The following is a 181,334-nucleotide window of genomic DNA, read 5'->3' as shown; positions in this document are numbered from 1 at the left end:
GTTATTGAACTTTTTTTATTTATTTTAATACATGATTATGACTATAAATCCAAATATTTGATATCCTAATTCATTTCCAATTGTGTTTTTATAGGTGAAGAAAAGTGTAAATTTTATTATTTTAGAAAGATATAAAAAAGGATTTTTTTAAATTTTCAGTACATTTTCAGTGAATTTTTTGAATCAAATCCAAACGCGAAATCCATGTGCTATAATGCGTCTGTAACAATATCAAGTTCATATGACTATGAAAAGGAGTGAGAGAAAAATGGCTAATTTATCTTCCATTTTGAAGCACAATCAGTCTTTTGTAGAGGAAAAGGGGTACGAGTTTTACGAAACGACAAAATTTCCTGAGAAAAAACTTGTGATTTTGACATGTATGGACACTCGTTTGTTAGAGCTGCTTCATCATGCCATGGGTTTAAAAAATGGAGACGCAAAAATAATCAAGAATGCGGGGGCCGTTGTTTCTCATCCTTTTGGAAGCGTGATGCGCAGCATTCTTGTGGCCGTCTATGAACTGCAAGCAGAGGAAGTTTGTGTCATCGGCCATCATGAGTGCGGCATGGCGAGTCTAAACGCTTCATCTATCCTTCAAAAGGCCAAACAGCGGGGAGTGGAAGATGACTGCCTTGAACTGCTGACAAATTCCGGCATTGATTTGCATTCTTGGATGACGGGCTTTGACAGTGTTGAAGACAGTGTCAGCCACAGTGTCAAAATGGTGCGGAATCATCCGTTGATGCCGTCAGATGTTCCCGTGCATGGATTGGTGATCGATCCAAAGACCGGCCGTTTGGATGTTGTAGAAAATGGTTATTCTCAGGAAGATATTTCACTTCCGGAAATGGGATGGTCATGATGGGGAGGATTAGATGAATGCTACGTTTTTCAGGCAGATTTGAAGGGTATAATTTTAAACGGTTTCAAAAAGATATTGTTGCTGGGATGGTCGTAGGTATAGTCGCCATTCCGCTTGGCATGGCTTTTGCCATTGCGTCAGGTGTTAAGCCGGAGCACGGTCTTTATACCGTGATCGTCGCCGGTATTTTAATTTCTCTTCTTGGAGGATCAAAATACCAGATTGGCGGGCCTACTGGCGCCTTTGTGCCGATTTTGTTCGGAATCGTGCTGCAATATGGATTTGAAAATCTGCTAATTGCCGGCTTTATGGCTGGAGCGATATTGGTTATATTAGGGCTTTTCAAGCTCGGAAAAATAATAAAGTTTATTCCCCGTCCCGTCATTATCGGGTTTACGGCTGGGATAGCGGTGATCATTTTCACCGGAGAAATCGCAAAGTTTTTAGGTTTAAAAGATGTTGAGAAGCATGAAAGCTTCTATATGAATATGAGGGAGATCGTCATCAACTTAGATTCCCTCAGCTTTTACAGCATATTGACAGCTGTCGTATCACTCTTCTTCGTGCTGCTCACACCGAAGGTTTTGCCGAAAGTCCCTGGAGCACTGGCCGGTCTTTTAGTATCGACGGTAATGGCGGCCATGCTGTTTCCTGAACATGTGGTAACGATCGGCTCTGCATACGGAGAAATCCCGCGCAGTTTGCCAAGCTTTCAGTTTCCGGAATTGTCATTTGAAAAGATCGTGTACCTGCTTCCTCCGGCGCTGGCGATTGCAATGCTCGGAGGGGTTGAGTCATTGCTTTCCGCGATGGTGGCCGATAATATGAAAGGCACAAGGCATGACAGCAATAAAGAGCTGGTTGGACAAGGCATTGCAAACATGGCAGCGCCGCTGTTCGGCGGGATTCCGGCGACCGGCGCGATTGCCCGGACGGCGACAAACATTAAGACGGGCGCTGCTTCTCCTGTTTCAGGAGTCGTCCATGGCTTGTTTGTATTATTGGTTCTGCTGCTGTTTGCGCCATATGCTTCTCTTATTCCGCTTGCGAGCATGGCGCCGATTTTGATGATTGTCGCTTGGAATATGAGTGAGCGGAAAGAGTTCATTAATATTTTGAAAATTAAAAATTCAGACTCGGTCGTCCTTGTCGTCACCTTCCTCTTAACGGTATGGCAAGATCTTGTATTTGGCGTAGCCGCCGGGATTCTGCTGGCGATCATCACCTTTATCGCCAGAATGAGCCAATCGTTCCGGATTAAGAAAGATGCGTCAGAATCGATTGTTCAGGCGGCGGCTTCAGCGGAAGAAAAGAAATTTCACCGTTCAGTCAGCATCTATACTGTTGAAGGTCCGCTGTTCTTTGGTTCGTCAAATTCATTAGAGGATTCGATTTTGGATAAACAGCATCCGCCAAAACTATTAATTTTGATGATGAATAAAGTAGACTATATGGATTCTTCAGCAGAAGGCAGTCTGATGACGATTGTCAATCGTGTTCACCAGCAAAACGGCAAAGTCATGATCGTCGGCCTTCAGCCGCAGCCTCGCGAGCTGCTTCATAAAACCGGGCTGTTTCATAAGATTGGCAAAAAGCATTTTGTTGACAGGCCTGAGCAAATATTTGATGTGACGTAGCAAATGAAACCGCCAGTTTCGGGTACTCCGAAACTGGCGGTTTTTATTCGGCCGCTTTTACATATACTCCTTTTTTCATTGCGGCAACCGCCTGCTCTTTCATCAAGCGGACGTTTTCTGACAGGGCGGAGGCGGGAACTTTAGAGCCGTTAGCGACGACTTTTGGATCGATCCATCTTAACTTTAATGTTTTATGAATCGTGAAATCGTCTTTGTCTCCTGTTTTGATGCGCCGTTTCGCCGTGCTGAGTTTTTCAAGCTTGTCCCTAAAGGAGGTTCTTTGCTTCAAGATCGCAAGCAGTTCCCCGTCCGTTTTGAAAAAATCCTGTTTGCTGATCAAATCCGTATCAAGGGCCTCCCTCAGCATTTGGCTGAGTGTAAAGAGCGCATATACATTGAGGGGGTCCATAAAAAAATCAACGACTTCTTTATAATAAAGGCGAGCGAACCATTCAGCGTGTTCCGCGGAAGTGCAGCAAATTTCCCCTTCAAAAACGGTCAGCCCTGTCCGTAAAAATGACCTAATGTCCTCTTGATCTGCAAACCCGTATGCAAAGGAGTCGCGAAGCGTGTAATCGATGCGGTCTGCACATAAAGCCGGAGCGGGCTGTTCGAGCAATGTCCATTTTTGGACGTCATATAAAATATCTTCGCTGGTGAATCCATATGTATGAAGAATATCCGGTATATCAGAGTTTCTGACCCAGTTTTCAAAAACGCGCTCATGATAATCCTCATCTTCCATCTGAAACACATCGTCAGCAACATGTGAAAAGGCGGTGTGTGAGACATCATGAAGCAAGCCGGCTATTTGCTCCTTTAGGCTTCCGCCAAGCTTTCGAATCAAAAGCATGACGCCGGCGCTGTGTTCATAGCGGCTGATGTTCCATACAGGATGGACGAGAAAGCCCGCTCCGCCCTGGTGGATTGCTTTTAGCCGCTGAACGCTTCCTGAGCCGATTAAATCTCTTAAGACAGGTTCCAGATCAGCTTCTCCGTAAAGGCGGTCAACAATCTTCATGCTGACCCGCGAATCTTTCCGTCAATTTTTTGCGATGGGATTCCATTATTTCTTCCAAAGAAACGTTATAAATTTTAGCGAGCATGATCAAATTTCCCATGACATCGCCCATTTCTTCGACAAGCTCCTGTTTTAATTCAGACGCGGGCCGCTTCGCTTCGTCCGGACGGTCTCTCCCGATTTCATATGTCCTAACAGCCCTTGCCAGTTCACCTGTCTCCTCCATTAGAAAACCCATGCGGATGAAAGGTCCGTATTCGCTCCACCCTCTTTTTTGATAAAATGCTTTTGTCCATTGTTCCGCATTTGTTAACATCATAAAACACTCCCATTCGAAAAATTCTATTATATTATCTCACACGGAACAAACAATATATAGTACAATGTTAATTGTTTTAATCAATATATTGAGTTGGAGTGAACGGGATGAAAACGGTATGCGTATACTCAGGATCAAACATGGGAACGAATCCGGAATACAGAAAAAAAGCGGGGGAGCTTGGGGCTTATATTGCTGAAAAAGGGCTGAGTCTTGTATACGGAGGATCAAGAATGGGATTAATGGGCGTGATTGCGGATACCGTCCTGGAACATGGCGGAGAAGTCATCGGTGTGATGCCGAAAGGCCTTTTTAAAGGGGAAATTGTCCATCAACAATTGACAGAGCTGATTGAAGTGAGCGGCATGCATGAGCGCAAAGCGAAAATGAGCGAATTGGCCGATGGCTTTATCGCGATGCCGGGCGGATTCGGCACATTTGAAGAACTGTTTGAGGTGCTTTGCTGGGCGCAAATCGGCATCCACCAGAAACCGATTGGACTCTACAATGTGAACGGCTATTTTGACCCGCTTATGCAAATGCTGAAGTACAGCGTTCAAGAAGGCTTTTCAAACGACTCACACCTTCAGCTGATTCACGCTTCCGAAAGTCCTGATGAATTGATCGGGAAGATGAATGATTATCATTATCCGGTGTTAGAGAAAAAGTGGAAGGATTTATAAAGGGTTTTAATTGATTTGATTACATAAGGAACTGGGGGCAGAGCGGATGAAGAAGAAATGGAATGTCGGCTTGCTGCTGTTTGATGAGGTGGAAGTGCTTGACTTCGCCGGTCCGTTTGAAGTGTTTTCAGTGACTGCTGGAGCGGACGGCGGGGGAGATCGTCCGTTTGACGTCAAAACGGTTTCGGAGACGGGCAGACAAGTAGCGGCGCGTAACGGCCTTACCGTCATCCCTGATTATTCGATCGATAATGCTCCGCGTTTTGATATTTTAATCATTCCGGGCGGTTCCGGGGTGAGAAATCACGAGATTCATAATGAGAGGCTGATCAGCTGGATCAAAAAAGAGGCCGCTTCCGTGGAGCTCCTGCTATCCGTATGTACGGGAGCCCTCCTGTTGGCAGAAGCCGGCTTGCTGAACGGAAAAAGCGCGACGACGCATTGGGCGAGCTATGACAGGCTGGAGCAAGAATACCCTGAAGTACACGTGATTCGTGATGTGAAATTTGTTGATGAAGGAAACATCGTCACTTCAGGCGGAATTTCAGCGGGCATTAATATGTCTTTTCACATCGTAAAACGGCTCCTCGGAGAAAAAACAGCATGGCAAACGGCAAAGCGGATGGAATATGACAGCCCGTTTGGCCCATAAAAAAAGCTGCCGGAACACCCGGCAGCTCCAGCGTGTCGACAAACCCTCGCATTCGTTGTCAGGCCCTGCGCGTCGGTGCTCACGAATTCTAACATTCGCTCCGCTCCGATGCTCGCCCTTCCTAGACTGCAAAGGTTTTCAATCACGCTGAAAGGATGACAAAACCCTAAAACTTTAAACCGTTTTAGGATTTTGTCAACAATCTGAAGCTGCCGGAACATCCGGCAGCTCTTTTACCTGATTACTTCTGTGCATCGATATTGCGTGTCAGCACTTTATCAATCAAGCCGTATTCTTTTGCTTCTTCAGCTGTTTTGAAGTTGTCACGGTCAGTATCGCGCTCAATCACTTCAAGCGGCTGTCCTGTGCGCTCAGCAAGGATTTTGTTCAGCTTGTCGCGTAATGAAAGAATGCGTTTTGCCGCAATTTCAATTTCAGTCGCTTGACCTTGAGCTCCGCCCAGCGGTTGGTGAATCATGACTTCACTGTTTGGAAGGGCATAGCGTTTCCCTTTCTCGCCGGCTGCAAGAAGGAACGCACCCATAGATGCTGCCATTCCCGTACAAATCGTAGAGACTTGCGGCTTAATAAACTGCATTGTGTCATAAATCGCCATACCGGCTGTAATGGAGCCGCCGGGGCTGTTAATGTAAATGCTGATATCTTTTTCAGGATCTTCAGCTTCTAAGAATAAAAGCTGTGATACGATGGAGTTCGCAACATTGTCATCGATTGCTGATCCCAGCATAATGATCCGGTCTTTCAACAAGCGTGAGTAAATGTCATACGCTCTTTCCCCGCGATTCGTCTGTTCAATGACTGTAGGTATTAAATTCATAATGCTCCTCCTTCACCTTAAAAGGTAAGTATGTAGTTTAATCATACATTTTTGGTCAATAAAGGTCAAACAAAAAGCAGCCCTCAACAAAAGACATACTGGACTTTATTTTTCCCACTTTGAAATAAATTCAAACAATCCGGCAAAAATCCTTCAAGCAAATCGGGATTTCCTTGGAAGCACGGGTAGAGGGCGGAGCCATCCGGCAATGATTGTTAAAGATATTGTGATTGACTTCTTGCAGATAAGCCCTTATAATATAAATTGCTGACGTTAAAAAATAATATTATGCGCTCGTAGCTCAGTTGGATAGAGCGGTGGTTTCCGGTACCACGTCTGCCGGGGGTTCGAATCCCTCCGAGCGCGTCCTCAAGACAAGGGTTTGGCATTTGCTGCCCTTGTCTTTTTTGCTGTTTCTATACTTCGAACCAATCATTCAATTTATCTAAAATAAATTAATAAAAGTGATCCGCCGTATGGCAAACTCCTTCTTCATAAGCAATTCAATTGACAACGGGATATTCTCCGTCTTTCATATAACAGAAGTATTCGTCAATAACCGATCCAGCACACGAAACTTTTTAGGGTGGATACTCCGGACACTTTCAAGCAAAGAAAAAGAGGAAGGCCGTTAAAAGAACGACAATTAATCGAATCGGCTGAAGCGGTGATCAATGAGTTCCAACTGGTGCACATGATGTCTGCTGATGGCATTTACGGGCCAAAAACGAAAGCGAAAATTGAGGCACTATTGAAGTAACAAAAAGGGCAGGCGTTATGCCTGCTCTTTAACAAAAAGTGAACCAAAAACACTTTTTTATAACTCCTAAGCTTAAAAATTTCACCCTATACTTATGCTTTTTAATTAATGTTTTTTTTCTGGGAAATTTGTTTTCTTACAAAATTGTATACTGTAGCAAGACCTATTCCAGTGAGTATTACTATAAACAAGTTTAAAATAATACTCATAATGTTATTTACAGGGAGATAGAAGAATAAAAATGAAACTGGTATGAAAAAAACTAATTCCATAATGCTCATGTGTTTGAACACTTCGTATAAGCCATCTTTTTGTTTATTCATATCGATACCTTTCTATATCATGATCATGAGAATATTTTACAAGCAGCTTTTTTTCCACCATATTTCTCTACTAATGTTTGAAAAACATATCTACAAGCATTCCCCCCTACAAATCCTGTTGCAACTCCAAATGGTCCGGATACTATGGCTCCTGCAGCACCTGCTGCTATACTGGTACTTATGCAAGCCAAATAGCTTGAAAAGATACAAGCCCATTTTAGAGCTGCTCTGTTTGGTTTTTTTGCTATTGTAATTTTCTTTTCAAGTTCGCCATCTGAATTTGCAGTTTCTGATAATACTAGTTCCAACTCATTAGTATATAAGTTAAATAAAGTTTTTCCATCATTTAATTTCTTTTGAACACTTTGGAATTCAATTTTGTTGTTCATTATATAAAAATTCACGTAATTGTCACTTTCTTCGTCATAAAGATTGATTATACCTGTATCTTCATTTTTGAAAGAATAGGTTGAAGTAATGTTAGATCTCTTCAAGTTATATTTTGTTAAAGTTTCGTCTAGGTTTGTGATATGTTTAAGGGTTACTGGTTCTAAGCTTTCTAAATCGACTTCTTCATTATTACTCTCATTGAGATTTGAAGCTTTTACTTGGTTTGAAGAAATTCCAACTGAAACTAATAAAATAATAGACATTGTCACTAAAAAAACCCTCTTTAACATAAAAAAACCCCAATTTACAATATTTGTATAAATGATAACATAATAGGATCGAAAAGGCAAAGTGGATAAATTGGGGCAGCGTATTGCTGGAGAGTTGTTCATGTAAAGACTTACGCCGGTTGTTTATATATGGTATGGTTGTTTTCTAACTCTCGAAGCAGGCTGACGTGCTCCGGCAGCATCATGGCTGTCCATTTAATTGTTCCCCGATCTTTCAAGTTGTCAACTTTCATGGTGTTCATCTCCTTGAGATGATTATATACGAAAGTATGTTCCTGTTATCTAGAAAAAAGAAACAAGTGTTCGGTATAATTATCATAGGAAAAACAAACCAATGAGGGGGATACTATGAAAAGAACCGAACAAATATTAGAAGCTATAGACGAACTAACTAAACAAAAAGGTTTCCCGCCATCTGTTAGGGAAATAGGTGAAAGGGTTGGTTTAAAATCTTCAAGTACAACAAAAGGTCCTCTTGACCGATTGCGTAAAAAGGGGCTTGTTGATTGGGAAGAAGAAGATAAGCCGAGAACATTACATTTATTACGTAAAGAAACAGCCACTATTTAATGATTGGTGGCATTGTTGTTTTTAGAACACAAGTATAGACTACTTAAATAAATTCCTTAATAATTCATTAGTTGCTTTCCCGACAGTGCGGCGGGCTATACGCTTTCCGATCGTTCCATTTTTCACCGCGTTGACATCCCCAAAAATCTTGACCGACTTGTATAAAGCTGATCTGATTTTGTTGATACTCATTTTCCTTCGTCCCTTTTGTGTTGGTGATTTTATTATAACAAAATTCGATATACGGCTGTCCGTAATACAGGAAAATCCTCTGAAATTTTTTGCGCAAATTTCGCACAAGAATTATTGAAAATCCTTGTATAATAGTTTTTGCAGAGGTATATTATACGTCCTCCGAGCGCGTCCTCAAGACAAGGATTTGGCATTTGCCGTCCTTGTCTTTTTTGCTATTTCTATACTTCGAACCAATCATTTTCGATTGCATTTTCAATTTCATCTAAAATAAATTGATAAAAGTGATTTGCCGTATGGTAAACTCCTTCTTCATAAGCGCTCCAATTGACAACGGGGCATTCTCCGTCCTTCATGTTTTCTGTATCCAGGCAATAGCAGTACTCGTCAACATTCTGGATGATGACATATCCTTTTGGAATGTGAAAAGCCTTGAACGATTTGTGGTTCTCTAATATATCGTTACACCCGTTTAAATCAAGCTCATGACCATCGCCGCCAAACGTTTTTAAAAACCACCTGAAGCTTTTCGGAAATCTCACTTGGAGCTGTTTTTCGGTTCTCAGAATAACGTCTTCACTTTGCTTATCAAAAGTATGTTCACGCTGATGTTCTTTTAAAAGTTGCCTAATTTTTGTATGATTCCAATTCGATTCCTCATTTTATGTATTTTAAAAACTATTTTAACAGATTTCTATACCTTTTTAGTCTATTTTTACTAAATGTGTTGAGTCTTTGTTAAAAATATGAAAGCATAGAGTAGAAATGTTAATATTGACCCTTTTTGCGTTCGGCTCTCTAGGAGCATACATAATAGGAAAGTGATCAGTATTAAATACTAAGAGGAGCGAGATTTTTATGGGTAAAACATACACTTATTTTATTCCCTCAGGGTTACTGATTGGATTGGGCATCGGAATACTGTTCAGCCAGCCTGGGCCGGGGCTGCTGATAGGCCTTGGAACGGGACTGCTGCTGGCTGCCGTTGCATCGAAAGAAAGGAATAAATAGGAGAATCGGCAAGAATTAAAATGATCGGTTGAATAGGGAAGGCAAAGCTGTCTTCTTTTCTTTAGTCAATTACGCCCAATTCAACAAAGTTGTTGCAGCGCACTCAGATTGTAATTCATATATTTAAATCTTTTTCATCGTGCTCGTCAGTAGATGAAAAAGAAAAGGAAGCCTGTTTTTTCCGCAGCTGCAGGCTTATTATAAAAAACAGGTGTCTCAACAGACACCTGTTTCTCTATTCACGGACTGAACGAAAATGTTTAATCTTCAGATGTTCAAAGACGGCCGTCCCGTTTTCAGCAAAGAGTGTAATTCCCGTATCATTTAAATTCGGAAATGCGAGATTTGAATGTGCCGTTTGGCCGTCATCAATAAAGACTTCAATCGTATTTTTGTCTACGATGATCGTTAAATGAACCTTTTTTTGGCTGGGGTCAAAGGGCGCTTTGCTTTCAATGCAAGTGCGGGTGCTGTCGGGCTGTCCAGTGGACCCTCTATTGACATAAGAGTATCCGCCTTCAACAAAAATGCCTGCATCGATATGGCGCTTGCGATCTGCCGATTCCCTGAGCCTCAATCCCGTATTTGTGAGATCAGACCATGATATATCCGTCTCGAGCTGATAAGTATCTCCTTTGACATGAAGCGTTTTTGAACCATTCACCTTTATCTTTTCAAAGTCATCGGTTGAGGAGGTTAATTGATCCAATTGATCGATCGGCTGAGAGGCGAGACTGTACGTATCTTCGCCTTTATGTTTTAGTTGAATTTGACGGACGATTGAATCTGTTCCGTTAAAGCCTTCCTTCCATGTCGGCGTATGGTTTGAATAATCCCAGTTATTCATCCATGCCAAAGCATAGCGTTTGCCGTATGGATCGGCCTTCCTGCCATCCTCAAACGTTACGCCGGCATACCAGTCAAATCCGTAATCAAGCCACTGGGGTTCATCTTCGTCTGCAGTAAACTGATCGCCGTTGAAGCTGCCTGTCCAATAGGCATAAGTATTCGGTTTGCCGATCCCTTTGCCATTGGCGCTTGTGCCGAGAACCCATTTATATGCTCCGTCATCCGTCCGCATCATAAAAAGATCCGGACATTCGACAATGCCGATATTTTGCGTTTGAAATTCCCCTGTATAGCGCCATTCCTTTAGATTTTGAGATTCATAAAAGCCGATTTTTGTTCCTTCCGCCAGTACCATCACCCATTTATCATCCTGTTCATCCCAAATCACTTTCGGATCTCTGAAATCCGCCGTTCCCGGATTGGGCAAGACCGGCTCATCGCTGTAAGGCTTAAATGTTTTTCCGCCGTTTTTGCTGTACCATAAAAATTGTTCTTCTTTCCCGTCATTAGCCGATGGCTGGGTCAGAATCGCTACGATCGCCCCTTTGCCGAAGCCGGCTGTGTTTTGCGAATCGACAACGACCGACCCGGACCATGGATCACCGTTTTTGTTTGTATATTTCGGTATGGCAACGCCTTTATCTTTCCAGTGCACGAGATCATCTGATACCGCGTGGCGCCACTCTGTTCCATTGCCGTCCGGGTAGTCACGGTTATAGAGATAATAATAATGATATTCTCCATTAAAATATACAGGCTTCTGAGGGTCATTTTTCCATTTGTCAGGTGTTGTCAAATGGAATGCCGCCCGATATTCCGGCATGACTGGGGATTCTCCCTTTTTTTCCGTCTGCCGGGCTGTAAGCAATATCACCATGAATATCCCTAGACAAACGATTAAAATGCCTATTCGCTTATATACTGTCTTCTCCAAGCAAATTCCCCGCTTTATTCTCTTAGATGACATACGAAAAGAAAATGCCGATGTTCACCGGCATTTTCCTTTTTGAGATTTATTCATTCACCGTTAGTTGACCTTGTTCAAGAATGCTGTTTTTGACAACGGATGTTTTTGATCCTTTGACCTTCAGCAAAAAGCTTGGCGCAAACGTAGCGTGATGCTCGTTCGAAATACCTCTGTTTGTGATATAGCTTGTGATGACGACTTTATTGCCTTTTTCTTGCGGTACGGCAAAGTGTGAATAAGTAAATGTGATGTCATTGTAATCTTGATCCATGTGCAAAACGAGTCCGGATTTGTTTAAAGGCTTGAATGGTCCGGTTAGTGAACCTGATACATAACCGAGCATATAAATGTCCTTTGAACCGATGCCGTCGATCGTCATTTTTGATCCCCTTGAATCTGTGAACAGATACCATTTGCCATTCATTTTAAATAGATTGGCGCGTTCGATTTCATCTGTTACCGTATTGGAGGTAATCAATGGCTTCATGGCTTTTTTCAATGTGTAATCATCATTTAATTCAATGATTCCTAGTGCGCCGTTAGCTAAAGAAGCATTCTTTTTATTCTCTCCTTGCAGCAGCTTGCTGCTTTCTTGCCTGAAGAATTTTTTGCTTTTGCCATAGTAAGCTCTGTTATATAGAGAATCTTCTCCTTGATAGCCGGTTTTTGTTCCTGTATTGGCTTCAAAAACGAGATATTTATGGCCGCGGTCTTCAACATAATGAGGGTCTCTCAGCGTATGGTTGTCGCCTGAGCTGTAGTTTCCTTCGTCAATAAATTGCTGAACGTTTTGGTACACTGTACCGTCCGCACCGTCAAAAACGGATTTGTAGTCTTCCACACCTTCAATTTTGAGAGTGTCGGAATTCGGCTGAGAAAAATTCACTTGCGCCGTTGTCAAAGTTTGTTTGCCGTATTGCGTGCCAGAGAAAGCCGTGTAAAACAACCGGACTTTTCCGTCTGTGGTTAGTGTTGCAGAACCTGACCATTCCTGAGTTTGATGTTTAAGGTACGGATCGTTGGGAACGAATTTATCGCTGTTCTTAAACACTCTGCCGGCATTTTTCCAGCTGTCGATTGATGTATCGCCTTTCTTTTGATAGAACAAGTAAATGGATGTGTCATCGACGTCTTTCGGGTCACCCGCCAAAGCGAAAACAAGGTGATAGCCGTTGTATGTAGCGACAGTCCCATCGGCATTTTGCAGCGGCCAGCTGTCCCACACATCTAAATCGATCAGCTTTCCTGAACTGTCATAACCTTTTGCTGAAGGGATGTTTTGGATGGTTTTTGCATCGAATTGAGGAACTTTAAATTGTTCACTCTTTTGCTGCTCAGGAATTTTCAGCATGTCATGTCTTGTAATGTGGGAAAATCCGTAGCTTTTTTTGTAATCTTTCGTCTCTTTTGCAAAGGCTTGTGACGCGCCTCCTGCCAGTAGAGCTGTTGCAACGGTAAAGGCTGTCGCTTTTTTGGCAATGTTTTTGATGTTCATCGAAATTCCTCCCTTTTTTCATTTCATCATCGTGTGCATATGTCTAAAAAATGAACTTTGGCCAAACATCACCCCTATCCGCAGGATTGCTGACGGTTTCTGACATTGTCCTATAAGAACAGAAAAAAGACCTAAAATGTGTAAGGTCATGCACGGCAAAAGATAGACTTTGCCCTTCACACATTTTAGGTCTTGCCTGATGAACAGTAACAATCCCGACGATATTGAATTACCATTATTCTAGTACATTATGGCAATGGAGCTCAACTGGTCTAAGTTCCCCTTTTGTCATACATTTTTTTGCATTAGCAATCAATAATGAGCGAAAAGACTCTTTTTCATATGATTCCATAGTCTGTATGGAAACCTTTCTGAAGCAATGCGATTTCTACGAGATCCCGCCGGGGGAGCTGGAAAACATCCGTTATTTCGGAGCATGAAAAAGCGTTCATCCTTACATCATGATATTTTTCCAAAATTCATCGGGAATCGAAAGTTTTTTCTGATTTTGTCTTGGTAATGGTCATTTTCGGTTCTGGCCGTACTCACCAAAGGCAAGCGGCGATTCAACGAGCTCAGAAGAACTTGGGAAACGTCAACACAAAAGGATTAATGGACACATTAAGGCATCTTGAAGAAAACGGAATGATTTCCCGTCACTTTAACAGAAAAGGGAGAAGCTTTCCGAAGCGTTTTTAAAGAGATGGCCCGGTGGGGAGAAGAATGGCTTTCGTAATGGAGGCCTTTTTGTTTTCACTTTTTTTCTTTGCTGCTTCCAAATATTTCTGCTATTTGGTATAGTGATAATGTGTTTAAAATTGCAACAAAAGGTGATAAAACATGAAAGTGATGGCGATTGCTCCTTATGAAGGATTAAAAGAGTTGATGATTCAATTAGCAGAACACGAGGATTTTGAATTTCAAGCAGTTTCAGGGGATTTGCAGAGGGGTGTGGAGCTGGCAAAAGAAGCGGAGGCCAACGGAACCGATATGATCATCAGCAGGGGAGGAACCGCAGAACTGATCCAGCATGAGGTTTCGATCCCTGTCGTCGATATAGAGGTGTCGGGATATGATATTTTGCGGGTGCTTACGCTTGCCAAGGGATACCCGGGGAAAACGGCGATTGTCGGATTTCCGCTGATATCAGACGGTGCATCAGCTGTTTGTGAAATTTTGGATATCAGCATGGATACATATACAGTATCAGCTGAAAGCGATGTCGAGCCTATGCTTATTCAGCTTAAGAAACAGGATTATCAGGTCATCATCGGCGATGTGATCACAATTGAAAAAGCAGAGCGGCTCGGATTAAACGGACTTCTTTTGACTTCTGGAAAAGAAAGCATTGCCAAAGCCTTTTTATATGCTAAAAAGCTGTATTCTTTTTTAAATAAGATCAAACATAAATATGCAGTGCCTTACCACATCTTACAACAGGATGAGACCGGCTATGCGGTATATAACGAAAAGTTACGGCCGGTTTTTCAGAACAACGTGTTTGCTGAACATATCGGCCCTCTTCAAAATATAAAAGAATTGATCGGTGAGGCGGAAAAAAAGGGAGAAATTCAGTACAGATTTCGGGAGCAGAAGCAGACATGGACAATGACAGGGCGGAGGGTCTTTGTATCCGGTGAGGCATTAACCGTGTTTACGGCAGAAAAATCAGCTGATATTACCCTTTCGGCTGTACCGGGCGTAACCATTCAATTTCCTCACCAGCAGCCTTTGCGGGCAGGTTATATGGAAACTTCAAAGAGCGAAAAAATGCAGCGGGTTTTGCAAAATGCAGAAAGGTATGCATCAAGGCGGGAGCCTGTATGGATCAACGGGGCTCCCGGGACAGGGAAAGAACATTTGGCTCGCCTGATCCATATGAAAAGTTCAAACAAGCATGAGCCGTTTAAAAAGATCGATGCCGGCTTGCTGTCCGACAAAGAATGGGAGCATGTATGCGAAAGCGAAGACATCTTCTCAGGAACGGGCACGCTGTACATCACGCAAATCGACCGCATGCCGCAAAGGGCTCAACAACTCCTGCTGAGGCGAATCAACGGGCCATTGAACGAGTTCAGGCTGATATTATCTTCATCCCGCAATGTGAACCTTCTTGCTGCCGAGGATAAATTTTCAGCAGAATTATATGATGCCCTTTGTCATTTGGAATTACATGTTCCGCGGCTGTCTGAAAGAAAAGAAGACATTTGGCATTTGGCCTATCAGTTTATTGCAGAAAGCAATGAGACATTCGGAAAACAAATTGTCGGTTTTCGAAGCGATGCGCGTGCAAATCTTGAAGAGGCGAAATGGCCGGACAATCTCAATCAATTAAGAAGAACAGTCCGAACCTGCGTGCTTGAAGCGAAGGGAGCATATATTGAGAAGGCTGATGTCGAGCGGGTTCTGAATCGTTTGGAGGATGATGGAAAAGGAGAAATTGATTTATCCGGAACACTTGAAGAAATTGAGAAACGGATCATTCAAAAAGTATATACGGAAGAGGGCAAGAATCAAACAAGAACAGCAGAAAGGCTGGGAATTAACAGAACGACGCTTTGGAGAAAACTGAAATAGCCATTTGAAAAAACACCCGCTAACCCCGGGTGTTTTATTTTTTGTTTTAATATGCAACAATTATCGAACGATATTTATGTTTATATTGTTGATAAATGAAACGTTTATGTATATAATCAATTTTGAAAACGCTTTACGGGAAGGGGAGGCAAACATGGGTTTTTTACCAAAGGGGATTTATCCCGCGATGCTGACACCGTTGACGAAAGATCAAGACATTAATGAAACGGCGCTGAAACAGCTGACAAATCATTTGATCGACGCTAATGTACATGGACTTTTTGCACTGGGCACAAATGGAGAATTTCATTTGTTCAACAAGGAAGACAAGTTGAAGGTTGCAGAGATCATCATTCAAGAAACTGCCGGACGCGTTCCTGTCATGGTTGGAAGCGGAGGAAACAGCACAGAAGAAGTGATCGAGCTTTCTAAAGAAATGGAGCGCCTCGGCGCTGATGCGTTGTCTATCATCACCCCGTTCTTTATCCCGCCGACACAGGAAGAAGCGGCGGCCCATTATAAAACAATCGCAGCATCCGTTTCTCTGCCGGTTCTGCTATATCATATTCCTTCAAAAACCGGTTTTCATTTAGAAGCTGAGACGGTGGCTGAGCTTGCAAAAGTGGACAATATCGTTGGCATTAAAGACAGCAGCGGAAAATTTGAAAACATCCAACAGTATATCGAGCATACGAAAAATGAAGACTTTGCAGTATTGGCAGGCACGGATTCACTTATCTTAAAAACCCTTCAGGCAGGCGGAACAGGCGCTGTCGCAGCGACGGCGAATATGCTTCCGGAAATCGTAGTGTCTATCTATCAATATTGGCTGGACGGCGAGACGGAAAAGGCGAAGGCTGCCCAGAGGGAGCTTCAGCCGCTTCGCGATACATTTGGCCTTGCTACGATCCCGGCGGCCTTGAAAAAAGCGGTTGAGCTTTATAGGGTGCCTGTGGGCCCGCCAAAAGCGCCCGCAGGCGAATTAATGGGCGATGCTCTGCGCGAAGTCGAGAAAATGGTTGCTTACTATCAATCAAAATAAGGAGGTTTCGAGAATGATGGCGAATTATCAATTTCGCACAGCCGATCACATCGTGGCAGGCCCACATTCGATCAGCCGCTTGGGACACCACGTAAAAGCTTCGGGATTGAAGGCTGATCATGTGCTGATCATCACCCAGCCCTCGATCGTCAAACTTGGAACGATCAGCGATGTTCAGGCACAGCTTACTGAACTTGGCATGCGGTCAGATGTTTGCACAGACATTTTACCTGAGCCTACCGCTCAAAATATCGCAGAAGTGTTTGCGGACATTCGCGAAAAGCAATATGACATGCTCATCGGCATAGGCGGCGGCAGCGTTCTTGACGGGACAAAAATTTTGTCTGTGCTGCATACGAATTCAAAACAAATTGAGGAACTGCTCGGCACCAATCTGGTCGAAAAGCCCGGAATACCGGCCGTATTAATCCCAAGCACCTCGGGAACAGGCGCAGAGGTAACGCCAAACGCGATTGTTACGCTTCCCGAACAAGAACTGAAGGTCGGCATCGTCAGTCCGTTTCTGCTGCCGAAGCTTGTCATTCTTGACCCTGTCATCACCCTTGGACTGCCAAAACCGATTACAGCGGCCACCGGAATGGACGCATTCACCCATTCCCTTGAATCGTTCATTTCCAATAAAGCAAATCCGATCAGCGATATGTTCGCTTTAGAATCAATCAGGCTGATTTCAAGAAGCATTGTTGAAGCATATGAAAATGGTTCATCAATCAAAGCGAGAGAGGACATGCTGCTTGGTTCGGCTTATGGAGGCATGGCGCTGACAGCCGCAGGAACGGCCGCAGTTCACGCCCTGGCCTATCCGCTTGGCGGAAAATACAACATTCCGCACGGAGTCGCCAATTCAATGCTTCTTCCGCATGTGATGGAGTTCAATATGGATGCCATTGCAGAACGGCTGTCATTGGCGGCTGAACCAATGGGAATTGCTGCTGCGAATATGACCGCAGAACAGGCGTCGCGCGCTGTTAATGATCAAATCAAAGAATGGACTCAAGCTTTGAACATTCCGCAGGATTTAAAAAAATACGGAGTAGCGGAACATGATTTAGATGAATTGGCGAACTCTGCATCCAAAGTGACGCGCTTATTGAATAACAATCCAAAAGCGCTTGCTCTGAATGATATAAAAGGCATCTATCAAAAACTCATAGATTAAAGGATGAACAATGTGAAAATTGCAATTATCGCAGATGACTTGACTGGGGCGAGCGACTGCGGCGGCCAGCTTGTTCATTATGGCTTGAACGTTTCTGTCAAAATAGAAGCTGAAGAATGCACTGAACGGCAAACAAGCGACGCCGTTATTTTCAATACGGACAGCAGATCGATGCCTGCGGCTCGTGCTGAGACGGCAGTCAAAAAAATCAGCAAGCAAATTTCTCAAACAAGCTTTGATGTGGTGTATAAGAAAATCGACAGCACGATGCGGGGAAATATCGGAGCTGAGCTTAATGCGATGTATGAAGTGTTTCGCCCGGACTTTGTCGTGATCGCCCCGGGTTATCCTAAAAACGGACGCCAAGTGATTGGCGGCATTCACTATGTGAACGGCACAGAGCTGCATAAAACCGAAGCAGCGAATGATCCGAAAACACCTGTCACAGAATCAAATATTCAAAGATTAATAGAAAAGCAGACCGGACGGAAGTGCGGCCATTTGACTTATGAAGATATTCGCAAAGGAAGCGGGCATTTGCGAAAAAAACTGGATGACTTTCGGGCCGGGGGAATGACTTATGTGACGGCTGATTCAGTCTATGAATCTGATCTTGAACGCCTGGCGTTTATGCACGTTGATTTGCCATATTCCATGATTTTGGCGGGATCGGCGGGATTAATGAGCTGTCTACCCAAAGCTTTTAATCTGAAAGAAAGGCCGCTCAATCAAAATGTTCCGCCTGACAGCCTTCCGGTCCTGTTTGTCGCCGGAAGCGTGAGCCAAACAGGAAGAATGCAGCTTTGCGAGCTTTTCGCCGCTGATATGGCGGAAAAAGTGGAAATGATGTCAGAGAGCGTGTTGATCGGCGGGGCTGCGAAAAGAAAAGAGTTCAAACGTCTAAAGGAAAGAGCAGCGGAAGCCTGGCGCCACTCTAAAAATATCGTCCTCTGTTCTTCAGATAACTTAATAGAGACGAGAGAGATCGGAAGAAAACGGGGGCTGACTTCCATTCAAACAAGTGATGCGGTTTCTGCCGCGCTTGGAGAACTGGCAGGTGAATTGATTCAAGAACTTGCCGTGAAACGACTGTTTTTAACGGGAGGTGATACAGCCTATCAAGTGCTGCACCAGCTTCAGATCCGCGAAATCCGGCTATTGGACGAAGTGGAGCCGGGCATCCCGCTGGGAACAGCCGGTGAGGATCTGTACATTGTCACAAAGGCCGGAAATTTTGGTTCCCGCTCAGCGATCACCAATGCAGCAATCAAGCTTCAAGGAGGTTAAAAAATGGAAAAACCGATCATCGGTATTACGATGGGCGACGCGGCAGGCGTCGGTCCTGAAATCATTGTAAAGGCGCTCAAGTCCCGCGAAGTGTACGACATATGCAGGCCGCTTGTTATCGGCGATATGAAAATGCTTGAAAAAGCTGCCGCCCAAACCGGATCGCAGGCAGTTATCAACAAGGTTGGCCATGTGGAAGAATGCAGCTTTATACATGAAAAAATCGATTGTCTTGATATCGATCTGCTGCCTGACAATCTGCCTTTTGGGAAGGTATCGCCAGAGGCGGGAAATGCCGCTTTTCAATTTCTGAAAAAAGCGGTTGAACTTGCCCGGGCAGGCCTTATCCAAGCGATTTGCACAGCTCCTTTAAATAAAGAAGCGCTGCATAAAGGCGGGCATCAATACCCGGGGCATACAGAAATTCTCGCTCATCTGACAAATACATCTGACTATAGCATGATGCTTTCATCGCCAAAGCTGAAAGTGATTCATCTGACCACCCATCAAGGGCTGATCGAAGCGATTCAATCGATTACCCCTGAGCGGACCTATAAAGTCATCCGGCTTGCCCATGATACATTGACAAGAGCCGGGTTCAAACGTCCAAGAATCGCGGTTTGCGGAATTAATCCCCATGCCGGTGAAAACGGATTATTTGGAAATGGGGAAGAAGATAACCAATTGGTTCCAGGTATTGAACAGGCGGCAGCTGAAGGCATCGAGGCGAGCGGTCCTCATCCGGCGGACACTTTGTTTTACAAAGCCGCACGGGGGGATGTTGATCTTGTCGTTGCCTGCTACCATGATCAAGGACATATTCCAATAAAAGTCCTCGGCCTGGAAGAAGGCGTCAACATTACGGTGGGGCTGAACGGCGGCGTGATCCGCACATCAGTTGACCATGGCACCGCTTTTGATATCGCCGGACAGAATAAAGCGGATGAAAGAAGCATGATCGCCGCTTTGCGATCTGCCGCTGAGCTTGCTCCAAAACAGTAGTCACCGCAAAGAAAAGTGAAAGAAGATTGGTTCATTTGCTGAAAGTGGTTTGCGCATCGCCTTCATTTGCCAAGTATTCAGATGATCCCGTTTTATTACTGGAAAAACAGAGCATTAAGCTTGAACCCCTTCCCGCGTATGTAAGGATGACAAAATCCTAAAACTTTAAACCGTTTTAGGGTTTTGTCAACAATCTAAAAACCCGACTCATCAGAGCCGGGCTTTTTTTTATTTAAAAGACTTGAAAATATGTTCCCTGTATTGTTCCGCACCTTCAGCAAGTACGCTTTCTTCAGTCGAACCGGCCTGATAAAAGACATATGGCGGAAGGTATGTAGTACCGATAAAGTTGCTTGTGGCCTGAAAAGGCTTTAGCAATTCGCTGATTGAATAATGATTGGAGCCGCCTGCCTGATAGGCTTCTTCAAGAGCTCCGGCGGAAATTGCCACCATGAATTCCTTGCCGTGAAGCGCGGTGCCGTTTGTCCCGTAAGCCCAGCCATAGAGAAGAACGTGGTCCAGCCATTTCTTTAAAAGCGGTGGCGAGCTGTACCAATAAAGCGGAAATTGAAACACGATCCGGTCGTGCTCTTCCAGGAGGCGCTGTTCTTTTTCCACATCAATAGCCTCGTCCGGATATTCCTTGTACATATCTCTGAATGTGACATACGGTTCGTCGTTCACTTTTTTTGCGAATGCTTTGTTGACGACAGACTCCTCCATATTCGGATGAAATACCATCACTAATACTTTCATCTATTCATCACCTGCTTTCAGTTTTATTCATTTTAATCGATTCGCGGCAATGGGTTCAACAAAAATGCACTAAGGGCTCAATCTCTCGTTCAAGGAAATCATGCCGATGACAAAGGTCACTTTATATACCGAAGACAGAGGGTTTCTTATGAAAGAGGAATGTGTTAAAGGCCATTGATCCGAGTTTCTTCATTTATATATAAACATAAGCAAAAAGTCTTTAACCACAGATTGGACTAAAGCCATGAATCAGTATGTGTGATAAATAAGACAAACTGGTGAAAACGGAGCCAAAGACATATGTCATTCGTTGGACTTGCTGTTTATTAATATGATTATTCGGAATTTTCGCCGGATTCATACCGGCTGATTTCAGCGTGATTTAGAGCGTCTGTATAGAAGGTTCTGGATGAATGGTTAAAGTCAAAAGGTCTCCGTTATCGTTTTATGAATGAGTGCGGTACAACTTAATGGCTTCTTGTTCTCTTCAAAAAATCTTCTACTTCCTGAATTGTCAGCCCCATTTCTTTCGCTTCAAGCATGAGCGATCTCCATTCGTCGATGTTGGCTTGTGTAAGCTCCCTGCTTCGATAAAGGCGCCGCTCTTTCTTTTTCTGTTTGAGGCGGTGTGTAAATTGAAACAGTTCTTCCTGATTCATGCCCGCTTGTACGGCCTGCACCAAATGCGTTCTCCATTCATCCTCATGTTCGGCTCGCCGATAAAGGATGACTTCGGTATCAAACAGCTCTTTTAAATCTACTTTCAAAGCCCGGGAGATTTTTTTAAGAAATTCGACAGAAGGGTTTCTGTGAACCCCGCGTTCAATTTTGCTTAAATAAGATTTTGACACGCCTGCTATATCCGCAAGCTGGTTAATGGAGTAGCCTTTTCTCTTGCGGTACATTCGGATGACTTTCCCGATCATACTCATTCCTCCCCTTCCCCTAGCCATTCATTTTAAAACGCTTTCTTGTTCATTATAAGAAATAATTTGTTCTTTATAAAATTCAAAAATTTAAGATATCGACAGAAAACAAAAGAAAACGAACGGATTTGTTCTCTAAAAAGAACTATATAGCTAATTTCAGCATTTTTCAATTCAAATTATTTCTTTTATAATCCAATCATTAACAAACGGCATTCCTGAGGAGGCAGTCAAGCATGAAGGAAAACATAAATTTTAGAGAATTGGTTGCGATACTGAGAAAGAGAACCGTTCTCATTCTTTTTTTAACAATAAGTTCAACATTGGCTTGCGGAATCGTTCAGTACTTTGTGCTGACACCTGTCTATCAGGCTTCGACACAGATTTTAGTCAGCGAGAAAAAGGGGAGTGCCACTTTCAGCGATATTCAAATCAATCTTCAATACACGAGGACATTTCAGGCGCTATTGAAAAACCCGGTGATCCTTGAGCAAGTTAAGCAAGAGCTTCATTTGCCGTATTCCGCGGGCAGCTTAAGCGAAAAAATTGCAACAAGCACCGAAAGCGAGTCAGAGATCATTAACATAACAGTTCAGGATGGAAATCAGAAGACAGCGGCCGATATAGCGAACACTTTAACGGCTGTTCTCAAAAAAGAGATTAAAAAGATTATGAACACCGATCGTGTAACTGTTCTCTCAAAGGCTGAAATCGCCGATTCGCCGGTCCCGGTCAGGCCGAATTACAAGATGAATATGCTGCTGGCGTTCGGCGCCGCATTGATGACTGGAATCGCCTTGGCTTTCTTCCTTGATTTTATCGACGATACGGTTGCAAGGCCGTCTCAAGTCGAAAAGGAGGCGGGGTTCATTTACTTGGGAAGCATTGAACAATTGAAACACAAAAAAAGCCGGTTCCGCGGAGATGATGATATGAATGTTCGCGTGAAACCGGGGAGGAGTGAGCCGCTTGGGTATTAGAAAAAAACGCTCTCACAAATATCAGTCATCGCTTGTTGCTTTGCATCAGCCTAATGCACCGATTGTCGAACAGTATCGGACGATCAGGACGAATATTGAGTTTTCTTCTTTTGCAAAGCCGTTCAGATCATTGCTCATCACTTCGGGCCTTCCGGGAGAAGGGAAATCATTCTCGGCTTCTAACTTGGCGATCGTGTTTTCGCAGCAGGAGAAAAGGGTTCTTCTGATTGATGCAGATTTAAGAAAGCCGACCATCCATAAGATCTTTGAGCTGGATAACCATTCAGGGGTGACGAATGTGCTGATGAAAAAGTCGAGCCTCGAACATGTCGTTCAGCAAAGCCAGGCGGAAAATCTCCATGTGCTGACAAGCGGCCCGATTCCGCCAAATCCGTCGGAGCTCTTGTCGTCTCAGGCGATGGAGGATCTGTTTGCGGAAGCATACAGACAATATGACTTAGTCCTCCTTGATTCTCCGCCGCTTTTGCCGGTGGCCGACGCACAAATTTTGGCGAATCAAGTAGATGGAAGCATCCTTGTCATCTTAAGCGGAAAAACAAAGCTGGATAACGCGATTAAATCGCGCGATGCACTGAACTCTTCAAAAAGCGAACTGCTTGGAGCTGTCTTAAACGGACGGAAAGTGAAGAAAACACGTCAATATAATTATGCAACAATGTAATGATGAATTTTGCTTTTAGCGGCGCTGCTGCTAAGGTGATGCCTCCTTACCTTTACCAACGGAGGCACTCGGCTCTACTGTGGGCAGTTTTTTTAGCTGCCTTAGATGCAAGTCGTCGATGGCGGGGCGTGAGGACGGGTTAAATGCCCATTTTTATTGTATGTACTTTCTAATTCAGATTTAAAAATCGTCGGTATCTTTTTAGCTGATGGGATTTTGCCTGAAAGATCCTATCAGCTAGAAAGATACATTAGGAGGTAGGAAATTGACATATCGGAGAAGGCTTTCCATTATTACCGCACTCGATTCGTACTTGGTTTTGCTGTCTATTTTTATCGGGTATCAGCTGATTTTGCCATCATATGATCTATATCCTTCGGAAATGCTGTTGATGACCTCACTGATTCTGCTTGCCGCCCAGCATTTATTTGCCCATTGTTTTCATCTTTATAAAAAGGTGTGGGAGTATGCAAGCATTGGGGAATTGTATGTTTTATTAAAATCAATCACATTGTCCCATCTTGTGACGGTGGTCATTGAGCTGTTTTTATTTCAAACCGTTCCTGTCCGCCTTTTATGTTTGAGCTGGCTTTTCCAATTGCTGCTGATCGGCGGATCGCGAATGATGTGGCGGATCATCAGGGAACAGGTGAATAAGGGAAGCAAGGGCTCTGCCAGAGCGCTCATCATTGGGGCTGGCTCTGCCGGAAGTCTGACAGCGAAACAGCTTCTGCAGAAGCCGGAATTGAATATTAAGCCTGTCGCATTTATTGATGATGACAAAACAAAATATCGCCTTGAAATCATGGGGCTTCCCGTTTTAGGCGGAAAAGAGCAAATCGCTCAGGCCGTTCGGCAATGGAATATTGACATGATCATCATTGCCATTCCGTCCTTAAGCGTCGCTCAAATGCAGGAAATGTATAAAGCCTGTGCACAGACAGGTGTAAAAACCCAAGTTATGCCGAAAATTGATGAGATGTTGCTAGGCAGACACCCCGTCGGCCAGCTTCGCGACGTTAAAGCGGAGGATCTGCTTGGAAGGGAGCCTGTCCAGCTTGACACGAGCGAAATCTCCAATACCGTGAAGGACCGCGTCGTTCTTGTTACTGGAGCCGGAGGTTCGATCGGTTCGGAAATCTGCCGTCAGATCAGCAGATTCAAACCGAAATCGATTATTTTAGTCGGCCACGGAGAAAACAGCATTCATTCAATATTGCTTGAGCTGACAGAAAGATTCGGAAAGAATGTCAGCTATTATCCGGAGATTGCCGACATTCAGGACAGAGAGAAAATGTTCCGGCTGATGGAGCGCTATAAACCGAATGTCATATATCATGCAGCTGCGCACAAGCATGTTCCGTTAATGGAAAAGTGCCCAAAAGAAGCGATCAAAAACAATATTCTCGGCACTCAAAACGTCGCCGAAGCCGCGGATGAAACCGGTGTGGAAACGTTTGTCCTCATTTCGTCCGACAAAGCGGTCAATCCTGCCAATATTATGGGAGCGACAAAGCGGTTTGCGGAAATGCTGATTATGAATCTCGGCAAAACAAGCAAGACAAAATTTGTTGCTGTCCGCTTCGGCAATGTGCTCGGCAGCAGGGGAAGCGTCATTCCGATTTTCAAAAAGCAAATTGCAAAAGGCGGCCCGGTAACCGTGACACACCAGGATATGACCCGTTACTTCATGACGATCCCAGAGGCCTCAAGACTTGTTATTCAAGCTGGAGCGCTTGCCAAAGGAAGACAAATTTTTGTACTCGACATGGGCGAACCTGTGAAAATCGTCGATCTCGCCAAAAACCTCATAAAGCTGTCAGGTTATTCGACAGATCAGATCAAAATCGAATTTACCGGCATCCGTCCTGGCGAAAAAATGTATGAAGAACTGCTCAATCAAAATGAAGTGCTGGCTGAACAGGTCTTTCCAAAAATCCATATCGGCAAGGCGGTCGATGTCGAATGGACGGTGCTGAAAACATTTATGGAAGAGTTTATGTATTTGTCAGATCACGAGCTGAAGGAGCGTTTGTTCAGCGCCATCGGCCAACATGAGAAAAAGCTGGTGACAGCGCATTAGGGGGATCGATCATGCCAAGAACGGTTTTGTTTTGCGCGACGGTGGACTACCACTTTAAAGCCTTCCACCTTCCATATTTAAAATGGTTTAAAGAACAGGGCTGGAATGTCCATGTAGCGGCAAAAGGAAGTATGCCGCTTCCCTTTGTCGATAAAAAATACGATATCGATATCAAGCGCTCTCCTCTGCAAGCGAGCAATTTGGCGGCCTATCGGGATCTGGCGCGCATCATGGACGAGAATCAGTACAGCCTCATTCATTGCCACACTCCGATGGGAGGGGTGCTGGCCCGTCTTGCTGCCCGAAAGAAGAGAAAGCTGGGAGCAAAAGTGATCTATACCGCCCACGGTTTTCATTTTTGCAAGGGTGCGCCTCTGAAAAATTGGCTGTTGTACTATCCGATTGAAAAAGGTCTCTCCTCTTTGACCGATTGCCTGATTACGATTAATGAAGAAGACTTTCGGCTCGCAAAGGGTTTGCGAAAAGCGATGCGGACGGAAAAAATCCACGGCATCGGCGTCGATACGGAACGGTTTCAGCCTGTTGATGAAGCAGAAAAACAGCGGCTCAGAAAGAAATATCATCTGAACGAAGATGATTTTATCCTCATATATCCGGCTGAGCTGAACGTAAATAAAAATCAGTCGCTGTTAATCGAAGCGGCGGCTCTTTTAAAAGACAGGATGCCGAACATCAAACTCGTTTTTGCCGGCAAAGGACAGATGGAAAAAGAGTACAGCCGTTTGGCAGAACAAAAGGGGATCGCTGCAAACATCCGATTTGCGGGATTTCAAAAGGAGATTCATGAATGGATCCAGCTTGCTGATGTATCTGTCGCTTCAAGCATCAGGGAAGGGCTCGGCATGAATCTGCTCGAAGGCATGGCGGCAGGAAAACCCGCCGTTGCAACGGACAACCGCGGCCACCGTGAAGTCATAAAAAACGGGATCAACGGATTTCTCATTCCGCAAGGAGACGCCGGGATCTTCAGCGACCGTCTTTTGCGTCTTTATCATTCAGCAGATTTACAAAAACAGATGGGGGAAGCGGGGAGAAGGACGGCCGCCGTTTATTCGCAGAAGCGTACGGTGAAAGAGATGGCAGACATTTATTCTTCCTTTATGAAAAATGAAACAGCTGAGAGGAGGCTGAAAGGATGACAGACGGACAAAAGCCGAAAGTTTCTGTCATTATGGGAGTCTATAATTGTGAAGACACGCTGGCTCAGAGCATCGAATCGATTTTGAGCCAAACCTATAAAAACTGGGAACTGATTATTTGTGATGATGCTTCAACAGATCGGACATATGAAATCGCCAGGCAGTATGCCAGGCATTACAGCGATAAAATCAAGCTGATCAGGAATGAGGAAAACAAGCGGCTGGCGGCCTCATTAAATCATTGTCTCCAATATACCGAAGGAAAATATATCGCGCGCCAGGACGGTGATGATATCTCTTTGGCAAGGCGCTTTGAAAAACAGGTCGCGTTTTTGGAATCGCAGTCCCATTACCAGGTCGTCGGCAGCGGGATGATCGCTTTCGATGAGGAAGGTGTGAGAGGCGTCAGAATGATGCCATCCTCACCCGGGCCAAGAGTGATGGCGAAAGGCACACCGTTTTGCCATGCGACGATTATGATGAGGGCGGAAGTTTACCATGCCCTGAAAGGATACCGTGTAGGCCGGCGGACAAGGAGAATGGAAGATATCGATTTGTGGCTCCGTTTTTTTGAAGCGGGATACAGAGGCTACAATCTTCAGGAGGCTTTATACAAAGTAAGGGAAGATGAATCGGCATTTAAGAGGAGAAAGTTCAGCTATTCCATTGATAATGCATGTATCGTCTTTACGGCGTGCAGACGGCTGAAGCTGCCGCTCTCAGACTATGTCTATACGATGAAACCAATCATAAGGGGGCTCATGCCTCCTTTTGTCATGAACAAATATCATAAAAAAAGATTGATGAATGAAGGCGGAGGGGTCGTAAAACATGAATGACGGAAGCGTGAGACCAAAACGGGTGCTTCACATCGTAAGCGGAATGAACCGCGGCGGCGCGGAGACGATGATCATGAATATGTATCGCCATACAGACCGGCGCCATGTTCAATTTGATTTTATTTCTCATCGGGAGGAAACGTGTGACTATGACCCCGAGATCATAACCCGCGGCGGCCGCGTGTTTTATGTACCTAGCATCGGCCGGTCCGGTCTTTTGGCTTACATCAAAAACATCAGGGACATTCTGATTGAAAAAGGGCCGTATTCGGCTGTACACGCCCACACGGATTTCCAGACGGGTTTCGCCGCTTTGGCGGCCAAGCTCGCCGGTGTTCCGGTCAGAATCTGCCATTCTCACAATACAGCCTGGAAGCCGAATCCGCGGCTCTTGGATACATTGCAGCTTCATGTATTCCGGCGTCTGATACTCTCGTATTCTACGGGTCTATGCGCCTGTGGCCAAGATGCCGGGCGTTTTTTGTTCGGCGGGAAAAAAATGAGAAAAAAAGCGGTTCATCTTTTGCAAAACGGGATTGACCTGGACCGTTTCAAAGAGGCGGACAGTCTTTCGAAAGCGGCTGTGAAAAGGGAATTCGGCATTCGGGAAAACACAATGGTCATCGGACATGTCGGCCGGTTTTTCGAGCAAAAAAACCATCCGTTTATGCTTCATTTCGCCGTGCATTTAAAGAAAACGGACATACCCTTTCAAATTGTGTTCGCTGGCGACGGACCGCTGCGGACACAAATAGAAGAAAAAGCTGCCGCTCTTGGTTTGGAAAAGGATATTCTCTTTCTCGGCGTTGTTGAAGATATCCCGGCTCTCATGCAGACATTTGATGTATTTGTCATGCCTTCCTTGTTTGAAGGTCTGCCGCTCGTTCTTGTAGAAGCGCAGGCTTCAGGTCTTCCTTGCATTGTCTCGGACGCAATTACAGAGGAAACGGATTTGGGGCTCGGCCTATTGAGGCGGCTCGGTCTTGATACGGGTTTTGAACAGTGGACCGAAGAAATCAGCCGGGCCGTTCAAATGAAAAAGCCGACATGGATGGACATTCAGCACAGCTTGACAGAGAGAGGCTATGATGCAAAGGCAAATTTAAAGAGGCTGCTGAATATGTATTCGATCTCTGCTCAAGAAGGGCGGTAAATCATGGCTGTCTATATGTTGAATATGGGGGTCGTTTTTGTCTGGTCATGGTTTGCAAAAATGTACGGCAGAGAAGATCACAGGATGCCGACAGGCTATCGTCCGAATGCGATTCTTGCGGTCGTGCCGCTTGTTTCATTGATTATTGTTGCCGGACTAAGATACAAGGTCGGAACAGATTACCATACGTATATGCTGCTTTATGAATTAGCCGCTAAATACGAAAATATATGGGAAATATTCGGGTTCGGCACGGCCAAAGCGTCGACTGATCCGGGATTTACTGCGCTCTTATGGCTATTGAATCAGATCACACATGATCCGCAAATCATGTTTGCCACTGTGGCGGCCATTACTTACATCTTTATCGTGAAGACGCTTTATATGTTTGGACGGCCGTTTGAATTAAGCATGTTTCTATTGATCGGCATGTTTCACTACTATGCTTCATTTAATGGCATTCGCCAGTATATGGTGGCAGGCATTCTGTTTTGGGCGGTCAAATACCTGATCAATGGAAACTGGGTGCGCTACACCATCATCGTGCTGATCTGTTCGCTTTTTCATTCTTCTGCATTGATCATGATTCCGGTCTATTTCATTGTCAGAAGAAAAGCGTGGTCGCCTGTGCTGGGCTGTCTCACTCTATTATTTTTAGCAGGCTCTTTCTTGTATCAAAAATTTCTTTCCGTATTTCTCGTCGTTCTTGAGAACAGCTCATACGGACACTATGAAGAGTGGCTGACGAGAAATTCAAACGGAATGAACTCGATTAAAATCATTGTTCTTCTTCTCCCGCTTGTGCTTGCTTTCTGCTTCAGGGAGCAGCTGCGAAAGCGCTGGCCTGAGGTCGATTATATCGTCAACCTTTGTCTGATCGGCTTTTTATTCGGGATTTTAGCGACAAAGGATGTCATTTTTGCGAGGTTTAACATCTATTTTGGGCTCTATCAGCTGATTCTCGTTCCTTATTTTGTGCGGATTTTTGAGCCGAAATCGAATGCGCTTCTATATGTTTTGATTTTGATCTGCTATTTCTTATACAGCTTTATGCTTATGCCGTTTGATTCTTCGGTGCTGCCGTACAGAACGATTTTTGAACGTTGACGACAAAAGGCGCGGCGGATCATCATCCCGTCTTGTGAAAAATGCCGACAAAGGAGTAATCATATTGGAAAACCCAGCAGTTAGTCTACTGGTCGCAGTATATAATACAGAAGCTTTTTTGCCGAATTGTTTACAATCGCTGATCAACCAAACCTTAAACAATATTGAAATCATCATCGTCAATGACGGTTCGACAGATGGAAGCCAGAAAATGATTAACCACTTTGCCAAAAAGGACGGCCGCATCAAAACGATCATCCAGGAAAATCAAGGTCTCGGCGCGGTAAGGAATAAAGGCATTGAAGCGGCATCAGGGGAATACTTGGCGTTCATCGATTCCGATGACTGGATTGAAGCGGACTATTGCCAATCTATGTATGAAAAAGCGAAGGCTGAAGATGCCGACCTCGTCATCTGCGATTATGCCGTGGAAATCCAGGATACGGGAAAAACGGTCTATCCGGACATAGCCAAAAACTATGCCGGAAAGCCGAAGGACGCATTCATCACAGACCTGTTGAAAGGCAGAGTGAGCGGCTTTTCCTGGAATAAACTTTACAGACGAAGCCTGATTGAACAGCATCAGCTCGTCTTTCCTCTTCGGGAGGAGCTCGAGAATATTGAAGATCAATATTTTAGTTTCAGGTGCCTGCTGTTTGCTGATTCCGCGGTGTTTTTGCCGAAGCCGCTTTATCATTACCGGGTTCATTTATCATCGATTGTCCAAAAATATCAGACCGGTCTGTTTGAAGACGGACTTGCTCTTTATGAGGCAAACCTGGATTGTCTGACAAAGCGCGGGGAGCTCCCGGCTTTAAAAGAAGCGCTTCATGTTTTTATCGTCAACCACGGCTGCATCAGTGTTTTGAATGAATGTAAGAGCCGGAACAAAAGCTCCTCGGCAGAGAAGTATAAAAATATCCGCCGAATATGCACTTGTCCCGAATTCAGAGGGAAAATCCCCGCTGTCGATCTGACGGCTTTTGATTCAAAGAAGAAACTGCTTCTTTTGCTGATTCGCTACCGGCTTATTCCGGCCGTGTATGGATTCGCAGCTATCTATCAGAAATTAATCGAGTACAGAATGAAGAAATAGGCGGTGAGGAAATGACCTTTCAGGAATTGAAAATCAATCTTGCGGAATGGCTTCTGCTAAAGGTGAAATATCCTTCGGAATATATGATGGGTACACCGGGTTTAAAGCGATTTGACCAATATAAAGGCAAGAAAAAGATCATTCTGACTTTAATTCCTTCTCATGATAATTTGGGGGATCATGCGATTGCCCTGGCAAGCCGGACATTCATAGAAAATGAGTTTGCCGATTTTGAAGTCATTGAGATCGGTATCAATGATATTTATAAACATGCAAAAGCGCTGAGACGCGTCCGCCATCCCGAGGATATGGTGTTCATCATCGGCGGAGGCAACATGGGGGATTTGTACAGAAATGAGGAATGGACAAGGCGCTTCATTATTAAGGCATTTAAGCATTATAAAATCGTCCAGCTTCCGGCCACTGTCCATTTTTCCAGAACGCCTTACGGACAAAAGGAATTAAAAAGGGCGAAAAAAATCTACAATTCTCATCCGCGTCTGCTGATGATGGCGCGTGATGATACAACCTATCAATTTATGAAACAGCATTTCTCAAACAAAACGATTCTGAAACAGCCTGATATGGTGCTCTATTTAAAGAAAGAGCAGCAATCTGAAAGAGACGGCGTTTTCATTTGTTTAAGGGACGATAAAGAAAGCTTTCTCAAACCGGAAGAGCGGGAAACACTGCTGAAGGCGGTCAATGATGAGTATGGTGAAGCAAAAACCTTTACAACGACGATCGGCAAGAGAGTCAGCCGCGTCTCGCGTGAGAGCGAGCTGAATAAGCTTTGGGATCAGCTGGGAGGTGCCGAGGTGGTCGTCACGGACAGGCTGCACGGCATGATCTTTTGCGCGATTACAGGGACTCCTTGTGTTGTGATCCGCTCTTTTGACCACAAGGTGCTTGAAGGCTTCCACTGGCTGAAAGATGCTCCGTCAATGAAGCTTGTAGAGAAGCCGAACACGGCAGAAGTTCTCCTTGCGATTGAAGAATTAATCAAAAACGATTCATCATATAAAGAAATGCCATCAAGGGATCATTATTTTAAAGATCTAAGACAGAAAATCATAGGTGATATTCAATGAAGCCATTTGTCAGTATCATTGTTCCAATGTACAATGTCGAGGATTATATTGAGGAATGCGTCAATTCTCTGCTCAGGCAGACCTTGAGAAATATCGAAATCATCCTTGTTGATGACGGCTCTCCCGACAGGTCGGGGGAAATAGCCAGAAGGTACTGCGGAAAGGACGCAAGAGTCAAAGTCATCCATAAAAAAAACGGAGGGCTGAGCTCAGCAAGAAATGCGGGCCTTCAGGCCGCGACAGGAGATTATATCGGTTTTGTCGACGGGGATGATTTTGTAGCGCCTGCAATGTTTGAGAACATGTACGGCGCCGCCAAAAAAGACGATCTTGATATCGTCATGTGCGGTTTTCACAAACATTCGGACACAGAACAAGCCTATTTTCCGCCTCCTTTGCCGGCCGGCCGCCTGCTGTTAAGCTGGGATATTAAACATGAGCTGAAACGGGCGCACGAATCCCGGTTTATCTGGTATGTGTGGCGGAATTTGTACAGGCGCGATCTGCTGAAGCAAAACCAGCTGTTTTTTTATGAGGATATTCGTTTTGCGGAAGATTCGCCGTTTAATCTGTACGCTTTTTATGCCGCGAAACGGGTGAAAGCGATCGACGAGGGCTACTACATGTACAGGTGGAATCCGCAAAGCTTGACAGAGGTTCCTTATAAACCGTATATGGATGAAAGCCTGATCAGGCAATATCGTGCGAAAAAGAGGTTCTATGAGACATTTCAGCTGCTGGATGAATGTGCGGACGACCTTGTAACATACATGTGCAAACACCAAATTCCAATGCTTTTAGCCAATGCCTGCGCCGAACCTAAGCCTTCAAAACAGGTGCGGCGGCATATAAAAGACATTTTGTCTTATCGGATGGTGCAGTCATGCGTCAAAGCCACATCCATTCGGAATACTAAGCTATTAACCGGGCAGCGGCTCGTTTTATTGTTATGCAAGCTGAATGTTCCGATTCTGCTCGAATTGTTTTTTAAACGAAATCTGCCCAGTAAGGGATGAGCCTTTTGAATAAGACATTTATCTTGAATCTCGGCGCCAATATGGCGTCTTTTTTATTATCCGTGCTGTTTTCGATGTGGCTGACGCCGTTTGTGATCAAAAACCTCGGGGTTGAAGCATTCGGGTTCGTTCATTTAACACAAAATATGATCAACTATTTTTCGATTATTACGGTCGCCCTGAGTGCGGTTGTTGTCAGGTTCTTTTCCGTGTCAGCCCACAGGGGAGCGCATGATGAAGCAAGAGGCTATATGAATACTTATATTGTCTCATCACTTGCTCTTTCGGTTTTTTTATTCTTGCCGCTCGTTGGAACGGTGTTTCTTATCGATTCGATCATTCGCGTGCCCTCCGGCCTCTTAGGCGATGTGCAGACCGCGCTGTTGATTGGCAGTCTTCTTTTTTTATTAACCTTTTTTATGTCGGGATTTGCAGCCGGGCCGTTTTTTGCCAACAAAATTTATATTACAAGCACGATCCAGGCTGTACAAATGCTGATTCGCGTGGTGAGCGTATTATGCATTTTCTCATGGTTTGCGCCGAAAATCTGGCACATCCAGCTTGCCGCTCTCATCGCTGCGGTTTCGGCGTGTGTTCTGTCGATCATATTCTTTAAAAAATTAATTCCGTGGTTTTCGTTTCGGATAAAGGATATGTCGTTTAAAAAGTGCAGAAAGCTCCTGCAGGCAGGGGGATGGAGTTCTATCAGCCAAATCGGTGTGCTTCTTTTTTTGCAAATCGATCTAATGGTGGCCAATGTCATGCTTGGGGTTTCCGAATCCGGGATGTATGCAGCGATTATTCAGTTTCCGCTTTTAATCCGGACGATGTCGGGGACGCTTGCCGCTGTATTTTCACCGACGATTACACTCTATTATTCAAGAGGCGACAAAGAGGGGCTTGTCCGCTACGCCAATCAGGCCGTCAGATTTAACGGAATCGTGCTTGCTTTGCCGGCGGCGCTGCTCGGCGGGCTGGCCGGCCCGTTTTTGACGCTTTGGCTCGGGCCTTCATTTGAACATTTAAAATGGCTCTTATTGATACATGCCGGTTACTTGGTGGTTTCATTAAGCCCGGCGCCGCTTTTTTATATTTTTACAGCCTATAACAAGCTGAAAACACCGGCGCTGACGACGGTTGCCTTCGGTGCCGTCAATTTGCTGCTTGCCATTGCTTTGAGCGGCCCGGCAGGATTGGGTCTTTACGGGATTGCGATTGCCGGCGCGGCTGCTTTAATGCTGAAAAACGTTGTCTTCACACCGATTTATGCGTCAAAAATAACGGGCGAGAGAAAACGGGTCTTTTATAAAGGCGTTTATGCTCCGCTTGCCGGGGCTTCATTTGCTTTGGCTGTCTGTTTTGCGATTCAATTCTTTTTTCCGGTTGACAGCCTGCTCTCTCTTATCATGACGGGGCTGGTGGCCACGGGCGCTTATGTGCTGTTTGCTTATTTTGTGATGCTTACAAAAGATGAACGGCTTGCCGTTTCAGCCAAGCTAAAGACGTTGCGGTCTTCTGCATCACTCCCTTTTCAAAAGGGATTTTTCAAATAAAAGAAAGGGGTGCGGTTTTCATGATAGCTAAACGTTTTTTCGATCTTGTATTCGCGGTGATTTTGCTGGCTGCTCTCAGCCCGGCCATGATCTTCACGGCTTGTCTCATCAGGTGGAAAATCGGCTCGCCTGTCTTATTCCGCCAAACCCGTCCGGGCTTGAACGGCGAACCTTTTACACTATATAAGTTTAGAACGATGACTGATGAAAGAGATGAAGCGGGAAACCTGCTCAGCGACGAAAAACGGCTGACAAAAACGGGCAGGCTGATCAGAAAAACGAGCCTGGATGAACTGCCGCAGCTGATTAATGTCATCAAGGGCGACCTGAGCCTTGTCGGTCCCCGTCCCCTTTTGATGGAGTATATTCCCCTTTACACAAAAAGACAGTGGAGACGCCACGAAGTCAGACCGGGCATCACGGGCTGGGCGCAAATTAACGGCAGAAATAAAGTGACATGGGAAGAAAAATTTGAACTCGATGTCTGGTATGTGGATCACCGGTCTTTTTTGCTTGATATCAAAATCCTTTTGCTAACAGTCGGAAAAGTGCTGAAATCGGAAGGCGTCAGCCAAGATCGACACGTGACCACGGAAAAATTTACAGGGAGAAGGAAGGCCTGATGCAAAGCATGGTGATCATCGGTGCCGGAGGCCACGGCAAAGTCATCCGGGATATCGTTGAAGAGCGTCCGGATACAGTGCTTGCCGGAATTCTCGATGACCGGTTTGAATCGCTTCACATTGAAAACGGTGTTTATCATGGACCTTCATTCGCGGCAGACGAACTGATTCGTTTGTGTCCTGATGTGAAATTCATCATCGCCGTCGGCAGAAATAATCTGCGAAAAAAGTTGTTTGAAAGCCTAGGCCTTCCCCTTGAACGGTATGCGGTACTGGTTCATCCGTCTGCTGCGGTCAGCAGATCGGCCCGGATTGAAAGGGGATCTGTTGTAATGGCGGCCAGCGTCATCCAAGCCGATGCCTGTATCGGTATGCACAGTATTGTCAATACAGGTGCGATCGTCGAACACGACAATCAAATCGGCGACTATGTCCATCTTTCACCGGGAACGGTTTTGACCGGAGGCGTGACGGTTATGGACGGGGCGCATGTCGGAGCGGGGACGGTCGTTATCCCGGGGAAAACGATCGGACGCCGGAGCGTGACGGGAGCGGGTGCAGCGATCATAGATGATATCCCAGATGATGCAACAGCAGTCGGAGTTCCTGCAAGAACAATCAAATCACAGTTGTAAAAAGGGTGAAAAAAATGAGTCAGAAAAAGCGAATTTATTTATCGCCGCCGCATATGAGCGGAGAGGAAGAGCGCTATGTAGCTGAAGCCTTCAGGACAAACTGGATCGCACCACTCGGCCCCCTGGTCGATACATTTGAAGAAAAACTTGCCGCCTATGCCGGAACGGCCGGTGCGGCCGCCGTCAGCTCGGGAACAGCCGCGATTCATCTCGCACTCAAGTTATTGGGAGCTGGAAAAGGCGATACTGTATTTTGTTCCTCTTTTACATTTGTCGCAAGCGCCAACCCCATTTTGTATGAGCAGGCCGAGCCGGTGTTTATTGATTCTGAAAGAGATACATGGAACATGTCGCCTCAAGCGCTTGAACGGGCGCTTGACGAGGCGGAGCGGGCCAGACATCTTCCGAAAGCGGTCATCGTTGTCAATTTGTACGGGCAAAGCGCCAAAATGGATGAGATTATCGAGATTTGCGACAGATTTGCGGTGCCTGTCATTGAAGATGCGGCAGAATCTCTAGGATCTGTGTACAAAGGCAGAAAGAGCGGAACGTTTGGCCGCTTTGGCATTTACTCGTTCAACGGCAATAAAATTATCACGACCTCAGGCGGGGGGATGCTTGTCAGCGATGATGAAGACGCTTTGAAAAGAGCGCGGTTTTTAGCCACCCAGGCGCGGGAGCCGGCGATCCATTATCAGCACCAAAAAACGGGCTACAATTACCGGTTGAGCAATGTGCTCGCCGGAATCGGCATTGCCCAGCTCGAAGTTTTGGATGACAGGGTGAATGCCCGGCGCGCCATTTTCAAGCGCTATCAAGAGGCGCTCTCTGAAATGGACGGTGTAGACTTCATGCCTGAATTTGGCATGTCGAACCGCTGGCTGACGACATTAACATTTGATGAAAAAAAGATTAAAACATCGCCCGCGGAGATCATTGAACAGCTTGCCGGCGAGAATATTGAAGCGCGTCCGTTATGGAAGCCTCTGCACAGACAGCCGCTTTTTAATGGCGCCGCCTTTTATCCGCATGATGAAAGCGGATCTGTTGCCGATGATTTATTTCACAGAGGACTATGCCTCCCGTCAGGATCAAGCCTGACACGAGAAGAACAAGACCGGGTTATTCAGGTGCTTGCCGACCGGATTAAATATAAATGAGGTGCTAAACATGGCGATTACATATTCCATGGACAGCTTAAAAGAGAAGCTGGGAGAAATATTGGATGTCATACCGAGGCATTCGTCAGTCGTTTATTTGGACTACCCCCTTTACGGGAATGTAGGCGATTTGCTGATCATGAAAGGAACGGAAGCATTTTTTAAAGCGTACGGGATTCGGGTGCGCGAAAGGTGGAACGCAGAAAACTTCATTCCCGGCCGCAACATTCCTAAGAATGTGATTATTGTCTGCCAGGGCGGAGGCAACTTCGGTGATTTGTATCCCCACTTCCAGCAATTCAGGGAGCGTGTTGTCCAGCACTATCCCGACAACCGGATCGTGATTCTGCCGCAGTCCATTTATTATGAAAATGAAGAAAATATCAAGCGGACGCGGGACATTTTAACAGCTCATCAGGATCTTCATTTATTTGCGAGAGAAAAGGCGTCATTCCAGTTTGCTGCTGAACGCTTCGAAGGGCTGAAAAACCTGAGAATGATGCCGGATATGGCCCATCAGCTCTGGCCGATTGCGCCTTCTGAAAACCCGTCGGCATCTGTTTTGCGATTGATCAGAACGGATAAGGAAGCCAACAGCACTTTACAGACAGCAGGAGAGCCTGATACATATGACTGGAACGTGATTTTGTCCGATAAAGACAAGCGCGGCATCAAGCGGCTTCAAACCTTAAACATTCTCAACAAAAAAGCGGGAAATCCGCTGCCGATCGCTTCTTATTGGAGACGTTATTCAGATTCTCTCGTCAGCAAATCGATCCTTTTTTTCAGCCGTTATGAATCGGTTGTCACTTCAAGGCTGCACGGCCATATTTTATCGTGCCTGCTGCAAAAGGAGAACGTCGTAATCGACAACTCCTATGGAAAAAACGCGAACTACTACAATACATGGATGAAAGACATCCCGAATACAAAGCTGATACAAAAAGACGGGACAAAAACAGAAAAGCCGCCTGTTCATGCGTAACAGACGGCTTTTTTCATGCTATGCTTCTTCACGTTTTACTTTGTTATAAGCCTCATCCAAATGCTGAATCCGTTTTAAAACAACTGCATTTTTTGTCAGCTGATCCTGAACAAGCGTTGAAACGACGGAGCGGTAATAGCTGTTCATCGCATGCACCTTGTCCTCATTTGGATTCATTTCAATATGGGTTTTAAAATTGTCTATGAAATAAGGCACAGAAAAAAGTTCTGACAATGGAAAACACTCCTTTTTATGTCTATACGGTACGGAATCGATCGTGTAAACTAATAATGGGAGGGGGAGAAATGATGAACTTGAATGTGCAGCAGCAGCAAACGGTAAAACTTCACTTGACACAGGGGCTTACACAAGCCATTAATATGCTGCAGTATACTTCGGCTGAGCTTAACAGCCGGATTGATGAACTCTCACTGGAAAACCCTCTTATCGAACGGAAAGACCCCGATATTCCACGATCATTTTACCATAAAACCAATCAGCATTTACAAAGAGAATATCCGCTTCCTGCCGGAACGACGCATGAGGATTTAAAAAGCGCTTTAAAACGGCAGGCGCTCGATTTGCATTTGTCAGATCGGGAGAAGCGCATATTCAGCTATTTGGCTGAATCGATTGATTCAAACGGATATGTGACAGAAAAGCTGTCCTTTATCGCCTCCGCACTGTCTGTGCCAAGCGAGGAAGTCGAAACAGTCCTGGCAAAACTGCAGACGCTTGAACCTGCCGGAATAGGAGCGCGATCCCTCAAGGAATGCATCCTAATTCAATTGAGGCGGCTCCCAAAACAAACGGCAGATGCGGAAAAAGTCATGTCCAGCTATTTCGAACTTTTCGCTAACAAAGCATGGAAAGAGCTTTCTGCCGCAGCGGGTCTCTCCCTTTTAGAGCTTCAGGATATTCAGGATCTTATCACCGGACTGACGCCGAGGCCTGGCTTGCTTTATGACGCTGGGGAGCGGGACGTCTACATTGAACCTGACTTGATCATTTTCATTCAGGACGGAAAATTGATGCTTGAACTCAGCAGCCGTTCTTTTCCGGACATCCAGCTTAATGCGTTTTATGAGCCGTTTTTAGAGAGACGGGCGAATGATGACGCCTCCGCCTTTATATCCGATAAATACAGGCAGTGGAAATGGCTTGACAATGCCCTTAAACAAAGAAGGGAAACGATGAGCAGGGTCATGGGGGAAATCATGGTTCGGCAAAAAGATTATTTTCTAAAAGGAAAAAATGAAATTCAGCCTCTGACATTAAAAGAAATCGCCGATGCCCTCGGCATTCATGAATCCACGGTGAGCCGGGCGGTGAAAGGGAAGTTTGTGCAAACGCCTTATGAGCTATGCGAGCTCAAGCGGTTTTTTTCAGCAAAAGTAAAAGATGCCTCTGACGGTCATACGTCAAGTCATGCAGTCAAAGCGCATCTCCGCCGTCTGATCGAAGAAGAAAATAAAATGAAACCGCTTTCAGATCAGAAGCTGGCCGATTTGTTAAATGAAAAGCACGGTGTCGTCATCTCCAGGCGAACAGTTGCCAAATACAGAGACCAGCTCAACATTTTGCCTTCATCCATCAGAAAACGATATGAATAAAGGCCGACCGGCAGTGCCGGCGGCCCTTTTTTACGGAATCATCCATGAAAACACATGATGCTGCAGGAATGTGATCATACAAACCAAGAATAAGAGAAATAAGCTATGCTTCAGTGTAAAGCGGAGCAAGTCCGACTCTTTCCCCGCTAGACCGACAGCTGCACAGGCGACCGCAATGGATTGCGGAGAAATCATTTTTCCTGTGACACCGCCGGAAGAATTGGCTGCTACAGACAGCACCGGTTCCATTCCGACCGATGTTGCGGTGACTTTTTGCAGACTGCCGAACAACAAATTTGCGGACGTGTCAGAACCTGTAATAAATACGCCGAGCCAGCCAAGAACAGGAGAGAAAAACGAAAACATCGCACCCGTCATCGCCAGTGACATACCGAGGGTCGTACTCATGCCCGAAGAATTGGTGACATAGGCAAAGCCGACGACAGAAGCAATCGTCAATACCGGCTTTCTCAGCTCCTTCAGCGTATCTATCAGCACAGCGCCCCAATCTTTCCAGGCAATGGCCGTCACAAACTTTGTCAGTACAGCTGCAATCAGTATAGCCGTCCCTGCTGATCCTAGCAGTTCGAGTTTATAAAGAGCCTCGATCGGTTTTCCTGATGAGTCCAGTATTTGATTATGCAAAAAAGGCACACCCGGCGCGAATGACAGCCGGCTGCCGGCGTCATTTAAAACAATCAGCAATGGATTTGACCCTTCATAATGTCCGGTCAGCGCCTGTTTCACAGCGGGAATTCCCCAAAGGGAAACCATTGCGGTCAGCAATAAAAACGGTGTCCACGCCTTGAAAATCCGCCCTGCAGAATATGCACCTTGCCGATATTCAGGCTGTTCCGCCTCGGCTGCGGCAGCTGCTTCCTTCTCGTGCGGAAATTTGAATGTCGTTTTCGGCTTCCAGAATTTTAAGAAAACGGCAAGTGCAACAAGTGAAACGATCGCTGATAAAATATCCGGAAGCTCGGGACCTAAAAAGTTTGAGCTGAGATACTGGGTCACAGCAAACGAAACGCCTGACACTAAAATCGCCGGCAGCACTTCCAAAGATCTTCTGAATCCGCTCATGATCACGATCAAATAAAATGGAATAAAAACAGATAAAAACGGCAGCTGGCGTCCGACCATTTTTGAAATCTCCATCGCCGGAATGCCGGTCGGCCCTTCAACCGCAATAATCGGAATCCCGATCGCACCGAAGGCGACCGGCGCCGTATTGGCGATTAAACAGATGCCTGCCGCATATAAAGGGTTGAACCCAAGTCCTGCAAGCAATGCAGCGGATATGGCGACCGGTGCGCCAAAGCCTGCCGCCCCTTCTAAAAACGCCCCGAATGAAAACGCTATCAAAAGTGCCTGCAGGCGCCGGTCATCAGTGATTGACAGAACAGAACTGCGAATCACTTCAAATTGTCCGGTTTTGACCGTAAGCTTGTACAAAAAAACCGATGTGATAATAATCCAGCCGATTGGCAAAAGTCCGTATACTGCACCTTGGGACGCCGACATCACGGCTTTTTCGGCCGGCATTCCGTAAACGAAAACAGCCAGCACCAATGCAATCAGCAAAGTCGTCAACCCGGCTGTATGCCCTTTCATTCGTTTGATGGCCAAAGCCCAAAAGAAATACAAAATCGGAATAAGCGCTGCGAGTGAAGATAGCGGTAAGCTATTCCCCAGCGGTGTATACACCTGTGTCCATCCCATCTTCAATTCCCCCTTTGTTTCTAATCATCAGATGACATGATGATAAGACCGATCATTTAGCATTATATTTCTCAATGTCATAAATTACAATCTTTTTTTGTATGACTCCCTGCTATATGTTCCGGACGCAAAGAACGGTATAATAAGAAGAATGATGCATCAAGCCCAGTCTGTTTAAGAGGTGAAAAAAATTGAAATATAAACAAATCAAGACGAAAAAAATATATGAAGAAGTGGCAGAAGCCCTTCTTGAATCGATTAAAAACGGAGAGATTCAGCCGGGTGATAAGCTTGACTCCGTCCAATTGCTTGCGGAGAGCTTTCAAGTCAGCCGCTCAGCAGTCAGGGAAGCGCTGTCCGCTTTGAAAGCGATGGGGATGGTGGAAATGAGGCAGGGAGAAGGCACCTATGTCAAGAGGTTTGAGTCCGATCAAGTCTCGATTCCTCTTTCCGCTGCCCTGCTGATGAAAAAGAAGGATGTCGCCGAGCTCCTTGAAGTGCGCAAAATTCTTGAAATCGGCGCTGTTTCCGGAGCGGCTCAAAAACGCACGGAAGAAGACTTGGAACACATGCGTACGGCGCTTCAAGATATGAAACAGGCGGACGGCAACGGGGAGCTTGGCGAAAAAGCCGATCTCGCCTTTCATTTGGCGCTAGCCGGGGCATCGCAAAATGATCTGTTAAAAGGCCTGATGAACCATGTTTCATCCCTTTTGATTGAAACGATGAGAGAAACGCGCAAAATCTGGCTGTTTTCCAAAAAAACATCTGTTCAACGCCTTTATGAGGAGCATGAAGCCATCTATCAGGCCGTGAAGGAACGGGACGGCCAAAAAGCGGAAAAAGCCATGCTTGATCATTTGACAAACGTGGAAAAGGTGCTGGCCGCCTACTTTGAAGAAACTAAACAAGCCGATGAAACAGCCATTTGAAAAGCAGCGGCGTCCTGCTTTTCATAGGCATGACTGAGTGAAAACCAAAAAGAAACCCCTTTCAAAAAATGTTCACAAGTTGTAAGATGGAGAAAGAGGGTTTTTTAACCAAGTCATCAGATGACCTGATTATCTTAGGTCGGGAGAGGGGATCAAGATGAAAGTTTCACTGTTTATCACGTGTTTGGTTGACATGTTTCAGACGAATGTCGGAAAGGCAACCGTTGAACTGCTGGAACGGCTGGGGTGTGATGTGGATTTTCCCGAAGGCCAGATCTGCTGCGGACAGCCTGCCTACAACAGCGGCTATGTCAAAGACTCGAAAAAAGCGATGAGGCGCATGATTGAAACGTTTGAATCCGCTGAATATGTCGTCAGCCCTTCAGGATCTTGCGCTTTTATGTTTAAAGAATACCCGCACCTTTTCCGGGATGAGCCTGCCTGGGCGGACAAAGCGCAGCGGCTGGCTGATAAAACGTATGAGCTGACGGACTTTATCGTCAATGTATTGAAGATAGAAGACGTAGGGGCACAGTTGGAGAAAAAGGCAACTTATCATACCTCATGTCACATGACAAGGCTTCTGGGCGTGGCAGACACGCCGATGAAACTGCTCAGCCATGTGAAAGGGCTGGAATTCGTGCCGCTAGAGCGCAAGCATGACTGCTGCGGATTTGGGGGGACATTTTCGGTGAAAATGTCGCAAATATCCGAGCAGATGGTCGATGAAAAAGTGGCTTGTGTTGAAGACACGGGTGCAGACGTGTTGATCGGGGCGGACTGCGGCTGTTTGATGAATATCGGGGGGCGAATCGGCAGGAAAGAAAAGCCGATACAAGTCATGCACATTGCAGAGGTTTTAAACAGCAGATAACAGACATCCGGTCATTTAACAGATAGAGGGGGAAGATGGTCATGGCGATGAAGATCGGAACACAAAAATTTAAAGAACGCGTATCAGAAGGGCTTGAAAATGAGTTTATGAGGGGAGCCGTCTCAAGCGCCCAAGAGCGTCTAAGAGCGAGGCGGCTCGAGGCGGCGGAAGAGCTCGGAAACTGGGAAGAATGGCGGTCGCTTGCCGAAGAAATCAGGCAGCACGTGCTGGCGAATCTTGATTATTATCTCGAACAGCTCGCCGAAAATGTCGCCAAAAAAGGCGGGCACGTTTTTTTTGCTGAGACGGCCGAGGAAGCAGCAGGCTACATCCGCGATGTCGTGAAAAAGAAAAACGGCAAAAAAATTGTGAAATCAAAGTCGATGGTCACGGAAGAAATCAATATGAATGAAGCGCTTGAAAACGAAGGCTGTGAAGTGGTTGAAACCGATTTGGGAGAGTACATCCTCCAGATTGACGACCATGATCCGCCATCACATATCGTCGCCCCGGCGCTGCATAAAAACAAAGAACAGATCCGCGACGTATTTAAAGAACGGATCGGCTATCGCAAAACGGAACAGCCTGAGGAGCTCGTCATGCACGCGCGAGCCGTGCTCAGGAAGAAGTTTTTGGAGGCGGACATCGGCATTACGGGCTGCAATTTTGCAATTGCCGATACAGGGTCTGTCAGCCTCGTCACAAATGAGGGAAACGGACGCCTTGTGACGACCATTCCGAAAACACAGATCACCGTGATGGGAATGGAACGGATCGTCCCATCATTCGACGAATTTGAAGTTCTTGTCGGAATGCTGACCAGAAGCGCGGTCGGCCAGCGGCTGACAAGCTATATCACAGCTTTGACGGGGCCGAAACTGCCAGATGAAGCAGACGGACCGGAGGAATTCCATCTCGTAATCGTTGATAACGGGCGTTCGAAGATTCTCGGAACCGAATTTCAATCCGTCCTTCAGTGCATCCGCTGTGCGGCCTGCATCAATGTCTGTCCGGTCTACCGCCATGTCGGCGGCCATTCTTACGGCTCGATTTATTCCGGTCCCATCGGGGCGGTATTATCGCCGCTTCTCGGAGGGTATGACGATTACAAGGAGCTGCCTTACGCTTCTTCATTATGTGCCGCCTGCACGGAAGCGTGTCCGGTTAAAATTCCGCTTCATGAGCTGCTCTTAAAACATAGGCAGCGCATCGTCGAAAAAGAAGGGCGCGCACCGATTTCAGAAAAGCTGGCGATGAAGGCGTTCGGATTGGGGACTTCTACGCCGTCCCTTTACAAAATGGGCTCGAAATGGGCTCCGGCAGCGATGAAGCCGTTTAAAGACGGTGAAAAAATTACGAAGGGGCCCGGTCCGTTAAAACAATGGACGCAAATTCGCGATTTCCCCGCACCGAATGGGTCTAGGTTCCGCGACTGGTTTCAGGACAGACAGAACGATAAGGGGGAAGACAGATGACAAACGGAACAATCCAAAACAAGGACAGCTTTTTAAACCGGATTGCGGAAAGGCTCGGTCGAGATAGGCGGTCAGCCGGCGTTTCTGTTCCCGATTACGCCCATCAGCCGCAGCACCGGGTGTACCAAGGCTATACGCAAGATGAGCTGGTCGGCGTCTTAAAAGAGCACTGCCTGAAGATTCATACAGAACTGATTGAAACAGACGCCATCGGCCTGCATGATGCCTTGTATGAACAAGCATCGCGATTTGGGGGCGGACCTGTCATTGTTCCAAAAGATAACCGTTTTCAAGAGTACGGACTGTCAAGCCTTTTAACAGACAGATGGCCGAATGAAGGCACTAAGGTATGGGAATGGAATGCCGCTGCGGGAGAGGAAAATATTCAGCACGCCGAACAGGCAAACATCGGCATTACCTTCAGCGAAATCACTCTTGCAGAATCGGGAACGGTCGTCCTTTTCAGTTCAAAAGACAAAGGGCGTTCTGTCAGCTTGCTGCCAACGACACACATTGCGATCGTTCCAAAAAGCTCGATCGTTCCGAGAATGACACAGGCAAGCGGGATCATCAAACAAAAGGTTGCAGACGGCGAAGTCATCCCGTCATGCATCAACTATATAACAGGACCAAGCAATTCAGCCGATATTGAAATGGATCTGGTTGTCGGCGTCCATGGCCCTGTTAAAGCGGCTTATATTGTCGTAACAGACCGCTAGAAACATACCTTCAGAGTGTTCTATCCTCTGAAGGTATGTTTAATATGCTCAGCTCCTTGGAATAACCGGCAGCAACGTTTCGTCCTGGATTGTCACTGGGATATTCAATTCCGTTATGATTTGTTTTGAATCTCTTTCTTGATAGTGGGTGGAAAACCTGTTTTTTTTCAACGGGAATTTGCACTTCCGCTATACAGTCATTTGAATGTTCATGGTCGGGATGAAAAAACACTTCGCGGAGCGGTGCATTTTTCTTCATTCGATACCATTTTGTTCAATCCCAACCGGCTAAATGAGCACTTGCGCTGCAAGGGCTTGACGGGCGGCAGCGGTGCAATAGAGCCGCCATCATAGGGACTTCCGACCGTTATGCAGGTGTGCAGAAAGTGGCCGTTTGATCAGATAGCCTGCTTCTAAATCAATTTCATCCTCACATTCTTCACAACCATGCCAAAGAACGATCCTGAGGAAGTGAAGATGTTGATATATTCACCAATTGAACATTCAACTGTTCGAAGAGAGCGGGAATTCGCCTCAGTGAAGTCTGTTGTCGCAAAGAAACCAGCTCCATGCTTTTCGAGAACGACCTCGAACTCTGTTACAAAACGTCCTTCCTTTTCTACCTGTTCAAGCCGTTCTTCTATCCATTGCAGGCGTGCCTGCTCCTCTTCCGGCAGCGTCTGAATCTCGGCTTTTTTCAGCCGAAACATGCCGCGATTCTGATCCGTTGAAACATCTTCATCCAAGAGATGGCCAATCTGTTAAAGTGTGAACCCCAGCTCTTTAAAGGTCTAAATACGATTCAATGGAAAAAGCTGATATGCCGTATGGTAACGGCAGTCTGTTTCTGCATCAGTATGAGTCGGTTTTAACAATCCCATTTGATCATGGTAGCGCAGGGTTTACAGGGACTTGGCTCAGCTTGGAGAACTCGCTGATTTTAAACAAATTTAATTTCCTTCTTTTAGGTTAGTCTCTGCTATGATACATCTTCCAGTATAGGGGAAGTTCAACGATTTAAGGTAAAGTTAAGGATATGATTATTTCCCGATAATGTTCACTCCCTATAATGGAAGGTAGTAAAGGAGTGACACGTCATGTGGGCCATCTGTCTGAATGAATTTAAAAGTCTTTTTAAAAGTATCAAATCAATTATTATCATGATCATTATTTTTTGGGTGAGCTATAAAGTTGCGGAGCTCATCGAAAACGCACCGGCCGATCTTATCCGCGATTTGGGCTTGGGTGATAACCCGAACGAAGCCGGAATAGCCGTCATCGTCTTTCTGTTTGGTTTTCTGATTATTTCGGGATTATCCCATGATATGATCAACCGGGAAGTCAATTCGCGCACCATTAGATTTCTTGTGACGAAAACTTCGCACACCAAGATTATAGTGGGGAAATTTTTAGGAGTCTGGTTATTTTGGATCATTTGTATGACAGCGTCTTTCCTATTGGTTATGATGGTTTCCAGAACATTTTTTTGGTTCGGAGCTGTTGAATGTATGGCATTTCTTGCAGCTGCAATTGCTTTAAATCTGCTATTTTCCGTTATTTTTTCCAAGCCTGCTATGTCCATATTTTTCGGAATTGTATTTGCCCTTTTCTTTCCCGCCCTCAGCTTTTGGGCTATCAACTCTGAGAATGTCATGATCAGCTCGTTTAAATATGTTACACCTTACTATTACGCTGATCTTGGAAGCTATTTCATCCTTATCGACTTGATTTACGCACTCGCGGTCCTGTTCGGAGCAATCGTTTTATTTAAAAGGAGAGATTTATAATGGAGATGGTGATCGAGGCAAACGGACTGATGAAAAGCTACGGCGCCACAACGGTCGTCGATCATGTTGATCTTCAGGTGAAAAAAGGCGAGATTTACGGATTCCTGGGCCGCAATGGGGCGGGAAAATCAACATTTATTAATATGATCACAGGGATCATTCAGCCATCTGCAGGAAGCTTTCGTTTATTAAACGAATCTTCGATCGAAAAAGTGAAGCATCGCATAGGGGTGCTCCCGGATTATTCAACCCTTTATGATTCACTGACGGCGGTCGGGCACTTAAAATATTTCGCCAAGCTAAACGGCCAAAGCGTATCAACAACGCAGTGCAAAGCCGTTTTAGAAAGAGTCGGACTGCTGGAGCATGACGATAAAAAAGCGGGCGCATATTCATTTGGCATGAAGAAAAAGCTAGGCATTGCCCAAGCGATCATTCATGATCCTGAATTAATCTTTTTGGATGAACCGACATCCGGTATTGATGCCGAATCGGGCCTGTACATACAAAAACTGATTATGGATCTGCAAAAAGAAGGAAAGACGATCTTTATGACATCCCATAATTTGAATGAGATCGAGAAAATGTGTACAAGGATTGCCATTATGAAGAATGGCAGTATTCTAAAAGAAGGTACGCTTGATGAATTAAGGAAACACTTCATGTCAAACATTACGGTTCAGATCCGGCATTCGGATATTCCTGAACAGCATTACAGTCTGATCAACGGTTTTTTAGAATCCGCCGGCGAGCAGGTTGAATTTCGGGGCAATGAGCTTTCGATCGTCGTGAATTCAGAAGACAAAATCCCTGCCATCGTCAGAGTACTAACCAACTGCAAAGTGGGAATTTACAGGATTCATGTCGATGAACCATCGCTTGAAGATATTTTTTTGGATGACACAGGGAGACAGAATGTATCATAGAGCCCCATCATCAAAAACCCTGAAAAAATGTTTCAGGGTTTTTTCAGCAACTGTCGAATCAGGAGCGAAAAGATGTGCTTAAATGAAGATGATATCCCCCTATACAAAGAAGGATGATCGCCTGTGCTTTAACATCGCAATAACCTGTCCGATCATGAATCCGAGATGTCATCAAGCCCGACATTTTCTTCAAAAGAAAGCATTGAATGACCATGGACACGAAAATTTAATGCTTTCTGAAAATATGTATCGATGCAAAAAACGCCCCGTAAAAGGGCGTTTTTAAAAGGGAGTATTCATCAGGTTAATATTTCCATAAAATCGACATGTCGCCGACTGTTTCTTCATCGATTACATTTCCGTCTTTATCAAGTTTGACGAAATACTTTCCGCCATTCGTTAGATTTTTGTATTCGGTCACAGAAGTACCGTCATCGTTTTGTTTAAAATGAAATTGCACTTCAGCGATTAATGTGCCGCTGCTGAGGTCGACATAGTATGAATTGAAGCTGACATGGCTCCAGTCATCTTTTTCAGCAGGGATGTCTGAAATGATGCCGACTTTTTCGGAAGGGTCATTGACAATCACCCCATACTCCTTCTGCAAATTGTCGGTTTGGACATCAGCGTCCTGTAAGATTTGTTCAATCTGGCTAAATTCGGCATCCGTAGGCGAAGTATACCTATTTTCGGGAATGTCCTTTGCAAAGCTGACTGATGATGAACTGAAGACGAGGGTCAAAACGGACAAGATCACCATTAACGAAAGTCTTCTCATGTTTTTTCCTCCTTTAGCTGATATCATGATTCGGTTCACACTCTATCATCGTTAAAATATTTTGTAAAGTTTGAATAATATTTCAATTTAACTATTTTTTTCGGAGGATATCTGCTGATTTTTTCTTCATTCTTCGATCTTAAACTCTCTAAGTAAGATAAAGTTGTGCTCTTATCCTCTTGCATTTCTTAATAGAAAAGGCAATTCTCCTTGAAAATAAAGAAAAATTTAAATTTTAAAATTTAGTTACACTTTTTCGTATTGACAAAGTGAAAATAAGAACGTATATTATATGAATATATTTTCAGGCAGAGAAAACACGAAGAACGGGAGCAGTAAAAGATCATCATTGGCAAAGAGAGCTGCGGGTTGGTGCGACGCAGTCTAATGAATCTTTGAACTCGCCCGGGAGTGGACTAGCTAAAAGGGAAAGACATCAATTCCTGAAGGCTTTACGGTTAACCTTCGTTATCGGGTATAGCGCAGCGCGGGCTGTGCTAAAGAAAGCTGGATTCTAGTCATAGAATCAATAAGAGTGGTACCGCGGTTGGCTTCAAAGGCTCATCGTCTCTTTATCTTCAGAAGAAGAAAAAGAGACGATGAGCCTTTTTATTTTAAATAGAGGAAGTGAATGAAAGATGGAGAAAGAAATAGAGAAGCTTGAGCGCACGATGACTGCCCGTCATATTATGATGATGGCGCTGGGCGGAGCGATCGGAGCGGGATTATTTAAAGGAAGCAGCAAAGCGATAGATTTAGCAGGGCCTTCCGTATTGATCGCCTACCTGATCGGCGGGGTGGTTTTGCTGTTCATTATGCAGGGGCTCGCGGAGATGGCTGTTCGACATCGTGAAGCCAGGACATTCAGGGACCTGGTTCAATCGATTTTAGGGCCGTACGCCGCTTATTTTTTAGATTGGATTTATTGGAAAATGTGGGTGCTGAATATTGCAGCAGAGGCTGTCGTCGCCGCGATATTTTTGCAATATTGGCTGCCGGGAGTGCCGATTTGGGTGCTGGCGCTGTTTGTTTCTCTTGTCATCACCAGCGTGAATTTACTTTCTGTCAAAAGCTTTGCAGAGACGGAGTATTGGCTCGCTTTGATTAAAATCACGGTGATTGTCGTTTTTATTATAGCCGGATTTATTTTGTTATTTTTCTCATTTGGCAATCATACTGCAGTTGGATTTTCTCATTTAACCGATCATGGCGGCTTTTTTCCGAATGGCGCCGGCGGGCTGATCACGGCTATGTTAGTCGTTATCTATTCATATGGAGGAACTGAAATCATCGGTGTGACCTTGGCGGAGACGAAAAACCCGGAGCAGGTCGTACCAAGAGCCGTCCGCAGCACGCTGACACGGATTATTGCTTTTTATCTCCTTCCATTTTTCATTATTGTCAGTCTGATTCCGTGGAATCAAGTCAATGGTGTGTCAGAAAGCCCTTTTGTGATGGTCTTTAAGATGATCGGGATTCCCGGAGCGGATCACTTGATGAATGCCGTCATTTTATTGGCGATCATCTCTTCTATGAACTCCGGACTTTACGGCGCATCCCGTATTTTGTATACACAGGCTTCAGACGGCCGGGTGCCGAAAATCTTTTCAAAGCTGTCCGCCAAAAAAGTGCCGGTTTATGCGATCTTGTTATGTACGTCTTTCTTATATGTAGGTGTATTGTTTTCTCTATTCGCAGGCAGCCAAACATTTGATTATTTGATGGGCTCTCTCGGCTATACGGTCCTGATGATTTGGATGCTGATCGCCATTGCCCATTTAAAATCGAGAAAACGCGGTCAGACCGTAACGGCAGGCTATCATGTCAAGTGGTTTCCTTATACGACCTGGCTGGCGATTCTTGCGCTGACGGCGATATTAATCGGCGTCGTTTTAACAACTTCGATCGTCATTACCTTGGTCACGGCGGGAATATACATGTTCATTACCGTCGCTTATCTGTTTAAAGGGCGAAAGCCTAATGTCAATGGTTAACTTTGCTTGCCTCCGCAACAAGGAGGCAAGCTTTTTGAATATTAGTTCGATATCAATCGAACTAATTTCTTTAAATCATGATCCCTGTTGTGTTATCGTTCTAATGACAATACTCATCAGGAAGAAGGAGAAAAAATGTCAGCACAGCATTTTAAAAATACAAAGTATTCCGTATTGAATCTGTCTCCTATCGTACAAGGCGGAAATGCGGCCCAATCCTTTAAACATTCCATGGATTTGGCGCGCCATGCCGAAGAATGGGGCTATCACAGGTTCTGGCTGGCTGAGCACCATAATATTGATGGTGTTGCGAGTTCGGCCACATCTGTTTTGATCGGCTATATTGCCGGAGGAACAGAGAAGATTCGCGTCGGATCGGGCGGTATTATGCTGCCGAACCACTCTTCCCTTGTGATTGCGGAGCAATTCGGAACGCTTGAGTCGCTCTATCCCGGAAGAATTGACTTGGGGCTCGGCCGGGCGCCGGGAACGGATCAATTGACAGCGCGGGCATTAAGACGGAACCTCAACAGCGGCGAAGATTTTCCAGAGCAATTGGAAGAGCTGCGCAATTATTTTAAACCGTCCGGAAATGTGAGACATCATGTGCGTGCGATCCCGGGGGAAGGACTTGATGTGCCGATTTGGCTGCTCGGTTCCAGCGGATTCAGCGCCCGTCTTGCGGGAGAGCTCGGCTTGCCGTTTGCGTTTGCGGCTCATTTTTCGCCGGCAAATACGGTGCCTGCTTTAGAACTGTACCGCAGCTCATTTAAGCCCGGTGTATTGGACGAACCGTATGCGATGGTCGGAGTGACCGTCATAGCCGCTGATACAAACGAGAAAGCGCAGCGCCTTGCGACATCGCACTATCAGAAATTTTTAGACCTTGTCAGGGGAGCGCCGACCCAGCTCAAGCCGCCTGTCGATGATATGGACCAAATCTGGACGCCGCGTGAGAAAGCAATGGTAAATGAACAGCTCAGCTCTACGATCATCGGAGGGCCAGAAGAAGTGAAGGAAAAGCTTGAAGACTTTATCCAAACCACTCAGGCGGATGAAATCATGATTAACTCGGAAACATATGATCATGCAGATAGACTGCGCTCCTTTGAAATCAGTGCAGATGTATGGAAAAACGGATAAAACGGAGATCAAAAAGCAATGGAATGGCAAAACCCGTCCATTGCTTTTTTTATTTTGAAATGGATTTGCCTTGATCGTATTTTAGTATATCTATTCCTCTACATGTGGACACATAAATTTCAATATAACAGAGCAATAAATCTATAAAAATATTGACAGAAAATACAAATATAATTATTCTATAATTGTACGTACTAATTTAGGTTTGTATTCTTTGATTATAAGATATGTACGGACAACAAGACCCCGTATTGAAAGCGCTTTATTGAAATTCTCAGGAGGAGAGGCAAATCATCCAGCTCAGGCAGAAACGAATGTTCCAGTTTCCAAAAGCCATTCAATGGGATTTGTCATTTTGATTTCGTGTGCGGCGGGACTCGGCGGTTTATTGTATGGATATGATACGGCAGTCATATCCGGCGCAATCGGTTTTCTGAAAGATCTGTACCGCTTGAGCCCTTTTATGGAAGGCCTTGTGATATCCAGCATTATGATTGGGGGCGTTGTAGGAGTCGGAATTTCCGGTTTCTTAAGCGACCGGTTCGGAAGGAAAAAAGTCTTGATGACGGCGGCTCTGTTGTTTGCGATATCCGCGATCATTTCGGCCCTTTCTCAAGACGTGTCGATTTTAATCATTGCAAGAATCATCGGCGGTTTAGGGATCGGCATGGGTTCATCACTGTCTGTCACGTACATTACAGAAGCGGCGCCGCCTGCCATCCGCGGAAGCTTATCTTCCTTATATCAGCTCTTTACGATTTTGGGCATCTCCGCGACCTACTTTATCAATCTTGCCGTCCAGCGATCCGGTACATATGAATGGGGCGTACACACCGGCTGGAGATGGATGCTCGCCTATGGAATGGTTCCATCCGTTATCTTTTTCCTTGTGCTCCTGGTTGTGCCGGAAAGCCCGAGATGGCTGGCCAAAGCCGGAAGAACAAAAGAAGCATTGAGGATTCTTACACGCATTAATGGGGAAGCTGTTGCAAAAGAAGAATTAGAGAACATTGAAAATTCATTGAAGATAGAACAGATGGGATCATTATCCCAGCTCTTTAAGCCGGGCCTCAGAAAGGCGCTGTTCATCGGGATCTTGCTGGCGCTGTTCAATCAGGTCATCGGCATGAACGCCATCACATACTACGGGCCGGAAATATTTAAAATGATGGGATTCGGACAGAATGCCGGATTTGTTACAACTTGTGTCGTCGGTGTCGTAGAAGTCATTTTTACTGTGATTGCAGTTCTGCTCATTGATAAGGTCGGACGTAAAAAGCTGATGTCCATCGGCTCCGCCTTCATGGCTATTTTTATGATTTTAATCGGTACATCTTTTTATTTTCAATTAACAGACGGATTCATGCTGGTCTTCTTTATTTTGGGTTTTGTAGCCGCATTCTGTGTATCGGTCGGACCTATCACATGGATTATGATTTCTGAAATATTCCCGAATCACCTGCGGGCGCGCGCCGCCGGCATTGCGACCATCTTCTTATGGGGAGCCAACTGGGCGATCGGACAATTTGTACCGATGATGATCAGCTCATTAGGCCTTGCGTATACCTTCTGGATTTTTGCAGTCATCAACATTCTCTGCTTTCTGTTTGTTGTCACGATTTGTCCTGAAACCAAGAATAAATCGCTGGAAGAGATCGAAAAGCTTTGGACAAAATGAAACGTTTTAAAAGTGGTCAAGCTTTCTCAGGACTGTCGGCAACAGCATCACTCTATAAAAACCAAAACTTTTTTTGAAAACGCTTCAAGTCCAGGGCCTGACTTACACAGGACATTGACGGCGGTGTTTTGGATAACCGCCGTTGCTTGTTTTTCACAGGATGTCATGACGGCGGCGTTCGGACAGGACGTTTAGCCGCCGTTCTTTTTTTATCATTCGTAAGCGCCGAAACGCAGCTGTGACGATGAATACAAGCGTTGGCGGGCAAGCTGTTTTTTATGGCGGATTCACTTTTTGATAACATTTGCATAAGATAAAGATGAGAGAAACATCATTAGAATAGAAAAACCAGGTGTGACAACTGTGCGAATATTGTCGAGGAAATGTTTCTTAACAGTTGAATAAACATTTTAACCCTGTTAAAATAATAAATGAAAGCAGGAGCAATTTTTTTTTGGCTGAGGTGGGACGTTTTCAGTCATAGCGGGACATAAAATGTCCATGTTGAGATGAAAGGAACGTTTTGGCATGAATCAACTAATACAGGCTCAAAAAAAATTATTGCCGGATCTACTCGATGTCATGCAAAAAAGGTACGAAATTCTGCAGTACATAAGGCTGACTGAACCGATCGGCAGAAGAAGTCTTGCCGCCAGTCTCGGTATAAGCGAGCGGATTTTAAGGGCGGAGGTTCAGTTTTTAAAAGAGCAAAATCTCCTTGAAATCAAAACGACCGGCATGACACTGACACCTGAAGGATCTGACCTGCTGAAAATCCTTGAAGATACAATGAAGGACGTTTTAGGATTGACCCTTTTGGAAAATACATTAAAAGAGAGGTTGAATCTCGAACAGGTCATCATTGTGTCAGGAGACAGCGACCATTCCCCATGGGTCAAAAAAGAGATGGGGAGAGCGGCTGTCACATGCATGAAAAACAGGTTTAAAGGGGAAAATATCGTCGCCGTTACCGGAGGCACGACCCTGGAAGCCGTAGCCGAAATGATGAAGCCTGACTCGAAAAACCGCAAGCTGCTTTTTGTTCCTGCAAGAGGCGGACTCGGTGAAAACGTCAGAAATCAGGCGAATACGATCTGCGCCCATATGGCCGAGAAAGCTTCCGGTACATACAAACTGTTATTTGTGCCGGGCCAGTTAAGCAAAGAAGCATATTCTTCTATTATTGAGGAACCTTCTATTAAAGAAGTGCTTCAGACCATTCAATCGTCCAGTATGGTGATTCATGGAATCGGGGATGCTAAAACAATGGCAGAACGAAGAAATACACCTGAGGAAGATTTGAAGACGATAGAAGAAAATAAAGCTGTTGCAGAGGCGTTCGGCTATTATTTTGACCGTCACGGAGAGGTCATCCACAAAGTGCACAGCGTCGGCATTCAGCTGGAGGATCTTGACTCGATCCCCAACATTATTGCAGTGGCGGGAGGCTCATCAAAAGCGGGCGCCATTGAGGCTTACTTTAAAAAACCCCGCAATACGATTCTGATTACAGATGAAGGAGCCGCAAAACAGTTATTAAGGGAAGATTCTTCCCTCAATATATATTAAATATCTCTCATTTACTTAAAGGAGGAAATCATCATGGCAGTAAAAGTCGGTATTAATGGTTTTGGTCGTATTGGACGTAACGTATTCCGCGCAGCATTGAAAAATCCTGAAGTTGAGGTTGTAGCAGTTAACGATTTGACAGACGCTAACATGCTTGCTCACCTATTACAATATGATTCAGTACACGGAAAATTGGATGCAGAGGTTTCTGTAGACGGAAACAACCTAGTTGTTAACGGTCAAACGATCGAAGTAACAGCTGAACGCGACCCTGCTAAACTAAGCTGGGGAAAACAAGGCGTTGAAATCGTTGTTGAATCAACTGGTTTCTTCACAAAACGCGCGGATGCGGCTAAACATTTGGAAGCTGGCGCGAAAAAAGTCATCATCTCAGCTCCAGCAAGTGAAGAAGATATCACAATTGTTATGGGTGTTAACGAAGATAAATATGATGCGGCAAACCATCAAGTGATCTCTAACGCATCTTGCACAACAAACTGCCTTGCGCCGTTTGCAAAAGTTCTTAACGACAAATTCGGCATCAAACGCGGTATGATGACAACTGTTCACTCTTACACAAACGATCAGCAAATTCTTGATCTTCCGCACAAAGACTACCGTCGTGCGCGTGCGGCAGCTGAAAGCATCATTCCTACAACAACTGGTGCAGCGAAAGCCGTTTCCCTTGTACTTCCTGAACTGAAAGGCAAACTGAACGGCGGAGCAATGCGTGTTCCTACACCAAACGTATCACTTGTTGACCTGGTTGCTGAACTTGACAAAGAAGTAACAGCTGAAGAAGTAAACGCAGCGTTTAAAGAAGCAGCAGAAGGCGAATTAAACGGAGTTCTTGGATACAGCGAAGAGCCGCTTGTATCTAAAGACTACAACGGCAATGCTAACTCTTCTACAATCGATGCCCTTTCTACAATGGTTATGGAAGGCAGCATGGTGAAAGTGATTTCTTGGTATGACAACGAAAGCGGATATTCTCACCGTGTAGTTGACCTTGCCGCTTACATTGCAAAACAAGGTCTTTAATCCGAAAGCAGATTGAAAAGAATCAGGCTTGGTTCTTGAAGAGAGAAACGCTATAATGAAAGCGGACAAGGGAAGGGGATACACACTCCCTTTCCCTTTTTCCATATACATCAGGGATTTCCGTTTTCAGGATTGTAATTCATTTAAAGGAGGAACTCCTGAGTCATGAACAAAAAATCAGTAAAAGACATTGATGTAAAAGGCCGTGTTGTTTTCTGCCGTGTTGACTTTAACGTTCCAATGAAAGATGGGAAAGTTACGGATGATACGAGAATCCGCGCTGCACTTCCGACAATTCAGTATTTAACAGAGCAGGGGGCAAAAGTTCTTCTCGCAAGCCACTTGGGCCGTCCTAAAGGCCAGGTTTCAGAAGAGCTCCGTTTAACTCCTGTGGCCGCAAGACTTGGCGAACTGCTTGGCAAAGACGTGAAAAAAGCAGATGAAGCATACGGTGATGCAGTAAAAACACAAATCGCCGACATGAAAGACGGAGACATTCTCGTATTAGAAAATGTCCGTTTCTATCCGGGAGAAGAAAAAAATGACTCCGAGCTTTCAAAAGCATTTGCTGACCTTGCGGATGTATACGTCAATGACGCATTCGGAGCGGCTCACCGGGCTCACGCTTCAACTGCAGGCATCGCAGAGCATCTTCCGGCTGTCGCAGGCTTCCTGATGGAAAAAGAGCTTGAAGTGCTCGGCAAAGCTTTGTCAAATCCTGAACGTCCGTTTACAGCGATTATCGGCGGAGCAAAAGTAAAAGACAAAATCGGCGTGATCGAAAGTCTTCTTGAGAAAGTGGACAACCTGATCATCGGGGGCGGTCTTGCTTACACATTTGTCAAAGCGCTTGGACATGAAGTGGGAAAATCCCTGCTGGAAGAAGACAAAATTGAATTGGCCAAGTCTTTCATGGACCGGGCTAAAGAAAAAGGCGTAAACTTCTACATGCCTGAAGACGTGCTTGTTGCAGACGACTTCTCAAACGACGCCAATACGAAAATGGTGCCGGTCAGCGAAATTCCTAGCGACTGGGAAGCGCTTGACATCGGAGCAAAAACACAAGAAACATATGCTGATGTGATCAAAAACAGCAAGCTTGTCGTTTGGAACGGACCGATGGGCGTGTTTGAACTTGACGCGTTTGCCAAAGGAACCAGAGCGGTCGCTGAAGCCTTAGCAGAGGCAAAAGATACATACTCTGTCATCGGCGGAGGAGACTCTGCAGCTGCGGTTGAAAAGTTCGGCCTTGCCGATCAAATGAGCCATATTTCAACAGGCGGCGGAGCTTCCCTTGAATTTATGGAAGGCAAAGAACTTCCAGGCGTAAAAGCATTAAACGATAAATAAGCACAAAACACTGCATAAGGAGTGGAGCACATGAGAAAACCAATTATAGCCGGCAACTGGAAGATGAATAAAGTCCTTTCAGAAGCTGTAAGCTTCGTTGAAGAAGTAAAATCTTCTATTCCCGCAGCAGATAAAGCAGAAGCTGTTGTCTGTGCGCCCGCACTGTTCCTTGAAAAGCTGACATCAGCTGTAAAAGGCACAGACCTGAAAGTCGGCGCGCAAAACATGCACTTTGAAGAAAGCGGCGCTTTCACAGGTGAAATCAGTCCTGCAGCTTTGAAAGACCTTGGAGTCGAATATTGCGTCATCGGCCACTCCGAGCGTCGTGAAATGTTTGCCGAAACCGATGAGACTGTCAACAAAAAAGCGCATGCTGCCTTCAAATACGGCATTGTGCCAATCATCTGCGTAGGTGAAACGCTCGAAGAACGTGAAGCAAACAAAACGAACGAGCTTGTTGCTGACCAGGTGAAAAAAGGACTTGCAGGCTTAACAGCTGAACAAGTAGCTGCTTCAGTCATCGCATACGAGCCAATCTGGGCCATCGGAACAGGAAAATCTTCAACATCTCAAGATGCAAATGAAGTATGTGCGCACATCCGCAAAACCGTAGAAGCTGAATTCGGACAAGCTGCAGCTGACAGCGTCCGCATCCAATACGGCGGAAGCGTAAAACCTGCGAACATTAAAGAATACATGGCGCAGTCTGATATTGACGGTGCTCTTGTTGGCGGCGCAAGCCTTGAAGCGCAGTCTTTCGTGCAATTATTGGAGGCAGGTCAATATGAGTAACAAGCTGGCCGCACTCATCATTTTAGATGGGTTTGGACTACGAAACGAAACCGTTGGAAACGCAGTAGCTCAAGCGAATAAACCGAACTATGACCGCTATTGGAACAAGTTTCCCCATCAGACGCTGACAGCGTCAGGAGAAGCGGTGGGCCTTCCCGACGGACAAATGGGAAACTCGGAAGTCGGCCACTTGAATATCGGCGCCGGGCGGATCGTTTATCAAAGTCTGACGCGTGTGAACTTAGCGATTCGCGAAGGTGAATTCGAACAGAATGAAACATTTATTGCCGCTATGAAGCATGCGAAAGAAAAAGGCACAAATCTCCACCTGTTCGGACTGCTGTCTGACGGCGGAGTTCACAGCCATATCCGTCATTTGTACGCGCTCTTAAAGCTTGCGAAAAAAGAAGGCGTTGAAAACGTCTATATTCACGGCTTCCTAGACGGCCGCGACGTAGGTCCGCAAACAGCGGAGACATACATCAAAGAGCTTCAGGAGCAAATCGAAGAAATTGGCGTCGGTGAAATTGCAACATTGTCAGGCCGCTATTACTCAATGGACCGCGACAAGCGCTGGGATCGTGTTGAAAAAGCGTATCGCGCTATGGCATACGGCGAAGGACCGTCATACCAAAATCCGCTTGATGTCGTGAAGGATTCCTATGAAAACGGCATTCACGATGAATTCGTCATTCCTTCCGTCATTACTAAGGAAAACGGTGAGCCTGTTGCGACAATTCAAGACGAAGACGCCGTGATTTTCTACAATTTCAGACCTGACCGGGCGATTCAGATTTCCAACACATTCACAAATGACGATTTCCGTGATTTTGACCGCGGAGACAAGCATCCGAAAAACCTTCATTTCGTCTGCTTGACGCATTTCAGTGAAACGGTTGACGGATATGTGGCATTCAAGCCTGTCAATCTCGACAATACAGTCGGCGAGGTTTTATCCCAAAACGGGCTGAAACAGCTTCGCATTGCCGAGACTGAAAAATATCCGCACGTCACATTCTTTATGAGCGGCGGACGTGAAGAGAAATTCCCGGGTGAAGAACGCATCTTAATCGATTCGCCTAAAGTTGCAACATACGACTTGAAACCTGAAATGAGCGCTTACGAAGTGAAAGATGCGCTTGTCAAAGAAATCGAGGCTGACAATCATAACGCGATCATCCTCAATTTCGCCAACCCTGATATGGTTGGACATTCCGGAAAAGTAGAGCCGACGATCAAAGCGATTGAAGCGGTTGATGAGTGTCTCGGCGAAGTGGTTGACGCGATCCTTGCAAAAGGCGGACACGCGATCATCACGGCCGACCACGGCAACGCAGATGTGCTGATTACTGAAGAGGGAAAACCGCACACTGCCCATACGACAAACCCGGTTCCGGTGATCGTCACGAAAGAAGGCGTGACACTAAGAGAAGGCGGAATTCTTGGGGATCTGGCACCAACCCTTCTGGATTTGCTCGGCGTTGAAAAGCCGAAAGAAATGACAGGAACTTCATTAATTCAAAAATAAGATTTAAAGGAGAGAAATAAACATGCCATACATTGTTGATGTTTATGCACGTGAAGTATTAGACTCCCGCGGTAATCCCACGGTTGAAGTAGAAGTATACACTGAATCAGGAGCTTTTGGCCGTGCGCTCGTTCCAAGCGGAGCGTCCACTGGTGAGTATGAAGCTGTTGAGCTTCGCGACGGTGACAAAGACCGCTACCTTGGAAAAGGTGTTTTAACAGCTGTTAACAACGTAAACGAACTGATTGCCCCTGAGCTTCTTGGCTTTGATGTGACAGAGCAAGTATCAATCGATAAATTGCTAATTGAGCTTGACGGAACTGAAAATAAAGGCAAACTCGGCGCCAACGCCATCCTTGGTGTTTCAATGGCTGTTGCACGTGCTGCTGCTGATTTCTTACAGATTCCTCTGTACCAATACCTTGGAGGATTCAATTCAAAAACACTCCCTGTACCGATGATGAACATCGTAAACGGCGGAGAGCACGCGGACAACAACGTTGACATTCAAGAATTCATGATCATGCCTGTCGGCGCGGAAAACTTCCACGAAGCGCTTCGCATGGGAGCACAAATTTTCCACAGCCTGAAAGCAGTCCTTTCTGCTAAAGGAATGAACACAGCTGTTGGTGACGAAGGCGGATTCGCTCCAAACCTTGGTTCTAACGAAGAAGCGCTGCAAACAATCGTTGAAGCGATCGAAAAAGCAGGATTCAAACCTGGCGAAGAAGTGAAATTGGCAATGGATGCTGCATCTTCTGAGTTCTACAACAAAGAAGACGGCAAATATCATCTTGCAGGCGAAGGCGTTGTGAAAACATCTGCTGAAATGGTTGACTGGTACGAAGAAATGGTTTCTAAATACCCAATCATCTCTATCGAAGACGGTCTTGATGAAAACGACTGGGAAGGTCACAAACTACTGACTGAGCGCCTTGGCTCAAAAGTTCAGCTTGTCGGAGACGACCTTTTCGTAACAAACACGAAAAAGCTTGCTGAAGGCATCAAAAACGGTGTCGGCAACTCCATCCTGATCAAAGTAAACCAAATCGGTACATTGACTGAAACATTCGATGCCATCGAAATGGCAAAACGCGCAGGATACACTGCTGTTATCTCTCACCGTTCAGGTGAAACAGAAGACAGCACAATCGCTGACATCGCTGTGGCGACAAACGCCGGACAAATCAAAACTGGTGCGCCATCACGTACAGACCGTGTTGCGAAATACAACCAGCTTCTTCGCATCGAAGATCAACTGGCTGAAACTGCGCAATACCACGGTATTCAATCTTTCTACAACTTGAACAAGTAAGCATAAAAAGAGCTTGGCCGTTTGATTCGGCCAAGCTTTTTTAAATGTAATTAAATTCCCAAGGAAAGAGATACATGCTTCTAAGTAGGAAGACAGATCCGACTATACCAATTGTGAAATACTTTTAAGTTACGGCAAATCTATTCAAGGTTTTGAAGTTCTGTCGGAATTAAAAAAATTTCATCAAGTCATTCAATACCCTGACAATAGCTGTCAGGGTATTGAATTATAATAGGGAATATCAATTGCGATTGGAGTGTTTATTGGATGCAAACAAAAAAAGTTTATCTTTATGTATTTAATACAATGTCAGACTGGGAATATGGATATTTAATTGCTGAACTAAACTCAGGAAGATACTTCAAAAAAGATTTAGCACCTTTAAAAGTAGTTACAGTAGGAGCTAATAAAGAAATGATTACTACGATGGGAGGGCTGCGTATAAAACCGGATATTTCCCTTGATGAGTGTACTCTTGAGAGTAAAGATCTTTTAATTTTACCTGGAGGGAATACTTGGGGAGAAGATATTCATCAAGCGATCTTGAAAAAGATTGGCGAAGCTTTAAAGCTTGGCACTATTGTTGCTGCAATTTGTGGTGCAACTGTGGGACTAGCGAATAGCGGATACTTGGATGATAGAAAGCATACAAGCAATGACTTAGAGTATATGAAGACGGTCTGTCCTAATTATAAAGGAGAAACATTTTATGAGATGGAATCTGCAGTATCTGATGAGAATCTGGTTACTGCATCCGGAGTAGCTCCCCTGGAATTTGCGAGGGAAGTATTGAAAAAATTAGACGTATTTGCGCCAGATACATTGCATTCTTGGTATAATCTAAATAAGACTCATAAACCCGAATACTTCTTCCAGTTAATGAATTCAATCAATAAATGAGCTAAAAATTTAATACCATGCTTTAGACGATGTCAAAGCATGGTTTTTGTATATGGAAAAGCACATCCCGTCATAAAGCGGCTTTTAGCACTATGCAAAAAAGATTTATAGGAATTCTTATTGACATTAGTGTGATTCATTATATAATCTAGTTGATAATGAAAATCACTTGAGAAAAGGAGATACATAATGTGATGAAACGTCTTAAATGGTTTACGCTGTTTGCTGCGCTGTTCCTTTTATTAGCCGCCTGCGGAAATAAAGATTCAGATACATCTGCGGACAAGAACGAAGGCAAAGATTCTTATACTGTAAAACATGCAATGGGGACTGCAACCATCAAAGGTACGCCGAAAAAAGTGGTCGTATTGACAAATGAAGCGACAGAAGCTGTGCTTGCCCTGGGCGTCAAGCCGGTCGGCGCCGTGCAGTCATGGCTTGGAGATCCGTGGTATGACCACATCAAAGATGAAATGGACGGCGTTGAAAACGTCGGAACAGAGACTGCTCCGAATATCGAAAAAATCGCCAGCCTTAAGCCGGATTTAATTATCGGAAACAAAGTGCGCCAGGAAGAAGTGTACGACAAATTAAGCGCGATTGCGCCGACCGTTTTTGCTGAAACATTGTCAGGAGAATGGAAAAACAACTTTATGCTGTCGGCAGAAGCCCTCAATAAAAAAGATGAGGGAGAAAAAGTCATCGCCGATTTTGATAAGCGAGTCGAAGACATGCACGACAAGCTCGGCGACAAAGTGAAACAAAAAGTCTCACTCGTCCGCTTTACAGATGCTGATGCCCGCATTTACCATAAAGCGTCATTCGCCGGAACGATTTTAGACCAGCTCGGTTTTGCTAGACCGAAAGGCCAGGAAGCCAATGATTTGGGACAAATGGAAGTCACAAAAGAACAGATACCTGATATGGACGGGGATGTGCTTTTCTATTACACCTATGAGACAGGTGATGACAAAGCAAGCGCTATTGAGAAAGACTATGTCAATGATCCGCTTTTCAAAAACTTAAGCGTTTCTAAAAAAGGAAACGTTCATAAAGTGAGTGATGCCATCTGGAATACAGCGGGAGGCGTCCTTGCAGCGAATCTAATGCTTGATGATATCGAAAAATACTTTTTAAAATAATCATGCCCTATCAAACCAAATGGATGACCAGCATTCGTTTGGTTTTTTAGTTCCGCCGGGCTAAAAAATAAATTCCTCCTTACGATAAATATAGTATAAAATAATCATGTGTGTGTTCGGAAAATAGGAGGAAAGTCATGAATTTTTGCAAAGAATGCGGAAGTGAATTAACGGCTAAGGCCCAGTTTTGTAAACATTGCGGGACTGGAACTGACGGCGGGCGATCAGCTCATGAAGAACAGAATGATCGAGAGACGCTGCAGAAGCCCAAAATGACAAAGAAAAGAAAAATGATGCTGGCCGCAATTGCCGCATGCTGTATCTTGTTGTTTGCAGGCTACAAAACCGGCGAGGACCTGACATCGAAGGAAAAATTAATCAGCGACTTTGAAAGTGCGCTCGATCATGAAGATGCAAAGAAAACAGCGAAACTGCTTCAATCATCAGATGTCGATCTGACCATAACAGAAGAAAACGTCAAACCGCTGATGACTTATTTGAAAGAACATCCGGAAGAAGAAAAGGAACTCATCTCTTCATTAAAAAACAATAATGAAAATCAAATGGTTTCAATTGAAAGGTCAGGCAGGCACTTTTTCATCTATGAACGCTATGTGCTGAATGCAGCTCCCGTCTACTTAACAATCAAGACAAACTATAAAGACGCTGATCTATTTGTTAATGGGGAAAAGGTGATGACAGCACAAAAGGAAAACTTTGAAAAAAAATTCGGGCCGTATCTTCCGGGCGTATATGATGTGGAAGCAAAGCTGAAGAACGATTTTACCGAACTGACGAAAACAGAAAAAGTCAATGCATTAGAAAACGATACGGACGTTGATATGGATCTTGATGGCCATAAGGCAAAGCTCGTATTCGAAGACGGCTATGAAAAGATCAAAGGGACGCTGTGGATCAATGATCAAAAAACGAAGATCAATCCTTTTAAAGGCGCATCATTTGGTCCTGTGCTGACAGACGGTTCTATGTCTGCTACGGTTGAAGCGGAATTTCCCTGGGGAAAACTCAAAAGCAAGAAAACGCCGATTGACAGTACTGAAATCCAGGTCAACCTTGCTTCAAATCAACATTTTACGAACCAGATGATGAATAGCATTGTAAAACATTCGAAAGAAGAGACGAAAGCTTTCGCAAGTGGAAATGTCAAGGAAATGACCGTTGCCGCGCCATCTTATAAAAGCGATCTGAAAGAAAGGATAGACGGATTTAAAAGCACCAGCACATATTACAAAGACACCTATTTATCAACCGTATTTGACCTTGATTCTTTCCGGCTATATACCGAAGACGGCAAGTGGAAAACGGATGTCGAGGGAATTGAAAAGCACAAATCAGCCTATTATGACGATGACAATGCTCCGAATTTGGAAGAAAACGAAAATGGGTATACGTATACACTGGTCTACTCCGATGATCAGAAAAAATGGCTTGTCGAAAAAAACGATCCTTCAAGCTTTATAGACATCCAAAACAAAAAAGAAATTAAAAATGACAAGCCGCAAGAATATACATCGGCATGGGCATCTGCAAAAGGAGCATCCAAAAATGTTTCAGCAGGCGAAGAACTGACAGACCTCAAAGTCGCTTCAGCGGTGGAAGAGTATTTATACAGCCTTCAAGATGCAATCAACGGAAATGATTTTGACTTGGTCGCTGACAACTTGAAAGAAGGAAGTTCGCTTTATGCTGATCAAAAAGAGCTGGTCGCAAAATTAAATCGCAGCCATACAGAAGAGGAAGTCGTCGACTTCAGCGTCAAGAGCTGGGAGCAAAACGGATCTGACGCAACGATCAAAACACTTGAAAAAATCAACATCATCAGGAATGGGAACGCACAGTTAAAAACCTATCATTGGACATATCATGCCGTTGTCGAAGACGGAAAGGTGCTGTTGACATCAATAGAATAGTAAAAAGCCTTTTTTCCTCCAGGAAAAAAGGCTTTTTGCTTAAAACATCCGGCTCAAAATAGAGCCTCCGATCCCGCCCAGATATTCAAGAAACAAATCTCCCATCACACGTATTGCAATAAATGTCATCAAATAAACGAGCAGTGTGGCGTAGATCATATCTACAGCGCCTTTTGCTTTTTCTTGATAACTGTAAAGAACGGCCGGAGGGATCAAAAAGACAACACCGCAAAGGCCGAAAAATAAAACATGCAAAAACAATGACGTTTTCATCAATGATAAAAGCAAAGCAGCAAGCAGAAGAGCCGCGAAAGGAATAAGAACAGTTCCGAAACGTCCAAGCACTTCTTTAAAAGAAGCCTGTACACCCTGAATTCGTAAACCGGCGTATGTAAAAACAAATAATAAGAAAATATAAATAGCAAAGGTAAAAGCCGGCTTTACGGCGATTTCAAAGAATGTCGGCATAGCGTAGGATTGGCTGAAGACTCCGCTATATTGTCCTAAAGAATCAAAAAAGCCTTTTAGACCGAAATAAAAACTCAGTGAAACGGCAAGGGCGAACACCGCCATCGTAATGATGCTGTTTGCAATATGCTGTTCTCCCGCATGTTTCATCTCTGTGTACGGGCGCTTCAATACCCTTAAACAAAATGAAAAGTACATGGAGGATGCCTTTTTCGTCGCTTCCACATACCTTTGGGACTGCGATCTGTCAGCGGCATTTTGAACGTTTTCGCTGCCTGCAGCATTCTGAACACTTTCGCTGTCCGCATTCAGATTTGTCCCGCAGTTCTCGCAAAATTTTCCGCCATCTGTTTGATGGCCGCATTTCGAACATGTCATAAAAATAAATTCTCCTTTTAAAATAGTTATTTTTTCCTATCTGAAAATTCATTATAAATGAAAATGCAGCCGAATGTAATAGATATTTGAAAGTTTAATCCGCCATCACCTGAGGTGAAAATCGAATATCCGCTTTATGTCAAATGTTTCATCATCAGAAAGGAGTGACAATATGTTTGCATTTATCATCCACGTTTTTGTCTCATTGTTCGCCGTCACCAATCCGATCGGCAATGTGCCGATTTTTCTTGCACTTACAGAAGGATATCAAGCAGAAGAGCGCACCGCATTGGCGAGAAAGGCTGCAATATTGTCCTTTCTCATCCTGATCGCGTTTCTGATTTTCGGTGAAATGATCTTTCGGATTTTTGACATTAACATTCATGCATTGCGGGTTGCAGGCGGCATTTTCATCTTTGGAATTGCCTATAACCTTCTGAATGCCAAACAATCACATGTTCAGTCGCTGCATCATGAAGAGCATCGGGAAAGCAAGGAGAAAGAGGATATTTCTGTGACACCGCTCAGCATTCCGATTATCTCGGGACCCGGCACAATCGCCACAGTCATGAGCCTTTCGGCCGGAAACCGCAGCCTGTTTCATTTTGGCGGAATGATCGCCGGTATTGCCGCGGTGCTCCTGCTGACCTTTGCGGCCTTTCATTATTCAACACTGATCAGCAACAAATTGGGACAGATGGAAATGAATGTCATTACAAGGCTGATGGGTCTGATTTTGGCAGTAGTGGCCGTCGGCATGATTGGAACGGGGCTGAAAGGCATGTTTCCAATAATGGCCGGCTAAAGCTGATGATAAAAATCATTCGCTGCTCAGAAAAGTCGGCACAGGCAGCTTTTTTTAAGGCTATGATGGCTTTGGCACATGCTTGAAAACGTCTTCACTTTCGAGAAATGCGATCAGATTGTCAAGCCACTTACAGTAATCGAGCCATTGTTTTGTTTCCTCGAGAAGGTCATTGATCTTTTCTTCCGTTTCCGCCGAGAGCGATTCCTTCTCAAGCGCTTCTAAAAGCTCCCTTCTGATTTTTTTCCCGATCATCCGATTTTTTTTCACGACCTTGCTCCAATTTGCCGTAAACAATGAAATAAATGTTTGATAATAATCCTGTTCGACATCGTATAAGTCTTTGCGGACGCCTTTTTCAAAAACTTTTTCAGCTATATTCAAATCGAGCATTTCGCGGACAACCTGGCTCATTCTTGTTTTGCTCATGCCCGTAGCTTCAGACAGTTCATTTAAGGTCATCGGCTTTCTGTTCATGTAAATGATCCCCAAAACACGGCCGACAGTTGATGATATACCATACGTATTCATATTTTCTGCGATTTTTTCTATAAAATGTTCTTCAGCTTGTTCAATCATTTTTAAAACGTTTTCTTCCAAAGCACATCATCCTCTCAGACAGCCGATTTTATTGTCAATATATCATAATTTTGTTAACCATTGAAAACACTAAAATGAAAGAAAAATGAAGGAATCGGCCGTTATATTAAGAATTTCCGGCATATTCATTTGATGAATATATTATTTTATGTCTTATACGTGTATTTTAAACACATTGTAAACTTTTTATTTTACAAAGTGTATCCTATAATAAATAAGATGTTGAAATTTTTAAATAATAGTTGGAGGTGTGTTTATTGCTGAAGTTAGAGAATGTATCAAAGGTTTATAAAGGCGGAAAAAAAGCTGTCAACAGCATTAACCTAGATATAGCAAAAGGAGAGTTTATCGTCTTCATCGGACCCAGCGGATGCGGAAAGACCACGACGATGAAAATGATCAACCGGCTGATTGAACCTACTTCAGGAAGCATTTACATCGACGGAGAAAACATATTGGATCAGGACCCTGTAGAACTGCGCCGGAAAATCGGTTATGTCATCCAGCAGATCGGGCTTTTTCCACATATGACGATTCAGCAAAATATCACTCTTGTGCCAAGACTTTTGAAATGGCCGGAAGAAAAACGTAAAGAGCGGGCGAAAGAATTGCTTCAGCTCGTTGACATGGGACCGGAATATTTGAGCCGCTATCCTCACGAATTAAGCGGCGGACAGCAGCAGAGGATCGGAGTGCTGCGGGCGCTTGCGGCCGAACCCCCGCTGATTTTAATGGATGAGCCTTTTGGAGCGCTGGACCCGATTACCCGTGATTCGCTTCAGGAAGAGTTTAAAAAACTGCAGAAATCCTTAAACAAAACGATCGTCTTTGTCACGCATGATATGGATGAAGCGATTAAACTCGCCGACCGGATCGTGATTTTGCGTGCGGGTGAGGTCGTTCAGGTCGGTACGCCTGATGAGATTTTGCGCAATCCTGCGGATGAATTTGTTGAGGAGTTTATCGGAAAAGAGCGGCTGCTTCAGTCAAGACCTGATATCGAGCATGTCGAACAAGTGATGAACCCCAATCCGATAACGGTGACAGGCGAAAAAACCCTTTCTGAAGCGATTCAGATCATGAGGGAGCAGCGTGTTGACTCATTGCTTGTCGTTGATGAAGACCATGTCTTAAAAGGGTATATCGATGTCGAAATCATTGACCAAAACCGCAAAAAAGCCGGGACGGTCGGAGAAGTTCTGAGTCAGGACGTTTACTCTGTTCAGGAAGGCACACTCATCAGGGATACCGTCCGTAAAATTTTGAAAAGAGGGTTCAAATACGTTCCTGTTCTTGATGAAAATGGGCGCCTTGTCGGCATTGTAACAAGGGCAAGCCTCGTGGATATCGTTTACGACTCTATTTGGGGCGAAGAAGACAGTCTTGTCCAAAGTTAATGGAAGGAGGTGCATCGATCATGTATCAAATGATTCAATTTTTACAGAAGAATGGCGGAGAAATGCTTTATAAAACATGGGAGCACTTATATATATCGGTCATTGCCGTACTGCTGGGCATCATTGTGGCTGTTCCGCTCGGGGTTCTTTTGACGAGAATGAAAAAAGGCGCAGGTACGGTTATCGGCGTTGTCAATATTGTTCAGACATTGCCAAGCCTTGCAATTTTGGCATTTTTTATTCCGCTGCTCGGCGTGGGAAAGATACCTTCGATCGTCGCGCTATTTTTCTATTCAGTCCTACCGATTCTAAGAAATACTTATATAGGCGTAAAAGGCGTCAATCGAAATTTGCTGGAATCTGGAAAGGGAATCGGTATGACTGCATGGGAACAAATCCGCCTCATCGAACTGCCGCTGTCGGTTCCGGTGATCATGGCGGGCATTCGTACATCGACCGTGTATTTAATCGGCTGGGCGACGCTCGCTTCATTTATCGGCGGCGGCGGCCTCGGGGATTATATCTTTATCGGGCTCAACCTTTACCAGCCCGAATATATTATCGCCGGAGCGGTGCCTGTTACCATATTGGCTATTCTGATCGATTATTTCCTGTCGAAAACCGAAGACAAAGTCACACCTGAAGGATTGAAAGGGATGAAGGAAGTATCATAAGGAGTTGGCTTTTATGCAGAAGAAAAAACTAAGTTTGTTCGGAGCTCTTATGCTTGTGTTTTCACTCTTCATGAGCGGCTGTGCCTTGCCTGGACTGGGCGGAGCTTCTGGTCAAACAATCAAAATCGGATCGCAAAGTTTTACCGAATCTGAGATCATGGCAAATATGCTCGCTCAGCTGATCGAACATGACACAGATTTAAAAACCGCGCTTGTTAAAAATCTCGGCTCAAACTATGTCCAGCATCAGGCAATGCTTGGCGGAGACATCGACATTTCAGCCACGCGCTATTCAGGCACAGACCTGACAAGCACGCTTGGAAGGGAAGCGGAAAAAGATCCGGAAAAAGCGCTTAAAATCGTTCAGAAAGATTTTAAAAAGAAGTTTAACTATAAATGGTATGATTCCTACGGTTTTGATAATACGTACGCATTTACCATCACAAAAGAATTGGCTGAAAAAGAAAACTATGAAACCATTTCCGATTTGAAAAAAGACGCTGGCAAGCTGAAGCTCGGGGTGGACAATGCCTGGCTGAAAAGAAAAGGCGACGGATATCAAGGGTTTAAGCAAACATACGGCTTTGAATTTGGTTCAACCTTTCCAATGCAGATCGGCCTTGTCTATGATGCCGTTAAAAACGGAAAGATGGATATCGTCCTCGCTTATTCAACGGACGGCAGGATCAAAGCATATGATTTGAAAATATTAAAGGATGACAAGCGCTTCTTCCCTCCGTATGACAGTTCACCGGTCGTGCCGGAAAAAGTGCTGAAGGAGCATCCCGAACTTGAAGGTGTCATCAGCAAACTGATCGGAAAAATCGACACCGAAACGATGCAGGAGCTCAATTATGAAGTCGATGGAAAACTGAAAGAGCCTTCTGTCGTCGCCGCGGAATTTTTGAAGAAGCACAATTATTTTCAGTAAAAAGGGAGGGGTAGATCAAATGGAAGTGCTGCAACAGCTTTGGACCTACTATGCGCAAAACGGAGGCTATGTTCTTCATGAATTTTACCGCCATTTTCTCATGTCGGCTTACGGTGTCTTATTCGCGGCAATCATCGGCATTCCTACCGGTATTTTCATCGCCAGATATCGAAAAGTGAGCAGATGGATCTTTTCCATCACAAATGTCATTCAAACGATTCCGGCGCTGGCGATGCTTGCCGTTCTTATGCTCGTCATGGGGCTTGGCGCGAACACGGTCATCCTGTCTCTGTTTTTGTATTCGCTCTTGCCGATTATCAGAAACACCTATACGGGAATCATCAGCATTGAGCATGCCTATCTTGAATCGGGAAAGGCGATGGGCATGACGAAGTTTCAAGTGCTGCGGATGGTTGAGCTCCCCCTTGCATTATCCGTCATCATGGCGGGGCTTAGAACAGCATTGGTGATCGCCATCGGCATCACTGCAATCGGCACCTTTGTCGGCGCAGGGGGGCTCGGTGACATCATCGTCAGAGGATCAAACGCAACAAACGGAACAGCGATCATTTTGGCAGGCGCAATCCCGACCGCGCTGATGGCCGTCATCGCCGATCTTTTGATGGGATGGCTCGAGGGCGTGCTGAGCCCGGTCAAAAATCGTAAAGGTCAGGCGCCGAATCCTGATGCTGCTTAGAAGTCAGGGTGTTTAAAAATGAATATGATAAAAAAGCTTGCCCTACTGCATCCTTATTTACGGATGCAGTATGCAGGCTTTTTTGTTTTAAAGAAAAAATTGACACACGCTTTTATTTGTTAAATGGTTAATTACATGACTAATTAACCATTTAAGTGGAGCCTATGAAAGAAGGGGAAGGTGTGGATGCCGAGTTTCAATGAAAAGCAGCCAATATTTCAACAAGTTTCTGAAATGATTGAAAATGACATTTTGAAAAATCTCTATCAGGAAGGCGATCAAATTATCTCAACAACTCAAATTGCAAAAACATTTCAAATCAATCCTGCTACTGCAGTGAAAGGCATTAATTTGCTTGTAGATCAGGACATTCTTTTTAAAAAAAGAGGAGTCGGTATGTTTGTGAAGACCGGGGCAAGAGAAAAGATTCTCACAAAAAGGCGAAAAGAATTTTATGAAGACTTCATTATTAGGTTATTGGACGAGGCAAAGAAACTAGAATTATCCAATGAAGATATTGTTGCTTTAATCATGAAAGAAAGCGGTGAACATTAATTGGAAGACATTCTTGCTTGCAATCATTTAACAAAATTTTATAAAAACAACAGAGCTGTTCATAATGTCAATCTCACCTTTCAAGAAAAGACTATATATGGATTAGTAGGGAGAAATGGCTCCGGCAAAACAACAATTCTGAAAATGATAAGTGGACAGACGTTTAAAGATAATGGAGACATTTATATTAAAGGGAATCTCCTGAGAAAAGGGGAGATACACCGAGATATTTGTTATGTAAAAGATAAAAACAAATTTTTGGGGAACAGCACAGTCGCAGAGGTTCTCAAAACAGCCTCCTCATTCCATAAAAATTGGGATAGGAACGTCTCTAAACGTTTGGTGCAGGAATTCGGCCTGAATCCGCAAGAGAAATGCCGAAAGTTATCAAGGGGAATGGAAACGATGCTTGCAATCACTATTGGTATAGCAAGCAGATCTCCTATTACCATTTTTGATGAACCTGAGCTTGGTCTTGACTCTGTGGCAAGGGAAAAATTTTATCAACTTTTATTGGAAGATTATACTGAATATCCGCGAACAATCATTTTGTCCACTCATTTAATAGATGAAGTAGCAAAGATGCTTGAAAAAGTATATGTCGTTCATGCAGGAGAAGTCATTTTCCATGAGGATATTGAAGAGCTGAGAAACAAAATGTTTTCATTATATGGAAATGAGGGAAAAATTGATTCACTTATAGAAGATAAAACGGTTATCCACAGTGAAAAGATTGGAAGCAAAAAATCAGCAGAAGTATTGCATCATTTCAGTTCTGAAGACATTCGCGCATTGCAAAAATCAGATGTTACAGTCGAAAATTTAACCGTTCAACAGTTTTTGACTCATCTGCTTGAAAGGAAGAAAGACCAATGAGTCAAATAATGAGTGTATGCAAAGCAAATTTTACATTTATCAAGCCATATTTGTATATATATTTATGCATGGATTTCGTTGCTTTTATCATCAATATGTTTTTTTCAGCAGCGGGAATCAATAGTCATACTGAGGTATCATATGCTAATATCGCTACAGCCTTTCTTTTTGCCATTCCTGTTATTTTGCCGTTTTTTGTTTATAAGCAAGTACTTTATTTAGGTGCTTCCCGGAAGGATTATTTTTTTGGAACGATCTTATTATTTACGCTGTCTTCCTTTATTTTTTCATTATTAAATATAGGCTGGTATTATGTTGAGTTACATATTCTAGTTGAGTTTAAAGACTATTTTAATATTATTCATATTTTTGGATGGGACCAATCAGGATTTTTAGGCATGTTTTTTTATCAATTTTTTGCCTACATGCTAGTGACAGCTGCACTATATTTATTGTTCTCTGCTTTTTGGAGCAAAAAAGGGTTTGTGTTATGGATGGCTGCGGCTGCTATTATTTCTGTTAGTACGTCTATCGGAAAGTTAAGGGAAGTGGCAGCTGAAGTGATAGGCTTTCTGTTATATAACCCAAGCCTACTGCAGAGTGTTGGATATGAGTTAATTTTGACGGCCATTTTATTATTCGCTTGTTGGGGGTTATTTATTAAACAAAGGCAGGTTTGACTTGCAGCAAGCCGAATTTCTAACAAAAAGAAATTCGGCTTTTTAAGATTTCCGCTTCCCTGCTTCACTCACCAAAAAGTGAAAATATTGCTCCAGATTTAAAATATCCTCGCGGGACAGGCATTCCCATTTGCCAGGATCAAACAGCCACAGTTCTTCAGTCTCATGTTTGGCTGCGATGTCTTCCATCGTAAGGTAGACCGGCGGGTGTTCGCGGATTTCGCCTGCGGTCATATAACCGGCGATGTCCATTAATTGTTCGTACGGCATTTTCAGGGCATCGGCCAATTTTCTGATCGTCGCCGGCTTTGGCACTCCGCGGTGCCCGTTTTCAATTCTGGAAATGGTTGCAGCGCTTAAACCGGCGTACATTGCAAGCTGGTTGACCGAAAATCTCTTTTGTTCGCGCAGCTCTTTCAGCTGCTCGCCGAATGTTTTCATCGCGATCACCTCGAATCTGATATGTATCATTTTAATACAAATATTGACTAAAGGAAACAGTTCATCCGGAAAAATATTGACAAAAGTTAACATAAGGGATAAAATAACAGCAAGAAAATGAACAGGCTAAAAGAAGAGAACGCCGGAGCTAAGTTTTAGGATTGATGCCGGGTGCTTGCCTCCTGTACGAGAAAGTTGAAATACTTGTCCAGGTTTTCAATATCCTTCTTTGAAAGCACCTGCCATTTTTCGCTGTCAAACAACGAAAGATTCTCCAGCTGATATTGAGAAACGATGTCGTAGATGGAATCGTAGCTGCTTCTTGACTCCTGGATTGTTGTGGCGTTGATATAGCCGGCTGAGGTCATCAATTCCTCATACGGAATTTTCAAAGCGTCGGCAAGCTTCCTGATCGTTGCGGGCTTCGGCACCCCCCGCTTTCCGTTTTCAATTCTCGAAATGCCGGCAGAACTGACGCCCGAATACATCGCAAGCTGGTTGACGGTCAGCTTTTTCCGCTCTCTTAATTGTCTTAAATGATGTCCAAAGTTCGTCATGGCCAAAACCTCGCAATCTCTTATTATAAAATATTTTAGTACGAATATTGACTATAGGAAACATCTGGATAAGAAAAGTATTGACAAAAGTTAACAAAGCGTTTATGTTAAATGTAGATAAAAAGAAATATAAAACAAAAGAAGGGGGAGTAATAATGGTAAAAAAGATTCATATCAAAAGAGATTTTGTTCTTCAATATATGATTGAACACAATCTCTCCTTAAATCAGCTTGCCATTGAAATCGGCGTATCCCCGGCAACATTGAGCAGAGTTTTAAATGGAGAAAGGAGGCCCGGACAGCTTGTCATCGGCAAGATGATTCAGTATTTCAACAAAAAATTTGAAGATCTCTTTTACTATAAAGATGTTGACAAATGTCAATAAAGAAAGGAAAAAAGGAGGCTGTTCATGAAATGAAAAACACGGGAATTGTCCGCAGAATAGATGAACTTGGCAGAGTGGTTCTTCCGGTTGAATTGCGGAGGGTGCTGAACATCAATGAAAAAGATCCGCTTGAAATTTACAGTGACGGGGAAAACATCATCTTAACCAAATACGCATCAAACATGGCCTGCCTGATGACCGGTGAAATCACAACCCAGAACAAAACATATGCAGGCGGCAAAATCGTGCTCAGTCCCCGCGGAGCGGAGATGCTTTTGGAAGATATGATGGGGGCTTTGGCAGAAAAGAAATAGTGTTTACATAGAAACGTTCGAGAGAAACGGAGCATATCCGCTTCTCTTTTTGTATAAGGCATTCAGGCGCTGGCAAAAAATAAAAAAAGACGGTCGATTCAGCTCGTGACATGCGCTTGCTTTTCATGTAAAATAAAACTATTGTCAGCCAGTTTGTCTGGAGGTGTAGGAAATGGCCGCATTTTTTACGGTCTTATTGGTGATTGTCAGTATCGCACTTATCGTTGTCGTTTTACTGCAATCCGGTAAAAGCGCCGGATTATCGGGCGCAATTTCCGGGGGAGCCGAACAGCTTTTCGGAAAACAGAAAGCAAGAGGACTGGATTTGATTCTCCACCGGATGACGGTCGTTTTAACCGTGCTTTTCTTTTTCTTAACGATTGCGCTTGCTTACTTTGTATAAGACAATGAAGCACGAGGTCTGATGTTGAAGTCAGGCCTTTTTCCTATTTGCCGGCCTTTGCCATCTCGGCCGGTTATATTTATTAAGTTTGTTTCAAGATCAAACGTGGAAGAATAGACATGAAAAGGAGACAGCGAATCATGAAAATCGTCAAACCACAACCTTTCACATTTAAAGGCGGAAAAAAAGCCGTTCTTCTATTGCACGGATTTACAGGAAACACAGCGGATGTGAGAATGCTCGGAAGATATTTGAATGAAAGGGGCTATACGTGCCACGCTCCCCAATATAAAGGACACGGAGTGCCGCCGGAAGAGCTTCTCTCCACAGGTCCTGAAGATTGGTGGAAAGATGTCATGGACGGCTATGACTATTTGAAATCCGAAGGGTATGAACAGATTGCGGCTTGCGGACTGTCTCTGGGGGGAGTTTTTTCGCTGAAATTGGGTTACACTGTACCAATAAAGGGAATTGTTCCTATGTGCGCGCCAATGTACATCAAAAGCGAAGAAACGATGTATCAAGGTGTGCTTGATTATGCCCGCAATTATAAGAAATTTGAAGGGAAGACAGCGGAGCAGATTGACGCTGAAATGGAAGAATTCAAAAAAACGCCGATGAACACCTTAAAAGCTTTGCAGGCGCTTATCGCAGATGTCAGACAGCATGTAGACATGATTTATTCGCCTACTTTTGTTGCGCAGGCCCGCCATGATCATATGATTAATACGGACAGTGCGAACATTATCTACAATGAAGTCGAAACAGATGATAAGCAGCTGAAATGGTATGAAGAATCAGGGCATGCCATCACTTTGGATAAAGAGCGTGAAACATTGCACGAGGATGTTTATCAATTTTTAGAAACGTTGGATTGGCAGCCATAAGGAGGTCTGGTTAGTGGAAAAAGAAGAATTTATGGATAAGCTTCTTTCTTTTATGAAGGAAGAAGCGTATAAGCCTCTTACAGTTCAAGAACTGGAAGAGATGCTTCAAATTACGGATTCAGATGAATACAAAGAGCTTGTCAAGGCTTTGGTGAGCCTTGAAGATAAAGGACTTGTCGTCAGAACGAGAAGCAACCGGTACGGATTGCCGGAAAAGATGAATTTAATTAAAGGAAAGGTGTCGGCGCACGCCAAAGGGTTCGCGTTTCTTCTGCCTGAAGATTCCGCGCTTGACGATGTCTTCATTCCGCCGTCTGAGCTGGGCACGGCGATGAACGGTGATACTGTGCTCGTCCGCCTGAACACAGAGACAGGCGGTACAAGAAAAGAAGGATCTGTCATCCGCATCATTGAACGGAACATCCAGAAAATTGTCGGAACGTATACGGAGACGAAAAACTTCGGCTTTGTCATTCCCGATGATAAAAAAATAACAAACGACATCTTTATCCCGAAACACGCCAAAAACGGCGCTGTCGAGGGCCATAAAGTCGTCGTCCGTTTGACAAGCTATCCTGAAGGGCGGATGAGTGCGGAAGGGGAAGTCGTTGAAATTCTCGGCCATAAAAATGATCCGGGCATTGACATCCTCTCGATCATCCATAAACACGGCCTGCCCGGAGAATTTCCGGAAGAGGCGATGGAACAGGCCGTCGCCACACCGGACACAATCGATGAGAAAGATTTCAGGGGCAGACGGGATTTGCGTGATCAAACGATTGTCACGATTGACGGCGCAGATGCCAAAGATTTGGACGATGCTGTTACTGTCACAAAGCTGAAGAACGGGCATTATAAGCTTGGTGTTCATATCGCCGATGTGAGCCACTATGTAACAGAAGGGTCTCCGATTGATAAGGAAGCATTCGAAAGGGGAACGAGCGTCTATTTGGTCGACCGTGTCATCCCGATGATTCCGCACAGACTGTCCAACGGGATCTGCTCGTTAAATCCGAAAGTTGACCGCCTGACGATGTCTTGCGAGATGATGATCAACAGCCAAGGCCAGGTTGTCGAGCATGAAATTTTCCAAAGCGTCATTAAAACGACTGAGCGGATGACCTATTCAGACGTCAACAAAATTCTTGTCGAAGATGATGAAGAGCTGAAGCAAAAGTATGAAGCGCTTGTCCCGATGTTTCAAGATATGGAGGAGCTTGCCGCCATATTACGCGAAAAGCGGATGAGCCGCGGAGCAGTCGATTTTGACTTTAAGGAAGCCAAGGTCCTTGTCGATGAGGAAGGCACAGCTAAAGATGTTGTCCTTAGAGAACGGTCGACAGCGGAAAAGCTGATTGAAGAATTTATGCTAGTGGCCAATGAAACGGTCGCCGAGCACTTTCATTGGATGAACGTTCCGTTTATTTACCGGATTCACGAAGATCCGAACCAGGAAAAATTGCAGAGGTTCTTGGAGTTTGTCGCCACATTTGGCTATGTTGTCAAAGGGACGGCGGGAAGCATCCACCCGAAAGCGCTGCAGAGCGTGCTTGATGAAGTGAGGGACCGTCCGGAGGAAGCCGTCATTTCAACGGTGATGCTCAGATCGATGAAACAGGCGAAATATGATCCGCAAAGCCTCGGACATTTCGGTTTGTCGACTGAATTTTACACGCATTTCACGTCGCCGATTCGCCGCTACCCTGACTTAATCGTCCACAGGCTGATCAGGACCTATTTGATTAATGGCAAGACAGATGAAGCGACAAGAGAGAAATGGGCGGAGAATCTGCCGGATATCGCCGAGCATACTTCGAATCGGGAACGCACTGCCGTAGACGCTGAGCGGGAAACAGACGACTTGAAAAAAACGGAATATATGATGGATAAGATCGGCGAAGAATTTGACGGTATGATCAGCTCTGTGACGAACTTCGGTATGTTTGTAGAACTTCCGAATACGATCGAAGGACTTGTCCATGTCAGCTTTATGACGGATGATTTCTACCGCTATGATGAACAGCATTACGCCATGATCGGCGAGAGAACGGGCAACGTCTACCGGATCGGCGATGAGATCACGGTCCGCGTCGTTGATGTCAATAAAGATGAGCGGAACATCGACTTTGAAATAGTCGGAATGAAAGGATCGCGCCGCAGACCGAAACCTGAAGCCAAGCAGAAAAAAGATTCCAAAAAGGATTCGGAAAAGGCTCCATCTGCTGCTGACAAAGGGGAGTGGTTCACCCGGCCGAAAAAGAAAAAAGTAAAGAAAAAACGCGGTTTTCAAAATGCACCGAAGCAGAAGCGGAAAAAGAAAAAATAAGCGGCACACTTCATAAAAAAGGCGGCGAAATTGTAAGACAGCCGTTCATTTGGTAGAATAATACGTATTCGCCGCCTTTTCGTAAGGAAAGACTTCAGGCGGGAGGAGGTTGCCGTATGCCAAAGGGAGAAGGGAAGGTTGTTTCCCAAAATAAAAAAGCAAACCACGATTATTTTATAGAAGAAACATATGAAACAGGCATTGTGCTTCAAGGAACCGAAATCAAATCCATCCGCGCCGGACGCGTCAATTTAAAGGACGCATTCGCCAAAATTGAGCGTGGAGAAGTGTTCCTCCACAATATGCACATCAGTCCGTATGAACAAGGAAACCGGTACAACCATGACCCTTTGCGGACGAGAAAGCTGTTGATGCACCGCAAGCAGATCAACAAACTGATCGGTCTGACAAAAGAGCAGGGATATTCGCTCGTACCGATCAAGCTTTATTTGAAAAACGGTTTTGCCAAAGTGCTTCTCGGCCTTGGAAAAGGGAAGAAGAAGTTTGATAAGCGGGAAGACTTGAAGCGCAAAGATGCCAAACGCGAAATTGAAAGAGCGTTTCGCGATCGGCAAAAAGGCTTGATCTAACGCGGTCACCCATGTTATTCTATATAAACGTGATCACAGACATTACCATTTGAATTGATGCGTGATCTTGTTATAATAATCATGTAGCCAGTTTTTCCGACTTCCTTTTAATAAGGGGACGTTACGGATTCGACAGGGATGGATCGAGCTTGAGTTGCGAGCCGAGAGGCGATCTCGTAAAAACGCACCTAAATATAACTGGCAAATCTAATAACCAGAACTTAGCACTAGCTGCCTAATTAGCGCAGCGAGCTCTTGCCCGCATCGCCTATGTGCCGGTTAAGAGCCCATAACGAAGTAGGCTACGCTTGCGCTCCCGTCTGAGGGCGCAGGAAGAGATTCATCAGACTAGCTCTCTGAGGGCCCGCCCGCAGGCACGAAGATGAGCGAAACCAAATTTGCAGGGCTACGCTCGTAGACGCTGAAGCAATCGACGTTTCTGGACGTGGGTTCGACTCCCACCGTCTCCACCATACATATTGATGGTGGTTTTTTTGTTTTTTTGGAAATTTTATTTTTTGATTTTGTTTGAGGCTGTGGAATAAGGCGAGTTCGACGGTTTAACCGGGTGTAGGATACTCAAATTAAGGCGATGATGAATGTAGCCAGACGGGAGGAACATTCTGAACTGGATCGCGCTAGTCTTGCGGCTTTGGTATCGGGAGAATTGTAAGTAGTATGTTTTCTGGACATGCCATCTACAATGCTTGGCTTCCTCCTCGAGTATGTGTAAGGCGCAAATTTAATAAGCGTTTAGCGTAGGGAGGAATCGTTCGACAAATTTCGCGAATTATTCCATTTCCAGACCTCTTGTCCGATAATAAATCAAGAGGTGAAAGATTATGAAATTTGAAGTTGTTTTTTGGTTTGACAATGAAAATATTAGAACAGCTAAAGTAATTGCAGAATCTGAGAAAGCACTTATAAAAGAATTGCAAGAATGTGAACATTGGTATGAGTTTGAAGATGGTAAGCGTATTGTAAATGTTAATATGCGACTTGTAACGCAATTTGATGTGAAAAAAAGATAAAATTTATTAATAAGCATCCCGAGGGATGCTTTTTTATGTTCTCTGTAAACTGGGTCCAGTGAATCTCAGATAAGACGATTGGCGGCCAATGAGAGCTAGTAAGAGTATATAGGAGAGATAATCCTAATAAAAAGAAATACCATCTACACTTTAAATTACAGATGGTACGAGCTGTTATCTTTGCAATTTTTCAGGAAGAAAATTTACTAAGCATTAGGGTTTTTCCTATTCAATGTGGAAGCGTCAGAGAATAATATTTTGCGAATTGTTCAGCTATATCATCTTTGCCTCGGGCACCAAAAATATTCAAATGCAACTGTGTTAGCTCGGTTGCAACATCCAATGGATTACACTGAATAGAGGTTGATTTAGTAGTAATATCAGCTATATTAATCACTTACTAGTTAAATTATACCTTATTTGGAAGGTGAGATAATATATGTTTTATAGTACGTTGAAAATATGAATCACACTCGCTTGACAATTTTTCTAAGCGAGCTTTTTGTAATAGGGAGATACATTATGAATAAACCTTTAAAGCTCTGCAATGAACAGGCTGCCCGACTCTCACCCGGGAAGGCTACTGCGAACAGCACAAGCGGACAAAGCCAGCTAATGACCAATACAAGGGCCTTTTCTTCTTAGGGGTTTTTCTGTTCAATTGTATTAACATCGCATTTAGCAATATGAATCTCATAATTTTTTTCTACAGAAAATATTTGTGCTAAGGTGCCTGATGATTTGTCAGTAATGATGAAGTTATGTGATTCTGATGTTTGCCAAAGCTCTTCAACTGCTTTAGAGAAGTTAAGAACTTTGACATTTGCCCATATTGGGAGAGGACAATTTGGAACGAGTATTAACCACTCTTTTTTTTCTTTCAAAAAGTTTAATGAGCTTTCAAACCAGGAAATATGAGCTTCATTGCTATCTCCAACAGACTTGGAATAGGTTGGCTCAGAATCAATTAGGCTAAACTGTTCAAGTGGTGCGTTAAATACTTGCAACCACTGAGAATCATAACTTTCAAATTCTATAAACTCCAGATGAGAGAACTGTTTTAAGACTTTTTTGCTTTCCTCAATGCTATTTGTTTCGGATGAGGATGGTCTCTTGTCGATTGGTCATTAGTTATTATCAAGAAAATCAACTGCTATTCTGTCGACTAATAATTCGACAGGTTTACCTACAAGGTATTTATAATCATTAAAATATCCATCGTCATCATAAATTTTTATTCCTGCATCAATATAATCTTCATGCAGTATTCCTCGTACATAATACTTATAACCTTCGTCAATACGCTTCAATTCTTTAATTTCTTTATCTAACTCAAGAAGGTCTAACTGAGCTAAAATGGTGAAGCTAATATAAACAGGATACTCTTTTCCTTCTTCAATGACATAAGGGCAAATAGTTGAAAATCCAGTAAATTCATAGCCATTTATCTCGAGTGTAACCTCTTCTTCTATATGTGGGTAATTTTTTAAGTTTTGCTCTATACATTACTATCAACCGTCTTTTATTGATCAACTGGGCTTATAACTATTATTAATGGTTTTCCAAAATTTTTTCCGCTTTGAGTATGGTAAGTTGTGATTTGTACCAACAAATTCAAATTTGGCCTCACCTCTTCGACTGTTCCCCATAAATCTCACATAATCTATTCTAATTCCATCTTTATATTTGTATTCAACCTTAATATCATTTTTCACTACATCTCTAGCTCCGTCCAAGTATTCATCAGCATTTCTATACAGATCTTGAAATTCGCCTCCGTGCTTTTTAAAATGACTCACTAATTTCTGTCTCACATAAGAAGCCAGGAAAATCTACCACGACTTACATTGTCAAAAAAGGGGATACACTTTCAGGGATTGCACAGAAATACAATACGACTGTCAAAGCTCTTCAGAGTTTAAACGGCATTAAAAATGTGAGTAAGATTTATGTTGGTCAGAAATTAAAGGTAAGAGGCAGTGTATTAAATAAAAAACAGTATTACACAATTAAAATTGGTGGCACCTTATCCGGTATTTTGAAAAAGTTCAATGCGTCAATTAAGACGTTGCAAGCATGGAATAGTATCAAGAACGCTAACAAGATTTACGCTGGACAGAAGATTCGTGTTAGATAAAAATTCACCGTTAAATTTCAAAAAGGCCCTCTGTGAAGAGGGGTATGTTCTTTATTTTAAAAATTGTTATTCACTGTCCATTTCCCATACTTTCTGACCGTCCGCTAAATAAATTGTACTTGGGGGATCATCATAAAGAGAAATCTCAACTAAAGAGCTTTTCCCTTGCCTTAACCAATCATATACACTGCCTTCGTTATTAGTAGGGTGAGATAAAATGTTATTCACCCTAAAGGCAACTGCATAATATTCTGTGTAATTGATATCATCATCATCTAATCCATTATCTGTTTCGAAAAGTGTGTCTGGTTTACCGATAATCTTTAATCCATTTTCCCATTCTAATCTCAGTTCTCTACCCCCATATTCATCTAATGTTTTTATTAAAGAGTTATATTCCATGAGTATCCATCCTTTTCTTATGGTTCTAATGGTTTTGCAGGAACTATATGAGCACCGTCTTTTGAATAATGTATTGTACCTCTGGTAGTCTCTATATATTTACCAGTTTTCATGTCATAGGCTTTTCCTATTTTTTGACCGAAGTTTACAACTTCCCTTCCATTTTTTAAGATTTCTCCTGTACCAGCATATTTATCAAGCAACTCTTGTGCTTTTTTATTATCCCCATAGAAGATGCTCTTGGTTTTTCCATTGGCAACTTCTTGTTTGTAGTTAGGTGTTTCAGGAATATGTTTTTCTTGAGCCCCTGGTTTTACTTTTGCAGGGAAACCATTTACTTCACGGTACGGACCTTTTGGTACGGATTGTTTGCCGTATGAAGGTTTCTCAACCTTCGAAACCTTCTTTGCCGCTTCCTCACCTTTAAATAACTTGAATCCTTTTTTACCGTATTTCAGTAACCTTCCAACAGGTGTTAAAGAAATTCCGTCTGCGACACGCTCGATTCCCGAGACTTTTTCATCTGTGTCAGGATCTCTGCCCGTTATGACTCGAATCGCATCATTACCGCCTGATAGTTCTTTTCCGGCAAAGTCAGCTATATCATTTACTGGTTCTAAAGAAGTTCCTTCAAAATCGCGCTTAACATTTCCTTGGCTTCTGCTATCTGGAATACGATGTACGACTTCCATTTCCACTTTTCCGTTTACGATGTACTCTCTGACGATTTGGCCATTTTCATACACATGGTAGCGGCCGCCGATATATTTAATGTCTGCCGGATTTTGAACCACTTCATCCGCAACATCAACTGTTTTGACCTTTTTCCATCCCTTAACATTATACAGTTTACCACCAATCACCCGAATATCTCCATAAACCTTCGAATGTTTGGCAGCTTCTTTTTGTAATACATTCAAATCAAAATCGTTCGCATGAATTGCTTGATTGATTTCTTCTTCATTCTCTTCCCTAAACACCGTATCCACATTGGATCGTTTATATTTATTGAGCTTTTCAAGCATCAACTCCATTGGAGACGGCTCGGCATTTTCCAACTCTTCATTAAAACCACTGACCGGACCATTGATGTTTGTATTCTCATCCGGTTTTAAAATCGATCCTTTTTCATAGTTCATAATCTCGATTCTTGGACCTGACGTATACATTTTTTCGAGTCTTATAATGTATTGTTGCATCGTCTCAAGGTCTTGTTCAGCGGTTTTGAGAGCGTTAGTCTGCTCCCTGTCAAACGTATGGAGCTTTTCAATTGTCTGATTGATTTCTTTTAGTGCTTTTCGATACTGTTCATGAAAATCGTTGTCATTCAAATCCGGCAAATCGACAATATGGCTGACTTTAGCGATTGTGGCGTTGGCTTTGGACACCAAATGTTTCGTTGTTCGATCAGCAGTATTTAAACCTTGTTCCAGCTCATGTTCGAGAAAGGTTTGCGAAATAAATCCATTGTGATTCGGTTCCAAGGAATTCAGTGCACTTTTCATTTTCTTTAGCGCGGAACTGTATTCCTCAATGAAAGATTTAAAGAACTTCAAGAATGGGGTGTGACATTCTTCATAAAAGTTACGAATCGCATCGCCGCCTTTTCCTTTTAAAGCGTCATCAAGAGATGTGATGCCGTCAACGCTTTTTCTGACTTTGGCGATTTCGTCTGATTGTTGTTTTAATTGTTCCAGCGTTTGATCAATTGCATTGTGCAACGCCTGAACATCCAGAGTCTTCATGACATTCTCCTCATAATACTAAAGTGACAGATCAGTAAAGATTTTACCACTTTACGGAAGAGAATTGGTGAATAAATCCTGTCAATCCATGAAAATGAATCTTTAGATTTAGGTTATTACTCCTCATCAATATCATTTACATTTAATAACTGAGGGGAAGGGGAGGGGGTACAGAATGCGTTCAAACGGTTTCAGCTGATGCGCGGGCTGTCTGCTATCGTGTAGAAAACGTTCCGATATATATGTGATATTTCATCATTATAAATCGGATAATCGTGTGGAACTTCATGACCTAATGAAGTATAAATTTACATCGAGATATTTTAAATGCTACCTGAGAATTCGCATTCGTTATGTAATATATATATTGAATAATGTAACTTATATGTTACAATTAAATTAAGGAGGAATCATATAGGTGAAGAATAAAGTGAAGATAGCTCGTGTTCAAGTAGACTTAACACAGCAACAATTAGCGGAAAAAGTGGGTGTCACTCGGCAAACCATTAGCTTGATTGAGAAAGGTAAGTATAACCCCACGCTAAATTTGTGCTTAGAGATATGTTATGCAGTGAATAAGTCGTTGGATGAAATATTTTGGATGAGCAAGGAGGAGCAGTTACATGAAGAAGATTAAAGATGAACGATTGCAAATACAACATTTGAAAAATATACGGATTGCCTTTACTGTTCAAACGGTAGGGATATTAGCAATTTTACTTTATGAGATGCTGACAGAAGGGGTTATGGAAGCTACAGACAACCCATTATGGTTATTATTTATTCTTACTATGGTTGTTTTAGGTTGGCTGAATCTCAAAATTTCTGTTGATGAGTATGATAATGCAAAAGAACAGAAAAAGCCGGGCGGCTATTACAGAGTTGTTATCCTTTCTGCCTTGATTGGCACTATTCTGGCACTTTTGGCAAAGTTCGGTCCAGATAGTAGTAGTAACAGTGAAGCCTTCATTATAGGAAGTGTGGTCTTTGTTTGTTTTCTCATCCCTTTCTCTTTTGTTTACTCTATTATTAAAAAACGATCAGAGGATAATGATATATAATATTAACTTTTCCAGCTTTTCAAGCATCATCTCCATATTGGTGAATAAACCCTGATCATCCATGAAAAAGAATCATTTGCAATAGGCTGTTTTTCCTGTTTGATATTCATGCAAGGGAAGGAGTGACGGCTGAAAGCAAAGGAGAAACTTGAATCACTCTAAAAAAAGCGAAAGCCGCCGCGGACTGATGAGTCTGGTTTTTTGTCAGAAAACGCAAAAAGATATGATGTAAAGAAATGCAGTATCACGTCTCGAGAAAAGTCCCCGTTCGGTCCCTTAGCTGCATTTTCGTTCGTTCAGACAGTCATTGCATGAGGTATTTTCTAATGACGTTATAAATATCAGCAGAGGGCACCACTTTCACTGGCGGCACCCATCCCGTGATTTTCAGTTTATTCCTTCGGAAACTTCACCTCGGGATAAGCCTGATTCGGCTTGCTGATCAAATCGCCGCCGGTTCCTTTTAAATGCTTGTTGAAAAAATCCACAACATACTGGTTCACGATGTCTGCGCCTCGTTCGCCATCGATTTTCCCCGTCATGCCGATTTGCTGCAAAAGCTTTGAATAAAGCTGAAAGTCTGTGAAATTGTAATGAGCCGCTCCTTTGATGTAAACCATTGAAGCTTGATCGATGATCTTGTATTCCTTTTTTCTTTCCTCAATCATTTTGTTAAACTCTTCTTTCGTTAGACCTGAATTTTTGATTTCTTCATCAGAAATGTTGCCGCTCATCGCCTTGTCCCTTATTTTTAGAAAGTCGCTAGATTCCATAAACAGAAACGGCTTTGAAATCGCTTGTTTGCCGTCTACATCGTATAGTGAACCGTCCATATTGATGCCGGCTTTGATTTTTTGATTCGTATATGCGGCATTAAAAGCAGTCGCACCGCCAAATGAATGCCCCATCATACCGATGTTGTTCATATCGAGTTTCCCCTTAAAGTCGCCGTCATTCAGTTTTTCTAATTGATTGATGACAAAGCCGGCATCCTGCGTCCAGATGTTCCCCAGCTTACCGCTATTTTCGGAAACACCGTTCATATATTGTTCAGTTGTTAAGCCTGTCACCCGTCCGTCGGGAAAAGCCGTTGCCATCGTGCTGTACGTATGATCGATCGCCACCGCGATAAATCCGTGGCTTGCCAGATTCTCGGCCTGAGAAGCATGCAGCAGCCGGCTTGTTCCGAAACCGTGGCTGATCACGACGACCGGATAACGGTCTTCGGTTGGCGAAATCTCGGCGTTTTCGTATGAGTTGGTTTTGATATAACGCCAATAGTCCAAAGCAAATGCCGGAAGATTGAATTCAGCGGCGAATGCCCCGATATACCGATGAAATGTGTTTTGATCATCAGGGAAGAGGGGTGACTGCTTCTGATCATTCGTATGTTGTGCGGGGTACCACACCTGAACCATCAGTTCTCTTTTATCGTGCGGATCTTTCGTCAGCGTTTCTTCTCTGTCCCGGTCAACTAAATGAAACGTTTTCGTCCCGACCGAATAGGCGCCGTCAGGCTTCGGTAAATCAAAAACAGGAAGGTATACAGACAGGAATGCGGAGATCGCCAGCATGGCGAATGTGAGAACATATAAACCATATTTCAGCGGCTTCCACATCCTGATCTGAAGCCTTTTTCCAAAGATTGCTGTAAAAGCGAGGGCGGCGGAAATCAAATAGACAAAAAACATTTGCCATCTGTACCCTTCAAAAAAGAGCTGTCCGGCCAACACGCCCATGCTTGCAAATCCAATCGCCGCCGCGAGCTTTCTCGGCATTTTTTGCTGAAACAGCATGATAAAAGACAGTAGAGTTAATAATATTTCGAATGTCCTCATGATTTTCTCCCTTATGGATGATTTTGGTCTTATACATAACGAATCGGCGGGGCGGTTGGTTGCAACATATAATGTAGTGTAAGAAAAAAACCGCTGGATGACCCAGCGGCTGCAGCTTATGCCTCTCATTTGATTAATTTTTTTACACCGATTGTTAAGAACAAAACGGCCGTAAACGACATCAGGAAGTTGAGGATGAAAGCCGAGGCAAGCCATTCTTTGTTCAAGATCGTGAGCAAAACCTGGACGGTGAATGTGACTACAAAAACCATTGCAGCTAATCTGGACTTCCTTCTTTAAGCGCTGGTATTATGTCTCCTTTATCTGTTTCACTGCGGCAACAATCCGGTCTCTTTCCGTTTCTTCCAACGTGTAAATCTGCGGGGCAAGAGGTACGTCAAATCCGGCATGGGAGTGGAAGAAATCAAAGAGCAGTGTGCCGATCGGCTTTTGCTGCTGATCACCGATGACCGCCCAAAACACCCTTGAGCGGCAGTTTTCAGCTCCCCATTTTTCCATGGAGTGTCTAAAATTCAAACCTTTTCCGATGAAAAAATCGCCTTTTCTCGGATCTTGAATCGTTATGAAGCCGGATTGTTCAAGGCTTTCAAATACCGGCGGCAGCAGTTTATCCAAGTAAAGGCCATAAGTCGCATCCTCCATTTCGGGAAACGCTTTTAAAAACGCTTCCTGATGATCGTCTAGCGTTTTTTTCCAATAAGCGGTCACATAGCTTTGCATCTGTTCGCCGATTTCTTTGAAGGTCATTCCCTGTCTGAAATTCACTTTTTTCATTAGAGAAAACCTCCTTTTCACTTTGTACATCCAGTTTATAACATTCATGCAAATGATAAAGTTGGCAGACATGTTTCATTGAAATAAAAGGGAGACATCCGCAAAACTTTATAACATGATTTAGCTGATTGTATTGAACTTCTGCAGCTGCGGATAAAGCCATTTATCGACTGCGAAAAACGAAACGGCAATTAGGACTTCAGCCGAAGTCGTCAGTAAAATATCCTCCAATAATTCATCCGCGGCAAAGACGACTGTCCATAAAAATAGAATCGTGGTCATCTCGGCGGCAAAAAAAGCGGCCCATTTATTGAGGCTGATCAATTTGAGGAGAGATATAATCAGCTTTTCGGCCGGCTCAATTAAGAAAGACAGACCGACATACAGCATCGTAAAAAGAAGCAGCGATCCGGCCGACTGATAAAACGCGCCCGGCAGGTGAAATAAGATCGAGATGCCGAGAAAGTGGGCAATAAAAACGAAAATGACCGATAAACAGAATACTGCGAATGGTTTCATGGTGCTGACAGCTCCTCTCATGATATGTATGTAAAAGCGGAAGGCCTGCAGAAATATGCTTTCTGCAAGCCTGGATGGCTATTTTTCTTCAAATTTAACGACCGGGTGCTTCACTTTGCAAAGCGTTTGCATAAATTCATCGCCCACATCAAGGTGTTCGCGGACAAGCTCATCGGGAACGAGCGCAAGCCATTGATTTAAAGACACATCTGCATAATGATCATCTTTGAAAATTTCAAGGAATCGCAGCGGCGTATCGCCTGTATTTTGGACATAGTGCCCCATCGCAAACGGTGCATAGCCGACATCGCCCGCCTGGTAATCAAATGTCCGCGCATGTCCGTCAGCCGCGAAGACCGTCATTTTCGCCTCTCCTGAAATGTAGTACTGCCACTCGTCTGTATTCGGATGCCAGTGCAGTTCCCTCATCCCGCCGGGTTCCACTTCCACCAAGGCAGCAGCAATTGTTTTCGAAGCTTTAAAGTTCGTGGAATCGGCAATCCACACTTTGCCGCCGTTTGAAACAATCGGCTCCTGTTCAAGCAATTTGTAGCTGAAAGATTCCGGAACCGTTCCGTTCGGGCTGTCGACTTTGTCTTTCTCAAGCAGTCCGGGAATTGTTTTTTGGAAAATATATTTTTCTTTTGAAGGAAGAGATGCAATGACTTCTTCTGAAATGCCGAAGTTTCCAGCAATAACATCATCAGGCGTATGTGCCAGCCAATCCGTCACCTGGAAGGTGCTGTTTTCAGAGAAAGATCCGTTGTCAAAGACGAGTATAAATTCACAGCCGTCTTCGAGTCCTTGGAGCGAATGCGGAATTCCTGACGGGAAATACCATAAATCGCCTGCCTTCACATCCTCAATAAAATTTCTGCCGTCTTGATCGACAGCTGTAATCCGTGCCGATCCATAGATCACATAAGCCCATTCGGCTTCCTTATGCCAGTGCAGCTCTCTGATGGCGCCAGGCTTCAGCCTCATATTGACTGATGCAAGTTTATCTGAAATCGGCAGTTCGCGAACCGTTACTTCCCGGGCATATCCGCCGTTTTCCAGGCGGTTGTGGACATCGGAAAATGAAAACTTCATGTTTGATACGGTTCCGTGATCTGTTTCAGGCGGAGCGAGCATGTCAGGATTTTGGCGATCGCGCTCAATATTGTGAGGAATTTTCGTTTTCGCTCCTTTTTCTCCTCTGATCGGATCTGGAATTTGTTTGCTTTTTTCCATTGTGAATATCCCCTCTTTCTTCAGAATGAAAGGAGTGCTGAAAGGCCTTTCGTTTTCCCCTTCTGTCATGTTAAGTGAAAGAACGTGGGTGGATGTCAATCAACCGAGCCGTTTTTTTCTTTCATTAAGTCGATCAGTTCATCAATTTTCTTTTCAAACCGGGTCAAAAGGTAAAGAGACAAGACAGCCGGAAAGCCGATATTGCCGATTTGCTTTGCGGCTTCTTCAATGAATGCTGAGTCCATCTAAACCACCTCCTATGTTAATAAGTGACAAAAGTAAGAAAAATGTAAGCAAAGAACTATTTTCTTTAAAATAGAACTTATGTTTGCATGTTAATAGAAGAAATGAGTTTACTTTTTTTTCATTTCTTTCATTTAAATAAATAGGAGGCGGTTTTTTATGATTGATCAAGCTTTGCTGCGTTCGAAAATGAAGGAGATCACAGAGCATCCGCTTGTGAAGCATTTTTTAAGCGATCCCCGGTGTGATCGGCTTTTTCGTCATGTCATGGAGCATCCGGATTCAGAGGAGGCAGAATTTCTTGATCTTGAGTTTAAGCAATTTTACAAAGATATCCGGATTATTAAATATGTCAACTCAATGATCCGGATATTTTCTGTCGATTTTGATAAAAGAGTAAGAAAAAACCGGCAGCGCTTTCCGCTGATCGTTGACGGGGATTCAAACATCACAGAGCCTCCTCGCGGGGATGCATTTGACGATTATTTAAACGGGGAGGAAGATTTAAGCAAGCATCTTCAGGATCAAAGTATTTATGAGGCGTTTTTGCAATTGACGCGTAAACAAAGGGAAGTGCTGACGCAAATCTACCTTCATGGCGCTTCCATGCAGGAAATAGCTGACTCTTTAGGCGAATCGAGACAAAATATTTCCAAAATTCACAAAAGGGCAATAGAAAAAATCAGAAATATGCTGAATTCTAAAGGGGAAGGGGAAAGATAAAATTGAACCTGCACAATGAAGATATTGAGAAACTGCTGGAAAGCTTTACACCGATGATCAAGAACAAATTAAGAAACACATCCTATCAAGAAAGGGATGACCTTGAACAAGAGCTGAAAATGAAAATTTGTGAAAAAGCGGACATGCTCCTATGTCAAGATGTCCCGGGATTTTGGGAATTTATCACAAATCTATTAGAAAACCTTTAATGCAAAGCTGGTTTGCTTGCATAAAATCATGATAAGTGATAGAATTCTTAACATTTGATTGATGGAATATCCAAGCGGCTGTATTGAAATGATGACAAGGTTTTGTTTGAATATGACTGAGGGTTTTTATAATATAAATGGTTTATAATTCCATAATTTAATTCGCATAAAGAAAGTGACAGATAGGTGGTTAGGATAACATGAAAAATCAATACCGAGTATTGTTGTACTATAAATATGTTCATATCGACAATTCTGAACAGTTTGCACAAGATCATCTTCAATTCTGCAAAGACTTAGGATTGAAGGGGCGCATCCTTGTGGCAAGTGAAGGAATAAACGGGACTGTATCCGGAACGGTGGAACAGACGGAGCAATATATGAACGAAATGAAAAACGATCCCCGTTTTGAGGATATGGTGTTTAAAATAGATGAGGCGGAACAGCACGCATTCAAAAAAATGCATGTCCGTCATCGTGATGAGATAGTAACGCTTCGTCTTGAAGATGATGTTGACCCGAATGAACTAACGGGAAACTATCTCGAACCAAAAGAATTCTATGAAGCCATGCGGAGTGAAGACACGATTGTCGTGGATGCCCGGAATGACTACGAGTATGATTTGGGCCATTTTCGCGGAGCGGTCAGACCTGATATTAAAGCATTCCGCGATTTGCCTGAATGGATCCGCAGCAACAAAGAAAAGCTTGAAGGAAAGAAAATTTTGACATACTGTACAGGCGGAATCCGCTGTGAGAAATTTTCCGGCTGGCTGAAAAAAGAAGGCTTTGAAGATGTTTCCCAGCTTCACGGCGGGATCGTTACCTATGGAAAAGATCCTGAAGTACAAGGTGAACTTTGGGACGGTCAGTGCTATGTCTTTGATGAAAGAATCAGCGTTCCTGTCAATCAAAAAGAGCACGTCATTGTCGGCAGGGATTATTTCACAGATGAACCGTGTGAACGGTATGTCAACTGTGCTAATCCGGAATGCAACAAGCAAATTTTGTGCTCGGAAGAAAATGAACACCGCTATTTGCGCGGCTGTACTCATGAATGCCGGATTCATCCGCGAAATCTGTATGTACAAGAGCACGGTCTGTCTGAAGAAGACGTTCGGCTGAGACTTGAAAAATTGAATGAAGAAGAAAACGCAACAAAGGGATAAAAGAGCTCATCTTTTATCCCTTCTTTTTTATCTTGCGGACGGATCCTCTCTCGGATCAAGCAATGAACTGCACTCGCGTCCCCTTGGAAACGGAATCACTTGTCTGTAAGGCGGCGGAGGAAGGTCCGCCTGGCGATCTTCTAATTCCGGAATGTCTATTCTGACCATGTCTGAATCACGCTGGTTTTTCAGTTCGTTGACGATGATGCGGCCGATTTGTCTTCCAAGTCTGAGGCCTCCTTCACCATTTACATTGTAATGAACACCGCCGTACACTCTTGACATCGCGTTTTCCTCAGCAAGCTCTCTCAATCTCACCGCTTCAGTCGGGAAATAATAGCTTAAAACGACTTCCGCACAGCCGGAAATACCGGCGTGGCCTGAAGGGTATGCGGGAAATTTGGGCGTGCAAATGATGGTGCGGAGCTTTTGATCTAGCTGATTCGGTCGCGGAATTTCCCAGCGGTATTTGAAGTACCAGACGACAACAAATGTATCGTTGATGGCAGCCTGGACGTTCGCGAGCAATCTGGCTGCTCTTGCAGGCGTTAAATCGTACGTATCAATCAGACGGTCAATGATCGGCGTCCATTGCTTCGTCGCAGGACCCGACCCCCAGTATTCGGCCATCGTAATTTGTTCAGGAGTGAGGTTTTTTAAGATTTGCCTCACATTTTCGAGCTCTTCACCTTCAAAGTCGATTGTATCAGGGTGACGGATGTCAAAAGCGATGGGACATCCGTCAGGATCCAGGAAATCGCCGAATTGATCCCTTTTTAAGAAAAAGGTCGGCCATGAACCTGCTGTCGAATCGATTGGCTGGGGAACCCGTTTTTCTCCTGCATAAGCTAATTCAGACCATAGGCGCGGCAAATTTTTATACTCGTTTTTGTTTTTTAGCATTTTGATACTTCCTTTTAATGTGAAATAAGAATGATATATTTTATACGAAAAAAATGATTTAGCAATGGACAAACTTAGAAGTGATATCGCCTTTTTTTCGGCTTTCTGAATATTTGTCGGGACGTTTCTCATACTAACAAACAACAAAAGAAAGGCAGGTTGCAGAAATGGTGAAAACTCTTTATATTACAGCACACCCTCATGATGAAAGAGCCTCTTACAGCATGGCGGCGGGAAAAGCATTTATTGATTCTTACAAAGAGGCGCATCGGGATGATGAGGTGATCCATCTCGATCTTTATCGGGAAAACATTCCGCAAATTGATGCAGATGTTTTCAGCGGGTGGGGTAAGCTTCAGTCGGGTTCGGGTTTTGATCAGCTTTCTGAGGATGAAAAAGCCAAGGTCGGCCGTCTGAATGAGCTGAGCGAACAATTTGTCGCAGCAGACAAATATGTATTTGTCACACCGCTATGGAATTTCTCTTTTCCCCCGGTGATGAAAGCCTATTTTGATGCGGTTGCTGTAGCAGGGAAAACGTTTAAATATACGGAGCAAGGTCCGATCGGGCTGTTAACGGACAAAAAAGCGCTGCACATCCAGGCGAGAGGCGGCTACTATTCGGAAGGGCAGGCGGCCGATCTTGAAATGGGCCACCGCTATATCAGCATCATGATGCAGTTTTTCGGGGTTCCGTCATTTGAAGGTTTATTTATAGAAGGACATAACGCAGAGCCTGATAAAGCAGAGGAAATCAAAAAAAATGCGATCGCCCGGGCGAAGGAACTGGGGCGGACATTTTAAAAAAAACGCGGAAGTGCTCCGCGGTTTCAGCGTGTCGACAAACCCTCGCATTCGATGTCAGGTCTGCGCGTCGGTGCTCACGAATTCCAACATTCGCTCCGCTCCGATGCTCGACCTTCCTAGACTGCAAAGGTTTTCAATCACGCTGAAAGGATGACAAAATCTTAAAACTCATTTTAGAATTTTGTCAACAATCTGAAACCGCGGAAGTGATCCGCGGTTTTACTTTATCCGTTTATGAAAACGGTCTTTTTCGTATCGCTGCTTTTTTGTGCGGCTTCGATGATCCGAATGACGGAGAGGCCTTCCTCAGCGGTGACTGGCAGTTTGCCGCCTTCAAGAATACTTGATGCAATCTCCTTGTAATAGGTTAAGTAAGAGCCTGGCAGTGTCTCCACGGTTTCTTTTTTGACATCATCCCCGTCGATCACGGTTAACTTTCCGTAGAACTCGGCTGTATCTCTTCCCCAAGCATCGCCGCTCGGTTTTTTGCCGGCTCTGAGCGCTTCCTCCTGGCCATCGATGCCGTATTTGATAAAGCTGCCCTTAGATCCGTGAACCTGATAGCGGGGGCCGTTTTCCGGAACGATCGAGCCAGAGTGCAGAATCACTTGGAGTTTATCGTAATGCAGCACAACATGGAAATAATCGTCTGTTTCGGCATGTTCCCGTTGAGCCGTCACTTTAGCTGTCACACCGTTTGGCATGCCGAATAAATGAAGCGCCTGGTCAATCAAGTGTGATCCCAAATCATAGAGCGCACCGGAGCCCGGGCCTTTTTGCTCTCTCCAGCGCTGTCTGACATTCGGCCGGAAGCGATCGTAGGAGGCATGGAACGTGTTTACTTCTCCCAGGCGCCCTTCCTTGATCAGCTGTTTGATTGTCAAAAAGTCGTTGTCCCATCTTCTGTTGTGGTATACGCTGAGGAGGACGCCTTTTTCTTTGGCTGCCGCAATTAATTCTTCTGCTTCTTCAGCCGTTGCCGTCATCGGCTTTTCCAAGACGACATGCTTTCCGGCAAGAAGGCATTCTTTCGCCATTTCAAAATGAAGTCCGCTCGGCGTTGTCACGATCACGAGGTCGATGGCCGGATCACCTGCAATTTCTTCGATCGAACTGACGGCTTCCGCCCCCGGCAAGTCTTGCGTGACTTGTTCTTTTTTCGAAGTCATCACTTTTCTTATCTCAAACTCGTTTAAAACCGATAATAAAGGCGCATGAAAAACCGATCCCGACAACCCGTATCCTAACAATCCTGTGCGAATCCTATCCATTTTCATTCTCCTCTCTTGATTTGGTTGTGATATGTAATGATGCATGTCCCGCATATTCATTTTACCCTGTTTGCCCGGATGAACAAAACCGTTCTGCATGCCTCCTGCTAAATGCCCCTGCACTTTCAGACTTTAGTTGGAAGACAGCAGCCGGTTTTATTTGTAAAATTTTTCATAGAGAAAGGAGTGAAAGAACATGGCAAACGTTTTAATGATCAATGTTCCGGCAGAGGGGCACGTTAATCCGACTCTCGGCATCGCAAAAGCATTTGTGGAAAGAGGAGACAATGTTCACTATATTACAACTGACAAATTCAAAGAAAGGCTTGAAGGTGTCGGCGTCAATGTCCATCTGCAGCCTGATTTAATGGGGATGTTGAAAGGCGAAGATTCAGTGCTGAAACTTTTTATTCGGATTGCCCAAGATACTTTGCGTATCGTCAAGCAATTGGCAGATGAGATCGAATTTGATTTTGTTTATTACGATACGTTCGGCGCAGGCAAGCTGGTGCGGGATTACTTGGGGGTTCCGGGGATTTCTTCGTCAGCCTCATTTTTATTCAATGAAGAATTTATGAAATCCCACGGGCCGATCAAAGCCGCTCAAGGGGACCCGGAAGTTGAAGTTCTAATGAGGGAGATCGAAGAGCAATACGGCGTAGAACCGGAAAGCCCGGTGCAGTTTATGAGAAATGACGCCGAATTGAACATCGTTTGCACGAGCCGCTATTTTCAGCCGGAAAGTGAACTGTTCGGCGATCAATACGTCTTTGTCGGCCCGACCTTCCCGGAGCGGAAAAGTTCGGATAGGTTCCCGTTTGAAGCTCTCGAAGGAGAGCGGGTCCTGTATATTTCGATGGGAACGATTCTTGACAATAAAGAAGCGTTTTTCAATACTTGCATTGACGCATTTTCTGATTTTAAAGGCAAAGTGGTCATTGCCGCCGGAGAAAAAACGGATCATCATCAGCTCAAAAAAGCGCCCGATCACTTTATCATTTCTCCTTATGTCCCCCAATTAGAAGTGCTAAAACAAGCGGATGCTTTTATCACCCATGGCGGGATGAACAGTGTGAACGAAGCGATTCATTTCGAAGTGCCGCTTGTCGTCATTCCCCATGACAAAGACCAGCCTATCGTCGCCAAGCGTTTAGCAGAACTTGGGGCCGGTTATCCATTGGCTGAGGACAAGGTCAGCCCCGAATCATTGAAAGCAGCGGTAAGCGAAGTATTATCAACTGAAAGCTATACCCGAGGCATTCACAAAATAAAAGACAGTTTTCGCGAATCCGGCGGGGCAAAACGAGCATTAGAAGCCATCGATCGATTTGTGGAGGAAAAAAACGTTTCGCCTGATATGTATAGTGTTTAAATGAAAACCGTAAGATCGGCTTGCGGTTTCGGTTTGTTTAATATGATAACAAGCCAATTTACGGTTTCTTTCACTGCCTGCCTCGGGGGGACTTTAAATGGAGAAGCATTTATAGATCCGGGATCTAGACGTGGAGCCTGTGAACGCTGAAGGGAGCTTGCCGTCAAAGGGCATGCAAACGCAAGCGGGAAAGCCGGATTGGCTGAGGGCGCATGGCCTTTCAGAAAGAAACGATATCTCCTTGAGGAAGGAGCGCGGCGGATACTACAGCCTGTACGGGGAGTTTGGAACGCCCGTGAATCCAGCTGCTGAAGATCAGATTCCGGGCACCCGCTTGACGCTCCACGGTGCCGGAAAGGGAATTAGGTGAGAGAAGAGCCTGTATCATGCAGCTCGCGTGAATAGCCGGCCTCGCCGGGCTGCCGAGATTATGATCCCCTCTGTCCGCCAATAACGGCGAACCGTTGTGATGACGTTTATTACCCAACAGGATGGAAAAGCTCGTTTTATCACGTAAACTGTAAGCATATGATGCGGCTGGTGAAGCCGTATCATATGCTTCAGCGTGTCGACAAACCCTCGCATTCGTTGTCAGGCCTGCGCGTCGGTGCTCACGAATCAAGGAAGGAACGGCGGCTAATCGCTCAGGCGTCCTGCCTGGACGCCGCCGTCATCACGTCCTGTGAAAGCCCTATGCTCGTCTTTCCTAGACTGCAAAGGTTTCGGGTCACGCTGAAAGGATGACAAAATCCTAAAACTTTAAACCGTTTTAGGATTTTGTCAACAATCTAAAGCATATGATACGGCTGGTGAAGCCGTATCATATGCTTTTTTGCTGGGAAAATGGGGCTTGAAAAATTAATTGTTAACTGGTAAACTATTTAATAGTTAACCAGTTAACAATGTCATGAAAGGGAATGAAAAGAGTGGAAAACAGCGCGTATGAACAAGCATTTCAAGCCGTTCAGGATTTTATCCTAAGAAGAGAAAAACGGGCTCAGCATGAACAGCAGGCACTTGCAAAGGAAGCGTTTAAAGCCGATGATCCCATGCGTAAACATTGGACCCTGACACAGCTTCATATTGTTTCGATCATTAATGAGAGCGAAGCCCATGTCAACAACGCATCTCTTGCTGCACAATTGCATGTTTCAAAGGCAGCCATTACAAAAGCCGTCAATGTTCTCATGAAGCACCAGATGATCGAATCTCACAAAAAACCACACAACAACAAAGAATTGTATTACACCTTGACAGAGGAAGGCAAAAAACTGGCCGAGGTTCATGACCGCATGCATGAAATAGCGAAGCAGCGCTACATCGAGCTGTTCGAGCAATTTTCAGAGTCTGAGCTGCAAACGGTCACCCGGTTTTTAAATGAATGGTCAAAATACATCTGAGAGAGGTAAGCCGATGAATAAAAATGAAGCAAAACAATTTTTAAGCCAAATGTATCAAGATATTGTTTCAGAAATGAATGTCGAAAAAATTCCTGATTATTTCAGCAGCCGGTATATTCAAATAACCGACGGCAACAAAATTGACCTTGCTGAACTTACTGACCACATGCTGGCGTTGAAGGAGGTTGCTGAATCTATAACGGTTTCTCCTTTTCATGAATTCCTATTTGATGAAGACCTTCAAACCGCAACATTAAGATATACGGTTGAGGTTGTCAAAAAGAGCGGGAATTGCGGGAGGATTGAATTAATCGCCATTTTTAAGCTGGACGATTACAAAATCGTTCAATGCCACGAGCTTTCAAATGTTATTGAAGGCGGGGATGGATTTGATGAGCTGGCAAGCATCAATGAAGCAAAAACCTCCTCTTGGGAGGAGGAGGTTTTTTGAAAAAGCTAACGTTTGGGATCAAACAGAATCCGGAGCGAGACGGGGCCGCGCGTGTAAAGCCCTGTCTCGCGATAAATGAAGTTTTTCTCCAGTTTGATATTTCGCATTTGATCCAAGACGATGTTTGCGACAAGTTCTATCTCTGTCTTGGCAAAGCCCGCTCCTACACAGTTGTGGACGCCTGAGCCGAATGCGACGTGCCGCGCCGCGCCGCTGAATGCGCTTTTGACGTCAAGATCGCCGCGGTGAATGTTGAACTCATCCGGATGTTCAAATGCTTCAGGATCACGATTTGCGGCGCCGATCATACAAAATACGGTCGTTCCCTCTTTCAGTTCGACACCGCCGATGACCGCGTCTTGGGACAGCTGCCGCGGAATGAGCTGCACCGGCGGCTTATAACGCAATGTTTCAGCGATCGCCTTCGGCACAAGTGAACGGTCTTCCAGCACATCATTCATTTGATCTGGATGATGCAGCAAATGATAGATCATCAAAGCGAGCGTCTTATCCGCAGGCTCTGTTGCAGCAAGCAATATGTTGAGAATCAGTGCGCGGATATCTCTGTCTGACATCGCTACACCTTCGTATTCTGAAGTGCAAAGGATTGATATTAAATCTTGTCCGGGATTTTCACGTCTTTCCGCGATGATCGGATTCAAATATTCTGCGAGCTGTTCACTGCATTTAAGGGAATGCTCACGGTCTTCAGGCAACTGATTCAAACTGGTAATGAAATCGGCGACACCGCTGTGCCAATTTCTGACCGTTTTGTGATCGTTCTTGTCCAAACCTAAAATATCCATGGTTACGCAAACAGCGAAGGTTTTTCCGAAATCATTGACAAGGTCGATCCGCCCTTTGTCGAGATGCGGCGCCAAAAGCCTTTCGGCATTCTCTTTAATCAGCGGAGTAAGGTGCTCAAGGGACTCGCCGATAAAACGCCGCAGAACAATCCTTCGTTTTGCCGTATGTTCTTTGCCCTTTATTTGGGCCAGAACAGGTCCGCGCATGACAGGTTCGGCTCGTTTGGCAAGCGACTTTGTCGTAAAGACATCCTGATGTTGGAGCACATGGCGAACGTCCTCATATCGGCTGAGGAAATAGCTGTCAAGCAATTCCTCATAGTGGACAGGATCTGTCTCCCGCAGATAAGAGAAGTATTTGTAAGGATCCTCATGGTATTGTTCAGACAACACGCTGAATGTTTTAAGCGATTGATTCATACTCGTTCCTCCTGCATGCTTTTAGATTCCACACTTTCGTCCAGTTCAGAAACCATAAGATACCCTTGATTCGGACGCATTCTTACGGAAAATTCATTTCTGGATATCTGTTCGCCGAGCTCCCAGGGGCGGTGATAAGCAAGAAGTGTCTCTTCCACGCCTAAAATATCCGGAGCGGCGATGAAAAACGGGAGTTCAGCGATGACATATTCAACAGCGAGATCAAGCATGGCTTGACTGACGTCTTGAATATCCATCTGAGTGCCGCGGGCCCGTCCAAGGATAGCCGCATTCGACATCTCTAAGCAAGCTTTACGGAAATGAGGCTGTTCAAAAAAGGCATCTTCGACTTCCATCCGCAAGTGATGGTATGCGGCCTGATCCGTGAAATCGGAGAATGTATGGATCGCTTCGGGATTCCCGCCATGCGCCTCAAGTGCTCTTTCCGCAAATCTCCGGTTCCGTGAGACTTCTTTCCTCACTTTTCGTTCAGCCTTTCCTTTTGGAGTGCCGAGCGCTTCAAGAAGATTGGCTGCTTCCTTTCCTGCCAAAAGCACGGACACGTCTTGAAATTCATGGACGGCCCAGCCGATGAGCCGATCAATATAATCTTCAGAGAATCGGCTGTTAAACGGGCTGATGCCAATGAGAACATGGCGTTTGCGCTTCAAAATGTCATGGCAGTTTTGAGATAAAGTTTCGGTTTTGAATGGCCTGTGTTTGCTCTCAATCATAAGCTCTGTCATTGATTTCCTCCTTAGCGAACATAGAATGACTTCTTTTGCAATCAATGATGTATATAAGGCGGCTTATAGAGCTGGGAATAGGCTGGTCTCATTTCAGTATGGATCGTGAAGAATACAGCGATGATGCGAGTCGTGGTGAAGGGGTATGGAAATGATAAGTATGAGCTCAAAATAAAACCGGTTAAAGATTTAAAGTTTACTAGTAAACAATAGTCATTTTATCCCTAACTTTTCCAGCTGTCAACACAATTCAAATTCAAAATATGAAAATATTCGTAACTTTTCTTCCCTAATTTGAGGATATTTTATCAGGAATGTGCAGGTAGATCCTTTATAATAGGGCGGTAGAGAGAGAAATGTTAAAAATGTGTAAAAAATCTTAAAATGATTAAAAGGTTTCATTGTTGACAATTAGAAAGAGCAGAGTTACAATTATTTTTGTTAACTGGTAAACGATTTTCCGGGTTGTTCTATGCATATTATTAACGAATAAACAAAAATAAGGCAGGCGGTTTTAAATGAAACCCTTGAAATTAAGCTCTTCATTCATTTTGTACTTAGTGTGTATAAGCGCGTTTTTTGCATCGTTAAATCAAAATATTTATTCACCCATTATTCCTTTAATCAGAGATTCGTTTCATGTATCGGTTTCGATGGTGAACCTGTCTGTTTCGCTGTTTATTTTTATTACGGCGGTTATGCAGATCATTCTTGGATCGATTGTTGATTTTAAAGGTGCGAGATTTGTGATGATGGCAAGCATCGTCATAACCGTCATTGCCAGCATCGGCTGCGCCGCCGCTCAGGATTTTACACTGTTTCTTATTTTCAGGGTGCTGCAAGCGGTTGGAACAGCCGCGCTGCCTCTTATCGCAGCGACAACAATCGGCGGTTTATTCGAAGGAACGAAGCGGGGCAGTGCGATGGGAACGTATCAAATGCTGCTTTCGGTGGCGCCAGCAGCGGCGCCGATACTTGGAGGATTCATCGGCGAGCGCTATAATTATCCGGGTATTTTTTGGTTTCTGACCGGGCTGTCCGTCATTCTGCTTTTGGCAAATGCATTTTACTTTCCGCGTGAGGACACGGGGAAGAAAGCGAATATGACCGCAAACAAACTCATGTCACACTATACGGACATATTCAAAAACAGGACGGGAAATGCGATTTTGATTTTAAGCTTTCTCATCTTTTTCATTTATTTTTCCATTATCGTATACCTGCCGATTTTATTAACGGACAGCTACCATCTTGACCTGAAAATCGTCGGTTTGCTTTATTTGCCGATAGCGGTCAGTACAATTGCCGGCAGTATGCTGTTTAAATGGATCCAAAAGAAAGTATCGCTCGGACGCCTGTTTTTGTACGGCAATCTAACGGCGGCCGGAAGTATTGTCTTTTTCGGTTTCACCCATTCATTCTCACTTGTCTTTATGTCCGCCGCTCTCGTCCTTTTTGGTATCACGATGGGGCTCATTCCGCCGCTGTTCTCGACAATGATGACGAACGAATTTGAGGATAACAGAGGCAGTGCGTTAGGGATGTTTAACTTTATCAGATACACCGGAATGGCCTGCGGACCTATTCTATCAGGTTTTCTTCTAGAAAGGTTGTCATCGGTTTCCGTATTTGGCTGGTTCGGAATCGCATACGCAGCTGCCAGTCTGCTGCTGCTGATAGCGGGGCTGAAAACGAACCATTCAACATCGCAAAAGCAAAAAGCTGCCAGATCTTGAGTCTGGCAGCTTTTCTCACGTTTTGCGGTCAAAGCCGTTCTGTTTCCCACACGCCTTTTCTCAGACGCATAGGCCGTTACCAATAGACCGGTAGATGAAATCGGGACAGAGAGATCCTTCGAAATAGAGGTTCATATACCCATAACGACGTATTCGGCTAAACCGATGGAAAACGTGCAGACCATAAATATCATGGTGATCAGCTTGACTGGTGCATGGTGTTTCTGTTCATCGTTATCCCTCTTTAAAAAACATGAGATGATCTATTAAAAGATTAAAAGGGGAGATTTCAAGGGTTTTTTGCTGTCGAATATGGTCCTGATAAACGGAGAAATGATGCCAAAAAACATTCCGCTTTCTTAAAAACATGATGGGATTGCGGCTTTTCCGCGCTGCCAAGCCGATTGGGAGAAAGAAGGACTGCGGTATTTGAAGCTTGCCGGACGTTCAGCTGGATTTAGATCAGCGATTGGTCCGGATGACAGCATGTTTCTCAATCCTGTCAATATGCCTGAGATAATTCAGAACTACTGCCGAAACACAGACCAGGAAGTACCGGAAGCGCCGGGAGAGATCATCCGCTGTGTGCTGGAAAGCTTTGCGCTGGAACGGATTGAATCGCTTATTGGAAAACAATACGAAGGGCTCCATATGGTCGGGGGCGGCATTCATAATGAGCTGTTTTGCCAGTACACGGCCAATGTATTGGCAAGGGAGGTCTGGGCGGGACCCTCTGAAGCGAGTGTGATCGGCCATATTGCCGTTCAGGCCATAGTACTTGAAATGTTCTCGGATGTCCAGGAAGCGCCGCAGGCCATTAAAGCATCATGTGCGCAAAAGACATATGTCCCTGAATATGTTAAGATTTAGGGGGCGGCTTTTAAACATATGAGGAACAAATTCTCGGTGTCCCTTCCTGCTGAAAACATTTCCAGGAACGGCGCTGATGCGCTATTATGGAAGAAACAATGATTTTTCTATAGAGGAAGGAAGTAAACGGATGCTTGTAGCTGAAAGACATCAAAAAATCGTTGAGCTTGTCAATCTGCGTTCGAGCGTACGCGTCACCGAGCTGAGTGAACTGTTTTCGGTCACGGAGGAAACGATCAGGCGCGATTTGGAAAAGCTTGAAAAGGAGAACAAACTGAAAAGGAGCCATGGAGGCGCCGTCACTGTACAGACTGAAGAAGCAGAGATTCATTTTCGGGAGCGGGAGATTACAAACGCCGTTGAAAAGAAAATGATCGCATATGAAGCCGTCAAGCTTGTTGAAAGCGGAGAACGGATCATCCTCGATGCCAGCACGACGGCGTGGTATATGGCAAAAACGCTGGAGAACATTCCGCTGACTGTCATTACGAATTCAGTCAGAGTGGCGCTGGAGCTTTCCAAAAAAGAGAAAATGACGGTGATTTCAACGGGAGGAATGCTCCTTCCGAAATCGATGTCATTTGTCGGACCGCTGGCCGAGCGCTCTCTTGACATGTATCACGTCAACAAAACATTTCTTTCGTGCAAAGGCGTCGATCCTGTAAACGGCTTAAGCGATTCAAACGAATGGCAGGCGCTCTTGAAAAAGCGAATGATCGATATCGCCGATCAAACGATCTTAATGGCAGACAGCAGCAAATTCGGCAAGCGGGCTTTTTCACAAATTGATCAGCTCCATGACGGGTATAAGGTCATCACAGATTCAGGAATCGGCAAAGGCAGTTTTGAGGCGCTGAAGGAGAAAACGGAACAGATCACCGTTGTCGGCTAAAGACTGAGCACCTTGTTTTAAAATAGGGGCCGCATCAGATAAAATAGAAGGGGAAAAAGGAAAGGAGATGTTTTGGATGGCGAAGAAGGTTTTGATTGTAACTGGTGACGCAGTGGAAGCATTAGAGGTGTACTATCCTTATTACCGCTGTCTTGAAGAAGGTTTTGAAACGACGATTGCCGCACCAGAGAAGAAAAAAATTCATACGGTTGTCCATGACTTCTTAGACTGGGATACATATACCGAAAAACCGGGATATTTAATTGATGCGCACGCTTCATTCGATGAGATCGACCCTTCCGATTATGACGGTATCATCATTCCGGGCGGCCGCGCACCCGAATTCATCCGGATGTATGATTCGTTATTGAAAATTGTCGCTCATTTCTTTGAAGAAAATAAACCGGTCGGCGCCATTTGTCATGCGAGCCTGATTTTCACAAGCCTGAGAGAACATCTGCAAGGCCGCGAGCTGACGGCTTACATTGCCTGCAAACCTGAAGTCGAAGCGGCGGGCGCGACTTATATCGAAGAAAAGCTGCATGTGGAAGGGAATCTTGTTTCAGGACATGACTGGTCGAATCTGCCGGAATTTATGAGAGAATTTTTCAAAGCATTAAACAGATAAAAACAGAAAAGATGACCCTGTGCTAAAATGGGGTTGTCTTTTTTTAGACATGTTTTGGTTTAGATTTTATAATGATATCAAGAACATTGTGGCAAAACTATACATGAAGGAGAGGTGTTCCGATGCCAGATCATGATGGCCATGCGTTAAACCCTAAAAGCTCCAAAGAAAAAGAACAAATCACAAACCGGCTGAAAAGAATTGAAGGACAAGTCAGGGGCATTCAAAACATGATTGAAGACGACCGGTACTGCGTCGATATTTTAGTTCAAATCTCTGCCGTTCAAGCGGCCATGCAAAAGGTGGCTTTCAGCCTGCTGGAAAACCATACACACCACTGTGTGGCAAACGCCGTGAAGAGCGGTGAAGGAGAAGCGGCGATTGAAGAGCTGCTTGATGTATTTAAACGGTTTTCAAAATCATAAGATCGTTTCGCTCTCTTGAAATACCCTACAGGGGTATGGTAATATGAAAATAAGGAGGTTTTAAATATGGAACAAAAAACGCTGAAAGTTGAAGGTATGTCTTGCAATCATTGTGTTCAGGCTGTTGAAGGGAGCGTCGGCAAGCTAAGCGGCGTTGAAGCCGTCAAGGTGGATTTAAGCGCAGGCAAGGTTGACGTATCATTTGATTCAGGCAAAGTATCGCTGACAGAGATCGTTGATGTGATTGAGGATCAGGGGTATGATGTCGCAGACTAGAAAAAACGGCGCGCTTCAAAAGCGCGGTTTTTTCTGTCTAAATGAGGCTGAATATATACCTGCGTGGGGTATATAAGGAGTGAGAAACATGGATGGACAAAAGGAAACCACTCTTCAAATATCAGGCATGACCTGTGCAGCCTGTGCTGCGCGAATTGAAAAAGGCTTGAAAAGGCTGGACGGCGTTGAAGCCGCAAATGTGAATTTGGCGCTGGAAAAATCCAAAGTCGTGTATGATCCGGCTAAAATTGAAGTCGGGCAGCTGGCTGAGAAGGTTGAGTCGCTCGGCTATCAAGTAGCTGCCGAAAAAGCCGAGTTTGCGATTTCAGGCATGACCTGTGCCGCATGTGCAAATCGCATTGAAAAGCGCCTCAACAAGCTGCCGGGTGTGAAAAGCGCCGCTGTCAATTTTGCCCTTGAGACGGCGGCAGTCGAATATCATCCGGGCGCAGTTTCTCTGGAGGATATGAGAGAGGCTGCAGATAGGCTCGGCTACAAGATGGTATTAAAAGCAGATCGCGGCCGGGACAGTGCGGCAGAGCAAAGAGAAAAAGACATCCAAAATCAAACCGGCAAATTTATTTTTTCCGCCGTTTTATCCTTTCCTCTGCTTTGGGCGATGGTCAGCCATTTCCAGTTCACGTCATTTATATGGCTGCCGGAAATGTTTATGGACCCATGGGTGCAATTCGCCTTGGCTACGCCGGTTCAGTTTATCGTCGGCAGACAATTTTACGTCGGCGCCTATAAAGCGCTGCGAAACAAAAGTGCAAACATGGATGTGCTGGTTGCACTGGGAACGTCGGCCGCTTATTTTTACAGCCTTTATTTAAGTATGAAAAGTCTTGGAAGCGATCAGCATGCAGACGGGCTTTATTATGAAACAAGCGCCATTCTCTTGACCTTGATTATTTTAGGAAAGCTGTTTGAAGCGAAAGCGAAAGGCCGCTCATCAGAAGCGATCAAAAAACTGATGGGACTGCAGGCGAAGACGGCGACCATCGTCAGAAACGGCGAAGAGATCACCGTGCCGATCGAAGAAGTTTTGGCCGGCGATATCATGTATGTCAAACCTGGAGAAAAAATTCCTGCGGACGGAGACATTGTCGAAGGCCGTTCAGCGTTGGATGAGTCAATGATTACCGGTGAAAGCATCCCCGTTGACAAAACGGTCGGAGATACGGTCATTGGGGCTACAATCAATAAAAATGGATTTATAAAAGTCAGAGCCGAAAAGGTAGGAAAAGATACCGCTTTGGCGCAAATCATTCAAGTGGTGGAAGAGGCGCAAGGTTCAAAAGCGCCGATTCAGCGGCTCGCGGACCGGATTTCCGGGGTATTCGTACCGGTTGTCGTTGTGATCGCCATCATGACGTTTCTCGTTTGGTATTTGTTTGTCAGTCCCGGCGAATTTGGCACGGCGCTCGAAAAGCTGATCGCCGTGCTCGTGATCGCATGTCCGTGTGCACTCGGGCTGGCAACACCGACTTCGATTATGGCGGGGTCCGGCCGTGCGGCTGAATACGGCATTTTATTTAAGGGCGGCGAACATTTGGAGACGGCTCACCGCTTAGAGACGATCGTGCTTGATAAAACGGGAACCGTAACAAATGGCAAGCCGCAGCTGACCGATGTCCGTCCAGCGCCATGGATTGATGAAATACAATTTCTCAAACTGGCCGGGACGGCAGAAAGAAATTCCGAGCATCCTCTTGCCGAAGCGATTGTAGAAGGGATCAAACAGAAGGGAATTGAACTGAGCGATCCCGCCCGCTTTGAAGCGATACCCGGATACGGTATCGAAGCCGCTGTCAGCGACAGGCGGATTTTCATCGGCACAAGGCGCCTCATGGATCGGCATGGGATTGATATTCAGCAGGGCGTCTCTGAGATGGAGAAGCTTGAAAAGCAAGGAAAGACGGCGATGCTAATGGCTGTTGACGGACGCTATGCCGGGCTGATTGCCGTAGCTGATACGATCAAAGATACATCAAAAGCAGCCGTGGGAAGGCTTAAAAGTATGGGACTCGAGGTCATCATGATGACCGGAGACAACCGGAAGACGGCTGAAGCGATTGCAGCTGAAGCGGGAATTGATCATGTCATTGCCGAAGTTCTGCCTGAAGGAAAAGCGGAAGAAGTGAAAAAAATCCAGGCGGAAGGCAAAAAAGTCGCCATGGTGGGCGACGGCATCAATGATGCTCCCGCACTTGCGGCGGCTGATACCGGAATGGCCATCGGAACAGGCGCTGACGTTGCAATGGAAGCTGCTGACATTACCTTGATCCGCGGTGATTTAAACAGCATCGCCGATGCGATCGGCATGAGCAGGCTGACGATCAAAAACATTAAACAAAACCTTTTCTGGGCTTTTGCTTACAACAGTATCGGCATTCCGTTTGCCGCACTGGGGCTTTTAGCGCCATGGATAGCCGGTGCGGCGATGGCGTTCAGTTCGGTGTCGGTCGTGTTGAACGCGCTCAGACTGCAAAAGGTAAAACTGGAATGGAGGAATCCGTCTTGAAAAATAAGAGAGTACTCATTTGGACGGTTTCAGCGGTTGCTTATGTCGGCCTCGTCATCGGAGTCTACAGTCTATTCTTCGGCCAAAATTCCATTCCGGAAAAACAGCCTTCGAACCATCAGTCAGAGATGCAAATGAAATGAAAGACGTGAAAAAAACAGGCGCGCAACACAAGCGGGCCTGTTTTTTAGTTTTCGTCTGCTTTTTGGAAGGTGTTGCCCTTCTGATCTTTCACAAACAGCTTCCCTACCATTTTATTCAAGGCGATCAAAAGATAAGGATTTTTCTCATGACCCCTGCTTGAATCATTCGCTTGAATGACCACAGTTCATTCTGTTTCGACTTTTGATATGTTGACATCAGACACATCGGCTTCCTTTCCTTTCTCCTTTTCGCCTAGAGAAAGCACCACCATCTTCTTTCCCTCAGAGATTGTAAAGACTTTGTAACCTCTCAATTCAGGGTGTTTTTGAAGGTGTGATCCATATTGCTCAAGATCAGCGCTTTCTTCATGAATGCGGTTTTTTTCCAAAATCCAATATAGCTGGCAGCAATCATTTCTTGATGTTGCCCACTCCCTTGAAAAGTAAATATTTGTATATTGGTATTACCACAGGATTTATCCTGCTGTATCAATGACTAGCATGCGGGTTTTTGAGTTTAATATCTTCCATTGCTCATACACATCAAGATTTTGTCTTCGATGATCTTTTTCATCGCTTCTTTGGCGGGAGCCATATATTTTCTTGGATCGCTCGCTTTAGGATTTTCAGTTAAATAATGCCGCAGCTGATTGGAAAAAGGAATTTTTAATTCTGTTGCAATATTTACTTTTGTACATCCCAGTTCAATACACTTTCTGACGTCTTGTTCGGGAATGCCGGATGCACCGTGCAGGACAAGCGGGATAGAGACGCGCTTTTGGATCTCTGCAAGCCGGTCAAAATCGATTTTAGGCTCTGAAGAATAAAGGCCGTGGGCCGTTCCGATCGCAACGGCCAGCGAATCGATTCCGGTTTTCTCGACAAAATCCTTGGCCGCATCCGGATCTGTGTAATAAGCGTCGGCTTGATTTACGACAAGATCGTCCTCCTGTCCGCTGAGCCGTCCGAGCTCCGCTTCAACAGTCGCGTCTTTTTGACGGGCATAGTGAACGACTTCCTCCACAATGGCGGTATTTTCTGCAAATGGATGATGGGAAGCGTCAATCATCACGGATTTCGTCCCCAATGCTAAAGATGCTCGAATATCATCGATTTGCTCATGATGGTCAAGATGGAGAGCGACAGGTACCGTGCAATTCGCCGCAGCCGTTTCCGCAATCGTTTGAATATAATCGCGTCCTGCATAGCTGAACGTTCCAGGGGTAGCGGCTAAAATGACGGGGGATCTAAGCGCTTCGGCCGTTTCGGCAACAGCCTGAACGGTTTCGAGATTATGAATGTTGAAGGCTGGCACCGCATAGCCGTTTGCCTGGGCGTCCAGGAGCATTTTTTTCGTGTTGGTCAGCATTTTGATTCCCTTCTTTCGTAATAGAATGAAGCTAAATCGTTTGAGATGATGCGCCCGATATCTTCACAGCTTTCCGCCTCAAGCAGCTGCTGTCTGACATCTTCATGGACGAGCATGCGCGACAGGGATGATAATAGCTGCAAATGCGTGCTGTTTGCTTCGGCATCAGGTATGAGTAAAGCAATGATAAAGGTGACGGGCGTCTGATCAAGAGAATTCCATTCAATGCCTGTCTCGTTTTTGATAATCAGCACCGCAGCTTCTGTGATGTCCTCAAGTTTTGTATGGGGGATGGCGAATCCGTCGATAAAGCCGGTTGTACTTTCGGCTTCTCTTTTCGCTAAACCATCTATGAGCGCGTGCTTTGATTTGGCCAGCCCCAATTCATAAGCGAGCTGAGCCAACCGCTCAAAAACTTCCTGTTGTGAAGACAATGCTTCCTGAAGATAGATGTGCTCTTTCTTTAAAAATACAGCTGTACTCATGATGAATCAGCCTTTCTTAGTTTTTTTCATAGGTTCGTTTTTGATAAAAGCCGTACATGAAAGCGCCGATAAGCGAACCGATCAGTATCGACAGCACCCATTGAAACGCTCCGTTTACGACGGGAAGTACAAGAAATCCGCCGTGCGGAGCCGGGACTTGCACTGCGAAAAAATATGTTAAAATGGCCGATGCCGATGAACCGATCATCAAAATCGGGATGACAGGGATCGGTTTTTTTGCGGCGAACGGGATTGCGCCTTCCGTAATGTGGGTGGCGCCCAAGATAAAATTGACAAGCCCTGCATTGCGATCCTGCTGGCTGAAATACTTTCGGAAAAACAAAGTGGCAAATGCAATGACAAGCGGCGGGGTGATGCATGCGGCTGAGACGCCGGCCATAAAATACTGGTTTCCTTCGGCGAGCAGCGCGGTCCCTGTCACATATGCCGCTTTATTGACCGGTCCGCCCATGTCAAACGCGCTCATACAGCCGATGATCAGGCCGAGAATGATGGGATTTGCCCCTTGAAAATCGGCTAAAAAGTTTTTCATGCCTTCATTGATGGCGGTCATCGGCTCTACTAAAACAAACATAACGGCTCCGATCAGGAAAATGCCGAGCACGGGGAAAAGGAAAATCGCTTTTAATCCTTCCAAAGACTGCGGCATGTTTTTCAGTACATAAGATAAGCCGTAAATGATCAGTCCGGCTAAAAATCCGGAGACGATTCCGCCCAAAAAGCCGGCTCCGCCCGTGCTTGCGATCATTCCGCCGATAAACCCGACAATCAGCCCCGGACGTTTGGCCATCGAATCGGCGATATATGCCGATAGAATCGGAACCATCAGCTGGAATCCGAAAGCGCCCGTTTTGTTCAGCAGTGCGGCAAAGGCGTTGTAGCTCGGATGTTCGGGATCGGCTGAATGGATGCCGAATAAAAATGAAAGTGCGATCAAAACTCCTCCGCCGACGACGAACGGGAGCATATGGGAAACGCCGTTCATCAGATGTTTATACATTTTTCGGCCGGCCGAACCGGACGCGCTGATATTTGTTTCAGACGCTGACTTTTCGGCTTCTCCCTTGCCGTAAATCGGCGCCTTTCCATTGATCATCGTTTGAATCAATGCTTCCGCATCCCGGATTCCGCGGGCGACGGGCACATCGAGGACGGGTTTGCCTCTAAAACGCTCAGCGCCAACATCCTTGTCCGCCGCAATAATGACGCCGTCAGCCTGTTTAATGTCATCAGCTGACAGTTCATTTTGCACGCCGACCTGGCCGTGGGTTTCCACTTTGATGTCGACTCCGAGCTTGGCGGCGGCCTGTTTTAAAGCTTCTTCAGCCATAAATGTATGGGCGATTCCAGTCGGACAGCCTGTCGCAGCGATGATTTTGATGTTTGCCATTTTGAAAACCTCCTTTATAAATGAGTAATCCGAATGTGTGAAACCATCTCATCAAGTCTGGACAAATCTCCGAGACCTTTTGAAAATGCCGTCAGCGCCCCGGCGGCAGACGCCAGTTTTAAAGCTTCTTCAAGAGGAAAACCAAGTTCCTGTTTGCCGATGAACACCGCAAGCATGGCATCTCCCGCACAAGCGGTGTTGACGACTTCGCCTTCGGCCGACGTCGCTTTTATTGTCGTTTGGCGGTCAAAGTAGATCGCTCCGTCTTTTCCTCGGGTCACGAGCACCCGTTCAGCTCCCCGGTTTAAAAGCTCCTGCCCATAATGAAGGATCTCCGCTTCTGACAGCGCTTTCTTGTGACCGAAAAAAGCGGCCAGCTCCTGTTCATTCGGTTTAATCAAGTACGGATGATACGGAAGGCAGTCGAGGAGCGCAGGCGAACTGATATCTAAAATCAGCTTTAATCCCCGTTTGGCGGCAATGGCGGAAAGAAGCGGATAAATGTCGTCATTGATGCCTTTCGGAAGGCTGCCTGAGATAAATAAAAAATGGCCGAAGGGAATATATTCCATTTTATTGATCAGTTCTTGTTTGCAGGCTTCTGATATAAGCGGGCCTTTGTTGACAATTTTGAATTCACGGCAGGCGTTGATAAAAATATTGATTCGGGAAATACCGTCAACCTGTACAAAATCGGTTGCAATCTTTTCTCTTTTCAGCTCCTCTTCAATAAAGCGGCCTGTAAAGCCCCCGGCAAACCCGAGCGCCGTATTGTCAAGGCCGAGGCGTTTCAGCATAAAAGAAATATTGACTCCTTTTCCATTGGGCTGGTAATCTTCATCTGTAGTGCGATTGACAATATCGGGAAGCAAATCGTCAGTTTCAACGAACAGGTCGACGGCGGTATTCATCGTGCATGTATAGATCATGTTGTTCCCCCCTTTATCTATGACTTCACAGACATTATGTCACAGATAAAAGAGGGGATGTTTACAGGTTGTGTAAAGGTTTTCAGGCGTGGGCGGTGCGAATCACATACGAATCAAGCATGATGCGGGAGAGGACTTGCAGAGGGAGGCGTGAGCGGACTTCATAGTCCGGAAAAAATGACTGTTCGCCTTTGAATCCGACTAATACGATCTCCGACATTTTCGCGAGACGCGAGTCGATTCTCGTCGTTAATGTAATCGAGGAAATCGTTTGTACTTTAAGATTGGCAGCGGCTTCAACCAGCTCTTCCGTTTCGCCGTTCAGCGAAACAAATAAGCCGAGATCATGATTTGACAGTGTTTTCGATTTGCCTCTGATAATGTTCGGATCGCTGTGCATCTCACAGTTTTTTCCGAGCAGCTGGAGCTTGATCGTCATTTCCGTACCGATCATTTCAGATAATCCTCTTGCAAAAATATAAATTTTTTCGGCATTGTTGATTTTTTGGATGGCATCTTCAATCAGTCCGATATCAAGCATTTTGATCGTATCAAGGACTTCTCGTTCATTTTTCAGCACAGCCTGTTTGATTTGGCTGTCGATATCATCCATCAGGGGAGTATGTCCAAGCTGATGGCTCTCTCTGAGTGCATATTTAAAAGATGTGTAACCGTCATAACCGAGCTTTTTCATCAGCCTGACGATCGTAGCTGTTGAAACATTGGCATTCTCGCTTAATTTGACAATGGACTGGGTTGAAATCATATCCAGATGCTGATAAATATACTCAAGCAAATGCCTTTCAGAATCGCTGAGTGCCTGATATGTGTCAGAAGTCATTTGAAATACGCCGTCTTTCATATTTGAACCCCCTTTTATAGTCATATTGTATCAGGTTGAAAGGGGATCAGATGAAAAAAATAAAAAACCGGCGCGCCGTATGTTATGGCACGCCGGATATTCCGCTTTACGAAGCCATTTTTCTGCACGCTTCCGCACATCTGAAGCAGCTTTCCGCACATGCCTGGCAGTGGTCATGCTTGTGCAGGCTGCATTCATTTCCGCATGCTTCACAAACCTTTGCACATAATAAACAAATGTCTTCAGCATATGGGCTGTTTCGTGTCATCGCTTGAACAGCAATGGCGCACATTTCAGCGCATTCCCGGTCCAAACGGATGCATTCGGCCATCATGCCGCTGTCTTCTTCCATTAAACATTTGTCAAAGCAGTGATTGCAGGCATAAAGGCATTCCTGGCAAGCTTTGATGCATTCTTCATAAACAGATTGATTTTCCACAGTAAAACACTCCTTTTTCTGCACTTTCTGTTCTTGTACCCTGCTTAATAATCGTCCAAACACGCGAAAAAAACTGCTGTACATTTGCACAGCAGTTCGTGATTTATTCGGCGAGCCCTTTATGGATTCGGTCAAGGTTCTCTTTCATCATCTGATAATATGAATCTCCGTCTTCACCGGGTTTTCCGATGGAATCGGTAAATACCTTTCCTTTAATCGGTACGCCGGTTTCCGCTGACAGGCTTTCCATACTGCGCGGGTCAACGCTTGTCTCCACAAATAAAGCCGGAACTTTCTTTGTCTTCACCGTGTCGACGATTTTTTTCATTTGGCCTGGCGTGCCTTCATTTTCGGTATTAATCTCCCAAATATACTTGGCGTCCACACCGTAGGCTGAGGCGAAATATTTAAAGGCGCCTTCGCTTGTCACAAGGATCCGCCGTTCCTCTGGTACATCTTTAAAACGGTTGACTGCTTCATCATGAAGCTTTTGAAGTTTTTCAATATAGGCTTTCGCATTTTTTTCATAGTCCGCTTTATGATCGGGGTCGTTTTTGATCAGCGCATCTCTGGCATTTTCGGCATATTGAATCCCGTTTTGAATATCGAGCCATGCATGCGGATCTTCTTCCGTTTCTTTTCCTTTGGAGGTGAGATGCTTTGCTTTGACTCCCTCGCTCAGCTTGTAGACGGGAGCGTCATCGCCGCCTTTTTCAGCCGTCTCAAGCAGCTTGTTAAACCAGCCGTTGCCCGTTTCCAGATTCAGGCCGTTATAAAAGACGATATCAGCGTCCGCCGTTTTTTGAACGTCTTTTGGCAGCGGATCGTATTCGTGCGGATCTGTTCCGACAGGTACGATGCTGTATAAATCGATGTGATCCCCTCCGACATTTTTGACGATGTCATAGAGAATGGAGTAGGTGGTGACGACTTTCAATTTTCCGCTTTCACCGCTGCTGCTTTTTGAGGAGCAGCCGGCAGCGAGAAGCAGAATCACAGCCGCCAGAATCGCTAATGTTCGTTTGCGTTTCATTTCGAGTTTTCCCCCTTTATTTTTTCGATTAGTTTTGAAGTGCTGCTCTTTTTCTTCTGGATTTCAAAGATCTCCATAGAACGCCTTGTTTTGGAGAAAACATAAAGGCGAGCCCGAACAGGATCGTCGCCACAAGCACAATCGCCGCCCCTGATGAGAGGTTGTACGTATAGCTTAAACCGAGACCGATGACGGCTGACAATGCGCCGAAGAAGGCGGCCAAATAGATCATCACCCATAGCCGATCCGTTAATAAATAAGCCGTGGCGGCAGGTGTTATCAGCATTGCGACGACGAGAATAATCCCGACGGTCTGAAGCGATGCGACCGTGACCATTGTCAAAAGCGTCATTAAAAAGTAGTGGATCAGCCGGTTCGGCAAGCCGTAGACGGCGGCCATCGTCGGATCGAAAGAGGTGATGAGCAGCTCTTTATAAAATAAAAAGACAGCTGTGAGTATAATGATGCCGATGACGAGTGTGATCCACATGTCAGATGAACGAACGGCCAGCACATTGCCGAACAAAATATGGTATAGGTCGCTTGAGCTTTTGACAAGCGTGATCAAGATGATGCCGATCGCGAAAAAGGCGGTAAAGACAATGCCGATGGCCGAGTCGTTTTTAATCCGGCTGTTTTGACTGACATAACCGATTCCAAGGGCCGTCAGTATTCCTGTAAAGACGGCGCCGAAGAAAAAGTTGACGCCAAGCATATAGGAGATGGCGACACCGGGCAGGACGGCGTGTGAAATGGCATCACCCATCAGCGCCATTCCGCGTAAGATGATAAAGCAGCCGATCACACCGCAGATGATGCCCACCATAATGGAAGTGAACAGTGATTTTTGCAGAAAGGAATATTCCATCAAGCCGTTTATAAATTCCATCAGATTGCCCCCCTTTGTGTTTGCAGAAACGGAAGCTGGGATTCATAGGCTTTCATCATGACATCCGGCTTGAGAATGTCAGAGACGGGACCTGTTTGAATCAGCTCTTTGTTCAGCAAAATTAATTCATCGAAATAGCTGTCCGCTTTGTTCAAGTCGTGATGGACGACAAGGACGGTTTTTCCTTCATCACGCAATTCCTTTAATATTTTGACGATCATGTCTTCGCTTGTCACATCGATTCCGACGAATGGTTCATCAAGGCAAAACAGCTCCGCTTTTTGAGCGAGCGCCCGCGCGAGAAAAACACGCTGCTGCTGTCCTCCTGAGAGCTCGCCGATCTGGCGCTTCGAGAATGAAGCCATTCCGACTTTTTCCAGACAGTGATAGGCCAAGTCTTTGTGATGCTTTTTCGGACGCCGGAGGATGCCGAGTTCAGGATATGTTCCGAGCAGAACCGTATCGAGAACATTGATGGGAAACGTCCAATCCATATCATTTCGCTGAGGGACATAGGCGATTTTTTGGCGAACAGCTTTAAGCGGTCTTTCCAGCAGGCGGATTTCGCCTTTATCTCTCGGAATCAACTCCAGTACAGCTTTCAAAAGCGTCGATTTTCCGGCACCGTTCGGTCCGATAATACCGGCCATTTTTCCTTGATCAATCGAGAAATTGATATTGTGAAGCGCTTCTGTGCCGTGATATGAAACATATAAATCTTTTACAGTCATTGCGGGTTTCATAGCATTCATTAACCCCTTTCTATGTCTATATCAAATTTAACCTGCATACAATATTTTTATCTTGGCAATTTTTTATTACCTAAAGACATTTTTTTTACCTAATGCAACTTTTATTGAATTCTAATACATATCTCCTAAATTGTAAAGCTTTTAAATGGCTAAAAAAATGACGAAGGCCATGCAGAACATACTGCATGGCCTTCATCATTTTTTGTTATTGCTGAAATTGAAATGTATCGAGTGAAATGTTCCCTTTGAAAACGAAATATACGTGATGTGTGCCTGCTGTTTTTTGAACGGATGTTTTGATCGTTTTCCAGTTTTGCATACCAGATGTATCAGGCACCTTTAATGAACCGATCTTTTTTCCTTTCTTGGGATGGCCCAGGTAGATGCAGATCTCTCCGCCTCCGCTGCTTGAAACTCTCGCTTTCAGCCGCTTTTCACCTTTTAAACGGACATTTTGAAAGGAGATCCATGCGTCTGCTTTCATATTTTTCACCGCATCACCGCCGTTTTTAGATTCCTCGGTCATCTGTACGCCTTTGTAGTCGTCATAGTTTTCAGCCTTTGTTTTTTTCGCCAAGTTCCGTTTTGGAATCGTTTCTCCTTGGACGAAGACCCGCTTCGTCTGGCGGATATCTTTCGATGAGCTGCCGACGGCGATTTGGTACAGCCCTTTTTCAACGGCAAATTTTTCTCTTGTCACATCCCAAAAAGCAAGGTCTGATGGTTTCAGCTTGAAAGTCACGGTTTTCGTTTCTTTCGGGGAAAGCGTGATTCGCTTGAATCCTTTCAGATCTTGCTTAGGCTGCTTGACCCGTGTTTTAAACCGGGGGGAGGTATAGAACTGGACGACTTCATCTCCTTTTCTGCTGCCTGTATTGGTGATGTTGACACGCACCTTTAAAGTTCCGCCTTTTTTCAGGTTTCCGGTAGAAACGGTTAATTTGTCATAGCGAAACGATGTATAAGATAAACCGTGGCCGAACGGATAAAGCGGTTTTCCGTCAAAATATTTATAGGTTCGTTTTCCTTTTATGATGTCGTAATTCATCATATCTGGCAGCTCATTGACAGAGGTGTGCCAAGTTTGCGTTAAGCGCCCTCCCGGATTTTCGCCGCCGAAAAGGATATCAGCCAAGGCGCTTCCCGCCTCCTGTCCGCCGTGGGCGGAATACAAAATGGCAGGGATGTGTTTGTCGGCCCAATTCAAAGCGAACGGGTAGCTGCTTGTGACGGCCAGCACGGTGTTGGGATTGGCTTTATATACGGACTTTACCAGCTGTTCCTGGGCGGGAGGGAGCTTGATATCTTCCCGGTCTTCGGTTTCCCGTCCATTGATGTAAGGGTTGTTTCCGACAAAAACAATCGCTTTATCGGCGGATTTTGCCAATTGAACCGCTTCATCTGTTCCGGATTTGACGATGGTTTTCGAAAATTTTTCGGCCGCAGTGGCCGGTTTTTCGGCGGCCGCCGTTAATGTTCCGTCTTTTCCGGCGGTGACGTATTTGCCGTTTGCGGTATTTTTGATGGCAAATGTTCCGTCAGGCTGTTTTTCGAACTGAAAGGTTTCGCGGACCGTCCAGCCATTGGGCTGTTTTTGATCTGCAAGGAAGCGGCCATCGTCTTGAAGAGAGACATAGAGGCCATTCGCTTGAGCGCGCAGGGTGTATAGATCTTCTCCCCAATCGGCCAAGTCAAATGTCTCGCTTTTTTGAAGTTTGCCTGCAGCTGCTGTTAACGGCTTTTTGCCGTCCGGGCCGGCCGTCACATATTTTCCGGTCAGCACAGACTTGAACCCGCTCTGTTCGGTTCCTTCTGTAAAAGAGACGCGCTCTTCACCGGTTTTTTCTGTGATTCCGTCAAGCGGAGTCTTTTGATAAGGCATTGTTCCGCTGTACCAATCTTCATACAGGACATCGGCAAACGGGCCGATCACCGCGATGTCTTCATCTGCCTTCTGATCGAAGGGGAGAAGCTGTTGATTGTTTTTTAATAAAACAATTGATTTTTCCGCGGCTTTTTTCGCCAGCTTCTGATGCTTCGGGCTGTTGATGACTTCATCTGTCAGGCGGCCGTATGGGTTGAGTTCATCGGGATCAAATTCGCCGGTGCGAAAGCGAAGGCTGAACACGTTTGTCAATGCCTGATCCAAGTCTTTTTCAGAGATGAGTCCTTTTGTTAAAGCTCCCCTGATCGCGGTCTTGGTCAGTTCGGGATTTTGATCCTGGTCTGTGAAGCTGTCAACGCCTGCTTTCACGGCGTGCGCGTGCGCTTCTTCATGGCTGTCATAATAATGATGGTCATTGACGATTCCCGAAGGATCAAAAGCGTCGCTGACGATAAAGAAATGGTCACCGGCCCATTTTTGTTTGACAGTGTTTTGAAGAAGCGGACTTAAAATGGCGGGTTTGTCGTTGATTGAATTGTAGGCCGGCATCAGGCCGAACGCGGCTTCTTTTGAAATGGCGGTTTCAAACGGTTTCAAATAATATTCCTGCAAATTCCTCGGGTCAATGCTTGAAGAACTGAAGCCCCGGTCTGTTTCATTATTGTATCCGAGAAAATGTTTTAGAGTTGGAATCGTTTTCAAATAAAAGGGATGATCACCTCTTAAGCCTGAAGCATAAGCCGTGGACATTTCTCCAGTTAAAAAAGGGTCTTCGGAATAGCCTTCTTCATTTCTGCCCCATCTCGGGTCGCGCAGCAAATCGACAACAGGCGCCCAGACATTGACTCCGTTTGCCGCAGGGTCAAGATGGTTGAAGCCGCGGACTTCATCACCGACCGCCGAGCCGACTTGTTTGATTAAGGCCTGATCCCAAGTATGAGCAAGACCGACAGCTTGGGGAAAAACGGTGGCTTTCCCGAGCCAGGCGACACCGTGAAGCGCTTCAGTGCCCGTTTTGAAAGCGGGAATCCCGAGGCGCGGAATGGCGGGCTGATACTGATGCATCAGTGACACTTTTTCATCAAGCGTCAGCCGTGAGATCAAATCGCTGACCCTTTTCTGGATGGGAAGCTTTGGATTTTGAAACGGATAATCGTAGGCCGGGGCTTTGGCCGCCACAGACTGCGGCAGACTGAAGCCGGCGATGGAAAGGGCGGTGCATATCAGTGACAAGGCGAGGATACGGACGATTTTCAGCATGTTTTCACTCCTTTTCAGAAAAAGATGACAACATCGCGATGCGCTTCTTTTGGCTGAATCGCGGTTCCTTCCTGAAGCGCTTCCATGGATCCGTTCATGACCGAGCTGACAGAAGATCCGCAGATCAAAAGCCTCCATTTCTTTTGGACGCCCGTTGTTTTCACCGTGAGTGTATGTTGATTTCTAGAAGCCTTGATCGTCATCGCTTCGTGTTTTTCATTATAAATCGTCTGTTCTGCCGTGCATCCGTCTTTTAAATGGTAAAGACGGAATGTCACACCATCGAGATAATCGTAATCCGGACGGTTTGATTCGTGTCCGATCGGCAGCAAGGTGTTTTCCCGGATGAAAAGAGGGAGTCCCATATAGCCGTATTTCTCTTCCTGCCACTTTCCGCCTTCCGTTTCTTTTCCTGTTAACAGGTGTGTCCACGTTCCTTTCGGGAGATAGTACGAGACAGCGCCGTTTTCCTGAAAAACAGGAGCGATGAGAAGGTTCTTTCCAAGCATGTATTGGCTGTCAAGCCAGTGGCAGGTCCTGTCTTCAGGAAATTCGAGCAGCATAGCCCGCATCATCGGAATACCTTCTGTGTGCGCGCAGTAAGCTGCAGCGTAAAGGTACGGCATGAGCCGGTGCTTCAATTTCACAAAGTATCTCATCACATCGGCCGCTTCTTCGTCAAACAGCCACGGAACCCGATACGATTCACTGCCGTGCAGGCGGCTATGTGTCGACAGCAGGCCAAACGCGGTCCAGCGTTTATATAGGTCGGCTGATGCGGTGCTTTCAAATCCGCCGATATCGTGGCTCCAGAAGCCAAAGCCTGAAAGGGAAAGCGACAGGCCTCCGCGAAGGCTTTCCGCCATTGAGTCATAGCTGGCAAAGCAGTCCCCTCCCCAGTGAACGGGGAATTGCTGGCTGCCGGCAGTCGCCGATCTTGCAAAAACGACGGCTTCCTGGTCTCCGCGTTTTTTCTTCAGAAGGTCGAATACGGTTTTGTTATAGAGAAATGAATAATAATTGTGCATTTTTTCGGGATCTGAACCGTCAAAGTATACGGCGTCTGCCGGGATTCTTTCGCCGAAATCTGTTTTAAAGCAGTCGACGCCCATATCGAGCAGGTTCTCCAGCTTTGAACAGTACCATTCGCGCGCTTTTTGATTTGTGAAGTCAACGATCGCCATTCCCGCCTGCCACCGGTCCCACTGCCATACATCTCCCTGTCTGTTTTTCAAAAAATAACCGTTTTCTTTTCCTTCTTGAAAAAGCTTTGACTTTTGGGCGATGTAAGGATTGATCCATAAGCAGATTTTCAGGCCTTTTTCTTTCAAGCGGCTGAGCATGGCTTGCGGGTTCTGAAAAAAGCGTTCATCCCATTCAAAATTGCACCATTCAAACTCTTTCATCCAAAAGCAGTCAAAATGGAAGACGCTGAGCGGAATATCCCTTTCTTTCATCCCGTCAATAAAGCGGGTGACCGTCTCTTCCGAATAATCGGTTGTAAAAGATGTCGAAAGCCAAAGTCCGAAAGACCATGCCGGCGGAAGAGCGGGCTTTCCCGTCAACAAGGTATATCGCTTTAAAACGTCTTTCGGCTCTGAGCCGCTGATGATGAAATAATCAAGTGATTCGCCTTCAACGGAAAACTGGGCTTTTGAGACGACTTCAGAACCGATTTCATAGGAGACCAGTTCAGGATGATTGACAAACACGCCATACCCTTTGTTGGACAGGTAAAACGGGACATTTTTGTATGCCTGTTCAGTGCTTGTTCCTCCGTCCTTGTTCCAGATATCAACGGACTGCCCGTTTTTCACAAATGCCGTAAAACGCTCCCCGAGTCCGTAAATCATTTCGCCCACACCGATATCAAGCTGCTCTCTCATAAAAGTCCGGCCGTCATCACCCGCGATGTAGGCGAGGCTGTTCGGTTCGCTGCCAGTCAGCCTTTGTTCACTTCGCAAAAATTGATAGCGCCAATCGGTTTTGCTCACTTTGACGCTCAAGCTGCCGCTTCGGAGCGTCAATGCGTCGTCATCTTCCGAAATCTCCGGCTTCATATTTGTCGTATAGAGGGCAAAGCCCGGTTTTTTATGCATGCTTCCATTAAAATGGAAAACCTGAACGCGGATCACACCTTCAAATGGGCTGGAAAACCTGACGGTGAGCATACGGGTATCCAAAGTGTCGCCCCTTTTCTGAATGCCTTTGACAGGCCCGTAAACCGTCAATGAGTGTTCATCAATCCGGTGATCGTAAGCTTCCTTTGGCGTATTGATGTCATAGCCGTCCCGGGTGAGCCAGTAGCCGTCGGAAAATTTCATTGTCAAGCACCCTTTCTTATTTGATTGAACCGCTGACAAGTCCTTTGACAAGCTGCTTTTGAAGCATGACAAAAATGATGATGACTGGCAGAACCGATATAACGGCAAATGCCATCAGATCATTCCACTGAATGCCATATTGGCTGATGACATTATAGATCCCGGCCGTTAGCGGCCACAGTTCCTGGTTTCTGTTGAATGTCATGCTGTAAATCAAATCTCCCCATGTGAAAAAGAAGGAAATCGCCCCGCTCACGGCAATTCCAGGCATGGCAACGGGCAAAATGATGCGGATGAATGCCGTAAAACGGCTGCATCCGTCAATTTTTGCGGCATCCTCAAGATCCTTTGGAATTCCGAGAAAAAAAGTCCTGAGCATTAAAACCGAAAAAGGAATCCCAAGAGTTGCAGAAGCTAAAATCGGGCCAATGTACGTATTGAGAATGTTCAGCTTGTTAAACACAATGAATAGCGGCGTCAAAATGACGGTGGCCGGAAGCATTTGCGTGACGAGGAACAGCAGGATAAACAGTTTTTTGCCCCAAACTTGAAACCTGGCCAAGCCGTAGGCGGAAGGGACGGCCAAGAGCAAAACGATGATGGCTGTAATTCCTGAAATCACGACGCTGTTCATGAAGTGTCTCGCGATCCCTTCTGTGAAAACCGCTTGAAAGCCGGAAAGCTGAAATGTCTCCGGCCACAATGAAGGGGGGACCTTAAACAATTCGGCTTCGCTTTTAAAAGCCGTCATCATCATCCAGTAAACAGGAAACAGAAAAACGGCCGTGATCAAGACCCCGATACAATTGAGGAGCCATTCCTTTCGTCTCGGCATCATGACATCACCTCATCTTTTTTGATCAATCGCAAATAGACGAGACTGACCAAAAGGAGAATGAAAAATAAGACATTGGCGCTTGCTGCCCCCATGCTGAACTGAAACTCATTGAAAGAATAGCGGTAGCTGACAGTTGAAAGCACTTCTGTCGAATGAACCGGACCGCCGCCCGTCATGACGAAGACAAGGTCAAACACTTTGAAGGTATAAATAAAGCCGAGCATCATGACGACTGTGATCACCGGCCGTAATAAAGGCAGGGTTAAGTGGATGAATTTCTGAAAACCGTTGGCGCCGTCAAGGCTTGCACTTTCATAAACATCCTCGGGAAGGGAGCTGAGGCCGGCTGATATCAGCAGCATATTGAAGGGGATGCCGACCCAGATATTCGCGATGATGACGGACCAAATCGCAATGTTCGGGTTTGACAGCCATGGGATGGGGCTGTCGATGATGCCCCATGAAAGCAGGAGCTGATTGAAAACCCCTTCGCCTGAAGCCATCATAAACTTAAATAAAAGCGCCGTAATCGTCAGCGGAATCAGCCAGCTCACCATCATCAACCCGCGGAGAAACGGAGCAAGCCGGAATTTCATGCTGAAAAACAAAGCCAGCAAAAAACCGATTGTAAATTGAAAAACGACGCTTCCGGCTGTATAAAGCAGCGTGTTTTTCAAAGACACCCAAAACACTTCTTCTTGAGCGAGCTGTTTATAATTCTCAAACCCTATAAAGCCGGCGTCTTGAGAGGCTAAATTGGAAAGCGACAGATTCTGAAAGCTCAGCATGATATTGTAGATTAATGGATAGCCGATTAGAGCAAGCATAAACAGGACTGCCGGAAACACAAAGAAATAACCTTCCCATTTGCGGACGAATGCTTTGATCATGATCAAACTCCTTACTTTAATGTGTCGACCTTCTGTGCCGCTTTATCCAGCGCTTCCTTCGGCGTTTTGCTTTCACTTAATGCCTCCTGCAAGGCCATTTGCAGCGCTTCGGACATGTCCGGCCAATCTTTGGAAGGCCCTCGTGCTGATGCGATATCCATAATGGGAATAAACGACTTTAGATTCTGATCGGTCTTCCAATGATCCGACGTTTCCAGCAGATCTTTCCGCGGCGGGAATACGCCGGTTTCCGCCGTCAGTGTCTCAAGCCGCTCAGGATCGAGAAGCCAGGTGATAAAGTCCCATGCGCCTTCAGTGTTTTTTCCTTTGACAACGGCGATGTTTTCTCCGCCGAGGGCAGACGCATACTCTTTATCTTTCGGGATAAAGGTGATGCCGTAATTCAAATGTCCGACCTCTTTCAACCGTTCAATGTTCCAAGAGCCGTTGATCATCATGGCAAGCTGCCCTGCAGCGAACTGTCTGGCCAGATCATCCTGGGTGGCGTTTAACACTTCCTTGCTCATAGCGCCTTCCTTTACTAAATCCGCCAAAAATTGCAGGGAAGAAACAGCTTCCTTTGATTGCAGGCTGTTGAGATCTGCGCCTGAAGACAGTAAAAACGGATAAAATTGAAAAGCGCCTTCCTCAGATTTAACCGCCGACATCGCAAACCCTTTCGTATGGCCCTGGCTCGCTTTTTTCGCCGCTTCTTTCAGCTCGCTCCATGTTTTGGGAGGCTCAGACACCCCGGCATCCTTCAGCAGATCGTTGTTGTAAAACAATGCCAGCGCATTGCTTGCAAAAGGAATGCCGTAATATTTGTTTTCATAAAGGGCTGATGATAAAGGCCCTTCATAAAACTGATCAATCTGCCCCCATTGTTCCGCTTTGTCCGTCAAATCCTCAAGAATGCCCATCGCGGCAAAAGAAGCATTGTCTACATTATCAAGGAAAACGGCATCAGGCATAGCATTTCCCGCTGTTCCGACAGACAGCTGTTTTTTCACTTCGTTAAACGGAATGTACTCTGTCACCACTTTATACTGATCCTGCGACTGATTGTACTGATCGACAAGCTCATGATACAGCTCTTGCTGTTTGCCGGTGAAATAATCCCAGACTTTGACTTCTTTTGCATTCTTCTCATCGCTGCCTCCGCTCTTGCAGCCTGTGGAAAAGACCAGCAGAAAGGCGAAGCAGATCATCATAAGACAGGATGTTTTCAAAAACGCTCACTCCTTGTGAATGAAGCTTGTTAGTTTAATAGCTAAACTAAGTATATTTGGGCAGCACTTCCAATATGCCATTTGCGTTTTGGCGCAAGGTATGCGGGGGAATAATGAAACAGCTTTTCCTGTGGAGTTGATTGACACATTTTCTGAACAGAGCATATAATAGGGTTACAGGTTATATGCATATATGCTCATATATAAAATAAATCGTTCCGGCGCTGAAAGAAAGGTGAGAGAGATGGAAAAAGTGAAGCAAGAATACACGTTAAACGGTCTTGACTGCGGAAACTGCGCGCAGAAAATCGAAAATGAGATTGCCCGCATGAAGGGGATTGATGCGTGCTCGGTCAATTTTGCCACAAACACTTTGACTGTCAAGATAAATAAAGGCAGCGGTCAAAACATATCTTCAGAAATTAAGAAAAAGGTCACCGCTATTGAACCGCACGTTCAAGTGGCATTGAAAGACGGCGCACCATCTTCACAGTCAGGCAGTGATCAACGCGTCAAAAAAACGATCGCAAGGCTTGTTTTGGGAACCGTTCTCGGCGCGGCCGGCTTTCTTTTTCCCGCCGGCGGCATCACGGAATGGCTTCTCTTTTTCATTGCTTATCTTCTCATTGGCGGCGACGTTGTCTTAAGAGCGATCAAAAACATCTTTCGCGGCCGGGTTTTCGACGAACATTTTTTAATGACAATTGCCACCGCCGGCGCTTTTATCATCCAGCAATACCCTGAAGGGGTAGCCGTCATGCTGTTTTATCAAATCGGCGAGCTGTTTCAGGGAGCTGCGGTCAATCGCTCGCGAAAATCGATCAGCGATTTGATGGATATTCGTCCCGACTATGCCAATCTTCAAACAGGGGATGGAACGGCCAAGGTATCTCCCGAACATGTCAAAGCAGGCGATGTGATCATCATCAAACCGGGAGAAAAAATACCTCTTGACGGCAAGGTTTTAAAAGGAAAATCGATGGTTGATACATCCGCATTAACCGGGGAATCCGTGCCGCGCGAAGCGGCGCCCGGCAATGAAGTGCTGAGCGGATTTGTTAATAAAAACGGCGTGCTTGAGGTGGAAGTCCTCAAAGAATACAGCGATTCAACCGTTTCCAAGATCCTCGATTTGGTTCAGAATGCAAGCAGCAGAAAGGCGAAGACCGAGAATTTTATCACAAAATTCGCCAAGTATTATACACCGTTTGTCGTCATTGTCGCTCTTCTTCTTGCATTTGTTCCGCCTGTGATCGTTCCGGGGGCAATACTATCGGATTGGGTCTACCGGGCGCTTGTCTTTTTGGTTATTTCGTGTCCGTGCGCGCTTGTCGTTTCCATTCCGCTGGGCTTTTTCGGCGGTATCGGGGCCGCATCAAAAGCCGGCATTCTTGTAAAGGGCAGCAATTATTTAGAAGCTTTAAATGATGTCAAATATGCCGTTTTCGATAAGACGGGGACATTGACAAAAGGTGAATTTGCCGTCGTCAAACTATCGCCGGCCGATCAGAAAGCGACAGAGGAAGAGCTCCTTGAATATGCAGCGCTTGCCGAATTCCATTCCGCACACCCGATCGCAGAATCGATTCGCGAAGCATACGGAAAGTCCGTCTCCGCAGAAGCCATTAAGGATTACAGCGAAATGTCCGGCTACGGGGTGAAGGCGGCTGTTAACGGAGTCCGCATTTTGGCCGGAAACGCCAAACTGATGCAGAAAGAAAATATTCGCTATCAAGAGGAAAACGGCATCGGAACCGTTATTTATGTAGCGGCTGATGGCGTGTTTATCGGCTCGATCCTGATTGCTGATGATATAAAAGAAGATGCCGGACATGCGATTTCATCTTTGAAAAAAGCGGGGATTAAAAAAACGGTTATGCTGACAGGTGATGCAAAAGAGGTTGGCGATGCCGTCGGAGAGGCGCTCGCCATTGATGAAGTGCATGCAGAACTCCTCCCGCAGCACAAGGTTGAACGTATTGAAGAACTTGATGGGCAAAAGCTTCCGAAAGAAAAGCTGCTTTTCGCCGGTGACGGAATCAATGATACACCTGTTTTGGCGAGGGCGGATATCGGAATTGCGATGGGCGGTCTCGGTTCTGATGCAGCCGTTGAAGCCGCTGATATCGTGATCATGACAGATCAGCCTTCCAAAATCGCCGAAGCGATACAGATTGCCAAACGGACCAGAAGCATCGTCTGGCAAAATATTATATTTGCACTTGGGATTAAAGGCGTTTTTCTCCTATTGGGCGCTTTCGGTATCGCCACGATGTGGGAAGCCGTATTTTCAGATGTCGGTGTAACGCTTCTTGCCGTTTTAAATGCAATGCGCGTATTAAATGTCAAAGAAATGTAACTTTTTTCCCGCCTTAAGAACCGGAAAAACGTATTTTAGCATCTTCACGAATACGGCTTGTCTTGTTAAAATGAAAGAGATTGTGAAACTGACATATTAAAAAATAAGAAATAATGAGGTGTCTAAGTGAAAAAGAAACAGCAGTCACCGATGAAATTTGCAGTGATATTGACAGTTATCGTCGTTTTTCTGATCGGCGCGCTGGTCGTCCTTAACAACCAAACAGAAAACGCTTCGCAAACATTTGATGACAAGCCTTCAACAGAAGGACAGCCGATCCTCGGAGATAAAGACGCGGCTGTTACGATTACCGAATTCGGAGATTACAAGTGTCCGAGCTGTAAGCAATGGACGGAATCCGTTTTTCCCGATTTGAAAAAAGATTATATCGATAAGGGAAAAGTCAATTTTTCATATATTAATTTCGTCAATCAGCAGCATGGCAGAGGCTCAGAGCTGAGCGCCCTTGCTTCTGAACAAGTATGGAAGGAAGACCCGGATTCATTCTGGACATTCCATGAAGCACTGTACAAAGCGCAGCCTGACAACGATACGATGGAAAATGAGTGGGCGACGCCTGCAAAATTGGCGGATATTGCCGAAGCAAATACAAAGATCAAGCGCGACAAGCTGGTGGGAAGCTTAAATGACAAAACGTTCACAGAGCAGCTTGGAACGGACAGCTCCCTCATCAGCGAATACAACGTGGATTCAACGCCGACGATTTTTGTAAACGGCGTAAAAATCGCCAAACCTTTTGATTATGACAAGATCAAAGAAACGATCGAAAAAGAGCTGAAGGGCAAGTGATGAAAAATAAGTCGTTCCTTCTGTACGGCGCCTGGATCGTCTCTTTAGCGGCGACAATCGGCAGCCTGTATTTCAGCGAAATCCGTAAATTTATTCCTTGTGAACTGTGCTGGTATCAGCGCATCATGATGTATCCGCTGGTGCTGATCCTCGGAATCGCGACATTTCAGGGCGATGTCCGGGTGAAAAAATATGTGCTGCCGATGGCGATTATCGGCGCAGGTATTTCCCTGATGCACTATTTGGAGCAGAAAATTCCCGGATTCAACGGCATTAAACCGTGTATCACCGGAGTTCCTTGTTCAGGGCAATATATCAATTGGTTCGGCTTTATCACCATTCCATTTCTCGCCCTTACCGCATTTATTTTGATTATCATTTTTATGTGCTTTCTCAAGGGTAAAGAGGAGTAAAAAGAGCATTGTCTGACAATGCTCTTTTTTTTATTTTCATACACATGTTCATAGAATAGGTGTTATAATATTTGAAATTATTGGATGGGTTGGAAGGTGATATAAATGGAGTTTAACATTCGCAAAATGGAAAATAAAGACATCCGCCAGGTTCAGCAGGTTGCAAAAGCAAGCTGGAACCATACTTATGAAGGCATGATCCCCATCGACGTTCAAGAGAAATTCCTGCAGAAAGCATACAATAATGAGAGGATGCAGCAACGTTTGGCACACTCGTTAATACTCGTTTCAGAAGCTGACGGAAAAATCATCGGTTTTGCTAACTGCTCCTTTGTCAGAGAAGGAGGAGAGGCCAATCTCGCAGCTATTTATCTATATCCGGAATACCAGGGAAAAGGAATCGGAACCGCATTATTGGAAGAGGGAATCAAGCATTTGGAGGGTGTCAAAAAGCTATTTGTAGAAGTTGAAAAAGATAACCGCAACGGCAAACATTTTTATCAAGCCAAAGGTTTTGAGGATGTCTCCGAATATGAAGAAGACTTTGAAGGGCATATCCTCAAAACAGTCAGAATGATTTTAAACGTATAAGGGCGGTTTTTGTCTTGTTCACTTCGTCATTTGCACATAATAATACAGTAATACAGCCATGATGAAGGCGATAGCTATTGTGATCAATTTATGCTTTGTTTTTCTTGACATATCAGATGCTCCTTTTCGTCTATTCCTGTTGTTTTGCTTTTTCTATGACCGCTGTAATGAACGACTCTTTTCCTTTTGTGTAGGAGGTGCGGTCATGCGGAAAGCGCCGCGCCAAGTCTTTTTTCAATGATTCATAGTCTTTGCACGTTTGCAGGTGCTCTCTTAAATAATGTCGGAATCTCAGCTGATTTTTCCACTCTTCGCTCTGAAAGACATAAATATGCAGGTGATGTGTCCCCGCTCTCCATTGTCCTTTTCTAAAAAAACGTCTTGCCGGAAATGCTTCGTGAATGACATGCTCATAGCCGAGCTTTTGAAGCGGTTCAATGAAGCGGTCAACCTCGCCAAGGTGCTTTACACCAGCCATTAAGTCAATCACGGGTTTTGCAGCCAGTCCGGGAACAGAGGTGCTGCCGATGTGTTCGATTGCCAGCGCGGTTTTTCCGAAGATCTCGTGCAGCTGCTTTTTTTCTTCTTCATATTGCACCAGCCATGAGTCATTTGCATTTTCTATGATAATAGGCTGTTCCATCCAGCTCCCTCCTTCATTTTATTCGGTTTTTCGCTAATATAAAGGATGATTCCTATATTATAAAACATTTTGTTTCACAGGGTTGATTTAAAGGATGAAGAAGTTATAAAATCAAAAAGATTGAAGATGAGTATGGAGGACACCTTAGATGGCTTGGGAAGTGTTGAGCATCATCGGAACGATTGCTTTTGCGATCAGCGGGGCGATTGTCGCAATGGAAGAAGAGTATGATATTTTAGGAGTTTATATATTGGGGATTGTCACTGCCTTTGGCGGGGGAGCCATCAGAAATTTACTGATCGGAGTCCCTGTATCTGCCTTATGGGAGCAGGGGGCGCTGTTTCAAATCGCTCTCGTGTCGATCACGTTTGTGTTTTTGTTTCCGAATCTGCTGTTGAAGCATTGGAAGATATGGGGCAGTTTTTCAGACGCAATCGGACTATCAGCATTTGCGATACAAGGGGCATTATATGCCGTCCACATGAACCATCCGGTCAGCGCAGTGATCGTTGCAGCGGTATTGACCGGCAGCGGCGGCGGAATGATCAGGGATCTCTTGGCCGGGCGCAAGCCGCTTGTCTTGAAAACCGAGATTTACGCCGTTTGGGCCGCTTTAGGCGGATTGATCATCGGGATGGGCTGGGCAGAGAAGCCTTTCACATTGTATATGCTTTTTGCCGTTCTTGTTGCATGCCGTGTATGCTCCTACATGTTTAATTGGAAACTTCCGAACCGCTCGATACGGTCAAACAGCTGAATAACCATAAAAAAAGCCGATTTTTCATTGATTGAAAAGTCGGCTTTTTGTTGATTTTATTGATCTTGATGTGATAAGATGAAGTGTATTTTAACATTAATTTTCAATATTTATAATTATATCCATAATTATTTTATCATGAATCTTTTTCGATGTCAAATCTTTTTAGGGAGTGATCCGCATGGAAGAAACCAATAAGGAATGGCTTGAAGAGGAGAAACGAATTGAACTCGTTTTAAAAGAATTAGATCGAAAGCTTCATTCTCTAAAGAGAAAGACCGGCGGCATAAAAGAGGACATCATTGGTTTAAGAAAAAACTTTTGGGATGATGTGACATTGAACTTGGCCGATGAAAATGAAGCGGTCGAAACATTTTCAAGCATTAAACAGCAGGCGGAGGTTTTATCAGAAAGGGAGAGAAGCCATAAGCAGTTTTACAGCCAATTGAAAAAGTTTTTAAAAGTGAAGGATTCACCTTATTTTGGCCGCGTCGACTTTTTAGAGGATGGAGATGAAACGGCTGAATCTGTATACATCGGACTCGGTTCATTGATGGATGAGAAGGAAGAGCGGTTTTTGATCTATGACTGGCGGGCGCCGATCTCCAGTTTGTTTTACAACCATGCGCCCGGGTCGGCGCAATATGAGGTTCCGGAAGAAACGATCAACGGAACGATAGAGCTGAAACGGCAGTTTCTCATCAAAAACGGCCGGCTGAAAGCAATGTTTAATACAGATATGGCGATTGGAGATGAACTGCTGCAGGAAGTGCTGGGGAATCAGGCCAATATCCAGATGAAAAGCATTGTTGCGACGATTCAGAAAGAACAAAATCAAATCATTCGCAATGATACGAGCCGTTATTTAATTGTCGAAGGGACGGCGGGCAGCGGAAAAACGTCGGCAGCGCTTCAGAGGGCAGCTTATCTGCTGTACCGCGGGCGAGGACGAATCGAGTCCAATCAATTGCTGCTTTTTTCTCCGAATCTTCTTTTTAACAGCTATGTTGCCAATGTCCTGCCGGAGCTTGGCGAAGAAAACATTCAGCAGACAACGTTTCAGGAATATTTGGAACGGCATCTCGGAAAGCAGGTGGCTTGTGAAACGCCGTTCGATCAATTGGAATATTGTTTGACGGCTTCGGAAAATGAAGATGACCCGGGCCGGATGAAATCGATTGCTTATAAATCGAGCCTGGCGTTCAAAGCCCTTATTGATAATTATGCAAGCTATTTGGCGAAGGGACACTTGCTGTTTAAAAATATTGTTTTCCGCGGAAAAAGAATCGTAGCAGCCGATCAAATCCGTGATTTCTTTCAAACGCTGGATTCCTCAGAACCGCTTCCATACCGGATTGAGCTTACGGCGAAATGGCTGCTGAAGATATTGAAAACACAGGAGCAGGAGGAAAGAAAAAAAGAATGGCCGCTTGAAAAAATCGAGCTGCTGGACAAAGAGGAGTATTTGAAAGTCTATAAACAGCTTCAGGAAGAACGGCGGTTTGCCGGGGATACCTTTGATGATTATGAGAGGGAGCAAGATCTGCTCGCAAAAATGATTGTCGAAAGGGAATTCAAACCGCTGATACAAGCAGTGAAGGCATTAGGCTTTATTGACTTCAAGAGAACGTATTTGCAGCTCTTTTCAGACTGGAATCATTCGGTCCCCCGTCCGGATGGCTGGGAAAGCATTTGTGCATACACGGCAAAAAGCTTTCACTACAGCCGGATGCCGTATGAAGATGCCGTTCCGTTTTTATATGTGAAAAACCATATCAAAGGCGGAGGAAAAAATACGTCAGTCCGGCATTTATTCATTGATGAGGCGCAGGATTACTCGCCATTTCAGCTGGCTTTTCTCAAACAGCTGTTTCCTGCATGCAAAATGACGATTTTAGGTGATTTTAATCAAGCGATTCTTGCCCATACATCTCGTGAAAAAGCGCTTCTTTCAAAGGATGTGTTTGAAGGGGAGAAAACGGAGACGATCAAGCTGAAGCGAAGCTACAGATCGACAAGGGAGATCGTTGAGTTTACAAAGCGAATGGTGAAGGGCGGCGATGAGATCGAGGCTTTTAACCGGGAGGGTGTAAAGCCGACATTAACGGTCTCGGCCGATGAAGCGGCCCATCATGAAAAAATAGCTACCTGCATTAGGGGCCTTCAACATAAAGGGAGGGAGACAATTGCGGTCATCTGCAAAACGGTTCAGGAATGCAGAGAAGCGGCAAGGCATCTGCAAAATGATACGGAGCTGAAGCTGATGGATAAAGAAACGCGCACATTCCGAAAAGGTGTGCTGGTGATCCCCGTATATCTTGCAAAAGGCATCGAGTTTGACGCCGTCATCCTCTATGACGGCTCGAAAAAACGATATTGGCGCGAAAGAGAGCGGACGCTGTTTTACACCGCCTGTACAAGAGCGATGCATGAACTCCACCTTTTTTCGCTTGGAGAGGAAAGCCCGTTTTTAAATGATATTCCGGGCGGGATGTACACAAGGAGATGAGAGTGACACATCACTCTCTTCAGCGTCGACAAAAAACCCTCGCATTCGTTGTCAGGCCTGCTGGGTCGGTGCCGACGTTCAAGGAAGGAACGCCGCCGTCATCACATCCTGTGAAAGTCCGCTCCGATGCTCGATTTTCCTAGACTGTGAAGGTTTCGAGTCACGCTGAAAAGGATGGAAAAATCCTGAAACTTTAAACTGTTTTAGGATTTTGTCAACAATCTAAAGAGAGTGACACATCACTCTCTTCTCCAATCATATGTATCTGTACGGACGTCGAGCACCTTGTTATTAATGGATACATGATGGTTGTCTTTCCATTTGACTTGTGCGTCATACTCTTTATATCCCCAATAAATATTCCTCTGTTTGCCGGTTGAGACGTTTGTCAATTCTCCTCTGACGGAATAAGAGCCGGTTGCACGGCCTTTCTTCACCCTATATATGTTTAATTTGTATTGCTGGTTTGGCGAAGAAGAAGATTGAATCCATTTCCCCTCCGGCAAATGATTCATCGAGTAAAAATGGGTATATACCACATAACTGATGGGAATGCCGACTGCAAGGATGATCGCCAAAAGTGCAAACACGACTTTTCTGCGGCTGTTCTTTTTTGTCTCTTCTAATTCTTCATCGATATAGCTCTTCAATATGTCTCATTCCTTGATGAAAAATGTTTTTTTATAGTTTAAGTAAAAAATCCTTATCTGTCTATTTTGAAGACAGGCCCCTAGATTTTACGGCGGCCGTGCATCAATGCGGCAATCGCATCAATTGTATGTTCAATTTCCTCTTTCGTATTATAAAAATGGGGGGCGATTCTGATCACATCATTTCTCGATGATGTGATGATGTTTTTTTCCCGCAATAAGGACTCGATTCGGGATGCCTGTTCGGAGCGAATCGAAATCAGGCTTGTTCTGTTATGAACGGTTTGCGGACCGATGATCTGCAAGCCTTTTTCTTTGCCGTGCTGTAAAGAAAATCGGGCAAGCTTTTGCAAATAAGATTCGATCTGAACAGGTGCGGCTTCAAGCAGCAGCTTGAGCGCCGCGTCTGCTGCATAAAGGCCGATGAATGACGGTGTACCGGTCTCAAAGCGTTTCGCCCCCTCTGCAAAGCCTGAGTGATGCAAATCAAACGCAAATGGCTTGTCCTTGCCGAACCAGCCGGTCATTTTTGGCTGAAACTGTTCAGAGAGTTCGCGTTTGATATACAAAAACGCCGTCCCTGGAATGCCAAGCATGTATTTGCGTGTCCCCGCTGCGAGAATATCGATGTCCATGTCTTTGACATTGATCGGAATATGTCCGGCGGATTGGTAAGCATCCACAAATAAAAGCGAGCCTTTTTGATGGACGATGCCAGCGATATCTTTCAAATTTTGTTTAAAGCCGTTGTAATAGCTGACATGCGGTACACACGTCAAAAGTGTCTGATCGCTGATCTGCTTTTCAAATTGCTCTAAGCGAATCATGCCGTCTTCGCCATGTATAACGGCGAGGTTATATTTGAAGCGGTCTTGTGCCAGCCAAATTTGGCCGATGGCAGGGAAGTCAATGTCTGTGAAAGCAATCTGATTTCTGTGAGGCTGTTCAGGAAGAGACACGGCGATTGCCGAAACTGCGTCGGAAACAGATGATAAAACGGCGATCTCCTCTTTTTCAGCTCCGATCAGCCGGGAGAACTTTTCCTTTGCCTCTTCCATCTTTTTAAGAAGCGCTTCCCAATTCAAACCGCCCTTAAGAAGTGCGCTGCGATACTCATCAATCGCCCCTGAAACAGGAAGTGCCAAAGCGCTTCCTGAGCAGGCGCCCAGGTGAATATGTGTTGACAATACGGGAAATAAAGAACGGTAAGCATGATATGGATGATCCATGATATTCCCTCCCGCAATAAAACTTCGTTTTTGCTGTAGAAAAACCTCTTTTCAGCTCTGTACACCGCGAATGTATATGTTCCTCGATTTCATGAATACTGAACAAAGAAGAACTCATTCATGACAGCCGTCAGGACTGCTTCGCGGCAGTTAGGAGGTGCATCAGTGACCGTTTTCCTCGCCGTTTTGGTTTTGCTGACCATCATTGCAATCTCAAATATCGTTCATCGGTTTCTTCCATTTGTTCCGGTCCCTCTCATTCAGGTGGGATTAGGCATCATAGCGGCTGATTTTCCGGGCGGTCTCCATATTTCGCTCAGCCCAGAGCTGTTTTTCGTTTTATTCATCGCACCGCTTTTGTTTCATGACGGAAGGAGGATACCGAGAAATGAATTATGGAAATTGCGGACGCCGATCCTGCTTTTGGCATTTGGTCTCGTCTTTGTGACCGTGCTTATAGGCGGATATGCGATTCATTGGCTGATTCCGCAAATTCCATTAGCAGCCGCTTTTTCGCTTGCTGCCATCTTATCGCCGACAGATGTTGTAGCCGTCAGTGCGCTTTCGAAAAGAATCAATTTGCCCAAGGATATGATGCGTCTTCTTGAGGGAGAGGGCTTAATGAACGATGCATCAGGACTTGTCGCCTTTAAATTTGCTATCGCTGCAGCTGTGACAGGCGCTTTTTCCTTGTCTGAGGCTGTGCTCAGTTTTTTTATCATTGCGATTGGCGGGCTTTTTAGCGGGGCTGTTCTTTCTTTTTTAATTCTGAGGTTTCGATATTTGCTCCGCCGCTTAGGGATGGAGGATGTCACCATGCATATGCTGATTCAAATCCTGACGCCATTTGTGATTTATTTGGCGGCTGAAGAGCTCGGCGCATCGGGCATCCTCGCTGTTGTGGCAGGCGGCATCACTCATGCGGCCGAGCATGACCGAGCCGAATCGGCAATAGTCAAGCTGCAAATCGTTTCATCCAGCACCTGGGGGATCATTTTGTTTATTTTAAACGGCCTCGTGTTTGTCATTCTCGGCTTGCAAATGCCTGAGGCGCTATCCGTCATTTTTGGCGATGAAGCGTTTAATAATGCAAAAGTCATCAGCTACATCGTGCTCATTACACTGCTTTTCATGAGTCTTCGCTTTATGTGGGTTTTTCTATTTTGGCAGGGGAATTGGGGGCAGCAAATAAAAGCGGCTTCAGGAAGGGATAAGCTGCGCTCCATACTGCAAATTTCAATATCCGGTGTGAGGGGCGCCGTCACGCTTGCCGGAGCGTTTTCGATTCCTTTCGTATTAGAGAACGGCCGCCCTTTTCCGGAACGTGATTTGATCATTTTTTTAGCCGCCGGCGTCATTTTGTGCACATTGCTGACGGCAAGCATCTTTTTGCCGCTGCTTTCTGAAAGAAAAGTGCAATCAGCCGCCGGCAGCCAGCTGCAAAGCGTAAGAAGAAAGTTAATGAAAACAACGATCAAGGCTTTAAAAGAGGAGATGAACGAAAATAACCGAGCAGCTGCTTTAGCCGTCATATCAGAATACAATGAGAGATTAAAGGGGCTCAAAGTGGAGCAGTATTCGCTGAAACAGCATTTGCGACTCAAAAAGATGGAAAACAAAATCCGTATTTATGCTTTGAAAGCTGAACAGGCGGAACTAGAAAAAATGCAGAAAAACAAACAGATTACAGATCAAATTGCACATCAGCTGCAAGAAAGGCTGCGAGAAAAGGAACTGCTTTTTTCCAATCCGTTTAAAGCAGATGTTTCACTCATGAAATGTCAGCATCTGATCGAGAGCCTGTTCTCCGCCAGCCGTAAGCAAGACATGCAGCGGCCCTCCGATCGAAACGGCGATATGCTGAGAACATCCCGAATCCAAATGGCAAAAGCGGCAATCGAAGCGGTAAAAAAACATATGAATGACGATAATCAAGAGGCGTCCAAGTCCGTCATCGCCTTTTACCGCCACTTCATCCTCACGCTTCAGCACGGTGATGCCGGCCGAAGGAAAAGCAGCCGTTATGAAAGACAGAAAAAAGAGATCCGTTTAAAATCGGTGCAGATCATTCGCAATGAAATTCAGCAGCTGTTTGAAAGCCGGCAAATTTCCAGGGAAACGGCCTATCGGCTCCGCCAGTACATGAATGACCTGGAAGCCTCGATGCTGTATGAATAGAATAGGCTTCAATTGCTTTCCTTCATTGTCTGATTTATCATTCAATTGTAGAAGTTAAAACAGACGAAAAGGAGTACAGAGGATGAACTATTACGGTGCAATTGAGGCGGGCGGCACAAAATTTGTTTGTGCGGTTGGAACAGAAAACGGGGAAATCATAGACAAGCAGACATTTCCGACGGAAACACCTGAAGAAACAATCGGAAGGCTCATCACTTTTTTTGAAAATCATCATCTCACATCATTGGGAGTCGGTTCGTTTGGACCTATTTCTGTGGCGAAGGGGAAGGACAACTACGGCTATATTACAAATACGCCCAAATTGGCTTGGCGCAACTATCCTTTGATTCCTGAACTTAAAAAAAGGCTGGGTATTCCCGTTTCTTTCACAACAGATGTCAATGCCGCAGCATTGGGGGAAATCAGCAAAGGAGCAGCACAAGGGCTGAACAGCTGTTTATATATTACGGTTGGGACCGGAATCGGCGCCGGGGCGATTGTCGGGGGTGAATTAGTTCAAAGCGCTTCACATCCTGAAATGGGTCATATTCTTATCAGACGCAGTCCGCAAGATTCTTTTAAGGGAAACTGCCCGTATCACAATAACTGCCTTGAGGGGATGGCAGCAGGCCCGGCTCTTGAAAAACGCTGGGGACAACAAGGAAAGGAATTAGCCGGCCGAAAAGAGGTATGGGAACTTGAAGCCGATTATTTAGCTCAAGCGCTCATGCAATACATCCTTATTTTATGCCCCGAGAAAATCATTATGGGCGGCGGGGTCATGAAACAGCAGCAATTGTTTCCGCTCATTCGGGAAAAGCTTTCCGAATATGTAAACGGATACGTTGATCTGCCTGATCTCGATCAGTATATCGTACCGCCGGGACTGGGTGACAATGCGGGGATCACGGGAGCGCTCGTTTTGGCCCTTTCTGCCGAATGAGCAATTTATTATGTCAAATCCCTCCATTATGAGATAATGGAGGTGATGCTGCAAACGCATCTGAATAAAAGAAAGGTGGTCGTTCAAATGGTAAGCAGTTTAAAGGATACTGTGACATTACATAACGGAGTAAAAATGCCTTGGTTTGGTCTTGGAGTTTTCAAAGTGGAAGAGGGCAGCCAGGTCGTTGAATCTGTTAAAGCAGCCATTAAAAACGGATACCGGAGTATCGATACGGCTGCTATCTATCAAAATGAAGAAGGCGTCGGCAAGGGAATTAAAGAATCAGGCATTGCCCGCGAAGAGCTTTTCGTCACTTCAAAAGTGTGGAACAGCGACCAAGGCTATGAAAAAACATTGGCGGCTTTTGATGAAAGTCTTAGAAAACTCGGCCTTGACTACCTTGATTTATTTCTGATTCATTGGCCGGGTAAAGACAAAGGCAAATATAAAGAGACATGGCGCGCATTAGAGAAGCTGTACAAAGACGGCAGAGTGAAAGCCATCGGCGTCAGCAACTTCAATGTGCATCATTTGGAAAGCTTATTGGCAGAAGCGGAAATCAAACCGATGGTCAATCAAGTTGAATTCCATCCGCGGTTAACACAGCTCGAATTAAGAGATTACTGCAAAAAGCAGGGCATCCAGCTGGAAGCATGGTCTCCGCTCATGCAGGGGAAACTGCTTGATCATGAAGTGCTGACTGAAATCGCTAAAAAATACAATAAATCCGTTGCACAGGTTATTCTGCGCTGGGATCTGCAAAACGGAGTCGTCACCATCCCGAAATCAGTCAAAGAACACCGCATTATTGAAAATGCCGACATTTTTGACTTTGAATTATCAAAAGAAGATGTGGAAAACATCAATGCACTCAACAAAGATGAGCGTGTAGGTCCAGATCCTGAAACAATGGACAGAGGATTTGAATGATCTTAATCGTAAAAAAATCCCGGGTTCTATAAAAGAGCCCGGGATTTTTTATTTTTCGTGAAGAACGAGACGGCTTTTCGCCTGTTTTCTTCTGCGGTCGTCCAAACGGCCGCGGTGGTTTTGCTTAATAAAGAATGAGAGGATCAATCCGATCCCGGATAAAGCAGCCGCGGTCATAAACGCCAGATTGACTCCGTGAATCATCGCCGTATCTGAACCGGGGCCAGCCGGATCGGCAAGCGCCCGCTGTGTCATGATGGTAATCAGAACAGCCGTGCCGATCGATCCCGACATTTGCCTCATCGTGTTATTCATGGCTGTGCCGTGCGGAATCAAATGGCGCGGCAGCTGGTTCAGCCCTGCTGTCGTGACAGGCATTAACACCATCCCCATCCCGATCATCCGAATCGCGTAGACGGTGGAAAGGTAGGCGAATGGAGTTGTTGTGGACAAGTGGGTTAATAACAGCGTTGTAACGAATATCGCTGTTAAACCGGTAATGCTCAAGATGCGCGCGCCGATTTTATCAAATATTCTTCCTGTAATCGGGGACATCAGCCCCATCACCACAGCGCCCGGAAACAGCATCATTCCGGATTCCATTGCGGTGAAATGGCGCATATCCTGCATGTAAATCGGGACGATCGTCGCCGCTCCGATCATCGCCATAAAGACGACCATGCCGATAACAGTGGCGAGCGTAAACATCGGGTATTTAAACACCCTGAATTCTAAAATCGGCTCTTTTAAATGGAGCTGCCTCCAAATGAACCAAAAAAGTGTGACACTTCCGACAGCAAAGCCGATCAGCACATCGACGCCGGTCCAGCCGACAACACCTGCGCTGCTGAAGCCGTATAAAATGCCGCCGAAACCCAAAGAAGACAAAATGATTGAAGGCATATCCATCTTAGGAGATGTTTGTTCTGTCACATTTTTTAAAATAAAATAGGCGACAATCATGTCAATGATAGCGAATGGCAGCAAGAGATAAAACAGCACTTCCCATGGGTAGCGATCGACGATCCAGCCGGACAAAGTCGGTCCGATCGCAGGGGCAAAGGCAATAACAAGACCCACCATTCCCATAGCAGAGCCGCGTTTTTCCTTCGGGAAAATCAATAAAAGCACCGTCTGCATCAATGGCATCATAATCCCTGCACCGGCCGCCTGCACGATTCGTCCCACTATCAAAACAGGAAAGCTGAAGGAGAGAGCGCAAATCAGCGTTCCCGCTGTGAATAAAGCCATTGCTGCCATAAACAGCTTTCTGGTTGTAAATTTTTCAATTAAAAAAGCCGTAACAGGAATCATGATTCCGTTCACGAGCATAAAAATCGTCGTCAGCCACTGGGCAAGGCCGGGTGTAATGTTTAAATCTTTCATGATCGGCGGAAGAGCCGTCGTCAGCAGCGTCTGATTTAAAATCGCGATAAAAGTCCCTGTAATCAGGACGGCTACAATCGGTAATTTATTTGTTGTATGTTGTGTTTCACTCATTTTAAAACCTTCTTAATCATCATATTTTTATAACACTTTATGAAATAATCGCTACTCGAAATATCCTCGCTTTTTCAGGGTAACGAAGGAGCTCCAAAACCGCAAGTTCATTTCAAATATTCGGTATATAATACCCATCCGTCACCCAATTTAAACAGCCCCTTAAAGCGGGCGCGCGAGCCGGCTTTAAGGGGGAACGCACTATTTTTTATAAAATCTCAGCAAATCTCCATTGATGATTTTATCGGACAGGGAAAGCTCCTCATTTGCTTTTTCTTCAAAAGGACCGCATTTATCCTTGGCATCTTCAATGATCTCTCCGGTTTTTTGCTTGTAGCAAATATTTTTCGTGTAAATATAGTCATCGGTGATAAAGCTTCCGTTTCTTAATACGGCAAAAGGCATTCTCTCTTTAGAAAAAAGGTCATTGCCGAAATGGACCATGCCTTTTGTATCAATTCCGAGCAGGTGAAGCAATGTCGGTTTGACATCCATTTGTCCGCTCGTATCAGATATCGTTTGCGGGTCTTTGTCCGTGATGCCCGGAATGTGGATGATCAGCGGAACCCGCTGGAGCTGGACGGTATCATACGGAGTCATTTCCTCTTTTCCTAAAAACTGTGCAAGAGCCTCATTGTGTGCTTCAGAAATCCCGTAGTGGTCTCCCATCAGGACGATGACCGATTGATCATAGAGCCCGTTTGCTTTCAGCTTCGCGAAGAAATGCTTCAATGATTCATCTTGATAACGGACAGTTGTAACATAACGGTTTAAAACCTCACTATCTGAATCATATTCATCAATCAGCTGATCCTTGTCATCAATTTGAAACGGAAAATGATTCGTCAATGTAATCAGGCTGCTGTAAAACGGCTGTGGCAGATCCTTCATCAGATCGGCCGACTGGGTTAAAAACTCCTCATCTTTCAGCCCCCAGCCGGTTGAATTTTCAGGCGTTACATTGAAATGCTCGACATCAAAAAAGCTGTCAATTCCAAGAGATTTGTACATGACGTCCCTGTTCCAGAACTTCTTATGATTGGCGTGAAAAACGGATGAGGTGTAGTCATGTTTCGCCAGTGTTTTATACATTGAATTGTACTCATTCTCACTTTTTGTGAAAAATACCGAACCGCTCAAAGAAGGATAGAGAGAGTTGGCGACGATAAATTCAGAATCGGATGTTTTACCCTGTTCTGTCTGCTGATAAAAATGGTCGAAATAATAGCTTTTTTTTATGAGATCATTCATAAACGGTGTAATGTCTTCCCCGTTTACTTTCTCATGAATGACGAAGTTCTGGGTTGATTCAAGCGTTACAAAAATGACGTTTCGGCCTTTAGCGATCCCGAACATATCCTGATTCGGCTTGCTGTAGTCGGCATTCGTATAATTTTCGATCGTCGCCAGGCTGTTTTCATCGGCAACCGCTTTTTGCGTTAAATTAAATGTTTGTGAAATGCCGTCAAGGAAATGAAATTGATAGAGCCCGATATTTTTCACCAGTACTTCCCGGTCATATGAATAAGTTAAAAATCTTGGCTGTTCAAGTTCTGATAAAGCAATGTTAAAAAGCGTCATCCCGACAGCTGCCATATAATAGATCTTGACGGCTCTCGGAGATGGCTTGATCCCCGTTCTTCTGCGGGTTTTTGCCAGCCAAATGAGCAGCGCCAAATCAAAGAATAGAGCGATGAACATCGGATCGAACAGTTCCTGAAAACTGCTTCCAAGCCCCCCGAGGTTTTTGGCTTGAAACAACACGGGGATCGTTATGAAATCAATATAGAAACCATAAAAAATGCTGTTTGAAATTAGAACGCCCGTCAGTATGACATTCGCCCCGATTAAAAACAGGCGCTGTGTTTTTTCGCGGAAATAGAGGGTGATGCCAAATACAGGGATGAGAAAGCTAAGCGGGTTTAAAAACAGAATCAGTTCCTGAAGCCAGTTGTCAATCTGTAAATCGAATCCAATTTTGTAAATGAAATATGTTTTCATCCACATGAAAAAAATCGATAAGCATAAAAACCATTGCTTTTTGAAAAATTGTTCCTTCATTTATCAATAGCTCCTCACATATAATCAAGCCCCGCAATAAAACACTTTAAGTTTAAACTACTAAAAAAAGCTTCGGCTGGCAAATCAATTATACCGTGAAATTCAAGCCATTAAACCGGCTATAAAATAACACGAAAGAATGGTGAGGGCTGCCAAGACAGCCTGTTCGGCCTTCCCGCCCGTCTTGATATAAAGCGGAAGGCGGAACTTGATGGAGGACGGAAAGAAAAGCTTGATACCGTTTGTCGTACCTGCATCAAGGAGCAAATGGCTGGCCATTCCCGCCATCAGTCCGACAAGTATGCTCTGATCAGTTAAATATAAGTGCGCTGCAAATGCGGTAAGCAGCAAAAAGAGCAGGCTGTGTGTAAATGTCCGATGTCCAAAAATGGAGCTGATCAGTGTTGATAAAATCGGAAGCCTCCTGCCTATTTTGCTTTTCGTATGGCAAATATCCGGTATCAATGCTCCAAGAGTACCCGAAGCCGTCATCAATATTGGATCATATCCATAAAAATAAGCGACAGCCGTACAAGAAGCGACTCCCCCCATGATGTGTGTTTTTCCTGTCATATCGCTTCTCCTTTAAGACCTATAACAAATTCCTAAAGAAAACTATATCAAGAGATCTAATGGCCATCAAGACTGATTCTGACAACTTTAGGCCGTCTTTTTTGAATTTTTTCAGCAGAATAATCTAAAAAGATGCCGGTATAAAAAGCTTTTTATTGATATCTTGAATAATTTTTAAATGAAAAGCCAAATTAACATTGTATCACATGATTAAAGAGGTGATTCATTTGGGTTTTCTCTTCAATAAAGACAGAGGAAAAAGCAAAGCCAAAGACCAAAGTGCCATTCAAGGGGCGCTTCAAGACGCAGGTGCAGCGTTAAAAGGAGATCCTCTGCAAGAGGCGGTCAACAAAAAGAAAAATAACCGAACCGATAATCGTCTATAGATGGATGGAAATTGATTCTATCCGCCAAGGCTGCCGCTAAAGGCGGCCTTTTCTATTCACAAAAGCATGCTGATCCGGATTTCCATCACTTCCCTTTGACAGATCAATATTTCTCTGGTAACCTTCGGGAGTGAATATGTGATAAATCCTCACTCTTAACTCTAGTGAGGTAGAGGTTGCGCGGATGATGAGTCACACGTGTGAGGCCGATGGGGTCTATGATCATGTGTAAAAGGCATCAGCGCCGAAGCATAAGGAAGCCATTCATTCTTTATGCTGGGCCTGCATTGAATAAGTGCAGGACTGCCGCGGGTTTTCCCGCGGAGGGCTATCCGGGGATCAAGAGTGTATGTTAATTTAGCATGGACTTTTGTTCATGCTTTTTTTATTTTAAATGATCTCACGGTCTGGTCCGGCATATTTTTTATAAAATGCTCGGAGGTTAAATCTTATGGAACAGACAAAAAAATGGGGCTTCTGGCTTCTTACGGCATTTGTTGTCGGCAATATGGTCGGCTCGGGAATTTTTATGCTCCCAAGCACACTCGCCCAGACGGCGAGCCCGTTCGGCGTAACGGCGGCATGGCTTGTGACGGGTGCGGGCGTGTTAATGATCGCCCTTGTATTCGGACATTTATCGATTCGCCGTCCAGATCTTAAAGCTGGGCCGCAAAGCTATGCAAGAGCCTTATTCTCAGATCGTAAAAAAGGAAATGCTGCGGGCTTTACAATGGTGTGGGGCTACTGGGTGGCAAGCTGGATCAGCAATGTGGCCATCATCACGAGCCTTGCCGGCTATTTGACAACTTTCCTGCCGATTTTAACTGACGGACGTGAGCTGTTTGAACTTGGCGGCCATTCCGTTTCACTTGGACAGCTTTTGACGTTTATCGTTTGTACGATTTTATTGTGGGGCACGCATTTCATCCTTGTCTCTAGTATAAACGGAGCCGGAAAGCTTAACTTTTTGACAACCTTTTCTAAAGTGCTTGGATTCGTCCTGTTTATTGTTGCTGGATTATTCGTTTTTCAGGTGTCTTTATTTGAATCATTTTATTTTCCCATTGAATCAGAAGGCAAAAGCCTAGGACTCGGCGGACAGGTTCACAATGCAGCGATTTCAACCCTGTGGGCGTTTGTCGGCATCGAGTCGGCCGTTATCCTGTCAGGGCGCGCATCCTCTCAGAGGGATGTCAAACGTGCGACGATTACCGGGCTGTTGATTGCCCTCAGCATTTATATGATCATTACTTTAATTACGATGGGGATCATCCCGCATGATCAGCTGCAGGCTTCAGATAAACCGTTCGTTGATGTGCTGCATGCGATTATCGGAGGCTTTGGCAGCGTGGTGATGGCGGTTTTGGCGATCATTTCCTTGTTCGGCTCTATGCTCGGCTGGATTTTGATCGGTTCCGAGGTTCCATATCAGGCAGCAAAGGCCGGCGATTTTCCCGCGTTCTTTGCGAAAACGAACAAAAAAGGAAGCCCGGTCAATTCTCTGCTCGTCACCAATCTGATGTCACAGATTTTTATCTTCTCAACGATTTCGGGAACGATCAGTCAAGCCTTCACGTTTTTAACAACGTCGGCGACGCTTGCTTACCTTGTTCCTTATCTCGTGGCTGCTATTTTCAGCTTGAAGCTGATCCTCAAAGGCGACACATATGATGAGCTGAAAGGATCGCGAACAGGAGACGGTATCATCGCATTGGCCGCCCTTGCGTATTCTTTATGGGTGATTGTCTCGGGTACTTCCGACTGGACCACTTTTATTTTAGGAATCGGGCTGTTTTTTATCGGTCTTGCGATCTATCCGTTCGTCTATAAAAAGTTCAGCCAAAATCAGGCTTCATAAGCTTCTGGCCAGCCGGATCTTCAGTGGAAGACCGGCTGCTTTTTTTATTTCAGCGAAATTTTTTATTAAAAATTTTGCTTAAGGCTGTTATACTATAGAATGAAAATGATAATCGTTATCGATTGTGAATCGAATGAAAGGAATGTCATCGATTGGGGTCATACAGAAACATACGTCATATCAATAGCGGGGATGAGCAGGACAATGGACAGCGTCCGGTTAGCCGTCCCCTTGGAGCGGTTTTTGTCCTTGCGGCCGGGATGATGCTTTTGCTTTTTGGCGCGGCATTGTCGATTGCGCTTGGTGCGGCAGATATCAAACTCGGCACTGTTTGGGACGCGCTTTTTCATTTTAATGAGAAAATGACGACCCATCAAATTATACAGGAGCTGAGGCTGCCAAGAACGGTCAGCGCGGCTCTCGTCGGCGCCTGTCTGGCCGTCTCCGGCGCGATTATGCAGGGCATGACGAGAAACCCGCTTGCATCTCCGGAAATTATGAGTGTAACACAAGGGTCAACCTTTGCTATCGCCATCGCTTTTGCCTTTTTTCCAGGGATCTCATCGATCGGTCTGATGATATGGTCATTTGCCGGCGCAGGCTTTGGAGCCGCGATCGTTTTTGCGGTCGGGATGTTTTCAAGAGGAGGCCTTTCTCCGGTGAAGCTGGCTTTGGCGGGAACGGCTGTGGGAACTTTCTTAAGCGCAATCTCCTCAAGCATTGCGATCCACTTCGATGTGGCGCGCGATATGAGCTTTTGGTATGCCGGCGGTATTGCGGGTATGAAATGGCTGAGCATCCAGCTTTTGCTTCCGGCAGCAGCGCTCGGCATGACGCTTGTCTTTTTCATCGCCCGTTCGATTACGGTGTTAAGCCTGGGGGAAGAATTGGCAAAAGGGCTTGGCCAATATACAAAAACAGTCAAAACGATCGGAATCATTTCCGTTGTTTTGCTGACTGGTGCAGCTGTATCTGCAGCTGGAGCCATAGGTTTCATCGGTCTGATCATTCCCCATATCACCCGCTTTTTAGTCGGAGTGGATTATCGCTGGATTATACCTTGTTCAGCTGTGTTGGGAGCCGTGCTCCTCATCTATGCAGATATAGCGGCACGGATGATCAACCCTCCATTTGAAACACCTGTCGGCGCGGTTACAGCGCTCGTCGGTGTGCCATTCTTCCTCTATTTGGCCCGCCGGGAAAGGAGGGGGCTCTAATGGAGGCGATTAAGAAAAAAAGCAGCCGGGCAGCAATGGTCATGCTGATCATGGCTGTGCTGACGATCGCGGTATTCTTGCTCAGCATGAATACGGGAGAAATACGAATCGCTCCGCTTGATGCGTTGAAAACATTATTCGGCTTTGGAACACCGCAAGATAAGCTGGTGCTTTTTGAATTCCGTCTGCCCCGCATGGTGCTTGCCATGCTGATCGGCGCAGGGGTCGCTATAGCAGGCGCCGTCTGGCAGGGTGTATCTCAAAACGACCTGGCGGACCCGGGGATACTGGGAATCAATGCCGGTGCGGGCTTTGCCGTTGTGCTGTTCATCTTCTTTTTCCAAGGTTCAATCGACGGTCTGCAAACAAGCACGATTTTTTCCTTGCCGATTTTTGCATTTTTTGGGGCCGGTTTTGCGGTTATTCTGATTTATTTGCTGGCGTGGAAAAAAGGGCTCGATCCCATCCGCCTCGTGCTGGTCGGAATCGGGGTCAATGCGGCATTTGCCGCAGCCATCTTGATGCTGCAGCTGAAAATGGACCCGAATGATTTTATGCAGGCGGCTGTTTGGCTGTCAGGAAGCATTTGGAGCTCAAATTGGAGCTCTGTTTCAGCGACCCTGCCGTGGATTGTCGTGCTTATTCCTTTTATCCTCTATAAAGCGCGCTATTTAAATGTACTGAACCTCGGCGATCAGATTGCTCAAGGCCTTGGAACAGCTGTTGAAAAAGAGCGGCGCATACTGTTGTTGGCAGCAGCAGCCCTAAGCGGCGCCTGTGTGGCAGCAGGGGGCAACATCACCTTTCTCGGTCTGGTTGCCCCGCATATCGCGAGAAGACTTGTCGGACCGAAGCATCAGCTGTTGATACCTGCTTCGGCTCTGACCGGTGCATTGCTTTTTCTGCTGGCTGATTTGCTCAGCAGGGTGGTTCTGGCGCCTTCGGAGATTCCCGTAGGGCTTGTCATTTCCGCTTTGGGAGCGCCGTATTTTATCTATTTGCTGATGAAAACAAATTAAAGAAGGGAAGATTGCAAGGTGTCTCTTTCTACAAACAAGCTGGGGATTGCCTACGGCGAACAGACGATTGTCGAAAACTTAAATCTCAATATACCAAAAGGAAAAGTGACGACCATGATCGGTCCGAACGGCTGCGGCAAATCAACGATCTTAAAGACGATGGCGAGATTACAGCGTTCGAAAACGGGCGCCGTTTATTTGAATGGCCAGGTGATCCATCAAATGTCAACGAAAGAGATCGCAAAACAAATGGCCATCCTTCCGCAAACGCCTGAAGCACCCGGAGGGCTTACCGTCTATGAACTTGTATCATACGGCCGCTTTCCGCACCAAAAAGGCATGGGCAGACTGACGGCCGATGACCGCCGCATCATCGAATGGTCGCTTCAGGTCACGGGAATGCAGCCGTTTTATGAACGGCCGATTGAAGCTCTTTCCGGAGGACAGCGCCAGCGCGTCTGGATTGCGATGGCTCTTGCTCAGGAGACCGAGCTGCTTTTGCTTGATGAACCGACAACTTATTTAGATTTGGCGCATCAGCTTGAAATTCTTACACTTTTGGAGAAACTGAATAAAGAAGAAGGCAGAACGATTTTGATGGTCATCCACGATCTGAACCATGCAGCCCGTTTTGCACATCATATGGTGGCATTGAACAAAGGCGCGATTATTAAAGAGGGAGCGCCGCATGACGTGATGACATCTGAAGTATTGAAAAAGGTTTTTCAAATTGACGCGGAGATCGTATCAGATCCGCGCACAGGCAAACCGGTATGTCTGACTTATGACCTTTTGAAAAAAGAAGAGGGCTCGAGGCTGGCAACCGGCTGACAGACATCGATAAGGTGTCTGTTTTTTGTTCCATTTTTTATACAGTCGATTAAATGATTTCTAAAAAAGTTTATTTTTACTTTAAAATATGAAAACGGCCGCCGATATAGACAGGATAGATGGTAAGATGGGATATAAGAAAACATGGTATAGAGAGAAAGGAAAGAAGGATAGTGGAAAATGCAGCAATTTTGATTGTGGATGATGAAGATGCCATCGTTCAAATGGTGAAGCGTGTCCTGACGAAAGAAGGGTTTAATGAAGTGTTGACAGCGAACAGCGCCGAAGAAGCCCTTGAAATCGTCAAAAAAGAAACCGTACATTTAATTCTGCTTGATGTCATGATGCCGGGACAGACCGGATTTGACGTTTCACCCGAAATCAAGCGGCACACAAATGCCCCGATCTTTTTTCTGACGGCGAAAACATCTGATCTAGACAAGCTGTCCGGGTTTGCCTATGGTGCCGATGATTATATTACAAAACCTTTTAATCCGCTGGAGTTAATAGCTAGAATTAAAGCTCATTTAAAAAGAACGTATATACATAAAGAGGTCGCCGCTAGTTCGGCAGCTTCAGCTTACGAGTATGAACGCTTTACATTTCATCCCGATTTCGCAGAGCTAATCGTTGATGGCGAAGCCGTCAGCTGTTCGGCGCAGCTTCTTCAGCTTCTGCAATACTTTTGCGATCATCCGAACAGGGTGCTTTCAAAGGATCAAATTTATGAGAAGGTATGGGGTGTGCCATCTTACGGCGACAGCAATACGGTGATGGTCCATATCCGAAAATTGAGAGAGAAAATCGAAGAAGACCCGAGCAACCCCGAATATATCGTCACGATTCGCGGCCTGGGGTACAAGTTCATGCCAAGCCCTGCAAGAAAAGGGATGAAGGATGAAGCTTAGGGGAAAATTAGTTGTCCATTTCGTCAGCCAGATTTTCCTGATTTTAGCTCTTGTCGTCGCGACTTTGTTTTTATCCTTGATCTTTTTCGCTCTCCGGTTAAGTGAGAGCGAAGCTGACACCGGTTTGGCGAAAGCTACTTCAGACACTTTTGAAACCTGGGTTACTGTCGATGAAAATAACAATTGGCACATTGAAGACATCTTAAAATCGGCCGTTGATAAGCAGGGGGGCTGGCTGCAGATATTAAACGGGAAAGAGGAGACCGTTTATTCCTATCGTCTTCCGCCGGAAATCCAAAGGCAGTATTATAGGGAAGACCTGGTGTCAGTCTTTGATAAAAAAAGAATCAAAAAATATAAGGTGAACTTTTGGTCTGCCAATTTTAATGATAAAGACTACGTCATTCTCTTCGGATGGGAGTCGAAAAGCGACACGATCCTGTCTTTTTTGGAGAAAGAAGAAAAAGATTTAGCAGACCTTTCCTCCTATAAAAAAAGCACGCTTGAATTCATTAAGAAAAACCAGGGGTCCGTCTATCTGTTTAGTGAAAAAGGCAAGCTTTTAAAATCGCTCTACCAAGATATTGATTACAGCCAGGGAATCAATGAATTGGAGCTTTTAAAATATGGATCAAAGCCGTGGAACTATGAGCATGAATTTTCATACAGACGCTTAAGCGCGACGGAATGGCTGATCGCCGCAACACCGAATCCGATTTTTAATCCGGATCACGAGTTCAACCGATCGATGATCGGTCTTGCGTTAAAACTTATTCTCCTTGTGATCGGCATTCTGCTTCTTTTGATGACAACGATGACCCTTTGGTATTCTTTCAGGTTCGGCATGCCGATCATCCATACGATTAAATGGATTACTAATCTTTCAAGAGGCCGCTTTGAAGAACCGCAAAACCGGAAGGGCCGTCCGAGAAGCAGAAATAAAAAGGGAAAAAGGAAACAGCCTTACCGGTTGTTTACCGAAGTTTTTGAATCGATGGAGCAGCTGGCAGAAACGCTGCAGAAAGATGAGCAAAACCGGAAAAAGATTCAAACGACGAGAGAGGAATGGATTGCCGGGCTGTCCCATGATTTAAAAACACCGCTCAGCACGATCTACGGCTACAGCATGATGCTCGAGTCCCCAAATTACGAATGGTCAAAAGAAGAAATTTTCGAAATCGGCCAGGCAATGAAAGAAAAATCAGATTATATGTCACAGCTGATTGAAGATTTGAATTTAACATACAGATTAAAAAACGACGCTTTGCCGATGAAACGGGAGCCGGTCAGGCTTGTGCCGTTTTTAAACAGCTTTGTTGAAGAATTCAAGCGCCATTCGTTTTCAGAAGGTTACCACGTGTTATTTGAGTATCAACATGAAGAGACAATGTTTGAGATTGACCGGAGCTGGTTCAGAAGAATTTTGGAAAACCTTCTCGCCAATGCAGTCAAACATAATAAAAAAGGCACCGCCATTAAAGTGATTCTCGAAGAATCAAAACAATACATCAATCTTAAGATACAAGACAATGGCAAAGGAATGGACTCTGAAACCGTCTCAAATTTATTCAACCGCTACTACAGGGGAACGCATACAAAAGATGCAACAGAAGGAAGCGGCCTCGGCCTCGCTATTTCCCTTGAGCTTGTCCACCTCCATGACGGATGCATCCAAGTCGACAGCCGGACAGGCTGGGGGACGGAAATTACGATGGAATTTAAGAAAAAGCCTTAGGAGCTGCCGGCTGATGCCGGCAGTTTTTTCTTGAGAAAATAATGGAAAAATTAAGCCGGGTGATATAAAATAAGAGTGAAATGTTAACGTTCACATTTTTCTGCGGATCATTATGTTCACGTTAACATAAATAATCAAAGGAAGGTGAAAAGCAGTGAAAACGTTTCTGAATGACGACTTTCTTTTAACGAATGATACGGCGCAAGCTTTGTACCATCAGTACGCAAAAGGGATGCCGATTATCGACTACCACTGCCACTTAAGTCCGAAAGAAATCTACGAAAACAAAACCTTCAAAAATATCACCGAAGTGTGGCTGTACGGTGATCATTACAAGTGGAGGGCGATGCGGGCGAACGGAATAGCCGAAGCATACATTACGGGAGATGCACCTGACGAAGATAAGTTTAAAGCTTGGGCTAAAACCGTTCCGATGACGATTGGAAATCCGCTTTATCATTGGACACATTTAGAGCTGCGGAGATTTTTCGGCATCTATGAACTGCTTGATGAAAAGAGCGCCCCTGAGATTTGGAAACAGGTCAATGAAGCGTTGAGCGGAGAAGGCTTCGGCGCAAGAGACTTGATCGAAAAATCAAATGTTGAAACAGTCGTAACGACGGACGACCCGACAGACAGCCTTGAGTATCATTTAAAGCTGAAAGATGAAGAATTCAATGTAAGCGTTTTACCGGGTTTCAGGCCGGACAAGGCGCTGGAAATCAATCAGGAAGGGTTTGCCGGCTGGGTGAAAAAACTTGAAGCAGCGAGCACCCTGCAAATTGACGATTATGACGGTTTTTTGAAAGCGCTTAAAAATAGAATTGATTTTTTCCATGAAGCGGGCGGCCGGATTTCGGACCATGCGATCAATCAAATGACTTATTTGGGAGCAGATGAAAAAGAAGTGCGGCCGATCTTTGCGAAAGCGATGAACGGCGGCCGGGTTTCGTTTGAAGAAGAGGCCAAATTTAAGTCACTTACACTGCATTTTTTAGGAACCTGCTACGCAGAAAAGGGCTGGGCGATGCAGCTGCATATTAACGCCCTGAGAAACAACAGCAGCAAAATGCACGAAATGCTCGGGCCTGATACAGGCTATGACGCCATCAATGATCAGGATATCGCAAAGCCTCTATGCCGCTTTCTTGATTCTCTTGACCAAAAAGATGCCCTGCCGAAAACGATTCTCTATTCCTTAAATCCCCGGGACAATGTCGTGATTTCGAGCTTATGCGGAAGCTTTCAGGATGGACGGATACCGGGAAAAATGCAGCATGGGACGGCCTGGTGGTTTAATGATACGAAGGACGGGATGCTCGAACAAATGAAATCACTTGCAAACATTGGGCTTTTGAGCCGTTTTATCGGAATGCTTACCGATTCTCGAAGCTTTCTGTCTTATACAAGACACGAATATTTCAGACGCCTGCTCTGTGATGTCATCGGCAGCTGGGTTGAAAAAGGCGAAGCGCCGGATGATCTCGAGCTGCTTGGGAAGATTGTCAAAGGGATCTGCTATGAAAATGCAAAACATTATTTTCAATTTGAGGTGAAAGACCGTTTGAACGTTAAATCAGAAAAATGATAGCAGAGGAGCTGCTTTCCCATGGAAATCCAGACGAACAAACAGACTGAAACAGCTGTCGCCACGCCAGAGAAATTAAGTTTAAAAGAAAAGGTTTCTTATGGTTTCGGAGATTTTGGGAACGGATTCATGTTTGACCTCGGACAGCTGTATCTATTGAAATTTTTTACGGATGTAGCCGGCATTCCGGCAGCGGCGGCAGGAGGCATTTTTCTCGTGAGCAAGCTTTTCGCAGCTGTCGTAGACCCAATCGTGGGAACATCGATCGATTACCGGAAGAATATCGGGCCAAAAGGGAAATTCAGGCCGTATTTATTATACGGAAGCTTTGTGCTCGCCATTTTGACAGTGCTGACATTTATTTCGCCAAACCTTTCACCGGCAGGCAAATTGATTTATGCTTATGCATCATACATGCTTTGGGGACTCGGCTATTCCTTTGTCAACATCCCTTACGGATCACTCGGTGCTGCCATGACACAAAATTCGGTGGAACGGACATCGCTCGCTTCTTTTCGTCAGGCCGGATCACTCGGCGCCCTCTTTGTAACGAGTATTGTCGTCATCCCGATGATTGTCAGGTTTGACAACCCTGCGGTCGCATATCCGGTTGTCATGGGTCTGATGTCCTTGCTGGGCGTGCTGTTCTTCTACATCTGCTACCGAAATTGCAACGAACGGATTATTGTCAAAGATGAAAAGTACAAGCAGGAAAAAGTGACTTTCAAGGCGATTTCCAAAACGTTTTTTACGAATAAACCGCTGTTGACGCTCATTCTCATGACGATTTTTACGATTTCCGCCTACAACATCAAATCTGCGATGCTGATTTATTTTGCGCAATATAACCTTGGCAATGCCGAGCTGATGGCCTATATGAACTTTATAATCATCGGTTCTTCCTTTATCGGTGTCATCATGCTGCCAAAGCTAGTTAAACTTTTCGGGAAGAAGCAAACCGCGATCTTCGGCCTTGGGATTTCCGTTTGTGCGGATCTGATCAACTTTTTCGTGCCGAGCAATGTCTTTGTATTTACGATTCTCGCCAGCATCGCATTCATCGGCATCAGCATTCCGAACGGAATCACATGGGCATTTGTATCAGATGCGATCGATTATGGCGAATGGAGAACAGGGGAGCGAAAGGAAGGAACCGTATATTCGCTGTTCAATTTTTCAAGAAAACTCGCTCAGTCGCTTTCAGGCTTCCTGTCGGGGATCGGGCTCGGCATCATCGGCTATGTTCCGAACGTCGCCCAAAAAGCGGGGACGCTGATCGGTATTAAAGCGATTCTGCTGTTATATCCTGCAGCGGCATTGGCAACGGCCATGCTCGTCCTCGGCTATCTGTACCGCCTGACAGATCAGAAGCATGCCGAAATGGTTGCTGAGATCGAGTCGAGAACATAGCCGAATATCACTTTCTAAAAAGCGCTCATGTTATGGTAAACTGATGGTATCAACAGCAGGAAAAGGCGGGTTAAAAACAATGTCAGTAACGATTAAAGATATTGCCAGGCTGGCGAATGTATCACACACCACAGTATCCAGAGCGCTGAATAACAGTCCGCTGATTAAAGAAAAAACGAAGCGGAAAATACTCGATATCGCAGCCGAAATGAATTATAAACCGAATTTCAATGCGAAAAGCCTTGTCGCGCAAAAGTCGTTTACGATCGGCTTGTTTTTGACAAGTCTGACAGACGGAACGTCTTCGAGCTTTTTTGCAGATGTTCTGCGCGGTGTCACCAAAGTGATCGATGAAAACTATAATATGTTTGTCAGGGGGATCGACGACTACCATGATTTGTCCTCCATTCACCGCAACCGTTATGACGGCATCATTTTAATCAGTCAAAGCGAACGGGATCAGGCATTTCTTGATCATGTGCTCAAGCAAGGCATCCCGGTTGTCGTACTGAACAGAAAAATTCAGGGGCAGTCTGTCATTAATATATTGGCCAATGAAAATGAAGGGGCTTACCTTGCAGCTTCACATTTCATCGAAAACGGCCATAATCGGATGGCGATGGTTCAAGGAAAAGAAGGTTTCAAGTCTTCCCAGGAAAGAAAAGCGGGTTTTCTCCATGCGCTTCGCGCCCACGGCCTTCCCGTTCAGAGCGAATATCTCATCCGCGGCGACTATACGATGAAAAGCGGATACAGTGCAGTTGAAGCATTGCTGCGGCTGAAAAATCCTCCGACAGCTTTGTTTTGTGCCAATGATGATATGGCGATTGGAGCGATGAACGCCCTTTATGCAAATGGAAAGCGCTGTCCTGACGATATGTCGATTATCGGTTTTGATGATATTGGTTTCTCGGCCTATACAACACCGTCTTTGACAACCATTAAAAAACCGACTGAAAAAATCAGCGTGCTTGGAGCAGAGAGCTTGTTGTCCCTGATCGAAAATCCGCTTGCTGAATGCAGGCAAACGCTGATCAGCACAGAGCTGATCGTTCGGAATTCCGTCAGGAAATTGTAGCATCTTCATTGATGCGCCGCAAAATGTTAACGTGTGCAATCAAGAAGGAGGGGACTTAGTTGGAGAGATTGTCCAAACGTATAAGGTGTAAGCCGACATATCCCGAACGGATTTTGCAAATCGGGGAAGGAAATTTTATGAGGGGATTTATTGACTGGCAGATTCATAGATTGAATGAAGAAACAGATTTTAACGGCAGCGTCGTCGTCGTTCCTCCGCGCCGCGGTTCAGTGCAGGCTATGAATGAACAGGATGGGCTTTATACGCTTTATCTGGAAGGCCGTCAGGAAGGACGAGAAATTCGTGAATCCGTTGTCATTACATCGATCAGCAGGGGGGTCAGCAGCTATGAGCATTATGATGAATTTATGGCTGTTGCCGATCTTCCGGATTTGCGGTTCGTCTTTTCAAATACGACTGAAGCAGGCATCGTTTTTCTGCAAGAGGACCGGCTTCATGACCGTCCGCAGAAGAGTTTTCCAGGAAAACTGACCGCTCTTTTATACAGAAGGTACCGCACGTTTGACGGAAGTGAGGAAAAGGGTCTCGTGATTCTTCCGTGTGAACTGCTTGAGGACAACGGCAAAAAACTGAAAGAGATTGTGTTGCGATATGCAGAACTGTGGGAGCTGGAGAAAGGGTTCATGGATTGGCTTGAACGGGCAAATGTGTTTTGCAATACGCTTGTAGACAGGATTGTGCCGGGCTTTCCGAAAAAGAATGCCCATCAGCTTGAGAAGGCTGCGGGGTACCGCGATTCCCTGATCGTGACAGCCGAGCCGTACCATTTGTTTGTCATTGACGGACCGGATTGGCTTCAGGATGAGCTGCCATTTCAACAAGCCGGTCTGAATGTTGAATTTGTCCATGATGTTGCGCCGTACAGGGTGCGAAAGGTCAGGATATTAAACGGCGCTCATACCGCAATGACGCCTATTGCTTATTTGGCGGGACTTGATACAGTTCGTGAGGCGGCTGAAGACGAGCTTGTCGGAGCATTCATTCAAGAGCTGATCGAACATGAGGTGATCCCGACGATTGATTTGCCTGCGGCTCAGCTGCGTTCTTATATGAAGGAAATTCTGGACCGGCTTAAAAATCCGTTTATCCGTCATCAATTAATTGATATTTCCCTGAATTCGTTTGCGAAATTTAAAATTAGAAACTTGCCCGTTTTAACGGAGTCCGTCAAACAAACCGGCAAGCTTCCTGCAAGAACCGTATTTGCTTTAAGCGCTTTAATTTATTTTTATCAAGGCAAACGCGGTGATGAAGACATTCCGCTGTCTGACGATGCGGAGACATTGGCATTCCTGCAAGGGCTTTGGGCGGATGAAGCAGATGTCGCAAAAATCGCACGCCGTGTCCTTCAATCTGAAAAACTATGGGGGCAGAATCTAAATGAATGGCCCGGCTTAACAGATAGAGTGGCAGAATATTTAGGGAGCATCAAACAAGCCGGTATGAAAGAAGCGCTGAAAAACATGATGAAAAGCCAAATGGCTGAGCTGGGGGATATATAATGAAAGACTGCTTGATCATCAATCCTGCAGATAACGTCGGAATCGCGTTAAGAGATGTAAAGACAGGCGAAACGATCGCCGCGGGAGAACAGACAATTCTCATCAAGGGGACGATCATGAAAGGCCATAAGTTTGCATTAAAGGACATCGCCAAACATGAAAATATCGTCAAATACGGTTTTCCGATCGGGCACGCTACGGAAGCCATTCAAAAGGGAGAATGGGTGCACACGAACAATGTGAAAACGAATTTGGGCGGTGTTGAAGAATACAGCTACAAACCGAGATTTACAGAAAATCCATATGAAAAAGAGCCGCTCACGTTTAAAGGCTTTAAACGAAAGGACGGCAAAACAGGAATCAGAAACGAGCTATGGATCGTACCGACGGTCGGCTGTGTAAATGGCGTCGCAGAGTTAATCATTAAAGAATTTAAGGCTGAGATCGGCGACATCGCTCCATTTGAAGGTGTTCACGTATTAAAGCATCAGTACGGCTGCTCACAGCTTGGTGATGATCATATCAATACGAGAACGATTTTAGCGAATGCCGTCAAACACCCAAATGCCGGCGGCGTGCTTGTGCTGGGCCTCGGCTGTGAAAACAACAGCATTCACGAATTCCGGGAAGCACTCGGGGATTATGATCATGACCGAGTGAAATTTCTTCTTTCCCAAGAGGTCTCAGACGAGGTCACCGAGGGTGTCAAACTGTTAAAAGAAATTTACGAACATGCACAGTTTGACAAACGAGAGGATGCACCGCTTTCAGAATTAAAGATCGGATTGAAATGCGGCGGTTCTGACGGTTTTTCGGGTATCACAGCGAATCCGCTGCTCGGCAGGCTGTCCGACTTTCTGATCGCCCAAGGCGGAACGGCGGTTTTGACGGAAGTGCCTGAAATGTTTGGAGCGGAAACGCTGCTTATGGAGCGGGCTGAAAACGAAGAAGTATTTCATAAAATTGTCCGTTTGATCAATGAGTTTAAACAGTATTTTATCGACCACCGTCAGCCGGTTTATGAAAATCCGTCTCCCGGAAATAAAGAGGGGGGGATTACCACATTGGAGGATAAGTCGCTCGGCTGCACGCAAAAAGCCGGCACTTCAAAGGTAACGGATGTGCTTGACTACGGTGAGATTTTGAAAAAGAAAGGGCTGAACTTGCTGAGTGCGCCGGGCAATGACCTTGTCGCTTCATCTGCGCTGGCTGCCGCAGGATGTCAAATCGTCCTGTTTACGACAGGCAGGGGCACGCCTTTTGGCACGTTTGTGCCGACGATGAAAATGTCGACAAATACAAACATGTATGAAACGAAGCGCCATTGGATCGACTTTAATGCAGGGAGGGTGCTCGAAGACCTTTCTGAAGAGGGCATTCTGAAGGAACTGATCGATTTTCTGCTTGAAGTGGCAAGCGGCAAACAGCTGAATAATGAAAAAAACGATTTCAGAGAACTGGCAATCTTTAAAACAGGCGTCACATTGTAAGGAGGGAGGCAGACTTGACTCTGAATAGAAAAAAAGAAGAGATTTTAAGGCAGATCACCGTTCCCGTTTTTCCAAACCGCCATTTTGATGTCACTGAGTTCGGAGCGGATGCCAGCGGTAAGGCGGATTCAACGGCGTCAATTCAGCAGGCGATCGATGAAGCTTATCAAGCAGGCGGCGGAACAGCGATTTTGCCAAAAGGCGTGTTTCGTTCCGGAGCGCTCAGGCTGAAAAGCAATGTAGAACTGCATATCGAACAGGGAGCCGCCATCAAGTTCAGCCAGAATCCGAACGATTACCTTCCCGTTGTTCTCACGAGATTTGAAGGAGTTGAACTTTATAATTATTCACCGCTCATCTATGCTTACGAAGCCGAAAATATTGCGCTGACAGGCAAAGGAACGCTGGACGGCCAAGGGGATGAAGAGCATTGGTGGCCGTGGAAGCGGGGAACAAACGGCCAGCCTTCACAGGAAAAAGACCGCGATGCCCTCTTTGAGATGGCGGAGCGGAATGTGCCGGTTGAAGAGCGGCGGTTTGGAAAAGGCCATTATTTACGGCCGAACTTTATTCAGCCGTACCGCTGCCAAAATATTTTGATCAAGGATGTTACCGTGCTGAATTCGCCGATGTGGCAGGTTCATCCCGTGCTTTGCGAGAATGTGACCGTAGACGGCGTCAAGGTGGTCGGACATGGGCCCAACACCGATGGAGTCAATCCCGAATCGTGCAAAAATGTGGTGATTAAGCATTGCCATTTTGATAATGGCGACGATTGTATTGCCGTCAAATCAGGAAGAAATGCCGATGGCCGGAGGATCAACATACCGGCGGAAAACATCATCATTGAGAATAATGAAATGAAAGACGGCCACGGAGGCGTAACGATCGGCAGCGAAATTTCGGGCGGTGTAAAAAACATATTTGCCGAAGGCAATCTCATGGACAGTCCGAATCTGGACAGGGCTCTCCGCATTAAAACGAATTCAGTGCGCGGAGGCATTCTCAAAAACATTTATTTTCACAAAAACGTTGTAAAAAGCCTGAAACGGGAAGTGATTGCCATTGATATGGAATATGAAGAAGGAGATGCCGGAAACTTTAAACCGGTCGTCCGCGACATTGAAGTGGATCAGCTGAAAAGCACCGGCGGACAATACGGAATTCGGGTTTTGGCATATGACCATTCACCGGTTACCGGGCTGAAGGTGACCGATTCTAAGATTGACGGCGTCGAGATTCCGATGGAATTGAAGAATGTGAAAGATCCTGTTTTTTTAAATCTTTATATTAACGGGAAGCGCTATGATTCATCTGAACAATAAACAGAAATCCTCTGCCGATAAGCAGAGGATTTTTGTTAGATAGAGCGGATAATCCCGCCTTCCACCCTTTGAGCCGAGCCATTGATGGCCGCAGCTTTCTCAGAGGCGAGATAGACGATTGTGCTGGCCACTTCTTCCGGTTTAGCATAGCGCTGAATTAAAGAAGTCGGCTCATTCACTTTGAAATAATCTTTGACAAATGTGTCTAAATCGGTTTCCTCCGCAGCGGCTGCCCCTTCCATATAATTGGCGACGCCTTCGGTCCAGGTAGGCCCCGGAAGAACCGAATTGACGGTCACATTTGTCCCTTTTGTCATTTCCGCCAAACCTCTTGATAAACTGATCAAAGCGGTTTTCGTCATGGAATAAGGAATCATCTGTGGTAGCGGCTTGATGCCGGCTTCACTCGCCAAATTAAGAATCCTTCCTTCGTTCCGCTTCAGCATGTTTGGCAAAAAGGCGCGGCAAAGGCGGACGGCGCTTAAGACGTTCACCTCAAAATATTTGAGCCACTCTTCGTCTGTGACATCCGCAAATTCCTTCACTTCGAAAAACCCCATGTTGTTGACGAGAACATCAAGCTCCCCGATTTGTTCGGCTTTTTCTGCGAATGTCCGGCTTTCTTTTGGGTCAGATAAATCAGCGGCGATTCCGTGAACAATCCCATATCGGGAAAGCTCCTCAACAACGGACTGGACTTTCTCTTCCGTCCGTCCGTTTACGATCACCTCTGCACCTTCGGCAAGAAAGGCTTCGGCCGTCGCTTTTCCTATCCCTGCCGTAGAACCTGTAACTAAAACGAGTTTGTTTTGCAGTTTCAAATCCATCTAAAATCAATCCTTGTTAAAAGTGTATGATGAAAAAGCGTCCAATACCAGTATAGCGCAGCCGGACGGTGTGGTCGAAAATCGTGCTTCAGAAAGGTTGGCAAGCCTATTGTTCTCTTTCTTTTAATGCTTTATGAATATCTTCCATCGGACGGAGCCCATTTTTTTCATGACTTCAGCCGCCTTTAGCGGATCGTTTTTTCGAATGCGGCAGCCATTTCCCATATTGCCATTTTGGACTGGCGGAAAGATTGAAAAAGAAGAACGGCTGAAAACTGAAGGATGTACGGATTTTTGGATGTTTCTGTAATCAGATTGTGAAACTGTTCGTCAAGCCCTGCCGCATCATGCTTCCTTCCAGCTTTGAGTACATCTTCATATTCGGCTGCAATTGAGTTCAGCTCTGGATAAATCTTCACGCGTCAAGAGCGTTGCGGCCAAGACCTGGAGCTGAGCGAACGGCGGATAGATCGTCAGCGCATGATCGTAATTTTTGTTTCAACAAAGCCTTGAGATTCCAAAAGCAGGAGTGCTTCCCTGACAGGGGTGCGGCTGACGCCGATCGCTTCGGCGGGATCGAAGTCTGTGACTTTTTCGACGGGGCTCAAGCGTCCCGTCAACGATCCAGCGCTTGATTGAATTTGCTGAAAGCCTGATTTGAGAAGTGAAATTTTTCGGTATCGGCTATGCGATATATCGTAATTGCTATTGCGAATTCGTTTGAAAACACCCTTTTTCAAATCTCGTATACAAGCCTGATCCGATTATAGTATAATAATTCAGAAATTAGGATACGAATGAGTCAGAAAGGTGCTGCTTCCTGGAAGCAGCTTAAAAGGGGAAGCCGGTGAAAACCCGGCGCGGTCCCGCCGCTGTCATTGGGAGCGAACCGGATGCTAAACAAGCGCCTGAAAGCGATGATCAAGAGCCAGAATGCCTGCCTGGATGATGACGCGCCTAGTCTGCGAGGACAGATGCGGTGTAAGCGATGTGCACATTTTTTGTCCGTTCATTGTTTGCTGCATCTTTACTGAGTAGAGATGTTTTTTATTTTATCCCGAGGAGGAAGCAAGATGAAGAAGTTTGCAGGTTTGTTGCTTTCACTGCTTTTGGCCGCTGGTGTCCTGGCCGGCTGCGGATCAGCGGAAGCGCCGGCACAGCAGCAAAAACAGGAAAAAACAGCTGAAGCGTTTCCGGCTGAAGTAAAGGATGCTTCAGGAAAAGAAATCAAGATTGAAAAAGAACCGCAGAAAATTGTCTCTTTGATGCCGAGCAATACCGAGATTACATATGCCCTCGGCCTGGGCAAAAAAGTCGTCGGTGTGACGGATTTTGATACATATCCAAAAGAAGTGAAGGATGTTGAAAAAATTGGCGGCATGGAATTTAATACGGAAAAAATTATCTCACTAAATCCCGATCTGGTACTGGCCCATGCTTCATCGATGCAGAGTGCTGAAGAAGGGCTGAAACAGCTGCGCGATGCCGGGATTCCGGTGGTAACGGTCAATGATGCGACGTCCTTTGAGGAAACGTACCAGTCGATCAATATGATTGGAGAGGCGACCGGTGCGAAGCAGGAGGCCGGAGACCTTGTGAAGAGCATGAAATCAGATCTTGCCGCTATTAAAGAAAAAGCTGAAAGGATTTCTGAAAGCGAGCAAAAAAAGGTATTTGTCGAAGTTTCTCCCGCCCCTGACATTTATACGACCGGAAAAGGCACCTTCATGAATGAAATGCTGGAAGCGATCCATGCGAAAAACGCTGCTTCAGAACAGGAAGGCTGGGCCAAGATGACAGAGGAATCGATCGTCAAGCTGAATCCTGATGTGATCGTGACAACAAACGGCGCCACATCTGTCGACGAGATCAAAAAACGTAGCGGCTGGAGCAATGTAAAAGCAATTCAAAATAACGAAGTATACGACGTGGATCCTGACCTTGTGACCCGTCCGGGACCGCGGCTGATCAAAGGGGTCGAAGAGCTTGCGGAAAACATTTACCCTGACGTTTTTAAGAAATAACCGCTTTGCGGCATATCTCGCCAGTTTGATATTTTTGTCGGCATCTATTCTTATGGGAATCTCTATCGGATCTTTGGAGATTCCCATTCCTTCTATTATCAAGGTTTTTTTGCATGAATTGTTCGGTATTCAAGGGATAGAGCCTGATCCGACAGAAGCGAACATCATTATGAAAATCAGGCTTCCGAGGGTGATTTTGGCTGCGCTCGTCGGTGCGGCGCTGGCTGCGGCGGGCGCCGGATTTCAGGGGCTTTTGAAAAACCCGCTCGCAGATCCATATACGCTGGGCATTTCATCGGGAGCGGCCGTGGGAGCCGTCGTTACTCTGTTTTTCGGAATTCAGCTCCCGGTTATCGGAAGTTTCACACTTCCGTTTCTGAGTGTCGCCGCAGCTGTTGCCGTGATTTTTATGGTTTTGCTGTTTGCCAGGCTCGTTCACCCGTCACTGACGCTGTCTGCATTGATTTTAACCGGGATTATCTTCAGTTCTTTTTTGGGTGCGCTTATTTCTTTAATGATTGCACTGACGGGCGATGATTTAAAACCGATCGTTCATTGGCTGCTTGGCAGCGTGTCGATGAGAGGCTGGAGCTATATTTTTCTGTTTTTGCCGTTTTTTCTATGCGGAATTGTCGGTTTATTGCTGAATGCAAGAGAATTAAATGTGATGACATATGGAGAGGCAAAAGCCAAGCTGCTCGGCGTCAATGTGGAATCGAGAAAGATCGCCGTACTCATCTCCGGATCTGTTTTAACCGGGGCAGCCGTTGCTGTATCGGGCACGATCGGATTTGTCGGCCTTGTTGTTCCCCACATCATCCGCCTGATATGGGGAACAGATCACAGACATTTGCTGCCGCTTTCCATCCTCAACGGCGCCGGATTTCTTGTGCTTGCCGATTTGACGGCACGTACGATTATCGAGCCGTCTGAACTGCCGATCGGGATCATAACAGCCTTAATAGGAGCGCCGGTATTCGGATTTATTTTGATTCGCCGGCAGCGTGGAGGAATTCACAATGTTGGACGTTCGTAATCTTTCAGGTGGATACGGCCGGAAGGATATCGTGAAACACATCAATTTTTCAGTTGCAAAAGGAGAATTTTTCGGGATCATCGGTCCGAATGGAAGCGGGAAAACGACGCTTTTGCGTTTGATCAACGGAACGCTGAAACAGGCGGAGGGTTCGATACATTTAGCCGGAAAACGGCTGGAGTCGTATTCACCTAAAGCTTTGGCCAGACTGGCGGCTACGCTTCCTCAAAAAACGGATCAGGCTTTTAGCTTTTCCGTCAAAGAAACGGTTTTATTTGGCCGCTACCCATATCAAAAAGGCATATTCAGACAATCTGCCGAGCGCGACGAAGAGATTGCAAGAAAAGTGATGGAGGAGACGGGTGTCATTCAGTTTGCCGATCACGCGATTCATGAACTGAGCGGGGGAGAGCAGCAGCGCGTTTACTTGGCTCAGGCCTTGGCCCAAGAGCCTGATATTCTGCTTCTGGATGAACCGACTAATTTTTTAGATTTATCCTATCAAAAGCAGCTCCTCGATCTGATCAAGTCTCTGTCGATTGAGAAGGGTCTTGCAGTTGTTTCCGTATTTCACGACTTAAACATTGCAAGCTTATACTGCGACAGGCTTCTAATGATGAAAAACGGCGGGATTGAAGCGCTGCACACGACGGATGAAGTGATTCAAGAGCAAAAGGTGAATGAAGTCTATGAGACAACGGTCAAGCATTTATTTCATCGGGAACGCTCAAGGCCGCAGATCATGATTGAGCCCGAAAGAGCCGAAAAAACAGATGAAGCAGTTCCATTTGCAGCACTTATTGAAGCGCGTTCTGAGGGCCTCTTCTTGGAGACAGAGCGGCCGCTTAAAGTACTGGCCTCTTCTCAGATCGGAGCCGGTATCGGCTGGAAAAGGACATTGATCAGCCGTTATGTATCCAAAGAGGAGCAGCCTGGTCACCTGTGCGATTTTCTCGCTGCAAAAGGAATCAACCCTTCTTCAGCCTGTGCCGCATTGACGGCGGTAGAACCTGAACAGGCGGTTTTTCGGTCACTTTCTATAGGAGCTGTTTCTCTTTTTACCGCGGTAATGGCATGTCCGGGCGAAGGAGGCATTACCGTTTGGGTGATGGTGAACGGAAAGCTGTCGGAAAAGGCATTGGTCCAGGCTTTAGTAACCGTTTCTGAAGCAAAGGCCGCCGCGCTCGCAGAAGAGCAGACAGCCGGCGGGCCGCTTCCGACAGTACATCACACAGACAGTGTTCTGATTGCCGCGGACGGAAGCGGCGCCGAATTTGACGGCGCTTTAAAAACGGAGCCCCTTGGCTCTTTGATCAGCCAAAGCGTTTATGATTGCATAAAAGAAGCGATGAGAAAGGGGAGCGAACAGTGAAGCTGTACACGAAAACAGGTGATAAAGGGAAGACACATGTCATCGGCGGCCGCGTTGATAAAGATGATGCCCGTGTCGAATGCTATGGAACGATCGATGAACTGAACAGTTTCATCGGCATTGTGCTTGCCGAACTTGAAGACGGCGAACGTTTCAGTGATGTCAAAAGCGAGCTTTTCAAGATTCAGCATGAGCTGTTTGACTGTGGCAGCGATTTGGCTTACATCTCTCCAAAAGGGAATGCCAAGCTGAAGGAAGAAGCCGTTGCATTTTTGGAAGAGCGAATTGATATATACAGTGAGGAAGCGCCTGAGCTTGAAAAGTTCATTCTTCCGGGCGGCTCCAAGGCCGCGGCATATATGCACGCTGCCAGAACCGTTGCGCGCCGTGCGGAGCGTCTGACGGTGGCACTGATGAAAAAAGCGGAAATTCGCGATGTGCCGCTCCGCTATTTAAACAGGCTGTCAGATTATTTGTTTGCCGCTGCCAGGGTCATTAATTTCAGGTTGAACATCAAAGATGTTGAATATGAAAGAAGCGCCATTGTTTTTAAAAGTAAACGGTAGGCTGCTGATTCCCTGCAATTTTGTCGATCTATTACATCAAGCTGTTTTCCGGCAGGGGAAAACGGCTTTTTGTCGTAATTTTAAGTAAGCGCTTTCAACAAAAAGGGGGAATACGGATGATCAATCGCGAAAAAGCCGCGGTCAGGCTGACGGTGTCAAAAGATAGGGATGGCGAATTTAAAACCGTTCAGGAGGCTGTCGATGCTTTGCCGGAGTACAGTCTTGAAAAAAAGGAGATTTTGATTAAGAAAGGCATTTATAAAGAAGTGGTTCGGATTCCTGCGACAAAGCCGTTTGTCAAGCTGATTGGCGAAAACAAAAACGACACCGTCATTACTTATGACAATTATGCGGGGAAAGAAAAGGAAGGGGGAGGTAGGTACGGAACGAGCGGAAGCGCCAGTGTGTTTATTTATGCGGATGATTTTGAAGCGGAAAACCTGACATTTGAAAATTCGTTTGACCGAACGAAAGTAGATACGACTGGAACTCAGGCAGTGGCGGTCTATGCGAAGGGAAACCGAATGATTTTTAAACATTCCAGATTTATCGGCAGGCAGGATACACTATTTGTTAATGATGGCGCACAATATTTTGATCAATGCTATATAGAAGGGGATGTCGATTTTATTTTTGGAGGAGCGAGAGCGGTTTTTGAAAACTGCCGGATTCATAGCGCAGATCGCGGCTCCGCCACCAATAACGGCTATGTGACAGCCGCCAGTACCCAAATAACGAAACCGTTCGGCTTTTTCATCACAAATTGCAGGCTGACAAGCGATGCAGCTGACGGGACGGTTTATCTCGGCCGTCCGTGGCATCCGGGAGGAGACCCTGACGCCATCGCCAGCGTTTTATATCATAATTGTTCTCTCGGCGCTCACATTCAACCTGAAGGGTGGACGGATATGTCGGGCTTCTCGGCTGCCGATGCGAGATTGTATGAATATCGGAATACGGGGCCGGGGGCGGTTTTTCATGAGGCGAGAAGACAGATATCAGATCAGGAGGCGGAAAACTGGACCATTGAAAATGTTCTGGACGGCTGGAATCCGAAAATTGAACAATAGCTCACCAAACAATGAAGACCGCTCTTTCTCAGTAAAGAGCGGTCTTCATTGATTTGGCGGTCTTATCCGCCCTACGACTCTGGTCTTACAATAAAATCAATCTGTGACTCGTTTTGTCGAAGCCTGAAATTGACTATAGTGAATACATGAACAAGAAAGGAGGAGCAAGCATGAAGATAAATGGAAAATCAGTCATCGGCTTTTTTCTGATCCTGTTTGGCATCTCGCTGTTTTTCGGGGGAGGCCATTTTGGCGGATTGATCACAGGCGCAATTGGAGCTGTGCTTATCTATTACGGCATTAAAAAGTGGAAAGAAGGCCGTCAGTTTGCCGCTGTCATCCTGACCATCATCGGCATCATGTTTTTGGGAGGATCTCTTCCTTTTCTGATCGGCATCGCACTTGCCGCTGCCATGGTTTATTTCGGCTGGAAGATGATGAAGCAAGATGGAAAACAAGGAGAAAGCATCTATTATTCAGAGAAAACCGAGCCTTCCGCTGCATCATATGATACCGGCTTTGATGCGGAGTGGGAAGACTTTTTGAAAAAGAATAAATAAACACAGGGAGGAATCAATCATGCCGTTCAAAAGAATAAGAGACATGTTTGTTGCATCAGTTAATGAAGGATTGGATAAAATTGAAAACCCGCGGGTGATGTTGAATCAATACGTACGCGATATGGAAAGCGATATTGCAAAGGCCAAGCATACGATTGTCAAACAGCAGACGATTGAACAAAGTTTCAAAGGGAAGCATGAGGAGGCTGAAAAACTGGCCGTCAAACGCAGAAACCAGGCACAGCTTGCTTTTGATGCTGGTGAAGAAGAGCTTGCCAAAAAGGCTCTTTCCGAAATGAAGTATTTTGAAGAAAAAGCATCGGAATATCAAGAAGCTTATCACCATGCGAAAAAGCAGCTTGCTGAATTAAAAGAGCAGCTGCAAACGCTCGAAGTCAAACTGCGTGACATAAAAGACAGAAAACATGCATTAATCGCACGGGCCAACGCGGTAAAAGCAAAAGAACATATGAATGCATCCTTTAATAAAATCGATAGCGAAAGCGCGTACCGCGAGTTTATGAGAATGGAAACCCGGATTGAAGAAATGGAAGCTAAGGTGAACAGCTATGCTGAAATTTCCGCGGGATCAGGGAGCTCATACAGCCGTCTTGAATATGCGAAAGAGGTCGAAGAAGAGCTCGAAAAAATGCGCGCTCAAAAGGTCGGCTTGGAAAAGCAAACATCAGCCGGAAATGAATAATCAGAAAGGGGCTTAACGGGCCCCTTCTGCAATTTTTAATTTCTTTCAAAGGAAACTTTCCTTATAATAAGGAGCATACACTTACTTGGCGAAAGGATTAAACACATGAAAAAAACGTTAGGAAAACTGCTGATCATCGCTGGCATTGTGATTCTCGCCTGCTTCATTTATGATGGTGTGCGCGGTTTTTCATTCATTGGCTTCAATCAAGAATCAGTCCATACAGCCAGTGCTTCACCGAAGAAGGTCAACAAAATCGACATCAGTGCAAAAAGCATAACGGTAAACATCAAAGCTGAACAGCGTGATGATATAGATGCTGAGCTGTCAGGCAATGCCCGCCTTGAATCATCAGAAAAGGGAGATACCCTTCAGCTGTCCGTACACCCGAAGCCTTTCCAGTTCTTCTTTTTTCAAAAAAATGAACTTATTGTCAGAATCCCTTATGAATACAAAGATGACCTGTCGATCACATCAGGAAGCGGGAATGTGAACATATCAGGCGGTCATTTGCATTTAAAAAAGGTAGCCTTAAGCTCGGGAAGCGGCAGCCAAAAAGTGAATCAGCTCCAGGCGGAACAGCTTGAGGTCAAAGGGACGTCGGGAAATATTCGCTTAAAAGACGTCCGCACAGCGGAGGCGGACATTCGCTCAACATCAGGAAATACAAAGCTTGAAGATGTGACCGGGAAGCTGAACATCAAGCAGACATCGGGAAATGCGAAACTCGATCTGCCCGACGATGCAGACATCAGCCTTGAAGCCGTATCGACAAGCGGAAACATCAGCTATTCTTATTCCTTTGATCAAATCAGCAGTGAAAAACGAACACTGACTGGAAAAAACGGAAATGGTCAAAATAAAATTGATATCTCGTTGACAAGCGGGAATGTATCAATTGAATAAACGACAAAAAGAAAGGGGGCCGGAGTCAGCATGCGTCTAACAAAAAACCAATTGATCGGACTCGTCATCGTTCTGTTCGGTATCAGCATATTTTTTCAAAACAGCGGGCTTGGAGACGTCTTATTCTGGCCGCTCGCTTTTCTTTTTGCCGGGTATTTGCTTCATAAATATTCACGCCGCTGGCTCGGGTCTGTGATGTTTATTTTTGCGGGCTTCCTGGTTCTCAAAGATATCTTCAGCATTACATTCAGCCTGTTCGGCTTCTTTTTTGCCGCTTTCCTCATTTATGCAGGCTACAGGCTTGTCACAAATCAGCCGGTTTTCGACCGCAGTAAACCTAAAGAACGCGGGAAAGATATGGCCGGCTCAGAACCGTTTCAGAAAAAAACGAGCGCCGGTCAGCACAGCTTTTTTTTCGGTGATGTGAAATTGATGAAAAAACCTTTTGATTTAAATGATTTAAACATATCCGGATTCATCGGAGACGTAAAAATCGATTTGTCAAAAGCGATCATTTCAGATGAGGAAAATACAATCGTCATCACCGGGCTGATCGGTGATGTTGATATTTACATTCCGTCTGATCTTGACGTCTCCATCAGCTCTTCGGCGTTTATCGGCGACATTGACATTATCGGCGACCGGAAAAGCGGCATCGGCAACCAAATCTATACCGAGTCAGAGAATTACGAACAATCGGCAAGACGGGTTAAAATTTCGATTTCCCTGTTTATCGGTGATGTGGATGTGCGGTTTATATGAAAACGAACAGGCTTGCAAACATTCAGTGGCGCGCCGTCCGTTTGTCCTTGGGTGTCAGCTTTACGATTTTGATTGCTGTATTGGGCTTCATGCTGTTCTATTATCAGCTCGATCCGCGGGTGCTCATCGCCTCGAGATGGTTCGGAATCCCGTTTATCGTGCTCCTAGTGTCGATCAGTGCAGCCGTAGGGTTCGGTTCTGGCTATATGTTTGGCAATCAGCTGAAAAAACGGCTTGAAAAGCTGATCGAATCGATTTTAAAATACGAAAACGGCAATTTTGCTTACCGGATTCCATCGCTTGGAGATGATGAGATCGGACTCGCCGCCGATCAGCTCAATGAAATGGCGGAGCGGATCGAAAGGCAGGTCGCTTCTCTTCAAAAGCTGTCAAATGAAAGGGCGGAATGGCAGGAGCAAATGAAAAAATCCGTTGTCTCCGAAGAACGCCAGCGCCTGGCCCGGGAACTGCATGATGCGGTAAGCCAGCAGCTGTTTGCCATTTCCATGATGACATCGGCGGTTCTTGAAGGAATCAATGCTTCGGCTGATGAAAAACTTGCGCAAAGGCTGAAAATGGTGGAAAAAATGGCCGCCGATGCACAGAATGAGATGAGAGCGCTGCTTTTGCACCTGAGACCGGTCACGCTTGAAGGGAAAGGTTTAAAAGAAGGGCTGGCCGACCTCCTGAATGAGTTTAAAGCGAAACAGTCGATGGATATCGATTGGGAAATCGAGGATGCCGGAAGACTGCCAAAGGGTGTCGAAGACCATCTGTTCAGAATCGTACAAGAAGCGCTTTCGAATGTATTCAGGCATTCAAAGGCGACAAAAGTATCTGTCAGACTGCTGATCAGGAACCGGCAGCTCCAGCTGAAGGTGATTGATAATGGAGATGGATTTAAGATGGATGCCGTAAAAACGTCATCATACGGGCTGAATTCTATTAAAGAAAGAGCCAGCGAAGTCGGCGGTGTGGCGGAAATTATTTCATTTGCGGGAAAAGGAACACAAGTTGATGTAAAGGTTCCGATCTTTGATCAAGGAAAAGGAGAGACTGAAGGTGATTCGAGTACTGTTAATTGATGATCATGAAATGGTGAGGATGGGGCTGGCTGCTTTTTTGGAATCGCAGCCTGATATTGAGGTGATCGGTGAAGCTTCAGACGGCAGGCGCGGTGTTGAGCTGGCTGTTGAAACCAAGCCGGATGTCATCTTGATGGATCTTGTAATGGAAGGAATGGATGGCATTGAGGCGACAAAGGAAATCTGCCGGGAGCTTGCCGATCCGAAAATCATCGTGCTGACGAGCTTTATTGATGATGACAAGGTCTATCCGGTGATAGAAGCCGGGGCGCTCAGCTATTTGCTGAAAACATCGAAAGCCAGTGAAATCGCCGATGCGATCAGGGCTGCGAGCGTGGGAGAACCAAAGCTTGAAGCAAAGGTGGCGGGTAAGGTATTATCAAAGCTGAGACATTCATCTGGGGATCTGCCTCTACATGAATCATTGACGGCAAGAGAATTGGAAATCCTCAAGCTTGTGGCAGAAGGAAAAACAAACAAGGGTATTGCGGAAGAATTATTTATCACGATTAAAACCGTCAAAACCCATGTGACGAACATCCTGTCCAAGCTTGAAGTCGATGACCGTACACAAGCCGCCGTATACGCGCATCGAAACAAGCTTGTTCAGTGACGGAAACAAAAAACAGCTTTCCTATGAAAGCCGTTTTCAACCGTTCCAATATTTTCGATCATCAGCTGCGGGCAGAGTGAAAGAGTCGGCATCACTGGTTCGGTCGGGTTCTTGTGCGTTTTGGTTCTCTTCGTGTTCAGCTTCGTTTTGGGCCGTTATGCTGGCGTTTTGATCAATGAGATCGAGATTTTCGGCCAAAATGGCATTGTTTTTTTCCTGCAGCTCAATCAGTTTGCTGATGCCGAGCAAAATAAATCCGCCGATGATGCAAAAAGCCGGAGTGGAGAGATACGAACCGATCGTAAAGAACAGCATCGATTGTGAATCCTCCATATACGGATCAAATACGACATCATGAATCATAAAACAGGACAGAATGATTGCGGCCGCAATCAGGAAAATACCTGTTATCTGCAATATCCGCTTCATGCTAAATCACCCTTTCACTTCCATTTTATCAGAAAATTTGGCTCCTATCTTGCTTGTGTCGCTCCTTTTGTTCCAAAATCCTGAATGGTTGCATTGATATGATAGTCGATATCGGCTTCGCTGAAGTGTTTATCCCAATTGTGTTGATCTTTCTGCCAGCGCTTCGGATAGTTGATTCTGGCATAGTCCGAAAAATCGGTGATATCGACTTTTAAATCATGTTGTAAAAGGTCAATCAGCTGCCTGACGCGTTTTTCGATGTCTTTTTGGACCGACCGTTCAATTGCTCTAATGTAATTTGGATTAAAAGAATCTTCGCCTTTATACCAGTCTTCAGACAATCTCCCTTTAATATGTGAACGTACGGTAAATTTGTATTTGTCGTTTTCTCTCGTGATATGAACGCGATGAGTGATTGAAAACACTTCGTATGAAAACAAATGTCCTTGATGTCTTGATTCTATGACCCCGCCGTTCACTTTTCCCATCAATAAATTCAATGCTTCTATTTGAGCTGAAGAAATATTTGCATATGGCTTGTTGTTTTTTAGAATGGCCCCGCCTTCCAACTGAAGCTGCCCCTTTTCTTCGACAGCCCTCGGCATGATAAAAGACATGCCTTTCTGCATTTTAATTGAAATATCGCCCAATGTGACGGGTTTAAGCAATTTGATCGTTGACGCCCTGTTTTGTGCGATGCTATGGATTGCTTCTGAAGCGGGATCACCTGCATCATCTATCTTCAAAAGGCGTCCGGCCGGCCCCGGCGCCATATAGACTTCACTGCTCCTTCTGATGCTGTTATCCCGGATAAACTGATTGATTAAGGCATCCAAAGAAATGTCAGATGCAAGATCTTCCGAGAAAATAATGACGTGCAGATGCTGTGAGAAGACCGGGAAGTTTTTCAGAGCAGTCGAACGAATCGTTTGATGAACCGTATTTCCGGATGTGGCCACGATTTTGGTCGGATCTTGGGCGCTTCCGTTCTGGCCGATCTTTTTCGGAACGAGAAACTGATACGTCATTTTCACTTTTTTATCATCTTCTCCTTTATCCATCGCAAGGCCGATCGCAATGCTGAGCTCTTCGATCTGCCTGCTGTCCCAGCAGCCTGTCAAAAGGAGAAGAAGGGACAGCGCCGCTAGTATTCCTTTTTTTTTCACGAAGCTTTAAACCTCCTTTTAGCCGACACGAGCAAAAAGATCAGGATCGGGAGCACGCAGAACACGACGATGAAGACATAGCCTAAAAAATCGCTGTAAACCAAGACTTCATTGGTGTCTTGCGGCAAGAGAGAGGCCATGTAAGCAAGGGCGCCGATGAGCAACACGTTTTTTTTGACGGGCCAGCCGAAAACATTTTCAAGCCCTGAAGCGGCAAAGTATGTATAGACGACAAAGGTGGTGAAAAATTGGATCGTCCAGATGACGAGCAAAAACGATTCGAACCTTTCAATAAAAATGCCTCTGATTTCAAACGATTGAAACAATGAGATCGTCGGCCAGGTCATCGTCATCACTTCTGACGCGGTCAGAGCGCCGACAACGACGACAAAAGTTAAAATATATAAAGTAAGCGGGATCCCAAAACCGATGGCGGCAGCTTTGAACAGCTTTTCTTTATTTTTAACGTATTTAGGCAGAAACAACATGAGCTCCACGCCTAAAAATGAAATGGAGACAACCGTCAAAGCGCTTGTGATTGAGCCAACCCCGAGGCCGAGGAGAGGCCTTAAATTGTTGACTTGAAACATATTCATACTTAAGCCGTAAACGACAAGCAGAATCACGAGCGTAATCGAGAGGAAAAACGGGAAAATCTTCGACATGTCGCTGATTCCGCCGACGACCATATAGATCGCGCAAATCACAAAAGCAAAAATCGTCACGCCCATCGGTGTAAATTGAAGCAGAAAAAATTTAACCATCTCGGCCATCGCTCGTGCTTCAAAACTTGCCACTCCCAAGAAATATAAACTGATGCACAGGTTCAAAATGTTCCCGATCACTAAGCCGCAGCCCTCTTTCGTATAATCAAAAAAAGAAAGAACATTGTGCTTTTTGACGATTTTGGCGTTCATATAGATAATCAAAATAAAAACAAGTCCTTCAACGATCAAAACGATCCATCCGTCTGGAGAGAGCGTTTTCTGCGTCAGTGCCCTGGGAAGGGTCAGCAGCCCTGCCCCCAGCATCGTACTGGTAATAATCGCAGCTGCTTCATACGTGCTAATCCGATCGAGCTGATTTTTCTGCATCATTTTGCTGATTCACCTCACGATTCTTTGTCGGCAAACGAATGATCGCCTCATCTGAATGTTTTAAGCTGAAAAAGTGATTAGGGTTAAAATACGGGTTGCCAAAGCTTCGCTGCCTGACCAAATGGGTGAAAATCACGAGCATGAATAAAATAATCCCGTACAGTCCGAACACGGCGGCGACAATCATGGAAATAAACCGCAGCACCCGAAACGACAGCCCCATGCCGTATTGAGGAACTGTAAAAGAAGCAAGGGCGATAACACTGACGATAATCACCATGACAGAGCTGACAATATTGGCTTCCACAGCTGCCTGGCCGATGACAACGCCCCCGACCAAGCCGATCGTCTGGCCGAGCGGATTAGGGAGCCTCAAACCGGCTTCCCTCAGAAGCTCAATCGTGATTTCCATAATCAGTGCTTCAAGAAGCGGAGGAAACGGAACTTCCTCCCGTGTACTCGCAATTGTGACAGCCAGGGCAGTCGGCAGCATCCCTTGATGAAACGAAACAAGCGAAATATAAAATGCCGACAAGAACAGAGTGATGAAGATCGAGCTGAACCGCAGAAATCTGATCAGAGTCGAGGCGATCCACCTCTCATAATAATCATCAGGGGACTGCATCACCATTCCAAAGGAGGCCGGCACAATCAGGGCAAAGGGGGAATAATCGACAAAGATGGCGATCCGCCCGTTGAACAGCGCTGACGAAACTTTATCCGGCCGTTCTGTGTTTTGAATCTGCGGAAAGGGTGAAAACTGATTATCTTCAATCAGCTCTTCAAGCACCCCAGAATCTTGAATATCGTCCAGCTGCACTTTTTTCAGACGCTTTTTCAGGTCTGATATAATCGATTCATCTGCTTTGCCGTCAATGTATAAAATGGTGGCATTTTTAAGCTTGCTTTTTCCGATCGGAAGCTTCTCGACTGTCAGGTCCTGATCTGGCACACGCTGCCTGACGAGCGCCACATTTGTATCCACATCCTCAATAAAACCGATTTTCGGTCCTCTGACGACATTTTCTGTATTCACCTCTCCAAGGCTTCTCTTCTTTTTTTCAAATGTCGGCAGCGCAAAAACGGTATTCATGCCATTAATGAAAAGCAAACACTTTCCTTGAAAAATGGTGTTTATCGCGTCCCTTACCTTGTGAATGGGCTCAGCATTCAGTTTGTTTAAGCGAAGGCGCACATCTTCCAATGAGAGAGAGCTTTCATCCGTGCACAGCGTTTTGGCTGCTTTCTGTATTTTGGCATCATCATTTAAATCACGAAAATATAAAAAATAAAAAATGACTCCGTTTTTCAGCATTTTTTTATTTTGAACGAGATCGTCGTTGTGCTCGAGGCGGGGAAGGAGCAAAGCGAGATTTTCGTGGATATGGTCCTTAAATTCTGACTGACTGATGGTGATCACCTGCCTTGGCATTTCTAAATATGGATATCGGTTATCTTTTCCTGTTAAAAAAACAATATACTGTGTTACATTAGTGTTTGGCGAAATTTTCATTGAACAGAGACGGAGTGAGAAGAGTTGGCGCAAATCAGGCTTACGGGGAAACTGGAAGAGATCGAACACATTATTCAATCTTTTTCTAAACATTATGAGGTTTCATATGTATCGAAGGAATACGGAAAGACAAACCCGAAATATAAATATGCAAAAGAATCGCGAGTTTATATTGAGCTAAAATTAAAATAAAGATAAAATTTAAATAAGAGGGTTTTATCAATTTTTATCGAAATATAGTCTACTGTAGACTAGAGAAGGAAGGGATACATAGTGAATTATAGAATTGAAAAAGATACGATGGGTGAAATCAAGGTTCCTGCCGATAAGTTTTGGGGAGCCCAAACCCAGCGAAGCAAGGAGAACTTTAAAATCGGTTCTGAAAAAATGCCGCAGGAAATTGTGTATGCGTTTGCAATTTTAAAAAGAAGCGCTGCCATTGCGAATGAACGGCTTGGAAACCTTGAAGCAGAAAAATCAGATGCGATCGTTTCCGTTTGTGATGAAATTTTAGAAGGAAAGTATGACAGCCATTTTCCGCTGGTCGTCTGGCAGACTGGAAGCGGGACGCAAAGCAACATGAATATGAATGAAGTCGTGGCAAACAGAGGCACAGCCTATCTGCAGGAAAAAGGCTCAAGCTTTAAGATTCATCCGAATGATGATGTCAACCGCAGCCAAAGCTCAAATGACACATTCCCGACAGCGATGCACGTCGCGGCCGTACTCGCGATTTACGAAAAGCTGGTTCCGGCGGTTGACCGCTTGCGAAGCACGCTGAATGAAAAAGCCGAAGCCTTTAAAGATGTCGTGAAAATCGGCCGTACCCACCTGCAGGATGCGACACCGCTCACATTGGGGCAGGAGATCAGCGGCTGGGTTTACATGCTTGACCGCTCTAAAGAAATGATCCTTGAATCTGCGGAAAAAATCCGCGACCTTGCCATTGGAGGAACCGCGGTTGGTACAGGGATCAACGCTCATCCGGAATTCGGAAGCATTGTTGCCGAAGAGATCAGCAGTCTGACCGGGCAGTCTTTCAAAAGCTCGCCTAATAAATTTCATGCGCTGACAAGCCATGATGAACTGACACACGTACATGGCTCACTTAAAGCGCTTGCAGCAGACCTTATGAAAATCGCCAATGATGTCAGATGGCTGGCAAGCGGACCGCGCTGCGGGATCGGCGAGCTGATCATTCCTGAAAATGAACCGGGAAGCTCCATTATGCCGGGCAAAGTAAACCCTACGCAAAGCGAAGCGCTGACAATGGTTGCATCCCAAATCATGGGGAATGACGCAACGATCGGTTTTGCGGCGAGCCAGGGGAATTTTGAATTAAACGTCTTTAAGCCGGTCATCATTTATAATTTCCTGCAATCGGTTCAGCTCCTTGCCGACGGCATGAATTCATTCCATGACAAATGCGCCGTGGGCATTGAACCGAATCAGGAGACAATTGAAAAGAACCTGACAAACTCTCTTATGCTCGTCACAGCTTTAAATCCGCATATCGGTTATGAAAATGCTGCGAAAATCGCGAAGCTGGCTCATAAAGAGGGATTGACACTGAAAGAAGCGGCTCTTAAGCTGAATCTTTTAACAGAAAAGCAGTTTGATGAGATTGTGAAGCCTGAAGAAATGGTGAAACCGAAAGCATAACAAATAAAACGGCCGTAAACAGCGGCCGTTTCAGCGTGTCGACAAACCCTCGCATTCGTTGTCAGGCCTGCGCGTCGGTGCTCACGAATTCCAACATTCGCTCCGCTCCGATGCTCGTCCTTCCTAGACTGCAAGGGTTTTCAATCACGCTGAAAGGATGACAAAATCCTAAAACTTTAAACCGTTTTAGGATTTTGTCAACAATCTGAAACGGCCGTAAACAGCGGCCATTTTTTATATGTATCGATCGCGCCATCAGAGCCGTTGATCATCCTTCAATCTGAATGTCTCCGGTCTTTTTTGATCAGTTCTGCAAGTTTATCCGTTTCTTTTTGCAGGCCGTCAAATCCCTTCAAATTCGCAAGCATCCCTTTGATGATGGCGTTTTTGGGCTTTCGTTTTCTCAGTTCTTTTTCCAGAATATCGAGGCTTTCAGTCAGGTCGGAAGGCGGGGTGCTGTGATACCGCTTGTCTGCTTTGATCCGCATTTCTTTGAGCAGGGCTTCCTTCAGCGGATCGAACGTGTCAAAAGGGCCGAACCACTTGTCCGCTTTGTCGATCGAAATCAGCGGATTTTCGTTTCGATTCAGCATTCCCTTTGCCAAATCATCTAGGCGGTTCAGCAAATGGTCGGCGAGAAGGTGAAGGTCAAAAGAATGATGAAGCAAAATCATTAATTCAAGATATACATCGCTCATCCCGTTGATCATAAAACAAAGCTCGGCGCTGTATGGTTCAATGTCTTTGCCGTATATATTCTGGATGTTTTCAATATGCAGCCGGAGAGTCGTCGTCCGCATTTTTTTGGCGAACGATTCAATCTCTTCATTGATCGGCATCGACCGCTCATTAAATTGCATTGTAATAAACTCTTTGTGTTCGAGAATGTTTTCGAAAAAAACGGTCAGCTGTTTCCGGTAAACATCCCGCGGATTATCATACTCCGCTTGAATTTTTTGGAGCCGTGTAAAGATTCTATCATAGTAATAGTGGAGCACTGAAAGGAGAAGCGCTTCTTTTGATTTGAAGTAGATGTAGAAAGCGCCTTTTGAGATTTGGCATTCTTTCGCAATTTCCTGCACTGATGTTGAGCTGTACCCTTTTTTGGCAAATAGTTTAATGGCTGTTTCGATAATGACTTTCTCTTTTTCTCTCACGGTCTTCACCTTCCTGAAAGGTTGACATCATAATTTGTTGGCGAATATGCTGACTGGCGGGTCACTTCTTTTGTCCCGTCATAATTTTAACTAGATTGTAACTTGTTTTTTTGTTCGATATTATTTATATTATAAAGTAAGGTGACCGAGTGGTCAAAATTTGCAGAGAAAGGGTGAAGTTTGATGAAAGAAATCGATGAGTTGATCAGCCGCCTGCGCAGCCGGGGAATTAAAGTGGACAAAGTCAAATACCCTAAACATGTGCTGTCAGAAAAGAAATGGATCAAGCAGCCAAAGAAAACAGTGAAACCGAGCTACCGGGATTTTAACGGGTATTCGTTTATATGAAAAAAAGACTGCAGCGTCTACAGTCTAATTTCTTGGAACGGATATTGAGTAGCAAACACCGGTTTCATCGTTTCGAATGGTCATATCAGCTTGATGGAGCGTCAGAATTCGTTTCACGATGCTGAGTCCAATGCCGAATTCGCCTTTCTTCCCTTTATTAAAAGGCTCATACAGGCTGGAAAGCATCTCTTCTTCAATGTGAGGCCCGTCATTTTTGATGGTGATCATCGTATATTTTTTCGCAGACTTCACACTGATTTCAATGAATGTTTCCGCATAGCGGATTTGATTTTCAAGAACATTTTCCATAAGCTTGCTCCATTGTTCTTGATCACCTGTCAGCATGGTTTCCTCTTCAAGATCAATCTTCCAGTTCAATTCTTTTTTAGACCATTTCAAGCGTTCGACAACTTCTTTTATGACCTCTTGTATATTAAAAGTTCCGTAATGTCTTTCCTGTTTCAGCAAATAATCAAGTTTTGTGAGATAAAGCAGGTCCTTGATTTTCTTTTCCAGCTTTTCAGCTTCACCTTCAATGACTTCAATCGTATTTTGCAAATCTCCTTTAGGATAAATACCGTCTTTGATCGACTGGGTATATCCGCGGATGACCATGACGGGCGTTTTCAGGTCGTGGGAAATGTTTTGCAGGAGCGTGCGCTCTGTCTCATCTTTTTGAATCAGCTTCTGCCGCATATCCTCAATGGTATGGCCTAGTTTTCCTATTTCATCTTCCCTGTCGACAATGACCGGATCATCCCAATCCTGTTTGGAAATCCGTTTGACATGCTTTTCAAGCGTCACGAGCGGCCTTGATAAATATCTGGCCAGCCAAATGGAAGGAATCCAGCTCAGCAAAATAACGACTGTCAGAATGAACAGCAGCTGTTTAAACAGTGTGTAGGTTAAGCCATCCCTGTATGAATCAAGCGCATAAGACAATAAAAGAAACGTCTGATCCTGGGTTTGGATTTTTTTAAGGACAAAGAAAATGTGTTCCCCGTCGACATTCTCTGAATATCTTTTAGAAGACGACTCCTGTCTCTTTCCCAGTTTTTGCACCTTGGCAATAAATGAATCGGGAAGAATCTGCGGGCTTTGGTAGACTGTCCCTTTCTCAGGCAGCAAGACGTGCTGTACATGGCGGTTTGTACTGCGTGAGCCATTATCTTCGCCAAAGTCTCTTTCGGGTGAACCCGAAAATCCGTATTCCGTCATCACATGCTGTTCATTTTCAATGTTTGTGTAGATCTCATCTGTAAAAAAGTTTCTTAAGGTGTTGGAAAATAAAAACACCAACAAAATCGAGACGGTTAATAAAATCCCGCAAATCACCGTCCAAATTTGAAAGGCGAGCGATTTATTTTTCATGATTTCAACATCCTGTACCCAAACCCATAGATGGTTTCCACTTTAAGTTCAGGCATTTTTTTGCGCAGTCTTCTGACAAGGTCGTCTACTACCCTGTCGGTGCCGAAGTAATCATCCCCCCACACTCGGGTGAGAATATCCTCTCTTGAGAAGGCGCGGCCCTGATTGTTCATAAAAAGGAGCAGAAGGTCGAATTCCTTTGACGTCAGATTAATCATAGTGTCCTTTTCATAGACTTCCCTTAAATCTTCAAAGACTTTATAGCCGGAAACGGCCGTTCCTTTTTTCTTTGCTGCGGGATCTTCTTTATAAATCAGCTTAAGAAGCTTTTGAACGCGGATGATCAACTCCCGCGGAAGAAACGGCTTGGATATGTAGTCGCTGCTGCCGAGCTCCAGCCCGAGCACCCTGTCGATATCCGCATCTCGCGCTGAAATGAAAATGACGGGAACCTCGGGATCCTCATTTTTTATTTCTTTTATTAGCTTATAGCCGTCGATATCTGGTAACATGATATCGAGAATCCATAAATGAGGAGACTGGCCGATTTTTTTCCTGGCACTTTCACCGTTTAGAAAAGAAGTGACGTGCCAGCCTTCACTCTCTAAATATTTTGTCAGCAATTCATTTAAATTCTCTTCATCTTCAACTAGATAAATGGTGTATGACAAGGCGGTTCACATCCTTTCAACGTCATTATACTAGTTTTAACATAAGTCTGGTCAATTTTCATAATTTCACATATTCTTTTCATTTTTATCCCACAATGTTTCGATAAGATACTCATCAGGGAAGAAAGGAAATGCAGGTATGTGAAAAATATACGGCCGGGTATCTCTTTTTTTGTGAGTGTTAAAGCTTTCTGCCATTTGCGATAGTTGAAGACAAGAAAAATAAAGGAAGTGTACGCTTATGGATTTTAGACGCGATGACGAACAAAAAAATGAAAACGAACAGCCGCAGCAAGAAGAGGCAAAGATACCGCAAACGGCGGCTTCTGAGGAGCAAAACTCGGAACAGCCGGAAAAGGAACCCGAGCTGATTTTAAAAAAGGATGCAGATGATCAGTCAGATCTTACTCATAAAGAAACAGCTGCAGCTTTGGAAAGCGGCAGAGAAACAAGAACCGCAAAAGAAAAACGGCGCAAGGCCGCATGGCTGGGCCCGATTTTGGGCGGCATCATCGGCGGCGGACTTGTATTGGGGATTTCCCCGTACCTGCCTGCCGACCATCCTAATGAAACAGCAGGCGAAAAACAAACAGAACCGAAACAGTCGCAGAACTTTACAGCGAAACCTGTAACAGATGCCGATAATGTAGCTGATATGGTTGAAGATTTGGAGCCTGCGATTGTCGGAGTCTCAAATATACAAACCAGCTTCGGCTTCTCTGAAGATGATGTCGAAGAAAGCGGCACTGGATCAGGCGTCATCTTTAAAAAAGACGGCGACAAAGCCTATGTCATCACAAACAACCATGTTGTTGAAGGCGCCTCAAAAGTAACCATTTCTTTATACAGCGGCAAAACGACCGATGCCAAGATCGTCGGCAGCGATGCATTAACTGATCTGGCTGTTTTAGAGATCAACAGCAAAGGTGTTGAAAAGGTTGCGAGTTTTGGAGATTCTTCAAAACTGCGGGCTGGAGAGAAAGTGATCGCTATCGGAAACCCTCTGGGTCTCCAATTTTCAAGAACGGTTACAGAAGGAATCATCAGCGGTGTCAACCGGACGATTGAAGTCTCTACATCCGAGGGGCAATGGGATATGAATGTCCTTCAGACAGATGCGGCAATCAACCCGGGCAACAGCGGCGGGCCTCTGATCAATGGCAGCGGGCAGGTCATCGGCATTAACAGTATGAAGATCAGCCAAAGCGGTGTTGAATCACTCGGCTTTGCCATCCCGAGCAATGATGTCCAGCCGATCGTTGATGAACTTTTGGAAAAAGGAAAAGTGGAACGGCCGTTCTTAGGCGTTCAAATGATCGATATGCAGCAGGTTCCTGAGCAATATCAGACAAATACGCTGGGGCTCTTTGGGGGTCAGCTCAACACCGGCGTGTATGTCGATAAAGTATCGTCAAAATCTCCGGCAGAGCAAGCAGGCATGAAAGCAGCCGATGTCATCACAAAAATGAACGGCAAAAAAGTTGAAACCACTTCCGATCTCAGAAAAATTCTTTATACCGAAGTGAAAGCGGGAGACACTG

Annotated in this window: 179 protein-coding genes, 1 tRNA gene, 1 other RNA gene, 2 pseudogenes, 2 riboswitches and 1 other annotated feature (1 of these 186 running past the window's edge); of the genes and pseudogenes, 119 read left to right on the top strand and 64 right to left on the bottom strand. The window is 45.1% G+C overall.

The features are described 5' to 3' along the window. The first annotated feature begins 247 nt into the window (after nt 1-247). Together BTA30_RS09090 and BTA30_RS09085 are read left to right on the top strand one after the other, a co-directional pair. Complete coding sequence (locus BTA30_RS09090; RefSeq protein WP_192855990.1) at nt 248-865, top strand: beta-class carbonic anhydrase; 618 nt, start codon at nt 248-250, stop codon at nt 863-865. A 17-nt stretch (nt 866-882) separates the two neighbouring features. Then, nucleotides 883-2,502 carry a SulP family inorganic anion transporter gene (locus BTA30_RS09085; RefSeq protein WP_076760915.1) on the top strand — a complete coding sequence of 540 codons (1,620 nt, stop codon included), beginning with the start codon at nt 883-885 and terminating at the stop codon, nt 2,500-2,502. A 43-nt stretch (nt 2,503-2,545) separates the two neighbouring features. On the opposite strand, the gene BTA30_RS09080 is transcribed toward BTA30_RS09085, so the two are convergent. Both BTA30_RS09080 and BTA30_RS09075 read right to left on the bottom strand, forming a co-directional pair. After that, a complete protein-coding gene (locus BTA30_RS09080; protein ID WP_076760914.1) occupies nt 2,546-3,523 on the bottom strand; it encodes an HD domain-containing protein in 978 nt (325 codons plus the stop codon). Beyond that, nucleotides 3,510-3,842 carry a MazG nucleotide pyrophosphohydrolase domain-containing protein gene (locus tag BTA30_RS09075; RefSeq protein ID WP_076760913.1) on the bottom strand — a complete coding sequence of 111 codons (333 nt, stop codon included), beginning with the start codon at nt 3,840-3,842 and terminating at the stop codon, nt 3,510-3,512. The genes BTA30_RS09080 and BTA30_RS09075 overlap by 14 nt, the downstream gene beginning before the upstream one ends. Before the next feature lie 107 nt (nt 3,843-3,949). Here BTA30_RS09075 and BTA30_RS09070 point away from each other — a divergent pair, with 107 nt between their 5' ends. Both BTA30_RS09070 and BTA30_RS09065 read left to right on the top strand, forming a co-directional pair. Then, complete coding sequence (locus tag BTA30_RS09070; protein ID WP_076760912.1) at nt 3,950-4,525, top strand: LOG family protein; 576 nt, start codon at nt 3,950-3,952, stop codon at nt 4,523-4,525. 46 nt (nt 4,526-4,571) lie between these two features. After that, complete coding sequence (locus tag BTA30_RS09065) at nt 4,572-5,177, top strand: DJ-1/PfpI family protein (protein ID WP_076760911.1); 606 nt, start codon at nt 4,572-4,574, stop codon at nt 5,175-5,177. A 241-nt stretch (nt 5,178-5,418) separates the two neighbouring features. Here BTA30_RS09065 and clpP read toward each other — a convergent pair whose 3' ends face one another. Continuing rightward, entirely contained in the window at nt 5,419-6,015 is a 597-nt protein-coding gene (clpP, locus tag BTA30_RS09055) for an ATP-dependent Clp endopeptidase proteolytic subunit ClpP (RefSeq protein WP_003185550.1), read from the bottom strand. A 290-nt stretch (nt 6,016-6,305) separates the two neighbouring features. Between clpP and BTA30_RS09050 the strand changes: the two genes are divergently transcribed. Continuing rightward, nucleotides 6,306-6,381, top strand: a tRNA-Arg gene (locus tag BTA30_RS09050). Between the two features lie 304 nt (nt 6,382-6,685). Then, a pseudogene (locus tag BTA30_RS23790) lies at nt 6,686-6,775 on the top strand (peptidoglycan-binding domain-containing protein); the annotation flags it as partial. 101 nt (nt 6,776-6,876) lie between these two features. Here the strand turns inward: BTA30_RS23790 and BTA30_RS24320 are convergent. From BTA30_RS24320 to BTA30_RS23030, 3 genes and pseudogenes are all read right to left on the bottom strand, one after another. Continuing rightward, on the bottom strand, nt 6,877-7,098 hold the full coding sequence (locus BTA30_RS24320; RefSeq protein ID WP_076760909.1) for a DUF6007 family protein: 222 nt from the start codon (nt 7,096-7,098) through the stop codon (nt 6,877-6,879). Between the two features lie 23 nt (nt 7,099-7,121). Further along, nucleotides 7,122-7,757 (bottom strand): hypothetical protein, encoded by a 636-nt coding sequence (locus BTA30_RS09040; protein WP_083697701.1) that lies wholly within the window; start codon nt 7,755-7,757, stop codon nt 7,122-7,124. 137 nt (nt 7,758-7,894) lie between these two features. Further along, nucleotides 7,895-8,011 (bottom strand): annotated as a pseudogene (locus BTA30_RS23030) (YolD-like family protein); the annotation flags it as partial. A gap of 115 nt (nt 8,012-8,126) precedes the next feature. Between BTA30_RS23030 and BTA30_RS09035 the strand changes: the two are divergent. After that, the gene (locus BTA30_RS09035; protein WP_076760908.1) at nt 8,127-8,348 is read left to right on the top strand and encodes a LexA family protein; all 222 of its coding nucleotides are present in this window, start codon (nt 8,127-8,129) and stop codon (nt 8,346-8,348) included. A 39-nt stretch (nt 8,349-8,387) separates the two neighbouring features. Here BTA30_RS09035 and BTA30_RS23365 read toward each other — a convergent pair whose 3' ends face one another. Both BTA30_RS23365 and BTA30_RS09030 read right to left on the bottom strand, forming a co-directional pair. Then, complete coding sequence (locus BTA30_RS23365) at nt 8,388-8,540, bottom strand: hypothetical protein (protein ID WP_164470225.1); 153 nt, start codon at nt 8,538-8,540, stop codon at nt 8,388-8,390. A gap of 221 nt (nt 8,541-8,761) precedes the next feature. Further along, entirely contained in the window at nt 8,762-9,172 is a 411-nt protein-coding gene (locus tag BTA30_RS09030) for an SMI1/KNR4 family protein (protein WP_076760907.1), read from the bottom strand. A 226-nt stretch (nt 9,173-9,398) separates the two neighbouring features. Here BTA30_RS09030 and BTA30_RS23360 point away from each other — a divergent pair, with 226 nt between their 5' ends. Beyond that, on the top strand, nt 9,399-9,551 hold the full coding sequence (locus BTA30_RS23360; protein WP_164470224.1) for a hypothetical protein: 153 nt from the start codon (nt 9,399-9,401) through the stop codon (nt 9,549-9,551). 235 nt (nt 9,552-9,786) lie between these two features. On the opposite strand, the gene BTA30_RS09025 is transcribed toward BTA30_RS23360, so the two are convergent. Together BTA30_RS09025 and BTA30_RS09020 are read right to left on the bottom strand one after the other, a co-directional pair. Beyond that, nucleotides 9,787-11,334, bottom strand: coding sequence for a glycoside hydrolase family 32 protein (locus BTA30_RS09025; protein WP_076760906.1), 1,548 nt, complete (start codon nt 11,332-11,334; stop codon nt 9,787-9,789). A gap of 79 nt (nt 11,335-11,413) precedes the next feature. Then, nucleotides 11,414-12,862, bottom strand: a complete 1,449-nt coding sequence (locus BTA30_RS09020; RefSeq protein WP_076760905.1) for a glycoside hydrolase family 68 protein — start codon at nt 12,860-12,862, stop codon at nt 11,414-11,416. Between the two features lie 535 nt (nt 12,863-13,397). On the opposite strand from BTA30_RS09020, the gene BTA30_RS24315 reads away from it, so the two are divergent. The 6 genes from BTA30_RS24315 (at nt 13,398) to pdxA (ending at nt 19,950) form a co-directional block, all read left to right on the top strand. Further along, entirely contained in the window at nt 13,398-13,475 is a 78-nt protein-coding gene (locus BTA30_RS24315; protein ID WP_326140113.1) for a hypothetical protein, read from the top strand. 227 nt (nt 13,476-13,702) lie between these two features. Next, nucleotides 13,703-15,439, top strand: coding sequence for a PrpR N-terminal domain-containing protein (locus BTA30_RS09010; RefSeq protein WP_076760903.1), 1,737 nt, complete (start codon nt 13,703-13,705; stop codon nt 15,437-15,439). 154 nt (nt 15,440-15,593) lie between these two features. Further along, nucleotides 15,594-16,481: a 4-hydroxy-tetrahydrodipicolinate synthase gene (gene dapA, locus BTA30_RS09005; RefSeq protein WP_076760902.1), complete on the top strand. Its 888-nt coding sequence runs from the start codon at nt 15,594-15,596 to the stop codon at nt 16,479-16,481. 13 nt (nt 16,482-16,494) lie between these two features. After that, the gene (locus BTA30_RS09000) at nt 16,495-17,661 is read left to right on the top strand and encodes an iron-containing alcohol dehydrogenase (protein WP_076760901.1); all 1,167 of its coding nucleotides are present in this window, start codon (nt 16,495-16,497) and stop codon (nt 17,659-17,661) included. Nucleotides 17,662-17,664: 3 nt separating this feature from the next. Beyond that, on the top strand, nt 17,665-18,948 hold the full coding sequence (locus BTA30_RS08995) for a four-carbon acid sugar kinase family protein (protein ID WP_076760900.1): 1,284 nt from the start codon (nt 17,665-17,667) through the stop codon (nt 18,946-18,948). 3 nt (nt 18,949-18,951) lie between these two features. Then, nucleotides 18,952-19,950 carry a 4-hydroxythreonine-4-phosphate dehydrogenase PdxA gene (gene pdxA, locus BTA30_RS08990; RefSeq protein ID WP_076760899.1) on the top strand — a complete coding sequence of 333 codons (999 nt, stop codon included), beginning with the start codon at nt 18,952-18,954 and terminating at the stop codon, nt 19,948-19,950. Nucleotides 19,951-20,178: 228 nt separating this feature from the next. Here the strand turns inward: pdxA and BTA30_RS08985 are convergent, their stop codons facing one another. Continuing rightward, nucleotides 20,179-20,706, bottom strand: coding sequence for an NAD(P)H-dependent oxidoreductase (locus BTA30_RS08985; protein ID WP_076760898.1), 528 nt, complete (start codon nt 20,704-20,706; stop codon nt 20,179-20,181). A 467-nt stretch (nt 20,707-21,173) separates the two neighbouring features. Beyond that, nucleotides 21,174-21,632, bottom strand: coding sequence for an HTH-type transcriptional regulator SlrR (gene slrR, locus BTA30_RS08980; protein ID WP_076760897.1), 459 nt, complete (start codon nt 21,630-21,632; stop codon nt 21,174-21,176). Between the two features lie 236 nt (nt 21,633-21,868). Here slrR and BTA30_RS08975 point away from each other — a divergent pair, with 236 nt between their 5' ends. The 15 genes from BTA30_RS08975 (at nt 21,869) to BTA30_RS08905 (ending at nt 37,795) form a co-directional block, all read left to right on the top strand. Continuing rightward, nucleotides 21,869-22,612: a YveK family protein gene (locus tag BTA30_RS08975; protein WP_076760896.1), complete on the top strand. Its 744-nt coding sequence runs from the start codon at nt 21,869-21,871 to the stop codon at nt 22,610-22,612. Further along, on the top strand, nt 22,602-23,294 hold the full coding sequence (locus BTA30_RS08970; protein WP_076760895.1) for a CpsD/CapB family tyrosine-protein kinase: 693 nt from the start codon (nt 22,602-22,604) through the stop codon (nt 23,292-23,294). Before BTA30_RS08975 ends, BTA30_RS08970 begins: the two co-directional genes overlap by 11 nt. A 265-nt stretch (nt 23,295-23,559) precedes the next feature. Then, on the top strand, nt 23,560-25,377 hold the full coding sequence (locus BTA30_RS08965) for a polysaccharide biosynthesis protein (protein ID WP_076760894.1): 1,818 nt from the start codon (nt 23,560-23,562) through the stop codon (nt 25,375-25,377). Between the two features lie 11 nt (nt 25,378-25,388). Further along, on the top strand, nt 25,389-26,537 hold the full coding sequence (locus BTA30_RS08960) for a glycosyltransferase family 4 protein (RefSeq protein WP_076760893.1): 1,149 nt from the start codon (nt 25,389-25,391) through the stop codon (nt 26,535-26,537). Further along, complete coding sequence (gene epsE / locus BTA30_RS08955) at nt 26,534-27,376, top strand: glycosyltransferase EpsE (protein ID WP_076760892.1); 843 nt, start codon at nt 26,534-26,536, stop codon at nt 27,374-27,376. The genes BTA30_RS08960 and epsE overlap by 4 nt, the downstream gene beginning before the upstream one ends. After that, entirely contained in the window at nt 27,369-28,529 is a 1,161-nt protein-coding gene (locus tag BTA30_RS08950) for a glycosyltransferase family 1 protein (RefSeq protein WP_076760891.1), read from the top strand. The genes epsE and BTA30_RS08950 overlap by 8 nt, the downstream gene beginning before the upstream one ends. A 3-nt stretch (nt 28,530-28,532) precedes the next feature. Continuing rightward, the gene (gene epsG, locus BTA30_RS08945; protein WP_076760890.1) at nt 28,533-29,636 is read left to right on the top strand and encodes a biofilm exopolysaccharide biosynthesis protein EpsG; all 1,104 of its coding nucleotides are present in this window, start codon (nt 28,533-28,535) and stop codon (nt 29,634-29,636) included. A 64-nt stretch (nt 29,637-29,700) separates the two neighbouring features. Further along, a complete protein-coding gene (locus BTA30_RS08940) occupies nt 29,701-30,732 on the top strand; it encodes a glycosyltransferase family 2 protein (RefSeq protein ID WP_076760889.1) in 1,032 nt (343 codons plus the stop codon). 11 nt (nt 30,733-30,743) lie between these two features. After that, complete coding sequence (locus BTA30_RS08935) at nt 30,744-31,823, top strand: polysaccharide pyruvyl transferase family protein (protein ID WP_076760888.1); 1,080 nt, start codon at nt 30,744-30,746, stop codon at nt 31,821-31,823. Continuing rightward, nucleotides 31,820-32,839, top strand: coding sequence for a glycosyltransferase (locus tag BTA30_RS08930; RefSeq protein WP_076760887.1), 1,020 nt, complete (start codon nt 31,820-31,822; stop codon nt 32,837-32,839). Before BTA30_RS08935 ends, BTA30_RS08930 begins: the two co-directional genes overlap by 4 nt. Further along, on the top strand, nt 32,836-34,392 hold the full coding sequence (locus BTA30_RS08925; RefSeq protein ID WP_239693674.1) for an MATE family efflux transporter: 1,557 nt from the start codon (nt 32,836-32,838) through the stop codon (nt 34,390-34,392). Before BTA30_RS08930 ends, BTA30_RS08925 begins: the two co-directional genes overlap by 4 nt. A 20-nt stretch (nt 34,393-34,412) precedes the next feature. Then, nucleotides 34,413-35,015 (top strand): sugar transferase, encoded by a 603-nt coding sequence (locus BTA30_RS08920; protein WP_076760885.1) that lies wholly within the window; start codon nt 34,413-34,415, stop codon nt 35,013-35,015. Beyond that, nucleotides 35,015-35,650, top strand: coding sequence for an acetyltransferase (locus tag BTA30_RS08915; protein ID WP_076760884.1), 636 nt, complete (start codon nt 35,015-35,017; stop codon nt 35,648-35,650). Before BTA30_RS08920 ends, BTA30_RS08915 begins: the two co-directional genes overlap by 1 nt. Before the next feature lie 14 nt (nt 35,651-35,664). Further along, the gene (locus BTA30_RS08910; RefSeq protein WP_076760883.1) at nt 35,665-36,810 is read left to right on the top strand and encodes an aminotransferase class I/II-fold pyridoxal phosphate-dependent enzyme; all 1,146 of its coding nucleotides are present in this window, start codon (nt 35,665-35,667) and stop codon (nt 36,808-36,810) included. A 10-nt stretch (nt 36,811-36,820) separates the two neighbouring features. Next, complete coding sequence (locus BTA30_RS08905; RefSeq protein WP_076760882.1) at nt 36,821-37,795, top strand: polysaccharide pyruvyl transferase family protein; 975 nt, start codon at nt 36,821-36,823, stop codon at nt 37,793-37,795. 18 nt (nt 37,796-37,813) lie between these two features. On the opposite strand, the gene yvfG is transcribed toward BTA30_RS08905, so the two are convergent. Next, nucleotides 37,814-38,029, bottom strand: coding sequence for a protein YvfG (yvfG, locus tag BTA30_RS08900; protein ID WP_076760881.1), 216 nt, complete (start codon nt 38,027-38,029; stop codon nt 37,814-37,816). Nucleotides 38,030-38,103: 74 nt separating this feature from the next. On the opposite strand from yvfG, the gene rpoN reads away from it, so the two are divergent. Continuing rightward, nucleotides 38,104-39,408 carry an RNA polymerase factor sigma-54 gene (gene rpoN / locus BTA30_RS08895; protein WP_239693675.1) on the top strand — a complete coding sequence of 435 codons (1,305 nt, stop codon included), beginning with the start codon at nt 38,104-38,106 and terminating at the stop codon, nt 39,406-39,408. Between the two features lie 30 nt (nt 39,409-39,438). Here rpoN and lutP read toward each other — a convergent pair whose 3' ends face one another. Next, the gene (gene lutP / locus BTA30_RS08890; RefSeq protein WP_076760879.1) at nt 39,439-41,130 is read right to left on the bottom strand and encodes an L-lactate permease LutP; all 1,692 of its coding nucleotides are present in this window, start codon (nt 41,128-41,130) and stop codon (nt 39,439-39,441) included. A 191-nt stretch (nt 41,131-41,321) separates the two neighbouring features. Here lutP and lutR point away from each other — a divergent pair, with 191 nt between their 5' ends. From lutR to BTA30_RS08870, 4 genes are all read left to right on the top strand, one after another. Then, nucleotides 41,322-42,062 carry an L-lactate utilization/bacilysin biosynthesis transcriptional regulator LutR gene (lutR, locus tag BTA30_RS08885; RefSeq protein WP_076760878.1) on the top strand — a complete coding sequence of 247 codons (741 nt, stop codon included), beginning with the start codon at nt 41,322-41,324 and terminating at the stop codon, nt 42,060-42,062. A gap of 157 nt (nt 42,063-42,219) precedes the next feature. After that, nucleotides 42,220-42,936, top strand: coding sequence for a (Fe-S)-binding protein (locus tag BTA30_RS08880; RefSeq protein ID WP_076760877.1), 717 nt, complete (start codon nt 42,220-42,222; stop codon nt 42,934-42,936). A gap of 41 nt (nt 42,937-42,977) precedes the next feature. Further along, nucleotides 42,978-44,411, top strand: a complete 1,434-nt coding sequence (locus BTA30_RS08875) for a LutB/LldF family L-lactate oxidation iron-sulfur protein (RefSeq protein ID WP_076760876.1) — start codon at nt 42,978-42,980, stop codon at nt 44,409-44,411. Further along, nucleotides 44,408-45,130, top strand: a complete 723-nt coding sequence (locus BTA30_RS08870) for a LutC/YkgG family protein (protein ID WP_076760875.1) — start codon at nt 44,408-44,410, stop codon at nt 45,128-45,130. The genes BTA30_RS08875 and BTA30_RS08870 overlap by 4 nt, the downstream gene beginning before the upstream one ends. 413 nt (nt 45,131-45,543) lie before the next feature. Here BTA30_RS08870 and BTA30_RS08865 read toward each other — a convergent pair whose 3' ends face one another. Beyond that, the gene (locus BTA30_RS08865; RefSeq protein ID WP_076760874.1) at nt 45,544-45,876 is read right to left on the bottom strand and encodes a hypothetical protein; all 333 of its coding nucleotides are present in this window, start codon (nt 45,874-45,876) and stop codon (nt 45,544-45,546) included. Nucleotides 45,877-46,227: 351 nt separating this feature from the next. On the opposite strand from BTA30_RS08865, the gene BTA30_RS08855 reads away from it, so the two are divergent. Continuing rightward, nucleotides 46,228-46,917 (top strand): ABC-2 transporter permease, encoded by a 690-nt coding sequence (locus tag BTA30_RS08855; protein WP_076760873.1) that lies wholly within the window; start codon nt 46,228-46,230, stop codon nt 46,915-46,917. Continuing rightward, nucleotides 46,917-47,843: an ABC transporter ATP-binding protein gene (locus BTA30_RS08850; RefSeq protein ID WP_076760872.1), complete on the top strand. Its 927-nt coding sequence runs from the start codon at nt 46,917-46,919 to the stop codon at nt 47,841-47,843. Before BTA30_RS08855 ends, BTA30_RS08850 begins: the two co-directional genes overlap by 1 nt. 304 nt (nt 47,844-48,147) lie before the next feature. Here BTA30_RS08850 and BTA30_RS08845 read toward each other — a convergent pair whose 3' ends face one another. Then, entirely contained in the window at nt 48,148-48,621 is a 474-nt protein-coding gene (locus BTA30_RS08845; protein WP_076760871.1) for a lipocalin/fatty acid-binding family protein, read from the bottom strand. A 313-nt stretch (nt 48,622-48,934) separates the two neighbouring features. Next, nucleotides 48,935-49,196, top strand: a binding site (T-box leader). 63 nt (nt 49,197-49,259) lie between these two features. Here BTA30_RS08845 and BTA30_RS08840 point away from each other — a divergent pair. The 12 genes from BTA30_RS08840 to BTA30_RS08785 all read left to right on the top strand — a co-directional run bounded on the left by BTA30_RS08840 (nt 49,260) and on the right by BTA30_RS08785 (nt 65,004). Then, nucleotides 49,260-50,615 carry an amino acid permease gene (locus tag BTA30_RS08840; protein WP_076760870.1) on the top strand — a complete coding sequence of 452 codons (1,356 nt, stop codon included), beginning with the start codon at nt 49,260-49,262 and terminating at the stop codon, nt 50,613-50,615. A gap of 135 nt (nt 50,616-50,750) precedes the next feature. After that, nucleotides 50,751-51,758 (top strand): LLM class flavin-dependent oxidoreductase, encoded by a 1,008-nt coding sequence (locus tag BTA30_RS08835; protein ID WP_076760869.1) that lies wholly within the window; start codon nt 50,751-50,753, stop codon nt 51,756-51,758. A gap of 340 nt (nt 51,759-52,098) precedes the next feature. Beyond that, the gene (gene araE, locus BTA30_RS08830) at nt 52,099-53,436 is read left to right on the top strand and encodes an arabinose-proton symporter AraE (protein WP_239693679.1); all 1,338 of its coding nucleotides are present in this window, start codon (nt 52,099-52,101) and stop codon (nt 53,434-53,436) included. Between the two features lie 528 nt (nt 53,437-53,964). Further along, the gene (locus BTA30_RS08825) at nt 53,965-55,005 is read left to right on the top strand and encodes a sugar-binding transcriptional regulator (RefSeq protein ID WP_076760867.1); all 1,041 of its coding nucleotides are present in this window, start codon (nt 53,965-53,967) and stop codon (nt 55,003-55,005) included. 33 nt (nt 55,006-55,038) lie between these two features. Then, complete coding sequence (gap, locus tag BTA30_RS08820) at nt 55,039-56,046, top strand: type I glyceraldehyde-3-phosphate dehydrogenase (protein WP_076760866.1); 1,008 nt, start codon at nt 55,039-55,041, stop codon at nt 56,044-56,046. A gap of 165 nt (nt 56,047-56,211) precedes the next feature. Then, nucleotides 56,212-57,396 carry a phosphoglycerate kinase gene (locus tag BTA30_RS08815; RefSeq protein ID WP_076760865.1) on the top strand — a complete coding sequence of 395 codons (1,185 nt, stop codon included), beginning with the start codon at nt 56,212-56,214 and terminating at the stop codon, nt 57,394-57,396. 30 nt (nt 57,397-57,426) lie between these two features. Continuing rightward, nucleotides 57,427-58,188 (top strand): triose-phosphate isomerase, encoded by a 762-nt coding sequence (gene tpiA, locus BTA30_RS08810; RefSeq protein WP_076760864.1) that lies wholly within the window; start codon nt 57,427-57,429, stop codon nt 58,186-58,188. Then, entirely contained in the window at nt 58,181-59,716 is a 1,536-nt protein-coding gene (gpmI, locus tag BTA30_RS08805) for a 2,3-bisphosphoglycerate-independent phosphoglycerate mutase (protein ID WP_076760863.1), read from the top strand. Before tpiA ends, gpmI begins: the two co-directional genes overlap by 8 nt. Before the next feature lie 22 nt (nt 59,717-59,738). After that, complete coding sequence (eno, locus tag BTA30_RS08800; RefSeq protein ID WP_076760862.1) at nt 59,739-61,031, top strand: phosphopyruvate hydratase; 1,293 nt, start codon at nt 59,739-59,741, stop codon at nt 61,029-61,031. A gap of 267 nt (nt 61,032-61,298) precedes the next feature. Next, nucleotides 61,299-61,931 carry a type 1 glutamine amidotransferase family protein gene (locus BTA30_RS08795; RefSeq protein ID WP_076760861.1) on the top strand — a complete coding sequence of 211 codons (633 nt, stop codon included), beginning with the start codon at nt 61,299-61,301 and terminating at the stop codon, nt 61,929-61,931. A gap of 194 nt (nt 61,932-62,125) precedes the next feature. Further along, nucleotides 62,126-63,073 carry an ABC transporter substrate-binding protein gene (locus tag BTA30_RS08790; protein ID WP_076760943.1) on the top strand — a complete coding sequence of 316 codons (948 nt, stop codon included), beginning with the start codon at nt 62,126-62,128 and terminating at the stop codon, nt 63,071-63,073. Between the two features lie 137 nt (nt 63,074-63,210). Next, nucleotides 63,211-65,004: a zinc ribbon domain-containing protein gene (locus BTA30_RS08785; RefSeq protein WP_076760860.1), complete on the top strand. Its 1,794-nt coding sequence runs from the start codon at nt 63,211-63,213 to the stop codon at nt 65,002-65,004. 39 nt (nt 65,005-65,043) lie between these two features. Here BTA30_RS08785 and BTA30_RS08780 read toward each other — a convergent pair whose 3' ends face one another. After that, nucleotides 65,044-65,850 (bottom strand): zinc ribbon domain-containing protein, encoded by an 807-nt coding sequence (locus BTA30_RS08780; RefSeq protein WP_076760859.1) that lies wholly within the window; start codon nt 65,848-65,850, stop codon nt 65,044-65,046. Between the two features lie 172 nt (nt 65,851-66,022). Here BTA30_RS08780 and BTA30_RS08775 point away from each other — a divergent pair, with 172 nt between their 5' ends. After that, a complete protein-coding gene (locus tag BTA30_RS08775) occupies nt 66,023-66,655 on the top strand; it encodes an NAAT family transporter (RefSeq protein ID WP_076760858.1) in 633 nt (210 codons plus the stop codon). Nucleotides 66,656-66,715: 60 nt separating this feature from the next. Here the strand turns inward: BTA30_RS08775 and BTA30_RS08770 are convergent, their stop codons facing one another. Continuing rightward, nucleotides 66,716-67,234 (bottom strand): GbsR/MarR family transcriptional regulator, encoded by a 519-nt coding sequence (locus tag BTA30_RS08770; RefSeq protein ID WP_411813141.1) that lies wholly within the window; start codon nt 67,232-67,234, stop codon nt 66,716-66,718. 278 nt (nt 67,235-67,512) lie between these two features. Here BTA30_RS08770 and BTA30_RS08765 point away from each other — a divergent pair, with 278 nt between their 5' ends. The 7 genes from BTA30_RS08765 (at nt 67,513) to BTA30_RS08735 (ending at nt 73,065) form a co-directional block, all read left to right on the top strand. Continuing rightward, nucleotides 67,513-68,652: a betaine/proline/choline family ABC transporter ATP-binding protein gene (locus BTA30_RS08765; protein WP_076760856.1), complete on the top strand. Its 1,140-nt coding sequence runs from the start codon at nt 67,513-67,515 to the stop codon at nt 68,650-68,652. A 20-nt stretch (nt 68,653-68,672) separates the two neighbouring features. Beyond that, nucleotides 68,673-69,326 (top strand): ABC transporter permease, encoded by a 654-nt coding sequence (locus BTA30_RS08760; protein ID WP_076760855.1) that lies wholly within the window; start codon nt 68,673-68,675, stop codon nt 69,324-69,326. Between the two features lie 13 nt (nt 69,327-69,339). Continuing rightward, nucleotides 69,340-70,257: an osmoprotectant ABC transporter substrate-binding lipoprotein OpuCC gene (opuCC, locus tag BTA30_RS08755; RefSeq protein ID WP_076760854.1), complete on the top strand. Its 918-nt coding sequence runs from the start codon at nt 69,340-69,342 to the stop codon at nt 70,255-70,257. Between the two features lie 19 nt (nt 70,258-70,276). Then, nucleotides 70,277-70,954, top strand: coding sequence for an ABC transporter permease (locus BTA30_RS08750; protein ID WP_076760853.1), 678 nt, complete (start codon nt 70,277-70,279; stop codon nt 70,952-70,954). Between the two features lie 186 nt (nt 70,955-71,140). Then, a complete protein-coding gene (locus tag BTA30_RS08745) occupies nt 71,141-71,509 on the top strand; it encodes a GntR family transcriptional regulator (RefSeq protein ID WP_076760852.1) in 369 nt (122 codons plus the stop codon). Further along, nucleotides 71,510-72,385 (top strand): ATP-binding cassette domain-containing protein, encoded by an 876-nt coding sequence (locus BTA30_RS08740; protein WP_076760851.1) that lies wholly within the window; start codon nt 71,510-71,512, stop codon nt 72,383-72,385. After that, nucleotides 72,382-73,065: a hypothetical protein gene (locus BTA30_RS08735; RefSeq protein WP_076760850.1), complete on the top strand. Its 684-nt coding sequence runs from the start codon at nt 72,382-72,384 to the stop codon at nt 73,063-73,065. The genes BTA30_RS08740 and BTA30_RS08735 overlap by 4 nt, the downstream gene beginning before the upstream one ends. 42 nt (nt 73,066-73,107) lie before the next feature. Here the strand turns inward: BTA30_RS08735 and BTA30_RS08730 are convergent, their stop codons facing one another. Beyond that, complete coding sequence (locus BTA30_RS08730) at nt 73,108-73,506, bottom strand: helix-turn-helix domain-containing protein (protein WP_076760849.1); 399 nt, start codon at nt 73,504-73,506, stop codon at nt 73,108-73,110. 155 nt (nt 73,507-73,661) lie between these two features. Further along, nucleotides 73,662-74,063, bottom strand: coding sequence for a helix-turn-helix domain-containing protein (locus tag BTA30_RS08725; protein ID WP_076760942.1), 402 nt, complete (start codon nt 74,061-74,063; stop codon nt 73,662-73,664). A 152-nt stretch (nt 74,064-74,215) separates the two neighbouring features. Here BTA30_RS08725 and BTA30_RS08720 point away from each other — a divergent pair, with 152 nt between their 5' ends. The 8 genes from BTA30_RS08720 (at nt 74,216) to BTA30_RS08685 (ending at nt 80,000) form a co-directional block, all read left to right on the top strand. Then, nucleotides 74,216-74,449 carry a helix-turn-helix domain-containing protein gene (locus tag BTA30_RS08720; protein WP_164470226.1) on the top strand — a complete coding sequence of 78 codons (234 nt, stop codon included), beginning with the start codon at nt 74,216-74,218 and terminating at the stop codon, nt 74,447-74,449. A gap of 29 nt (nt 74,450-74,478) precedes the next feature. Beyond that, complete coding sequence (locus BTA30_RS08715) at nt 74,479-74,763, top strand: AbrB/MazE/SpoVT family DNA-binding domain-containing protein (protein ID WP_076760941.1); 285 nt, start codon at nt 74,479-74,481, stop codon at nt 74,761-74,763. 172 nt (nt 74,764-74,935) lie between these two features. Then, on the top strand, nt 74,936-75,166 hold the full coding sequence (gene secG / locus BTA30_RS08710; protein ID WP_076760848.1) for a preprotein translocase subunit SecG: 231 nt from the start codon (nt 74,936-74,938) through the stop codon (nt 75,164-75,166). Between the two features lie 140 nt (nt 75,167-75,306). Beyond that, the gene (locus BTA30_RS08705; protein ID WP_076760847.1) at nt 75,307-76,053 is read left to right on the top strand and encodes an alpha/beta hydrolase; all 747 of its coding nucleotides are present in this window, start codon (nt 75,307-75,309) and stop codon (nt 76,051-76,053) included. A 13-nt stretch (nt 76,054-76,066) separates the two neighbouring features. Then, nucleotides 76,067-78,379 carry a ribonuclease R gene (rnr, locus tag BTA30_RS08700; RefSeq protein WP_076760846.1) on the top strand — a complete coding sequence of 771 codons (2,313 nt, stop codon included), beginning with the start codon at nt 76,067-76,069 and terminating at the stop codon, nt 78,377-78,379. A 116-nt stretch (nt 78,380-78,495) separates the two neighbouring features. Further along, a complete protein-coding gene (smpB, locus tag BTA30_RS08695; RefSeq protein ID WP_076760845.1) occupies nt 78,496-78,969 on the top strand; it encodes an SsrA-binding protein SmpB in 474 nt (157 codons plus the stop codon). Between the two features lie 114 nt (nt 78,970-79,083). Continuing rightward, nucleotides 79,084-79,442, top strand: a transfer-messenger RNA (tmRNA) gene (gene ssrA, locus BTA30_RS08690). Between the two features lie 369 nt (nt 79,443-79,811). Then, nucleotides 79,812-80,000, top strand: a complete 189-nt coding sequence (locus BTA30_RS08685; protein WP_076760844.1) for a hypothetical protein — start codon at nt 79,812-79,814, stop codon at nt 79,998-80,000. A 641-nt stretch (nt 80,001-80,641) separates the two neighbouring features. On the opposite strand, the gene BTA30_RS08675 is transcribed toward BTA30_RS08685, so the two are convergent. The 5 genes from BTA30_RS08675 to BTA30_RS08650 all read right to left on the bottom strand — a co-directional run bounded on the left by BTA30_RS08675 (nt 80,642) and on the right by BTA30_RS08650 (nt 84,284). Then, entirely contained in the window at nt 80,642-81,007 is a 366-nt protein-coding gene (locus BTA30_RS08675) for a hypothetical protein (RefSeq protein WP_326140104.1), read from the bottom strand. Nucleotides 81,008-81,127: 120 nt separating this feature from the next. After that, entirely contained in the window at nt 81,128-81,448 is a 321-nt protein-coding gene (locus BTA30_RS24575) for a UCP019853 family protein (protein WP_491523023.1), read from the bottom strand. Between the two features lie 81 nt (nt 81,449-81,529). Beyond that, the gene (locus BTA30_RS08665; protein ID WP_076760841.1) at nt 81,530-81,799 is read right to left on the bottom strand and encodes a hypothetical protein; all 270 of its coding nucleotides are present in this window, start codon (nt 81,797-81,799) and stop codon (nt 81,530-81,532) included. Between the two features lie 404 nt (nt 81,800-82,203). Continuing rightward, nucleotides 82,204-82,539, bottom strand: a complete 336-nt coding sequence (locus BTA30_RS08655; protein WP_076760840.1) for a hypothetical protein — start codon at nt 82,537-82,539, stop codon at nt 82,204-82,206. Between the two features lie 17 nt (nt 82,540-82,556). Continuing rightward, nucleotides 82,557-84,284, bottom strand: a complete 1,728-nt coding sequence (locus BTA30_RS08650; RefSeq protein WP_076760839.1) for a T7SS effector LXG polymorphic toxin — start codon at nt 84,282-84,284, stop codon at nt 82,557-82,559. A 418-nt stretch (nt 84,285-84,702) separates the two neighbouring features. Between BTA30_RS08650 and BTA30_RS08645 the strand changes: the two genes are divergently transcribed. Beyond that, nucleotides 84,703-84,921: a helix-turn-helix transcriptional regulator gene (locus BTA30_RS08645; protein WP_076760838.1), complete on the top strand. Its 219-nt coding sequence runs from the start codon at nt 84,703-84,705 to the stop codon at nt 84,919-84,921. After that, the gene (locus BTA30_RS08640; protein WP_076760837.1) at nt 84,908-85,345 is read left to right on the top strand and encodes a hypothetical protein; all 438 of its coding nucleotides are present in this window, start codon (nt 84,908-84,910) and stop codon (nt 85,343-85,345) included. Before BTA30_RS08645 ends, BTA30_RS08640 begins: the two co-directional genes overlap by 14 nt. A 392-nt stretch (nt 85,346-85,737) precedes the next feature. Here BTA30_RS08640 and BTA30_RS08635 read toward each other — a convergent pair whose 3' ends face one another. From BTA30_RS08635 to BTA30_RS08615, 5 genes are all read right to left on the bottom strand, one after another. Continuing rightward, a complete protein-coding gene (locus tag BTA30_RS08635; RefSeq protein ID WP_076760836.1) occupies nt 85,738-87,183 on the bottom strand; it encodes an alpha/beta hydrolase family protein in 1,446 nt (481 codons plus the stop codon). Between the two features lie 309 nt (nt 87,184-87,492). Further along, nucleotides 87,493-87,978 (bottom strand): DUF6022 family protein, encoded by a 486-nt coding sequence (locus BTA30_RS08630; protein ID WP_076760835.1) that lies wholly within the window; start codon nt 87,976-87,978, stop codon nt 87,493-87,495. A gap of 120 nt (nt 87,979-88,098) precedes the next feature. Continuing rightward, the gene (locus BTA30_RS08625; protein WP_076760834.1) at nt 88,099-88,497 is read right to left on the bottom strand and encodes a YrvL family regulatory protein; all 399 of its coding nucleotides are present in this window, start codon (nt 88,495-88,497) and stop codon (nt 88,099-88,101) included. A 78-nt stretch (nt 88,498-88,575) separates the two neighbouring features. Then, nucleotides 88,576-89,730 carry an oxalate decarboxylase family bicupin gene (locus BTA30_RS08620; protein ID WP_076760833.1) on the bottom strand — a complete coding sequence of 385 codons (1,155 nt, stop codon included), beginning with the start codon at nt 89,728-89,730 and terminating at the stop codon, nt 88,576-88,578. A 95-nt stretch (nt 89,731-89,825) separates the two neighbouring features. After that, the gene (locus BTA30_RS08615; protein WP_076760832.1) at nt 89,826-89,975 is read right to left on the bottom strand and encodes a YvrJ family protein; all 150 of its coding nucleotides are present in this window, start codon (nt 89,973-89,975) and stop codon (nt 89,826-89,828) included. Nucleotides 89,976-90,132: 157 nt separating this feature from the next. Between BTA30_RS08615 and BTA30_RS08610 the strand changes: the two genes are divergently transcribed. From BTA30_RS08610 to trhO, 3 genes are all read left to right on the top strand, one after another. After that, the gene (locus BTA30_RS08610; protein ID WP_076760831.1) at nt 90,133-90,696 is read left to right on the top strand and encodes a sigma-70 family RNA polymerase sigma factor; all 564 of its coding nucleotides are present in this window, start codon (nt 90,133-90,135) and stop codon (nt 90,694-90,696) included. 2 nt (nt 90,697-90,698) lie between these two features. Next, nucleotides 90,699-90,905 (top strand): sigma-O factor regulator RsoA, encoded by a 207-nt coding sequence (rsoA, locus tag BTA30_RS08605; protein ID WP_076760830.1) that lies wholly within the window; start codon nt 90,699-90,701, stop codon nt 90,903-90,905. A gap of 200 nt (nt 90,906-91,105) precedes the next feature. Then, nucleotides 91,106-92,074, top strand: coding sequence for an oxygen-dependent tRNA uridine(34) hydroxylase TrhO (trhO, locus tag BTA30_RS08600; protein WP_076760829.1), 969 nt, complete (start codon nt 91,106-91,108; stop codon nt 92,072-92,074). A gap of 27 nt (nt 92,075-92,101) precedes the next feature. Here the strand turns inward: trhO and BTA30_RS08595 are convergent, their stop codons facing one another. Continuing rightward, nucleotides 92,102-92,977, bottom strand: a complete 876-nt coding sequence (locus BTA30_RS08595; protein WP_076760828.1) for a vanadium-dependent haloperoxidase — start codon at nt 92,975-92,977, stop codon at nt 92,102-92,104. A gap of 167 nt (nt 92,978-93,144) precedes the next feature. Here BTA30_RS08595 and BTA30_RS08590 point away from each other — a divergent pair, with 167 nt between their 5' ends. Beyond that, nucleotides 93,145-93,780 carry an FMN-dependent NADH-azoreductase gene (locus BTA30_RS08590; RefSeq protein ID WP_076760827.1) on the top strand — a complete coding sequence of 212 codons (636 nt, stop codon included), beginning with the start codon at nt 93,145-93,147 and terminating at the stop codon, nt 93,778-93,780. A 227-nt stretch (nt 93,781-94,007) separates the two neighbouring features. Here BTA30_RS08590 and BTA30_RS08585 read toward each other — a convergent pair whose 3' ends face one another. Beyond that, entirely contained in the window at nt 94,008-95,054 is a 1,047-nt protein-coding gene (locus tag BTA30_RS08585; RefSeq protein WP_076760940.1) for an oxidoreductase, read from the bottom strand. A 196-nt stretch (nt 95,055-95,250) separates the two neighbouring features. Here BTA30_RS08585 and BTA30_RS08580 point away from each other — a divergent pair, with 196 nt between their 5' ends. The 4 genes from BTA30_RS08580 (at nt 95,251) to BTA30_RS08565 (ending at nt 98,277) form a co-directional block, all read left to right on the top strand. Beyond that, on the top strand, nt 95,251-96,426 hold the full coding sequence (locus BTA30_RS08580; RefSeq protein WP_076760826.1) for a macrolide family glycosyltransferase: 1,176 nt from the start codon (nt 95,251-95,253) through the stop codon (nt 96,424-96,426). Between the two features lie 130 nt (nt 96,427-96,556). Continuing rightward, the gene (locus tag BTA30_RS08575; protein WP_076760825.1) at nt 96,557-96,796 is read left to right on the top strand and encodes a hypothetical protein; all 240 of its coding nucleotides are present in this window, start codon (nt 96,557-96,559) and stop codon (nt 96,794-96,796) included. Nucleotides 96,797-97,352: 556 nt separating this feature from the next. Further along, on the top strand, nt 97,353-97,826 hold the full coding sequence (locus tag BTA30_RS08570; RefSeq protein WP_076760824.1) for a MarR family transcriptional regulator: 474 nt from the start codon (nt 97,353-97,355) through the stop codon (nt 97,824-97,826). Nucleotides 97,827-97,839: 13 nt separating this feature from the next. Further along, nucleotides 97,840-98,277 (top strand): metallopeptidase, encoded by a 438-nt coding sequence (locus tag BTA30_RS08565; protein WP_076760823.1) that lies wholly within the window; start codon nt 97,840-97,842, stop codon nt 98,275-98,277. Between the two features lie 5 nt (nt 98,278-98,282). Here the strand turns inward: BTA30_RS08565 and cypX are convergent, their stop codons facing one another. Together cypX and BTA30_RS08555 are read right to left on the bottom strand one after the other, a co-directional pair. Next, nucleotides 98,283-99,503, bottom strand: a complete 1,221-nt coding sequence (cypX, locus tag BTA30_RS08560) for a pulcherriminic acid synthase (RefSeq protein WP_076760822.1) — start codon at nt 99,501-99,503, stop codon at nt 98,283-98,285. Next, nucleotides 99,500-100,249, bottom strand: coding sequence for a tRNA-dependent cyclodipeptide synthase (locus BTA30_RS08555; protein ID WP_076760821.1), 750 nt, complete (start codon nt 100,247-100,249; stop codon nt 99,500-99,502). The genes cypX and BTA30_RS08555 overlap by 4 nt, the downstream gene beginning before the upstream one ends. A gap of 518 nt (nt 100,250-100,767) precedes the next feature. Between BTA30_RS08555 and BTA30_RS08550 the strand changes: the two genes are divergently transcribed. From BTA30_RS08550 to BTA30_RS23345, 8 genes are all read left to right on the top strand, one after another. Beyond that, a complete protein-coding gene (locus BTA30_RS08550; RefSeq protein WP_076760820.1) occupies nt 100,768-101,985 on the top strand; it encodes an MFS transporter in 1,218 nt (405 codons plus the stop codon). A gap of 429 nt (nt 101,986-102,414) precedes the next feature. Then, nucleotides 102,415-102,855, top strand: a complete 441-nt coding sequence (locus BTA30_RS08545; protein ID WP_076760819.1) for an FGGY-family carbohydrate kinase — start codon at nt 102,415-102,417, stop codon at nt 102,853-102,855. A gap of 130 nt (nt 102,856-102,985) precedes the next feature. Further along, entirely contained in the window at nt 102,986-103,747 is a 762-nt protein-coding gene (locus BTA30_RS08540; protein WP_076760818.1) for a DeoR/GlpR family DNA-binding transcription regulator, read from the top strand. Nucleotides 103,748-103,823: 76 nt separating this feature from the next. Then, nucleotides 103,824-104,375 (top strand): DJ-1/PfpI family protein, encoded by a 552-nt coding sequence (locus BTA30_RS08535; protein WP_076760817.1) that lies wholly within the window; start codon nt 103,824-103,826, stop codon nt 104,373-104,375. A 122-nt stretch (nt 104,376-104,497) separates the two neighbouring features. Continuing rightward, a complete protein-coding gene (csoR, locus tag BTA30_RS08530) occupies nt 104,498-104,800 on the top strand; it encodes a copper-sensing transcriptional repressor CsoR (RefSeq protein ID WP_076760816.1) in 303 nt (100 codons plus the stop codon). 66 nt (nt 104,801-104,866) lie between these two features. After that, on the top strand, nt 104,867-105,076 hold the full coding sequence (gene copZ / locus BTA30_RS08525) for a copper chaperone CopZ (protein WP_076760815.1): 210 nt from the start codon (nt 104,867-104,869) through the stop codon (nt 105,074-105,076). An 88-nt stretch (nt 105,077-105,164) separates the two neighbouring features. Beyond that, a complete protein-coding gene (locus BTA30_RS08520; RefSeq protein WP_076760814.1) occupies nt 105,165-107,600 on the top strand; it encodes a heavy metal translocating P-type ATPase in 2,436 nt (811 codons plus the stop codon). After that, nucleotides 107,597-107,743 carry a hypothetical protein gene (locus BTA30_RS23345; RefSeq protein WP_164470223.1) on the top strand — a complete coding sequence of 49 codons (147 nt, stop codon included), beginning with the start codon at nt 107,597-107,599 and terminating at the stop codon, nt 107,741-107,743. Before BTA30_RS08520 ends, BTA30_RS23345 begins: the two co-directional genes overlap by 4 nt. Before the next feature lie 517 nt (nt 107,744-108,260). Here the strand turns inward: BTA30_RS23345 and BTA30_RS08510 are convergent. The 14 genes from BTA30_RS08510 to BTA30_RS08445 form a co-directional block, all read right to left on the bottom strand. Beyond that, nucleotides 108,261-109,112 carry a tagatose bisphosphate family class II aldolase gene (locus tag BTA30_RS08510; RefSeq protein ID WP_076760812.1) on the bottom strand — a complete coding sequence of 284 codons (852 nt, stop codon included), beginning with the start codon at nt 109,110-109,112 and terminating at the stop codon, nt 108,261-108,263. Beyond that, the gene (locus BTA30_RS08505) at nt 109,106-109,597 is read right to left on the bottom strand and encodes a PTS sugar transporter subunit IIA (protein ID WP_076760811.1); all 492 of its coding nucleotides are present in this window, start codon (nt 109,595-109,597) and stop codon (nt 109,106-109,108) included. The genes BTA30_RS08510 and BTA30_RS08505 overlap by 7 nt, the downstream gene beginning before the upstream one ends. Before the next feature lie 16 nt (nt 109,598-109,613). Continuing rightward, nucleotides 109,614-111,008: a PTS fructose transporter subunit IIC gene (locus BTA30_RS08500; protein WP_076760810.1), complete on the bottom strand. Its 1,395-nt coding sequence runs from the start codon at nt 111,006-111,008 to the stop codon at nt 109,614-109,616. 14 nt (nt 111,009-111,022) lie between these two features. Further along, nucleotides 111,023-111,937: a 1-phosphofructokinase gene (gene pfkB, locus BTA30_RS08495; protein ID WP_076760809.1), complete on the bottom strand. Its 915-nt coding sequence runs from the start codon at nt 111,935-111,937 to the stop codon at nt 111,023-111,025. An 82-nt stretch (nt 111,938-112,019) separates the two neighbouring features. Beyond that, complete coding sequence (locus BTA30_RS08490) at nt 112,020-112,799, bottom strand: MurR/RpiR family transcriptional regulator (RefSeq protein WP_076760808.1); 780 nt, start codon at nt 112,797-112,799, stop codon at nt 112,020-112,022. Nucleotides 112,800-112,905: 106 nt separating this feature from the next. Beyond that, on the bottom strand, nt 112,906-113,238 hold the full coding sequence (locus BTA30_RS08485) for a four-helix bundle copper-binding protein (RefSeq protein WP_076760807.1): 333 nt from the start codon (nt 113,236-113,238) through the stop codon (nt 112,906-112,908). A 103-nt stretch (nt 113,239-113,341) separates the two neighbouring features. Next, nucleotides 113,342-114,271 (bottom strand): metal ABC transporter substrate-binding protein, encoded by a 930-nt coding sequence (locus BTA30_RS08480; protein WP_076760806.1) that lies wholly within the window; start codon nt 114,269-114,271, stop codon nt 113,342-113,344. A 28-nt stretch (nt 114,272-114,299) separates the two neighbouring features. Further along, on the bottom strand, nt 114,300-115,160 hold the full coding sequence (locus BTA30_RS08475; RefSeq protein ID WP_076760805.1) for a metal ABC transporter permease: 861 nt from the start codon (nt 115,158-115,160) through the stop codon (nt 114,300-114,302). Then, on the bottom strand, nt 115,160-115,903 hold the full coding sequence (locus BTA30_RS08470) for a metal ABC transporter ATP-binding protein (protein ID WP_076760804.1): 744 nt from the start codon (nt 115,901-115,903) through the stop codon (nt 115,160-115,162). The genes BTA30_RS08475 and BTA30_RS08470 overlap by 1 nt, the downstream gene beginning before the upstream one ends. A 214-nt stretch (nt 115,904-116,117) precedes the next feature. Then, a complete protein-coding gene (locus tag BTA30_RS08465; RefSeq protein WP_076760803.1) occupies nt 116,118-119,057 on the bottom strand; it encodes a glycoside hydrolase family 3 protein in 2,940 nt (979 codons plus the stop codon). A 14-nt stretch (nt 119,058-119,071) separates the two neighbouring features. Next, nucleotides 119,072-121,381: an alpha-xylosidase gene (yicI, locus tag BTA30_RS08460; protein WP_076760802.1), complete on the bottom strand. Its 2,310-nt coding sequence runs from the start codon at nt 121,379-121,381 to the stop codon at nt 119,072-119,074. Nucleotides 121,382-121,397: 16 nt separating this feature from the next. Next, the gene (locus tag BTA30_RS08455) at nt 121,398-122,216 is read right to left on the bottom strand and encodes a carbohydrate ABC transporter permease (RefSeq protein ID WP_239693648.1); all 819 of its coding nucleotides are present in this window, start codon (nt 122,214-122,216) and stop codon (nt 121,398-121,400) included. Next, the gene (locus BTA30_RS08450; RefSeq protein ID WP_076760800.1) at nt 122,216-123,109 is read right to left on the bottom strand and encodes a carbohydrate ABC transporter permease; all 894 of its coding nucleotides are present in this window, start codon (nt 123,107-123,109) and stop codon (nt 122,216-122,218) included. Before BTA30_RS08450 ends, BTA30_RS08455 begins: the two co-directional genes overlap by 1 nt. 11 nt (nt 123,110-123,120) lie before the next feature. After that, nucleotides 123,121-124,338: an ABC transporter substrate-binding protein gene (locus tag BTA30_RS08445; RefSeq protein ID WP_076760799.1), complete on the bottom strand. Its 1,218-nt coding sequence runs from the start codon at nt 124,336-124,338 to the stop codon at nt 123,121-123,123. A 244-nt stretch (nt 124,339-124,582) separates the two neighbouring features. Between BTA30_RS08445 and BTA30_RS08440 the strand changes: the two genes are divergently transcribed. The 4 genes from BTA30_RS08440 to BTA30_RS08425 all read left to right on the top strand — a co-directional run bounded on the left by BTA30_RS08440 (nt 124,583) and on the right by BTA30_RS08425 (nt 128,511). Next, the gene (locus BTA30_RS08440) at nt 124,583-126,697 is read left to right on the top strand and encodes a heavy metal translocating P-type ATPase (RefSeq protein ID WP_076760798.1); all 2,115 of its coding nucleotides are present in this window, start codon (nt 124,583-124,585) and stop codon (nt 126,695-126,697) included. 126 nt (nt 126,698-126,823) lie between these two features. Then, nucleotides 126,824-127,507 carry a DsbA family protein gene (locus BTA30_RS08435; RefSeq protein WP_076760797.1) on the top strand — a complete coding sequence of 228 codons (684 nt, stop codon included), beginning with the start codon at nt 126,824-126,826 and terminating at the stop codon, nt 127,505-127,507. Further along, complete coding sequence (locus BTA30_RS08430) at nt 127,507-127,920, top strand: disulfide oxidoreductase (protein ID WP_076760796.1); 414 nt, start codon at nt 127,507-127,509, stop codon at nt 127,918-127,920. Before BTA30_RS08435 ends, BTA30_RS08430 begins: the two co-directional genes overlap by 1 nt. A 105-nt stretch (nt 127,921-128,025) precedes the next feature. Beyond that, on the top strand, nt 128,026-128,511 hold the full coding sequence (locus tag BTA30_RS08425; RefSeq protein WP_076760795.1) for a GNAT family N-acetyltransferase: 486 nt from the start codon (nt 128,026-128,028) through the stop codon (nt 128,509-128,511). Nucleotides 128,512-128,641: 130 nt separating this feature from the next. Here the strand turns inward: BTA30_RS08425 and BTA30_RS08420 are convergent, their stop codons facing one another. After that, entirely contained in the window at nt 128,642-129,154 is a 513-nt protein-coding gene (locus BTA30_RS08420; RefSeq protein WP_076760794.1) for a GrpB family protein, read from the bottom strand. Nucleotides 129,155-129,302: 148 nt separating this feature from the next. On the opposite strand from BTA30_RS08420, the gene BTA30_RS08415 reads away from it, so the two are divergent. After that, on the top strand, nt 129,303-129,911 hold the full coding sequence (locus tag BTA30_RS08415) for a trimeric intracellular cation channel family protein (RefSeq protein ID WP_076760793.1): 609 nt from the start codon (nt 129,303-129,305) through the stop codon (nt 129,909-129,911). Nucleotides 129,912-130,092: 181 nt separating this feature from the next. Then, nucleotides 130,093-132,420 carry an RNA polymerase recycling motor HelD gene (helD, locus tag BTA30_RS08410; RefSeq protein ID WP_076760792.1) on the top strand — a complete coding sequence of 776 codons (2,328 nt, stop codon included), beginning with the start codon at nt 130,093-130,095 and terminating at the stop codon, nt 132,418-132,420. Between the two features lie 239 nt (nt 132,421-132,659). Here the strand turns inward: helD and BTA30_RS08405 are convergent, their stop codons facing one another. Together BTA30_RS08405 and BTA30_RS08400 are read right to left on the bottom strand one after the other, a co-directional pair. Continuing rightward, entirely contained in the window at nt 132,660-133,070 is a 411-nt protein-coding gene (locus BTA30_RS08405; protein WP_076760791.1) for a DUF5412 domain-containing protein, read from the bottom strand. 80 nt (nt 133,071-133,150) lie between these two features. Continuing rightward, complete coding sequence (locus BTA30_RS08400) at nt 133,151-134,299, bottom strand: aminotransferase class V-fold PLP-dependent enzyme (protein ID WP_076760790.1); 1,149 nt, start codon at nt 134,297-134,299, stop codon at nt 133,151-133,153. A 165-nt stretch (nt 134,300-134,464) separates the two neighbouring features. On the opposite strand from BTA30_RS08400, the gene BTA30_RS08395 reads away from it, so the two are divergent. The 3 genes from BTA30_RS08395 (at nt 134,465) to BTA30_RS08385 (ending at nt 138,353) form a co-directional block, all read left to right on the top strand. Next, nucleotides 134,465-136,477, top strand: coding sequence for a Na+/H+ antiporter (locus tag BTA30_RS08395; protein WP_076760789.1), 2,013 nt, complete (start codon nt 134,465-134,467; stop codon nt 136,475-136,477). An 82-nt stretch (nt 136,478-136,559) separates the two neighbouring features. Further along, nucleotides 136,560-137,420 carry an ROK family protein gene (locus BTA30_RS08390; RefSeq protein WP_076760788.1) on the top strand — a complete coding sequence of 287 codons (861 nt, stop codon included), beginning with the start codon at nt 136,560-136,562 and terminating at the stop codon, nt 137,418-137,420. A gap of 87 nt (nt 137,421-137,507) precedes the next feature. Beyond that, nucleotides 137,508-138,353: an aldo/keto reductase gene (locus BTA30_RS08385; RefSeq protein ID WP_076760939.1), complete on the top strand. Its 846-nt coding sequence runs from the start codon at nt 137,508-137,510 to the stop codon at nt 138,351-138,353. 48 nt (nt 138,354-138,401) lie between these two features. Here BTA30_RS08385 and BTA30_RS08380 read toward each other — a convergent pair whose 3' ends face one another. From BTA30_RS08380 to BTA30_RS08370, 3 genes are all read right to left on the bottom strand, one after another. Further along, on the bottom strand, nt 138,402-139,853 hold the full coding sequence (locus tag BTA30_RS08380; protein WP_076760787.1) for an MDR family MFS transporter: 1,452 nt from the start codon (nt 139,851-139,853) through the stop codon (nt 138,402-138,404). A 201-nt stretch (nt 139,854-140,054) separates the two neighbouring features. Beyond that, nucleotides 140,055-141,914 (bottom strand): LTA synthase family protein, encoded by a 1,860-nt coding sequence (locus BTA30_RS08375; protein WP_076760786.1) that lies wholly within the window; start codon nt 141,912-141,914, stop codon nt 140,055-140,057. A gap of 102 nt (nt 141,915-142,016) precedes the next feature. Further along, entirely contained in the window at nt 142,017-142,487 is a 471-nt protein-coding gene (locus tag BTA30_RS08370) for a metal-dependent hydrolase (RefSeq protein WP_076760785.1), read from the bottom strand. Between the two features lie 227 nt (nt 142,488-142,714). On the opposite strand from BTA30_RS08370, the gene sspJ reads away from it, so the two are divergent. The 13 genes from sspJ (at nt 142,715) to BTA30_RS08305 (ending at nt 158,855) form a co-directional block, all read left to right on the top strand. Then, on the top strand, nt 142,715-142,873 hold the full coding sequence (sspJ, locus tag BTA30_RS08365; RefSeq protein ID WP_076760784.1) for a small acid-soluble spore protein SspJ: 159 nt from the start codon (nt 142,715-142,717) through the stop codon (nt 142,871-142,873). A 162-nt stretch (nt 142,874-143,035) separates the two neighbouring features. Further along, a riboswitch (Lysine riboswitch) is annotated at nt 143,036-143,212 on the top strand. 112 nt (nt 143,213-143,324) lie between these two features. After that, nucleotides 143,325-144,731 (top strand): amino acid permease, encoded by a 1,407-nt coding sequence (locus tag BTA30_RS08360; RefSeq protein ID WP_076760783.1) that lies wholly within the window; start codon nt 143,325-143,327, stop codon nt 144,729-144,731. 152 nt (nt 144,732-144,883) lie between these two features. Beyond that, on the top strand, nt 144,884-145,948 hold the full coding sequence (locus BTA30_RS08355; protein WP_076760782.1) for a FecCD family ABC transporter permease: 1,065 nt from the start codon (nt 144,884-144,886) through the stop codon (nt 145,946-145,948). 35 nt (nt 145,949-145,983) lie between these two features. Further along, complete coding sequence (locus BTA30_RS08350) at nt 145,984-146,967, top strand: FecCD family ABC transporter permease (RefSeq protein ID WP_239693649.1); 984 nt, start codon at nt 145,984-145,986, stop codon at nt 146,965-146,967. Nucleotides 146,968-146,985: 18 nt separating this feature from the next. Next, nucleotides 146,986-147,798: an ABC transporter ATP-binding protein gene (locus BTA30_RS08345; RefSeq protein ID WP_076760780.1), complete on the top strand. Its 813-nt coding sequence runs from the start codon at nt 146,986-146,988 to the stop codon at nt 147,796-147,798. 173 nt (nt 147,799-147,971) lie between these two features. Beyond that, entirely contained in the window at nt 147,972-148,706 is a 735-nt protein-coding gene (locus BTA30_RS08340; RefSeq protein ID WP_076760779.1) for a response regulator transcription factor, read from the top strand. Further along, nucleotides 148,696-150,441: a sensor histidine kinase gene (locus tag BTA30_RS08335; protein WP_076760778.1), complete on the top strand. Its 1,746-nt coding sequence runs from the start codon at nt 148,696-148,698 to the stop codon at nt 150,439-150,441. Before BTA30_RS08340 ends, BTA30_RS08335 begins: the two co-directional genes overlap by 11 nt. A 154-nt stretch (nt 150,442-150,595) precedes the next feature. Beyond that, nucleotides 150,596-152,029 (top strand): glucuronate isomerase, encoded by a 1,434-nt coding sequence (uxaC, locus tag BTA30_RS08330; RefSeq protein ID WP_076760777.1) that lies wholly within the window; start codon nt 150,596-150,598, stop codon nt 152,027-152,029. Between the two features lie 21 nt (nt 152,030-152,050). After that, nucleotides 152,051-153,439, top strand: a complete 1,389-nt coding sequence (locus tag BTA30_RS08325; protein ID WP_076760776.1) for a glycoside-pentoside-hexuronide (GPH):cation symporter — start codon at nt 152,051-152,053, stop codon at nt 153,437-153,439. A 79-nt stretch (nt 153,440-153,518) separates the two neighbouring features. Continuing rightward, on the top strand, nt 153,519-154,517 hold the full coding sequence (locus BTA30_RS08320; RefSeq protein WP_076760775.1) for a LacI family DNA-binding transcriptional regulator: 999 nt from the start codon (nt 153,519-153,521) through the stop codon (nt 154,515-154,517). A 59-nt stretch (nt 154,518-154,576) separates the two neighbouring features. Further along, nucleotides 154,577-156,040 (top strand): tagaturonate reductase, encoded by a 1,464-nt coding sequence (locus BTA30_RS08315; RefSeq protein WP_076760774.1) that lies wholly within the window; start codon nt 154,577-154,579, stop codon nt 156,038-156,040. Further along, a complete protein-coding gene (locus tag BTA30_RS08310) occupies nt 156,040-157,530 on the top strand; it encodes a UxaA family hydrolase (protein WP_076760773.1) in 1,491 nt (496 codons plus the stop codon). The genes BTA30_RS08315 and BTA30_RS08310 overlap by 1 nt, the downstream gene beginning before the upstream one ends. A gap of 14 nt (nt 157,531-157,544) precedes the next feature. After that, nucleotides 157,545-158,855 carry a glycoside hydrolase family 28 protein gene (locus tag BTA30_RS08305; protein ID WP_076760772.1) on the top strand — a complete coding sequence of 437 codons (1,311 nt, stop codon included), beginning with the start codon at nt 157,545-157,547 and terminating at the stop codon, nt 158,853-158,855. A 35-nt stretch (nt 158,856-158,890) separates the two neighbouring features. On the opposite strand, the gene BTA30_RS08300 is transcribed toward BTA30_RS08305, so the two are convergent. The 3 genes from BTA30_RS08300 to BTA30_RS23775 form a co-directional block, all read right to left on the bottom strand. Further along, nucleotides 158,891-159,682, bottom strand: coding sequence for an SDR family NAD(P)-dependent oxidoreductase (locus BTA30_RS08300; RefSeq protein ID WP_076760771.1), 792 nt, complete (start codon nt 159,680-159,682; stop codon nt 158,891-158,893). 185 nt (nt 159,683-159,867) lie between these two features. Further along, complete coding sequence (locus BTA30_RS23780) at nt 159,868-160,101, bottom strand: FCD domain-containing protein (protein WP_239693647.1); 234 nt, start codon at nt 160,099-160,101, stop codon at nt 159,868-159,870. Between the two features lie 54 nt (nt 160,102-160,155). After that, nucleotides 160,156-160,302, bottom strand: a complete 147-nt coding sequence (locus BTA30_RS23775; protein ID WP_239693646.1) for a GntR family transcriptional regulator — start codon at nt 160,300-160,302, stop codon at nt 160,156-160,158. Nucleotides 160,303-160,473: 171 nt separating this feature from the next. Further along, nucleotides 160,474-160,641, top strand: a riboswitch (cobalamin riboswitch). Between the two features lie 114 nt (nt 160,642-160,755). On the opposite strand from BTA30_RS23775, the gene BTA30_RS08290 reads away from it, so the two are divergent. The 11 genes from BTA30_RS08290 to liaR all read left to right on the top strand — a co-directional run bounded on the left by BTA30_RS08290 (nt 160,756) and on the right by liaR (nt 170,379). Beyond that, the gene (locus tag BTA30_RS08290; RefSeq protein WP_076760770.1) at nt 160,756-161,706 is read left to right on the top strand and encodes an ABC transporter substrate-binding protein; all 951 of its coding nucleotides are present in this window, start codon (nt 160,756-160,758) and stop codon (nt 161,704-161,706) included. Beyond that, nucleotides 161,669-162,742, top strand: coding sequence for a FecCD family ABC transporter permease (locus tag BTA30_RS08285; protein WP_076760769.1), 1,074 nt, complete (start codon nt 161,669-161,671; stop codon nt 162,740-162,742). The genes BTA30_RS08290 and BTA30_RS08285 overlap by 38 nt, the downstream gene beginning before the upstream one ends. Continuing rightward, nucleotides 162,726-164,114, top strand: a complete 1,389-nt coding sequence (locus BTA30_RS08280) for an ABC transporter ATP-binding protein (RefSeq protein ID WP_076760768.1) — start codon at nt 162,726-162,728, stop codon at nt 164,112-164,114. The genes BTA30_RS08285 and BTA30_RS08280 overlap by 17 nt, the downstream gene beginning before the upstream one ends. After that, nucleotides 164,111-164,680 (top strand): cob(I)yrinic acid a,c-diamide adenosyltransferase, encoded by a 570-nt coding sequence (locus BTA30_RS08275; protein WP_076760767.1) that lies wholly within the window; start codon nt 164,111-164,113, stop codon nt 164,678-164,680. The genes BTA30_RS08280 and BTA30_RS08275 overlap by 4 nt, the downstream gene beginning before the upstream one ends. A 116-nt stretch (nt 164,681-164,796) precedes the next feature. Beyond that, nucleotides 164,797-165,750: a pectinesterase family protein gene (locus tag BTA30_RS08270; RefSeq protein ID WP_076760766.1), complete on the top strand. Its 954-nt coding sequence runs from the start codon at nt 164,797-164,799 to the stop codon at nt 165,748-165,750. 170 nt (nt 165,751-165,920) lie between these two features. Further along, complete coding sequence (locus BTA30_RS08265) at nt 165,921-166,310, top strand: protein liaI (protein WP_076760765.1); 390 nt, start codon at nt 165,921-165,923, stop codon at nt 166,308-166,310. A gap of 19 nt (nt 166,311-166,329) precedes the next feature. After that, nucleotides 166,330-167,013, top strand: coding sequence for a stress responsive protein LiaH (gene liaH, locus BTA30_RS08260; RefSeq protein ID WP_076760764.1), 684 nt, complete (start codon nt 166,330-166,332; stop codon nt 167,011-167,013). Nucleotides 167,014-167,118: 105 nt separating this feature from the next. Next, a complete protein-coding gene (locus tag BTA30_RS08255; RefSeq protein ID WP_076760763.1) occupies nt 167,119-167,919 on the top strand; it encodes a DUF4097 domain-containing protein in 801 nt (266 codons plus the stop codon). A 30-nt stretch (nt 167,920-167,949) separates the two neighbouring features. After that, on the top strand, nt 167,950-168,681 hold the full coding sequence (gene liaF / locus BTA30_RS08250) for a cell wall-active antibiotics response protein LiaF (RefSeq protein ID WP_076760762.1): 732 nt from the start codon (nt 167,950-167,952) through the stop codon (nt 168,679-168,681). After that, nucleotides 168,678-169,766, top strand: coding sequence for a two-component system sensor histidine kinase LiaS (liaS, locus tag BTA30_RS08245; RefSeq protein WP_076760761.1), 1,089 nt, complete (start codon nt 168,678-168,680; stop codon nt 169,764-169,766). Before liaF ends, liaS begins: the two co-directional genes overlap by 4 nt. After that, nucleotides 169,744-170,379 (top strand): two-component system response regulator LiaR, encoded by a 636-nt coding sequence (liaR, locus tag BTA30_RS08240; RefSeq protein ID WP_076760760.1) that lies wholly within the window; start codon nt 169,744-169,746, stop codon nt 170,377-170,379. The genes liaS and liaR overlap by 23 nt, the downstream gene beginning before the upstream one ends. 36 nt (nt 170,380-170,415) lie before the next feature. Here liaR and BTA30_RS08235 read toward each other — a convergent pair whose 3' ends face one another. From BTA30_RS08235 to BTA30_RS08220, 4 genes are read right to left on the bottom strand one after another with little or no spacing between them, the layout of a single operon-like run. Then, a complete protein-coding gene (locus BTA30_RS08235) occupies nt 170,416-170,808 on the bottom strand; it encodes a hypothetical protein (protein WP_076760759.1) in 393 nt (130 codons plus the stop codon). Nucleotides 170,809-170,852: 44 nt separating this feature from the next. Continuing rightward, the gene (locus BTA30_RS08230) at nt 170,853-171,974 is read right to left on the bottom strand and encodes a Ger(x)C family spore germination protein (RefSeq protein ID WP_076760758.1); all 1,122 of its coding nucleotides are present in this window, start codon (nt 171,972-171,974) and stop codon (nt 170,853-170,855) included. After that, the gene (locus BTA30_RS08225; protein WP_076760757.1) at nt 171,971-173,071 is read right to left on the bottom strand and encodes an endospore germination permease; all 1,101 of its coding nucleotides are present in this window, start codon (nt 173,069-173,071) and stop codon (nt 171,971-171,973) included. Before BTA30_RS08225 ends, BTA30_RS08230 begins: the two co-directional genes overlap by 4 nt. Further along, a complete protein-coding gene (locus tag BTA30_RS08220) occupies nt 173,040-174,482 on the bottom strand; it encodes a spore germination protein (RefSeq protein WP_076760938.1) in 1,443 nt (480 codons plus the stop codon). Before BTA30_RS08220 ends, BTA30_RS08225 begins: the two co-directional genes overlap by 32 nt. Before the next feature lie 126 nt (nt 174,483-174,608). Here BTA30_RS08220 and BTA30_RS08215 point away from each other — a divergent pair, with 126 nt between their 5' ends. Together BTA30_RS08215 and fumC are read left to right on the top strand one after the other, a co-directional pair. After that, nucleotides 174,609-174,776 carry a YvzF family protein gene (locus BTA30_RS08215; protein WP_076760756.1) on the top strand — a complete coding sequence of 56 codons (168 nt, stop codon included), beginning with the start codon at nt 174,609-174,611 and terminating at the stop codon, nt 174,774-174,776. An 81-nt stretch (nt 174,777-174,857) separates the two neighbouring features. Further along, a complete protein-coding gene (gene fumC, locus BTA30_RS08210) occupies nt 174,858-176,246 on the top strand; it encodes a class II fumarate hydratase (protein ID WP_076760755.1) in 1,389 nt (462 codons plus the stop codon). Nucleotides 176,247-176,521: 275 nt separating this feature from the next. On the opposite strand, the gene BTA30_RS08200 is transcribed toward fumC, so the two are convergent. Further along, nucleotides 176,522-177,403: a TetR/AcrR family transcriptional regulator gene (locus BTA30_RS08200; RefSeq protein ID WP_076760753.1), complete on the bottom strand. Its 882-nt coding sequence runs from the start codon at nt 177,401-177,403 to the stop codon at nt 176,522-176,524. A gap of 183 nt (nt 177,404-177,586) precedes the next feature. On the opposite strand from BTA30_RS08200, the gene spxO reads away from it, so the two are divergent. Further along, the gene (gene spxO / locus BTA30_RS23340; RefSeq protein WP_094777308.1) at nt 177,587-177,751 is read left to right on the top strand and encodes an anti-adapter protein SpxO; all 165 of its coding nucleotides are present in this window, start codon (nt 177,587-177,589) and stop codon (nt 177,749-177,751) included. A gap of 24 nt (nt 177,752-177,775) precedes the next feature. Here the strand turns inward: spxO and cssS are convergent, their stop codons facing one another. Further along, nucleotides 177,776-179,122: a two-component system sensor histidine kinase CssS gene (gene cssS / locus BTA30_RS08195; protein ID WP_076760752.1), complete on the bottom strand. Its 1,347-nt coding sequence runs from the start codon at nt 179,120-179,122 to the stop codon at nt 177,776-177,778. Continuing rightward, nucleotides 179,119-179,793, bottom strand: coding sequence for a response regulator transcription factor (locus BTA30_RS08190; protein WP_076760751.1), 675 nt, complete (start codon nt 179,791-179,793; stop codon nt 179,119-179,121). The genes cssS and BTA30_RS08190 overlap by 4 nt, the downstream gene beginning before the upstream one ends. 241 nt (nt 179,794-180,034) lie before the next feature. Between BTA30_RS08190 and BTA30_RS08185 the strand changes: the two genes are divergently transcribed. Continuing rightward, nucleotides 180,035-181,334, top strand: the 5' portion of a protein-coding gene (locus BTA30_RS08185) for a S1C family serine protease (protein ID WP_076760750.1). It continues 71 nt past the right edge of the window; the window shows 1,300 of its 1,371 coding nt (coding positions 1-1,300); its start codon is at nt 180,035-180,037; its stop codon lies off the right edge, out of view.

Origin of the sequence: Bacillus swezeyi (assembly GCF_001969815.1) — a bacterium.
GTDB lineage: Bacteria > Bacillota > Bacilli > Bacillales > Bacillaceae > Bacillus > Bacillus swezeyi.
The sequence above is the reverse complement of the archived record's forward strand: the minus strand, read 5'-3'. Positions and strand labels throughout refer to the sequence as shown.

Excerpts from the sequence above, each read along its gene's own strand:
- BTA30_RS09090 (WP_192855990.1), top strand. The coding sequence starts at position 248 with ATGAAAAGGAGTGAGAGAAAAATGGCTAATTTATCTTCCATTTTGAAG.
- BTA30_RS09085 (WP_076760915.1), top strand. The coding sequence starts at position 883 with ATGCTACGTTTTTCAGGCAGATTTGAAGGGTATAATTTTAAACGGTTT.
- BTA30_RS09080 (WP_076760914.1), bottom strand. The coding sequence starts at position 3,523 with ATGAAGATTGTTGACCGCCTTTACGGAGAAGCTGATCTGGAACCTGTC.
- BTA30_RS09075 (WP_076760913.1), bottom strand. The coding sequence starts at position 3,842 with ATGATGTTAACAAATGCGGAACAATGGACAAAAGCATTTTATCAAAAA.
- BTA30_RS09070 (WP_076760912.1), top strand. The coding sequence starts at position 3,950 with ATGAAAACGGTATGCGTATACTCAGGATCAAACATGGGAACGAATCCG.
- BTA30_RS09065 (WP_076760911.1), top strand. The coding sequence starts at position 4,572 with ATGAAGAAGAAATGGAATGTCGGCTTGCTGCTGTTTGATGAGGTGGAA.
- clpP (WP_003185550.1), bottom strand. The coding sequence starts at position 6,015 with ATGAATTTAATACCTACAGTCATTGAACAGACGAATCGCGGGGAAAGA.
- BTA30_RS24320 (WP_076760909.1), bottom strand. The coding sequence starts at position 7,098 with ATGAATAAACAAAAAGATGGCTTATACGAAGTGTTCAAACACATGAGC.
- BTA30_RS09035 (WP_076760908.1), top strand. The coding sequence starts at position 8,127 with ATGAAAAGAACCGAACAAATATTAGAAGCTATAGACGAACTAACTAAA.
- BTA30_RS23365 (WP_164470225.1), bottom strand. The coding sequence starts at position 8,540 with ATGAGTATCAACAAAATCAGATCAGCTTTATACAAGTCGGTCAAGATT.
- BTA30_RS23360 (WP_164470224.1), top strand. The coding sequence starts at position 9,399 with ATGGGTAAAACATACACTTATTTTATTCCCTCAGGGTTACTGATTGGA.
- BTA30_RS09020 (WP_076760905.1), bottom strand. The coding sequence starts at position 12,862 with ATGAACATCAAAAACATTGCCAAAAAAGCGACAGCCTTTACCGTTGCA.
- BTA30_RS09010 (WP_076760903.1), top strand. The coding sequence starts at position 13,703 with ATGAAAGTGATGGCGATTGCTCCTTATGAAGGATTAAAAGAGTTGATG.
- dapA (WP_076760902.1), top strand. The coding sequence starts at position 15,594 with ATGGGTTTTTTACCAAAGGGGATTTATCCCGCGATGCTGACACCGTTG.
- BTA30_RS09000 (WP_076760901.1), top strand. The coding sequence starts at position 16,495 with ATGATGGCGAATTATCAATTTCGCACAGCCGATCACATCGTGGCAGGC.
- BTA30_RS08995 (WP_076760900.1), top strand. The coding sequence starts at position 17,665 with ATGAACAATGTGAAAATTGCAATTATCGCAGATGACTTGACTGGGGCG.
- pdxA (WP_076760899.1), top strand. The coding sequence starts at position 18,952 with ATGGAAAAACCGATCATCGGTATTACGATGGGCGACGCGGCAGGCGTC.
- BTA30_RS08985 (WP_076760898.1), bottom strand. The coding sequence starts at position 20,706 with ATGAAAGTATTAGTGATGGTATTTCATCCGAATATGGAGGAGTCTGTC.
- slrR (WP_076760897.1), bottom strand. The coding sequence starts at position 21,632 with ATGATCGGGAAAGTCATCCGAATGTACCGCAAGAGAAAAGGCTACTCC.
- BTA30_RS08975 (WP_076760896.1), top strand. The coding sequence starts at position 21,869 with ATGAAGGAAAACATAAATTTTAGAGAATTGGTTGCGATACTGAGAAAG.
- BTA30_RS08960 (WP_076760893.1), top strand. The coding sequence starts at position 25,389 with ATGCCAAGAACGGTTTTGTTTTGCGCGACGGTGGACTACCACTTTAAA.
- epsE (WP_076760892.1), top strand. The coding sequence starts at position 26,534 with ATGACAGACGGACAAAAGCCGAAAGTTTCTGTCATTATGGGAGTCTAT.
- BTA30_RS08950 (WP_076760891.1), top strand. The coding sequence starts at position 27,369 with ATGAATGACGGAAGCGTGAGACCAAAACGGGTGCTTCACATCGTAAGC.
- epsG (WP_076760890.1), top strand. The coding sequence starts at position 28,533 with ATGGCTGTCTATATGTTGAATATGGGGGTCGTTTTTGTCTGGTCATGG.
- BTA30_RS08935 (WP_076760888.1), top strand. The coding sequence starts at position 30,744 with ATGACCTTTCAGGAATTGAAAATCAATCTTGCGGAATGGCTTCTGCTA.
- BTA30_RS08930 (WP_076760887.1), top strand. The coding sequence starts at position 31,820 with ATGAAGCCATTTGTCAGTATCATTGTTCCAATGTACAATGTCGAGGAT.
- BTA30_RS08925 (WP_239693674.1), top strand. The coding sequence starts at position 32,836 with ATGAGCCTTTTGAATAAGACATTTATCTTGAATCTCGGCGCCAATATG.
- BTA30_RS08920 (WP_076760885.1), top strand. The coding sequence starts at position 34,413 with ATGATAGCTAAACGTTTTTTCGATCTTGTATTCGCGGTGATTTTGCTG.
- BTA30_RS08915 (WP_076760884.1), top strand. The coding sequence starts at position 35,015 with ATGCAAAGCATGGTGATCATCGGTGCCGGAGGCCACGGCAAAGTCATC.
- BTA30_RS08910 (WP_076760883.1), top strand. The coding sequence starts at position 35,665 with ATGAGTCAGAAAAAGCGAATTTATTTATCGCCGCCGCATATGAGCGGA.
- BTA30_RS08905 (WP_076760882.1), top strand. The coding sequence starts at position 36,821 with ATGGCGATTACATATTCCATGGACAGCTTAAAAGAGAAGCTGGGAGAA.
- rpoN (WP_239693675.1), top strand. The coding sequence starts at position 38,104 with ATGAACTTGAATGTGCAGCAGCAGCAAACGGTAAAACTTCACTTGACA.
- lutP (WP_076760879.1), bottom strand. The coding sequence starts at position 41,130 with ATGGGATGGACACAGGTGTATACACCGCTGGGGAATAGCTTACCGCTA.
- BTA30_RS08880 (WP_076760877.1), top strand. The coding sequence starts at position 42,220 with ATGAAAGTTTCACTGTTTATCACGTGTTTGGTTGACATGTTTCAGACG.
- BTA30_RS08875 (WP_076760876.1), top strand. The coding sequence starts at position 42,978 with ATGGCGATGAAGATCGGAACACAAAAATTTAAAGAACGCGTATCAGAA.
- BTA30_RS08870 (WP_076760875.1), top strand. The coding sequence starts at position 44,408 with ATGACAAACGGAACAATCCAAAACAAGGACAGCTTTTTAAACCGGATT.
- BTA30_RS08855 (WP_076760873.1), top strand. The coding sequence starts at position 46,228 with ATGTGGGCCATCTGTCTGAATGAATTTAAAAGTCTTTTTAAAAGTATC.
- BTA30_RS08850 (WP_076760872.1), top strand. The coding sequence starts at position 46,917 with ATGGAGATGGTGATCGAGGCAAACGGACTGATGAAAAGCTACGGCGCC.
- BTA30_RS08845 (WP_076760871.1), bottom strand. The coding sequence starts at position 48,621 with ATGAGAAGACTTTCGTTAATGGTGATCTTGTCCGTTTTGACCCTCGTC.
- BTA30_RS08840 (WP_076760870.1), top strand. The coding sequence starts at position 49,260 with ATGGAGAAAGAAATAGAGAAGCTTGAGCGCACGATGACTGCCCGTCAT.
- BTA30_RS08835 (WP_076760869.1), top strand. The coding sequence starts at position 50,751 with ATGTCAGCACAGCATTTTAAAAATACAAAGTATTCCGTATTGAATCTG.
- araE (WP_239693679.1), top strand. The coding sequence starts at position 52,099 with ATGGGATTTGTCATTTTGATTTCGTGTGCGGCGGGACTCGGCGGTTTA.
- BTA30_RS08825 (WP_076760867.1), top strand. The coding sequence starts at position 53,965 with ATGAATCAACTAATACAGGCTCAAAAAAAATTATTGCCGGATCTACTC.
- gap (WP_076760866.1), top strand. The coding sequence starts at position 55,039 with ATGGCAGTAAAAGTCGGTATTAATGGTTTTGGTCGTATTGGACGTAAC.
- BTA30_RS08815 (WP_076760865.1), top strand. The coding sequence starts at position 56,212 with ATGAACAAAAAATCAGTAAAAGACATTGATGTAAAAGGCCGTGTTGTT.
- tpiA (WP_076760864.1), top strand. The coding sequence starts at position 57,427 with ATGAGAAAACCAATTATAGCCGGCAACTGGAAGATGAATAAAGTCCTT.
- gpmI (WP_076760863.1), top strand. The coding sequence starts at position 58,181 with ATGAGTAACAAGCTGGCCGCACTCATCATTTTAGATGGGTTTGGACTA.
- eno (WP_076760862.1), top strand. The coding sequence starts at position 59,739 with ATGCCATACATTGTTGATGTTTATGCACGTGAAGTATTAGACTCCCGC.
- BTA30_RS08795 (WP_076760861.1), top strand. The coding sequence starts at position 61,299 with ATGCAAACAAAAAAAGTTTATCTTTATGTATTTAATACAATGTCAGAC.
- BTA30_RS08790 (WP_076760943.1), top strand. The coding sequence starts at position 62,126 with ATGAAACGTCTTAAATGGTTTACGCTGTTTGCTGCGCTGTTCCTTTTA.
- BTA30_RS08785 (WP_076760860.1), top strand. The coding sequence starts at position 63,211 with ATGAATTTTTGCAAAGAATGCGGAAGTGAATTAACGGCTAAGGCCCAG.
- BTA30_RS08780 (WP_076760859.1), bottom strand. The coding sequence starts at position 65,850 with ATGACATGTTCGAAATGCGGCCATCAAACAGATGGCGGAAAATTTTGC.
- BTA30_RS08775 (WP_076760858.1), top strand. The coding sequence starts at position 66,023 with ATGTTTGCATTTATCATCCACGTTTTTGTCTCATTGTTCGCCGTCACC.
- BTA30_RS08770 (WP_411813141.1), bottom strand. The coding sequence starts at position 67,234 with ATGATTGAACAAGCTGAAGAACATTTTATAGAAAAAATCGCAGAAAAT.
- BTA30_RS08760 (WP_076760855.1), top strand. The coding sequence starts at position 68,673 with ATGTATCAAATGATTCAATTTTTACAGAAGAATGGCGGAGAAATGCTT.
- opuCC (WP_076760854.1), top strand. The coding sequence starts at position 69,340 with ATGCAGAAGAAAAAACTAAGTTTGTTCGGAGCTCTTATGCTTGTGTTT.
- BTA30_RS08750 (WP_076760853.1), top strand. The coding sequence starts at position 70,277 with ATGGAAGTGCTGCAACAGCTTTGGACCTACTATGCGCAAAACGGAGGC.
- BTA30_RS08745 (WP_076760852.1), top strand. The coding sequence starts at position 71,141 with ATGCCGAGTTTCAATGAAAAGCAGCCAATATTTCAACAAGTTTCTGAA.
- BTA30_RS08735 (WP_076760850.1), top strand. The coding sequence starts at position 72,382 with ATGAGTCAAATAATGAGTGTATGCAAAGCAAATTTTACATTTATCAAG.
- BTA30_RS08730 (WP_076760849.1), bottom strand. The coding sequence starts at position 73,506 with ATGAAAACATTCGGCGAGCAGCTGAAAGAGCTGCGCGAACAAAAGAGA.
- BTA30_RS08725 (WP_076760942.1), bottom strand. The coding sequence starts at position 74,063 with ATGACGAACTTTGGACATCATTTAAGACAATTAAGAGAGCGGAAAAAG.
- BTA30_RS08715 (WP_076760941.1), top strand. The coding sequence starts at position 74,479 with ATGAAAAACACGGGAATTGTCCGCAGAATAGATGAACTTGGCAGAGTG.
- secG (WP_076760848.1), top strand. The coding sequence starts at position 74,936 with ATGGCCGCATTTTTTACGGTCTTATTGGTGATTGTCAGTATCGCACTT.
- BTA30_RS08705 (WP_076760847.1), top strand. The coding sequence starts at position 75,307 with ATGAAAATCGTCAAACCACAACCTTTCACATTTAAAGGCGGAAAAAAA.
- smpB (WP_076760845.1), top strand. The coding sequence starts at position 78,496 with ATGCCAAAGGGAGAAGGGAAGGTTGTTTCCCAAAATAAAAAAGCAAAC.
- BTA30_RS08685 (WP_076760844.1), top strand. The coding sequence starts at position 79,812 with ATGAAATTTGAAGTTGTTTTTTGGTTTGACAATGAAAATATTAGAACA.
- BTA30_RS08655 (WP_076760840.1), bottom strand. The coding sequence starts at position 82,539 with ATGGAATATAACTCTTTAATAAAAACATTAGATGAATATGGGGGTAGA.
- BTA30_RS08650 (WP_076760839.1), bottom strand. The coding sequence starts at position 84,284 with ATGAAGACTCTGGATGTTCAGGCGTTGCACAATGCAATTGATCAAACG.
- BTA30_RS08640 (WP_076760837.1), top strand. The coding sequence starts at position 84,908 with ATGAAGAAGATTAAAGATGAACGATTGCAAATACAACATTTGAAAAAT.
- BTA30_RS08635 (WP_076760836.1), bottom strand. The coding sequence starts at position 87,183 with ATGAGGACATTCGAAATATTATTAACTCTACTGTCTTTTATCATGCTG.
- BTA30_RS08630 (WP_076760835.1), bottom strand. The coding sequence starts at position 87,978 with ATGAAAAAAGTGAATTTCAGACAGGGAATGACCTTCAAAGAAATCGGC.
- BTA30_RS08625 (WP_076760834.1), bottom strand. The coding sequence starts at position 88,497 with ATGAAACCATTCGCAGTATTCTGTTTATCGGTCATTTTCGTTTTTATT.
- BTA30_RS08620 (WP_076760833.1), bottom strand. The coding sequence starts at position 89,730 with ATGGAAAAAAGCAAACAAATTCCAGATCCGATCAGAGGAGAAAAAGGA.
- BTA30_RS08615 (WP_076760832.1), bottom strand. The coding sequence starts at position 89,975 with ATGGACTCAGCATTCATTGAAGAAGCCGCAAAGCAAATCGGCAATATC.
- BTA30_RS08610 (WP_076760831.1), top strand. The coding sequence starts at position 90,133 with ATGATTGATCAAGCTTTGCTGCGTTCGAAAATGAAGGAGATCACAGAG.
- trhO (WP_076760829.1), top strand. The coding sequence starts at position 91,106 with ATGAAAAATCAATACCGAGTATTGTTGTACTATAAATATGTTCATATC.
- BTA30_RS08595 (WP_076760828.1), bottom strand. The coding sequence starts at position 92,977 with ATGCTAAAAAACAAAAACGAGTATAAAAATTTGCCGCGCCTATGGTCT.
- BTA30_RS08590 (WP_076760827.1), top strand. The coding sequence starts at position 93,145 with ATGGTGAAAACTCTTTATATTACAGCACACCCTCATGATGAAAGAGCC.
- BTA30_RS08585 (WP_076760940.1), bottom strand. The coding sequence starts at position 95,054 with ATGGATAGGATTCGCACAGGATTGTTAGGATACGGGTTGTCGGGATCG.
- BTA30_RS08580 (WP_076760826.1), top strand. The coding sequence starts at position 95,251 with ATGGCAAACGTTTTAATGATCAATGTTCCGGCAGAGGGGCACGTTAAT.
- BTA30_RS08565 (WP_076760823.1), top strand. The coding sequence starts at position 97,840 with ATGAATAAAAATGAAGCAAAACAATTTTTAAGCCAAATGTATCAAGAT.
- cypX (WP_076760822.1), bottom strand. The coding sequence starts at position 99,503 with ATGAATCAATCGCTTAAAACATTCAGCGTGTTGTCTGAACAATACCAT.
- BTA30_RS08555 (WP_076760821.1), bottom strand. The coding sequence starts at position 100,249 with ATGACAGAGCTTATGATTGAGAGCAAACACAGGCCATTCAAAACCGAA.
- BTA30_RS08550 (WP_076760820.1), top strand. The coding sequence starts at position 100,768 with ATGAAACCCTTGAAATTAAGCTCTTCATTCATTTTGTACTTAGTGTGT.
- BTA30_RS08540 (WP_076760818.1), top strand. The coding sequence starts at position 102,986 with ATGCTTGTAGCTGAAAGACATCAAAAAATCGTTGAGCTTGTCAATCTG.
- BTA30_RS08535 (WP_076760817.1), top strand. The coding sequence starts at position 103,824 with ATGGCGAAGAAGGTTTTGATTGTAACTGGTGACGCAGTGGAAGCATTA.
- csoR (WP_076760816.1), top strand. The coding sequence starts at position 104,498 with ATGCCAGATCATGATGGCCATGCGTTAAACCCTAAAAGCTCCAAAGAA.
- copZ (WP_076760815.1), top strand. The coding sequence starts at position 104,867 with ATGGAACAAAAAACGCTGAAAGTTGAAGGTATGTCTTGCAATCATTGT.
- BTA30_RS08520 (WP_076760814.1), top strand. The coding sequence starts at position 105,165 with ATGGATGGACAAAAGGAAACCACTCTTCAAATATCAGGCATGACCTGT.
- BTA30_RS08510 (WP_076760812.1), bottom strand. The coding sequence starts at position 109,112 with ATGCTGACCAACACGAAAAAAATGCTCCTGGACGCCCAGGCAAACGGC.
- BTA30_RS08505 (WP_076760811.1), bottom strand. The coding sequence starts at position 109,597 with ATGAGTACAGCTGTATTTTTAAAGAAAGAGCACATCTATCTTCAGGAA.
- BTA30_RS08500 (WP_076760810.1), bottom strand. The coding sequence starts at position 111,008 with ATGGCAAACATCAAAATCATCGCTGCGACAGGCTGTCCGACTGGAATC.
- pfkB (WP_076760809.1), bottom strand. The coding sequence starts at position 111,937 with ATGATCTATACATGCACGATGAATACCGCCGTCGACCTGTTCGTTGAA.
- BTA30_RS08490 (WP_076760808.1), bottom strand. The coding sequence starts at position 112,799 with ATGAAAGACGGCGTATTTCAAATGACTTCTGACACATATCAGGCACTC.
- BTA30_RS08480 (WP_076760806.1), bottom strand. The coding sequence starts at position 114,271 with ATGAAACGCAAACGAACATTAGCGATTCTGGCGGCTGTGATTCTGCTT.
- BTA30_RS08475 (WP_076760805.1), bottom strand. The coding sequence starts at position 115,160 with ATGGAATTTATAAACGGCTTGATGGAATATTCCTTTCTGCAAAAATCA.
- BTA30_RS08470 (WP_076760804.1), bottom strand. The coding sequence starts at position 115,903 with ATGAAACCCGCAATGACTGTAAAAGATTTATATGTTTCATATCACGGC.
- BTA30_RS08465 (WP_076760803.1), bottom strand. The coding sequence starts at position 119,057 with ATGCTGAAAATCGTCCGTATCCTCGCCTTGTCACTGATATGCACCGCC.
- yicI (WP_076760802.1), bottom strand. The coding sequence starts at position 121,381 with ATGAAATTTTCCGACGGCTACTGGCTCACCCGGGACGGCTATGACATC.
- BTA30_RS08455 (WP_239693648.1), bottom strand. The coding sequence starts at position 122,216 with ATGCCGAGACGAAAGGAATGGCTCCTCAATTGTATCGGGGTCTTGATC.
- BTA30_RS08450 (WP_076760800.1), bottom strand. The coding sequence starts at position 123,109 with ATGATCAAAGCATTCGTCCGCAAATGGGAAGGTTATTTCTTTGTGTTT.
- BTA30_RS08440 (WP_076760798.1), top strand. The coding sequence starts at position 124,583 with ATGGAAAAAGTGAAGCAAGAATACACGTTAAACGGTCTTGACTGCGGA.
- BTA30_RS08430 (WP_076760796.1), top strand. The coding sequence starts at position 127,507 with ATGAAAAATAAGTCGTTCCTTCTGTACGGCGCCTGGATCGTCTCTTTA.
- BTA30_RS08425 (WP_076760795.1), top strand. The coding sequence starts at position 128,026 with ATGGAGTTTAACATTCGCAAAATGGAAAATAAAGACATCCGCCAGGTT.
- BTA30_RS08420 (WP_076760794.1), bottom strand. The coding sequence starts at position 129,154 with ATGGAACAGCCTATTATCATAGAAAATGCAAATGACTCATGGCTGGTG.
- BTA30_RS08415 (WP_076760793.1), top strand. The coding sequence starts at position 129,303 with ATGGCTTGGGAAGTGTTGAGCATCATCGGAACGATTGCTTTTGCGATC.
- helD (WP_076760792.1), top strand. The coding sequence starts at position 130,093 with ATGGAAGAAACCAATAAGGAATGGCTTGAAGAGGAGAAACGAATTGAA.
- BTA30_RS08400 (WP_076760790.1), bottom strand. The coding sequence starts at position 134,299 with ATGGATCATCCATATCATGCTTACCGTTCTTTATTTCCCGTATTGTCA.
- BTA30_RS08390 (WP_076760788.1), top strand. The coding sequence starts at position 136,560 with ATGAACTATTACGGTGCAATTGAGGCGGGCGGCACAAAATTTGTTTGT.
- BTA30_RS08385 (WP_076760939.1), top strand. The coding sequence starts at position 137,508 with ATGGTAAGCAGTTTAAAGGATACTGTGACATTACATAACGGAGTAAAA.
- BTA30_RS08380 (WP_076760787.1), bottom strand. The coding sequence starts at position 139,853 with ATGAGTGAAACACAACATACAACAAATAAATTACCGATTGTAGCCGTC.
- BTA30_RS08375 (WP_076760786.1), bottom strand. The coding sequence starts at position 141,914 with ATGAAGGAACAATTTTTCAAAAAGCAATGGTTTTTATGCTTATCGATT.
- BTA30_RS08370 (WP_076760785.1), bottom strand. The coding sequence starts at position 142,487 with ATGACAGGAAAAACACACATCATGGGGGGAGTCGCTTCTTGTACGGCT.
- BTA30_RS08360 (WP_076760783.1), top strand. The coding sequence starts at position 143,325 with ATGGAACAGACAAAAAAATGGGGCTTCTGGCTTCTTACGGCATTTGTT.
- BTA30_RS08350 (WP_239693649.1), top strand. The coding sequence starts at position 145,984 with ATGGTCATGCTGATCATGGCTGTGCTGACGATCGCGGTATTCTTGCTC.
- BTA30_RS08335 (WP_076760778.1), top strand. The coding sequence starts at position 148,696 with ATGAAGCTTAGGGGAAAATTAGTTGTCCATTTCGTCAGCCAGATTTTC.
- BTA30_RS08325 (WP_076760776.1), top strand. The coding sequence starts at position 152,051 with ATGGAAATCCAGACGAACAAACAGACTGAAACAGCTGTCGCCACGCCA.
- BTA30_RS08320 (WP_076760775.1), top strand. The coding sequence starts at position 153,519 with ATGTCAGTAACGATTAAAGATATTGCCAGGCTGGCGAATGTATCACAC.
- BTA30_RS08310 (WP_076760773.1), top strand. The coding sequence starts at position 156,040 with ATGAAAGACTGCTTGATCATCAATCCTGCAGATAACGTCGGAATCGCG.
- BTA30_RS08300 (WP_076760771.1), bottom strand. The coding sequence starts at position 159,682 with ATGGATTTGAAACTGCAAAACAAACTCGTTTTAGTTACAGGTTCTACG.
- BTA30_RS08290 (WP_076760770.1), top strand. The coding sequence starts at position 160,756 with ATGAAGAAGTTTGCAGGTTTGTTGCTTTCACTGCTTTTGGCCGCTGGT.
- BTA30_RS08280 (WP_076760768.1), top strand. The coding sequence starts at position 162,726 with ATGTTGGACGTTCGTAATCTTTCAGGTGGATACGGCCGGAAGGATATC.
- BTA30_RS08270 (WP_076760766.1), top strand. The coding sequence starts at position 164,797 with ATGATCAATCGCGAAAAAGCCGCGGTCAGGCTGACGGTGTCAAAAGAT.
- BTA30_RS08265 (WP_076760765.1), top strand. The coding sequence starts at position 165,921 with ATGAAGATAAATGGAAAATCAGTCATCGGCTTTTTTCTGATCCTGTTT.
- liaH (WP_076760764.1), top strand. The coding sequence starts at position 166,330 with ATGCCGTTCAAAAGAATAAGAGACATGTTTGTTGCATCAGTTAATGAA.
- BTA30_RS08255 (WP_076760763.1), top strand. The coding sequence starts at position 167,119 with ATGAAAAAAACGTTAGGAAAACTGCTGATCATCGCTGGCATTGTGATT.
- liaF (WP_076760762.1), top strand. The coding sequence starts at position 167,950 with ATGCGTCTAACAAAAAACCAATTGATCGGACTCGTCATCGTTCTGTTC.
- liaS (WP_076760761.1), top strand. The coding sequence starts at position 168,678 with ATGAAAACGAACAGGCTTGCAAACATTCAGTGGCGCGCCGTCCGTTTG.
- BTA30_RS08235 (WP_076760759.1), bottom strand. The coding sequence starts at position 170,808 with ATGAAGCGGATATTGCAGATAACAGGTATTTTCCTGATTGCGGCCGCA.
- BTA30_RS08225 (WP_076760757.1), bottom strand. The coding sequence starts at position 173,071 with ATGATGCAGAAAAATCAGCTCGATCGGATTAGCACGTATGAAGCAGCT.
- spxO (WP_094777308.1), top strand. The coding sequence starts at position 177,587 with ATGAAAGAAATCGATGAGTTGATCAGCCGCCTGCGCAGCCGGGGAATT.
- cssS (WP_076760752.1), bottom strand. The coding sequence starts at position 179,122 with ATGAAAAATAAATCGCTCGCCTTTCAAATTTGGACGGTGATTTGCGGG.